The organism is Pseudomonas sp. S44 (genome assembly GCF_016624805.1).
GTDB classification, from domain to species: domain Bacteria; phylum Pseudomonadota; class Gammaproteobacteria; order Pseudomonadales; family Pseudomonadaceae; genus Aquipseudomonas; species Aquipseudomonas machongensis.
In genome coordinates this window covers 345,777-573,192 of the sequence record NZ_JACVTY010000001.1, presented here as the reverse complement: position 1 = coordinate 573,192, position 227,416 = coordinate 345,777, and the positions used below count along the sequence as shown (strand labels likewise).

The window sequence follows — 227,416 nt, the reverse complement described above, 5'->3', positions numbered from 1 at the left end:
GTGAGTCATGCCCCCTATGCGGGGGAGGCGATTGACAAGGTTTTCTCGAAGGGATTCAAGGCGTTCATGGCGTTCCCGATGTTAAGTCAGCAGCAGTCAGAAAACCTGGCCCCCAGCGACATCGTCACCTCTCGCTCACTGGATGGAACCTATCCCGACGACGCCTTCTGGAAAGCCAACTGGCGAAAGCAATACATCCAGGTGCTTAAGAATATCGGCAAGACGCTGCTGTATCGGGATATGTAGGCCAATGGCCCAGGCGCTGTCGACGACAGCGCCTGGGCCATTATTGGGCTGGCTTTCAGAAGTGCGTAGGTGAAAGGTGGCGAGCCTTGACTGGTTGGTCGTCATTGGAAATGGTGACTTCCACGCGACGGTTTTGCGCACGGCCAGTGCTATCGGCGTTGTCCGCCACCGGGAAATCCTCACCGTAACCCCTGACCACAATGCGCCGTGGGTCGACCCCTGCGCGCACCAAGGCTGCCTGGACGCTGGTGGCCCGGCGATCGGAGAGCTTCAGGTTGTAAGGCGCAGGGCCTTTGCTGTCGGTGAAGCCTTCAACGATCACCTTGCGCTCGGGATTTTCATTCAGGTACTGCGCGAGACGCTCGATGTTGGCGTGGGCACTGGTCCTGAGCGAAGCTTTGTCGAAGGCGAACAACACATCACCGAAGGTGACCACGGTGCCGCGTGCTGTCTGCTTGGCATTGAGACTTTCGCGCAGCTTTCGAATCTGCGCCTCGCGGGCTTCGAGTTTGGCCTGAGCACGCAGGGCGCTGGCATTCCTCAGGTCTGCTTCGGCAACACGCAGTGTCACTGTCTGCCTTGCAACCTCTACCCGCTGGTTACCCAGATAGGCCAGGTGACTGACTTTCTGTTCGTCTTCTCCATCGAGGTAGGCCAGGTCAGCCTGGTCCAGAGCTTGCTCGGCCTCCTTGGTCTCGACGGCGGCAACCTGGCTTGCCTGCGGATCGCTCTGCAGTGTGGCGAGGTTCACGCGTGCCTGCTCCAATTGAGCGTTGGGCGCGTGCGAGCAGCCAGCGATAGCGCCCAGTGTCAGCAGGGCGGGGATCAAGATGGTCTTTTGCATGAATGCAGTTCCTTTCAAACACAATAGATAGGGCGCTGTTTAACGGGCGCTGCGCATGGCCTCGCCGAGGACGTCCTGGGCACCGCGCTTGGCGTCACTTGCCGCCTTCACAGCCTTGGCGGCCTGGGCTTTGCGCTCTGCTACCCTGGCGTCCCATTCAGCTTGCTCGGCAAGCCTGCGGGCCTCGCTGTTGTCAGCAGCGTGCATGGCGATTGCGGCCTGCTTGAGCTTGTCCTGGGCCGCGCGCATCTCGATGGCGGCAAACTCGGTACCCCCTGCGCCGACGGCGGCGTCCACCTGGGACTGGGCGACAGCGTACTGGGCGCTCGGTGAGTCGCTGGCGCAACCTGTGAGCAGGGCGCAATATCCCAATGCCAATATCAATGTGCGCTGCCTTCCGATAAGTACATAGGGCTTTATCATGGCGAATTATTCCTTTACGAGAGTTCAATGTGTGCAGAGGAATCATGCGTGCCGTAAGTTGTAGTTGTTCGGGATTGCTGAAGTTCATCTTGCGCAAAAACTATAAGTACTGCGCGTTAGCGGGTAAATACGTGATATTTGCTCATGTTTGGCGTGATGGTGGTTAAGGCGTTATCGGATGCGCAGGCATCACGCTATCGATGATGAGCGATCATTTGGCAAATTACTGTTGTTTGGGTTTTTATCGGGTGCATCCATGCCCTGTTCGATAATCTGGAGACCTGATGAAGTCTTGCGTGACACCCACGGCGCGTTTTCGCAACCACCTGAGTATGGCCGCCTGCAGCGCCACGCTGTTGATCCTGAGTCAGGCGGTACTTGCCGGCGGCGCTAATGTGTCTGCAAAGGCTTATGTATTGATTGACCCCGATGCGAAACAGGTGCTCGCGCAAAAAGACGGGAATCGGCGATTCGAACCCGCCTCCACCACCAAATTGATGACGGCGCTGCTGGTATTCAAGGCGTTGCGTGCCCAGCACATCGACCTGCAGCAAAAGGTGTTCATCAGTGGTTGTGCCTGGAAACAATCGGGCACGACCATGTACCTTCACGCCGGCATGGAGGTCACCTTGGACGATCTGATCAAAGGCCTTCTGGTGCAATCAGGCAACGACGCGGCCTATGTATTGGCTGAGGTGGTGGGCGGTACTGTCGATCAGTTCGTGATCATGATGAATGCCGAGGCGCAACGCCTGGGTATGCTCGATACCCATTTCATGAACCCTGCTGGCCTGCCTGAAGAGGGCCACCTCAGCAGCGCCGTCGACCTGGGTGCCTTGGCGCTGACGTTGGTGAACGGATTTCCTGAATATGCGCACTATTTCGCGATCAAGGAATATCACTATCCCGGAACGCCGACGGCCAATCGCAAGAATCGTAATCCATTGCTGTTCAGCGATCCGAGCGTGACGGGCATGAAGACGGGCTACACAGCGGCAGCAGGTTACTGTCTGGTGGCGACTGCACAGCGGCGAGTCGATGCCACGCATGAGCGCGGCATGCTGCTGGTGCTGCTGGGGGCCGAGAATGAAAAGCGCAGGGCCGAAGAGGCGGCGGGCCTGATCAGGTGGGGCTATCGCGCCTTCGAGCAGGTGCAGGCAGAGCAAGCCGTGACATCTTTCGATCCCATCAAGGTCTGGAAGGGCATGACCAGTCACGTGGAAATGGGATTGCAGGCGCCGGTCACGCTTTCAGTACCTACCGGACAGCAGGCGGGCCTGAGGAGCGAGGTGGAGTATTTCGAGCCGATCATCGCGCCGGTCGAGCAGGGTCAGCAGGTAGGCGTGGTGCGTTGGAGTCTGCTGGGCGGCCTGATCAGAGCCGAGCCGATCATCGCGCAGCATGCCGTACCCGAGGGCGGATGGTTGAGCCGGACTTGGGGGAGCCTGTGCCTTTGGTTGCGCGGCTTGTTGGAGTGAGGCTCGTGGAATGTTGTTAATGCCGGGGTCGTGTACGCGACGGGTCACCGTAGGCGAGGCGTGATCTGCCCCAATGCTGTAAGGCAACTCGTTGGTGTTTCGCAGCTAATACTCATGTTTTCGACCTGGCGGCCTCGGCTATACGGACGGCGCTAGCTTGAGCGAGGGGCGATATAAGAATCCTCCTATATATTGGAGGGTGGGTGCAGCTCCAATATTTCCAGCCAGTTGAGTCGGGTGGTTGGAATGCTGAGTAAAATTAAATTTGATGTTGACGCTGTTTATTGCATTTCGCTCGATGTGCGAAGCGACAGGCGAGAGTTATTCAGGCGCGGGATCGGTGAGCGACTCGGCCAGCAAGTGATCTTCCACATCGCGCAAAAGGACAGCAACCCACAGCGCGGCTGTTATTTGTCTCATCAGAGACTTGCCCAACAAGCGCTCGATGAAGGTCTCGACAGGATTCTCATCTTTGAGGATGACGCGAAATCCTACGACTTCAAGGCGGGTCGTGTCGCGTGGATAAATCGTTTCATGCGCACGCGACGCTTCGAATCCTTGCACCTGGGTTACAGCATGGGTCGAACGTGGCTGACGTGGTGCCCCTTCATCGCGAGAGGGCGCGTAGTCGCTCTTCATGCCTATGTGCTTTCGCGAGCGGGCTGTGAGATTTTGGCAAAAACTCCCTATGACGGTGTCCCTGTGGACGTGATGTTCAAACAGCGGATCCGGCAACACTGCGTATTTCCGATGATGTTCCGTCAGCATTCCGCTACCCAGGCGAGCAGTGACATCGAGGGCGTGATCAAAAACGAAGACGAATGGTGGGAAAACAATTGGCGAAAGCACTGGCGTTCGCCCATTAAAAACTTCTGGCGCACACTATTGCGGCTTGACTTTTAAGTCGGGTGACGTTGCGTGGATGTCGACAAGCGGCGGTATTTCGGAAATCTCGCTGGCACCGTATTCAACTTGGCAGGGTCATGACTACCTGGCCAGACATGGGCATTTTCGGAAGTAATGCTGGCGCCACTCTTGACTTGATTTTCTATACTTTCGTGAGAACGTACAATGAAGCCGTCCCTGAGAAGATGCACCCTCAACACAAAATCGTTAACGCAGTTCGCCTTGGCCCCCCTGCTGGCCGCATTACCGAGCCACGCAAATGCAGCGAATAACTATAGTGGGTGGGAGCAGGATTATGTTGGCGTACCTGCTGCTCGCGACCTAAAGCTTTTCGGCCGCGGAGTCGACGTAGGTGTCATTGATCGCGGGTTTCTTCCGCAGCACCCTGCTTTTTTCGGGCTGGATATTCGACCACTGATCAACCGTACCATCATCAATGACATGGCGTTTGACTCGGATCTCTCAATTCCGAAGTTTGGTACAGACAAGAAAACCGGACTGCCCACGATTGAAAGTCATGGGGCGAGTGTTAGTGGAATTATCGCATCGCGCACAGAAAGCCTTGGTGAGTTCACATTTGTAGGTGGCGTTGCGCCTGAGTCTCGACTATTCCAAACAGAGGTGGGAGAAGTGGATGAAGACGAGGATGAGTCGGATGACAATGCAGAAGAACCCCCATCCTCCTTGCTGACGCCCGGAAAAGAGGAATACTTTTACGGCGCACTGTCCACACTTCAGCAGAAGGCACCCTCGATTAGAATAATCAGCAATAGTTATAATGATGACCCTATTGGCGAGACGCCCGAATCGGTCGATCTGGCGTACTCAAGAATAGACCCCGCCGCTAAGCACCCCTTCATTGACGAACTCGTCAGTGGCGTGAAAAGTGGGCGCCTATTCACATTCGCTGCAGGTAACGAAAGTAACGTTCAACCTGGGTTGCTCGCGACATTGCCTCGATATAGGCCAGAGCTGGAGAGTGGCTTTCTGAGCGTGGTTGCAGTTGGGGCAGACGGAAGGTTGACGGACTATTCAAATGAGTGCGGTGTTTCAAGAGGCTGGTGCTTGGCAGCTCCAGGCGACCTGTATGTGGTGGGCGCGAGCGTGAGCGGCGAGCGTGATGTCGAGTATGTTTATGAGCCGAGTAGTGGAACCTCTTTTTCAACTCCGCTGGTGAGTTCAGGTGCAGCATTGATTGCTGAGCGGTTTCCTTATCTGAGTATGGCGCAGGTAAGAATGACGTTGCTGACGACGGCGTCGGATCTTGGCAGTCCTGGTGTAGACAACGAATTCGGTTGGGGGCTTTTAAACCTGGGAAAAGCAATCAAGGGGCCCGCGATGCTTTTTGCCGATCAAACCGTGACGATGAACCCTAGCGCGCTTCGCTGGAGTAATCGTGATGTCTGGAGTAACGACATAACGTCTGGTGGCACGCTTACCAAAAGCGGTGCAGGTGCTTTGACCCTTGCAGGCAACAACCGTTTTTCTGGTGTAGCTGTAGAGCAGGGCGAGTTGGCGCTTGACGGTACCAACCAGTTCTCTACAACCAGTCATGTTCGCAGTGGGCGGCTGGTCGTGAATGGGGCGTTGACGGGCCCAGGACTGACGGTCGCTGAAAGTGGTGAATTGCGCGGCAGGGGCCAGGTGAATGCACCTACCAGATTGGAGGGTACGCTCGTAGTGGAACGAGAGGTCAGCGCACTATCCTTCACTCGCTCGCTGGAACTGTCGACTACCAGTACCCTCAGGACCACGGACAGTCAAAATGCGGCAATCCGCCTTGAAGGGCCAGCGGCATTCGCTAATCTCGGCGGTCGAATTCAGCTCACCGCTGGGCCTACCCATAGCGTTGGAACCGTACAACCGCTCATCGTTGCGAGCCAAGGTGCAGGTTACGGCGCAGGCTTCGATAGCTTGCAACAAGCCCCGGGACTCGCCGAGCGAGGCATGCGATATGACCTGAGATTCCGCCAGCACGCTGTCGATTTGATTTTGGCATCGACAGAGCTGCCCGGCCAAAAAGACTTGAGAGGAAATACGGCGAGAACTGCAAGTGCGCTAAACGCGTTACGAGATCGACCTATCGCGCTGCGTGCGGGGGATTATAACGAATGGCTTCAAAGCACTTTATCGAGAGGCTATCTCGACGACCTGCCTCGCAACGCGGGGGGTCAGGTCTATGCCGACAGTTTAGCGTACTTGAGTCGGCAACCTATCGCAGTAAGCAATGCAATGTCTTCCGAACTTTCCAATGTCTCTCCTGGCCAGACGACTCGATTGTGGATGCAAGGCCTCACCTCTGGACAGCGCAATGAGGGTGGCTCGAGTGCCAGTAACAGCAGGGAGCGAAGCGACGGCGTCGCAATTGGCATCATCCAAAAATTCGATGAGCGAAATCAAGGTGGGGCTACGTTAGCCCAGACCAAAGGGCGCGTGAGCAGCGCTGGTGGAAAAGTTGAATTTGATATCACTCAGCTTTCTGTCGGTTTCATTCATGCTTTCGACAGCCTGCAGCAAGGCCCCTACCTGAGCGGTATCCTCGGGGCCGGTTATTTTGATGCTAAGAGTAAAAGGGATCTGACCGGATTCACGAGTGCAAAAGGGGACAGCAATGGCCAGCTCTATCATGCGAGCATCAACGTTGGGTACCAGCAGCGGTATGCAGACTGGCGTATCGAGCCCAGGGTCGGGTTGGTGGCAACACATACACAATGGAGCGATAGGCGAGAAAAGAACAGCGAGCTGGCGCTGGGCGTGAACAAAGCGAGTAAGGATGCTACCTTCGCTACCGTTGAACTGAGTATTGGGCGCGGCATACCCATGGGCAGTTGGTCAGTCGAGCCTGAGCTTAACCTTGGCTACCACCGTTCTTTGAGTTCACGAGGGGCAAGCAGCACCGCTACCCTTGAAGGCATTGAGGTGAAACAGAACTCGGCCGAACAGTCTCGCGACCTTTTAAGTGCAGGCTTGGCCGTGCGTGCGCGTCACGGAAGTGTACACGCGAGTTTGGCGCTCAAAGAAACCCTCGGAGAAAAGATCGGAAACAGTGCTGGAGCTACGCTTAAATTAAGTTACGAGTTCTGATGCAAGATATATCGTTCTTGACGTGCGCTTCAACTGCTCGTGCGGCTTTTGGAGGGCATGATATACATATTGATGATGTGCTCTCGGTTATCGGGGGTGCTGTAGTATGTGACTAAAACAACTTCCTTTAGTGATCGGTGCGAGTATGGCCTGCTTGGCCCTATCTGCCTGTAATGATAGTGGCAATGAACGAAAAGACATTAGTGCGTCATTGGCGGCTCAAGATAAGGCCGCTTACATGTGTGAAGGCATGGAGGTGGATGTAACCTTCATTGGAGAGGACGCTGCAAGCGTTTTCGTCGGTGGCAAACTTTTCACTCTGGAAGAAGAGCGCACAGCTTCAGGGGCCAAATATTCCGACGGAAAAGGGAACAGTTTATGGACGGAGGGCGAAGTTGAAGCGTTACTGACATTGAGTGGGCAAGGAGTTCGTAAATGCACTGCTGTACTTTAGGGGTTCTCCGATCAAGTCAGCACCTTTTCGGCATCCCTAAGCCACCCATTTCCGGCTGATGGGCAACGTGTTCGGAGTTTTCCTAGAAAATCGCCAACCCTGTGCTTTGCAAGTCTTGACATTGCCCTAGTTGAGTGGGTGCTGATACATTCATGACTGTTGATCAACTATCTATTGAGTCGCTATGTTTGATTGGGAAAGCCTCCGATATTTTATCGCTTTCGTTCGAGAAGGATCATTGGCAGCAGCAGCTCGGTCTTTAGGTGTCGAGCATGCCACGGTTGCAAGAAGGATCTCTGCCCTCGAAACCGCATTGAACATGAAGCTTGTCGACCGGAGAGCGCGCATGTACGCACTCACCGAGGACGGCCTCCGAGTGGGCGAGTATGCAGCGCTGATGGAGTCGGCATCGTTCGCGCTGGAACGCTTTGTCGATGGCGAGGAGTGTCGAGTGGAAGGTGAGGTCGTTTTGTCAGCGCCTCCTGCCTACCTAGGCACTCTGGTCGCTCGCAGATTGGGGGAGCTACGTGAGCGTCATCCTCGACTTCAGATCAGGTTGGTGGGAGCAAAATCGACTGCGTCCTTGGCGAGAAAAGAAACGGATATCGCGATCACTTTCAATCGACCTGAAGAGCGAAGTGTTGTTGCCAAAAACCTGGGAACATTGTGCTTTTACCCTTGTGCAAGCGAGGCCTACTTGGCGAAGCGATCTCCTGAATACTTCGAGTTCATTGGCTATGACCAAAGCATGGTGGAGTCAACACAGCAGAGATGGCTTATGGATCATCTCGATGGTCGGGAGCTTTCGGTGACCAGCAACGACTTGCGGATCCAGGCACTCGCAGCAGTTGGGGGAGCGGGAGTGGTTTACCTGCCGCACTTCTTGGCTGCCGAGTATGGGCTTGTGAGAGCTGACAAGGATATCCCTGCCCTTGAGCTTCCAATTTGGCTCGCTTTTCACGAGGACTTGCGAAACTCAGTGAAGATCAGAGTGGTACTCGACTTCCTCATTGAAGGCTTGGCAAAAACCACATCAATGTGAATTTTTTCACACCCCGTTTGCGCCTCCAGCGAATGGGCGTCCATCAGTCCTCTGATTAATCTGGCCCGCAACCAGTTACCAGAGAGACCTCGCTCATGAACAGCACAACACCCCAACAGGGGACACTCGCTGTGTATCGAACAGCATGGATCGTCACCGCGATTTTTATCCTCTCCAACGCCGCTACTCCGCTCTACAGCATCTGGCAGCAGACCTTAGGCTTTACGTCTGGAACCCTGGCCGTGATTTTCGCCTGCTACATCATCGGACTGCTGTTCACTCTGACGGTGGCAGGACAGCTATCCGACCACTACGGACGCAAAGCTCTGCTGCTGCCCTGCATCGGCTTGGCAATCATCGGCGCTATCCTGTTCCACCAGGCGGAAAGCATTGGTGCCCTCATGGCGGCTCGCTTCCTCACCGGTATATCTGTTGGATTGGTGGTATCCGGAGGTATGGCCAACGTCGTTGAGCACGCTCAACCGCACCGAAAGCACTTTGCTTCGTTGATGGCGTCTGTGGCGATGGTTACCGGTGCAGGTGCAGGGCCGTTACTGGCTGGCATCGTCGCGCAGTATTTCGCCACTCCCATTCACACGGTCTTTGAGATTGAGATCGCTCTTCTTTGCCTGGCGTTTTTTGCTCTTTTAGGCCAAAAAAACCGCAAGCTGGGGGTTGGTTCGTTCAAGCTGCGCTTACCAACCGTTCCGAAAGAGAGCGTAGGTATCGTGCTGCTGGGCATCGCTTTCTTTGGGCCCGGCCTCACATCTACTTCGTTCATCCTTTCCTTGGGCCCGAAGCTGATCGCCACGTTCATGGGAATGAGCAGTCCGTTGATTACCGGCTGCATGGCATTCTTCATGTTCATTGTCGCGGTAGGTGTCCAGTTCGCAGCCAAACGATTTGGCCATCGCACGATCTTCATCATTAGCGGGGCGGCCACGATTGCGTCGATGAGTAGCGTCTGGATCGCCATGGAAATGAACTCTGTGTCCTGGCTGATTGCTTCAGCCCTCTTCGCCGGAGCAGGACAAGGGCTAGGCCAATTGGGTGGCCTCACACTTATCGCAGACAATGTCCGCAGCGAGCGGAGGGCTGAAGCCAATGCGATTTTCAATATGGGTGGGTACATTCCAGCTGGAACAATTCCAGTGGTCACCGGCTACTTGATCGACTTCTTCGGATTGTCCACGGGTATCACGACATTGGTAGCCATCATCGGATCCTTGGGATGCTTGGCCCTTATCCATGTCCACTGGCGAAGCCACACTAGCACCGGGCAGCTTGAGATAGAGCCTAATAAATGTCGTGGCAAGTAGAGCAAGCGTCGAGATATTTGGATTCCATCAAGGTCTGGAAGGATATGACCAGTCGCGTGGAAATTGGGTTGCAGACCCCGGTCACGCTTGCAGTACTTACGGGCAGCATGCCGTACCCGAGGGCGGATGGCTGAGCCGGGCGTGGGGGTTCTGTGCCTTTGGTTGCGTGGCTTCTTGAGGTGATGCTAGCGGCATGCTGACGCCGCAGCCATGTGTGCTCCCTCTCACAGTCGTCGACACTTGATTTGACGTAACCCTGTCAGGCAACTAGCTTTCCATGCCTACTTCCTCCGATGCGCTGCGTCTGGGCGATAACACTGACAAGGACTGTTGCGTCATGACCATTTCCCTCAAGCACGGGCTTGCGGCATTGCTCTGCTGCGGTGCAGTTACTGCACAAGCCGAACCTTCCTCGGTCGGCGACTACTGGCTCATCCACCAGCAAGGCGGCATGTACAAGAACGAAGCCTTCGTCGTCGATGGCGAGCCTGCCAATATCTTCCAGCGCCCGGGCGGTATCCGTTCGCTTGGGGTATTCAGGCTTTACGAAGAGGGCGCCAAGCCGACCATGACCGCCTATGACGTCGAGGTCGATTGCGCCAAGAATCGTGTGCGCCTCAAGGGTGCGCAGAACGTCGACAAGTTCTACAACGATATCCGGCCGGTGAAGGTCTCCACTCAGTGGCAGAAGAAGCCCGAGACGTGGTTGGCGCAGAGCCGTGACTTTCTTTGCCAGCCAAGCCAGCGCCAGGCCAAGTTCATGATTCCGATGGGCAAGATGCTGCCCACCCAGATGGTGGCGACCGCTCCAGGCCTGTTCCAGTTGCGTAACCGAGAGCATGGCAGGGACCTCATCCTGAAGATGGTCGATCAGGCCTTCGACCAGATGCCCGCCCGGAATGCACCTGCCAAGGAGGTGGTGCGATGAAAACACTGCTCTCGCTGATGATCACCGCACTGCTGCTCGGCGGCTGCTCTGCCATTCCGACCCTGCCCGAAGCCCAGGCCCGCAGTTACTGGAAGAACCGCCCGGTGGCCCAGGCGGTCGATCACTTCGGTACACCCAGCGAGATCGCGCTGGCACCGGAGAAGGACTGGGTGGTGCTGATCTATCGCCGCGACACCTCTTATGTGTCGCGTGAAGCGCTGGGTACCTACACCGGTCCGCAGAACGGCCAACTGGTGCATACCGAGTATTGGGGCGATGTGGTCAACTCGGCCAGCTGTGAAATCCGCGTGGCGGTCAATCGGGCCAGGCAGGTGGACTACCTGCTGACTCGGGGGCGCTGTGGTGGCATCAAGCTCACCCCCAGCGCCTGAGCAAGCCAGCTCGGGGCGCTCAGACCTGCTGCCTGAGCCGTTTCAACTGCCTCTTGGGACACAAGCTCGATGAGAAATGCCCTGCCAGCTTCGTCAGGCTGGCAGGGAGTGGCCCATCAGGCAGCCCGCTGCTCGCCCTTGAGCAACTTTTTCTGGGTTTCCATGGTTTGCCCGAGCTGTTCCAGCATGTCTTTACCAAGGAGTTTTTTGGCGGTCGGGAAGAGTTCGCCTTCTTCTTCCTCGATGTGATGCTCCAGCAGCTCTTTCATGACCTTGACCCGACCGGCAAACTCAACGGTGCCGGTGTCAGTGCCGAGAAGGTCAGGGATGACGAGGGAGTCGACAGTGCGGTGCTCCTCCTTGGCCTCGTAGTACATCTTCGCTTCTTCCTTGCCCCCGGCTTCCTTGATGGCCGGGTAGAGAATTTCCTCCTCGAGCGCAGTATGAATCTGCAATTCCTGCTCGATTCTCTGCAGTAGCTCGGCACGTTTTTTCACGGCTCGCTCTGTGGTGGCGGACAGTTCTTCAAGAAGCTTCTTCACCAGCTTGTGATCCTGAATCAGCAAATCGATAGCGTTCATGGCGTTACCTCATCACGGGTTGAGAATACAAAACTTGCCTGGGGTTGAGTCACGGCGAAGCGGCGGGGTTCAACGTCCACGATGGGTGGCATCAGCGATCCGGGCACAGATCAGCGATGACCAGCGCTGCCCGATTAACAGCCAGGTGGATAAGGTCTTGTGATGGGTTGCCAAGTAGAGGGAATTTAGGCGTGGCGTGGAAATCATATGTCATGCGAGAGACATTGAATGCGCCAGATCCTTTCACCCACCCTCAACTGAACAAGAACAAAAGGGGGCTTACATGAGTTGTCTAATCTGCGCTGGTCAGGCTGAGTCCGTCGAATGCATCAGCGGTTGGGAGGAGCGGCGATGCTCCCGATGTGGTTGTTACCGGATGTCCCATTCACTCATTCTGATGATGATGGAAGAGGGGCAGATTTTCGATGCCGAGCGTATGCGCGAATGGCTGATGTCCCATCGCGACAGGATGCCCGTTCCCAGCATCGATCATGCCCAGGCGATATGGGTGCTTTAGTCGGCTGGAATGATCGAGATCTTGCCGTTTCGCTCCACGATGGCAAATTTCACCTGCTCGATGTTCTCGATACCCTGGCTATCCCGCGCCGACTCAAGAATGTCGTCTTCCGTGAGGCGTGCGCGGCGCATTCGGTGATGCAGAAAGCGCCCGTTTTCGACGACCAGGGTAGCGTGCCCATCCAGAAGCCGCGCCAAGGGCTTGGAGTTGAGCTTCGCCAACGACAGCCCTACGTCGAGGACGATCAGCGTAGCAATCACCAGCATGGCGTTGGTGAACGAAAAATCCTCACCCAGCAGCGCCTGTTGAGTCGCCTCTCCAATAATCAGCAGCAAGACGAAGTCGAAGGTAGTCAGGTCGGCCAGAGAGCGTCGTCCGGCTACGCGGAATACCAGCATAAGGGCCAGGTACATCCCAGCTGCGCGTAGGATCGAATCCATGACGCACTCCTATGGGTAGAGGAATGTGGAGAAGTGGACAGCGCTTCGGGGGCCAGCCCTGACGACGCCCTCCAGGGTACCTACGTGATCACTTCGAAGCGTCAGGTACAAGGTGGCCACGCCGTCTTTGCGGGTACCCAGTTGCAGTAACAGGGCAGGGCCGTGCGACATCGAACGTTGCGGTTCCGGCTGCATCGTCTCGATACTGGCAGCGCGAAGTAGAGAGCCCTCGAGCTCTACCTCCACCGGCTGCCCAGGCTCGCCTCGAACAGTGATGTAGAGGTTGTCGGTCGTACCACTGCGACTGAGGCGCTGATACTCGACTTTGACACGACCATCCGGGCTGACCACCTCAGCATCGCTGAGCGGGCCGTTGCCGAACAGCCCTGCCAAGGCCAGCAGGACGATGATGACGAGTACATACCAGCCAACGCGCTCGAAGCGCCAGACGCGTTGCTGCATCGACATGTCTTCTTGAACAGGATTGCGTCTGGACGCCCATTCGTCTTCCGGCATGAGTCCTTGCCCTCAGGCGCGCTCGCCGCGAAGCCAGCGTTGGTGATAGTGAGCAAGACGCGTCAGCCCGAACAACGCTCCCTGTCGCATGACCTCAGACCGCTCACCGAAGAAACGTTGGGTACGCGTAAATACGGCTGTGGGCTCCCCGGCAAAAGCCCAGGCAAAGCACAGGGTGCCCGGCGGCACACCAGACTCAGGGGCGGGCCCCGCGACGCCAGTGGTAGCGATCGCGACATTGGCGTCGCTGTCTCTCAATGCTCCCAGCGCCATTTCCCAGGCTACTGGCTCGCTGGTCAGGCCGTAGCGTTCGATGGTTTCGTCGCTGACGCCAAGCAAGCGTTTCTTGGCGCTTGGGGAGTAGACCACATAGCCACTTTCCAGCACCTCCCCGGTGCCGGGCACCGCCGCCAGAAGCGCGACCATGCAACCTGCCGTGCACGACTCTGCGGTCGTCAGGATCAACTTGTGGTCTTTGAGATAGCTGAGGGCAGTCAATACGGGTTCGCTTGCCATACGACATCGACTCGCTTGTTGTTGTGCGGTGGACGCAATCAAGCGGTGATTGGTTCAGCGCAATCGGTGTCCACGGCGCAAAAACAGCATGTGAGGAGGGGCAGCGCAACGCTGATTCCATCCCGAAAATCAGGAAGCAGGCTCGCCTTCTGGCGAGCCTCTTTTTCGTCAGAGGATCGGTTTCCCGCCGGTAACAGCGTACCGTGAACCACTGATGTAGCTCGCCTCGTCGGAGCCGAGCAGCACGTAGATTGGAGCGACCTCCACCGGCTGTCCTGGCCGCCCCATAGGGTAGCTGGAGCCGAAGTTTTTTACGGCCTCGTCGGGCATGGTAGCCGGGATCAAAGGCGTCCAGATGGGGCCAGGCGCAACGCTGTTGACTCGAATCCCTTTCTTCCCGAGTAGCTGAGCCAACCCAGCCGTGAAGTTGGCAATGGCGCCCTTGGTCGTGGCGTAGGCCAGCAAACTGGGGGATGGGTCGTCGGAGTTGACCGAACTCGTGTTGATGATCGAGCTGCCCTTGGGCATGGAGGGTAATGCTGCTTTGCAGATCCTGAAGATAGCGGTGATGTTGGTATCGAAGGTTTTCACCCATTCGTCATCGCTGATCTCCTCCAGGGTCTCATGGGCCATCTGGACGGCGGCGTTGTTGACCAGGATGTCGATGCGCCCGAACTGTTTGACGGTCTTCTCGACGATGTCATGGCAGTGCTGTTTCTGCGCCAAGTCTCCAGGGAGCAGAAGACATTTTCGACCTGCTGCTTCAACCCAGCGCGCAGTGTCCTGCGCATCTTCATGTTCGTCGAGGTAAGCGATGGCGACGTCAGCACCCTCGCGTGCATAGGCGATAGCGACTGCCCGCCCGATGCCACTGTCAGCACCGGTGATGAGCGCAATCTTGCCTTCCAGGCGGTTGTGGCCGGTATAGGAGTGCTCACCACAATCTGGATAGGGCTCCATCTTGCGTTGTGAGCCGGGGACGCTTTGCGGTTGCGAAGGAAAGGGCGGCGTAGGGAAGTCTCGCATGGTAAAAGCTCCTGCGGTTGTGCCACGGATTTTTTAAGGCTGATCGTGTCAGCGCGCCTTGCCTTTTTGGGTGTGCTGAGAGAAGGGTCAACCGACCAGCATCTTGATCAGTTGCTCGTTGAATGCCGGGATATCGTCCGGCTGGCGGCTGGTGATCAGGTTGCCATCCACCACTACCTCTTCATCAACCCAGTCACCGCCCGCATTGCGAATATCATCCTGCAGCGTCTTGTAGCTGGTCATCCGCTTGCCTTGGACCAGATCGGTCGACACCAGCAGCCAGGCGCCATGACAGATGACCGCCAATGGCTTGCTTGCAGAATTGTGGCTTTTCACCAGTTTCTGGGCGCTGGGTATCAGTCGGATGGTATCGGAATTCTGCACGCCGCCCGGCAGCACAATGGCGTCATAGAGATCCAGGTGGGCACTGTCGAACGTTGCATCCACGGCAAACTCGTCTGCCGGCTTGTCATGGTTCCAGCCGCGTACAGTTCCCTCCTTGTCGCTCAGGATGTCGACCACGGCGCCACTTTTTTCCAGGGCGTCACGCGGGCCGGTGAGCTCTATCTGTTCAAACCCGTCTGTGACCAGGAAGGCCACGCGTTTGCCGCTCAGTTGCGCATTCATTGTGAATTCTCCGTTTACGATGGACCTGAAAGGGAAGGCCATCCACCACGTGCGAAGTTCAAAGACGATGCGTCGAATCGCGTCAAGCTGACCAATGGGCAGCAATTGAAAAATCGCAGGCGTGATTGGCGTGGCGTCGTATTTTGCCGCCTGGCGTTTCCTTTGAATTTTTCTCGTCCTTCGTCCCTCACAGGCACATGAGTAATATTGCCGGGAGGCTTTGCTATGCAACCTAAAACCGAAGGTCTTGAAGAGCACGGCCCAAGTGGTGTGCCGTTCATCAACGATCCAGAAAAACCGACTTCACCGCCTTTGAATGAAGCTGACGCCACTGGCGCTGCAGAGTCTGAGGAAGACATCGAAGACGATGGCCAATCTCTCTGAAGAGCGCCAGGGCGAGTTCTCGCCCCGGCACCTTCACATTGGCCAGCGGCCTTAGCTGTTGCGACCGCCTCCGTGGCTGTTTTGTCCGCCCTTGCGGCCAGCCTCCGAGGCGCGTTCACGGTCGTTGGCAAAGTTGCCGCCCGAGGATTGGCCACCCTTGCGCCCCGCCTCGGACGCTTTCTCTCGGTCGTTGGCAAAATTGCCAGGGTTGTTCTGTGCAGTGCCGCCTTGATGCCCGCGATTGGTTTGGTTATTAGCCATGATCTTTCACCTCATGTCAGTCACACAGGAAAGTCTGTGTTCAACTTCGACCGCTAGCCTGGAGGCAACCACTCCCAAAAATTCGCATCCACCGGACGAAACGCATGAAGTATTAGGCGCTTTATTTCATGTGTCCTAGAGCCTGCGCCGCAAGTAGCCTGGAGCGCTACTCATCAGTCCTCTGGCATTGTTTCCACCAAAGGTGGTTGCTCAAAGAAATGCCTGCAATACCAGCCAATCGGCTGAACGCGGGCTGCTGGGGCAGGGTCAACAACTGGCGATGGAGTGAGGAGGGTGAGCGGTGGAAATCCATGCGTTATTGACCGAGCTGCTGAATGCTCGCGGCCCTGGCGGCCAGGAAGATGAGGTACGGGCCATCTGTCAGCGAGAATTGGCTTCTCTGTGCGACGATGCGCATATTGACGGGGCTGGCAATGTCGTGGGCGTCGTTCGAGCGGAGCATTCCTGTAATCCAGAAGACGCCATCAGGGTCATGGCGCACCTTGATGAGATTGCAATGATCGTCAAGAACGTCCGCGAGAACGGAACGCTGGAAGTTTTGGCCCTGGGTGGTGCTCAGCCGATCAGCTTCGGTGTCTGCCCGGTGGATATCCTTGGCGATGAACAAAACCTGCCCGGTGTTCTGTCCTATGGCTCGATGCACAACAGCGGTCGGACTTCCAATGGGCGAGATGTGCTCGCAGGCAATGTTCAGTGGAAGGATGTATACGTGGTCACGCGCATGTCGAAGCGCGAGCTGCAAGGTGCCGGCGTGCGCCCCGGCACCCGCGTGGTGCTCAGTCAGCATTGGCGCAAACCGTTCACTGTCCATGACTGTGTGGCTGCCCATTTCCTTGATGACCGTGCACCGCTCACTGCGGTCATCGAGTGCGCCCGTTTGCTGCGAGCACGGCGTGAGGAATTGCACCAGGATGTGTGGTTCGTCTTGACCACGCTGGAAGAGGAATCCAATGCAGGTGCGCTCTACGCGGCAGCCAGGTTACCGGGAGAGACCACCATTGCAGTCGAGGTCGGGCCGGTGCTTGAAGAATATGGAACGGAGCTGACGGCCAACCCGATCATCAATACCGGCGATCAGAAGGGGTACTACAGCCGCACAGTGGTGCAGGCGCTGATGACCGCTGCTGGGCGGGCAGGGTACATTCCCCAAACCGCATTGCTGGTAGATTTTGCATCCGATGCCAGCGCGGTGTTGAGTACAGGTATTGATGCCAAGGCTGGCTGCATCGCGATCCCGACCGAAAATACCCATGGTTTCGAGATGGCCGTGCTGGAAGGAATCTCGGCCTGTGCCGTCACGCTCGTCGAATATCTGATAGATCCGCATCCTGACAAGCGATCCGACGCCGCATCCGCAAGATGAGCGCCGCCCCGGATAGCTGAACCGCAGCCCGCGCCTGAGCGCGGGTCTCGGCAGGGTCTATTTTTTACTCGGCAGTACTGAGCTGAATACTTGCTTGGCAGTCTGGACGATGACACCACCCTGATTCGGATCGCCATGAAGCAACGCGCTGGCGAACTTCTTCGCTTGCTCAAGCTTGATGTGGGGTGGCAACGGCGGGACGTCCGGGTCGGTCTTGAACTCGATCAGCACCGGTCGGTCGGCTTCCAGGGCGCGCTCCCAGGCGCTGGCAATGTCTTCTTCACGCTCCACATAGATGCCTTGCAGGCCAATGGAAATGGCGAACAGGTGATAGGGCACGTCCGGGATCGATTGCGAGGCCTCGAATTTGGGGTCACCTTCCATGACCCTTTGTTCCCAGGTCACCTGGTTGAGGTCTTCGTTGTTGAACACTGCGCAGATCCACTGCGGGTTGTCCCACTGGCGCCAGTACTTGGCCACGGTGATGAGCTCGGCCAGGTTGTTCATCTGCATCGCACCGTCACCCACCAACGCCACCACCGCGCGCTGAGGGTGGGCGAACTTCGCCGCGATGGCGTAAGGTACCGCCGCGCCCATGCTGGCAAGGCCGCCGGATAATGAGCACTGCATCCCTTGGCGGATCTTCAGGTCGCGGGCGAACCAGTTGGCGCACGACCCAGAGTCGCTGGTGACGATGGCGTGGTCCGGAAGGCGCGGGGAGAGTTCGCACACCACGCGTTGCGGGTTGATCGGGTCGGCCTTGGCCTGCGCGCGCTTTTCCAGGGTCTTGTCCCACTGTGTGCGCCAGCGTTCGACCTTGCCGCGCCAGCGCCGCTCGCTTTTGTGCTGCAGCAATGGCAGCAATGCTTGCAGGGTTTCGCTGGCATCGCCGACCAGGTTGACTTCCATTGGATAGCGCAGGCTGAGCATGTCCGGTTGCAGGTCGATCTGCACGCCACGGGCCTGACCTTCCTTGGGCAGGAACTCGGCATAGGGAAAGCCTGAGCCGATCATCAGCAAGGTGTCGCACTCGTTCATCAACTGGTAGCTCGGTTCCGTACCGAGCAGGCCGATGGCACCGGTGACCCAGGGCAGATCGTCAGGCAGCACGGCCTTGCCCAGCAGTGCCTTGGCCACGCCGGCACCGAGCTTTTCGGCGACGGCGATGACCTGCTCGGTGGCCTGCAAGGCGCCGGCACCGACCAGGATCGCCACCTTTTTCCCGGCATTGAGCACCTCGGCCGCCCGCTGCAGGTCAGCGTCGAACGGCACGACCTTGGGCTTGCTGTAGCCGATGCCCGAATGCACCGTGCCGTGTACCCTTGCCGGCTCTTGATAGGGCAGGTCCTGTAAGTCATTGGGCAGGATGATGGCGGTGACTCGGCGTTCGCCGACGGCGGTACGCACTGCACGGTCGAGCAGGTGCCGCACTTGCTCCGGGGTCGAGGCCTGCTGTACGAAGGCTCCGGCCACATCCTTGAACATCGACAACAGGTCCAGCTCCTGCTGGTAATGCCCGCCCAGCGCCGCACGCGCTTGCTGGCCGACGATGGCCAGTACCGGCTGGTGATCCATTCGTGCATCGTAGAGGCCGGTCAGCAGGTGCGAGGCGCCGGGTCCGGAAGTGGCGATGCACACACCGAGCTCACCGGTGAACTTGGCGTGAGCGCTGGCCATGAATGCGGCCATCTCTTCATGGCGGGCCTGGATGAATTCAATCTTCCCGTTGGCTCGGCTCAATGCACCAAATACGCCATTGATGCCGTCCCCCGGGTAGCCGAAGATGCGTCGAACGCCCCACTGGTACAAGCGCTCGACCAGGAAGTCGCCTACCGTCGTTGTCATCGTCTTCTCCCTATCTGTGATCAATAGGGTCTGGACTGGGCCGCGGAGGGTAAAGTTTCAACAGGTTGTAGGTGGTCAGTCCATAGGAACCTCGGCACGGGTATGGCTTCTCAAGGACATTACCAGCCTGATCAGGATGCCCTCATGATTGCCATCGACAGTAGCGCCCAGCCCATCCAGGCCTTGCGATTCGAGGACGACGGCGCGACACCCAATAACCGTTTCCCCGTGTTGCTCTACCAGCTGAAACTTGCGCCTGCGCATGACAACGCCAGCGCGTTCGAGTCCTTGTTCGCCGCTCATCAGTGGACCCCGCTGTGGCGTGCCGGGATTTTCGACTACCACCATTTCCACCCCAATGCACACGAGGTGCTCGGCGTTGCCTGCGGCCATGCTCGGATCATGCTGGGCGGCGCAGCGGGTCAGGCGCTGACGGTCAAGGCGGGTGATGTTCTGGTTTTGCCGGCAGGGACAGGCCATCGTTGCATCTCGTCCAGCGACGAATTCCTGGTCGTGGGCGCCTATCCCCAGGGGCAGGAGGATTACGATACCCAGCGACCCGAAACCGGCGCTCACCAGCAGGCGCTGGCGCGTATTGCCCGAGTGCCGCACCCTGAGCAAGACCCGGTGACTGGCGCACATGGTGCGCTGATGAGGCTCTGGCAGTGATTAGCAGCAAACGCCTGCAGAGCCAACCCGATTGTCAAAAGAACGCCTGGATTTCCGCTTGAGAGAAACCCAGGCGAGATCAGCTGGCCAGCCGAACCTTTGCCTCATCGAGATCGTTCACCGGCGCCGGCGTTGGGCATGGGTAATGACGAACCCGGCGAGGAACCCGATCACTGCGGCACTCAGCAACAAAGGGGTTCTGGCCTTCGGGGTTCTCCATCCGCCTTCGACACTTCGCCGACCAATCGGCGGTTCAAAGAGGTTGCCTGAAGACTTCGCTGCGCCAGGGCTACGGTTCAATCCCCAGCGCGTGAGCCATCCCGATAGCGCCGGTAACCCGGGCATCAGATAGCTGGCCAAATGCGCGAGGCGGGCGCTTGCACCGACAGTGGTGCTGGCGTGAGGCGAAATAGCGCAGGCCACCATCGCCTTTGCCACGAGCTCTGGATCGTAGATGGGCCCTGGCGGTTTGAGCGCATGGCCTGTGTAGTTGCCGCCATCGCGCAAGCCTGGGGTATCCATTACGGCTGGGTAGATGTCACAGACGTGGATGTCGGGGAATTCAGTGAGCTCGCCCCTGAGTGCCTGAGTGAGCCCGCGCAAGCCAAATTTGCTGGCTGAGTAGGCTGCGGCATAGGGTTGTGCAACCCAGCTCCCTAGCGACAAGGTGTTTATCAGCGTACCGCTGCCCTGTTTCTTGAAGTAGGGGAGCGCTACATAGGCCCCTCGAAGGTAACCCACCAAGTCGGTCTGGATGACCTGCTCATGGGCTTCGAGCGGCGTCTCCTCGAAACTGCCCACCGCACCCACGCCCGCGTTGTTTATCCAGATGTCTATTCGGCCATGACCAAACTCGGCAGCACGTTCCGCCAAGGCGAGTACCTGATCGCTCTGGGTCATGTCGGTCGTTACGGCGACAGCATCGGTGCCGCAATCGGTGCATTCGTCCAGCGTTTCGAACAACGCCTGCTCATCTCGTGCTGCCAGAACCAGACGCGCGCCTTTGCAGGCAAAGGCATGGGCTGCGGCGCGGCCTATGCCACTGGACGCTCCGGTGATCACCACCACCTTGCCGCGCAGCGGGCCTCTGATCGGCGAACGAGTCAACGGGGGCGGCTCATCGGCGGGTGAAATGGGCTCGCTTATCGGCGCCGTGAAAGTCTCACTGGCTTCGATGCGCGAGAGCTGGAGGGAGGTACCGTCCACAAGATTCAGGGTCAAGTCGCTGATGGTGCCGGCCACCCGCCCAGGGAAAATGGGCTCGCCTTCAGCATCGAGACTGTCGTAGATGAATCGGTCGCCTTCCAGCCATCCGATAGCCGTCAGAAGCTCTGGGCTGAGGTAATACTTGCCGTCTTGGAAAAAGCCTGGGAACTGATGGGCGCGTTCAAGGTTTTCAACGCTGTACCGTTCACCTGGCTTCATGCCTGTCGCTTGATCAATCATGGTGCAAGCTCCCTAAAACGTGGGGGGGGGGTATGCAGGGGAAGGCTGTTAGGCTGGCAAAGTTCAGAGCAACTGGTTCAGTGGTGGTGTGATGCAGGCATGGATGACGTGACAAGCACTTCGAAGCTGCTTCCCTCGACAACCTGAGAGCATGGTGAAGGGACAGGCGCAGCACTTGGACCCCTGCGGTATGGCGCATTAAGCCGTTATGGCAACGCCAGTCGTCAATTGGGGTGAACGGAGGCAACGGAGTCAGGCTCAACCTGGGAGATTCGCTTCTCACTCCACCTGCCCTAGGACCTTCAAAATGCCCAGCTACCTGTACTTGATCAGCTACATCCTCGACAACCAGCCCGGTACTTGCGAGCTCCGTAGTGACCAGGAAGACCTGAGCCGCGAAGCTGCGCGCGAATACTTGCAGGGCCTGCACCGCAACGAGGCTTCTTCATTCACCGATGTGCAAGTTCAGCGTCTTGAGCATGACCACGAGCCCGGCACATCGCCAGGGCACTACCAGCAACCCTGAGGGGTTGCCGGGATGAACGCGATAATCGAAATAAGCCAGGCAGAGCGCCGACTCGTCTCTGGCGCCTCTTGCTCGGCGCTTTGCGCTTATTGAACGACGACCTGCCTTGACGACTCCATTGCAGCAACACAGTGCATTTGGAATGCCATGATGATTCATCTGGGGTGCGCGGGCTGGAGCTTGTCCCGCCAGTACGCCGACGAGTTCCCGCTGCCCGGCAGCCACCTGCAGCGCTATGCCGCGCGGCTTGATGCCGTGGAGATCAACAGCTCGTTCTACCGTGCGCATCTACCTGCGACCTATGCCCGTTGGGCTTGCTCGGTTCCGGAACATTTTCGCTTCGCCGTCAAGCTGCCCAGGCTCATCACCCACGAGCTACGCCTGGAAGGCTGCGAGGTTGCGCTTGATGCGTTTCTTGGCCAATGCCGGCAATTGGGGGACCGCCTGGGCTGCCTGCTTGTTCAGTTGCCGCCGTCGCTCGCCCATGATGCCGGGCGCGACCGGCGTTTCTTTGAAGTCCTGCGCGAACACTATGCCGGGCCGGTCGCGGTCGAGCCCAGGCACGCCAGTTGGCAAGCGGCGCAATCGATGTTGATCGACTTGCGTATTGCCCAGGTGGCGGCGAGCCCTTCACGCTTTGCTGCCGACGCACAACCCGCTGGCTGGCCTGGATTGGTCTACTGGCGCTTGCACGGCGAGCCGCGGATCTACCACAGCGAGTATTCCCAACAGTACCTGCAACAGCTGGCTGAGCGGCTGCAGCGCAGTCACGCTGCAGGTGCAGATACCTGGTGCATCTTCGACAACACCGCCTCCGGCGCAGCATTGGGTAACGCGCTGACGCTTGAGCGTTATCTGCGCTGATGCAAACCGGATCAAACTTTTTGGCTGCGTTAGGGCTCTTCTGAGAACCCATTAGACCGCGAGGAACAGTCCATGAAAGCTGACGATGGCAAGAACGGCGACAAAGTCCCACGGCCGCTCTCTTCTGAAGAAGCACAGCAAGGCGAGCGGGTGCCAGGCCCGGTGCTTGAGCGCCCGGACCAGGATACCGAGGCGGTGGACAAGGTCATTACGCCCACGTCCATCAAGGAACAGGAGGAAAAGACTCGCCAGATCGAAAAGCGTCTGGCCGAGGTCGACAGGAAAGCCCGTCGCTGAATATCCGACCAGGTGACCGGGCGCTAAGCCCGGTCGCGTCCTTTCGGCAGCGCTGAATATGAATGGTTGATCGTTCTTGCGCGCATCGCCGCCACCCTTATTCGCTTGTTCATGGACTGAGTAAGGAATTCATTCGCCTCCCGGAAACACACCTTTTGGCGATGGTTACGAGTGGACGATGCCAAAGCGTGCCGCTTACGCTTTGGGCTTGTCCCAGTCGCTACGCGTCGCAGCCGTCAGCGCATCCCAGTCATCAGGAGGGTTGCCGCGGCCCAGCATCTTTTCGAATACGGCGTAGGGATCGGTTTTGCTGCCTGCGGACCGTAGGGTATTTTCGTCGTTGACCCATGCATAGACGATGACCTTGGATCTTGAGTCGTAGCGAAAGAACAGCCGAAAGCGCCTACCGATTTTTGCCCGCCGCCAATGTCGGTAAGCGGTGCCGAGCGTGTTGCCTTGGCGGAACTCATCGCGGCCTGGGTCAGCAGGCACAGCCTCCAGGATCAGATGGCTCAATGCCCGAAACAGCTTCACGTTAGCGTTGCTTTCAAAACCTCGCGGGTCGTTCTGCTCGGCCCGGGCGGCGGCTTCTTGCAATTTGCGTAGCTGTAAAATCACACCTTCATGGAACAACAGTGTCCAGCCATGTCGCAGCATCAGAGCGCGACCTCACCATCAATATCTTCGTCCAGGTTTACGGAGTGCTTTGCGTTGGCGAGCATGGTTTGCGCCAAGTCTTCCGGCAGGGTGGTGAGGTTGCGGCCGCCTCGGATATCAGCCTCCAGCAAACCCAGGAACGCATTGATGGCAGGATCTTCGTGGGTGGTTTCTACGCGGTTGACCACGACCTCACCGCCTCGTACGTCGAATGCAATCTTGTCTCCAGTGCCGAGGCCTAGAAGCTGGCGAACGGACTTGGGCACTGTGACCTGACCCTTTGAGGTCAACGTCGCGATTTCGTGGATGGCAGGCATGAGTGATCTCCCAAGGCTAATTGAGCGAATGGTAAGGAATAATCCTTACCTTGTCAAATTTTGGTCTTCTGCTCATCAAGCGTAAGCGGGGCAGTCGCTCAACAGGATTGCTCTACCTTCCGGTAGCATTATTTCGCAGGTGGTTGAGCAACCTCTAGCGAGTGGTGTCGACTTGAGGGTTGTGCAGCACGGGATAATTCGTGCTTCGTTGAACGTGTGCTAGCTTCACCCCCACGCAACTCAAGGAATTTTGATCCCCAATGCATTCAGCGATGGCGTATCCATCCGGCCATTGACTGTTAGCCCACTGTCCATCTGAAAGGCCATCAGCGCACCACGTGTCGCTTTGCCCATGACCCCATCAATGGCGCCTTGGTAATACTGACGTACCATCAGCGCGGTCTGCACACGGGTTATCAGGTTGTTTTTCTGCTCATTGGTCGCGCGACTCTTTGAAGTGCTCGAACTTGTCCCGCTGGTAGCGCCAGACGACTGATAAAGGCTGTTGCTGCTGGACGTGCCGCTCGAAGCACTCGGCGCGCTATAGCTTCGGGTACTGGTAGCGGGTGGGCTGTAGTAACGAGGTGCGCTGTAGCCACCCGAGCCGCTGTAGTGGGAGCTGTGCGAACTGTGGGACCGGTGCGAACTGTGCGAGCGATGTGCCGCATAGATGTTGACGGTGTCTGGCGCATTGAGCGTATCGGTAAATACCGGCGGCTGTAACTTATCGTTGGGTTGCCAGTTCGCATCGGCGAGCGACAGATGGCCTGCCTGTGCCAGGGGGGTACCTGCTATTGGCAGCAAGCTGATCCCACTGATCAGCACTTTCCAGCGATCAAGCAATTTCACTGTGCACTCCTTGCATAGGCGCTAAACGCCTCAGTCGATAGCAGTTGTACGCCGCGGCTTTGCCAACGGTCGGTGTGCGATTTGAAGAAACCAGAGCAATGTTTCAATGCAGCGCATTGCTGGCAGGTATCGATGAACAGGTTCTTCCAGTCCGAGATGCTCTGGCGGGCGAAACGCGAGAGGTGTGCCGGGATCAGGCACAGGGGCAAGTTGTAGATCGAAACCGCCACTGCGCGGTTGAACAGGAAATACACGGCCTGGCTCAACGATTCCTGATAGTCCAGCGGGTCAATCCACAGCTCTTCGTAGTTCTTCCTGGCCAGGCCGGTACTTTCGATACCCATCAGCGCAACATGCCGCACGAATGGCAGGTTCCTGAACACGTAGTGGGCGAGCTCTGGCAGGCGTGGCGTGGTCAGGCGATTGAGCACCACGCGTATCTCGATGATCTGGTTGGCGCGCGCCAGGTTGTAAAGACCTTGCAGGGTTTCGCTGAACGCGCCTGGAGCCTGCACCACATGGTCATGGTCTTCGGCATTGTCGGCATACAGCGGGATGCCCCAGCTCAACTGAGGGTGGCTGATGGCAGAGAGCGCTGCGGTCCAGCTCGGGTCTTGGAACAGACGCCCGTTGCTGAGCACATGAATGGATTTCTGCGGCAAAACGGCTTTGCACTTGGCCAGGATTTCGAGCAGGCCGTCGCGATAAAGCGTTGGTTCTCCGCCGCTGATTCCCAGATTTTCCTCGCCCGGGTCCATCAGGTCGATCAGCCGTAGGTTCTCTTCGATGTGCCAACGGTCATCGATATCTTTGGGCGGCTGCGAGCACATCAGACAGAGGCTGTTGCAACGATCGGTCATGAATAGCAGGTTGCTGTCTGAGCCTCGTCGATAGAGCACTCGCACCAGCGTGTTGCCTGGTGTGATGGCAATGACATCGCCGGGCTGCACGACATCCGCATCTCTGGGGGTGTGCAGATGTGGCCTTGCGCTGTCGAAGTCGCCGATCAATGGCTCCGGGATCAGGAATCCACCCACTGGTAATGAGAGCAGATGCGGGCTGCGTAGCCGTTCTTCGTTTGGCAGCCATAGCAGCAGGTCACAGAACTCAGCGCTTCCGGCACAAACAGCCAGGCCTTGTTCGATGAACTCATCAAGCGTGATGACTTTGAGCAGTTTCGGCTCATTCAGGTGATGGATTTCGAAGTGGGTATCTTTGCGCAGCATTGCCTTCAGCCCCTGTAACCCGGGAACCGGACATCGTTGTAAGAGCGCCTGTTTAGCCAAGACAGCAGCACCCTCTGCACGGTGTCGTCGCCATCGCAAAGCAGGCCGAAAAGATGCTTCAGCAGCCCCATGTTCTTCTTGCAGAAGTTGCTGAACACTCTGTGCCCGATCGGGTCAGCTTGGCGGGCATAGTGTTCGATGGGGTCAGCACCACAGTATGGGACAAGTGCGCAATCGGAGCAGCCAGGCAGCGCCTCTGCAACACCACTGGCGAGCAACGCATTCATAACGGGCGATGCGAGCAATTCAGACAAGGGTTGTTGGACGGTGCCAAGCCTCAAGCCGTCCTCTCCCATTTCCAGCAACATTCGGGCTTCGTCCGAGGGATAGACGTAACCGTCATAGTTGTAAACCAGCGCGGCAGTACCAGCGCCAGTAGGGGAGCGCAGGTCTACATAGCCGGAGGAGAAAGGGGTCAAGATATTCTTCAGTAACAGACTCGTATAACTCTCAGAGAGGTATACGCCCTGTTGATTGATGTGCAGCAAATAGGCCAGTGCTTTCTTGTAAAAGGCCAGGTACTGCTCAATAGGATAATCAAGTCGATGGGCACTCTTGATGGCAAACCCATAAGGGCTCAGAGGCCGAAGCGAAATGCTGGAGAAGCCCTGACTAACATACTCATCAATGATCGCTTCAGGTTGTTCGAGGCTTCTTGAAGTCAGCGTGGTCAGCGCGGAAACCGCATCATGGCCTAGGCGCTCACGGACCCACTGGATGCCTTTTACAGTGCGTTCGTAGGAGTCTCGTGACGGAGTAGGGCGGTTGGCATTGTGCAGGGGCGCTGGCCCGTCGAGCGAGGTCGAAAACTGGATGCGATGCTGTTCTGCGAAGTCGAGTATCTCTTCCGTCAGGTGGTGCAGCGTGGTGGTGATGACGAACTGGATATCCCGTTTTTCGACCACGTTCCGTTCAACGACGCATTCGACAATCTGGCGGACGCGCTCGAAGGCTAAAAGCGGTTCGCCACCTTGAAACTCCACAGTCAGGGCGGGAGCATTCGATTCGAACAGGCGATCGACCGCCGCTTGTGCATCCGCTTCCGACAGGTCGTGACCGGTTCCTCCCACAGGGGCACGCGACACCTGGCAGTACTGGCAGGTGTGGTTGCAGCGCAATGTAACCACGAACAAGTGCAGTGCAGGGCCCTGGAAGAGGAAGTCCTTGCGGCTGCGATACTGCGCGGCCATTTCCGGGAGTGGATCGTGGCGGCCTGGTTCATAGATGAAGTGGCGGGCCAGCAGGTCCTTATATAAAGACGTACCTGCTGGAACGTCGAAGTAACTGAGGGCTCGTAGTTGCGCGTCGTTCACGTGCATGTACTCACCGGTATCGGAGGTGAGCAGGATGTCACGATCATGTCCCGTATTCATGCGCATGAATCGAAAAGGCAGCAAGCGGTATTGCTTGGCGTCTGTCGCGATCAGTGTCACTGCGAAATCCCACATCCAACGAAGGCGGCTCGGACCAAGGCTTCGCGCAACCCTGCTGTTTCGCGGTTGATATGGTCGCGTAACGCGAAGTCGTTCAGATGCTGGAGGATCAGCGAGTGAGCCCGCTCCGGGGACAGCGTGAGTCTCACTTCAGCAGGATGGGCTGTGAGGCTTATCTGATTGGCTTCAATACCGACCTGGATCGTGACAGTGTCGGCCAGGGAATAAGCTGCGCGTTGCGCCACGCTGAGCGGGTACGCTGCGCTGTCGAGTTTCAGCGTGACTGGCCATGTCATCGGAATCGCTCCTTCAAATCCTTCGAGGACGTGTGGATTTTGCCGATTGAAGAGGCTTTATGCCATCATCATTTTTACATTGCAAATTTGTTCAGGGTGGTGGATTGCGCGTTCATCGAGACTTCGGCATCAATACGGGGTAGGGGTTAGGGCTCATGGTTCTGGGCAAGCGGGCTCGGATGGATGAGCGCTTAGCGAGATTTTCCGCTACCCGGAGTTTGGGGTGATTGGACGCCCGCAGTCTGCTCGACAGATTCGTTTTTGGTTTAGATCGAGCAGTGTCGGCGGGTTTGTATCACAGCGTATTGGCAGGCGGCGTTGATACCTTGTGATTGATTAACCCAGGTTCGTGACACAGGCCAGGTACTTTGCCGGCTTTAAATGGGCTCCATCGAAGCGAGGCAGCAACGCCTCGGTTCAAACGAACAGCCCATTGAAGCCCGGAGAGCCCGACCATGAACCGCAAAACCGTCTACGCCGCCTGCCTGTTCGCCGCACTGAATGTCTGCACCCTGGCTGCCCGCGCAGAAGCGGCCGGCAACGTGCGCAACTACACCTACGGCACTCAGCTGGATATCAAGAAGGTGGTGTCGACCAGCCAGGATGACGCGCCGACCTGCGGACCGGTCAATGCCCGGCTGACCTACCTCGACTCGCACAATCAGACCCAAGTGATGAACTACCGTACCCTTTCCAGCAACTGCATCGGTGAAAACTGAAATCTACAACCGACTCGATCCGTCTACAGGGAGCGCAGCCATGAATTGGTAAACCCGGAACCACCCTGCCACGCAGGCGCGGGGCTCACTGCTCGTCAGCAGTGGGCCCCGTCAGCTGTGACGCCATGCGCACCAGCTCAGCCACCGAACGTGCTTTCATCTTGCGGGTGACCTTGCCGCGGTGGGCCTTTACCGTGATTTCGCTGATGTCGAGGTCCGCGGCGATGACCTTGTTCATGCAGCCAGCCACCACCCGGTTCATGATCTCCCGCTCGCGAGGGGTCAATGACGCATGGCGCATGCGAAGATCGTGCAGATGGTCTTCGCGCTCCAGCGCGCTGCGGCTTTTTTCCAGCGCGGCGCTGATGGCCGCGAGCAGAATGTCAGCGTCGAACGGCTTGGTCAGGAACTCCAGCGCGCCGGCCTTCATGGCGCGAACCGTGCCTGGAATATCGCCGTAGCCGGTGATGAAAATGATCGGCATGGTCGGCTGCGCGCCGGTCAGGTTGGCCTGCAAGTCCAAGCCGTTCAGGCCCGGCAGATTGATATCCAGCACCAGGCAACTGGGCACGACCTCCCGGGGGTGAGCGAGAAAGGTCTGGGCACAGGCGAACAGCTGCGGCTGCCAGTCGGCGAAGCGGATCAGCGCTTCCAGCGACTCGCGCACGGAAATATCGTCGTCCACGACATACACCACAGGCGTTGCAGTGGCCGTCACGGGGGCTGTGAGGGGGCGGGCGATCATCCGGTCAGTTCCTTTGAATTCCTTGATCAACCAACCGGCAACGCGGCACTCAGTGCCTTGAGCAGTTGTGCCTCGCTAAAAGGCTTGGCCAGGCAGTCGATCACGCCGGCGCCCTGCAGGCGCGGGTCCCGGCAAGCGTCGGTGTTGGCGGTGACGAGGATCACCGGCATGGCGTGGCCGCAGGCTTGCAGGGCCTGGAGCAGATCCGGGCCTGACATGCCGGGCATCAGCACATCCAGGATCAGACAGCGGATCTGCTGCAGGCCAGACGCGCTCAGGAAAGACTGGGCCGAGGCGAATGCTTCTACCGCGAACCCGAACTCTCTAAGCAGGGCGGGCAGCGACTCGCGGACCGACTCGTCGTCATCGACCACCGCTACGAGCAAGGGCCCTTTCATCCGTTAACCTCCTTGGTGACACCGTCGGCTGTTGCTTCGCTGCTGGCTGTCGGCAACGGAATGGCACAGTGAAAGGTTGCCCCCGGGCCATCATTGAGTGTGGCCCAGAGCTCCCCATTGTGGCGTTCGATGATCGAGCGGCTGATGGATAGGCCGATTCCCATCCCGGATTCCTTGGTGGTGTAGAACGTCTCAAACAGGCGCTCCATGGCCTGGTGGTCGAAACCGCTGCCGTTGTCGCGTACAGCCAGGTGCACGCCATGTTGGCCGTCCAGAACCGTGGTCACCAGCAGCTGCCGTGCGGTGCCGGCCGCTTTGCGCATGGCTTCGATGGCGTTGATGATCAGGTTGAGGATCACCTGCTGCAGCTGCACGCGGTCCCCCATGACCGCTGGCAGCCCCTTGGCAAACTGCACCTGTAGCGCAATGCCGTTGCGCCGTAGCTCGCCGAGCAGCAGTGTGATGACTTCGTGCGCCGCCTCGTTTACATCGACTGCTTCGGTCATCACGCTTTGCCTGGCGAACAAGGCGCGCAGGCGCTTGATCACATCCGCAGCACGGTTGCCGTCACGAATGGTGCGCCGCGCGGTCTCCATCGCGCCATCGACGTTGGGTGGGGTGGCACCGAGCATGCGCAGGCAGGTGCTGGCGTTAGTGACAATGCCTGCCAGCGGCTGATTGACCTCATGAGCAATGGAGGCCGTGAGCGCGCCGAGGCTTGCTACCCGTGCCAGGTGGGCCATTTCCGATCGGACTTTGTCCAGCGCTTCTTCAGCCTGCTTGCGGTCTTCGATATCGGTGTTTTCGCCGTACCAGCACACCACTGCTCCGGTGTCATCACGTTGCGGCACGGCGCGGATCAGGAACCAGCGAAAGGCACCGTCGTGGCGCCGTAGCCGAGCTTCGTATTCACCTGGCGTGCCGGCCTGCATCAAGGCCACCCAGTACTGCTGCAGTCCTCCGGCGTCGTCCGGGTGCAGCGATGCGGTCCAGCCTTGGCCACGTGCCTGCTCTTGCGACATGCCGGTGTAATCGCACCAGCGCTGGTTGATGAAATTGACCTCGCCATTGCCGTCGGCGCTCCAGACGAAGCCGGGCACGGCATTGATTAGGTGGCTTAGGTCTGGTTCGTTGGGCATGGCGGTTCTCTGTGTTGCGTGCGCCGCCGAGTGAGCGTGCACTGCGGCGGGAAATGTACCGATAGTTACCTGGGTGTCACTGCGCGACCGGTAGCTGCACCAGACCAGCAGGGACGCCAGCAGCAGGCCGGCGGTGTACAGATTGAGCAGATCTGTGATGTCCACTGGGCCTCGAGTAGCAAGCAGGCCACGCTGGGCGAAGAATTCCGCACAGGCGCCCGATGTCAAGTACCACGCCGATGCCACTGACTTGCCAGCGCACAGAGTGGCGAGTTCCCAGAGTGAGGGCCGATGTTGGCGACCACCAGTTATGCCCTGTCAGCTTCTGTTAGCTGATTCAATCTTTCTGCGCTTGAGCGGGCCGGTTTGAGCGCCGTGGTCAGGCACAGCATCAAGACGAGCACGGCAAACAGCAGCTCGAACCCAAGGTCATGGTTGCCGGTGTAATCGCGCAGGGCGCCGAAGCAGATGGGCCCCAGTGCGGCGATCAGATAGCCGATGAACAGCATGAAAACGGTCCAGGCGCTGGCCTGCGCAGGTGTTTGCGCATGGTCCAGTGGCAGCGTCATGCCCACGGTGAAACCCATGCCCAGACCGGTAGCGACCAGCAGCACATACAGCGTCGGCGCGGCGGCAGGGGCGAAAGCCATGCCGGCAGCGCCGGCCAGGGCAAGCAGGGTCGACAGCGCCAGCACACCGCGACGGTCCTCGGGGTTACCGGGAACCACTCCGGCGACGATGCTCGCTACGGCAAACACCGCAGTGAACAGGCCGAGCAGAATGCCGGGAGGCAGGGATGTCAGCGCCCGTTCACTGGACGCCGGCGCCAGCCAGGCGAACAGCGCATAGACCACGAACTGACTGGCGCCGAAGTGCAGCGCTACCCGCCAGGCCTGCGGCTCGGTCCAGGGCAACCTGGTCGGCTGGTTGTCGAGCGGTGCGACTATCGGAGTGCTTACGCTCAAGCGCCTGCCCATCCACAGCCAGCTAAGCACCGCGCTCACGCACAGCATGCTCCAAATCCCGCTGCCTACGCGCCAGCTTTGCGCAAGCGCCGTAATGGGCGTGGTCAGGACTGCTGACAGGCTGGCCCCGACGCTCAGGCCTGCGGCGTAAATACCCATGAACAATGCCGGACGCTGGGGAAAGTGTGTTTTGATCCAGCCACCGATCAGCGCTCCGGCGATGGCGATGCCGACACTGACCAGGAAGGTGCTGAACAACAGCAGCATCGTGGTGCCGGCCAACGCTCGCAGCAGGCAAGCGGCGCCGAGCAGAACCAGTGCGGCAACCACGCAGCGATCGGTGCCGTGACGTCGGGCCAGGCTGGGCGCCAGCAAGGCCATGAGGCCCATGCACACGTCCGGGATGGCGGTTAGCAAGGCTGCCTGGGTGAAGCTCAGGCCGAAGTGCTGCTGGATCGGCAGCAGGATCGGGCCGATGGAGACGATCGCCGGGCGCAGTGCCAGGGAAAGCACCAGCAGACCGATGACGGCCTGTAGATGATGTTTGTCGGATGCCATGTTGACGCGCCTTGTATCGGGTGGTTGCAAAGGATCGTAACGAGGCATTGGCGATGATAAGTGCCAAAATGTATCGGCCAAGTGACAACCTCAAAGGGTATGAGATGAACAAAGAAGCACGGGCGCGGGACGACACCGATGCGTTGTGTGGGCGTAGTGAGGATTATCGCGAATATCAGGACGTCGCGCTGCCGATGACGGCGCTGTTGCGCAACCAGCCCGCCGGCGCCTACAACGCACCGCATACCCACCGCCACGGCCAATTGCTCTACGCCACTCATGGTGTCATGCGCGTGGCAACGGACGACGGGCTATGGTTTTTGCCTCCCAGGCGCGCCCTGTGGATCCCGGCGGGCGTGGTGCATGACCAGCTGATGCTGGGTGCGGTCAGCATGCGCTCTATCTACATCCAGGCCGATCTCGCCGCCCGCTACGGTGAACGCTGCCGGGTGCTAGAGGTTTCCACGCTGTTGCGCGAGCTGATCCTTATCCTGGCCAGCCAACCCATCGAATATGAGCTGGAGGGGCGTAATGCCCACGTGGTCGCGCTGATCCTCAGTGAACTGGAGTCTGCCCGGACCTTGCCGCTGCAGATTCCCTGGCCGGCCGATCGACGCTTGTTGGTGATCTGTAATGCGGTCCTTGAGGCACCAGGGCATGCCCGTACCATCGAATACTGGGCGGACAAGGTCGGAGCCAGCTCGCGCACGCTGATCCGTCTGTTCCTCAAACAGACCGGCATGACATTCCGCAACTGGGTACAGCAGGTACGTTTGGCCAGCGCCCTGGACCGGCTCGACAATGGCGAGGCGATCAGCGTTGTTGCGAAGGCGCTCGGTTATTCCAGCGTCAGCGCGTTCAGCAGCATGTTCCGTCGGGTGATGGGTGATTCGCCCAGTGCGTTCATGGCTGCGCGCTGAAGACGGTGTCAGCTGTTGGTCAACGCTTTGACCTGCTCGGTAACGAGGGCAGGGAGGCTCAACTGAGCGCACAACCCACCGCCCTCACGGTTGCGCAATAGCAGCGTGCCTTGCAGCGATATCGCCAGTTGCTGGGAGATGGCCAGGCCGAGCCCGGTTCCGCCTGTGTCGCGGTTGCGTGAGCTCTCCAGGCGATAGAAAGGCTTGAGCACTTCGGCCAGCAACTCCTCGGGAATGCCGGGGCCACGGTCAAGAATCTGGATGGACAGGCTCCCAGCGCCGGGTCTCGTTACCGCGATCTCGACGTCTGAAGCATATTTCAGGGCGTTGTCCAGCAGATTCACCAGCAGCCGGCGCAGGGCATGGGGGCGGGTGTCGAGTACAGCCTCGCAAGCCATGTCCAGGTTGATGTGCTTGCCGGTGTCGAGGTAATCGAACACCAGGCTTTCCAGGAAAGCCTGCACATCGATGCGGCGGCTTACTTCGGTCGAGCTATCCATGCTGCGGGCGTAGGCCACGCCCTCTTGGACCAGATGCTGCATTTCACTCAGGTCGCTCCACAGCTTGTCTTTTTCGGGCGAATCGTCCATCAGCTCGGCGCGCAGCTTCATGCGCGTGATGGGCGTTTGCAGGTCATGTGAGATGGCCGCCAACAGTTGCATGCGCTCCTTCACATGGGCGGCAATGCGTGCCTGCAGGGTGTTGAAGGCGACAGCGGCGTAGGCGACCTCCACCGGGCCCGACTCATCCAGGCGCGTGCCGGCGCCGTTTGGGTCGAGGCTGTCGACGGCTTTGGACAGGTGCGTCAGCGGGCGAATGGCCGTGCGCACCGCCAGCCAAGTACAGCCCAGCAGCAGTAGCAACTGGCCGACCAGCACCAGCGGCAGCCAGGCTGAGAGCGGTGAAATTGAAGGTCGCACATCGATGGTCAAGGGGCTGCCGTCGTGCAAGCGCAAGTGGGCCTGATAGTGGGGGCGCAGGTCTTCCAGCTGGATATAGTTCAAGGTGTACTCGCGGCCCAGGGTCGCCTCCATGGATCGCACGAATTCGGGCGACGACGCCATGTCCAGAGGCTTGCCGGGTAGGCCCTCATCCAGCTGGTAACGATAGTTGGGGTGTACGAAACGCGGCAGCCACGCCTGGCGCTCTTCGGCTGGTAGGCGTTCGAGCATGGCCACGGTGGTGGTCAGGTCCTGCTCCAGGTTGCCCAGCATCAGGGTTTTGGCGCTTTGGTAGCGCTCATAGAACTGCAGGCCGAAAGACAGACCGTGAGCGATCACCAGGCTGACCAGGAAGATCAGCGACAGTCGGGAGGCCAGGGTACGTGGCCAGCGCGTGGGCTTCATGCGGGTTCCCCCAGGATCTGCACAGCGTAGGAGAACACATAGCCCTCGCTGCGCACGGTCTTCACATAGGCCGGGTCGCGGGCGTCATCGCCCAGGCGCTGGCGCAGGCGGCTGACCAGCAGGTCGATCGAGCGGTCGAACAGGTCGGCGTCACGGCCTTGGGTCAGATTGAGTAACTGGTCGCGGCTCAGCACCCGCTGTGGGTGGTCGACGAATACCCGCAACAGGCGGTATTCCGCGCCGCTCAAGGCCACGACGGTGTCCTCGCTGTCGAGCAGGTGACGCGCCGTAGTGTCCAGCCGCCAGGCGCCAAACGCCAGCAACCGGTTGGCCTCGCTGACGATCAGATTGGGTGGCAGCATGCGCGTGCGACGCAGTATCGCGTTGATGCGCGCCAGCAGTTCGCGGGCGGCGAAAGGCTTGACCAAGTAATCGTCCGCGCCCATCTCAAGGCCGACGATGCGGTCGGCCTCTTCGTTGCGCGCGGTCAGCAGCAGCACTGGCGTAGCCTTGTGCTTGCCGGCACGCAGTTCGCGGCAGAGCACCAGGCCATCGTCGCCAGGCATCATGATGTCAAGCACGATAAAGTCGACACGGTTTGACTCCAGGAAGTTGCGCATCTGCCTGCCGTCGGCCATGACCGTGGCGCGCAGGCCGTTCTTGCGCAGGTAGTTGCCCACCAGCTCCCTGATCTCGCGATCGTCGTCTACGATCAGGATGTGATCCACATGTTCCATCTGCGCTACCTTTTGTGTCTTGAACCTTGAGGCACGCACTTCTAGCGGTTGCTTGAGTGTTGCGCTATTGCATCAAGGTGTCGGTGCAAGGCTCAGCGTCACGGTAATGTTGTCCCGTGTCGCCTTGGGGGAGGGGCAATTCCGGTTGGCCGCCTGCACCAGCAGAGCTGGGGGCGCGCTGTACAGAAATTTTTCGACACTCAGCTTGGGTAATTCTCGTGATCCGTACTCTGGCCTCCAGCGTGAGGCGCCAGGCAGCGGACTGCCCGTTATTTGCTGTTAGCTGTTATTAGCCGCGGATTGCGGGAGCGGCATCGATACCTTCGTATGCTGTCGGGCCAGGTGTGAGGGTGCTATCACTGGGCAGGCGTAACCGGTCAACCACCTTTCCCAAGAGAAAACCAAGATGCTCCTACATCAATCGACCTGGGTTGAAACCGAACGATACCTACAGCGCAGCCGAACCATCGTCATCCCGATAGGCTCCAACGAGCAGCATGGGCCGATGGGACTGTTGGGTACCGACTGGATGTGCCCGGAAATCATCGCTTTTGAGGCGCAGAAGACGGCCGACATCCTTATCGCCCCGACCTTCAACATCGGTATGGCCCAGCACCATCTCGGTTTCCCCGGCACGATCTCGCTCAGACCATCGACCTTCATTGCCGCTATCACCGACTGGATCCGCTCGCTGGCGGTGCATGGCTTCGAGAAAATCCTCTTTCTCAATGGCCATGGCGGCAACGTGGCCTCGATCGAGGCTGCGTTTTCGGAAATCTACACCGAGGCCAGCTTTGCCCGCCGGCCGGCAGGGTTTGCTTTGAAGCTGTGCAACTGGTGGGATCTGGACGGGGTGGAAGCGCTAGTCAAGGAACAGTTCCCGACCGGGCATGGCATCCATGCCACGCCGTCGGAAATTGCCGTGACCCAATGGGCATACCCAGCGTGTATCAAGACAGCCGACTATGCACCCCAGATCGCCAACTGGGGTCCCATCCGCGAGGCGCTGGATTTTCGCGCGCGCCACCCGGACGGGCGAATGGGGTCTGACCCAGGCCAGGCGTCGCCGGAAAAGGGCCGGCAGTTGGTGATGATGGCTGTTCAGGGGTTGGTGAAGATCGTGGACCAGTTCACCAACGAACCCACACCGGCGTGAAATGATCCCGTAACATTCTCCGAGGTCTTCGGTGCTGGGCTGGCTGAACCAGGGGGCCAGACCCAGTGTGATGACCGTCCTTACCAGGCTATCGACATTGTGCCCAACTCGGCAAAGAACGCCGCCGCGCTCCTGCTGAAGCTGATTAACCCATCGGCGCAGTGCCGACTCGAACAAGCCTTGCGAACGGGCCGCTTCGGCATGGCTGTAGCCTTGACAGTTAGACAGCTAAAGAGGTGAAGGTCGAGCTCCTTGGCTCGGCCTTGGATTATTCATGTCGGCTTGCAACCGATGCGATCTCGACCTTCGCCCCTTTCGGCAGGCGTGTGATTCCAACAGTGACCCTGGCGGGATAGGCAGTTGAAAAATAGGTGCCATACACCTCGTTCATTTTGCCAAAATCTTCCAGGTCCGTGAGGTAGACGGTGGTGGACACGATGTCGCTCATCTTCAGCCCGTCGGCTGCAAGAATGGATTTGATGTTTTCCAGTGATTGCCGAGTCTGTGATTCGATAGTGTCATCTATAGGCAGGCTTCCGGTAGCCGGGTCAATTGGCAGTTGCCCTGAAAGATACAGCGTATCTCCAGCGCGAATCGCTTGTGAATAGGGCCCTATGGCGGCTGGCGCGTTTGTGGTTGTCACGACCGCATCGCCGGCAGGTGAAGTCGCAGCCGCTGAAAACTGGGAATGGAGTGCGATCAAGGCGAGAGCTGATATCCAGCCGGTGGGGATGCGTGCGGTCTTGAGTTTCGAGCGACTGATCATGGCAGCAACCTCTGAATATTAGGGTAGGGCGCCAGCCAATTTCACTAGCGTATCCAGTTGATTTCGATTTTGATCTGCCTGGCAAGTCTGTGTGTCACCGGGCCGATCAGACACGCTTGATGCCAAGGGGCAGGCCTTGGGGCGATACCGTCAACGGACGCTCCAGCAATGAATCGGTATCACCGGGCGCTAACGGCTCGGCCTCGGACCAGGCCATTACGCCAAATCGTATTTCTCACGCACCAGATGAGCGATGCCCATGCGTTCCAACACGCTCATGGGGCACAGAAAAGTCACGCGCACCGTACCGGGCAGGCGGCTGATGTCGATGGAGCCGGTGATGGTCGCGCGATTAAGTATTTCGTCATACGGCAGGCCAGTGACATTAGCGGCGCGCTGCAGGCCGTTTTCCACAGCCAGGTTGAGATTTTCGCCGCTGCCTATGAAGGTGATCGGACCGCTCTGCTCGATTTCCTGCTGGCCCCAGTGCTCGCTCAGCGCACGGACATCAGCGCGCTGACGGGCATTCATCGGCCGCGCCATCGGCGGCAGATCATCGATGTTTTGCAGGAGGATCGGACCTTCCAGCGTCAGGTTCTTCACCACCTCCACCACCACTTCGGTTTCCTCGGAGCAATCGGTGGCATGCCCAGCAATTTCACCGTTGCCCTGCTGGGCGTGCATGTCGCCCATGTACACCCCGGCGCCCGGCACTTTCACCGGGCAGATCAGCACACAACCCTCGCGGACCGAGTTGGTGTCCATGTGGCCATCGGTCTTGGCCGCGTGCAGCTCTTCTCTTGTCATACCGAAACGGTGCGGGGCGCTGATCAGGTACTGGCCGAAATCCGCACAGTTATGGGAATCGGGCAAGTCTCGCGACGGCAGGGTGCCAATATTGCCGAGAAACGGCCGCATGTGCGCGGCGACACCAGGGATATCGGCGCGGGCTAGGGACAGGATCGAATGCTGGGCGGCGAATTCCGGCAGTGCTGACATTTCAGACGCCTTGCCGGCCAGTCGATTGGCGATGTCCTGATTGACCGTCAGGCTGACCTGATTCTGCGCATCGAACACGATAACGTAACCATGGCTGAAGCGGAACGCACTGACTTCGGCGCCGCAGTGGTTACAGCGAATCGAGTCTTCGCCGATGCCTTCGACATGGCTGGCTGGGTGTTCGGTGCCGCAATTGGCGCAGAACTTGGAAACGAACGGATCACCATTGTAGCGACCCTCGACGAACGACATGACCCCGGACGACGTGGCCAGGGAGGTGACGCGCATGGTTTTGATCTTGATCGCCACGGCATCGCCGATTTCAGCGCCGTCAATGGCCACCGGTTGCGTCACCTCATGGCCGCCCTCGAAGGCTGGGGTGATCATCGGTCCCCAGCAGCCCGGCGGCGTGCCGGTGATCAGGGTGCCGCCATCAGCCAGCGGGCCGAGCATAGCCAGGCTCGGCCCGATGATTCCATGGGTGTATTGATCGACCCGCAGGCGGTCGACCGGCGTGACATTGAGGGTGGAATCAGGAACAGGCGTTGTCATTGTGGTCCCCTTGGGAATCAAAAGCGAACGGCTGCCGGCTGAGGCAGCCCGAGAAGGGTCAAACAGCCTGCATAGTTCAGCGCAGCTTTGTATCTACTTTGTGTTCGGGGAAGGTGGGAAATTACGGGGACTGTATCGGAGGGCTGCGTGGATACATTGCGATACACGCGACAGAAGATCTCGTCGCGTCGGGCCGCGGTACTTCTCTGCCAAACAAAACTTAATTCACTATCCTGCAACGGGAACACACACGGATGCAGGAGCGAGCATGGTCGCTACAGGACTGCGGCTTGGCAGTGCCAGTCTTTGTATATTCAAGGAGTGCTGAACATGCTCGGAGCTTTTCTGCCCTTGGCCTCGCACCGGTAATAATCAAACGGGCGGTAATGCAGGCATCTAATTGGGAGCTTAATTATTTATGTTGCATTACCAGTGTGCAATTTCGCATGACTTTTTAACTATGCTCAAGCCGGCGCCATATCCTCTTTGAGCTTCTCATCTTCGGCCCTTTAATTGGTGTGTTGGGCCGCACGCATGAGCATGCGGCCGTGAGCGCTGCTCACCGTTTCGCTTCCTCCCCGGGTGTAGCCGAGCGGCTAAGGAACGCTCGAGTTATTTCGGGTAGGTGCTCCCTTAACCAGTCAGCCATGGCGATCTCTTCTTTCAAAATCGACCGGCAGGCTTCTGCGGTCAGCTCATCACCGGAGAAGTTAGCCGCTTCAATAAGCACGGTGTAAGAAGCGATCTCTAGATTTTCAAATACGTAACCGGACATCGCGCCCTTAACCACTTCATCGCTCATCGTCATGCCGCCCACAGCCTGTCCAAACGCCATAAGCTTTCCTGCCAGATCTTTCAGGGTTGAGGTGCTTCCTCCCAACCGTTCAATGCACTCAACTAGCAATCGCTGTTGCCCCTCGGTTTCGGCGATGTGTTGAACAATACGCCCGCGCAATTTTGGGTAATGCTCCAGCCGTTCCGCTTGTGCTTTAAGCATTTTTTCCGCTTGCTGTTCCATTGCATGGGCGTCGCGCAACCAATCAAGAAGGTTCTCGGTAGGCTGAGTCATGATAGTTCTCCGTTATGCCAGAGTAATTGAGAATTTCTGTCGCCAGCACGTGTTCAAGTGGCCTGACGAGTGGTTTGGCGCGCAAACTATTTGGGTGGGCTTATTTGCGTAGCCGATCTGAACTTTCTCGCGTGTTCCGTTCGTTTTTGATTGCGCTTTGCACCCAATTCTTTCTTCAACACGCCTATCCACCAATAAGTATTTCAATATGTCGGGTGGACCAGACGGCGGGCCCCTTGGAATTAAGGGGAGGCGTGGGAGTACGTCGAAAATCCGTTGATGGTGGTGACGGCCCTGCTTCGGTAGAGCTGTCAGCTCCCGATCGCTCGGTACTTGAAGCCATGAAGCTGCGGACCGAGTCGCCGTCGGGGGGCTGAAAACCATAGCTCTAATGACCACGGACGTACGGCCCATGGAACCGTTGCGGATACGCCAATCGTCAATCGGGGTGAACGGATGCCACTATGTCAGGCTCAACCCAGTAGATTCGCGTCTCACTCTATCTTTGCCGTGGGATCCTCAAGATGGCCAACTACCTGTACTTGATCAGCTACATCTTCGACAACCAACCGGACACCTGCGAGTTCCGCAGTCACCAGGAGGGCCTTACTCGCGAGGCTGCGCACGAGTATTTGCAGGGTTTGCATCGTAACGAAGCGTCATCGTTCACCGATGTGCAAGTTCAGCGTGTCGTGCATGACCACAAGCCCGGCACATCGCCAGGACACTACTAGCAACCCTGACGGGTTATCAGCATGAACGCGATCAGCGGACAGATAGACCAGGAAGAGCGCCGACTCGTTGCGATCAATAGGTGGTTTCTGCGTTACGACGACGTGGAGCAAAGACGTGATTGCCCCAGTACCCATCATGAAGAACTGCTGCGTCAAGCCGATGAGATGGACCGCCTTGGATTGGTGGACTGGTACGAATGGCGAGACCTGCGCAAGCTCGCAGACAGGGCCTTTCTCAAAGCCATTGCCGGTGCTGATTACTAGAGTGCAGCCATGCGCACCGGCTGCACCGACAGGAGACATGACTAGGGGCAGAAGATGTCACGGCTGCCAATAATCGGGGTGACGGCCTGTAGTTATAAGGTCGGCCAACATGCAGTGCAACTGAATGACGACAAGAATGCCCGGGCAGTAGCCACTGCTGCCAATGGATTACCGTTGATTTTGCCGATGTTTCCAGAGTTGCTGAACATCGCAGACATGATCGATGGACTGGATGGGCTGTTCTTCACCGGCTCGCCGTCCAATATCGAGCCTCACCATTACGATGGCCCCCCGAGCCCGCCTGGTACAAAAAAAGATGCTGCTCGTGATCACCTCACACTACCGCTTTGGCGTGCGGCAATAAAAGAAGGGCTGCCAGTGCTAGGCGTGTGCCGGGGTTTTCAGGAGATGAATGTGGCGTTCGGCGGGACGCTCGTCCAGCAGCTCCATCAACCTGGGGTAGAGCATGAGCCCCCAAGCAACGAACCTATTGAAGACCAGTACGCGCCTGCTCACAGGCTCACGGTACGATCAGGTGGGGTGTTACATGGGTTGGGGTTTCCCGAGGTGATCGAAGTCAACTCGGTACATGGGCAAGGTATAGAACGGGTCGGTGAAGGTTTGCGTATTGAGGCTGTGGCAATGGATGGCCTCGTCGAAGCGTTGTCGGTGGAAGACAGTCGCTCATTTGCCCTTGGGGTGCAGTGGCATCCGGAGTGGCAGGTGATGTTCTATCCGCAATATCGCGCGATTTTCGAGGCGTTTGGAGCCGCTTGCCGAGCTCGAGCTGCGCAACGGCTCAGGTAGTCTCCATCTGATCGGTCTTTAATCTGGACGGGCATTTTGCAATGCCAGCAACGCTGGGAGGAGATCCTCTACTGGGGGCTTCAGCATCTGCCTCTAACACCCCTACTTTCATCAGACTGCAGCACTTGGCGGACTAGGGGACGGTTAGCGCCAGCGCAACCCATGCCGCGGCTATCAAGAGTTATCCGCCCGTCGGAGGGGGACACGGATATGCAAAACCATTGATGATTGCGTTCGTCAGAACAGTTGTAGAGTTGGTTCGACTCTCCACATCAGGTCTTCGGCCCGCCTCGCTGCGGGCCTTTTTTTCGGCTTCAGAAGGCCACAGCCTGGCGGCTCGCGGCACGTCAACCAACGGGCGGCATCGAAGCCGATCAATGCCCACCCTGGCTTTGGTAGAACTCCTGGCCCCGCTAGTGATACTTACGCATGGCCTCAATGGCCTGTTTGGTGAGCGGTTCTGTCACCTCTCTGCACGAGTACATCACCAGATGTTCTTGGCAACGGCCCAGAAGAGCACGAAGCGCATGCACGGTGACATTGTCCTCTAGAGGCTGTCAGGGTCGCCAAAAAACATCTGTATCCGCGACCGTAACCACCGCTCCGCCGGGTCGTTGTCCTGCGCTCCGCGCCAGGCCATGTGCAGTTCGAAGGTACGCACATCCAATGGCAGGTCTTCGGCGCGCAGGCCGCCGGCGGCGGTGAGGGTTTCTGCTGCATAGTCCGGTACCGTGGCGATGATGTCGGTGCCGGCGAGCAGGGTGCCGAGGCCGTTGAACTGCGGCACGGCCAGCACCACATGACGCTTGCGACCGATTTCCTCGAGGGTTTCGTCGATGAAGCCGGAGAGGTCGCCGGCGAACGAGACCAGCGCATGCGGACGGGCGCAGAAGTCGTCGAGGGTGATGTTGCCCGGTACGCTGTCGGCGCGCAGCAGTTTCGGCTTGCTGCGCCGCAGCACCTTGCGCTTGGCGTTGGCCGGGAGGTCGGCGGTATAGCTCACACCCACCGAAATCTCCCCAGAGGCGAGCAGCGTCGGCATCAGCAAATAGTTGACCCGCCGTACCACCAGGACGATGCCCGGCGCTTCGGCGCGGATGCGCTTGAGCAACTGCGGCAGCAAGGCGAACTCGGCGTCGTCCGACAGGCCGATGCGAAAGACCGAGGTGCTGGTGGCTGGGTCGAAGTCAGCGGCGCGGCTGACGGCGGTGGAGATCGAATCCAGGGCCGGTGAGAGCAGGGCGAAGATCTCGTGGGCGCGAGCCGAGGGCTCCATGCTGCGCCCGGTACGGACGAACAGTGGATCGTCGAACAGGTTGCGCAGACGTGACAGTGCCGCACTGATCGCCGGCTGGCCGAGAAACAGTTTTTCGGCTGCACGGGTTACGCTGCGCTCATGCATGAGCGTCTCGAACACGATCAGCAGGTTGAGGTCTACGCGGCGCAGGTCGTTACGATTCATCGGTGCGTTTCGCCTTGCTCAGGTGGGTCGGGGTGAATATTAAGGCCAAAGGCTGTTACCCTGCACGGGTTTACGGGTGCCAATGCAGCGATTTGCCCGTAGCCCAATCAATGACAGGCATGTCGACTATTAATGGCCACTGATGGTCTAACGTGCAAAGCCCGGATAAAGTCCGTGGTAATACGAGGTTCACAAAGGCGAGGTATGCGATGTCCCGCATGATCCGTTTCCACAAGTTCGGCCCGGCCGATGTGCTCCGTTGCGAGGAGCAGGCCGAGCCGTCTCCCGCAGCGGGCGAGGTGCAAGTACGCGTCGAGGCCATCGGCCTGAGCTGGTATGACGTGCTCTGGCGCCAGAACCTGGCACCGTCGCAGGCACGCCTGCCGGCAGGGATCGGCCACGAAATGGCCGGGGTGGTCACGCAGGTCGGGGAGGGTGTCGACGATATCGTCGTGGGCGACCGTGTCGCCAGTTTCCCGGCGACCAGCCCCAATGAGCATCCGGTCTATGGTGATGTGATCGTGCTTCCTCGCACGGCCATTACCCGCTATCCCGAGCACCTCACCCCGGTCGAGGCCAGTGTGCATTACACACCGCTGCTGATCGCCTACTTCGCCTACGTCGACCTGGCGCGGGCCAAGGCGGGGCAGACGGCACTGGTCACCGATGCCAGCCATTGCGCAGGCCCGGCCTTCGTGCAGTTGGGCAAGGCCTTGGGCCTGAAGGTGTTCGCCGCCACCAAGGAGCCGGAGCAGCGTGAGTACCTGCTGGGCCTAGGGGCTGACAAGGTGATCGTCACCGAGGAGCAGGACCTGCTGATGCAGATCGGCAAGTACACCGATGGCCGCGGTGTGGACATGGTCCTGGACGGTATGGGCGGGCCGCAGATGTCGCTGCTCGGCGATGTACTTGCGCCGCGTGGCAGCCTGGTGCTGTACGGCCTGCAGGGTGGCAACCAGACGCCATTCCCGGCTTGTGCGGCGTTCCAGAAGAACATCCAGTTCTACGTGCACTGCATTGGCAACTTCACTGGCAAGCCGGAGCTGGGTATTGCACAGGACCAGGTCGCCCTGCAGCGGGCATTGCGAGACATCAACCAGTTCACCGCCGACAAGCTGCTGACGCCACAGATCATCAAGGTCTACCCGTTCGAGCAGGTTGTCGAGGCCCATCGTCTGATGGATGAATGCCCATGTGGTGGGCGGATAGTGCTGGACATGGGATCTGCGTGATTCCAGCGCGTCGAGTTGCATGAAAAACCGGGCCTAGGCCCGGTTTTTTTCTGATATTTCCTACAAAAAATTAATAACTATCCGACGCAATAACACTGCAGCGGCAATGACGGTTCATTGCCGCTGCGGCCATGATTCCATGCTTGGGTTTTTCTTTATTGTCTGTAGATCAATGCTGCTCTACTGAATGGTTTTTTTACCAGGATCTGTATCTTTTATTCAGTCGGCAACCCTCGATAATGGCGCTGTGACACTTGGCGTGGCTCGGCTGAATCAAGCACGTGGGCACTGCTGGTGCGGCCCAAGGCGCATGCGGGGGATGGTAGATGCCTTTGCTTCGAATGAATGCCGGCCTGCTGTTGCTTAGAAATCTCCTAACGGTTTGTGGGAAAGTTCTTTGAAGTGAATCGCGACTTGTTTCTTACGTCGGTTAATGCCGGCTTTCTTTGTGCTCAAGGAATGGAGTGGACTATATGAGTAATATCCATGAGCAGGCCATGCACTACATATATCAGCAAGTACTGGATCGTCTGCTGGAGCATATGTCCCAGGCGCAACGGGCCTGCGTGCAATTGCTGATCCAGCGTCTGCTGGTGGCGGCAGGTGGTGTGGAGTACATCGGGGACTTCCGCGTGCTGGTCATACACGGGCATGACCGATGTAACACACGCCTGCTGGCATTTTTACGTGCTGCGCAACTGAGCATTGCGCTGCGAGCGCCCGATACCTTTCGCCTGCAAGTAGTGGTCGCGTGCCAGCCCGCACCGGGGGCAGCAGTGCTTCGCAGCCTGGAGAGCACCTTCAATGCACTGTTCCTGCAGGATGACCCCCGTGTGGAGTTACTGCTGGCTGGCGGCCAACAACTGCAGCCTTTCAGCCGCCACGCCGCGATAGTTGCCGGCACACCGCTGGAGCGCGAGGCGCTGCTGACGTTCGGTCATATTGCTACCGGGCGCCCAGAATCCTTGCTAGGCAGCCGTTTGTACCTTGAACTGGCCGAGACGCTGCGCTGCGTCCTGTCCCAAGGGACGCTCCCAAGCGCGCTGGTCACGGCGATCCCGGTGCGGCAGCGGCGTCGGTACCTGGCGTGGAGTCGCACGCTCATGCGCCTGACCGGCGAGCGCGGAAGCCATGCCATGCACCAGTGCGCCGCGGTGTTGTGCGAAACGCTGGGGCGCCTGCGAACGCTGGCTGCCAAGCCGACGGAGCATGTCGAGGCAAGAGTCCCGTCATGCCAGAGCGAGGCAACCTTGCGAGTGATCGCGGTCGATGATCTGATCAACGACAGTCGAGCGGACGACACGTTGTTTCACATGCTGGGTATCGAGTTGCCTGTGTCGGCTTGTGAAGAGCCGCTGGCTGCGTTTTTCGACCCGATGTACCTGACACACCTGCAGCGGCTGCGTGATCAATGGCAGTTGGACAAGTGCGACGCCGTCCGCTCGGGGGAGGGCAGGCACCTGTTTCAGGAGGCCTTTGCGATCGACGACAACCAGTTGACCTGCCTGTTGTACGCCCCGTTCGCCGAGCAGGGCCGTGGATTGCCGGCATTCCTGCAGCGTTGTCACCCGGCCATGCGTGTCGCACTGCCTTATCTGCACCGCGCGCTTCAGGGGCAACCCTGCCCGGAAGCCGTGGTCCATTGGCTGATTGGCACCAGCGGGCTGAGCCTGGCGCAGTTGCGGGTCATTTATTCGGGTGAGCTCCCGCAGACGGCATCTCGCCTGATGGCAAAGCTGACACGGCGCGATGTGCGGCTGCGATTGCTGGGGCGCCTCTCGCCCCGGGCCGAGATGGCGCAGGTCGCCAGTTGATGGGGCGTTCCGTGCGGCGCGAGTTCGCCTATCAAACGGTCTATCGCTACCTCGAAACGCTGATCAGCCATGCCTGCGAGGGAGGGGACCCGCGCTTGCCATCGCTGCGTGACCTGGCCCGGCGCCTGCGGGTTTCCCTGGCCACGGTGCAGTATGCCTACAGCCTGTTGGAGCGCGAGGGACGGGTACATTCGGTGCCCAAGTCCGGATATTTTGCACTGGTGCCAGCCGATGGGGGCGCCAGTGCGCCGAGGGCAATTGCGAGATCTGGCCAGTGCGCACCGTTCATTCTCCCGCCATTGTCATGTGAGGCGCTCGAGCCGCTGTTGCTGGCGCATGAGCGGCGTCTGGCGCGTCAATCCGCGACGACGCAGACCGGCAACGCGCTGTTGCGCAGTGCGCTGGCGGCCCGCCATACCCGTTCTTCCAGGCAGTTCTGGCGGGCTGAGGACGTGCATCTGGCGACGGATGTCCAGGCGCTGCTGCAGACATTGCTGCTTGCGTTGGACTTGCAGGGCGGCGCGGTGCTGGTGGCGACGCCCTGTTGCTGGCAGCAGTTGCAGGTCTTGCAACAGCTGGGAATACGGGTTATCGAGTGGCCGTTGGATAACCAGGGGGGGCTGGACCTGGGTACCTTGGCGCAGCTGTTCAAGCGTGAAACCGTGCGCCTGCTGCTCATGCCGTCGTGTCTGGCGACACCTCCCGGACGCCTGATGTCGCTGGAGGAACAGCGTGAAGTGGCGCGTCTGCTCGCGGGATATCCGACATGGCTGCTGGAGAATGACCTGGATAGCGAGCAGTGTTTTGCCGCGCCACCTGCGACACGCCTGCGCGACTGGGTCGATCCGCACTGGCTGCTGGTCATGGGTTCGCTGGAAGGAATGATCGGTGCCGAAGCGCCCTATGCCTATGTGCTGAGTCGGCATCCAGCAGTGTGTGAGGCTTTCGTGCGCCGCAGCTTTGTGTTGCCCCCTCGGCGCCAACAGGCTGTGGCCTGTCTGCTGACCCGAGGTGATGTGGACAGTCATCTGCAGCAAATGCGCGACCGGCTGCAGTTGCGCATGGCGATTTTATGCCATGCCGTCGAACAGCATCTGGGCAGCCTGTTGGCATTCAGCGTGCCTGAAGGCGGACGTGTGCTCTGGTGTCGCCTGGACTTGGCAGTGGATGTGCGTCAGTTGTTGGAGGCCTCGAGTACCCCGGCGCTGCTGGCGGCGCCTGGAAATCTGTTCAGTTTGCAAGAGAGTTACGGTCGCCACCTGCTGCTGGCCTGGCAGGGGGACGATGCAGGCGAGCTGGAGGATGCACTCGGGGAACTCGGGCAGCGGTTGCAGTGCTTGCGTGCCAACGCAAAGGACAGGTCGGACTGACCGTCGATCCGGCGCGCTTGCCAGGCGGCTGTATCTGTATGTATAACCAGTGCTCATGCCAGCCTGCGACGCCATGCCGTGATTGCCCATTCCGTCGAAGATCCGCTCTATTACCTGCATAACTTCCGCCAGGTGCTGAGGTGGGTCGAACACCGATACGCCGATATCCTTGACCCGCACGAGCAAGACTTTCTTCGAGTCTTCAGCGGGCTAGCCCAGCCGACGCAGGCACTGCTGGTGCGCATGGTCATGCGCAAAGGCGAGCTGTTTCGCGGCGACCGGCTTGAGTATGCCGAGATCGGCGACACGGACGCGGCCTTGCAGCCTTTGCTCACCCTGGGATGGGTCTGCCCGAGGCCGGTACTGGATCTGGAACAGCTGTTCGCCTTGTTGCGCCGGGACGAACTGCTCACCTGTTTTGCCGATCACCTGGCCCAGCCTCGCGTGACCAAGACCCAGTTGCTGGCCACGCTGCGGCCATTGGATCTGCCGGGCAGGCCTCTTTCTGCCTGGTTCGCGCAGGCGCCGGTGCAGATCCTGCATTGGCGTCTGCAACCCCTGTGCGACCGCCTGCGCCTGTTGTTCTTTGGCAATCTTTATCAGGATTGGTCGGAGTTCGTACTGGCCGATCTGGGCGTGCTGCGCTACGAGCAGGTGAACTTCAGTGCGGATTCACGCGCCTTGCGCCAGCGCGATGAGGTCGATCTGGCGATGGCCTTGCATGCTTGCGCCGAGCGTCTGGAGCAGGGAGAGGCGCCGAGTACGTTGCTGCAGGCACTGGAACGGGTCGACAGCACCAATCCCTGGCTGGCCCGGCGTCGTGTACGTCTGCTGTTTGCAATTGGCCAGCGCTGCGAGCGGCTTGGGCAGTGGGACCTGGCCTTGAGCGTCTACGATGGGCTCGACCACCCCGAGGCGCGCATTCGTCAGGTACGCGTGCTCGAGCGCAGCGAGCAGTGGCAGAGGGCGCAGGCACTGGCGTCACACATGGCCCAGACCGTGGCCAATCCTCTTGAGAGCCAGGCGTTGGCGCGCATGCTGCCGCGCCTTGCACGCAAGCTCGGAGGGCCGCCCCGACGCCGCCCGTCGCCTGCCGCGCAAACGCTCATCGAACTGGAGTTGCCCGTGGAAATGGCCGAACGGGGTGTGGAGGAGGCGGTGCGCTTGCACTTGGCGCAGGCTGACGGCGAGGTCCACTATGTCGAGAATACCTTGTTCAACAGCCTGTTCGGCCTCCTGTGCTGGGAGGCGATTTTCGCGCCACTGCCCGGCGCTTTCTTTCACCCTTATCAGGCGGCGCCGCAGGATTTGCACGACTGTGATTTCCTGACGCGCCGCGCCGCGCTGTTCGAAACCTGTCTGGGGCGGCTCGACGATGGCAGCTACCGACAGGCGATACGCGAATGTTTTGCCGCCAAGCACGGCCTGCAGTCACCGTTCGTGTTCTGGCAGGTACTGAATGAGGTGCTGCTCGAACAGGCCTTGGCCTGCATTCCTGCCGAGCATCTGAAGCGGTGTTTCCAGCGCCTGCTGCAGGATATTCGCAACAACCGCGCAGGCATGCCCGACCTCGTCCAGTTCTGGCCGGGGCAAGGGCGCTACCGCATGATCGAGGTCAAGGGGCCGGGTGATCGCCTGCAGGATAACCAGTTGCGCTGGCTGGACTTCTGCCGTGAGCACGGCATGCCGGTCGCGGTATGTCATGTGCGGTGGTGCGAGGTTGCGCCGTGAGTCTGAGTGTGGCGGTGCGCGCGCTGTGTGAGTTTGCTGCCAAGGTCGGCGACCTGGACTTGCGCTTTACGCCGTCGCCCACCGCCCAGCAGGGCATTGATGGCCATCGGCGGGTCGTTGCCCGGCGCGGGCCTGGCTACGAGGCGGAGGTATCGCTGGAGGGCGAGTACCAGGGATTGCGGGTGCGTGGACGAGCCGATGGCTACGACCCGCTGCGTAATCGTGTGGAAGAGATCAAGACTCACCGTGGCAGTCTCGACCGCCAGCCGGACAACCACCGGCAATTGCACTGGGCGCAGGCGCGGGTCTACGCCTGCCTATTGTGCCAGTCGCGTGGGCTGGAGCGGATCGAGGTCACGCTGGTGTACCTGGATGTCGACAGCGACCGGCAGACCTTGTTCAGCGAGCCGCATCATGCCGCACAGTTGCAGCAGTTCTTCGAGGCCTTGTGCCAGCGCTTTCTTGGCTGGGCACAGGCCCAGGCCGCACGGCTGCGCCTGCGGGACAACGACCTGCAGGGGCTGGCGTTCCCTTACCCACAGTTTCGCCAGGGCCAGCGCCAACTGGCAGAGACCCTGTACAAGGCGGTGGCCACCGGCCGCTGCCTGATGGCCCAGGCCAGCACCGGTATTGGCAAAACGCTCGGCACCCTGTTCCCGCTGCTCAAGGCCATGGCCCCGCAGCAACTGGACAAGCTGTTCTTCCTCACCGCCAAGACACCAGGCCGGGCATTGGCGCTCGATGCACTGCGTCAGATCACCGACACCACCGCACAGCCCAGCCTGCGAGCGCTGGAGTTGATCGCCCGGGACAAAGCCTGCGAATACCCGGGCAGTGCCTGTCATGGCGAGTCCTGCCCGCTGGCCAAGGGGTTCTACGATCGGCTGCCAGCGGCTCGCGAAGCGGCGTCTCAGGTGGTGTTGCTCGACCGGGTCGGGTTGCGCGAGGTCGCGCTGGCACACCAGGTCTGCCCGTACTACCTTGGGCAGGAGATGGCGCGCTGGGTCGATCTGGTGGTCGCTGACTACAACTATTACTTCGACGCCCATGCGCTGCTGTTCGGCCTCACCCAGCTCAACCAGTGGCGGGTTGCCGTGTTGGTGGACGAGGCGCATAACCTGGTGGAGCGCGGGCGCGCCATGTACAGCGCCAGCCTCGACCAGGGGCAACTGCTGGCCTTGCGCAAGACCAAGCCGGCGGGCTTGAGCGGTGCACTGGAGCGCCTCAATCGCCAGTGGAATGCGCTGTACAAGGCTCAGGTGGCACCGTACCAGGCGAGTGAGCAACTGCCCGAGGCGTTCCTGCGGGCGTTGCAACAGTGCATCGGCCTGATTCAGGAGGGCATGGAGCAGGCGCCTGCGCACATCGAGCCGCAGGTCCTGCAGTTCTACTTCCAGGCTCTGCAGTTCAGCCGTGTGGCCGAGCTGTTCGATGAGCATTTCCTGTTCGATATCAGCCTGCGCAACGGCCCGCGCAGCCGTCGTCTGGCGACGCTGACCCTACGTAATGTGGTGCCCGCGCGCCTGCTCGGCCCACGCATGGCTGCGGCGCGCAGTGTCACGCTGTTTTCGGCGACGCTGGGGCCACGACGGTTCTACGCCGACTTGCTGGGCATGCCGGCAGATACCGCCTGGCTGGACGTGGCCGCGCCATTTCGTGCCGAGCAACTGCAGGTGCGTATCGTCAGTGAGATCTCGACCCGTTTTCAGCAGCGCAATGCGTCCCTGGCACCGATCGTCGGGCTGATCGGCGAGCAGTACCAGCGTCAGCCGGGCAACTACCTGGCGTTCTTCAGCAGCTTCGAATACCTGGAGCAGGTAATGGCCCTGTTTGCCGAACGCTATCCTGAAGTGCCGTACTGGCGTCAGGCGCCGGGCATGGACGAGGCCGCACGCGAGGGATTCCTGGCGCGTTTCGTGGCGAATGGGCGAGGGATAGGCTTCGCCGTGCTGGGTGGGGCCTTCGCTGAAGGGGTGGACCTGCCAGGCACCCGATTGATTGGTGCTTTTGTCGCCACCCTGGGGTTGCCTCAGGTCAATCCGGTCAACGAACAGTTCAAGCAACGTCTGGCCCGGCAGTTTGGCAGCGGGTTCGACTACGCGTACCTGTACCCTGGCGTGCGCAAGGTAATCCAGGCGGCCGGTCGGGTCATTCGCGGCGACCAGGACCGTGGCGTGCTGTTCCTGATCGATGAGCGTTTCAATGAGCCGCGGGTACAACAGATGTTTCCCATCTGGTGGCAGACCGCTATCAACTGAGCCAGCCCCATCGCGCGCCGTTGCAACTCCCAGTACACTGCGCGTTCCAACATCTACATCCGTTGAACTCGAGGTTTTGCATGACGCTCAGTCCTTTGGCAGGCAAGCCGGCTCCGGCCAGCGTGCTGGTCGATATTCCCCGCCTGTTGACCGCCTACTACACCGGTCGCCCGGACGCTACGGTCGCGTCGCAGCGCGTGGCCTTCGGCACTTCCGGACATCGAGGCACCTCGTTTGAGTTGAGCTTCAACGAGCATCATGTGCTGGCGATCACCCAGGCGATCTGCCTGTACCGCCAGGAGAAGGGCATCGATGGCCCGCTGTTCATCGGGGCTGACACCCATGCCTTGTCGGCGCCGGCCACGGCCAGCGCGCTGGAAGTCCTGGCGGCCAATGGCGTGCAGGTGCGGTTGTCCAAGGACGACGAGTACACCCCGACCCCGGCGGTGTCCCATGCGATCCTGTGCTACAACCGCGGGCGTCAACAGGGCCTGGCCGACGGCATCGTCATCACCCCCTCGCACAACCCGCCCCAGAGCGGTGGTTTCAAATATAATCCGCCCAATGGTGGCCCGGCCGACAGCGATGTGACCAAGTGGGTCGAAGCCAAGGCCAACGAACTGCTGGCCGCAGGCCTTGAGGGTGTCAAGCGCATCGAATACGCTCAGGCTCTGCAGGCGGCCACCACCCAGCGTCACGACTATGTGAGCAGCTACGTGGCAGACCTGGAAAACGTCATCGATTTCGAGGTCATCCGCAACGCCAATCTGCGCCTGGGTGTCGATCCGCTGGGTGGTGCGGGCGTGCGCTATTGGTCGGCGATTGCCGAGCGATACCAGTTGAACCTTGAAGTGGTCAACACCGAGGTCGACCCGACCTTCCGGTTCATGACCGTCGACTGGGACGGGCAGATTCGCATGGACCCTTCGTCGCCATACGCCATGCAGGGCCTGATCGGCCTGCGCGAGCGTTTCGACGTGGCCTTTGCCTGCGATCCGGACCATGACCGCCACGGTATCGTCACCAGTGACGGCCTGCTGCAGCCGAACAACTACCTCGCCGTGGCCATCGATTACCTGTTCCGCCATCGCCCGCAGTGGCGCAACGACGCCGCTGTCGGCAAGACCGTGGTCAGCAGCGGCATGATCGACCGGGTTACCGAGCGGCTAGGGCGCAAGCTCCATGAAGTGCCGGTGGGCTTCAAGTTCTTCGCCCAGGGCTTGTTCGAGGGCTCGCTCGGTTTTGGTGGGGAGGAGAGTGCGGGGGCTTCGTTCCTGCGTCTGGACGGGAGCGTCTGGGCGACCGACAAGGATGGCCTGATTCCCGCCTTGCTGGCGGCCGAGATGACTGCACGCACAGGACGCAATCCGAGCCAGGCCTACGCCGATCTCACCGCCGCCCTGGGCAAGCCCTACGCCACCCGGGTCGAGGCCAAGGCCGATGCGCGGCAGAAAGCGCTGCTGAGCAAGCTGGCACCCGAGCAGGTGAAGTCCACCGAGCTTGCCGGCGAGCCGATCCAGCAGATCCTCAGCCACGCACCGGGCAACGGCCAGGCCATCGGCGGCCTGAAGGTGATGACCGCCAATGGCTGGTTTGCCGCGCGTCCTTCGGGTACCGAGGACATCTACAAGATCTACGCCGAAAGCTTCATTGACGAGGCGCATCTGCAGCGCCTGGTGCAAGAGGCCCAGGCACTGGTGGATGCGGCGATCAGCTGATTGCCTACGCGCATGCCGAACCGTACTTTTTGCGGGCCAGCCCGCGAAAAGCGCGGTTCGGTCATCTGCCTCAGGCCACGTCCACCAGCACGATCTCGCTGTCCTCGAGCGCCGTGACGCGCAGCACTTTTTCACCTTCCACAGCGACCCCATCCCGGGCTTTGGCGCGCACGCCATTGGCCTCGATCACGCCTTTGGCTGGAACCAGATACCCACGTCGTCCGGCATCGAAGCGGTACTCGGCGCTCTCGCCGGCGCGCAGGGTCGCGGCCACCAGTCGGGCGTCGGCGCGGATGCGCAGGGCATCCTGATCCTCGACACGGCCACTGGCCAGGGTCACGAAGCCTTCGCCGCGGTCACCTTTAGGGAAGGGTCGAGTGCCCCAGGACGGCGCCTCTCCGACCTTGTCCGGCACGATCCAGATCTGGAAGATGCGGGTGTCGACCTTCTCCAGGTTGTACTCGCTGTGCACGATACCCGTGCCCGCACTCATCACTTGTACGTCACCGACTTCGGTGCGGCCTTTGTTACCCAGATTGTCCTGGTGGCTGATTGCACCTTCGCGCACGTAGGTGATGATCTCCATGTCCCGGTGCGGATGCGGCGGGAAGCCACTGCCGGCGGCGATCAGATCGTCGTTCCATACGCGCAAGTTGCCCCAGTGCATACGTTCGGTGTCGTAGTACTCGGCAAAGGAAAAGTGATGATGGGCGTCCAGCCAGCCGTGGTTGGCATGGCCGAGGCTTTCGAAGGGGCGCAGTTGCAGCATGATCAGGGTCCTCGGTAGGTGGGAATGGGCTCATGATGCCTTTTTCAAGTATCGAAAATAAGCGTAAATATCGACTTGTTTTTATCTGATAAATCGATGTTTTTCGTTGCGGTACTTTCTGCGTTTCATCGCCTAATCCTATGATCTGCAAGCATTAGCTGGCACTTTTCAGCCGTTCGGTGGAACATGCTCCACTGATTCGACTAGCAATGGAGTGACCGTGTCTCTCGAGCAGCCCCCGGCGCCACCGGACCTGACCCCGCCCGCGCAATTACCCTGGTTGCGCCGCCTGGCCGCACGCCTGCTTGGGCGAGGATTGAGCCGTTTGCAGGCGCAGCACCGCGACTCATGGTTCCTCGGCCACGCCACCGGCCAACGCAGCGGGCACGCCGATGGCCTGCGTGACGGCTACGAACGTGGGCGTGCCGAAGGGTACGAGGCCGGGCGGCAGGTCCTGGTGATCCGCGACAGCCGCCCTGACAGCGCTGCAGTGCCAGGCCAGGATGACAAGCTGTTCGACGACTGGCGCCTGCCGCTGACAGCAGAGCTGAAGAAACGCTTCAAGGCCGATGTCGCCCAGCGCCTGCCTGCCGACGCCCAGCCCAGCGCCGCACAATGGAAGCTGATCTTCAGCGACACGCCATCTACCTGCGTGGTGGCGGGTGCCGGTGCCGGCAAGTCCACTTCGCTGGTGCTGCGTATCCTGCTGCTGCGCCACTACCTGGGCTTCGAGCTGGACGCCATGACCGTGGTCACCTTCACGCGTGAGTCGCGCAAGGACTTCATCAAGCGGCTGGTGCAGGTCTTCGCCATCTGGCAGATCGACCTGCCGCCGGCCCGTGCTCGTGACCTGGTTCGCACCTTCCATTCGCGCATCCTGCCGCTGGTGCGCAGCTTGCCGGGGTTCTCCCAACTGCGCGCATTCGAGACACTGGGCAACGATCTACCGGCTGGCAGCGAAGCCGAGAGCGAAGGTAATCCTTTCGACCTGCGCCTGAACGATGCCCAGCGCCAGCAGCTCAATCTGTGTTATCGCGACCTGCTGCGTGACAGCCCACGCTTTGCCGAACTGGTCGCGACGATGCGCCGCGAGGCCCTGCAGCTCAAACCCCTCGATCCGGATCATCCCGATGTGCAGAAGCGCGTGCAGGTGACTCAACTGGCTGCCCAGCGCGACGAAGAACTGTGCGACGTGATCGAAGACCTGTGGTTCGCTGCGGGCGCCTGGCCGATCAAGGGCATCGAGCCCTGTCGGGAAACCGTGCAGATCCGTGGCCAGCGTTTCCATGTGCATGGGCGTCTCGAAGGGCTCGATGCCTGGGTAGTGCTGGGCTTCGATCCGTCGGAAAGCGCCCAGTACCAGCGTGCAAACGCCAAGCTGTCGGTGCGTGCCGAGTGGGCTGTAAAGCGCACGTTGTTTCAAGCTTTCTGTGATAAGCCATTGATTTGGCTTGATAACTATACTTCGGCAAAACGTCTCGCCGCGTCGCTGGCGGGTGATGCGGTGGCGGGGCCTGGGTTCGAGTTCAAGGTCAAGGGCGAACTGGCCCCTGCGCCGTTGCTCGATGCCTTCGTCGGTGCGGCGAGCTTCATCGAGAACCTGGGGCTCGAGGTGGGGAGCGCCGTGGCTCGCATGAACTTTGCGCCAGGCGACAGCGATGCGCCGTTTTTCGAAGCCCTGGCCCTGTACTGGAAGGCTTTGGAAGCTCACCTGCTTGGGCAGTCGCCGCCAGTGATGACCTATAACCGCATGTTCGCCCTGTTCGGCGAGAACAACCCCGAGAACCTGCAACTGCTGCCAGACCGGCTGCTACGCCCGCTGGCGCACTTGATGATCGACGAGTTCCAGGATGTTTCGCCACAGATCGTCAGCTGGTTGCGCGCTACATTGGGCGAGATCCGCAGGCGTGGCCCAGGCATGCATGCCGGGCGCAACGCGGGGCATTCGTCGTTGATGTGCGTGGGTGATGACTGGCAGTCGATCTATGGCTGGCGCGGCAGTTCACCGAAGTACTTCATGGAGTTTGGCAAGACCTTCCCATCACCGGCCAATACGCGGGTGATGCTGGTCGAGAACTACCGGAGCCAGCAGCACATCATAGATGCGGCCGAACACCTTGTGCGCGGTACAACGGCGATCAATGGCAAGAAAGCCAGGGCCTGCGGTGGCGCTGCCGCGCTGCCACTGTCCCCAGTCAAGGTGTTCGAGCGCGACGAAGCCGCTCTCGGGCAGACCCTGATCGAGCATTACCAACGGGGCGAAACGGTGATGATGTTGTTTCGAAGAAGTAGCGATAAGTCATTGATTTCAAATCATATAGACGCGGTTGTCAGGGCTGATTCGAGCCTGCCGCCTGAGCAGCGTCGTCTGCGTCAGCTCACCTATCACAGCGCCAAGGGCCTGCAGGCCGATGCCGTGTTCATGCTTGGAGATTGTCAGTACCTGACCAGTTCACCCTACAAGAACCAGGTGTATCGCATGGCTGGGTTAGGGCGTACCGGGGATGCACAGCCGTTCGACAGCGCGCAGAAAGACGAAGCGCAGCGCCTGGCCTACGTCGGGGTGACGCGGGCGATCAGGCACTGCTATTGGCATGTGGAAGCTGTCAGCGGCGAGGCGGCGGCGCTGCATCGTGCGTCCAGCCAGGTACAGGGCCGGCAAGCCTTCTTCGAGGACTTGCGCGGCCAGTGAGGGTGGAGAGTGTCAGTGGGTTTCGACCTCACGGGTCAGGCTGTCGAACAGGCCGCGCTCGACGCTGGCCTGCTCATCGCGCAGCGCGTTGTATGCCGCTGCAGCCTGTGCATCGGTGAGCACCAGCGGCTGCAGCTCAGCGTTGCTGCTGGGCAACTCCTGGCCGATCGCGTTCTCCAACGCTTTCTTGACCGAGGCCGACAAGGATGTAATGGGCTCGAGCTCCACGGTCTCACCATCCAACTGTGCTGCGAAGTCCCGGCAATACTGCAGGTATTCAAGCCCGGGTCGCCAGAACTCGGTGACCGCCTCGAACTGTGAGGCATTGGCACGCCGGAGACTGAGCTGCCAAGTGGGCTGCTCGACGATCCATTCGCGGACCTGTTTCGGGTCTTGGTCCAGGCGCGTCACTTCCTTGGTTACATTGGTCTCTATCTTGCGCGACAGTTGGGCGGTCGGCCTGTAGAGCATGTTATCGCTCGGCTCTGGGTAGTCCAGATCGTCAGCGAGTGTCTGGCGCAGTGCAAGGCGGATCTCTATGTCGTCGACCGGCCCGTCTAACAACACCTGATCCGGAACAGCGGCCGGATCGTCCAAGTCATCGAGTGCAGGGATGTCTTCGCCGTTACCCTCCAGTACCCGCTGCAGGGCGGCTTTGCGCAGGCTGCGGGCAAGGGCAATGCGATCAGCCAGGTTGTTGACCTGCTCACGACGGTAGCGCTGGCGTAGCAAGGTCCATTTGTCTTTGAGACTGAAGTCGCCTTGGTTGATCTTCTGCAAGCTGACCTCCGTCTCCAGTGCGCTGAACGCATCGGTGCCGGCGTCACCGCAACTGGTGGGGTACTGCTCAGCGACATCGTTGAGCTTCTCGCGAAGTTCAGTACTTTCACCAGCCGCTTCAAGCAATGCCCAAACCCGCCTGCGTATGGCGACGGGTTGTTGCTGACTGTCCGCCGACTCACGCAACAAGCCCAACTTGTCCAGCAGCGCCTGGTTTTCGCCTGCTCCGAACAGATCCGCCCAGAGGAGACGTTGCGCTGGCGTGGCGTCGGTCTGCATGAATGCTTCTGTCGGGCTCATTACACCTTCGTGCTCGTGGACAACGAGCTGGATACGCGCAAGCCCGGAGCGGGCCTCTCGTTCCAGCGCGTTGTAGTTGAAGCTCCAGCGCAGGCCCACCTGGCGCGCCCTGATGCCCTGGGCGAAAGGCGTGACGAGGATGTTGTCGAGGTCGGGCAGGGTGCTGATGCGGTTTCTCGACAGGTCGAGCTCGCGCAACTGGTACTGCCTTTGACTCATCAGGGTCGTCAACCCTTGTGGCCATTGCTCCAGGTTGCAACGGGACAAGTTCAGGTGCGACAGCCGAGCCATATAGCCAACATCAGGTGCCACGCCAAGAGGGTTGCCTCGCAGGTTCAAGTGCCGTACGTCGACCATCTGCCGGAAACGCCCGGCACTGGTAGCATCGAGAGTGATGTGATTGTTGTTCAGGTTGAGGGTTTCAAGGCGGCGGGCGGCGAGAAAGTCGATATCTGCGGCACTCAGGGAGAGTGAGTTGTACCCAAGGTCCAGATCACGCAGATAAGGCATGGCGGCCAGGGTTTCCTGCATCTGCATGCTTAGCCCGGTCAGCCCATTGTCGACGAGTACCAGCCTGCGAAGGTTTGGAGCCGCTCGCAGGGCCAGTGTCAGGGAGGGTTCGCCTATCTGCGGGTTGCCGAGTATCTCCAGTCTTTCCAAAGCTGGGAAGCAGTCAAGCAGGTCGGGTTGCAGTGCCGTCAACCCCAGCCGATTGAGCCTTAATGTACGGACATTCGGGAAGCGCGCCGAGATCCTGGGCAGTGTAGAGACCTCATCACCCAGTGCGATGAGCTCCAGTTCGCGTGCCTGCGTATTTCGCCAAGCGGCCATCAGGTCCCAGCCTATGCTGCCGGTATCTATGCCGGCCTCCCATGAAGCTTGCGTCCATTGGTCAATATCCCTGTTGAGCGTGCGCCACTCGTGTTCGAGACGAGCAATGTTGTCGCGCAGTACGCGGCCTTCGCCCAGGGTCGCTATCAGCTCATTGATCCGTGCGTCGGTGGACCCGGGGTACAGTACGCGGAGTCTTGCCCGCGGACCTGGCACGCCACGGCCACTGAGCGGATAGCCCAGCCGACCGTCACTCAGGCGCAGGGGAGAGCGGAAGCCAGGCCTGACCGGTTGCTGGCCGATCAGTTGGCGTGCCTTGTTACGGTCGGCTGTGGCGAGCTCGAACAGCGCGGCATCTACCTTTGGTGGTTGTGTCTGCAGGCCGTCGCGCAGGATCGCGGTATCCGTGGTCGCCAGGTCGGTCTGTTTCAAACCGAGGATGGCCCGATCCAGACGGATGCTGGCTTGCAGCAGGCGCGCTTCCTCGGCGACGCGCAGAGGGATGCGTCCATCATGGCTGTTCATCCTCACACGCTCCTGGGGGCTGGCACTTTCGACGATCTCATCCACCGCCACCTCGGGCAGGCCGGGGAACTGCTGCGACAGGCGTTCGGTCGCCAGTGAAGTGTGTTCGACCTTGGCCGCGCGCAGGCTGGCAAAGATCGACTGGCGGTCAGCTTCGAGCTGGTTGGCGAGGCGCTCCTGCAAGACCACTACCTGGGACGTCTGTTCAGCTCCGACTGGTGCAAGGTGCGAGGCCTGTTCGGCATCCATCTGAGCCAGCACGACGCTTGCTAGCTCGCCATTCTCCAGCTCCTCCCTGCTGAGCTGCACCACATGATCGTCGGGCCTGCTGGCCCTGGGGTAGGTGATGGATTCGCCTGCACGCTCGTTCCCTGCGAACACTTCCAGAACGTGATCGCTTGGCCATTCTGGCAGTTGGGTCAGGGCATTGAGAGCAAAATTCTTGTGCGCGGGGAAGCGCGTTCCTTCGCGAACGCTGCGTGTCAGGCCGGAGATTTCCTCGGATGTGCGCAGACGCTCGAAGGCGTCCAGTAATTGTGCAGGCGTACGAGTATTTTCCATCAATTGGCGACGTAGCGCGTCTGCGCCCAATCCGGTGCTGAGCAGCGCGCTGTTGCGTTGCTCTACGCTGAGGCTGCGTGCCACCGAACCCTGGCGCTCGAGCAGGGTGTCGCTGTCCCATGCCAGGGGATTTTCGTGCGCCACGCGCCAGGCCCCGGCGTCATTGTGAACGAGCAGAGGGCTGTAGGCGTGCGGGTTGCTTGGGTGGCGTACGCGCCACTGGCCGTCCATGTCCTGGAACTGCTCGTAGAGATCTTCGCCCAGGCGTACATAGGTCTTGTCCTGGTAGACATATTGACCCCGTGCGTTGGGTTCGAGCTCGGACGGGAGTTGAAGGTCACTGGCGTATCCCCCCATGTTCGGGCTCCACAGCCGTTCCTGGCCATTGACGTGAATGCTTTGCATCGAATCGACGAAGTGCGATTGCAGTACCGCGCCACCTGCCACCGTGCCAACCAGCAGGCCGGTATTGATCGCCAGCGACTTCAAGTGCGCGATGGCTTGGGCATTGTCGTTTTCTTCCCAGGCGTGGAGCGCGTCGAATACCGATTCCATCATCTGCGCGCCGACCACCAGGGACATGACGGGGTTGAGCCCTGGTATATAGGCGGCGGCGATGTTGAGGATGTCCATCCCGATGACAGCCCAGAACTCGAGGCGCTCCAGACGGGCTTGGGCATCGACGTCGGCGGTCGGCACTGCGATCGAGCGGGCATCGGCCTTCATCCGTTTGACATGGCGTCTCTCCAGCTCACTCCACGGACTGGACGGCAGGTCCGTAAGGCTGGTGTCCAGGTTGACGGTGGTCCGCGCGATCAGCGCCGCATCGTTCGCTGTCGGGTTGCTGTACAGCGCATTGCGCAGCCGCGTGCTGAGTGCAGGTTGCACGGCGTGTGCGGTGTACCCGATGAATGTCTGGCGTACATTTGCATCGAGCAAGCGTGTGCGCAGGTGGATATGACATTCGGCCATTGATTTGAATTCTCTCAGCGTTTCGCTGCTGTTCCCCGGAAGGTAGAGCACCACGCATCTGGCCTTGGGGGTCACAATCGAAATCAGCATGAGTTCGTACAGCTCAAAACCGAAAACACTGAGCGACTGGCACTTGACCTCGTGTGTCTCGCTCCCGTCCGTGGGCAAATCGGCGCAGAGCTCGTGCAGGGCGGTGTATGTCGTCTGGCTGATGTCGCCTTTGAGGTAGGCGATACGAGCTTGCACCCTCAGCTCGTCCCGGCGCGCAAGCATTGAATCTTGCCTGATCTGCTCGGCATTGCTGCCGTCATAGATCGAGGCCAGGTGCGCCTGGTACTGCTGACCCAGATCCAGACGCCGCGTCAGGACGATGAAGTCCGTCAGGTTGTGGATCAGGAACTCTCGATTATCACCCTTGAAATGCCGCAGGCCGGCGAATCGGGGTCTGTCTTGCTCGCTCTTGAAGTTGTGCAGTGCAGCAGCCAGCACGGAGCGATAAACAGGAGTGCCTGTAGGGGTGTAAACCGTTTCCGTCTGGCCGGGTTTTGGTAGTTCGACCTTGGCAGCTTGCGTGTAGTACTGCATGACATCGACCGAATGCTCCTCGCCATCGGGCGTGCGCTCATTGCTGAAGTACTGCTGCAGTAATGGCCGACAGAAATCGCTGATGCCCTTTAGCTCCGAAAGGCTGGCTTGCAGGGCGCGCACGCTCTTGGCGCGCTGGTCGAGTGCATTGCGCAGGGCCGCCTGATCTTCGGGGAGTGCCGAGGCGTACCAGTCATACGCGTGACCGCTGGGGTAGAGGTGGGGGCTGCGCTGTGTGTCCAGCAGCGCACTGAAGTGCTGCGGATGCAGGTCCTTGCTCCAGTTCGGCAAGGTGCGCAGGATCTGTTGTTCATGCTGGTAGGGAAGGCTGCTCATGGAATGCTCCGTTCGTGGGGAGCGTCCATTGGACGGGCCAGGAGGGCGCGCGCGCCTGTAGATGGCTAGCACCTGATCGTGAATTGTCCTCTCTGCGAGGGATCGGTTATGGTGCTGCGATGCCCTTTCGAAGCGACGACCAGGAGCTGCCCCCATGCGTCCCTTTGCCATTCGTCATATCGATCATCTGGTGCTGCGCGTGCGCGATCTTCAGCGCAGTGTCGCCTTTTACCGTGACGTGCTTGGCTGCCGGGTGAGCAAGGAGCGGCCGGACTTGGGCATGATCCATCTGGCCACCGGTACCGCGATGATCGATCTGGTGAGCCTGGACGGTGAGCTGGGACGCCCGGGCGGTGCTGCGGCAGGCGAGAGCGGGCGTAACCTGCATCACTTCTGCCTGCGTATCGAACCGTTCGACGAGCAGGCGTTGACCCGCTACCTGCAAGCCGCCGGGGTTGCGGTCGATGCCGCCGAAGTGCGATACGGCGCCGAGGGCGAGGGCCTGTCGCTTTACTGTTATGACCCCGATGGCAACCAGGTCGAGCTGAAAGGGCCTGTTGGCGAGCAGGCTACCCGTCCCTAGCGTCATCAAGGGCGCAGTGGATATCCGCGCAATCCCGATTATGCTTCAACGTACCTTGCTGCGATTCTGGGCAGCCCGCCCTGTCGTGCTTCGCGCAACCGTAGTCCTGCTTAGACCCGGGGCCAGGGTGCGATGCTGTTTTTCTGAGGTACTCCGGCCTGACAAGAACAAGACGGAGGCAACCCATGGCGGCAATCGACAGCACATCGACGGGCAGTGCGCCCCAACGCGGCATCAGTCGGGAGGAGCGCAAGGTCATCTTCGCTTCATCCCTGGGCACCGTGTTCGAGTGGTACGACTTCTACCTTTACGGCTCGCTAGCGGCGATCATCGCCAAGCACTTCTTCGCCGGCGTCAACGAAACCACCTCGTTCATCTTCGCCTTGCTGGCGTTTGCTGCAGGCTTTGCCGTGCGGCCGTTCGGGGCCGTCGTGTTCGGCCGACTCGGCGACATGATCGGGCGCAAGCACACCTTCCTCATCACCATCATCATCATGGGCCTGTCCACTGCCGTGGTCGGCATATTGCCCAGCTACGCCAGCATCGGCGTGGCGGCGCCGATCATTCTCATCTCCCTGCGGCTGTTGCAAGGCTTGGCGCTGGGCGGCGAGTACGGTGGCGCAGCGACCTACGTGGCCGAGCACGCACCGCCCGGCAAGCGTGGCTTTTTCACGTCGTGGATCCAGACCACCGCCACCTTGGGCCTGTTCCTGTCGCTGCTGGTGATCCTGACCTGCCGTACGGTGATGGGCACCGAAGCGTTCGAAGCCTGGGGCTGGCGGATTCCGTTCCTGATCTCGATCCTGCTGCTGGTGATTTCGGTGTACATCCGCATGCAGCTCAACGAGTCGCCGGTGTTCCTGAAAATGAAGGCCGAGGGCAAGGCGTCCAAGGCGCCGCTGACCGAATCCTTCGCGCGTTGGGATAACCTCAAGGTGGTGATCATGTCGCTGCTCGGCGGCACTGCCGGCCAGGCCGTGGTGTGGTACACCGGGCAGTTCTACGCGCTGTTCTTCCTGTTGCAGACCCTGAAGATCGACCCCCAGACCGCCAACTTGCTGATTGCAGGTTCGCTGTTGATCGGCACGCCGTTCTTCATCCTGTTCGGCAGCCTGTCCGATCGCATCGGGCGCAAGAAGATCATCATGGCGGGCTGCATCATTGCCGCGCTCACCTATTTCCCGATCTTCAAGGGCCTGACTGAGTACGGCAACCCGGACGTGTTCGTCGCCCAGGAGCAGAATCCCGTCGTGGTGGTGGCCGACCCGGCGCAGTGCTCGTTCCAGTTCGATCCGGTGGGCAAGGCCAAATTTACCAGTTCCTGCGATATCGCCAAGAGCCTGCTGGCCAAGCGCGCCATTCCCTATGAAAACGAACGTGCACAGCCCGGCAGTGTGGCGCAGGTGCGTATCGGTGAACGGGTCATTGCAAGCTTCGAGGGCACAGGGTTGGCGGCGGCCGAGCTCAAGGCCCAGGGCGATGCGTTCACCGCGACCCTGACCGGCGCGCTGAAGGAGGCCGGCTACCCCGAAAAGGCTGACCCGGCGAAGATCCACTACCCGATGGTGTTGCTGCTGCTGACGCTTCTGGTGATCTACGTGACCATGGTCTACGGCCCCATCGCTGCCTGGTTGGTGGAGCTGTTCCCGGCGCGTATCCGCTACACATCGATGTCGCTGCCTTACCACATCGGTAATGGCTGGTTCGGCGGTTTCCTGCCGACGGTGGCCTTTGCCATGGTGGCGGCCACGGGGGATATCTACTACGGGTTGTGGTACCCGATCGTCATCGCGGTGATGACCGCGGTTCTGGGTATCTTCTTCCTGCCTGAGACCAAGGACCGGGATATCAACCACGCCTGAAGAAACGGCCACTCCTGCAGTTCTTGCAGGAGTGGCCTTGTTTCGCGAGCACTGGCCGCTAGGCTGCAAGCCAGTCGCGAATCTGCTCCAGCGTGGCAGTCGCGCCACCGCAGACGATCATCAGCACGTTGTTGTACTGCGCCAGGCGCTCGGGTGCGTAGGCCAAGGCCAGCGCTGCGCCGCAAGCAGGTTCTACCAGTATCCGGTGATCGTGCAGAAAGCGCTCGCAGGCCTGGAGCGCCGCATGGTCGGTTACTCGCTCGCTGTGCAGTGGATGGTTTTGTGCGCAGGCCAGCGCCTGGTCCGCCACACGCTTGGCGCCCAGCGAGGTGGCCACCGAAGTGATGGCCGGCAGTTCCACCGGATGGCCCCCAGCGATGGCAGCGTGCAGTGATGCGGCACCTTCGGTTTCCACCGCCAGCACTGGCACGTCGTGCCAGCCATTGCGCTTGAGCCCCTCGACCACGCCGCTGAGCAGTCCGCCGCCCCCTACCGACAACACCACTGCATCGGGTTTGAGCCCAGCCTGGGCGACTTCGTCGATCATGCTGGCATGTCCGGTCCACAGCAGCGGGTCGTCGAACGGGTGGATGAACGCATCACCCGCGCCCAGCAAGCCTTGCGCATGCTGGTTGGCTTCTTGCCACGAGCTGCCTTTGACCACGACCTGGGCGTCTTCGAGTTTCAGCAGTTCGATGGCGCGCGTGCTGGTGGTTTCCGGCACCACCACGGTTACCGGCACGCCGAGCTTGCGCCCGGCATAGGCCACGGCGAGGCCGGCGTTGCCTCCGGAAGACGACACGAAGTGCCGGGCGCCACGTGCATGGTGCACTTCGCAGGCATGGCCTACGCCGCGCAGCTTGAAAGAGCCAGAGGGCTGCAGTGCCTCGAGCTTGAGCCACAGGGTACGGCCGGCGGCCAGTGACAGCGGGCGGGATTCGATCAAAGGGGTCTGGATATGCAAGGTCATGGCGGGCTCCGCATTCAGCGTTCGCGGGCAGCCGGCGTGGCGTCGCCGCGCAGCTGCTCCAGGTAGTTGTAGATGGTGTAGCGGGTCACGCCCAGGGCGTCGGCAGCCTTCTCCACGCCACCTTTGACGATGAACAGGCCGCGCTCCTGCATCACTCGTACGGCCTCGACCTTGGCTTGCTTGTTCATCCGCCCTCGGCCCGAGCGCTGCAGCGAGTCCTGGATGATCTCGCTCATCAGCAGCGTCATGTCGGCCGCCTCACGGGGCGTGTGTGTGTCCGCGAGGGCGCCGAGTGGCTGAAAGTGCTGAAGAAAGGTCATGGCGGCATCAAGGCCGGTAATGTCGGTGTTCACACACAGGCTGGCGAACGGGTGGCCGCCGCTGTCGCGAAAGATTGCCGTGGCGCTGCGCAGCGTGCGCCCCTTGAGGGTTGTGGGGTAGTCCGGCAGCACCACCGGCTCGCAGCCGTCCTGAGTACGGCCGGCGTGCATCAGTGCCTTGAAGCCTTGGTCCTGTTCCGGTGCGGCCAGGATCGGGCTGCCCACTCGACGGCCCGAAAGATGGCCGTTGACGATGGCGATCACCGAGTGCTCGGGATTGTCGAGGTCGTGCAGGAGGATTTCCAGGTTGCGCGGCGCAACGCTGCCCAAGGCCTGGAGCGCAGCCTTGAGGACGGTGAGGGTGAGCTGGCGTTCTTGCTGAAGGGGAAGTGTGGGCATGGGAAATCGCCAGATTCTTAATTGTGTTGAATTTTACACAAATAGTTGAATCTGGCGAGTGTGGATTGCGCTCGAACTTTAGCTCAGTGGTGGAGTGCGCGGTGGAATCACCCGGCGCGAGCCGGTGGCTTCGAAACCTGCAGCAAAGCGCAGCAAGGCATTGTCGTCATAGGCCCGGCCAGCGAAGGTCAGGCCTACTGGCATGCCGATGTCGGCCATCACGCCCATCGGCACGGTCACTGTCGGCACACCCAGATGACGGATTGCCAGGTTGCCATTGGCGACCCAGATCCCGTTGCTCCAGGCGATGTCTGCCGAGGCTGGGTTGATATCGGCATCAGCCGGGCCGACATCGGCGACGGTGGGGAACAGCACCGCGTCCAGCTTGTGCTCGTCCATCCAGTCTTCCAGGTCCATCTTGCGCGTTTGCTCCAGGCCGCGCAGGCCGTCCGGGACGGTAGCGATCTGGTCCCAGGACTTGAGGCCACGCTTGGCCATGTTGACGTATTCGTCCATGCCGGCCGCCAGGTCGTCTTCGCGGTTGGGCAGGGTGCCCGGATCGTGAGGGAAGATCTTCGGCCCGTCGACGTCAGCCAGGCGGTTCAGCTTGGGGTCGTTGTTGGCGCGCAGGAAATCGTCGAAAGCCCAGCCGGACAGTTCCCACAGCTCGTCGTGCAGGAATTCCTTGCTGACGATACCGCGGTTGTACACGGTCGGCGCACCCGGACGATCACCCTCGCAGTTGGAGACCAACGGGAAGTCGGTTTCGACCACTTCGGCGCCTGCCGCCTCCAGCGCGTTGCGGGCCTGCTCCCAGAGGTCGATGACGCTGGCGCGGGTGTTGATGCGCTGGCCAGTCGGGCCACCAATGCCGGGTTTTTCCGAAGTGCCGGCCTCGGCGTCGGCATTGATGTACATGCGGGGTACGGCAAAGCGCTTGCCTTTGAGCGCGCCGGCACCGACGGCCAGGTCGAGGTAACTGGCGGGGCGCACGCTCGAGGCTGCCGGGATCGGCACCCAGGGTTGCATGCGCCACAGGTCGCCACGGGTATCGGCGTCGTCGGCCACCACCACGTCGAGGATTTCCAGCAGATCGGCCATGGTCCGTGCGTAAGGCACGACCACATCCATGGTTGGCGTGAGCGGCCAGTTGCCGCGCACCGAGATCACCCCACGCGACGGGGTGTAGGCGCACAGGCCGTTGTTCGACGCCGGCCCGCGACCGCTCGACCAGGTTTCCTCGGACAGGCCGAAGGCGCTGTAGCTGGCCGCCGTGGCGGTACCGGCGCCGTTGGAGGAGCCAGAGGCGAAAGGGGCGGTGAGGTAGGCCGCGTTGTACGGGCTTTCGGCGCGGCCGTAGACGCCGCGTTGCATGCCGCCGTTGGCCATGGGCGGCATGTTGGTCTTGCCCAGGCAGATCGCCCCTGCGGCGCGCAGGCGCTCAACGGTGAACGCGTCGCGCTGGGCGACCAGATGCTCGAATGCCGGGCTGCCGGAGGCGGCGGTCAGGCCCTTGACCAGGTAGCTGTCCTTGGCGGTGTAGGGGATGCCGTCCAGCGGGCCAAGCGTGGTGCCGGCGGCGCGGCGGGCGTCGGAGGCCTCGGCCTCCTTGAGCGCTTCGGGGTTGCGCACCACGACGGCGTTCAGCGCGGTGGCGGTGTCGGCTCCATCGTAGGCGTCGATACGGGCCAGGTAGGCCTTGACCAGTTCGACCGCCGTCGTGCGGCCGGACTCGAGCGCGTTGCGCAGCTCGGCAATGGAAACCTCGGTTACCTCGATCATGCTGTCACCAAAATGTACAGGTGGATTTTATGCAGGCGAGTGTACAAGAAGCCCTGCGCGGGCGCAGGTTTGCACCAGGGAAAAACCTGTTTGCAGCACGGCATGTGCGGGCAGGAAGGCGTGTGCTCAGGAGGGTGCGCTTTGAAAAATTCAGAAACATCCGATATGTCACGACGGGCAAAACCATCAGCGTCTACCGTTTGTCGTAGCTAACCGTGCGCATGAAGCGCCCTGATGGAGATTACCCGTACATGGCAAGTCCGCCCGAGCAACCTCGCAAGCCCACCATCAACCCACCGGTTTTCTGGATTTCCGCGGTCCTGCTGCTGATTCTGGTGCTGTACGCCAGCGTGTTCCAGGCCCATGCACAGGCGTTGTTCGCCCATATCCAGGGCTGGATCATCGTCAATGTCAGCTGGTTCTACATTCTCGGTGTGGCGCTGATTCTCGGCACTGTGGTGTTTCTGGGTATCAGTCGCTACGGCGATATCAAGCTCGGCCCCGACCACAGCACCCCCGATTACAACAATGCCACCTGGTTCGCCATGCTGTTCTCCGCAGGCATGGGCATCGGCCTGATGTTCTTCGGTGTCGCGGAGCCTGTGATGCACTTCCTCAAGCCACCGCTGGGTGAGGGCGGCACGGTGCTGGCGGCGGGCGAGGCAATGCGTATCACCTTCTTCCACTGGGGGCTGCATGCCTGGGCGATCTACGCCATCGTCGCACTGATCCTGGCCTATTTCAGCTATCGCCATGGCTTGCCGCTGACCCTGCGTTCGGCACTCTACCCGCTGATCGGCGAGCGTATCCACGGGCCACTGGGGCACGCGGTCGACATCTTTGCAATCATCGGCACGGTGTTCGGCGTCGCCACTTCGCTGGGCTTTGGCGTGTCGCAGATCAACACCGGGCTCAATGCCCTGTTTGGTGTGCCGGTATCCATTCCGGTGCAGATCGCGCTGATCATCGGTACCACGTTCCTGGCCACGCTGTCGGTGATGTCCGGGCTGGACAAGGGCATTCGGCGGTTGTCCGAGCTCAATCTGGGCCTGGCGGTGCTGCTGTTGCTGATGGTGATGCTGCTGGGGCCGACCGTGCTGATCCTGCAGACCTTCGTACAGAACACGGGTGGCTACCTGAGCGAGATCGTCAGTCGCACGCTCAACCTATACGCCTATCAGCCGACCGACTGGATCGGTGGCTGGACCCTGTTCTACTGGGGCTGGTGGCTGGCCTGGTCGCCCTTTGTCGGGCTGTTCATCGCGCGCATCTCGCGCGGGCGCACCATCCGTGAATTCGTGACCGGCGTGCTGCTGGTGCCGACTGCGTTCACCCTGCTGTGGATGACGGTGTTCGGCAACACAGCGATCCACATGATCCTTGACGAGGGGTTGACCGACCTGGCCGCGGCGGTGGAGCAGGATACGTCGCTTGCACTGTTCGCCTTCCTCGAGCATTTCCCCTTCGCCAGCATCATCAGCACCCTGGCGGTGGTCATGGTGGTGGTGTTCTTCGTCACCTCGGCCGATACCGGCGCGATGGTGGTGGACATGCTGGCCTCCGGCGGCAAGGAGGGCACACCGATCCGCCAGAGGATCTTCTGGGCCTCAAGCATGGGCATCGTCGCCATCGCATTGCTGCTGGCCGACGGCCTCAAGGCGCTGCAGACCGCGACCATCGCCAGTGCGCTGCCGTTTACCCTGGCGTTGCTGCTGAGCATGCGCGGGCTGCTCAAGGCGCTCAAACTCGACGCCACCAAGCGTGACCTGCGCTACCAGGCGCTGGCTATCTCGCCGACGGCTTCGCGTGCTGCGGGCAACTGGCAGCGACGTCTGCGCACCCTGGCGATGTTCCCGCGCCGTTCACATGTGCAGCGCTTCATCGCTGACGTAGCGCTGCCGGCCTGCCAATCGGTGGCCGAGGAGTGGCGTCGCCAGGGTTATGAATGCAGTGTCGAGGAAGGCGAGGCTGGCCGAGTGACGCTCAAGGTCGGGCCGAGCGATGAGGTGTTCGTCTACGAGATTCGCCCACGCGCCTATGCCATGCCCAGCTTCGTCCTGAGCGATGCCGCCGGGGAGGAGCGCAAGTACTTCCGTGCCGAAGTGCACTTGCGTGAGGGCGGGCAGGACCACGATGTGATGGGCTGGTCGAAGGACGAAGTGATCGGCGACATTCTCGATCACTTCGAACGGCACCTGCACTTCCTGCACCTGGTGCGTTGACGCGTACCTGTGGGAGCGGGTTCACCCGCGAAAAGGCCATCACGATGGCCGGTGTTCGCGGGTAGAGCCGTTACTGCAAGTCTGCCGCCGAGTGTCGCTCCGGCACCTGGCTTTGCTCGTCACCCCAGGTGCGGTTGACCCGGGTGCCGCGCTGCACGGCCGGGCGCTGGGCGATTTCTTCGGCCCAGCGCTGCACGTGCGGATATTCGTCCACCGCCAGGAATTCGGCCGCGCCGTACAGGTTGCCGCGCACCAACTGCCCGTACCACGGCCATACGGCGATGTCGGCGATGCTGTACTCGTCGCCACCCAGGTAACGGCTCACCGCCAGGCGTCGCTCGAGCACGTCGAGCTGACGCTTGGCTTCCATGGTGAAGCGGTTGATGGCGTACTCGATCTTTTCCGGCGCATACACGTAGAAGTGGCCGAAACCACCGCCCAGGTAAGGCGCCGAGCCCATCTGCCAGAACAGCCAGTTCAGGCTTTCGACGCGGGCGGCTGAGTCTTTCGGCAGGAAGGCACCGAACTTTTCCGCCAGGTGCAGCAGGATCGAACCGGACTCGAACACCCGCACCGGCGGCTCGACGCTGCGGTCGAGCAGGGCCGGTATCTTGGAGTTCGGATTGACCTCGACGAAGCCGCTGGAGAACTGGTCGCCATCACCAATGCGGATCAGCCAGGCGTCGTATTCAGCGCCGCTGTGCCCCAGGGCCAGCAGCTCTTCGAGCAGGACCGTGACCTTGACGCCGTTGGGCGTGGCCAGCGAATAGAGTTGCAGGGGATGCTTGCCGACGGGCAGGACCTTGTCGTGGGTGGGGCCGGCGATCGGGCGGTTGATGCTGGCGAACTGGCCGCCGGCTGCGGCGTCGTTCTTCCAGACCTTCGGTGGGACGTAGGGGCTGTTGCTCATCCGATGAAATCTCCTGATGGTCTTCGATCCCATTGCGATCGCCTGATGCGATCAGGGTGCGATTGGCCAAGACTAGGGCAGGAGAAGTGGTCAAGGGAAGTGAAGTATTGCGCAGGGGTTATAACCGCTGCGCGTCTGCCAGGGGCTTGCAGACGCGCAGCGGTCTGCATCAGGCCACGGGGATCAAGGGGTCGGCTGCGGCGAGGGCCGCCTTGCGATCGGCCGCAGGCGGGTAGATCCAGATGCTGTTGATCTGGCTCTTGAGCGCCTTGGCCTCGTGCTTGTCCTCCGGCGGGCTGACCTTGCGGTCCCAGCCTTCGGTGTACACCGCACCCCAGGCACCGAGGTCCAGGCAGGTCACGTACTTGGGCTGGCTGTAGGTCATCGGCGCCACGCCGATCAGCTCGGCAGCAGCGTTGTTGCCGGCATAGCGGCCCAGCGGAATGGCGTGCTGGCACGACATCACCGCAAAGTTGCCCATCTCGTCGCACGCGGCATAGGCCACGTCACCCGCCGCGTAGACCGCCGCGTTGCCCTTGACCTTGAGGGTGCCATCCACATGCAGGCGCCCTTGCCGGTCGCGCTCGCCGCTGACCTGTGCGGTGAGCGGGTTGGCCAGGAAGCCGACGGTCCAGATCACGGTATTTGCATCGATGCGCTGCCCGTTGTCCAGCGTGACGCCGGCGGCGTCCACTGCGGCCACTGACGCGCCGCAGATCCACTCCACGCCCAGCGCTTGCGATGCCTGGACGATCGCCGGGCTGATGCCGTCGCCCAGCGCCGCACCGATTCGTGCACCGCGATCGACCACCACCACGCGATGCTTGGCCTGGTCGCCGAGGATCTTGCGCAGCCGTGCGGGGAGTTCAGTGGCGGTCTCGATACCGGTAAAGCCTCCGCCGGCAACCACCACGGTATTGCGTGCCGGTGTATCGGGTTGGGTAGGCAACGACTTGAGATGCTCTTCCAGGCGTGTGGCGCTGTCGATCTTGTCGACATCGAAGACTCGCTCGATGCCCGCAAGCGCCGGACGATTGAGGATGCTGCCGCACGCCATGATCAGCCGGTCGTAGGCCAGGGTCGCCTCGCTGCCATCTGCGCTGCGATAGCCGACGCGCTGGCCTGCTTCGTCGATGTGGTGGGCCGTACCTTGTACGAAGCGCACGTTTACTGCGTCGAACAGCGCCTGCAACGGGGCAGCCATCTGGTGAACGTCAGGCTCGTAGAAGCGTGGGCGGATGTGCAGCTCGGCCTGTGGTGCGAGCACCGTGATCTGGACGTCGTCGCGTGCGTGCAGGTCGAGCTGGCGCGCAGCGCCCAGGGCGCTCCAGAGGCCGGCGAAGCCTGCGCCGAGGATCAGGATCTGTTTCATCGTTGTGCTCCTGGAAAATTCCGGATACCGCAAATTATGGGTGTTGTCGGTAACGGGCACGGCATGCGATGACGCAGGAAGGGTCGCTCGAACGGTTGGCGGCGCAGTGCGGTTCGCCTGACTGGCCGAAGTCGATGATGAGGCTTGCTGGCGTCGCACGGCCGTGGCCCGACAGGCGTAGCCGCAAGGCTCGATCTGTCACGGCGATGCTACGTGCGCTGCCGGGGCGGCCCTAGGTCAAAGATCCCTGGATTTCGGCCAGTGGCACGCTACGGGCAAAACGGGCGCGATAATCGCGTGGGCTGACCTGCAGGTGACGCTGAAAAGCCAGGCGCAGGCGTTCTTCGTTACCGAAGCCGCACAGGCGGGCGATCTGCTCGATACGCTGCGCGGAGGTCTCCAGCAGGCGGCGCGCGGCTTCCACGCGAAACAGCTCGAGGGTCTTGGCGGGGGTGCGACCGGTCTTTTGCTTGTACACCCGGGTGAAGTTGCGCAGGCTCATGTTCGCCTGGTCCGCCAAGCGCTCCACGCTCAGGCGCGGGTCGCCCAGGTTGTCGTTGATCCATAGGTGCAAGGCTTCGAAGGCTGCGCTGTCTTCACCCTGGACCTTGAGCAGTTGGCTGAACTGGGTCTGGCCGCCGGGCCGCTTGAGGAACACCACCAGTTCCCGTGCCACCTGCATGGCGACCTCCCGGCCACAGTCGGCCTCGACCAGGGCCAGTGCCAGGTCGATGCCGGCGCTGACGCCGGCCGAGGTCCACAAATGCTCCTGTTCGACGAAGATCGACTCGGCATCGACCTGCACCTCAGGGAACAGCCGCTGCAGGTCGTCGCACATCGCCCAGTGGGTGGCGGCACGACGCCCCTGCAGTAAACCGGCCGCGGCAAGCAGGAAGGTGCCGCTGCACACCGATGCCGTGCGTCGTGCCTTGTGGCTGGCGTGTCGCAGGGCTTCGATCAACTCGCCCTGGTCAGGCAGCAGCCCGATCATCTGCGGTGCTCCGGGCACCACCAGCGTGTCCAGGGCCTGGTCGAGCAGGACTTGCAGGCATTCGCTGGCCACCGCCAGGCCCTCGGCTGTGGTGATCAGCCCACCGCCAAGACTTGCCGTACGCACTTCATAGCCTGGCAGCCCTCGTTCGTTGCGGGCCTTGCTCGCCGCCCAGAACACGGTCTGTGCGCCCGTCAGGTCAAGCAGGCCCATTTGCGGGTAGGCGAGGAACAACACTCGACGCGGCAGGTCGTGGCAGACGTGGGGGGTATCCGGGAAGCTGGCGGGATGGGTCATGGGCATGTCGACGCTGGAAGGACGTCTACATGGTACTGCACCGCGGGCGAGGCCGCGGTGCCGAGCTGCCGGGTGGCGTGCCTTACAGGTCCAGCACCAGCCGTGCGCTGCGCGCGCGCGACACGCACAGCATCATGGTCTGCTGCGAGGCTTTTTCCTCATCGCTCAGGTACTGGTCGAAATGTTCGGCTTCGCCTTCGAGGATGGCCGTCTCGCAGGTGCCGCACACACCTTCGCGGCACAGGCACTCGACCTTGGCCGCCTTGGACTTCTCGATGGCCTGGAGGATGGTCATGCCTTGCTCGACTTCAAGTTCGGTGCCCGAGCGCGCCAGCACCACGGTGAAAGCGCTGCCGGCGGCAGGGGCGGCAGCGGCGAACTGCTCCCAGTGCACGCGTGACTCGGCGATCCCGGCTGCTGCGGCACTGGCGATCACTGCGTCGATCAGCGGCTTGGGGCCGCAGACATAAAGGTGCGCATCATCGGGCAGGTTGGCGCAGAGGGCGGCCAGGTCAAGCTCGCGCTCGAGGCTGTCGATGTAGAACCGTGTGCTGTGCGCATGCGGGCCATTTTCCAGGTCGGCCTGGAAGGCGCCGTGCTCGGGGGCGCGGAAGGCGTAGTGCAATTCATAGGGCGTCGCGCCGCCTTCGAGTTCGTGCAGCTGCGCCAGGAACGGGGTAATGCCGATGCCGCCGGCGATCAACACATGGCGACCGGCCTCCGGCTCCAGGGCGAACAGGTTGTTGGGGCTGGAGATGGTCAGCTCGCTGCCCACCTCCACCTGGTGATGCATGAACGCCGAGCCGCCCTTGGACTGCTCCTCGAGGCGCACGCCGATCTGGTAGCTGGACAGTTCGCGCGGGTCGCTCATCAGTGAGTAGGCATTGCTGAACTGGCGCCCGTCGGCACCTTGCATCTGCACGATGACGTGGCTGCCACCGGTGAAGGCCGGCAGGGCGGCGCCGTCGGCGCGGGCCAGGGTGAAGCGCTTGATCAGCGGGGTGGCTTGCTCCACGCCGGTGACCTTTACCTTGAACATCTCGTATTGCTTGGCCATGGCGTACCTCGACAGCAAAGCCCCGCGCCAGGCCCTGGCGCGGGACGAACTTCAGGGAAATCAGTCGTCCAGGTGGGCGACGGCGATCAGGTTGTGGAAGTGGGCAATACCGTGCTCGCTGACACCGCTGCGCTGCTGGTCGACCATGATCCGGCCCTGGCCACGGTAGCCGCGCGACTTCAGGCCCTTCTGCACGCTTTCCACCAGGCGCAAGTCTTCTGGGCGGAACACTTCGCGGTACCAGTCGATGAGTTTTTGCTGCTCTTCGCTGATGTCCTTGTTGAGGAAGTAGATGTCGTAGTGTTGCAGGGTGGTTTCGGCATCGACCGGGAACTCGTAGATCACGGTCATGAAGTCGGCCCCTGGCGGCACGTTGAACATGGTGCACGGCCAGGCCCAGAAGCCGGCGAAGGACGGATCCTTCACCGATTCGTCGAATGTGAACGACTGCTCCGAAGGTGTCGCCACCCCGTACTGCAGGGTCCAGTTGCCGTGCAGGCTATGGCTGTACTGGCCGACGTCGACCGACGCGGAGAAACCAGGATGGGCCGGGGCGCAGTGGTAGCACTCCAGGTAGTTGTCGACGATGGATTTCCAGTTGGCCGGGGTGTCGCTGACGAAGCGCGCCGCCAGGTGCAGGTCGTCGATCACCGGGCAGGCCGCGCGCATGCGCTGCTGCAGGCCTGGAAGCTGGTCTTCGACGGAGCCTGCATCGTTGTCCATGTTGATGAAGATGAAGCCTGCGTACTCTTCAACGCGCAGCTGCACCAGGGTGGAGTTCTGCTTGTCGAAGTTGACCACGTTCTCGCAGTTGCGCGCGTGGGCCAGTTCGCCGTCGAGCTTGAAGGTCCAGGCGTGGTAGGGGCAGGTGATGACGTTCTTGGCCTTGCCGCTGCCTTCGAGCAACTGGTGGCCGCGGTGCGGGCAGACGTTGTAGAAGGCACGCAGCACATCGTCGCGGCCACGCACGACGATGATGCTTTCGCCGATCACTTCGCGCGTGATGTAGGCATTCTTCTCGGCAACCTCGCTACCGTGGCCGACGCAGATCCAGCTGCGGGCAAAGATGGCTTCCTTCTCGTGCTCGAACACCGAGGCCTTGGTATAGAAGTTGGCCGGGATGGTGTAGGCCTCTTCAGGGTTGGTGCAGAAGTCGGCGGGCAGGCGTTTGAAATCGTTCATGGCTGTCTCTCGGTTTTATTTTGGGTTAACGCGTATCTGTCAGTTAACAAGCAGGGCAAAAAAATTTTCGATCCCGTGTCGAGCATCCTCGTAGGAGCGGGCTTGCCCGCGAAGAGGCCCGCCCACTCACCACATGCTCACCGCCGATCAGTGAACCGTCGCCGCGCTGCGCGGTGCTTTCGCGGGCGCTTGCTCACCGGCCAGGCGCGCCGCTTCTTCCTCGATGCGGTAGGCCGGCATGTCGCCGTAGTCCGCGGCAAGCCATTTGAAGAATCCGTAGATCTTCACCAGCAGGATCACCATGAACGGTATCGCGGTCAGGACCACAGCGGTCTTCATGGTCGACAGCGAGGCCTTGGCGAACAGCATGGCCAGCGGTACCAGGGTCAGCACCACGCACCAGAACAGGCGCAGGGTCGGGCTCGGGTCGTCGCCTTCGCGCAGGTTGCGTGTGCTGGTGGCGGCTACGGCGTAAGCGGCGGCGTCCATGTGCGAGGCACAGAACACGGCCATGATGAACAGGTACGCCGCCAGGAACAGCGTGCCCCACGGCAACGCCAGCAGCAGGTCGGTTACCGCCGCTTCGCCGCCCAGTTCACTGAGCATCTTCGGCACGTCGATCTGACCGTTGATGAACTGGTGCATGCTGTAGCTTTCCAGCGCGCCGAAGAAGAACCAGCAACCGAAGCTGCCGCCCATCAGCAGGGCGAACACCACTTCCTTGATCTGCCGGCCGCGCGATACACGGGCGACGAACATGGCAACGCCTGGGGCATAGGATACCCACCACAGCCAATAGAACACTGTCCAGTTGCGGGTGAAGGCGCCGTCGCCGGCCGGGTCGGTGAACAGGCTCATGTGCACGTAGTGCTGGAACATCAGGCCGACGGCGTTGGCTGTGTTGTTGATGGTGAACTGGGTCGGGCCGACCAGCAGCACCACGCCGGCGAACACCAGGGCGCCGATGCAGACCATCTTCGACAGGCGCTGCAGGCCGCCATCGATACCGATGTAGGAACTGAGCGAGAACAGCAGCGCCACCGCGCCGATCACCAGCAGTTGCACGGTGAAAGTGTTGGGGGTGCCGGCCAGGTCCGACAGGCCGCGGGTCAGGGTCGAGGCGGTCAATGCCAGCGACACGGTCAGCGCGCCCATCATGGTCAGCAGGAAGATCAGGTCCACTGCGCGGCCAACGGGGCCGGTGGCCTTGAAGCCGGTCACCGCTTCGATGATCGAGGCCAGGTTCAGGCCGGTCTTCTTGCGTACGTGGAAGTGGTAGGCCAGGGCCAGCGATGCCAAGGCGTAGATCGACCAGGCGCTGATGCCCCAGTGGAAGAACGAGTAGCTGACGCTGTATTCCAGGGCCTGGGCGGACATCGGTGCGATGTTCAGGCCGGGTGTCTGGTAGTAGTAGGCCCATTCCATCACGCCCCAGTACAGGGTCGAGGACCCCATGCCAGCGCAGATGAACATGAACACCCAGGTGGTGGTGGCATATTCGGGTTTGCCACTGCCCAGGCGGATGTTGCCGTACTTGCTGAAGGCGATGTACAGCACCGCGAGGGTGCTGGCGAACACCAGCACCTGGACGCTGGTGCCGAAGGTACGGGTGGACAGTTCGAACAGCTGGTTGGCCATGCCTTCTGCCTGAACAGGGAAGGCTGCGAGGCCGATCACGGTGAGCAGTACAGCAAGCAGGCTCATGGCAATCAGGAACACGTCGATCTTTTTGTTATAGGGGGACATCAATTGTCTCCTGGAGCTTTTCTTGTAGTAGGAGTCAGGCGTTGAGGAAGTCCGTATCGGTGAGGCTTTTTTATTCTGTTAACCATTGATTAACACAAATCCATTGGTTAACGGAAAGTGTGCATGGATTTGTCGAGGGCCGCAAGAGGATCGTCGGACAATCCTGATGGCGGGTTTTGTGGCGATGTGGTCAAAGCGAGGCTGGTGCAGTTCCGGTGAGCGCGCGAAGCCCGCTCTATCCCTATGAGAGCGGCGACCCGCCGCTCTCACGGATATCCATACTGCTGGTCAGGCGTCGAGCAGTTCGGCGATGGCCTTGCCGACCTCTTGGGTCGAACGGCTGCCGCCCATGTCGCGGGTGGTGCCGCCGTTGGCGATCACGGTCTCGATGGCCTTGAGGATGTCGTCGTGAGCGGCCTGATAGCGCGCGTCGTCGCCGTCCTTGCCGAGGAACTCTAGCATCAGCGCGCCGGACCAGATCATCGCGATCGGGTTGGCGATGTTCTTGCCGTAGATGTCTGGCGCCGACCCATGCACCGGCTCGAACAGCGATGGGAACTTGCGTTCGGGATTGAGGTTGGCCGAGGGCGCGATGCCGATGGTGCCAGCGCACGCCGGGCCCAGGTCGGAGAGGATGTCGCCGAACAGGTTGGAGGCCACCACCACGTCGAAACGTTCTGGCTGCAGCACGAAGCGTGCGCAGAGAATGTCGATGTGCTGCTTGTCCCAGCTGATCTCGGGGTAGTGCGCGGCCATTGCGGCGGTGCGCTCGTCCCAGTAGGGCATGCTCACGGCCATGCCGTTGGACTTGGTCGCCGAGGTCACGTGCTTGCGCTCGCGGGTCTGGGCGACTTCGAACGCGTACTTGAGGATGCGGTCGACGCCGCGGCGGGTGAACACCGATTCCTGCAGCACGAATTCGTTGTCGGTGCCTTCGAACATGCGTCCGCCGAGCGAGGAGTATTCACCCTCGGTGTTCTCGCGGATCACCACGAAGTCGATATCACCCGGCTGCTTGTTGGCCAGTGGGCAGGGCACGCCGGGGAACAGGCGCACCGGGCGGATGTTGACGTACTGATCGAAGTCGCGGCGGAACTTGAGCAGCGAGCCCCACAGCGAGATGTGGTCGGGCACCTTGTCTGGCCAGCCGACGGCACCGAAGAACAGCGCATCGAAGCCCTTGAGCTGTTCGAACCAGTCATCGGGCATCATCTTGCCGTGGGCCAGGTAGTAGTCGCAGCTGGCCCATTCGAAGAACTCGAATTGCAGGTCCAGGCCGTGCTTGCGTGCCGCGGCCTCGACCACGCGGATGCCTTCGGGGAGGACTTCGTTGCCGATGCCGTCACCCGGGATGGCGGCGATTTTGAAGGTCTTGGTCATGACGTGCATCTCGTGTGTGGGAACAGATGCGGCTCATGCTATAAGGAGGCTATTCAGAGATAATCCATCCATTCATTTATTCTTAGTGTACATATCGTGAATAATCTGCCTAATCTCGACGACCTCGATATCTTCCTGCACGTGGCCCGTCGTGCCAGCTTTGCTGCAGTGGCGGACGAGCGCGGCATGTCGCCGGCGTTCGTCAGCAAGCGTATTCGGCTACTCGAAGAAAGCCTGGGCGTACGCCTGCTGCATCGCACCACGCGACGGGTGACGGTGAGCGAGGAGGGCGAACGGGTCTATCAGTGGGCACAACAGATCTTCAATGCGCTTCAGGGCATGGACGACGATCTCAACGCCGGCCAGCGCGAGCCTGCCGGGCAACTGCGCATCGCCAGCAGCCTGGGGCTGGGGCGACGTTTCGTGGCACCAGCACTGTCGGAGCTGGCGGCGCGCTATCCGCGCCTGGACATCCGTCTGGACGTGCACGATCGGCTGGTGGACCTGATCGCCGAAGGTGTCGACCTGGACATTCGCGTGGGCAACGTCATCGCACCGCACCTGATTGCCAAGCCTCTGGCGCGCAATCGCCGGGTGCTCTGCGCGGCGCCGGCCTACCTGGCCCGGCACGGTACACCGCGCACCTTGGCGGAGCTGGCCAGCCACGACTGCCTGGTGATCAAGGAACGCGATCATCCATTCGGTCTGTGGCACCTGGAGGGGCCCAGTGGCGAAGAAAGCGTGCGGGTGACCGGGCCGCTGTCGAGCAACCATGGCGAGGTGGCGCACCAGTGGTGCCTGGATGGGCGCGGAATCCTGCTGCGCTCGTGGTGGGATGTGCACGACAACCTGGTCGATGGCCGGTTGGTACAGGTACTGGAGGATTACCAGCAGGCGGCGGACATCTGGGCGGTGTACACCGCGCCCTTGGCCGGATCGGCCAGAGTGCGGGTGGCGGTGGAGTTCTTCCGGCAGTACTTTGCCGAGCGGTATCGGTTGCCGGAGTGACTTCGGTCTCTGCCCTCGACGGCCATCGGCCCTGCAGGAGTGGCCTCATGTCGCGAAAGGGCTGCGCAGCAGCCCCCGATACTCTGTGTATCTGCACAGATCCTGGACCCGCTACGCGGCACCTTTCAGGACACAAGCAGCGATTAGGCGCTCCGACTTGCCGCGAGACGACCGCTGCAAAACCGCTCAACCCTTGCGCAAACAGCTGACTGTTGCGCAACCCTGGGCCGCAACTGTGCTGGTCGCTGTCGACGGAATACCCTTATGCTGTAACGAAATATGTCTAGTAAAGCCTGAGAGAAGGAACACCGAAATGCCAGTCAAGGACCTGTTGATCGCTCTGGTGGTGATCATTGCCTGGGGCGTCAACTTCGTGGTCATCAAGGTCGGGCTCGATGGCCTTCCGCCCATGCTGCTCGGTGCCTTGCGTTTCATGCTGGTGGCCTTTCCGGCAATCCTCTTCATCAAGCGTCCGAACCTGCCCTGGCGTTGGCTGATTGCCTATGGCGCGACCATCTCGCTGGGGCAGTTCGCCTTCCTGTTCCAGGCCATGTATAGCGGCATGCCCCCGGGTCTGGCTTCGCTGGTGCTGCAGTCGCAGGCGTTCTTCACCCTGGGTTTCGCCGCGCTGTTTCTGGGCGAGCGCTTGCGCCCGGCCAGTGTGCTCGGGTTGCTTGTGGCGGCCGGCGGCCTTGCGGTGATCGGCAGCGAAGACAGCAGCCATGTGCCATTTGTGGCGCTGCTGTTGACCCTGTGCGCCGGCGCCATGTGGGGCATGGGCAATATCATTACCCGTCGCTTCGGCTCGGTGGATCTGGTGGCCCTGGTGATCTGGGGCGGGTTGATTCCGCCGCTGCCGTTCCTGGCGCTGTCGTGGTGGTTGGAGGGGCCGGAGCGTATTGGCCATGCGTTGGCCAACATCGGCATGAGTTCGGTGCTGGCGCTGCTCTACCTGGCGCTGGTCGCCACCATGCTCGGCTACAGCCTGTGGAGCACATTGCTGTCGCGTCACCCGGCCGGCAAGGTCGCGCCATTTTCGCTGCTGGTGCCGGTGATTGGCCTGAGCTCTTCGGCCTGGCTGCTCGGCGAGCGCCTCAGCGCCGCGCAGGGTTGGGGGGCGCTGCTGGTGATGCTGGGGCTGCTGATCAACGTCTTCGGGCCTCGCCTGAGCCAGCGCCTGCGAGCTGCCAGCGCGCACTAGCGCTGTTCAGTGCAAGGCTCTGTTAGGATCTGGGGTTTTCCAGAACCACGGAGCCGCGCCCATGATCATTTCCACTACCAGCCAGCTCGAAGGTCGCCCGATCGCCGAGTACCTCGGCGTGGTCAGCGCCGAATCGGTGCAGGGCGTCAACTTCGTGCGCGATTTCTTCGCACGTTGGCGCGACTTCTTCGGCGGTCGCTCGCAAACCCTGGAAAGCGCATTGCGCCAGGCGCGCGAGCAAGCCACCGAGGAGTTGCTGGAGCGGGCACGTCGCTTGCAGGCCGATGCAGTGGTTGGCGTGGACTTCGAAATCAGCATGCCGTCCGTACAGGGCGGAATGGTCGTGGTGTTCGCCACCGGCACGGCTGTGCGCCTTAGATAGCGGCCAGGTGCCATTGGTCGGGCAAAGGACTTTCGTCCGAGTGGTCTGCAAATGACCGACTAGTCTCATTTCTACGGGCCGTGTTTCTCTGGGCAAGCAGGTTGCTTGCCGACGCGGACGCCTTTGGAGGGAGACAGGGCATGAGCGAGTCCTATATCGAAGACCTGAACGACGCATTCCCGATCAATAACCAGGTGCGTTGCGGCCAGACGGCCTTTCACCTGGGTTTTGCCAACATGACCCACGACGAATCCGAGCAGCTTCAGCCGGCCCACTTGCAGCGCAGCAAGAAAGGGCGTTTCACGCCACGGGTGCCAGCCAAGAAATCATCCTGACGCCTCATTGATCCCATTGCGTGAGACCGCGCCGGGCATGAAAAAGCCCGGCCTTGCGGGCCGGGCTCAAGTAGCGGTGTACAACTCAGTTGAGTGGGTCGATCACCTTGACGGCCTGCTGCTCACGGGCAGCGGGCCATTCTTGTTGCAGGGTCATGAGCACGCGTTCGACGAACTGAGTGTCGGCGGCGGCCTTCTTGCCAACGTAGCCCTGGCCACGGCGGTAGACCTTGAAACGGGCGCACATGCTGTCGGGCATATGCAGGTCGGATTCGTCTTCGACGGTGTTGGCCGGCAGGCGGTCGAGGCGGACCTCGCCGGTCTGGCTGACCCACAGCAGGTGGTCGTCGAGGCTGTCCTTGCGCGCGGCGAACAGCTGGGCCAATTGGTCGATCGTAGGATTGTTGTTCAAGTTCATCATAAAGCCCCCATTACCCATTCGTTGGTGATTTTCACAGTTGGCGCCACAGCGGTGTAGCGCTCTACCAAGGCTGCTACAGCAGCATCGCAACAGGGGCTTTCTCACGCTGCCTTTTGGACAGTTTCCCTCTCCACGAACGGCCTGCGTTACCGCGCAGGCCGTCTGGAATACCCTTGCCACCGCTCCCGATCAGGGAGACGGCCTCATCATGCACAAGGCTGGGGAAGGGCGTCAATGGTTTTGTAGTGAAAATTTTTTCTCACTACATCTTGTCGGACAATCCTGCTTTTTCAGGGGAATAGCGTGTACTTGAGGTCATTGCTTTCAAGGAGTTCGCAGGTGATTGTGTGAGGGCAAGCACCTCCCAGCCTCTACGCAACCACCTTGAAAGGCATGCCACTCAAAGCGCCACGGCAGACAGGATCGCGTAGGCTGCACGAACCCGTTCATCGTTGGGGTAATTGCGATTGGCAAGCAACGCAATGGCCATGCCCTTGCTCGGCACGAACACCACGTAGGCGCCGAACCCTGTGGTGGCACCGGTCTTGTTGTACCAGTACCCAGGAGCGTCCGGCTGCGCCGGCTGTAGGCGTTTGGTGGCCTGTGCTTCGCGGATCATCTGCACACCGTTGCCCTTGACCAGGGTGTCGAGTGCGACCGGATAGGGGTAGCGCTCCCAGCCCAGGCCCTGGGTCATGTCGCCCACCTGGAAGTAGCCGCCGTGGGTGATGGCGATCGCCTTGGCCATATCCGCCGACAATCCCTGCGGGTCGAGCTGCGCGCGCAGGTAGGCGAGCATGTCGGTGGCGCTGGTCTTGATGCCGTAGGCTTCGTCGGCGAAGGGCCCCGGGCTGACGCGAATCGGGCGCTCATTGGCATCGTAGCCCTGGGCATAGTGGCTGCGCTCTGCTGCCGGGACCTGCAGGTAGGTGTGCTTCAGGCCCAGGCCTGGGAGCACGTCCTGGCGCATCAGTTCGGCGAACGGGCGCTTCTGCGCCTGCGCCGCGAGGTTACCGAACAGTCCCAGGCTCGGATTGGAATAGCAACGGCGGGTGCCGCGCTCGGTTTTCTGTTGCCACTGCTGGAGGAACACCAGCGCCTGCGCGTCGTTGCTTACCTCGTCGGGAAACTGCAACGGCAGGCAGTCAGCACTGTAGGCGCCCAGTTCCAGGACGCTCGCCGAGCCCAGCGCGGACTTTTCCAGTGCCGGTTGGTAGCGGCTGGCCGGGGCATCGAGGTCGAGCTTGCCTTGGGCGCTGGCCAGTGCGACGAGGGTCGCGGTGTAGGTCTTGCTCACCGAGCCGACTTCGAACAGCGTGTCGCGGGTCACGGGGCGATTGTCGGCCTTGTCGGCCACGCCGTAGCTGAAGTAGTGCGCCTGGCCATTGGCGTAGACCGCCACGGCCATGCCGGGAATGCGTTGTGCCTGCATCAGTGGCTGGACGATGGCGTCGACCTGGTGTTGCAGGTCGTCTGCCAGCGCCGGGGTTGCGGTCATCGCCAGGGCCAGGGTGAGCAGGGCGGGGCGGAGGTTGTACATCGGTAGGTTTCCTTGCCTGGAAGAGGGCCAATGTCCGTTCAGCGACACTGGCGGGGGTTCCGGCGTTAGCGCCGAGAGAGCGCAGACCTTATCGTCAGGCCTTGCACCATGACAAGACGGACACTTCATGAAGTACCTGCGCATGCTTTTCGATAAATTCACCCTGACCCTGCTCTCGGTGGTCCTGCTGGCGACCTTGCTGCCCTGCTCGGGTGACGGCGCAGTGGCCTTCGGCTGGCTGACCAACCTGGCGATTGGCCTGTTGTTCTTCCTGCACGGCGCCAAGCTGTCACGCGAGGCGATCATCGCCGGTGCCGGCCACTGGCGCCTGCACATCCTGGTGTTCTCCTGCACCTTCGTACTCTTTCCATTGCTGGGCCTGGCGTTCAAGCCACTGTTCGTGCCGCTGGTGGGCAACGAGCTGTACCTGGGCCTGCTCTACCTGTGCGCCTTGCCTGCGACCGTGCAGTCGGCCATCGCCTTCACCTCGCTGGCACGCGGCAACGTCCCGGCAGCGATCTGCAGTGCGGCGGCCTCCAGCCTGCTGGGCATCTTCCTCACGCCACTGCTGGTGATGCTGTTGCTGGGTGCTGACGGCGATACCGGTTCGGGGCTCGATGCGGTACTTAAGATCACCCTGCAACTGCTGGTGCCCTTCGTGGCCGGGCAAATCGCCCGTCGCTGGATCGGCGCCTGGGTCAAGAAGAATGCACGCTGGCTGAAGATCGTCGACCAGGGTTCGATCCTGCTGGTGGTCTATACCGCGTTCAGTGAAGCGGTCGTGACGGGCTTGTGGAATACCGTCTCGCCGCAGCACCTGCTGGGTCTGTTCGTCGCCTGCGGCGTGTTGCTGGCGGTGGTGCTGCTCGGTACCCGCTTGCTGGGGCGCGTGCTGGGCTTCAGCGTCGAAGACCGCATCACCATCCTGTTTGCCGGCTCGAAGAAGAGCCTGGCCACCGGGGTGCCGATGGCTCAGGTATTGTTCGTGGGTAGCGGGATCGGCGCGATGATCCTGCCGCTGATGCTGTTCCACCAGATCCAGCTGATGGTGTGTGCGGTGCTGGCGCAGCGCTACGCAGCGCGGGAAGTGGTGGGCGAGGAAGCTTCGGCGGCGTCCTGACGCAGAGGATAGTGTGAGCGGGACGCGAAGCGCCTACCGTTCACACCAACGCTCGCTCTATCCCGCCCGCCACCAGGCTCTCCATCAGCCCGACGCCTTGCAGCTCGGGCACACCACGCGCTTGCAGCACGCCCGGCAGCTGGTTCAGCAAGCTGCCCAGCACGTGCCCGGCCGCTGCCAGCACCTCGCCGCCATGGCGCGCCTTGGGCGCAACCAATTGCAACAACCCGGTTTCGTAGTCGTGGCGCAGCTCGCCCAGGCGTGCCTGCTGAGCCTCGCTCAGGCAGCAGAAATCCCGCTCTGCCAGACGAAACTGCAAGGACCGCTCGCTGTGCAACTGCCAGTGCGCAGCAATCAGGCCAGGCAATGCCGGCTTGCCTCTGGCCAGCGCGCGGCGGCCTTGGTCGAGCGTGGCCAGCAGTTCTTCATACAGCTCCTCGATCAGGTCGAACAACAGGTCCTGCTTGCTCGGGAAATGGTGGTACAGCGAGCCCGCCGTCAGCCCGACATGCGCGGCCAGCTCGCGCATGCTGACCTGGCCGAAGCCTTTTTCGGCGAACAGCGCCATGGCCCTGTCGCGGCGTTCCTCGAAATTGGCGCAGCGCAGGGCAGCAGTGACCGGCATGGCGCGCGCTCCTCAGTAGGTGAAGAAACCACGGCCGCTCTTGCGCCCGAGGTAGCCGGCGGCAACCATCTCCTTGAGCAGCGGTGCAGGGCGGTACTTGCTGTCGTTGAAGCCCTCGTGGAAGGCCTCCATGATCGCCAGCAGGGTGTCCAGGCCAATCAGGTCGGCCAGTGCCAGCGGGCCGATCGGTTGGTTGCAGCCCAGGCGCATGCCCGTGTCGATATCTTCGGCGCTGGCCAGGCCCTCCTGACGCACGAAGATCGCCTCATTGATCATCGGCACCAGGATGCGGTTGACCACGAAGCCGGGGCGGTTGCCCGCAGTGATCGGTGTCTTGCCCAACTTCTCGGTGACCAGCAGCGCCTGGGCGTAGGTCGTGTCGCTGGTCTGAAGGCCACGGATGACCTCGACCAGGGCCATCATCGGCACTGGGTTGAAGAAGTGCACACCGATGAACCGCTCAGGGTGCTCGATGCTGGCGGCCAGCTGAGTGACCGACAGCGATGAGGTATTGGTGGCGATCAGGCACTGTGCAGCGACACTGGCGGCCACCTGCTGGAGGATGCGCTGCTTGAGCGCCAGGTTTTCGGTCGCGGCCTCGATCACCAGTTGCGCGCTCGACAGCTGCGCGTAGTCGGTACTGGTGCGGATGCGCGTCCTGGCGGCTTGGGCCTTGTCCGCCTCGAGGGTGCCCTTGCTGACCTGGCGTTCCAGGTTCTTGCTCAGTGTGGCGACACCGCGCTCAAGCGCCGCGTCACTGACATCGATGAGCAACACCTGGAAGCCGGCTATCGCGCACACCTGAGCGATGCCGTTGCCCATGGTACCGGCGCCAATCACGGCGATTTGCTGGATGGTCATGTCGATGCTCCCGTCACACGCGCTCGAAGACCACGGCGATGCCTTGGCCGCCACCGATGCACATGGTCGCCAGTGCATAGCGCCCCTGGATGCGCTGCAACTCGTGAATGGCCTTGGTGGCGATGATCGCGCCAGTGGCGCCGACCGGGTGGCCGAGCGAGATGCCCGAACCATTGGGGTTGACCTTTTCCGGATCGAAGCCCAACGCCTGGGCCACGGCGCAGGCCTGGGCGGCGAAGGCTTCGTTGGATTCGATCACGTCCAGGTCCTTGACCGACAGGCCGGCTTTTTCAAGCACCTTGCGCGTGGCCGGGATCGGGCCCAGGCCCATCAGCTCGGGTTCGACCCCGGCATGGGCGTAGGCCACCAGCCTTGCCAGCGGCTTGAGGCCAAGGCGGCGCACCGCATCGCCGGTCGCCAGGACCAGGCCGGCGGCGCCGTCGTTGATGCCGCTGGCATTGCCGGCGGTGACGCTGCCGTCTTTCTTGAAGGCGGTGCGCATGCCCGCCAACTGCTCGGCACTGACATCGCCGCGCACGTGCTCATCGATGGCGAACTGCACACTGCCTTTGCGGGTCTTCAGTTCGATCGGCACGATCTGGCTGTCGAAACGACCTTCGGCGATGGCGCGGGCGGCGCGACGCTGGCTGGTCAACGCCAGTTCGTCCTGCATTTCACGGGTGATGCCGTGCTTGGCCGCGACGTTCTCGGCGGTGATACCCATGTGGAAGCCTTCGAACGGATCCTGGAGGATGCCGACCATGTAGTCGATGCCCTGCAGGTCACCCATGCGTGCCCCCCAACGGGCTTGCGGCAGCAGGTAAGGGCCGCGGCTCATGGACTCGGCGCCAGCAGCCAGGGCAATGTCGGTATCGCCCAGCAGCAGGCCCTGGGCGGCGGATACGATCGCTTGCAGACCCGACCCGCACAGGCGGTTGACGTTGAATGCCGGGGTTTCCTTGGGAATGCCGGCGTTCATCGCCGCCACTCGGCCCAGGTAGGCGTCGCGTGGTTCGGTCGGGATCACGTTGCCCATCACCACATGGCCGATCTGCTCGGCGGCCACGCCCGAGCGCTCGATGGCAGCGCGGGTCACGGCGGTGGCGAGGTCGGCCAGCGGCAGGTCCTTGAGTGAGCCACCAAAACCACCGATGGCCGAACGCACTGCACTGACGACATAGATTTCTGCGCTGCTCATATATAGCTCCGATTGCGAAGGCGTGGCGGGACGGTGCCGGGCTCTGCGAGAATGGCGACCGTTGCGGATGGGGTCCGAGTCTAGGCAAAGGCCGGGAAGGGGCCTATGCCGAAACTGCTCAGTCAACCTGGCATTTTTTGCCACTCAGCATAGACAGCGGATATCCGTCATGCGCGAAAGCGATTCGGTCGCGGTGTACTTTCTCAATGCCATGCTCCACGCCCTGCGCGATCGCCCCGATGAGCGCGATGCGCAACTGCGTGCGGTCGGCATCGACCCGGCGCTGCTCGCCCGCCCCCAGGCGCGGGTACCGGCCAAGGCGTTCGCCCGGCTGTGGCTGGCGCTGATCGAAGACCTGGACGACGAGTTCTTTCGTCTCGACAGCCATGGCATGCCGATGGGCAGCTTCGCCCTGATCTGCCGTGGCTTGATCCAGGAGCCGACCCTGGAAAAGGCGCTGCGTCAGTGCCTGGGTAACTTCGCGTTGTTCCTGCGCGATTTGCGCGGCAGTTTCGCGGTGCGCGGCGGGCGTGCGGTGATCAGCGTGCAGTCGAATATCGACGATCCGCTGACACGGGTCTATGCCGAGGAAACCTTCCTGGTGCTGGTGGTCGGCCTGCTGTGCTGGCTGGCCGGACGGCGCATCAGCATCGACCGCACCGAGCTTGCCGTGGCGCGCCCGGCGCAGGACGACGACACGCTGCTGTGGGGGCCGGACCTGCGCCTGGGCAGTGGGCGTACCGAAGTGGAGTTCGACAGCGCCTGGCTGCGCCTGCCGGTGGTGCAGGACCTGGCGGCGCTCAAGACCTTCCTGCGCAGCGCGCCGCAGGGCCTGGTGATCCGTTTTCGCAACCAGGGCGACCTGGTGGCGGAGGTTTATCGCCATCTGCGCAGCCGTGGCTACGGACAGTGGCCGACCCTGACGGCCATGGCCGAGCGCCAGGGCCTGAGCGCCAGTACCTTTCGCCGGCAACTGGAGCGCGAGGGGCGCTCGTACCAGCAGATCAAGGATGAAGTGCGCCGGGCCATGGCGTTCGAGCGTTTGCGCGAGGGGCAACTGAGCATTGCCGAGATCGCCGAGCAGACCGGGTTCCAGGAGCCCAGCGCCTTTCACCGGGCGTTCAAGAAGTGGACGGGGCAGAGTCCGGGGAGTTATCGGACCCGGCTGGGTGTGAACCCGCAGACCGCCGGGGCCGCATAGCGGCCCCAAAGGCTCCACCTCAAGCCGGCACCATGGCAAAGCCGACACCAAAGCGGTTCCAGGCATTGATGGTAGCGATCGCCAGGGTCAGGTTGGCAACTTCACCTGCTTCGAAATGCTCCAGCAGCGCTTCGTACTCGACCTGCGGTGCACCGCGCTCAGGCAAGCGGGTGAGGCTTTCCAGCCAGGCCAGTGCGGCGCGTTCACGCGGGGTGAAGAAACGGGTTTCCTGCCACACGCTCAGGGTCTGCAAGCGTGCCTCGCTTTCGCCCGCCTTGCGCGCATCGTTGGCGTGCAGGTTCACGCAATAGGCGCAGCCATTGATCTGCGAGGCGCGCAGGCGCACCAGTTCGAGCAGTGAATGCTCCAGGCCGCACTTGGCCAGGACCTGCTCCAGGCCGACCATGGCCTTGTAGGCTTCAGGGGCGTGCCTGGCCCATTCGATTCGATCGTGCATGGTGATTCTCCAGTCAGTTCAAGTCAGGGGTGATTCGTGGTGCCAGCGTAGCGCCGTTGCCTGCAGGGCCCGATAGCCAATCCCGCTATTTGCCGGGAGACCAATGCCGGCATTCGTGCGGCCACTGACCTGCATCCAATCTCTTCATTTCTGCCGCGCGCCAGCAGCCGGGATAATGGCCGCCTGTTGTTCGAGGAGTATCGATTCATGTCCAACGAAACCTTCATGCGTGAAGCACTGGCACTGGCCCGCGCCAATATCGAAGCGGGTGGTCGCCCGTTCGGTGCGGTGCTGGTGCACCAGGGCCAGATCGTCGCCCGTGCGGTCAACGAGATCCACAGCACTCAGGACCCGACTGCCCATGCCGAGTTGCAGGCGATCCGCAAGGCCGCCCAGGCCTTGGGCAGGTCGCGTCTGGACGGTGCCGAAATCTATGCCAGCGGCCACCCGTGCCCGATGTGCCTGGCCGCCATGCACCTGTGCGGCATCGAGCGGGCATGGTTCGCCTATGACAACGACGAGGGCGAGCCTTACGGGCTGTCTACGGCAGCGGTCTACGCGCAGATGGCACGTGCACCGCAGCAGCAGAGCCTGCCACTGCGCATGCTCAAGCCTGAGGGCGAGGCCGGCCTCTACCAGCAGTGGCGGCAGGCGAACCCGGTATGAGAGGCGCGTTGAACCTGCTGCTGGTGATCCTGCTGGCCCTGAACCTGCGGCCGATCCTGACCAGCATCGGCCCCTTGCTCGAACCCATGCGCAGCAGCACTGGGCTTGGCTACCAGCAAGCGGCGTTGCTCACGGCGCTACCGGTGCTGTGCATGGGGTTGGTGCCTTTGCTGCAGCCTTGGCTGCGGCGTTGGATCAGTGAGCATGGCGGGATGCTCGCCGGACTTTCGGCCATCGCCCTGGCGTGCCTGTGGCGGCTGCAACTGGACAGCGCCTGGGCGCTGATCGCCAGCGCCGTGGTCGCCGGCCTTGGCGTGGCGGTGGTGCAGGGCATGATGCCGGGGTTGGTCAATCGCTGGTTCCCGAGCCGCCTGGCTGCATCGATGGGGCTGTACTCGGCAGCGTTGATGAGCGGCGGCGGCCTGGCTGCGGTGCTCGGGCCGACTGTCAGCGAGGTGGCGGGGCGCTGGCAGGCGGGGCTTGGCATTTGGGCAGTGCCCGCGCTGCTTGCGCTGTGCGGCTGGGCCTGGCTACGCCCGCGCCACGACACGCCTCACCTGGCCGCGGCCAGCGGCGGTCACTGGTTCGGTAATCGCCGTGCCTGGTTGTTGGCGCTGTATTTCGGCCTGATCAACGGCGGCTACACCAGCATGGTCGCCTGGCTGCCGGCCTATCACCTGGAGCACGGCGGTACAGCTCAGGGCGGTGGCGAACTGGTGGGGCTGATGACCATCTTCCAGGTCAGTGGCGCGCTGGGGCTGCCATTGCTGCTGAGGCGCCTGCATGACCGGCGGCCTGGTCTGTGGTTGGCGCTGGCGATCCAGTTGGGTGGCTTTCTCGGTTTGCTGCTGGCGCCTACCCAGGCCATGGGGCTTTGGGTGGCGATGATCGGCCTAGGGCTGGGTGCGTGCTTCAGCCTCAGCCTTACCCTGACCCTCGAGCATCTGAAAACACCGGGCGAGGCGGGGAGCCTGGCTGCTTTCGTGCAGGGTGTCGGCTTCATCGTCACCGGTACCGTGCCTTATGTGACGGGCTGGCTGCGTGCGTTCACCGGTGATTTCCAGGCTGCCTGGACGCTGCTGACGTTGACCGTGGTGGCGATGCTGCTGGTGACCGCACGCTTTGCCCCCCGAGGCTACGCCGCTGCCATGGCGCGGCGGGGGCGCTCGATGCAGGCGACGACGCTCAACTGAGTTGCTGCAGGGCATCGCGCACGCGGTCCAGCGCCGGGTCGATGTCCAGCCGCTCGATGGCACCAAAGCCCATCAGCAACCCCGGACGCACTGGCACGTCGTTGAAGAACGGCGCCAGTGAATAGACGCCGACTTCGACCCGGCGAGTCAGCCTGACCAGCAGCTCCACATCGACTCCAGGTGCGGCCAGGGCGCTGAGGTGAAAGCCGGCGCTGGCCGGTACGGCGCTCAGCCAGGGCGCCAGGTCGCTTTCCAGGCGTGCGAGGATTCGCTCGCGCCGTGCGGCATAGATGTCGTGGCAACGACGAATATGGCGGTTCAGATGGCCTTCGCCGATGAAGCGCGCCAACGCCCATTGCTGCAGGCTCGGGCTGTGCCAGTCGCTCAGGTGCTTGGCCACGCAGGCGGCGCTCAGGACGCTGGGAGGCAGTACGGCATAGCCCAGGCGCAGCTCCGACAGCAAGGTCTTGGAAAAGGTACCGACATAGGCCACCAACCCGTGTCGATCCAGGCGTTGCAACGCATCGCTGGCCGGGCCCTGATAGCGAAATTCGCAGTCGTAGTCGTCCTCGATGATCAGCGCTCCGAGTTCAGCGGCGCGGGCGAGCAGGGCGTGTCGGCGCCGTTCGCTCATCGGCATGCCGAGCGGGAACTGGTGCGACGGCGTCACATAGATCAGCTGGGTGCCGTCTGCGATCTGCTCGACGCACAGCCCTTCATCGTCCACCGGCACCGACTGCAAATCAGCGCCCATCGCCAGAAACAGCTGGCGTGCCGGTGGATAGCCGGGATCCTCCATGGCTACGCGTGTACCGGGTTCGACCAGCACCCGAGCGATCAGGTCGAGCGCCTGCTGGGCGCCGTTGCACACCAGCACATCGGCGGCGCTGCAGTGCACGCCGCGGGCGAAGGCAATGTGATGGGCGATGGCTTCGCGCAGCTCGGGCAGACCCTGGGCCGGGAACTGGCGCTCGCTGTGGCGCTGGCTGCAGCGCAGGGCGTACTGCATGCAGGCGCGCCATTGATCGAAGGGAAACTGGCTCTTGGCCGATACGCCGCCGACGAAGTCGTAACGCGAGGGCGCCTCGAGCGCGGAGCGGCCGAGCACGGTGGCGCGTTGCTGCCAGCGTTCGAGGTTGCTGGCGGCGGCCAAGGCAATCGGCTCGACGTCGCTGGCCTGCAGGGCCCGCCGTGGGCTGACGAAGGTGCCACGCCCGACCACGCCGCTGAGCAGGTTGTCGTAGGTCAGCCGCGAGTACGCTTCGGCCACGGTCTTGCGCGATATCCCCAACTGCTCGGCCAGCAGGCGCGTGGGGGGCAACTGGGTGCCGGCGGCCAGGTGGCCGCTGTCGATGGCGCTGCGCAGCTGCTGGTAGAGCTGCTCGGCCAGGCCCTTGCGGCCCTCCAGGCGAATGTGTAGTTCCATGGGGCTATCCGGATGGGGGACGGCCTAGCTTGCGATTTTGGGGGGTGGCTCGCAAGTTTTGTTGCTTGGCGGGAGTTCTTTAGCGCCTGTGAGATCGAGCGCCGCCCGCGCGGCGCTTCGCGGGCAAGTCGGAGCGCCGAACCGCCGCTGTCACAAGGCCTGCCCACGCACACCCAGATCAACCCTGACGATAACGTGGCGCCAACTGTTGATTCGACAGGTGCCCGTTCAACGCCTGGCGGCTGGCCTCGAACGCCTCGAAGCGTTCGATTTCGTGCAGCGACGGAATCGAGATCAGGCGCTTGGCGTCGAAATCGGCCAGTGCCGCTTCCACCAGATCCTGCGCGGTCATGACGATCGCCGGATCCAGGTGCTCCACCGGCAGGCCGCCGATGCTCCAGAAGTCGGTGGCGGTGGCGCCTGGCAGTACGGCCTGGACCTGCACGCCCTTGTCGGCCAGCTCCTTGTGCAGGCTCTGAGTGAAGGCGGTGACGTATGCCTTGCTGCCGCCATACACGCCATTGAGCAGTTCCGGCAGCAGGCTGACCACTGAGGAGATGTTGATCAGCGCACCCTCGCCGCGCTCGACGAAGCCAGGCACCGCGGCATAGGTCAGGCGGGTGAGGGCGGTGATGTTCAGCGCGATCATGCGGGTCATCTGTTCGACGTCGCTTTCCAGCAGTGCAGTGTGGGTACCGATACCCGCGTTGTTGACCAGCAGGCCGATGCTGGCATCTTCGCGCAGACGGGTTTCGATGCGCGCCAGGTCCTGGCTGTCTGCCAGGTCTGCCGGCAGGACTTCGACGCTGCGTCCAGTCTGGCTGCTCAGGCGAGAGGCCAGTTGATTGAGGCGTTCGCGGTTGCGGGCGACCAGGATCAGGTCGTGGCCGCGGCGGGCCAGGTGTTCGGCGTAGAGTGCGCCAATGCCGGTAGAGGCGCCAGTGATGAGGGCTGTACGAGTCATGGTTGCTGCTCCGTGGGTTGGGTTGCAGCGATGATGCGCGCCTTTGATTGTGGCGCAAATGACGCATATAGTACGTTTTCAGGACATCAAGCGAGGTGGGCCATGCATCGGGTCGGCTATCTGTTGTGTGAAGGGTTCCAGGTCATGGCGCTGGCGTCGCAGTCGGTGTTCGAGTTCGCCAATGTGCTGACGGGCAAGCGTCTTTACGCCTTGGGCAACTACAGCGTGGCCGGCGGTGCGCTGATGTCGTCGCTGGGCATGCAGTTGCAGACCCAGGCTGTTAATACGCCGGGGCATGCCGACACCTGGCTGGTGGCGGGCACGTTGTCGCCGATCGCCTCACCTGCCGATCCGGCCAGCGTGGACCTGGTGCGCCGGCTGGGCGAGCAGGCGCGGCGTACCGCCGGGATCTGTACGGGGGCCTTCACCTTGGCGGCAGCCGGCCTGCTCGACGGGCGTCGGGCGACCACGCATTGGGCCTACGCCCGGGAGCTGCGGCAGATGCACCCGGCGATCCAGGTAGAGGACGACCGCATCTTCATTGCCGATGGCAACATCTGGACGTCCGCCGGCATGACCGCCTGTATCGACATGGCCCTGGGCATGCTCGAGCAGGATCACGGCCATGAGCTCGCACGAGCCGTTGCGCATCGGCTGGTGATGCACCAGCGCCGCTCGGGAGGCCAGTCGCAACATTCGCAGCTGCTCGACCTGGCACCGCGCACTGACCGCATGCAGAGTGTGCTCGACTACGCTCGCCAGCACCTGCAGCGGCCGCTGAGCGTCGAGGAACTGGCCGAGGTTGCGCACCTGAGCCCGCGCCAGTTCAGCCGCGTGTTCAGTGCCGAAACCGGGCAATCCCCGGCGCGGGCCATCGAGGGCCTGCGCCTGGAGGCAGCGCGGCTGATGATCGAACAAAGTCGGCACAGCCTGGATGTGGTGGCGCGCGAGACAGGATTTCGCGACCGTCGGCATTTGCGCGAGGCCTTTGTACGCGGGTTCGGCATTCCGCCCCAGGCGATACGTCGTGATGCGCGGCGCGTGGGGCGTGAAGGAGTCGTGGCATGAAGAAACGGGTGCGCATGGACGACCTGCAGGTGTTTGTCACCACTGTCGAGGCCGGTGGGCTTTCAGCTGCAGCGCGACAACTGGACATCTCGCCAGCCCTGGCCAGTGCCGCGTTGCAGCGCCTGGAGCACAGCCTGGGGATTCGTCTGTTGGTGCGTTCGACACGCCGACTGCGCCTGTCGGACGATGGCGAGCGCTATCTGCCCCACGCGCGTCAGGCCCTGGACGCGCTGGTCGATGGCGAAATGGCGCTGGAGCAGGCACGCGCCGAACTGGCGGGGCCATTGCGTCTGTCGATGCCGTCGGACCTGGGGCGCAACCTGCTGTTGCCCTGGCTGACGGAGTTTCAGGCCGAATATCCACGACTCGACATGCGCCTGCGGGTCAGCGACCAGGTGGCCGATCTGTTTGGCGAGCAACTGGATGCCAGCATCCGCTACGGGCTGCTGGGGGATTCCAGCCTGGTGGCCTTGCCGCTGGCCGCCGATAACCGCCGCACGTTGTGCGCGGCACCGTCCTACATCGCTCGGCATGGCGCGCCGCAGACTCCGCAGGCGCTGGCCGGGCACAACTGCCTGCGTTATGTGATGGGGGAGCAGATCCACGATCGCTGGAGTTTTGAGGATGCAGGGGCAACGAGCACGGTGCTGGTCAGTGGCGATCGCTGCAGCGATGATGCCGATATCGTGCGACGCTGGGCGGTGGCGGGGCTCGGTGTGGTCTACAAGTCGCGCCTGGATGTGCTCGAGGACATCCGCGCCGGAAGGCTGGTGGAGTTGCTGTCGGATCATGCAGGGCAGGCGGCGCCGCTGCAACTGGTATGCGCGCACCGACAGTCGCTGAGCCCGGCGGTGCGGCGGTTGCAAGGGTTTCTGGCGCAACGGCTGCAGGCCTATCTCGCGTGAGCGGATACGCCTGCAGCCGTTGCGCTTCAGGTCACAGCACCTTGAAGCCGTGGGTGCCATCGCGCTCGAGTTGCGCGATCAGACCAAACTCCCAGTCGAGGTAGCCTTGCATGGCTTCGCGCGGGTTGTCGGTCCCTTCGTATGGCCGGCGATAGCGGTCGGTACGCTCCGCTGCCAGGCGCGTTTCACCTGATTCCAGGGGGTTGCCGGCGGCGATCCAGCTTGCCGTGCCGCCTGCCAGCAGATAGACCGGTGTGCGCGTCAGGGCTTGCAGGTCGGTGGCGGCAAAGCTTGCCAGCAGGCTGCTGCCGCAGGTCAGCACGTAGCGCTCGGCCTTGGGCAGGCGCTCCAGGGCCTCGGGCAACTGCGCGCGGATCGCCCAATAAGCGCCCGGGATGTGGCGCTTGACGTAATTGGCGCTGGCGGTGAAGTCCAGCAAGACGGTGCCTTCCTCGGCCAGCCAGGCCTGCAATTGCTCGACGTCGATCTCGGTATTGCGCGCAAGTGCCGGGCGGGGTGCCTGCCACTCGCCGGTTTCGCTGAAGTCGGCCTTGCTCAGGCCGTCGAGCACCGCCACTTCCCAGCCCATCTGCGCGAGCCACGAAGCGCTCATGTTGGCACGCACGCCGTCGTCATCGACCAGCACGATGCGGGCGCCGCGTACGCTGGCGTTGTGATCGGTTTCCTGCACCAGCTGGCCACCGGGCGTGGAGCGGCTGTTGGGCAGGTGACCGGCAACGTATTCCTCGGGTGTGCGCACGTCGAACAGATAGGTGGTGCGCGCAGTCTCTGCCTGCCAGCTGGCCAGACCTTGACGGTCCAGGCGCTGCACTCCCGCCCGGTCGGCAACGGCGCGGGCGCGCTCGGCAGCGCTGCTGCGGGTGCTGTCGCCGACCTCGGCGAAGCGCTGCGCCTGGCCGTGGGCCAGTTGTTGACCGGCCAGTGTCCAGCCGATGGTGCCGTTGCGCAGCGCTGCCACCGGGTTGGGGATGCCGGCGTTGACCAGCGATTGTGTGCCGATGATGCTGCGGGTGCGCCCTGCGCAGTTGACGATCACCCGGGTCGCCGGATCGGGTGCCAGTTCGGCGACGCGCAGCACCAGTTCGGCGCCAGGCACGCTGATGCCTCCGGGAATGCTCATGGTCTGGTATTCGTCGAAGCGCCGGGCGTCGAGCACCACCACGTCGGCCTGGCTGTCGAGCAGGGCCTGGACCTCTTCAGCGGCCAGCGAGGGCGTGTGGCGCACACTCTCCACCAGCTCGCCGAACGCTTTGCTGGGTACGTTGACGTCGCGAAACAGCTCGCCGCCAGCATCGCGCCAGCCGCCAAGTCCACCCTCGAGCACTGCCACATCGCTATAGCCCAGCGCCTGCAGACGCTCGACAGCGATGGCCGACAGCCCCTCGCCATCGTCATAGACGGTGATGGCGGTGTCCCGGCGTGGCACGCGGGCGAAGATTTCCAGTTCCAGCTTCGAGAGCGGGATGTTGGCCGCGAACAGCGGATGCGCCTGGGCGAAGGGGTCTTCTTCGCGCAGGTCGATCAGGGCGACTTCTTCCTGGGCCAGCAGGGCGGAGCGAATGTCATGGAAACTGCGTGTGCTGAGGCGGGTCATGGGGCAGGGTTCTCTTTGGACAGGTCCCAGATGTTGGGCAGGCTGGAGTTGGAATAACCGGAGATGAATGGCTTCTCGCTACCGTCGGGCAGGTAGACGGCGCGGCTGACCGCACCGATGTTGGCGCCGTAGACATGGATGCTGATCGAGACCCGGTCGTCGAAGGCGTTGCTGACCTGATGGATATCGCCGATGCGCGGTGACACCGCTTCCACGTGGCCAGGGTCGATCCGCAGCCGCTCGCCCTGGGCCACCAAGGCGCCATGGGCGTCGCGGGTGAAGCCTTGTGCGTACTCGGCACCGCGCAACATGCCGATCAACCCCCAGACACGGTGGTCATGGATCGGCGTGCTCTGGCCTGGGCCCCAGACGAAGCTGACCACCGAGAAGCGCTGGCGCGAATCGCAATGCAGCAGGTATTGCTGGTAGCGGGCGGGGTCCGGCTGGGCAAGGGCTTCGGGTAACCAGTCGTCATGGGCGACCAGGCTGTGCAGCAGGGTGTGGCCCTGATCGAGCAGGGTGGCTTCGTCGGGGTGGCGGTCCAGCAGGTCGGAGAGTTCGCCAATGAAGTGGCGCAGGCGCTCGAGGCGCGGTGTCTGGCTCATGGTTCAGGCTCGGGCTGACGGTCATGGGCAAACCCTAGCAACTGCCTGAATATTCTCAAAATTCAAATTATTCATAAGCTAATATGCAAATTTAGCATTTACTGACGATGAGAAATTATCTGCAAGTTCTGCATTTTGATTGCATTAGGTTATGCCTAAAACGAATTTCACAGGGTGTGATCAAGTGGTTAGCGTATAAGTCAGTCGGCATTTAGATTCAAACGCTATAAAAACCCTTTCTGACCTTGGGGCACCTGCAATGAGCGTTCAATTCATCGGCATGATCGGCCATCGCCTGTCATCGGAGATTTTGGCCCCCAGCGGGCCCGTCTTCGACAAGGACTACATCACCCGTTTTGCCCAGGCCCATGAGCAGGCCGGGTTCGATCGCATCCTGGTCGGTTATTGGTCGGACCAGCCTGACGGTTTCCTGGTGACTGCCCTGGCAGGGCTTGCCACCTCGCGTATTCATTTCCTGCTGGCGCACCGTCCGGGTTTCGTCGCACCGACCCTGGCCGCACGCAAGCTGGCGACCCTCGAACACCTGCTCGACGGGCGCCTGGCGGTGCACATCATCAGTGGCGGCAGCGACATCGAGCAGCGCAAGGACGGCGACCACCTGGCCCATGACCAGCGCTATGCCCGCACCGATGAATTCCTCGATGTGGTGCGCAAGGTCTGGACCCATGACACGCCGTTCGACCATGACGGCAACCATTACCAGGCCGCGGGGGCGTTTTCGGCGATCAAGCCGCTGCAGCAGCCGCATCTGCCCATCTATTTTGGCGGCTCCTCGCCTGCCGCCCTGGCGGTGGCGGGCAAGCACGCCGATGTATACGCCTTGTGGGGCGAATCGCTGGAGCAAACCGCCGAAACCATCGCCGCCGTGCGCGAGCAGGCTGCGCGTCATGGTCGCCAGGTGCAGTTCAGTGTGTCCTTCCGGCCGATCATCGCCGCCACCGAGGAGGCGGCCTGGGCAAAGGCCGAGGGCATTCTGGGTCAGGCTCGTCAGCGCCTCGAGCAGGCAGGGCCGGTGATCGCCAACAAGCCGCAGAGCGTGGGCGCCCAGCGCCTGCGCGACACCGTGGCCAAGGGGGAGCGGGTCGACGAACGCCTGTGGACCGGCATCGCTGCGCTGGTGGGCGGCGGTCACAACTCCACGGCGCTGGTGGGGACCGCCGAGCAGGTCGCCGATGCCTTGCTGGCCTATTACGACCTGGGCGTGACCAGCTTCCTCATTCGCGGCTTCGACCCTTTGGCCGACGCCGAAGACTATGGCCGCGAACTGATCCCGTTGACCCGCGCCAAGGTGGCAGCGCGCAACGCCTGATATTCACTGTTACACGCGACGAGACCGCACGCGCGGATCGCCCTGACTTGCCCGATGTGGCATCTGGAGACGAACGTGCGTTATCTCAAACAACTGGCCGCCGGTGTGCTGGCCACCTCGATCAGCCTTGCGGCGGCTGCGCAGACCCTGGTGGTCGGCGACCAGAGCTACAACGCCCGTGCCGTGATGGAAGCGGCCGGCGTGCTGGACGATTTGCCCTACACCCTGGAATGGAAGCAGTTCACTGCCGGCTCTCCAGTGGCCGAGGCACTCAATGTCGGCAGCCTCGATCTCGGCCTGCTGGGGGATGCGCCACCGTTGTTCCTTGGCGCACTCGGTGCGCCGATCAAGGTGGTGGCGGTGTCGCGGCAGAACCTCGAGGGCGTGGCGATCCTCGCGCGCAAGGATTCCGACATCCACAGCCTGGCCGACCTCAAGGGCAAGCGCGCGGCTATCTGGAAAGGTTCCTGGAGCCAGCAACTGCTGTTCAGCGCCCTCGACAAGGCCGGCGTCCCCCGCGACGCATTGGAGCTGCGCTACCTCAGCGCCCTGGACGCCTCCCACGCGCTGGATGGCGGATCGGTCGACGTGATCGCCACCTGGGAGCCCTATGTCACCCAGCAGGAGCGCCAGGGTGCACGGGTGCTGGCCACCGCCGAGGGCATCATTCCGGCGCAGAGTTTCGTGGTCGCCAATGCCAAGGCCGTGCAGGAAAAACGTGCGCAGATCGCCGATTTCCTCCAGCGCCTGAAGAAGGCGCGTCAATGGACCCTGAGCGACCCGGCGCACACCGAAGCTTATGCCGACGCCTGGGCCAAGCGTACCCGTGCCGACGGCGACATCGCCCGCGCCTGGTTCGCCCGCGCCCGCACTGACCTGGCACCACTCAACGCACAGGTGATCACCGATGCACAGAAGACCGTGGACTTCTTTGCCGGAATCGGCCTGATCAAGGGCTATCCGGCCGCAAGTCTGTTCGACACCTCCTTCTCGGCGGCGCTGCAGGACAGCGCCGTTACCCAGCACTGAGGCCCCGGCATGAGCAAACGACAGATCAAACTGGGTGCCCTGACCATGGGCTGCGGCGGCCCAGGGCGACACAACCTGTGGCTGGACCCGGCGTTGCCTGCCGACGCCAGCGTCAACATCGACTGGTACATCGATATTGCCCGCCAGGCAGAAGCTGCGCTGTTCGACTTGATCTTCATCGTCGACAGCCAGTTCATCACGCCAGGTTCGCCGTCCCATTACCTCAATCGCCTCGAGCCCCTGACATTGCTCTCGGCGTTGGCCGTCAGCACCCGTCATATCGGCCTGGTCGGCACCCTGACCACGTCTTACAATGCGCCGTTCAACGTCGCTCGGCGCCTGGCCTCGCTGGACCTGATCAGCAAGGGGCGTGCCGGTTGGAACGTGGTCACCAGCGGCGATGCCGGTACCGCTGGCAACTATGGGCTGGACGAGCATTACGACTACGACACCCGCTACAGTCGCGCCCATGAGCATGTCGAGGTGGTGCAGAAACTCTGGCATTCCTATGAAGACGATGCCTTCCCGCGGGATCGCCAGAGCGGGCGCTTTCTCGACCCCGCCAAGCTGCATACCCTCAACCACAAGGGTGAGCACTTCTCGGTGGTCGGCCCGTTGAACATCCAGCGCTCACCCCAGGGGCAGCCGGTGATCTTCCAGGCCGGGGACTCCGAGCAGGGGCGTGACCTGGGGGCGGCCACGGCGGACGTGATCTTCACCCACGCTGCAAGCGTCGAGCAGGGCCAGGCGTTCTACCGCGACGTGAAGGCTCGCGCCGCACGCCTGGGGCGTGACCCTGAGCAGGTGCTGGTGCTGCCGGGCGCCGAGATCTACGTGGGTGACACCGACGAGCATGCCCGTGAGATCGAGCGTCACTATCATCAGGCCGATCACAGCTTCGAGCTGGCGTTGAAGGAGTTCGGGCGTAACTTCGGTTGGCACGATTTCAGCCAGTACGACCTCGATGCGCCGTTTCCGCAGCAGAGCCTTGAGTTTGCCCGCAGCAGCTTCTTCACCAATGCCAAGCGCATCGCCGACCAGGCCCGGGACAAGGGCTTCAGCCTGCGCCAGGCGGTGGAGTTCGGCCGCCAGCTGCGCCCGGGTGCCTTCGTGGGCTCGGCGCAGACGGTGGCGGCGAAGATGGCCGACTGGTTCGAAGCGCGGGCTCTGGATGGCTTCAATATCTACATCGGGCATCCGGGGCAGTTCCGACGCTTCACTCAGGAGGTGGTGCCGTTGCTGCAGGAGCGTGGGGTCTATCGCACGGCGTACGAAGGGACGACCCTGAGGGAGAGCCTGGGGCTGGCCATTCCGCGCTTCGCTGATTGATTGCCGCCGCTGCGGCGATGGCATCACAGGCCATTTCCGCGAGCGGCGACCGATTTCGGCTCAATGCACGCGCTTGCGCATCGCCACGCAGGCCTGGGCGTGCAACGCCAGTTCGTCAAGGTGCTCATCGCGCTGGCGTTCGGCGTCGATCATCGCCTCTTCGCCATGCTGCTTGAGCAGGTAGGCGTGGATCTGACGCACTTCCAGGGTCTGGTAGATGGGCGCGATGTCCAGGCGCCCGACCAGCGCGCCGCTGGCCTTGCCGGTGCTGCTCATCAGCACTTGCGGCCCGGTGGCGCTCACGACCTGCAGGCCCATGGCCTCGAACCAGGGCACGGCGTGGGCGAACGCGCTCATCTCCACGCAACGGTAGCGTGCCCGCAGGTCTGTCAGCAGTCCGCGGGCGATGCCCTCGCGACGATGGGCAGGGGATACGGCGAGAAACGCCAGAACACAGGCGTGTGCGTCATCCTGGGCGGGCAAGGCGAGGGCGAAACCCAGCAGTTGGTCCGGGGCGTCGGCGTCCAGTGCCAGGACCAGCTCCACGGCCAGGCCACGAGTGCCGTCCAGGGCCTGCAGGTATTGGTGGACTTCCAGTCCGACACCGTACTGGTACAGCGGATACAGCGGGTTGTCTGCGGTGATGGCGACGCTGCTCAGCGCGCCGACATGTTCTATCACCAGCTGGCGGATCTGGTTCTGGAAGGACTCGGGCGGCACGCCGTCGAGGCGGCTCAGGATGAACATCGGGGGACAGGCTCCGGCGGTTGAACTCACCCCGCGCCTGAATGACGCGGGGTTCACAGTCTAACCGCTTTTACCGGCCTGGCCTCACTGGCGCATCGCTGCAAGCATCAGGTCGAGGTTCTGCACTGCGGCACCCGAAGCGCCCTTGCCCAGGTTGTCGAACACGGCCGTCAGCAGGACCTGCCCGTGCTCGGGGTTTGCATACAGTGCCAGGCGCAGGTCGTTGCTGTCGTTCAGCGCCTGCGGGTCCAAGGGTGTCGCTGGGCCTTGCTGGTGCAGGGGCATTACCTGGACATGGCGCGCGCCCTGGTAATGCTGTTCGAGACAGGCCTGCATATGCTCGGCGGTGACGCCCGGCGACAGTAGGCGCAACTGCAGCGGGATGCTCAGCACGATGCCCTGGCGATAGTCGCCATAGCCCGGCAGGAACACCGGGCGTGCGCTCAGGCCAGCATGGGCCTGGATCTCCGGGACATGCTTGTGCGCCAACTCAAGGCCATAGAGCTGCAGCGCCGGGGCAGGATCGCCACCCGACTGCTCATGACGCTCGACCGCAGCACGACCACCACCGGAGTAGCCGGAAATGGCATGCACGCTCAGCGGGTAGTCCGCAGGCAACAGGCCGGCGCGCACCAGCGGCCGCAGCAGGGCGATGGCACCGGTCGGGTAGCAACCAGGGTTGCTGACCCGTGTGGCCTGGGCGATGCGTTCGGCCTGCTGCTCGTCCAGCTCCGGCAAGCCGTAGACCCATCCTGGGGTGGTGCGGTGCGCGGAGCTGGCGTCGATCACCCGTACTGCCGGGTTGTGAATCGTCGCCACGGCCTCGCGTGCGGCCGCGTCGGGCAGGCAGAGCAGGGCGATATCGGCGCTGTTGATGGCCTCGCGGCGGCGCTGCGGGTCCTTGCGCTCGGTCTCGGGCAGGGTCAGCAGGCGAAGGTCGCTGCGACCGTGCAGGCGGGCGTGGATCTGCAGGCCGGTGGTGCCCTGGTCGCCGTCGATGAATATCAGGGGCTGGTGCATGGTGGGGATCCGTTCAGGAAGGAGGTGGGTGTATCCTCGCTGTTGTTTGATCTGAAGAAAATTTGAATATCATGACGACGATGTTCAGATTAAATGAATCACGACGTCCAACAGGACAAGGAGCAGCACCCTGCGAGAAATCAGCCTCGACCGCCTGCGCACACTGGTGGTGATCGCCGACCTTGGCTCTTTCGCCGAGGCCGCTCGCCAGTTGAACCTGGCACCACCGACCATCAGCCTGCATGTCGCCGAGCTTGAAGCGAGGGTGGGGGCTGCGCTGCTTACCCGTACCCGCGGGCAGGTTCGGCCCACGGTGGTCGGAGAAACCCTGCTGGCGCGTGCCCGTCGGCTGCTGGCCGATGCCGACCAGGCGCTGGATGAAGTGCAACGCCAGGTGGCCGGGCTGACCGGGCGGGTGCGCCTGGGCGCCTCCACTGGCGCCATCGCTCATCTGTTGCCCAGTGCATTGGCGGCCCTGCGCAGTGAGCATCCGGGGATCGATGTGCAGGTTCAGGTGCTCACGTCGCAAGCATCACTGGCGCGTGTGCGTGAGGGGAGCCTGGACATCGGCCTGGTGGCGCTGCCGCAGGTGGCAGTGAAGGGGGTGAAACTCACCCCCTGGCGACGCGACCCGATCATGGCCTACCTGCCTGCCGACTGGCAGCCTCCGGCGCGGGTCACACCGGCCTGGCTCGGGCAGCGCGCGCTGATTCTCAACGACAGCAGCACGCAGCTTTCGCGGGTGACCAGCGATTGGTTCGCGGCGGCCGGGCTGTATCCGGAGGCGCGCATCGAGTTGAACTACAACGATGCGATCAAGAGCCTGGTGGCTGCGGGGTATGGCGCGACATTGCTGCCCCAGGAGGGGGAGGCGCCTGAACTGGACCGACGCATCGCTCGACGCCCGTTGCGACCGGGGTTGTGGCGGGCGCTGGGGATCGCTTGCCGCGAAGGTGAGGTGGAGCGGGCCACGGGGCATGTGCTGGAGGCTTTGGAACGGTTGCGGCAATGACCGTCTGTGTCGGCTGCGATCAAGCGCATACACCGCCGTGGTCCTTGGCAGGCGTGTCCGCCAAAAGACCACTGCGATGATGTGGGTCAACCCCGCTCGCGCTTGCGCACCGCCGTTATCGTCTCACCACCCACTCCCCAATTGTCGGTGGGCACTTCCTCGATCACCACGAAGGTACTCGCTGGCGGCTTGTTCAGCACCCGTTGCAGCAGTTCGGTGGTGCCTTCGATCAACAGACGCTTGTGCTCGGCAGTGACCCCTTCTTCGGTCACACGGATATGAACGTATGGCATGGCAGGCTCCTTGGGTTTTCAGTGCCAGGTACCGGCGGTGCTGCCGCCGTCTACTGGAAGTACGACGCCGCTGACGAAACGTGCGTCGGTCAGGTATAGCACGGCATCGACGATGTCCTGCGGCTTGCCGGTGCGCCCACTCGGCGACAAGACACCCAGGCCTGCGACGTCGTTGTTGTGCAGGGGCGTCTCGATGATCCCCGGAGCCACGGCGTTGACCTGTATGCCGCTACCGGCCAGTTCCAGCGCCAGGCCCCTGACCGCCTGGTTCAGGCCACCCTTGACGAGGATCGGCAGCGCTGCGGGTACCCGCACGTTAGGCTGCATGGCGACCGAGGCGGTGATCGCGATGATGTGTCCATGGCCTTGGGCGCTCATGATCTTCGCTGCGGCCTGGGAGGGGTAGATGAAGCCCTTGAGGTTGGTGGCAAACAGCGCGTCGATGTCCTGCTCGGTGTAGTCGGTGAACGGTTTGGGAATGAAGATCCCGGCATTGTTGACCAGGATATCGACGCGGCCGAACACTTGCAGCGCCGTATCGAACAGGCGTTGTGCAGTACTGGCGTCGGCGATGTCGCCAGCGACGCCGACGAAGGCTGCCGGGTTGCCCAGCTCGATGGCGGCCTGATCGAGGCGGGCCTGGGTGCGGGCGTTGCCGACCACGTTGTCGCCCCGTTCGATAAAGGCCTTGGCGAGGGCAAAGCCCAAGCCGCTGGATGCGCCGGTGATGACGATGGTTCTTGCAGTGCTCATGGTGATCTCCAGATAAGCGAACCGGCTGGTTCGTAGGTGGAGCCACTCTAAGACCTCATCTGAAGTTGAAAAATAAGGCGGATGGCATTTCAATCGATACCTCATGTAATCAATAGAGCCATCATGACCCGCCATTTCGATGATCTTCAACTGGGCAGCCTCGAGCTGTTCTGCCTGGCTGCCGATACCGGCAGCTTCACTGCCGCAGCCACCGAGGCCGGGGTCACGCCCGCGGCGGTCAGCCGCTCGGTGGCGCGCCTGGAAGAACGCCTGGGTGTACGGTTGTTCGTGCGTACTACGCGGCAGATGCGCTTGTCCGATGCCGGGCAGGTGTACTACCAACAGTGCCGCCTGGCACTTGGGCAATTGGTGGAGGCCGAGCGCGAAGTTTCTGGTGGCCAGATCGAGCCGCGTGGGCGCCTGCGGGTCAGTGCGCCGACGCCTTACGCCCATCACCGTCTGTTGCCCTGGTTGCCACGTTTTCGCGAGCGCTATCCGCAAGTGCAGGTGGACGTGCATGTCAGCAATCGCAATGTCGATTTCGCCGATGAGCAGTTCGACCTGGCCATCCGCGGACGCGAGCCTGCCGATTCGCGGCTGGTGGCACGGCGCCTGGAAAACGCCGAGTTGGTGGTGGTGGGCACCCCGGGCTACCTGGCGCGAGCAGGCCATCCGCAGGTGCCGGAAGACCTGGCGCGGCATGAGTGCATCCTGTTCGAGATCCCCAGCAGCGGACGCAGTGCGCCCTGGACCTTTCGCCGGGACGGTGGCCTGGTGGAGATCGAAGTCGGCGGCTCGATCACCTGCCTGGGCGACTTTCTCGCCACCGCCACCCTCGCGCGACATGGCGCCGGCCTGATGCAGGCGTACCGCTTCACCGTGCAGGACGCCCTGGACAGCGGTGAGCTGGTCGAAGTGCTACCGGCCTTCGGTGGCACGGCCCGGCCATTCACCTTGATCTATCCGCAGGCGCGGCACATGCCGCTGCGGGTGCGGCTGTTCATCGATTTCCTGGTGGCGGGCGGGCAGTTACCCGCCAGCTGAGGGCTTCAGAACCAGCGGTCGTTGCGTTTGCGCCCGCGGGTCAGCGCCGGCAGGATCAGACCGGCCAGCAAGCCGGCGCCGGCGATGCTGCCGCCGTAGACCATGTACCGCATCATCACCTGCTTGTTCTCGTCGCCCAGGCGTGCCTGGGTGTCGCGCAGGCTCGACTGCGACTGCTCGAGCTGTTCGTTGAGGGCCTTGTTGCGCGACTCCAGCTCGTCGATCAGCGCCTTGCGCGAATCCAGGGTTTCCTGCATGCCTTGCACGCGCGTCTTCCAGCTGTCGTCGATGGTCTTGAGCTGGCCGGACAGGTCTGCGACCTGGGCATCGAGTTGCGGCAGGCGTTCGTTCTGGCCAGGGACCGTCTGCAGGTCGCTGGTAAGAATCCACACCAGATCGCCACTTTGGCCGCGAACCTGGCTGTAGTTGCCCTGGGTGCCGATCAGCGACACTTTCTGCCCGGACTTGAGCGTGCCGACGATGCGATGGCCATCGGTCGGACCGCTGCGCACATACGTGCTCAGGCTGTCGCTGACCCAGCGTGCGTCGCTGGAGGATTCTTCGGCGTGGATGGACGGGGCAGTGGCGAGCAGGGCGGCGAGGGCGAGGGTGGCGCGGCGGAATTCGGGCATGGTGGTCTTCGCTGAAACAGTACGGTTGGAGGCCCGGTGACTGGGCCGTGAAGCGGTCGGTGGATTGACCGTCAGCGAAAGACCGTTTTTTTGTAGGCAGGTTCACTGCTTTGGGCGGGAATTGTCTGCAAGATATTGCAGATAACAGGTTTGCTCATGGGGTGACGCGTGCGCGGATCAATCGCAGTGGCAGTTCACCGCTGCGATTGATCCGCGCAGGTTGGCGCTGGAGCCGCACCCGCAGTCAGGTCACGACCTGGTAGCACGGCACGTAGGCCGCGCCGCCGGGCAGTTTCATCCGGTGCTGGTCGACAAAGGCCTGCAACAGCCTGCCCAACGGGTCGAGGATCGCCTGGTCGCCGCGGATCTGGTACGGGCCATGCTCCTCGATCAGGCGAATGCCCTTGTCCTTGACGTTGCCGGCGACGATTCCCGAGAACGCCCGACGCAGGTTGGCGGCCAGCTCATGGGGCGGCAGGTCACGACGCAAGGCAAGATCGGCCATGTTCTGGTGAGTCGGGTCGAACGGGTGCTGGAAGCCACCGTCGATCTTCAGCAGCCAGTTGAAGTGGAAGGCGTCGTTGCGCTCGCGGCGGAACTGCTTGACCGTCTTGAGCCCCTCGACCATGTGCCGGGCCACTTCGGCCGGGTCGTCGATGATGATCTGGTAGTGGCGCTGCGCCGCTTCGCCAAGGGTGGCACCGACAAAGGCATGCAGTTGCTGCAGGAACGGCTCGGCGCTGCGCGGGCCGGTGAGAATGACCGGGAAGGGCAGGTCATGGTTGTCCGGGTGCATGAGGATGCCGAGCAGGTACAGGAATTCCTCGGCCGTGCCTGCGCCTCCGGGGAAGATGATGATGCCGTGGCCGACGCGGACAAAGGCCTCCAGACGTTTCTCGATATCCGGCAGGATCACCAGCTCGTTGACGATGGGGTTCGGCGCCTCGGCAGCGATGATGCCCGGTTCGGTCAGGCCCAGGTAGCGGCTGCCGTGCATGCGCTGCTTGGCGTGAGCGATGGTGGCGCCCTTCATCGGGCCCTTCATGACGCCCGGGCCGCAGCCGGTGCAGACGTCCAGCTTGCGCAGGCCCAGTTCATGGCCGACTTTCTTGGTGTACTGGTATTCCTCGCTGCTGATCGAGTGACCGCCCCAGCACACCACCATCTTCGGCTCCACGCCCGGACGCAGGGTGCGTGCGTTGCGCAGCAGGTGGAATACGTAGTCGGTGATGCCCTGGGAGCTTTCCAGGTCGATGCGTTGGCTGGCCAGCTCGCTTTCGGTGTAGACGATGTCACGCAGGGCGCTGAACAGCATTTCGCGGGTGCTGGCGATCATTTCGCCATCGACGAAGGCATCGGCCGGGGCATTGAGCAATTCCAGGCGCACGCCGCGATCTTGCTGGTGGATGCGGACCTCGAAGTCCTTGTAGGCCTCAAGGATGGTCTTGGCATTGTCGACATGGGCGCCGGTGTTGAGGATTGCCAGGGCGCACTGGCGGAACAGGGTGTAGAGACTGCCGGTACCGACTTCGCTCAGTTGCTGGACTTCACGTTGCGACAGCGTCTCCAGGCTGCCTTTGGGGCTGACGGAGGCGTTGATGACATTGCGTTGGGGCATCTAAGTCTTTCCTGTGCGGGTAAAACATCCTTCTTTGACAACACCATACCGACAATTGCACGCGGCAACGAGGGGGAGAGGCAAAGATTCGGTGCTTGGGCAATTGCCAGTGCACGATGGCTCAGGCGGGGACCTTGAACACATGGCGCAGGTAGGCGACGAAATTTTCGTCCCGGCACTGCGTCTTGCCAGGGCTGTCGGAGATCTTCGCGACAGGGGCTCCGTTGCAGGCGGTCATCTTGATCACCACGTTCATCGGCGTCACCCCAGGAATGTCACAGGTCAAGTTGGTGCCGATGCCGAAGCTGACGTTGATCCGCCCGTGCAGCGCGCGGTAGAGCTGCAGTGCCTTGGCGAAATCCAGGCCGTCGGAGAAGATCAGGGTCTTGCTCAGCGGGTCGATGCCCAGACGCTCATAGTGGGCAATGGCTTTTTCCGCCCAGGCCAGTGGATCGCCGGAGTCGTGGCGAAGGCCATCGAAGAGCTTGCCGAAATACAGGTCGAAGTCCTTCACGAAGGCGTCCATGCCGATGCAGTCGGTCAGGGCGATGCCGAGCAACCCTCGGTATTCACGCACCCAGCACTCCAGCGCTGCGACTTGGCTATCGACCAGGCGCGGGCCGAGCTGCTGGTGGGCCATGAACCATTCGTGGGCCATGGTACCGATGGGTTTGAGTTCGTATTCTCGGGCCAGGTGGACATTGCTGGTGCCGACGAAACGCCCGGGGAAGTCGCGCTTGAGGATACGCACCACCTGATCCTGCACTGGATAGGAGAAGCGTCGGCGGGTACCGAAGTCAGCGAGCTGGAACCCCGCCAGCTCATCGCTGCTGGCGTGCGCCTTGAGCCAGTCGAGTTTCTGGTACAGGCGCTCGCCCACCTGTTCCATCGTCACTTCGCGATAGCGGTAGCGATTACGCACCTCGCAAATGATTGCCAGTAACGGGATTTCATAGAGGATCACGTGCAGCCAGGGGCCGCGAATACGGATCGCCAGCTGCCCGGCATCGTCCAGTCCGGCCTGGACATAGCGCAGGTTGAAGCGAAACAGGCTGAGGAACCGGATGAAATCCGGCTTGATGAAGGGGATTTTTTCCAGGTAGGCGAGCTGGTCGTGGGTCACCGAGACCTCGGCCAACTGTTCGATCTGGTAGCGGATCTCGGCAAGGTAGGGCGACAGGTCTTCGTCGTTGCGGCAGCGCAGCTCCCACTCCACCTCGGCGTTGGGGTAGTTGTGCAGCACCGCCTGCATCATGGTGATCTTGTAGAAGTCGGTATCCAGCAGGTTCTGGATGATCCGTGGGGCAAACACGTCGTCGCTCATGGGCGGGGCTCCTTGAACAGTGCGAGCTGGCGGTCCAGCTCTTCCTCATTGGCGCACAGTACTACCCCGGCGGCAGCCAGCTCGCTGCAGGCAGCTTGGGCGCCGGCGTCGCTCAGTGCTCGGCAGGCGGGCAGGTAGAGCAGCACCTGGAGTCCGGCGCGGTTCAGTTGCAGCGCGGTGGTGCGCACGCAGTAATCCAGAGCCAGGCCGCCGACCAGCACGACCTCGACGGCGTGAACCTTGAGGTACTCGATGACCCCGGTGGAGCGTCGCTCGGCCAGGTCGTGGTAGCAGGCGCCGTAGGGGTGCAGGTCAGGCTCCACGCCTTTCCAGACGAAATAGTCGTAATCGATCGGGGCAGGCAGGCCGGGCAGCAGTTCGAAACCGGGTGTGCCGGGCACGCAGTGGCTGACCCAGGTGAGGTCGGCGTTGGTCAATGCCAGTGGCTGAAGCATCTGTGCGGCATCGCTCACCACCCAGGCAGCATTGGCTGGGTGAGCATCCTTGCTGCCCAGGCGCAGGTCGGCACGACGGGCCATGGCATTGAGCGCCGGTGCAATCAGGTGGCCGCCGGGTACCGGCAGCTCCTGCGGGGCGTTAGCGGTAAAGCCGTTCTGGGCATCGACGTCGAAACTGGCGATCTTCATCAGGAGGTTCCTCTACTGGAATGCCTATATATTTCACCTGGTATTATAAGTGTGTCAAGCAGCCTTTTTTCGGGATTAGGGCTTGCATCACAAAAAACACCTGGTGGAATATGACGTATTGAACAAGGAGTCGACATGAGCGCAGTTGAAGTCTTGGCCAGCGTGGACATCGTTGCATTGCGCCTTGCCCCGGACTTGCAGGGATTGCAGGTGTTGTTGCACCGCCGCGAGCGAGAGCCGCATCGCGGCCAGTGGGCCTTGCCGGGTGTCATCGTCAACGGCAGCACGCCGGACAATAGCCTGGATGCGGCGGCCGAGCGGGCGCTGCGAGAGAAGGCACAGGTTCTGCCTCGGCACATGGAGCAGGTCGGTACGGAAGGCAACGCTTTTCGTGATCCGCGCGGGTGGTCGTTGAGTACCTACTACCTGGCATTGCTCGACCCGGATCAATTCATCGCGGGGGAGCAATTGGCCTTTTTCGACCTCGACAGTCTGTCGACCCGCAAAGTGCTGTTGCCGTTCGATCACGGGCTGCTGGTGCAGCGCACCTGCGAGCGGCTGGCGGCCAAGAGCCTGTACAGCAGCCTGCCGCTGTACTTGCTGCCGACGCGTTTTACGGTGCTCGATGCGTTGAGTGCGGCGCAGGCGTGCCTGGGGCGGCCGGTGAACAACACGTCGTTGCGCAAGCGCCTGGAGCGTCTGAGGGAGGCAGGCTGGGTGCGTGATACAGGCGAACGCAATCAGCCGCGACTGGGCCGGCCGCAACAGCTTTACGAGCACCTGCCGCAAGGCGTGGGGCCCTTTCTGTTCGAGCGCAGCCTGTTGCCGGAAGCATGAAGGCTCAAGCATGGCGTTTGGCGGCCGATACAGCGGTCAGGTCAAAATCCTTGCGGAGAAGGGAAATGGTAGGGATCACAAGTGTCAATGTCACCGGCGTGAATGGGCAGTCGTCTGCGCTGCAGACGGCCGCCCAGGCCAGCGACACTGAAAAGAGCAGCAGCGCGGCTGGCGGCGCCCAGGTCGCCATGCCGGCACCGTCTGACAAGGCCGACAAGGCCAAGAGCAGCGACAACAGCAGCGAGCCGTCACACATCCGCCAGTTGCGTGAGCTGATCAAGCAAATGCAGAAGCAACTGGCCGACGCCCAGAAGCGGCTGTCCGAGGTTCAGGCGCAACCGATGGACGAGAAGGCCAAGCTGGCTGCGGTGGCGGGTGTCCAGGCGCAGATCGCGACCATCAGCGGTCAGATCCAGCAGGCGACCGCGCAGTTGCTGCAGGCCTTGAGCAAGCTGAACAGCAGTAGCTCCGGCAACCTGATCAGCACCATTGCCTGAGGGTGAGGGCAGGGCGGACCCGCAACGGGCCGCCCTGAATCTGGTGACTTACTCGGACGCCACGCGCGAGCGGTTCTGGCGGTCTGACTTGTACTGCATCGCCACCGCCGGCGCCGCCTTGGCCGAGCCGGTTTCCAGCCATTGACGCAGGCGCCCGGCATCGGCGAAGTGGGTGAACTTGCCGTAGGCGTCGAGAATCACCATCGCCACCGGGCGGTTGTCCATCCTGGTCAGCAGTACCAGGCAGTGCCCCGCCTCGTTGGTGAAGCCGGTCTTGGTCAGCTTGATATCCCAGTTGCTCTTGTTCACCAGATGATCGGTGTTGCGAAAGCCCAAGGTGTAATTGGGTTTGCGGAAGGCTACGGTCTTCTCGCGGGTGGTCGAGAGCTCGCTGAGCATCGGGTAGTTGCGCGAGGCGATCAGCAGCTTGGCCAGGTCATGGGCAGTGGAGACGTTGTGCGTCGACAGGCCAGTCGGCTCGACGTAGCGGGTCTGGGTCATGCCCAGGCTGCGGGCCTTGGCGTTCATCGCCTTGATGAACGCGCCATAGCCGCCAGGATAGTGGTTGGCCAGGGTGTTGGCCGCGCGGTTCTCCGACGACATCAGGGTAATCAGCAGGGTCTCGCGGCGGTTCAGCTCGCTGCCGGGGCGTACGCGGGAAAAGACACCCTTGAGGTCAGGGTTGTTGGCGATGGTCATGGTGAGCATCTCGTCCATCGGCAGCTTGGCGTCGAGCACTACCATGGCGGTCATCAGCTTGGTGACCGAGGCGATGGGCACCACGCGGTCGGCGTGGCTGGAGTACAGCTCTTTGTTGGTATTCAGGTCGATCAGCAAGGCGCTGCCGGAAGCCAGGTGCAGTTTGGAAGGATCGCGTTGTGCCTGGGCCGGGGATTGTGCAGCAGCGGTCGACGGAAGGATCGCGGTTCCTGTGAGCGCCAGCAGCAGGCTGAGGATGGACAGGGAAGTTTTCACGTTGAGGCTCACTAATAGTTGGTATGTCGTTGGCTGTGCAAGGGTTTCCCCCCGAAAACCGCTGCATTGTGGAGTATGGCTCAGCGGCTGTCGATTGCTCGTCCAGGCCCAGCGTCGAAATGAAAAAACCTTCATGCTGTATCGGTTTTTCCGGCCTGTTGCGACAAATGGTCCCCGCGCTTTCGCACAGGTGAAAAAAAGCCCGCCAGAGGCGGGCAGAAAGAAGCGTAAGGAGCAACGCACAACACATGAAACGGATAATAAAAACGGTGGTCAGGCGGTAAGGGTGCCGGCCTGCAGCTGTTCGACCATGGCCTGGGCCTTGGCGCGGGAATCCAGAGGGCCGCTGACGGGCTCGCCGTTGCGCATCAGGTACCAGCAGGCCAGCAGGCCTTGAGCGCGCAAGGGAGCAGGGACAGCACTGCCGACGACAGACATGATGTGGATAGTGGCCATGTTGGACCTCCTGTGAAACATGGCCCTACCTTACGCAGCAGCCGACGCTGTTTGAAATCAACTTGCTCGATAGTGGTCATTACTTTTTTCAACGACAAGTGCAGGTCACCAGCGCGGCGGGCCGTAGTACACCGGCGGCGGGCCGTAGTAGCGGCGATACACTGGCGGCGGCGCGGGTACATAGCGCTCGACGACATAGGGCTGGTAATACACCGGCGGCGGTGGCGCCTGCACATAGACCGGAGGCGGCGGATAATAGGCCGGTTGACGCTCCACATAGACGGTACGGTCATGGCCGCCGGATACTGCTGCCCCGACCACGGCACCGACCACGGCTGCACCGAGTACAGGGCCTGGGCCCCAACCGCCGCCATGGGCGGCTGCTTGCCCGCTGACGGCCAGTGCTCCGACCAGCAGGGCGATTCCGGGGATGAGACGGTTCATGAATGAATCCTCGCGATAACCCCACACTTGGGGCTTATCAATAAGACCGCGAAATCGGTAAAGAGAGCACAGGTGCAAGGTAAAGGTTGTGTAAGGGGCGATTGACGGTCAGGTCTGGTACGCTCGCAGAAACGATTCAGTCATCAACGACAGGAGCAGATATGGCGATTGCACCCAGCAGGGACACGACACTGTGCATTTCCCTTGCCGGACGTCCGGGGACTTTCGGCGTGCGTTTCCACAACCACCTCTATCAACAGTTGGGGCTGGACTACTACTACAAGGCCATGACCACCCAGGACCTGCCTGCGGCAGTGGGTGGCATCCGCGCCCTGGGTATCCGCGGATGCGGTGTGTCCATGCCCTACAAAGAGGCGTGCATGGCCCTGGTGGACGAGATCGATCCCTCCGCGGCAGCCATCGAGTCGGTGAACACGCTGGTCAACACCAACGGTCACTTGAAGGCCTACAACACCGATTACCTGGCGGTGCGCCAACTGCTGGAGTTGCACCAGGTCGATCCGGCCACCGCCTTTGCCTTGCGCGGCAGCGGCGGCATGGCCAAGGCGGTGGCCAGTGCGCTGCGTGACGCCGGTTTCCGCGAGGGCCTGATCATTGCCCGCAACGAGCAGGCCGGGCGGCAACTGGCAGATACCTGCGGGTATCGCTGGCAGCGCGAGCTGGGCGACCTCTGTCCGCCGATGCTGGTCAACGTGACCCCCATTGGCATGGCCGGCGGGCCGCAGGCGCAGGCGCTGGCCTTCCCACGTGAGGCGGTCGATGCTGCGCAACTCGTATTTGACGTAGTGGCCATGCCGGCCATGACCCCGCTGATCGTTCTCGCCCAGGAGCTGGGCAAGCCGGTGATCACTGGGCTCGACGTGATTGCGTTGCAGGCGCTGGAGCAGTTCGTGCTGTACACCGGTATCAGACCGACCGTGGAGCAAGTGGAGGCCGCGGTCGCGTACGCCCGTGAAGCCTGAACGGTTGCCATCACGGGGATCCCCGTGATGGCTTGAATGCCCTCAGAACACCTTCTGCCCTTTGTCCAGTCGCTCGTCCACCAGGGCGCGGCCGTGCGCCAGAGAAACGTGCTGGGCGTTTTCCAGGTCGGAGAAGAACTTCATGGGCATCGACAGGCGCCTGCTGGTATGGCCTTCGGGATCGGTGATCAGGCAGCCGGCGGCGTAGGGCAGGGGAGAGTCGGGGTGGGGCATCACACTGGCGGTGATGGTGTGCTCACGGTACTCACAGTGAAGGGTTTGCATCGTCCTTACCTCGCTGTGCTGGTTTGGAAGCGCTCACCTTTATGTACCACAGCGTGGGGCCGGAAGTTCCCGGCCCCGACGAGCGTGACCTGCGTCGGTCAGCCCTTCAGTTCGGTCGGCTGGATGACTTCGACCCAGTAGCCATCCGGATCCTTGACGAACGCCAGGTGGTTCATGCGGCCATCCTGCAGGCGTTTCTGGAAGGGCACCTCCAGCGCTTCGAAGCGTGCACAGGCCTCGCGTACGTCCGGCACCGAGATGCAGATGTGGCCAAAGCCGCGCGGATCGGTGTTGCCGTTGTGGTAGGCGAACTCGGCATCGCTCTCGGTGCCGTGGTTGTGGGTCAGCTCCAGCACGCCTGGAATGGATTTCATCCACTGGTGGCGTGCGGCGTCATCGGCAGGAATCTGCGCCGGGTCGACCAGGGCCAGGAAGTACAGGCTGAACTTCGCTTCGGGGAAATCGCGCTTGTCTACCAGGCGAAAGCCCAGCACGCGGGTGTAGAAGTCCAGCGACTTCTCGATATCCTTGACCCGCAGCATGGTGTGATTGAAGACGAATTTTGCGGTGGCGGTGTCGGGCTGGGCGGTGACGCCGGGCAGGGTTTGCAGATCGTTCAGGCTCATGGGGGCTCCAGAGACAAGGCCGGCGCAGACCGCGCCGACGGTGAAAACAGGACGGCCATGATACGGCAGTGAAGCGATTGCGCAAATGAAAGCGCCCTGCACGAAGGCAGGGCGCTGGAATTAGAGGCCCGCATGTGCGGGCGCGTGATGGGGCCGCTAGTCCTTTAGCTGGTTCGATACTCGCCCAGCCGATGTGAAAAAACTGTGAAGCAGGCGTGGATGTTTCATCAGCGCACCCAGGATTCCACCGTGGCCGCACCGTACTGTTCCTTCCACGCTTTCAGGCCACGGTGGTTGCCACCCTTGGTCTCGATCAGCTCGCCGGTGTGCGGGTTCTCGTAGACCTTGACCACTCGCGGACGGCGTTGCTGCTTGACGGGGCTGGTCGAGGTTTTCGCGCTGGCTTTCAGGCCCTTGGGGTCGAGGATTGCGACAATGTCGCGCAAGCCCTTGTCATAGCTTTTCATCAGCCCGAGTAGTTTCTGCTCGAACTCGATCTCGCGTTTAAGGCTGGCGTCCTTTTTCATTGTCTCCAGTTGCGCGATTTGCTCCTGAAGTGCTTTTTCGGCCGCACGAAACTCTGCAAGTCTGGACACTTTCATCACTCCTGTCAGTCGGCCGTGGCATGGCGTGACGAACATGCAACAGTAATAAACGCCGGCCACGCGGATGGGTGAAACTGTTCGCTGAACAAGAGTGTAGACGTGGCCCAGTGTTCGGTAAACCTCAAACTTTTAGCGGCAAGTAAGGAACTTTCTGGGCGTCACGAACCGCAAACTCAGTGCGCTTTCCAGGCCTCTGCAACAGTTTTCATACCATGGTCCAATGGCCCGACTAGAGCGCCCGCGTGAAAATGGCGCGTCGTCTTCGTTTAATGTCGAGTGCCTCGCGGCATGTGTGCCCGATAGTGCATCGGCATGTTTCTCGCCTCTTCTGGATGTTCCCCTGCATGTGCTCTCCCTTTCCTCTCGCCCCTGGCCGCAGTATTGCCGGCCTGTCGTTGTTGTGCGCGGCAGCCGGTGCGCAGGCCGATGGTTTTTTCGAAGACAGTCACGCCAAGGTCGAGGCGCGCAATGTCTATTTCAACCGGGACTTTCGTGACGGCCACAGCAGTTCCGCCCAGGGTGCTTCCAAGCGCGAGGAATGGGCGCAGGGTTTCATTCTCGATGCCCGTTCCGGCTACACCGACGGCACGCTCGGGTTCGGTGTCGATGCGCTGGGCATGCTAGGTTTCAAGCTCGATTCCAGCCCCGCCGACAGCAACAGTGGTCTGTTGCCCTCAAGTGGGCATGACCCTCGCCATTCTGCCGATCAATACGCCAAGCTGGGCGTGGCGGCAAAGATGAAGGTGTCCCGGACGGTACTGCGTTATGGCGCGATGATGCCGGACGTGCCGCTGCTCAAGTACAACGATGGTCGTCTGCTGCCCACCATGTTCCACGGTGCAATGCTGACGTCCGAAGAGTTGCGCGACCTGAAGTTCACCGTGGCCCGTCTGGACAAGTACACCGCGCGAGACTCCAGTGATCGCCAGGATATTCGCGTGCACTGCAAGAACAAGCGTTACGCCTGCGATATCCAGGCCGACAACTTCGATCTGGCGGGCGTCGATTACCGCGTCAATGATCGCCTCAGTGCCCAGTACCAGGTGTCGAAGCTCGAGAACATCTACCGCCAGCACTTCCTCGGCCTGGTCGCCACGCAACCTTTGGCGGTGGGCGCGCTTTCTGCGGACGTGCGCCTGATCAAGAGCGACGATATCGGCAACGCACGCGCCGGTGAGATCGAGCACCGAGCGTTCAGCGGCATGCTCGGCTACAGCCTGGGCGGGCACAAGTTCAGTGCCGGCTGGCAACGCATGTATGGCGACAGCGCCATGCCTTATCTGGATGGCAGCAACCCTTATCTGGTCAATTACGCTCAGGTCAACGACTTCGCAGCCGCCGATGAGCGTTCCTGGCAATTGCGGTATGACTACGATTTCAAGGCGTTGGGCATTCCTGGCTTGAGCTTCTTCACTCGCTACATCAACGGTGATCATATCCAGGTGCCGGGCAGCAGCGCCCAAGGCAAGGAATGGGAGCGTGACAGCGAACTCAAGTACCAGGTCCAGAGCGGCACCTTCAAAGATCTCAGCGTGCGTCTGCGCAACTCCACGTATCGCAGCAACTACGAACGATGGGCGCGTGACATGGACGAGACACGGGTCATCGTCAGTTACAACTTCTCGGTGTTCTGAAGCACTTTGCCAAATACCCCTGGGCGATGAACAATGATCGGCGGTACGGGCAGCGAGGCAATGCCATGAAGCAACTTCTGTTGATCGGTATAGGCCCGGGCAACCCCCGTCAGGTCACTTTCGAGGCCGTCGACGCGTTGCGCCGCGCGACGGTGTTCTTCGTGCTCGATAAAGGTGGCGACAAGCATGAGCTGTTGCAACTGCGCAAACTCATGCTTGAGCGCTATGTCCCCGAGGGTGGGTATCGCCTGGTGCAGCTGGAGGATCCGCGACGGGACGGGCAGCACCAGGACTATGTCGGTGCGGTGCAGGACTGGCACCGCGCGCGCGCAGCCCTGTACGCCCGCATGCTCGAGGATGAGCTGGCGGCCGACGATATCGGCGCCTTCCTGTTGTGGGGCGAGCCGGGGCTGTATGACAGCACCTTGCGCATTCTCGACCTGGTGCGCGAGCGCGGGGTGGCGCTGCAGCTTGAAATCATCCCCGGGATCAGCAGTGTCCAGGCCTTGGCCGCGCGGCACCGGATCGCGTTGAACCGCATTGGCGAACCCCTGATCGTACTGCCGTCGCGGCGCCTGGCCGACCAGGCGGTGATCGACAACGTCGTGGTGATGCTCGATGGGCAGTGCGCGTTCACCGCGCTGGACGACCCGGGCCTGACGATCTATTGGGGGGCTTATCTGGGAACGGCAGACGAGATCCTGGTGGCGGGCAAGCTGGTGGAGGTCAAGACACAGATCGTGCAAGTGCGCGAAGACGCGCGGCGGCGCAAGGGCTGGATCATGGATACCTACCTGTTGCGCCGTGAAAGGTGAGGTCCGCGTCAGGGTGCGCCGAGGATTCCCACGACCTTGTCGCGCAGTTGGTCGATGCTGAATGGCTTGCCGATCAGGTGCATGCCCTCGGGGACATTGACGTTCTCGGCGTAGCCACTGGCGAACAGCACCGGCAGCAGCGGTCGGATTTCCCGGGCTCTGGCGGCCAGCGCTTCGCCGCGCATGTCGGGCAGGCCGACATCGGTCATCAGCAGCGACAGGGGTTGCGCGGTATCTTCGAGAATCTTCAAGGCTGTGGTGGCGTCCTGCGCCTCGATGGTGGTGTAGCCCAATTCGTCGAGCACGTCGACCATCAGCATACGAACGATGTCGTCGTCTTCGACTACCAGAAGGTGCATGGTTTGAATCCTGTCGCGTAAGGGAAATGTCTTTACTCTGTGCCTGTCGCACAGGCAGAAGTTCCGTCAGGATAGCGGCCCCTGCAATCGGATGGAACGATTGGCTGCGGATAGCTTCAAATACTGGCTAAATGCCCTGCCAGATCAGGCAAAGCTGGTTAGACTCGCACCAGGTGTGGGCGTGGCAGCGGCATACAACAATGACTGAATGTAGTGGCCACACACTGTTCAATGGACTTATTTCGCTCGGGCGTTATCAGATGATTCAAGCAGCCTCCATGGATCAACGCAGTTTTCGCAAGCTGCTGAGCCGTAACGTAGGCCTCCCGTTGGGTGTCGGCCTGCTGGGCGCCGTCGCCTTCGTTGCGGTGATCAACTATTTGCTCTCGGCCATGCAGTGGGTCGAGCACACCGATCGGGTGATTGGCAATGCCAACGAAACGGTCAAGCTGTCGATCGACATGGAAACCGGCATGCGCGGTTTCCTGATCACCGGCGACGAGCGCTTCCTCGACCCCTACGAGGTGGCCAAGCCGAGAATCTTCAGCAGTCTGGACAGCCTGCGTGGCATGGTCCTGGACAACCCTCCGCAGGTCGATCGTATCGACCGCCTGGTGGCCCTTCAGCGTGCCTGGAACGAGTTCGGTAGCGAACTGATCAAGGTGCGCCGCGACCAGGGCGATTTTCGCGGCGTGATCGGCAGTGGTCGCGGCAAGCGCATCACTGACGAGATCCGCAAGGAATTCGACGACTTCGTTGCCACCGAGCAGCAGCTGCGCATGGCGCGCAACGAGAAGGTCAGCACGGTCACCGTCACTGCGATCAGCGCATTCGTGCTGTTCATCGTCGGCCTCAGTGCGCTGCTGGCCTACCTGGGGCGGCGTGACCTGTTGGCGCTGTCCGAAAGCTATGTCAGCAACCTGCAGGCTCAGCAGCGTTCGGCCGAGCGTCTGGAACACCAGGCCTGGTTGCGCAACGGGCAGACCCAGTTGGGGCAGGAGGTCATTGGGCAACTGACGCTGACCATGCTGGGGGACAACATCTTGCGCTTCTTCGCCGGCTACTTGGGTAGTGTGGTCGGTGCACTGTATATCCGTGACAGTCATGGGCGCCTGGTGCGCGTGGCCAGCTATGGGCTCGATGCCGAACAGCAAGGGCGCGAGCAGGTAATGGCCGAGCACGATGGCCTGCTGGCCCAGGTGGTGCGCGAGCGTCGCGTGCTGCGTCTGGATGACCTGCCGCAGGATTACTACCGGCTGAGCTCCGGCCTGGGCAGCGGGCTGCCGCGCAGTGCCTTGCTGGCGCCGGCCAGTGACAACAACCAGGTCAATGGCGTACTCGAACTGGGCTTCCTGCGGCCGCTGCAGGAGCGTGATGTCGAGTTGCTGGAACGGATCAGCGAAAACCTCGGCATCTCCCTGGAGAGCGCGCGCTATCGCCAGCGCCTGCAGGAAGTGCTTGCCGAAACTCAACAATTGAATGAAGAACTGCAGGTCCAGCAAGAGGAGCTCAAGACCGCCAACGAGGAGCTCGAAGAGCAGTCGCGGGTGCTCAAGGAGTCCCAGGCCCACCTGGAGACCCAGCAAGCCGAGCTCGAGCAGACCAACGAGCAACTGGCCGAGCGCACCGTCGCCCTGGACCGCAAGAACAGCGAGCTCAATGCTGCGCAAGTGGAACTGCAGGCGCGTGCCGAGGACTTGCAGCGTTCCAGCAAGTACAAGTCCGAATTCCTCGCCAATATGTCCCACGAGCTGCGCACGCCGCTCAACAGTTCGCTGATCCTGGCCAAGCTGCTGGCCGAGAATGGCGAGGGCAACCTCAGCCAGGAACAGGTCAAGTTTGCCGAGTCGATCTATTCGGCTGGCAACGATCTGCTCAACCTGATCAACGATATTCTTGACATCGCCAAGGTCGAGGCGGGCAAGCTCGAAGTGCGTCCTGAGACCACCCAGGTGGTGCGCCTGGTCGAAGGACTGCGCGGCATGTTCCAGCCGCTGGCCGATGACAAGGGTCTGAGTTTCGAGGTGAAGCTGGAGTCGCAGGTGCCGGCGACCCTGTTCACCGACCGACAGCGTCTGGAGCAGATCCTCAAGAACCTGCTGTCCAACGCCATCAAGTTCACCGAGCGTGGTCAGGTAAGCCTGAACATCAGTCATCAGGTCGGCATGGGCATCGTCTTTGCCGTGCGTGACAGCGGCATCGGTATCGCCGCCGACCAGCAACAGGCAATCTTCGGTGCTTTCCATCAGGTCGACGGCACCAGCAACCGCCGCTATGGTGGCACCGGTCTGGGCCTGTCGATCTCACGCGACCTGGCGCACTTGCTCGGTGGCCAGATCAGCGTCGACAGCAGTCCCGGCCAGGGCAGCGTGTTCAGCCTGATCATTCCCGAGCGCTACGAATCGGTGGATGGACAGGAAGAGGCCCACAGCCTGCGCCCGACCCTCGATCAGTTGCCGCCGGCACCGCGCGCGCTGGCTGCACCTCAGCAGCCGCTGCCGATTCCCGCATTTGCCGACGATCGCGAGCAGGCGCCGTTCGCCAATCGCTGCATCCTGGTGATCGAGGACGAGCCGAATTTCGCCCGGATCCTCTACGACCTGGCCCATGAACTGGGCTACAACTGCCTGGTCGCCCATGGCGCCGACGAAGGCTTCGCCCTGGCGGCACAGTACGTGCCTGATGCGGTGCTGCTGGACATGCGTCTGCCCGACCATTCCGGGCTCACTGTGCTACAGCGCCTCAAGGAACAGGCCAACACCCGGCATATCCCCGTGCACATCATCTCGGTGGAAGACCGCGTCGAGGCCGCCATGCACATGGGCGCGGTGGGCTACGCGGTCAAGCCGGCCAGCCGCGAGGAGCTCAAGGAGGTGTTCAGCCGCCTGGAAGCCAAGCTGACGCAGAAGCTCAAGCACATCCTGTTGGTGGAGGACGACGACCTGCAGCGCGAGAGCATCGCCCGCCTGATCGGCGACGACGACATCGAGATCACCGCCGTGGCCATGGCCCAGGAGGCCCTGGAGCTGCTGCGCGAAAACATCTACGACTGCATGATCATCGATCTCAAGCTGCCCGACATGCTCGGCAACGAGCTGCTCAAGCGCATGACGGCCGAAGACATCCGCAGCTTCCCGCCAGTGATCGTCTACACCGGGCGGAACCTGACCCGCGAAGAAGAAGCCGATCTGCTCAAGTACTCGCGTTCGATCATCATCAAGGGCGCGCGCTCGCCGGAGCGCCTGCTCGACGAAGTGACGCTGTTCCTGCACAAGGTCGAGTCGCAACTGTCCCACGAGCGCCAGCGCATGCTCAAGACCGCGCGCAGCCGCGACAAGGTGTTCGAGGGGCGCAAGATCCTGCTGGTGGACGACGATGTGCGTAACATCTTCGCCCTGACCAGTGCCCTGGAGCACAAGGGCGCTATCGTCGAGATCGGGCGCAACGGCCGTGAAGCGCTGGAGCGTCTTGAGCAGCACGATGATGTCGACCTGGTACTGATGGACGTGATGATGCCGGAAATGGACGGCTATGAAGCGACCCGGCTGATCCGCCAGCAGCCCCGCTGGCGCAAGCTGCCGATCATCGCCGTGACGGCCAAGGCCATGAAGGATGACCAGCAGCGTTGCCTGCAGGCGGGTGCCAACGATTACCTGGCCAAGCCGATCGACCTTGATCGCCTGTTCTCCCTGATCCGCGTCTGGCTGCCGCAACTGGAGCGAATTTGACTAGCGAACGCAACACCGATATCGAGATCCGGCTGCTGATCGAGGCGATCTACCTCAAGTACAGCTACGACTTCCGTGACTACTCAGGCGCGTCGATCAAGCGCCGGATCCTCCATGCCCTGCGACAGTTCGACTGCCGTACCGTGACTGCGCTGCAGGAGCGGGTACTGCACGACCCGGGCATGTTCATGCAGTTGCTGCAATACCTGACGATCCCGGTCAGCGAGATGTTCCGCGACCCTGACCACTTCCTCGCCTTGCGCGAGGAGGTGGTGCCGCTGTTGCGCACCTGGCCCTCACTGAAAATCTGGATCGCCGGTTGCAGCACGGGAGAGGAGGTGTACTCCATGGCCATCCTGCTGCGCGAGGAAGGGTTGCTGGAGCGCACCATCATCTACGCCACCGACATCAACCCCAGCTCGCTGGAGAAGGCCAAGCAGGGCATCTACTCGATGCAAAGCCTGCGCGAGTACGAGGAGAACTACCGCAAGGCCGGAGGGCGGCGCGACTTCTCCGAGTACTACACTGCCGCCTACGGTAACGCCATCATGGACAGCAGCCTGCGCGACAACGTGACCTTCGCCGACCACAGCCTGGCCACCGACAGCGTGTTTTCCGAAACCCAGTTGGTGTCATGCCGCAATGTGCTGATCTATTTCAACAAAGACTTGCAGGACCGTGCCCTGGGGCTGTTCCACGAGTCGCTGTGCCATCGCGGCTTCCTGTTCCTGGGCAGCAAGGAGTCGGTGGATTTTTCGGCCTATAGCGACCGCTTCGAGCCTTTGGTCAGGCCCGAGCGGATCTACCGCAAGACATGAACGGCGTGCGCGCAGTGGTCATCGGCGCCTCGGCCGGCGGCGTCGCGGCCTTGTTCGAGGTGCTTGGCGGCTTGCCAGAGGGCTTCGCCCAGCCGGTGCTGTGTGTGCTGCACCTGCCGGATGACCGCCACAGCCAACTGGCCGAGGTGCTGCATCGCCGTTTGCATCGCCCGGTGCGCGAGGCTCGTGACAAGGAACGGATCGAGGCCGGGCAGATCTATGTTGCAGCGCCCGGTTATCACCTGTCGGTGGAGCGCGACCTGAGCCTGTCGCTGAGCCAGGAGGCACCGGTACACTTTTCGCGCCCGGCGATCGACTTCCTTTTCGCCTCGGCTGCCGATGCCTATGGCGAAGGGCTGCTCGGCGTGCTGCTCACCGGTGCCAACGAAGACGGCGCCGAGGGCCTTGCCTGCATCAAGAAGTGCGGAGGCCGGACCGTGGTCCAGGACCCCCGCGACGCACAGGTTGCGCTGATGCCGGAGGCCGCACTGGCCCTGCATCGCCCCGACCATATTCTTTCTCTGAGCGGTATCGGGCAGTTGCTCGCCACCCTGGAACCCAGCGCATGCTAAGCCACATCATCGCCAAACTGCTGATCGTCGACGATCTGCCGGAAAACCTGCTGGCCCTCGATGCCCTGATCCAGGGTGAGGACCGTGAGGTGCACCGCGCCCAGTCGGCCGAGCAGGCCTTGTCGCTGCTGCTCGAGCACGAGTTCGCCCTGGCCATCCTCGATGTACAGATGCCGGGCATGAATGGTTTCGAGCTGGCCGAGCTGATGCGCGGCATGGAGAAGACCAAGAACATTCCGATCGTCTTCGTCAGCGCTGCTGGCCGCGAGATGAACTACGCCTTCAAGGGCTACGAGAGCGGCGCGGTGGACTTCCTGCACAAGCCGTTGGACACCCAGGCGGTCAAGAGCAAGGTGTCGGTGTTCGTCGACCTTTATCGCCAGCGCCAGGTGCTCGGGCGTCAGTTGGAAGCGCTCGAGCGCAGCCGTCAGGAGCAGGAGCAACTGCTTGCCCAGCTGCAGGTGGCACGCAGCGAGCTGGAGCGTGCGGTGCGCATGCGCGATGACTTCATGTCGATCGTTTCCCACGAAGTGCGCACGCCGCTCAACGGCCTGATCCTGGAGACCCAGCTGCGCAAGATGCATTTGTCGCGGGGCAACCTCGCGGCGTTCAGCGAAACCCACCTGCATGCGATGGTCGAGCGTGACGAACGGCAGATCAACAGCTTGATCCGGCTGATCGAGGACATGCTCGACGTGTCGCGCATCCGCACCGGCAAGCTGTCGATCCGCCCGCGGCTGTTCGACTTGTCGCAGTTGGTGCGCGGCCTGGTGGAGAACTTCTCGGCCCAGGCAACGGCGTTGGACACCCACATCGAGCTGCAACGCTGCGACGCGCTGCAGGGGGAGTGGGACGAGTTCCGTATCGAGCAGGTGCTGGCCAACTTGCTGTCCAATGCCTTGCGCTATGGCGAGCGACGCCCGGTCCAGGTGCGGGTGTTCGAGCAAACCGGCATGGCCTGTGTGCAGGTCCAGGATCACGGCATCGGCATCAGTGCCGCCAACCAGCAGCGGATCTTCCAGCAGTTCGAGCGGGTTGCGGCGCACCAGGCCAGTGGTGGATTGGGGCTTGGCTTGTATATTTCCGAGCAGATCGTGCAGGCCCACGGTGGACGAATCCAGGTCGAGAGCCAAGAGGGGCAGGGTGCGACGTTCAGCATCCTGCTGCCGCTGGCGACGGCCGATCAACAAAGTGACCAGGCGCAGGCAACCTCTGTGTGACCTGGTGGTCAGATGGCCAACTATTTGAAATTCAAGGCGTTGTCATGAGCGAAGATGCACAAGATGTGGTGCTGGTGGTCGAGGACGAACCGGTCATCCGGATGATCCTGCGCGACTACCTGGCGGGCGAGGGCTATCACGTGCTGGTGGCCGAGAATGGTGAGCAGGCGTTCGCGATTCTGGCGAGCAAGCCGCACCTGGACCTGATGGTCACGGACTTTCGCCTGCCAGGCGGGATTTCCGGGGTTGATATCGCCGAGCCTGCGGTCAAGCTGCGCCCGGACCTCAAGGTGATCTTCATCAGCGGCTATCCCGCGGAGATCCTCGAGTCTGGCAGCCCGATCGCGCGCAAGGCGCCGATCCTGGCCAAACCGTTCGACCTCGACACCCTGCATGAACAGATCCAGGCATTGCTCAGATAACGCGCCTTACACCGCCTTGGTGCTGAGCAATCGCACACCCAGCCCGATGAACAGCGCACCGGTGGCGCGTTTGAACCAGGCTGCCAGGCGCGAGGCCTTCAGGCGCTGGCCGAAGCGGTAGGCGGTGAAGCAGTAGAACGAATGCACCAGCCCGACGATGGCCGCGATACTGATGAACATTGCTGCGAACTGGCCGAAGATCGGCCGGCCAGGTTCAAGGAATTGTGGCAGGAAGGCGCAGAAGAACACCAAGGTCTTGGGGTTGCTCGCCGACACCAGGAAGGCTTCGACACCGATCCGCCATTTCGCGCGTGGCGCTACCGGGGTGATCTCGCCTGCGGGCAGCTTGGGCTTGTCCCGTGACAGCAACTGACGCAAGCCCAGATAGATCAGATACCCCGCACCCACCAGCTTCAACGCCAGAAATGCCGCCGGCAGCGAGATCAACAACGCACCGACGCCCATCGCCACACCGCTGATCAGCAGCAACTGCGCACTGAGGTTGCCCAGCAGCGTCATGCCCATGCCGGACGGGCCGTAACGCAGAGCGTTGCGTACGGTCAGCAGGACGTTGGGGCCCGGGGTGAGCGAGGTGATCAGATAGGCCAGGGAAAACGTCAGCCAGAGATGCAATGCCATGGAACGCGTTCCTTCGCAGGGGAAAGCGCCAAGATGTCAGTAATCGGCGCCGGATGCCATGGCAATGGGTTTTTCTTCACTGTCCTTACCTGACAGAAGGCGTCGCTACCAGAGCGCCACGGCGCCCGCTGCAATGACCCGCCCGAACACCTCGAGCGCCTTGTCCACATCAGCCTCGGTGCTGTAGCGCCCCAGGCTGATGCGTACGCTGCTGCGTGCCTGCTGCTCGCTCAGCCCCAGGGCCAGCAGCACGTGGGATGCAGCGTTACTGGCCGAGTTGCACGCCGAGGTCGTGGAAATGGCCAGTTCGCTCGCCAATGCCGCACTGCTGAAGCCCTTGGCCTCGATACACAGGTTCAAGGTGTGCGGGATGCGTTGTTCGGGACAACCGTTGAGGCTCACACCGGGCAAGGCCAGCAGGCCGTCACGCAGGCGTTGCGACAGTGCCTTGATCCGCTCGTGCTCGCTTGCGGCCAGGGCGCCAGCCAACGCGAAGGCACTTCCCATGCCGACGATCTGATGCCCCGGCAGCGTTCCGGAGCGCAGCCCGCCTTCATGGCCGCCACCATGCATCTGCGCCTGCAGGCAGGGGCGCGCGCGGCTGCCGACATACAGTGCGCCAATCCCCTTGGGGCCATAGACCTTGTGTGCGGAAAACGACATCAGGTCGACGGCTTGGCGCGCCAGGTCGATGCTGACCTTGCCCACGGCCTGGGCGGCATCCACATGTAACAGTGCGCCATGTGCGCGGACGCATTCGCCGATCCGGCCGAAGTCGGTGGTGGTGCCCAGCTCGTTGTTGACCGCCATCAGCGATACCAGGCGGGTGTCGGCACGCAGGGCGGCCTGGACGGCTTCGGGCTGTATCAGCCCCTGTGCATCCGGCGCCAGCCTTGTGACCGCCCAGCCCTGGCGCTCCAGTTCGGCGGCCGTGTCGAGCACGGCCTTGTGTTCCAGCTGGCTGGTGATCAAGTGACCGGGCTGGCCGGCGCCCTGGGCAATGCCCTTGAGGGCGAGGTTGTTCGACTCGGTGGCACCGGACGTCCATACCAGCGATTCGGGCGCCGCGCCGACCTGTTCGGCGACCTGGCGACGGGCCTGTTCCACCAACTCGCGGGCGGCCTGGCCGAAAGCGTGACCGCTGGACGCAGGATTGCCGAAATGCGCCTGGCGGCCCATGCAGGCCAGCATGCTTTCGATGACCCGGTCATCGACTGGGGTGGTGGCGGCGTAGTCGAGGTACAGCGGTGAGTTGTGCATAGGTGGGACCGTGCGAGCAGAGGCTGAAGAATGATGTGAGCATGCTAGGGGAGTCGCGAGGGAAGAAGTTTTTCTTGTTTTCGCCTTTCTCAGTGTTCCGTAGAAATATTTTTCTCCTTTAAGCCAGCCAGAAGAAAACTATTCTGGCTGGCCGTTGCATCAAAGCCTCCAGCACCCTTCGAAGCGTTCGCAAACGCCGTATTGCCGGTCAAGCTGCGCCATGGCCCGCAGGTGTTCGAGCTTCGCTTCAGCGGTGATCTGGCGGTAGACCCGCGCGTAGTAACGGCTCATGTCGCGCATGCGAACCTCGCGGCTATTGTAGCGGTTACCCAACTCCAGACCCGCCCAGATCTGCAACTGCTGGTCCTGCACGCTGTTGAGGTACTTGCGGTTATTGTCGCGGAATCTGGCCTGGGCGAGGGGCTTGACCTGGCCAAGGGCTTGCTCGAAATGCTGCAGATTGGCGCGGTACTGGTCCCAGTAGGCATCGGGCAGCGTGGCATTGCCCAAGGCCTTGCGACGTTCGGCGATCTGCTGATCGGCCGGAGGTTGCTGCAGGTTGCCGGCTTGCAGTATGTCGATCACTGCGCCGGACGAGGCCAGGCTGTCATTGATGAGGCTTTCGATCATCGCGCTGCGTTGCACGGAGGCAGGCAGCGGAGTGGGCGGTAGCGGGAACAGCGGCGAGGTGCCGCTACAGCTTGCCAGGGGCTCATCGTTCAGCGGGTAGGGGATGCGTAAATCCTTGCCGTCGATGCGTTGCAGGCGGGTGAGTTGAAGCATGCAGTAACCGTCGCTGCGGTCGACGCTCACTTCGTACTCCGAACCGGCGGCGGGGGTGAAGGTGACCCCGATCGAGCAGGGCGCGCCACCGGTGCTCAAGGTGTTGGCAAACAGATAGAGTGGCTGGTCGGGCTCCAGGCGGATCTCCAGGTAGCCACGGGTGTCGGCGGTGGGTGGCACGCGCATGTCGGCGCGACGGCGAGTGTCTCTGGCCAGGAAGTTGTTGAGCAGGCCGGTGGTGCTGCCCTCGCATCGGGGACCCCGGTAGACATCCAGCGTCGAGTTGGAGGTGTTGGAGACGTAGCGCAGTTTTGCCGCGTCAGTGCGGCTGCTGTCCTGGTAGGTGCCGTTGAAGCTGCAGGCGCCGAGCAGTGCGCAAGCGGCAACCAGAGTGATGGAGCGTGCTGCGGTGGCGAGCATGATCGTCCTTGAGCGTTGGGTGAGGGCGGCGCAGATGCTAGAGGTGATGGCACCGTTCGTCCAGTGTGCCATCATCGTATGCACCGCCTTCGCTCAGTCGGCAGCGGCCTGCGCGGCAATCTCTCGCTCATCCTGCGCCACCACCTGCTGGCACAGTTCGATGATCTGCTCGCGCATCCAGCGGTTGGCCGGGTCCTGATCAGTGCTTTCATGCCAGTACAGGTGCGTTTCCAGTGGCGGGACTTCTACTGGCAGCGTCAGGTAGCGCAACTGATGGCGGCGTGCGAAACGCTCAGGGACGGTCATCACCATGTCGGTCTGCTGCAGCACCTGCGAGGCCATCAGGTAGTGCTGGGAGCGCAGCGCGATCTTGCGCTGCACGCCCATCTTGCCCAGTGCCAGATCGACGTAGCCCAGGCCGTTGCGACGGCTGGAAATATGGATATGGGTCATGCCCAGGTAGCTGTCGAGGGTCAGCTTGGCCTCGCCCAAGGGGTGGCCTTGGCGCAGGGCACAGACATAGCGGTCCTGCATCAGCTTGACGTGGCGCACCTGTGGATCGGTGTTCAGCGGGGCATCGACAGCGAAGTCCAGGCGACCTGCGGCCAGCTCCTTGGTAGTCTCGCGCCGCTTGCACAGGAAGCTCTCGATCACCACGCCCGGCGCCAGGCGGCGCAAACGCTGGAACAGCAGCGGCAAGACCACCGCTTCGGTGAGGTCGGTCATGCTGATGCGGAAGGTCTTGCTGGCCTGCTGCGGATTGAAGATCCGGCTTTCCTGCACCGAGGTACGCAGCAGGGCCAGGGCATTACGCACCGGGCCGATGATGTTCTGTGCCATCGGTGTCGGCACCATGCCTTGGGCGGTGCGCACGAACAGCGGGTCGTTGAAGGTTTCGCGCAGGCGTGACAGGGCATTGGATACGGCAGGCTGAGTGATGCCGACGATCTGCCCGGCACGGGTCAGGTTGGCTTCGGTGTAGATGGCGTCGAAGACGATGAACAGGTTGAGATCGACCTTGCTGAGGTTCATAAGGGCGCCACGTGTTGTTGATGTTATTCGCCGATCATATATCGGTTATGAATGTTAATACACGCCGAAAATAGACTAGGTGGATTGACCTGCACTGCTCTAGGCTCTGCTGCATGTTCTTCATTCCGCAAAGGTAGCCCAGATGGATTTCGCCTATACGCTCAAGGTCCAGGCTCTGCGCGAGCGCGTCACTGCGTTCATGGACACCTATGTCTATCCCGCCGAAGCGGTGTTCGAGCGCCAGGTTGCCGAGGGTGACCGCTGGCAGCCCACCGCGATCATGGAGGAGCTCAAGGCCAAGGCCCGGGCCGAAGGGCTGTGGAACCTGTTTCTGCCTGAGTCCGAGTACGGCGCGGGGCTGACCAACCTGGAGTACGCACCGCTGGCCGAGATCATGGGGCGCTCGCTCCTGGGGCCAGAGCCGTTCAACTGCTCGGCGCCGGATACCGGCAACATGGAAGTGCTGGTGCGCTATGGCAGCGAGGCGCAGAAGCAGCAGTGGCTGGAACCGCTGCTGCGTGGCGAGATCCGCTCGGCCTTTGCCATGACCGAACCTGATGTGGCTTCCTCCGATGCCACCAACATGGCTGCCACCGCCGTGCGTGATGGTGACGAGTGGGTGATCAACGGGCGCAAGTGGTGGACCTCCGGCGCCTGCGACCCGCGCTGCAAGGTGATGATCTTTATGGGGCTGTCCAACCCCGATGGCCCGCGCCACCAGCAGCATTCGATGGTGCTGGTGCCTACCGATGCGCCCGGGGTGAAGATCGTTCGCCCGCTGCCGGTGTTCGGTTACGACGACGCGCCCCATGGTCATGCCGAGGTGCTGTTCGATAACGTGCGCGTGCCTTACGAGAACGTCATCCTTGGCGAAGGGCGTGGTTTCGAGATTGCCCAGGGGCGCCTGGGGCCGGGACGTATCCACCATTGCATGCGTTCGATCGGCATGGCCGAACGTGCCCTGGAGCTGATGTGCAAGCGTGCGGTAAGCCGCACCGCGTTCGGTCGGCCGCTGGCCCGGCTGGGCGGCAACGTCGACAAGATCGCCGACTCGCGGATGGAAATCGATATGGCGCGCCTGCTGACCCTCAAGGCGGCGTACATGATGGACACCGCCGGCAACAAGGTGGCGCGTAGCGAGATCGCCCAGATCAAGGTGGTGGCGCCGAACGTCGCGCTCAAGGTGATCGACCGCGCTATCCAGATTCATGGTGGTGCCGGTGTCGGCGGCGACTTCCCGCTGGCCTACATGTATGCCATGCAGCGCACCCTGCGCCTGGCCGACGGGCCCGACGAAGTGCATCGGGCGGCGATCGGCAAGTACGAGATCGGCAAGTATGTGCCCAAGGAGATGCTGCGCAGCGGGCAGTAAGCCCGCTGGGCAGGTCCTTGCCGTCAAGGGCCGGTGTGGTTCGTGGTAGGGGCCTTGGATGATCCTGGCACGGTGTCGCCAGCGGTCGCTTCGGCCTTGCTCGGGCTGTCCTGGGCCAGGGCAGGTTCTTGCCCTTCGCTGCCTCGGGTCTTGAACAGCGACAGCACCACGCCGCCCAGCAGCAACCCGAATGTCACGCCCAGCGACAGCAGCGCCGGCACCTTGCCCACCAACCCGTGGTAGAAGATCTTGCAACCGATGAAGATCAGCACCAACGCCAGGGCGTACTTGAGGTAGACGAAGCGGTGCATCAAGGCTGACAGGGCGAAGTACAGCGAGCGCAGGCCGAGGATGGCGAAGATGTTCGAGGTGTAGACGATGAACGGGTCCTGGGTGATGGCGAAGATCGCCGGCACGCTGTCGACGGCAAATACCAGGTCGGCCAGTTCGATCAGCACCAGGGCGAGGAAAAGTGGGGTGGCGTAACGTAACGCCTTGCTCTGGCCGGGTGGTGTGAGACGGACGAAGAAGTGCTTGCCGTGGATCTGGTCAGTGACCCGCATGTGCCTGCGCACGAAGCGCAGCACCGGGTTGTTGGCCAGGTCCGGATGGCTATCTTCCCTGGAAAGCGCCATCTTCACCCCGGTGAACAGCAGGAACGCACCGAACAGGTAGAGCACCCAGGCGAAGTTCTGTACCAGCGCGGCGCCCACGCCAATCATGATCGCACGCAGGACTACCACGCCGAGGATGCCCCAGAACAGCACGCGGTGCTGGTAACGGCGAGGGATGGCGAAGAAGCTGAAGATCATCGCCATGACGAACACGTTGTCCATCGACAGCGACTGCTCGACCAGGAAGCCCGTGTAGAACTCCAATGCCGACTGGGCGCCAAGCTCGTACCACACCCATACCCCGAACAGTACGCCCACGCTGAAGTAGCCCGAGTACAGCAGCAGGCTTTCGCGCATTTCGATTTCGCGTTCCTGGCGGTGCAGCACGCCCAGGTCGAGGACCAGCAGGGCGATGACGATGGTGACGAATACCAGCCACAGCCAGGTGCTGGTGCCGAGCAGGGGTGTTGTGAGGAATGTCTGCAGAGCTGTCATGAGCCCCTCCTTGATTGTCGACGTTGCATGGCAACAGTGATTCCGACATGGCGGCGCAAACCGTCAGAGGGGCCCGGCATCACATGGGTGTAAGCCTAGTCCATGGAGTGCCGGGGCCAAGGGGGAGGGGTGTTACATTTCTTTGCCTGATCACGGTTTCCCGAGCGCGTCGCCGACTTTCTGCGCCACTGCAGGTGGCATCCAGGCTTTCCAGACCTGTGGATGCTCGCGCAGGAATACCTTGGCCGCCTCTCGCGGGTCCTGGCGTTTCTCGCTCATGATGGCCAGGGCCTGGTTGAGGGTGTCGATCGGCAAGTCGACCTTTTCGAACAAGGCCACCAGGTCCGGGTATTGGATCTTGAAGGCCTTCGATACACCAATCGACAGTTTGGCGGGCAGCGAACTGCTGCCACGTGGGGCGGGGTTGGCCGGGTCGGTCAAGGTGGCCCAGGCCTGGGCGTCATAAGCGGGCTCTTCCAGGCGCACGAAATCGAAGCGGCCCATCAGCGGTGTCGGGCTCCAGTAATAGAACAGCACCGGTTGGCCACGGCGAACAGCCGAGCTGACTTCAGCGTCGAGGGCGGCGCCTGAGCCGGTGCGGAAATTGCTGTAGAGCCCATCGAGCCCGTAGGCCTTGAGCTTCTGGCTGTTGACGATCTCTGAAGTCCAGCCGCTTGGGCTGTTGAGGAAGCGACCCTTGGTCGGCGCCTCGGGATCTTTGAATACCTGCGCATAGCGCTTGAGGTCGGCGACGCTCTTGAGTTCTGGCGCCAGCGGCTTCAGGTTGCGCGCCGGGTCGCCCTCGATTACGTATGCCGGCACATACCAGCCTTCGACTGCGTTCTTCACGGTGTCGCCCAAGGCGAACACCTCGCCCTTTTTCTCGGCGTCGACCCAGGCCGGGCTGCGCCCGGCCCATTCTTCGGCGATCACTTGCAGGTCGTTTTTCGCCAGCGCGACTTCCATGCTGACGGTGCTGCCGGGGAGGGTATCGGTGGGGTAGCCGTAACCGTTCTCGACGATCAGGCGCAGGATTTCGGTGGTCAGGGCGCCGCTTTCCCAGCCAATGGCGCCGAACTGGATGGGTTTGGCTGACTCGGCGCGTGCGGCGCTGTCGGTACTGGCCAGGCCCAGCGCGAGCAGCAGGCCGGCCAGCAAGGTTGGAATTTTCTTCATGATGGCCTCGTCGATTGCCAATTCGTGGGGTCGGGCAAAGTGTAGACGACGAGGGCAGCGGCCTGGTTCGGCGGCTGGCGGCGATCCCTGCGCGATGCCAGGCTGGCACCGCGCAGGCGTGTTCAGACCCGGAACTGGTCCATCAGCCCCTGCTGCTGGTTGGCCAGGCTGTTCAGCGACTGGCTGACCCGCGCCGACTCATTGGCCTGACCTGACAGCGATTCGGTCACGTCGCGGATGGTGGCCACGTTACTGTTGATCTCTTCGGCCACCGCGCTCTGTTCCTCGGCGGCCGAGGCGATCTGCAGGTTCATGTCGCTGATCACGGTGACCGCCTGGCCGATGCGCTGCAGCGCGGTGACCGCTTGGCCGACCTGCTCCACGCCGCCCTGGGCCTGACGATGACTGCTGTCCATGGCGCCAACCACCTCACGGGTGCCGGCCTGCAGCGACTCGATCACCTGGCGGGTCTCTTCCACCGACTCCTGGGTACGCCGCGCGAGGTTGCGGACTTCGTCGGCGACCACTGCGAAACCACGCCCGGCTTCCCCGGCGCGCGCGGCCTCGATGGCCGCATTGAGAGCCAACAGGTTGGTCTGCTCGGCGATGGAGCGAATCACCTCCAGCACCGAACCAATCTTCTCGCTGTTTTGCGCCAGCCCCTCGACCTGGGCCATGGCGCTGCTCATGTCGGCGGCCAGCGCATCGATGCTGTCAGTGGTCCGATCGATCACGGCCAGGCCTTCGCGGGTGGCCTGGTCGGCCTCGCGCGCGGCTTGCGCTGCCTGGGCCGCGCTGCGGGCGACGTCCTGGGCGGTGGCGCTCATTTCGTGGGAGGCGGTCGCGACCTGGTCGACCTGGCGGTACTGCTGCTCCATGCCCGCACTGGTTTCGCTGGCGATGGCAGCAGACTGGTCGGCCGTGCCGCGTGCTGCCTGCACTGAGCGTTTGACCTCGGCGATGGTGGGTTGCAGTTTGTCGAGGAAGCGGTTGAACCAGCCGGCCAGCTCACCCAGTTCGTCGCGCTTGTCGTAGTTCAGGCGACGGGTCAGGTCACCTTCGCCGCTGGCGATATCCTTGAGCATCGCTGCCACGCCGAGGATCGGCCGGGTTACCCCGCGCGCCATCAGCCACACCGCCAGCAGGCCGGCGATCGCCGCAGCCAGGCCCAGGCCCAGCTCGAGCAGGGTGCCGCTGGTGTTGAGCACGTCGAGTTCGCGCTTTAGCGCGTCGGCAGGGCCGGTCAGGGCGCTTTCCGGTACGTCGAGCAGCACACCCCAAGGCTTGCCGCCGGGAATCGGTGCGAACGCGGCCAGTACCTTGAGGCGTTGCTGGTCGTGAAGTACCTGCAGCTTGCCGGCGGTCAGCTTGCGCACCAGCTCGGCGCCCTGGCGGGTATCGACCTGGTCGAAGCGCTCCGCCAGCTTGCCGGCGTCCGGGCTGTAGCCGGCCAGCAGGCCCGCGGGGCTGAGGATGCCGACCTTGGTGCGACCTTCGTAGAGGCTGCGGCTGGCGTCTTCGCTCAGGGCCTGCAAGCTGTTCAGGTTGGTGTCGATGGACAGGGTACCGATCACCTTGCCGTCCACCATCAGCGGGAAGACGATGCTGGTCATCAGCACTTGCTGTCCAGCGATCTCATAGAAGTAGGGCTCGATCACGCAGACCTTGCCGGTGCTGCGCGGGCAGGCCCACCAGGTATTGGCCGCCTCGCCGCTGGGGCCGATCTGGGTGTTGGCCATATCACGCTCGGGCAACGCCATGGCGGTCAGTTGGCCCGCGCGCGGCTGCGACCAGTACAGGGCGAAGCGCCCGGTTTCGTTGCTGCCAAGCTCGGCGAGGCCGCTGAACAGTTTGTCCTTGCCGTCCAGGGCGTTGGCTTCGAATACCAGCGAAAGGCCGAGCAGCTCGGGGTTGGCCTGCAGGGCGGCGCGGACTTGGGCGGTCATGTCCTGGCGCAGGTCGTGGGCGTCGATGAAGCGCTTTTCGGCCTGTTCGCGCAGGAACAGGACCTGACGGGCGAAGCCGGCACCGTACTGGTAGGCGTCCATGAACTGACGGCGAATGCTCAGGGCCTGGACCTCGCCTTGAGATTCGATACGGGCCTGGGCGGATTCGGTGAGCATCTGCGAGCTGCTGGCTTTGACCAGATCCGAGCTGTGGTCCATGCGATACAACGAGAGGCCGACGAGCAATGTGACGATGCTGGCCAGGCACAACCCGGCGAGCAGGGTGATCTTCCATTGGATGGAAAGTTGACGCAACGGCATGGTGTACATCCCTTGTAATAGTAGAGCTGGGGCTGACGACTGTTTCGGCGGGACCGGGCTTTTCTTTATATGAACGTTCAATAAAGATAAAAGCGCCTATACAAACGCCATCCCTCGGCAGTTTTGACATCCTCCCCCCAGTGCTTCAGAGTGTGCGCCCTCCATAACAACACCCATGGTCCGGCCGCTGCCCAGCGCAGCTTGTCGCCGGAGCGCCCGCTTTTTGTCTGTCGTAATGAGGTATTGCACACCATGAATGCAGTGATCGCCGCGGTCGGTATCATGCTGGTACTGAGCCTGTCCCGCGTGCATGTGGTCATCGCCCTGATCGTTGGCGCCCTGACCGGAGGCCTGGTCGGTGGCCTGGGGATCGAGGGCACGCTCGCGGCCTTCAATGGCGGCCTGGGCGGCGGCGCGACGGTGGCGTTGTCGTACGCGTTGCTCGGCGCCTTCGCCGTGGCCATCGCCAAATCGGGCCTGGCTCACGCCCTGGCTGACCGCGCCCTGGCGATGATCGACCGCCAGGGGCAGGCACAGAGCGGTAAGCTCAAGTGGCTGTTGATCGGTCTGATGCTGGTGGTTGCGGTGTCGTCGCAGAACGTTCTGCCGATTCACATCGCCTTCATCCCGCTGTTGGTGCCGCCGCTCTTGTACGTGCTGACACGCCTGCGCATCGACCGGCGCCTGATCGCCTGCGTGATCACCTTCGGCCTGATTACCCCGTACATCTTCCTGCCCGTGGGTTTTGGCAACATCTTCCTCAACCAGATCCTGCTGGCCAACGTCAGCCGCGCGGGCGTGGACATCAGCGGCGTCAACGTCACCCACGCCATGGCCATCCCGGCGGCGGGCATGCTCGTTGGCCTGCTGGTGGCGGTGTTCATCAGCTACCGGCGCAAACGTGACTACGACCTGGCGCGCATCGAAGAGGTCGAGCAGGTCAGTGTGCAGTACAACCCACTGACGTTGCTGGTGGCCGGCGCAGCCATCGCTGCGGCGTTCATCATCCAGTTGTGGCTGGATTCGATGATCATCGGTGCGATGGTCGGTTTCCTGATCTTCTCGCTGTCGGGCATCGTGCGCTGGCGCGAGACCGACGATCTGTTCACCGAGGGCATGAAGATGATGGCCATGATCGGCTTCATCATGATCGCGGCCTCGGGCTTTGCCGAAGTGATGAAGGCCACCGGCGAGGTGAAGAGCCTGGTCGAGACCTCGGCGCAGTGGATCGACCACAGCAAGGGTATCGGTGCCTTGCTGATGCTGCTGGTGGGGTTGCTGGTGACCATGGGCATCGGCTCTTCCTTCTCAACCGTGCCGATTCTTGCCGCGATCTTCGTGCCGCTGTGTGTGCAGTTGGGCTTCGACCCGCTGGCCACGGTGTGCATCGTCGGCACGGCCGGTGCGTTGGGCGACGCTGGCTCGCCTGCCTCGGACTCGACCTTGGGGCCGACCTCAGGCCTGAACGTCGATGGCCAGCATCACCATATCTGGGACACGGTGGTGCCGACCTTCATTCATTACAACCTGCCACTGCTGGCGTTTGGCTGGGTAGCGGCGATGGTGCTTTAGGCCCGATCGGATCGATTGTCGCTAACCGGTAGGGCTGGCATCATGCCCGAAGCGTGAATCAATCGCTTCGGGAGTACCTCCAATGAACACACCTCGTGCCGAATCGCCGCTGCCGGAAGACCTGCGGGTCTTCCTCACGGTGATTCGCAAGTCAGGTTTTGCAGCGGCGGCGGACGAACTGGGCTTGTCGCCAGCCTATGTCAGCAAGCGCATCCGCTTGCTGGAGGTGGCGCTGGGCACGCGGCTGCTGCACCGCAACGCCCGCAGCATTGCCCTCACCGACGCCGGAGAGCGTGCCCAGCGCTGGGCCATCCGCATTCTCGGTGACATGGACGACTTCGTCGGCGAGATGAAACAGGTGCGCCAGGAGCCGCGCGGCGTGCTGCACCTGTGCAGCAGCTTCGGCTTCGGCCGCAACCATGTCGCACCTGCTGTGGCGCAGTTGTCGGCGGCGTATCCGGCCCTGGAGATTCGCCTGGACGTGTTCGACCGCGTGGTGGATATCGTCGCCGAAGGCTTCGACCTTGAAATCCGTATCGGCGACGACCTGCCGGCGCAGCACATCGGGCGCAAGCTTGCGAGCAACCAGCGGGTGCTGTGCGCCACGCCCGAATACCTTGCCCAGCGTGGTACGCCGCTGAACCTCAAGGATCTCGACAATCACGACTGCCTGGTGCTCAAGGAGCGCAACAACCCGTTCGGTGTGTGGCAGCTGCAGCATGCCGGTCGCGAAGAAACGGTGCGCGTCAGCGGGCCGCTGTCGTCGAACAATGGTGAGATCGTTCTGCAGTGGGCGCGGGGGGGGGGGGGCATCCTGCTGCGTTCTTACTGGGATGTACGGCCACTGCTGGAGAGCGGTCGGCTGGTGCAGGTGCTGCACGACTACACCCAGAGTGCCAACGTCTGGGCGGTATACCCGACGCGCCTGGCGGACTCGGCGAAACTGCGCGTGTGCGTGGAGTTTCTCGAGCGGCACTTCAAGGTGTTGCTGGGGTGAAGCCAGGGGCCACGGGGTAGCCCCTGTTGCGTTCAGTTGAACAGGCCCAGCAGCAGGGTTGCGCCGATCACCGTCGCGGCGCCGCCCAGGCGCGTGGAGATCTGCGCGAAGGGCATCAGGCCCATGCGGTTGCACGCCGAAAGAATCGCCACATCGCCGGTGCCGCCCAACCCACTGTGGCAGCAGGTGACGATGGCCGACTCGACCGGATACATCTTCAGCAGATTGCCGATCAGAAATCCCGCCAGGGTCATGGCCAGTACCACCGAGGCACAGACCAGTACATAGCCGATGGAGAACACGCCCATCACGCTTTCCAGGGGTACATAGAGCATGCCCAGGCCGATCATCACCGGCCAGATGAAGGCTGTCGACACTAGCTTGTAGAACTGCTTGCTGCCTTTTTCCAGGTGCGTGGGCAGTACGCGCAGGTATTTGAACAGGACCGCGACCACGATCATCATCACCGGCCCCGGAATGTGCACCAGCTTCTCCAGCAGGCCGCCGAGGACGAAAAAGGTACAGATCAGCAGCACACCAGCACCCATGTAGCGGAAGTCGATGGCCTCGTCGTCGGCCTGCTCCTTGAACTTGTCGTTTTCTTCGCGAGCGCGGATCAGCATGCCGTCACCGCTGAGCTGCGGGCGCTTACCGGCCAGGCGTGCGAGGGCGCCGGCGCAGATGATCGCGACGATGTTGCCCACCACGGCTGCTGGTACCAGTTGCGCCACGTACTGCTCGGGGCTGCCGCCGAGAATGTGTGCATAGGCCAGCGACAAGGGCAGGATGCCTTCGCCGATGCCGCCGCCGATGATCGGCACGATGATGTAGAAGAAGGTGTGGTGGACCGAATAGCCGAACAGCACGCCCACCAGTATTCCCGCCGCGATCGCCGCCAGGGTGCCGGCCACCAGCGGCACGAACATGCGCATCATGCCCTGGACCAGGATGAAGCGGTTCATGCCCAGGATGCTGCCCACCACCAGGCTTGCGATGACGAAATAAAGGAAGTTGGCATCCTTCATCAGCATCTTCGTCGCATCCAGCGTGGCACTGCCGAAGAAGCCATGGAACACCAGCACCGAGGGCAACAGCAGGCAGAGGATCGCACCGCCACCAATTTCCTTGAGCAGTGGCAGGCGCTGGCCGAGCTGGCCGAAGAACACGCCCATGGTCATGATCACCGCCAGGCCACCGATCATGGTCTTGGGCAGGTAACCGAAGTGTGCCGAGCAGAACACGATCAGGGCGATGCCGATGAAATAGGGCAGGGGGATCACACCGATCGGGTAGGTGAGCAGCGCGTTGAGCCGGCGCTGGACGGGCGTGTGTTCGGCGCTGGGCGCCAGGGTCTTGTTCATGTGCATGTCCTCTATTTGTTGTTGTACGAGGAGCCGTGAAGCGCCGCCCGTGTCCGGGCGGGCTTGTGTCGTCCCTGGCGGCTCAGGCCAGCCACGGATGGGCCTGCAGATGCCGTGCTTCGAAGGCGCGGATCTGTTCGGTACGTTGCAGCGTGCTGCCGATGGCATCGAGCCCCAGCAGCAACGCCTGCTTGCGCAACTGATCGATCTCAAAGTCGATGCTGCGACCGTCGTGCAGCGCGATCCGTTGTCGCTCCAGGTCGATGCTCAGTTCAGCGCTGCCGGGTTCGCTGACCCATTGCCCGATCTCTTTGACTTGGGCCTCCTCGAGCTGGATCAGCAGCACGCCGTTGCGCTGGCAGTTGTCGAAGAAAATCCCGGCAAAGCTGCTGCCGATCAACGCGCGGATCCCCAGTTGCTTGAGGCCCCATACCGCGTGTTCGCGGCTCGAGCCGCAGCCGAAGTTGGGGCCGACCACCAGAAAGCGCGCGTCCTGCCAGGGTGCCTGGTTGAGCACGAACTCAGGGTTCGGCGCGCCGCCCGCGGCAAAGCGCAGGTCGAAGAACACCCCACGGTCCAGGCCATTGCGATCGATGCCCTTGAGAAACTGCTTGGGCATGATCACGTCGGTGTCGACGTTGGCGGCCAGGAATGGGGCGGCGATACCCGTTTCGGTGAGGAAGGGTTGCATGGCTCAGGCCTCCAGGGGAAAAGTGCGGACATCGATCAGGTGGCCGCTGACGGCTGCGGCGGCGACCATCGCTGGGCTCATCAGGTGCGTACGTGCACCGGCGCCCTGGCGGCCCTCGAAGTTGCGGTTGGTGCTCGACGCGCAGCGGTCACCGGGGCTGAGTACGTCGTCATTCATTGCCAGGCACATGGAGCAGCCCGACTGCCGCCATTCGAAACCGGCATCGACGAACAGCTGCGCCAGGCCCTCGCGCTCGGCCTGTTCACGCACCTGGGTGGAGCCGGGCACGATCATTGCGCGCACCCCTGCCGCGACCTGGCGTCCGCGCACCACGCGGGCGGCATCGCGCAGATCTTCGATGCGGGCGTTGGTGCACGAGCCGATGAAGGCATGGCTGATGGGGATCTGGTCGAGCTGCATGCCGGGTGTCAGGTCCATGTAGCGCAAGGCGCGTTGCAGGTCCTGGCGGCGGATCAGGTCAGGTTCGTGCAGCGGGTCAGGCACCTGCTGGTCGATAGGGGCGGCCTGGTCGGGGCTGGTGCCCCAGGTCACCATGGGCGCCAGCTCGCCGACATCGAGGGCGACTTCAAGGTCGAACTGCGCGCCCTGGTCGCTGAACAGCGTGCCGCGCCAGTTCTGCACTGCCTGCTCCCAGAGTTCGCCCTTGGGCGCGCGGGGCTTGTCGGCAAGGTAGTCGTAGACCTTCTGGTCGGGCGCCATGAAGGCACCTCGGGCACCGGCTTCCACGGCCATGTTGCAGATGGTCATGCGCGCCTCGACGCTCAGGGCGCTGATGGTCGGGCCGGTGAACTCGATGGCATAGCCGGTCGCACCGGAGGCACCGATGCGGCGGATCAGTTGCATGATGATGTCCTTGGAGACCAGGCCTGCGCCCAGCTCGCCGGTCACCGTGACGCGCAGGGTCTTCAGGCGCTTGTAGACCAGGGTCTGGGTGGCCAGCAGGTGCTCGATCTCCGAGGTGCCGATGCCGAAACCGAAGGCGCCCAGCGCGCCGTAGGTGGTGGTGTGGCTGTCGCCGGCAGCGACCACCATGCCGGGCAGGATGAAACCTTGCTCGGGCGCCACCACGTGCTCGATGCCTTGGCGCTTGTCCAGCACATCGAACAGTTCGATGCCGAAGTCGCGGCAGTTCTGCTCGAAGTAGGAGACCTGCAGTGCGCCCCCAGCGTCAGGCATGGTGGCGATGCGCTCGGGGGCGGTGGGGTTGACGTGGTCGACCACCGCCAGCGTACAGGCCGGGCGCCAGACCTGCCGCCCGGCTTCGCGCAGGCCGCTGAAGGCCTGGGGGCTGGTGTATTCGTTGGCGACCTGGCGGTCGATGTACAGCAGCACATGGCCTTGGTCGTCCAGGGTGCAGACGGTGTGGGCGTCGAGGTGCTTGTCGTAGAGCGTTCTGGGGCGATGCATGGCTGTCACTCGCGATCGAATGGTCATGGGCGTAGGCGTCACGGTAAGCGCCTGGGTCCAGCTTATTCCGTTCGGATCGTGGAACAACGCAGCCAACGTAATGCTGTGCTGCACGAATCGTGCAGCATGCCGGGCGAGCGTCCTGGCTGGTATGCTCTGCAGCGAACCCACCTCAAGAGACCACCATGGCAAGGCCGCGAAAACAGGACAGCAGCGACAGCGACGTCAAGGCACAGATCATCGATGCCGCATTGCGGGTGATCCAGCGCGACGGTTCGGTGTGCGCCACCTACCGGCGCATCGCCAGCGAGGCCGGGGTTTCGCCAGGGACCATGACCTACCACTTCAGCACCATCCAGGAGATCGTCGCGGCAGCCTTCGTCAAGATGACCAACCGCATCGCCGATCAGTACTTCACCCGTCTGGGCGATGCGCGTGATGCCGAGCATGCCCGCGAACTGCTGGCCGACCTGATCTGTGGCGAGTTGTGGAAAGCTTCGGGGCAGATGCTGCTGATCTTCGAACTCTATGCCTTCGTCTCGCGCCACCCCGACTACACCTACATCATGGATGACTGGATGGCCCGCTCGCGGGCGGCGTTGCAGGTGCATTTCGACGAGAAGACCGCGCGGGCGCTGGATGCGCTGATCGAAGGCTTCACCATTCACAATGCGCTGAGCCGCACGGTGGTAAGCCGGGACGACATCCTGGCATTGATCCGCGCGGTGTCATGAGCCTGACGCCGGTGCGCACGGCCAGGGCTGCAAAAAAAAGCCCCGCGGACCAAGGTCGGCGGGGCAAAGGGTTGGGGGAGGGACCAACCAAAGGAGTCGTTGCAACGGATCGCGTGAGGGTTACTTCACGCTGGCCACGGTGTCTGGCTGCCAGCCGCCACCCAAGGCCTTGTAGATCGAGACGATGCCGCGATACAGCTCGACTTCGCCCTGGGCCTGGGCATCTTCGGCGGCAAGCTTTTCGCGCTCGGCATCGAGCAACACCAGGTAATCCACCGTGCCTTCGCGGTAGCGCACCGAGGCCAGTTCTGCCGCCTTGCCGCTGGCATCGCTCTGGCGGATCAGCGACAGCAGGCGCTGCTGGCGCTTGCCGTAATCGCTGAACGCATTGGAGGACTCTTCCAGTGCCAGCAGTACCTGTTGCTCATAGGTCGCCAGCGCGCCTTCGGCGTCGGCCTTGGCGCCGCGCAAGCGGGCACGCACGCTGCCCAGGTCGAAGGCGGCCCAGCTGATGGTCGGGCCCAGTGCCCAGGCATTGGCAGCGGACGAACCGATCTGCGAGCCACGCCCAGCGGTGAAGCCCAGGAAGCCGCTCAGGCTGACCCGTGGGAACAGGTCGGCGGTGGCGACGCCCACATTGGCGGTGGCGGCGGCGAGTTGACGCTCGGCGCTGCGGATGTCCGGACGGCGGCGCAGCAGTTCACCCGGATCACCCACCGGCAGCGCCTTGGCGATTGCAGGCAGTTGCTTGGGCGACAGGTCCACGCTCAGTGCGTCCGGGCGCTCACCCAGCAGGGTGGCGATACGGTTGCGTGCCCGCACCTGCTCGGCCTGCAGTTGCGGCACGGTGGCCTCGACTGCCGCCAGGCGGGCATCGGCACGCACCACATCCAGCTCGTTGCCGACCCCGGTGTCGCGCAGGGTCACGGTGATGCTGCGCGAGTCTTGCTGGGTCTTGAGGTTGGCCAGGGCGATCTTTTCGCGCAACTGAGCGCCACGCAGCTGGCCGTAGGCATCCACCAGCTCGGCGATCAGGCTGACCTGCAGTTGTTGCAGGTCGGCTTCGGCGGCGTCTTCCTGAGCCTTGCTGGCCTCGATCTGACGCTGGATGCGGCCGAACAGGTCGACCTCCCAGGCCATGTCCAGGCCCAGGTCGTAGCGCTCGGTGTTGACTCGGCGATCGGTCTGGCCGGGTACCTGGCCCTTGCCGATGTCGCTGCTGGCGCGGCTGGTGACCACCGGCAGGTCGTCGTTGGAGACGTCCTCGCGGATCGAGCGCGCGGCCTTGAGGCGGGCGAAGGCCACGCGCAGGTCACGGTTGCCCTGCAGCGATGCCTGCACCAGCTGGTTCAGGGTCGGGTCGTCGAACTGCTTCCACCAGCTGCTTTCGAAGCGGCTGCGGTCCAGGGTCTTGGCCGGCGTTTCGGTATCGAAACGCGCAGGCTGGGTGTCTGGGGTCTTGTAGTCCGGGCCCACCGCGCAGGCCGCCAGGGCCAGCGCCAGAAGGCTAGGAGTCAGGGGTTTGAGCAGGTTCATGCATGATTCTCCAGCGCTTGCACTCGCTCGGCCTTGCGGGCCTGGCGACGTTCGACGTGACGGCGGATCAGGTTGAAGAACACCGGCGTCAGGAACAGGCCGAACACGGTCACCCCGATCATCCCCGAGAACACCGCCACGCCCATGGCATGACGCATCTCGGCACCGGCACCGGAGGAGAACACCAGCGGCACCACACCCATGATGAAGGCGATCGAGGTCATCAGAATCGGACGCAGACGCAGGCGGCAGGCTTCCAGCACGGCGGCCAGCGGATCCAGGCCCTCGGCCTGCTTGTCCTTGGCGAACTCGACGATGAGGATCGCGTTCTTGCACGCCAGGCCCACCAGTACGATCAGGCCGATCTGGGTGAAGATGTTGTTGTCACCCCCGGAAATGATCACGCCAGTGATGGCCGACAGCAGGGTCATCGGTACGATCAGGATCACCGCCAGTGGCAGGCTCCAGCTTTCGTACTGGGCAGCCAGCACCAGGAAGGCCAGCAGTACGCAGAGCGGGAACACGAACAGCGCGGTGTTGCCCGAGAGGATCTGCTGGTAGGTCAGGTCGGTCCACTCGTAGGTCATGCCGTTGGGCAGTTCTTCCTTCAGCAGTTTCTCGATCGCCGCCTCGGCCTGGCCGGAGCTGTAGCCTGGGGCTGCGGCACCGTTGATTTCGGCGGTGATGAAGCCGTTGTAGTGCATCACGCGGTCGGGACCGGAGGTGTCGCTGACCTTGAGGAAGGTCGCCAGCGGGATCATCTCGCCCAGGTTGTTGCGCACCTTCAACTGGCCAATCTGCTCGGCGTCGAGACGGAACTGCTGTTCAGCCTGGACGTTGACCTGGTAGGTCCGGCCAAAGCGGTTGAAGTCGTTGGTGTACAGCGAGCCCAGGTAGACCTGCAGGGTGTCGAAGATGTCGGTGATCGCCACGCCATGGGTCTTGGCCTTTTCCCGGTCGATGGCAGCATCGACCTGCGGCACGTTGACCTGGTAGCTGGTGAACAACCCGGCGAGCTCAGGCACGCTGCGGCTCTTGGCGATGACGTTCTGGGTTTCCTTGTACAGCGCCTCGTAGCCCAGGTTGCCGCGGTCCTCGATCTGCAGGCGGAAGCCGCCAATGGTGCCCAGGCCCTGTACCGGCGGCGGTGGGAAGATCGCGATGTAGGCGTCCTGGATATCGGCGAACTGCGCGTTCAGCGCTGCGGCGATGGCTTGTGCCGACTGGCTCGGGTCCTTGCGCTCATCGAACGGCTTGAGCGGGGTGAACACGATGCCGCTGTTGGGGCTGTTGGTGAAGCCGTTGATCGACAGGCCCGGGAAGGCCACCGAGTCGGCAACGCCTGGTTGCTTGAGGGCGATTTCGCTCATGCGCTTGATCACTGCCTCCGTGCGGTCGAGGCTGGCGGCGTCAGGCAACTGGGCGAAGGCCACCAGGTATTGCTTGTCCTGCGCCGGGACGAAGCCGGTCGGCGTGGACGAGAAGCCCAGGTAGGTCAGGCCCATCAGGCCGGCATACACGAACAGGGCGATGCCGCTGGAACGAATGACCCGGCGTACGCCACCGACGTAGCTGTTGCTGGCACGGTCGAAGAAGCGGTTGAACGGCGCGAACAGCCAGCTGCCCAGCAGTTTTTCCAGGAACCGCGAGAAACGGTCCTTGGGCGCGTGGTGGTCCTTGAGCAGCACCGCGGCCAGGGCCGGCGACAGGGTCAGCGAGTTGAACGCCGAAATCACGGTCGAGATGGCGATGGTCAGGGCGAACTGCTTGTAGAACTGCCCGGTAAGGCCGGAAATGAACGCCGCCGGTACGAACACCGCGCACAGTACCAGGGCGGTGGCGATGATCGGGCCGGTCACCTCGCTCATGGCTTTTTGCGTGGCCTCCATGGGCTGCAGGCCCAGGCCGATGTTGCGCTCGACGTTTTCCACCACGACGATGGCGTCGTCCACCACGATCCCGATCGCCAGGACCAGGCCGAATAGCGACAAGGCGTTGAGCGAGAAGCCGAACAGATGCATCACCGCGAAGGTACCGATCAGCGAGACCGGTACGGCCATCAGCGGGATGATCGAGGCGCGCCAGGTCTGCAGGAACAGGATCACGACCAGCACGACCAGCACCAGGGCTTCGAACAGGGTGTGCACCACCGCTTCGATCGAGCCGCGGACGAACACGGTCGGGTCATAGACGATGCTGTAGTCCATCCCTTCCGGGAAGTCCTTCTTCAGCTCGGCCATCTTCGCCCGTACTTCGTCGGAGATCTCGATGGCGTTGGAGCCAGGGCGCTGGAAGATCGGGATCGCTACCGCCGGCTGGTTGTTCAGCAGCGAACGCAGGGCGTACTGGCTGGAGCCCAGCTCGACGCGTGCGATGTCTTTCAGGCGGGTGATCTCGCCGTCGGCGCCGGCGCGGATGATGATGTTCTCGAACTCTTCCTCACTGACCAGACGGCCCTGGGTGTTGATCGACAACTGGAAGCTGGTCGAGCCGGGGGCGGGCGGTGCGCCCAGCTGACCGGCAGCGACCTGGCGGTTCTGTTCGCGGATCGCCGCGACCACGTCACTGGCAGTCAGGTTGCGCGAAGCGGTCTTGTTCGGGTCCAGCCACACACGCAGGGAGTAGTCGCCCATGCCGAACAGTTGCACGTCACCGACACCGCCCAGGCGCGCCAGCTCATCCTTGATGTTGAGGATGGCGTAGTTGGACAGGTAGAGCATGTCGTAGCGCTGGTCCGGCGAGGTCAGGTGCACGACCATGGTCAGGTCGGGCGAGGCCTTGTCGACGGTGATACCGATGCGCGTCACTTCCTCGGGCAGCTTGGGCTGGGTCCGGGTCACGCGGTTCTGTACCTGCACCTGCGCGTTGTCCAGGTCGGTGCCCAGGGCGAAGGTGATGGTCAGGGTCAGCTTGCCATCGGCGGTGGACTGCGAGGACATGTAGAGCATGTTCTCGACACCGGTAATGGCTTGTTCAAGCGGTGCGGCGACGGTTTCGCCGATCACCTTGGGGTTGGCGCCCGGGAAGTTGGCGCGCACGACCACGGTCGGTGGCACCACTTCAGGGTATTCGCTGATCGGCAACTGGAACAGCGAGATGCCACCGGCGATCAGCAGCACGAGCGAGAGCACGGCGGCGAAGATCGGGCGGGTGATGAAGAATTTCGAGAAGTTCATCGATGTTGTCCCTTAACCGCGCGGTGCCTGGGCACTGGCGACTTTCACATTCGAACCTGCCACCGCCGGTGCCGGATTGCTGGCTTCCAGCGCCTGGCGCTGACGGGCGAGGGTGGCGAGGGTTTCTTCACTGGCCATCGGGGTTTCCTCCGGGGTGACCGGCGAGCCTGGGCGCACACGCTGCAGGCCCTTGACCACGATGCGGTCGTCCTTGCTCAGGCCGCTGCGCACGATACGCAGGCCTTCGAGCTTCGGACCCAGTTCCACCGCGCGGTAGGCGGCCTTGTTGTCCTTGTCCATGACCAGCACGAACTTCTTGCCGAGGTCGGTGCCGACCGCTTCGTCATTGATCAGCACGGCGTCGTACTTGGCGCTGCCGACCAGCTTGAGGCGGGCGTAGAGACCTGGGGTGAACTGGCCATCGCGGTTGTCGAACACGGCGCGACCACGGATGGTGCCGGTGCGCGGGTTGACCTGGTTGTCGACGAAGTTCATCTGGCCCAGGTGCGGGTTGCCGGTCTCGTTGGTCAGGCCCAGGTACACCGGGGTGGTCTGGCCGCGCTGGCCCTGGCGGGCAAGCTGGGTGTACTTGAGGTACACGCGCTCGTCGGCGTCGAAGTAGGCGTAGACCTTGTCGGTGGAGACCACGCTGGTCAGCGGGGTGACGTCGGCGGTGACGATGTTGCCAGCGGTGAAGTCGGCACGGCTGACGCGGCCACTGATCGGCGAGGTGACGCGGGTGAAGCTCAGGTTCAGGCGGGCCAGGTCGAGCTGGGCCTGGATCGCATCCACCCCGGCGCGGGCCTCGGCGGCGGCGCTGGTGCGCGATTCGGCAAGCTCGGCGGAGATGGCGTTGCTGTCGCGCAGGCGCTCGCCACGACGGGCTTCGTTGGCGCTGCGGATGGCGGTGGCCTTGGCCTGTTGCAATTGGGCTTCGAGGCGACGGACTTCAGCCTGGAACGGGCGCGGGTCGATCTGGAACAGCAGGTCGCCTTTCTTGACCTGAGCGCCTTCGGTGAAGGCCACCAGGTCGATCTGGCCGGAGACGCGCGGGCGGACTTCCACGGTTTCCGGGGCTTCCAGGCGTCCGGTGAACTCATCCCATTCGTTGATCGGCTGCTCGATCACCTTGGCCACGCTCACCTTGGGGGCGGCGGGAGCCTGCATGGCGTCGGGGGTTTTACCGCAAGCGCTGATCACCGCCACTGCCAGGGCAGCGAGGGGATAGCGCAGGGCCTTGAATGAATATTCCATGGAGAACTCCGCCACTGTATTGATAGTGGGCGGATCATGAGTGTGTTGCGTTACAGGAACGAATCGAATGGCGCGAAGGTCATTATCACGCGGAATGATATGTCGAGCCTGTTTATCGATGGCGACACATGTGGCAGTGAGGGGCAGCGGCCTTGCGACGTGCTCGCGACCCCCTCACCGCATGACTGAAATCAGTCCCCGAACCCCTCCAGCACGATCTTGCCCTTGGCCCGGCCACTTTCGATCAGCGCGTGGGCCCGACGCAGGTTGGCGGCATTGATGGTGCCGAAATGCTCACCCAGCGTGGTCTTGAGCACACCATCGTCGATCAGTTTCGCCACCCGCTCCAGCAACTCGTGCTGCTTGATCATGTCGCTGGTCTGATAGAGCGAACGGGTGAACATCAGTTCCCAGTGCAGTGACAGCGATTTGCGCTTGAGCGGCACCACGTCAAGGCTGGCCGGATCGTCGATCAGCGCCAGCTTGCCCTGCGGGCGCAGCGCCGCGACCAGTTGCGCAAAGTGACTGTCGGTGTGGGTCAGGCTGATCACCAGGTCGACCTCCGGGTAGCCAATGGCGTTCAGTTGCTCGACCAGCGGCTGGCTGTGGTCGATCACATGGTGCGCGCCCAGCTCGCTCACCCACTGACGGGTTTCGGGGCGAGAGGCGGTGCCGATCACGGTGAGGCCGGTGAGCTGGCGTGCCAATTGAAGCAGGATCGAACCCACGCCACCGGCCGCGCCGATGATCAGCAAGCTCTGGCCGTGGCCTGCGTTTTCAACGACACCCAATCGGTCGAACAGCAATTCCCAGGCGGTGATCGAGGTGAGCGGCAATGCTGCGGCGCTGGCGTTGTCCAGGCTGCGCGGCTTGCGGCCGACGATGCGTTCGTCGACCAGGTGCAATTGGCTGTTGCTGCCGGGACGATCGATGGCTCCGGCGTAGTAGACCTGGTCACCGGGCTGGAACAGGGTGACTTCGGTGCCGATTTCGCGGACGGTCCCGACCGCATCCCAACCCAGCACCCGCGGGGCCGTCTTGCCGGCGCCGGCGCGGATCTTGGTGTCGACCGGGTTGACTGAAATGGCCTGGACCTCGACCAGCAGGTCACGTGGGCCTGGAGTGGGGCGGGGCAGTTCGCTGTCGAACAGGGCTTGGGCGCTGTCGATGGGCAGACCGTGTTCGGTGAAGACGATGGCTTTCATGGGGGTTCCTTGGGTATCGATGGGCGATGGGGATACCTTAGCTAACGCGGTTTGGCTGAAAAACATCGTTATGGAAGTTAGACTTTCGGCTTTTCTTTGAAAGTGTGCGCTGACAGAGCAGCCCCCTCGCGGCTTGTCCCGCGAGAGGGCTGCTGCTGTTGGCCGATCATGCGCCGCGTGGTGGGAAGTCCACTTCGGTCCGCGCCACATTGTTCAGGTAGTTGGTCAAAGTCAGCAGCGTCACCTGGGCAATCACATCGACGATCCGCGCATTGTCCAGCCCACCGGCACGTACCTCGGCCAGCACACCGTCGGGCACCTGGCCGCGATTCAGCGTCACCGCGCGGGCAAGCACGGCTACCGGATTCAGGGTGCCGGCGCGTGCTGCCTGCATATCAGCCTCGCTCAGCCCCGACTTACCGCCGAAGAAGCTGTGCGCAGCCACGCAGTACTCACAACCATTGACCTGGGATGCGGCCAGGGCCACGACCTCGCGTTCGGCCGGGGTCAGGCTGTTCTTGCCCATGGCCTGGGCCAAGGCCATGTAGCCGTTGAGTGCGGCTGGGGAGTGGGCCATGGTGGCGAAGGCGTTGGGCAGGAAGCCCAGGCCTTTTTCCACGCCTTGCAGGGCTGGGCGGGCGGCTTCAGGGGCTTGTTCGATGGTCAGGGCGGCAATGCGAGTCATGGTGAATCTCCTGTCTGAGTGGGAGCTTGTTGATCAAGCTTGGGTACAGATTACCCAGCAGGAATTGCCTTTCGGGTTCAAATCGTCCAGCTTATGCGACTGATCGTCTAAATATGGATCTGCTATGGACCGCCTCGCTACGCTGCTCAACCATTTCGACTTCAACGCCTCGACGTTCCACCAGGGCGGCTTCTGCGGCCTCTCGCGTTTCGATGGCGAGCAGCGCAGTGGTCATGTGCATCTGCTGCGCGCCGGGCGCCTGCGCTTCAGAGGCCCGGCCGGGCACGAGCAGGTGCTGGAAGAACCCAGCCTGATTTTGCTGATACGTCCGCAGACCCACCAACTGCTGGCCAGCGAGTCGGACAATGCCGAACTGGTCTGCGCCACCTTGGCGTTCACCGGTGGCCCGGACAATCCGCTGACCCGTGCATTGCCGGACGCGCTGGTCAGCCCGCTGAGCGCCCTGACCGGGTTGCAGGCCAGCAGCGACTGGCTGTTCACCGAAGCCTTCGGCGATGATTGCGGACGCGAACTGGTGCTCAACCGGTTGTTCGAGCTGATGGTGATCCAGCTGTTGCGACAGTTGCTCGGCGATGGCCAGATGGCTTCAGGCATGTTGGCCGGGCTGGCCGACAAGCGCCTGTCGCGGGCGTTGGTGGCGATGCATGACGCCCCTGCGCACAACTGGAGCGTGGAGGCGCTGGCATCGTTGGCGGGGATGTCGCGGGCGAGCTTTGCCGCGCACTTTCGCGCGGTGGTGGGCAGTACCCCGGGGGATTACCTGGCAGATTGGCGCATCGGGCTTGCGCAGAAGCGTATCCGCGAGGGCAGGCCGCTGGCGCTGGTGGCGGATGAGGTGGGGTATCAGAGCCCCTCGGCGCTGGCGCGGGTGTTCAGGCGCAAGACCGGGGTGAGCCCTTCGCAGTGGCGTGGGGAAGCTTGACAGCACGGGTGTTCTTTTCGCGGGCAAGTCGCAGCGGTGAACCGCCGCTGCGACTTATCAGCCAGAGCACCGCGGTGATCAATGATCCGCCACCACCTCATCCTGCGACAACAGCGCCTTGGCCAGTTCTTCATCACTGGCCTGTAACCCAGGATGGCTCTGGCGTACCTGCTCCAGCGCCGACTCCACATACGCCCCGCGAATCGCACCGCCACTGGCCACGAACGCAGACAGCTCGTCGCGCGCCGGAATGATCCGTTTGTCATCCTTGAATGTGGAGTAGAGCGAAGCAGAAACCCCTGCCGAGGTGGCCACATCGCCCGCGTCGACACGGGCCAGGGCGGACCCTGCGGGAATGCACAGCAGCAGTGCCGGAACAAGCAGTGAATAACGCATGATCAGTCCTCCAGAAGCATCACAGCCCAAGGGATCTCGTGCATGCAATTAAGAGGTGCGGCCATTGGCCAGAGTTCCCCCTGCGAGCAATTGCCAGACGAGCGACCGCATATCGGCCGCCCGACTTCATCAACAATTGCGGCTTACACTATCAGCATTCTTGATACTGTCAGCGCACCTGCTGTTTTGCTGAAGTTGTGACCGTAGACTTGTTCGTAACCGGCCACCCGAGCCGGCTCACAACTACAAGAAGCAAGTGGAGACACGAATGAGTAGCCAAGTTTCGTTCGAAGACCTCCCACTCAGCCGTTTTCATATCAAGACGGTGTTCAGTGGTACGGGCGGTCAATTCAGTGACGGATTCGTGCTAGGGATTATCGGCATTGCCGTCAGCATGGCGGCGGGGCCGTTGCAATTGAATGCGCTATGGATGGGTTTGCTCGGCGCGGCGTCACTGGCCGGTCTGTTTCTCGGCAGTTTGTTTGCAGGGCCCTTGGCCGATAAGTTCGGCAGGCGCCGGATCTTTGCCTGGGACATGTTGCTGTTCGCGGTTATTTCAGCTTCGCAGTTCTTCGTTACTTCACCCGAGCAACTTCTGGCCCTGCGCCTGCTGCTCGGGCTGGTGCTGGGGTTCGACTATGTGGTGAGCAAGTCGCTGGTCACCGAGTTCGCCCCACGCCGTTATCGCGGGCGTTTACTGAGTGTACTGGCCGCCGCCTGGGCCGCAGGTTACGTCGCCGCGTACCTGGTGGGCTTCGCCATCCGTGATATCGGCCCGGACGCCTGGCGCCTGATGCTGGCCTTGAGCGGTGTGCCGGCCTTGTTGATACTGCCGTTGCGCCTGGGTGTGCCGGAATCGCCGATCTGGCTGATGGCGCGCGGTCGCAGTGCCGAGGCGCTGGCCATCATCCAGGCCAAGTTCGGTGCGCACGTGACCTTGCCCGTCGCGCCACCGGCAGCGGCGCAGCAACGCGGCAGCTTCAGCGAGCTGTTCAGCCGCCGCTGGCGCAAGAACACCCTGGTCGGTTGCGTGTTCTACACCTGCCAGGTGATTCCCTTCTTCGCCCTGGGCACCTTCTCGCCGCGTGTGCTCGAAGCATTGAACGTGCAGGACAAGTTCGTTGGCGGGCTGGTCTACAACGTGTTGCTGATGTTGGGCGCACTGTTCGGCCTGCTGATCATCGACCGCATTTCGCGCCGCAGCTTCCTTATCGGCACCTTCTACCTGAGCGCCGTGGGCCTGGCCGTACTGGCCTGGGCCAACTTCGGGGCGCTGGGCACCATCATTGCGTTCGGCTTCTTCGCGTGCGTGCTGGCGGCAGCGGTCAACCTGGAGTTCGTCTATCCGCCGGAGCTGTTCCCCACCCACCTGCGTGCTTCGGGTATCGGCCTGGCCGTGGCCGCCAGCCGCTTCGGCTCGGCGTTCGCCACCTTCCTGTTGCCGATCGCCGTGCAGCATCTGGGGGTGCATACGGCGCTGGGCGTGTGCGTCGGGGTGCTGCTGTTCGGCGGTGTGTTCTGCCACCTGTTCGCCCCGGAAACCAGCCAGGAGCGCCTGGCGGCGGTCACGCCGGAGGAGGGCGACGGCAAACCTGAAGAACGGCCGTTGAACGCCCATTGATCACCCACACGGGAGCTTGAGCATGCCTGGCAACAGACTCATCGACATGTACGCGGTACAGGTGTTCATCGCCGTGGCCGAGGAGGGCAGCATGTCCGGTGCGGCCAGTCGCATGGGCATCTCCCAATCCGGGGTATCGCAGCTGGTACGCCAGCTGGAGGACGATCTTGGCGTGGTGCTGGTGGACCGCACCACGCGGCCGCTGACCCTGACTACGTTCGGCCTGGCCCTGCGCAACCGAGGCGCGCAGCTCAGCGAGGAGTTGTCCAACCTCAAGGCGCAGGTGCTCGATGCCGGGCGCGGGGTCAAACCCGACCTGCGCATTGGCCTGGTCGACTCCTTCGCCGCTACCTGTGGCTCGATGTTCACCCGGCAGATGCTTGGCCAGGTCACGCAGTTGTCGGTGCGTACCGGCCTCAGCCCGCAGCAGGGCGAGTCGTTGCTGCGCCGCGACCTGGACCTGATCGTCACCAGCGATCCGCTGATGGATGCCAACGACGTCATCCGCTATCGCTTGTTCACCGAGCGCTATTTCGTGATTACGCCCAAGGCGCTGGGGCGAGCGCTGCACAGCCTCGACGATGTGCGGGCGCTGGCCAATGTGCTGCCGGTGGTGCGTTTCAATCGCCTGTCGCAGGTCGGCCTGCAGATCGAGCGGCACCTGCGCGGCCTCAATGTGCGGGTGCCCAACCGCCTGGAACTGGACAACGCCGACGCCCTGACCGCGATGGTCGCCGAAGGCATCGGCTGGGCGGTGACCAGCCCGATGTGCTTTCTGCAGGCCATGCCCTGGGTCGACAACGTCACCGCGCACCTGACCCCTGAGCTGAGCCTGGAGCGCTCGCTCTACCTGGTGGCGCGACGCAACGAATACGGCGCCTTCTTCGCAGATGCCTGCGAGTCGGCGCGTGCTGTCATCCTCGATGGCTTCCTGCCGCGCCTGGCGGCGCTGGGCAAGGGCGTCGAGGCATTAGTCAAATTCGATGAGGGAAATACCCGTGAGTACTTTTGATCGCCTCGATGCACGCGTCGAGCAGGATTATGTGGGTGAAGTGCGGATTGCTGCCGACAAGCTCTATGGCGTGAATTCGCTGCGCGGCTTCGACAACCTGAGCGTGTCGCCGCTGAGCATCGCCCATTACCCGGCCTTTCGCGATGCCTTTGCCCAGTGCAAGTGGGCCGCAGCGCTGGCCAACCATGAATGCGGGGTGATCGCCCAGGCCCAGGCCGACGCCATTGCCCAAGCCTGCCAGGCGGTGATCGCCGGTGCATGCGACGACTCGCTGATCGTCGATCTGCTGGAAGGCTCAGGCGGCACCTCGACCAACATGAACTTCAACGAAGTCATCGCCAACCGCGCCCAACAGTTCCTCGGCCATGCGCCGGGCAGCTACGAGGTGGTGCACCCCAACGACCACGTCAACATCTCGCAGTCCACTAACGACGTGTACCCGGCGGCGTTGAAGATCGCCACCCACGCCATGCTTGCCGGGCTGATCGAGCAGGTGCGCCTGCTGGCCCAGGTGTTCGATGCCAAGGCGCTGCAGTTCGCCGATACCCTTCACTTGGGCCGCACCTGCCTGCAGGACGCCCAGCCCATGCGCCTGGGACAGTTGTTCGGAGGGTACGCCGCGCTGACTCACCGCCTGGCCGACGAACTGGTCGCCGTGCGTGAAAAGCTGCACACACTGCCTTTGGGCGGCACCGCCATCGGCACCGGGTTCGGCGCGCCGAAGGCTTACCGCGCGGCGGTCTACCGGCATCTGGTGACGATCACCGGTGTCGCCTACCAGGCGCCAGCCAACCCCTTCGATGCGATGCAGAACATGGATGTGTTCGGCCGCGTATCTGGCGAGCTGCGTACCTGCGCCACCTCGCTGGCGAAGATTGCCGCCGACCTGACCAAGCTGTCGTCGGGACCGGTGGGCGGCATGGGCGAGCTCAAGTTGCCAGAAGCCCAGGCCGGCTCCTCGATCATGCCCGGCAAGGTCAATCCGGTGCTGCCGATGGCGATGATCCAGCTGAGCTTCGCGATCATTGGCAACGATGTGGCAGTGGCTCAGGCAGTGCAGTACGGCGAGCTCGAGATCAACCATTTCGAGCCGGTGGTGGCCTCGCGAGTGTTCGACAGCATCACCTTGCTCACTCAGGGCATCCAGCGTTTTCGTGAGAAGTGCGTGGCCGGCATCCAGGCTGACGAAGCCCGCAACCTGGCGCATTTGACCGATTCGATGGCGGTGGCGACGGCCCTGGTGCCGCGCCTGGGTTATGCCCAGGTCAGCAAGCTGGCGCGTCAGTCGGTGCTTGAAGGGCGCTCGCTGCTGGCGATCCTGGCCGAGTCCGGTGTGATGACCGAGGCGCAGGCCATGGCAGCGATCGAGCAGGCGTCGTATCCGGTGTTCGAGCAGCGTTGATTGATGAACCTGCCCCTGCAGACAGGTCACCACCTGCTGCAGGGGCGGCGGTTCGGCGGCTCGACTGTCCGCGAAAGCGCCGGAACGCCCAATACTGCGCGCGAAGGATTGAAAGTTGTGTGTTTCCAGAGAAATTCTGTTGACCGGTTGTTGAGTTTCGAACAGCGGTCGTTATATCGAAATACCCGAATCAAAGCTGAATCTCCTAGTGTGGTCTTGAACTGTTGTTTATCGAACAGCGGGTTGCACAAATAGCCCGTCCTCCAACACGCGAATCGCTGAAATAGTGTATTCAGTGCCTTGGCACAACAACTGCAATAACCCCATTTGAATGCCCGACCGTACTTCGTGAACAACAGCGAAACACGGCCTTATATATAAATGGGGAGTATCAGTAGTGCGTGCGAAAGTTCGATTTTCCACTCAGCCGCGTTTCAGTCTGGTGACCGCCGCCAGCCTGCCGTTGTTACTGGCTGCCTTCAGCCCGGCAACGTTGGCCGCCGAGGAATCCACCTTGGGCACGGTGACGGTCACCGGCGCCGCGGCAACCGGCGCCCAGCAGGACCAGAAGCGCCTGCAGAAGGTTGCTGGCAATACGGCGGTGGTCGACAACCGCAAAGTCGAGCAGGGCCGTGCGGCCAACGCCGAGGACGTACTGGCGCTGCAGCCCGGTGTGTTCGCCCAGGGCACCAGCGGCACGGCTGCGAACAAGATCTCGATCCGCGGCTCGGGGCTCAACACCTTCTACCAAGGCTATGTACTGGGCACCAAGTTTCTCTTCGACGGCCTGCCGATCACCGGCCCCGGTGGCACCCAGGAAGACTTCCTCGACATGCAGGCGGTGGATCACACCGAGGTGCTCTACGGCGCCAACGCTTACGAGTACGGCGCGTTGGCACTGGGCGGGGCGATCAACATGGTCAGCAAGACCGGCCGTACCGACCCTGGCAACTATGCACGCTTCGAGGTCGGCAGCTATGGCTACCGCAAGCAGCAGCTGAGCACGGGCGGTGTGGTGGGCGACAGCGACTACTACATCAACGTGCTGCACAACGAGCGCGACGGTTACCAGGATCACGCCAGTAACGAAGGTCGCGGCATAGCCGCCAACTTCGGCCACGTGTTCAGCCCCAAGCTGCAGACCCGCATGTTCTTCAAGTACCGCGAAGAGCAGTTGATCAACGGCAACACCCTGACCCGCGCACAGCTCAAGCATGACCCGCGCAGCAACCTGGTGCCCACCGGGCGGCGCAAGGACGGCACCACCTTCATCGGCAACAAGACCACCTACACCTTCGACGATGGCGCCAGGCTCGAAGTCGGCGCGTCGTACAACAACTACCCGCTGCTCAATGGCTGGCGCTATGCCGTGGCGCCGCAGGATTGGCGCTCGAAGGATATCAACCTGACCCTGCGCTACCTGCGTACCGGCGACACCTTCCTCGGCCTGCCCAGTGACAGCAGCGTGATCTTCAGCAACACCCGCGCCTACCTGGCCGATGTCAAGGCGCACAGCCGCGCCACCGGGCTCAGGACCCAGGAAACCAACTACACCGGCTCGCGCGATACCGTGCTGACACTGGCCAACGAGCTGCAACTGGCCGATGACCTGTGGGTGTCGTCGGGGCTGTCGTTCGTCAACATCCGTCGCAAGGGCGAGATCGAGGCGAGTACCCTGACCGCGGCCAACCCCAGCAACTTCCCCACCAGCGTCGAATACGTCGAGAACGACCTGGCGCCGCGGCTGGGACTGCGCTACCAGATCAATCCCGAATTCCAGCTGTTCAGCAACGTCAGCCGCAGCATCGACCCGCCGGTGACCTGGCAATTGGGCAGCACCAGCAATCCTTTCCTCTACGATGTCCGGCCGCAGAAGGCCACGACCTTCGAGGTGGGGGTACGCGGCAGCCATGGGATCTTCGATGGCAGCCTGACCCTGTACCGCTCCTGGGTGCAGAAAGAGCTGTTGACCGTGGTCGTGCAACAGGCAACCGCCACCCAGGACCAGCTCACGGCCACCTCCAACGCCAGCCCGACCCTTCATCAAGGCATCGAAGCGGGGCTCAATGCGTTGCTGTGGACCGGTGCCAACGGCGACACCCTCGACCTGCGCCAGGCCTACACCCTCAACGACTTCAAGTACCGTCACGACGACCGCTTCGGCGACAACCAGCTGCCCGGCCTGCCGCGCCAGGTCTACCAGGCCGAGCTCGCCTATCGCCAGGCCAGCGGGTTCTACGCCTCGCTCAACCTGCGTGCCGCTTCCAGCTACTACATCGACTACGCCAACACCTGGCAGACGCCCTCGTACCTGCTGTGGGGCGCCAAGTTCGGCTACCAGGCGCCGAGCCGCAAGTGGGAGGTGTTCGCCGACCTGCGCAACCTCACCAACCAGCGCTATGCCAGCGCCACCAACACCGCCTATGACGCGGGCGGGCGCGACTCTGCGAACTTCTACCCAGGGGACGCGTTCAACGTGACCACTGGCGTTGCCTTCCGATTCTGAGTGCGGGGAGAGCCTCATGAGCACAGATCAAGCGCAGATGAGCCTGGGCATGAACATCCTCGGGTTCGGCGCCCATGCTGCGGCCTGGCGCCAGGGCGAGGCGGCCATCGACGCGTATGTCGATGTCGCCTACTACCGCGATATCGCCCGGCTTTCGGAAAAGGGCTGCCTGGATGCGATCTTTCTGGCTGATGGGCCGGCACTGCCCGGTGATGTCGCCAGCCAGCCGGGCGGGCGGCTGGAGCCGACCCTGCTGCTGACCGCCGTGGCCGCTGCCACCGAGCGCATTGGTGTGATCGCCACCTGTTCGAGCACCTACAACGAACCGTTCAACCTGGCCCGGCGCATCGCCTCGCTGGACCACATCAGCGGTGGGCGCGCCGCATGGAACGTGGTCACCAACGCCGGCGACGCTGCCGCGCAGAATTTCGGCCTGGCGGGTGCGCCGCTGCATGTCGATCGCTATGGCCGCGCCGAGGAATTTCTCGAGGTGACGCTCAAGCTGTGGGACAGCTGGGAAGAGGATGCAGTGATCGGGGACCGGGCAGGGGGGCGCTTCGCCGACCCGGACAAGGTCCATACCGTCGACTTCAAGGGCCGGCACTTTCAGGTCAAGGGTCCGTTGAACCTGCCGCGCTCGCCCCAGGGGCGTCCGGTCCTGGTCCAGGCCGGTTCTTCCGAAGGCGGCAAGGCGCTGGGGTCGCGCTATGCCGATGCGATCTTCACCACCCAGACCACCTTGCCTGACGGGCAGGCCTTCTACCGGGAGATGAAAGCCCGCGCCAAGGCCTGGGGGCGAGACCCGAGGCACCTGAAGATCATGCCCGGCCTGTCGACGGTGATCGGCAGCACCGAGGCCGAGGCCCATGCGCGTTTCGACGAGCTCAACGCCTGGCATGGCGAGCATGGCCTGTTGCAGCAAGTGGCCGGACGCATCGGTATCGATGCCCGCGAGCTGGACCCGGATGCGCCCTTGCCCTGGGCCAGGATCGGCCCGGTGGCTGCGTTCGAGCAGGGTTCCCATGGCTTTCTCGAGGCGCAACTGAACCTGGCCCGGCGCGAAAACCTGACCATTCGCCAGTTGTCGCGACGCATCCTGGTAGGCCACCGGCTGGCGGTCGGTACGCCCGAGCAAGTCGCCGACACCCTGGCCGAGTGGTTCCTGGCCGAGGCGGGAGATGGCTTCAACATCATGCCCGACATGTTTCCTTCCGGCGCGCAGGTGTTCGTCGAGGAAGTGGTGCCGTTGCTTCAGCGGCGGGGATTGTTTCGGCGCGAATACCAGGGCAGCACGCTGCGCGAGCACCTTGGTCTGCCCAAGGCGGTGAATCAGTACTCGCGGCGCAGGTGACCCCGATAAAGGGGAATGGCAGTGGGGAATCTCCCCCCCGCTGCGATCCCTGTGAACTGCCAAGGTCCTGAAAACGCTCTCTATTTTTCCATGGTATGCCCCTTGCTCCGGCACCTCGCAGAGTCTCCCTGTGTCCCGGAGATGTAGCATGAAGACTCCGCCCAAAGGCGCCATCCTGACGTCATTCACGTTGACCGTGCAGTGCCAGCTCAGCCTGATGGCCAATGACCAGCGGGCCGCCGCCGACCACTGCCGCAGCACATTAGGGCGGCACATGATGGAGGGCGCTCAAAGGCAGCCAGGCCATAGATGCTGTGGCCTAGCGATGGGATTACCAGCCTATTCGGCTAACGGTTGGCAAGATGATTCCCCCCCATTGTCGAACACCGTCGAAATCAGGCGAGAGTGGCCTGAGATCCACCGTCCAAGAGGTGGAGTCACCCAAGTAGTTATCCCCTGTCCAGTAGAAGGAATCAGGCCACCCAAGAATCTGTGGTACTGATCTTGACAGGTCTTCCTCCCTATAAACCTGCCAGAACGCCCTCATTTGAGTTCGAGTCAACGCATGGAATTCGGGACGTGTTGGGTTTGTTGAGGGGGCTGTCCAGAGTTGATCATCACGTCGTTCTACCAGGCGTACGGTACCGGTAAACGTTATGTCGTAACCGGCTCGGGCGCCAGTGCTGTCAGTCACCACGATGCGTGCAGTCCCGATCCCTGTGGCCACCACGTTTCCGTTGCTAGGGCCCACTATGGCGATGTTTGTGTTGCTCGAATAATAGCGATAGGGGGCTTTGCCACCTGTAGCTGCACGCAGGAAAGAAGCATTGAAGTGGGGCGCAGGCACTAACGGGGGACGCCCCTGAACGATGATGTAATCGGTCCCCAGAGCCTGGCTATGGTTTTCACCGAGGTACAACGCCCCGCCCACTTTGAAGCGCAAAGGCTCGGACTTTCTGGGTGCCGCAGTTATCGACGATGTCATGGCTGTTCCCTGGTGCTTGTGATCCCGGCAGCAGTATTGCCCGGATTGAAATCGCCCGAAACTGACAGAAATGCTAGGTGTCGGTTGTGCGCCAGCGTGGCCCTGACGGGCATTTGGGGCGTGGGTGGTAACGCGGCCACGCTCTTGCCGGGAGTGGTATCACATCAGCGGATGCAGGGCCCGGAAGGTCTGCGCTTCCTCCACCAACCAATCGTGCACTGCGCGGGCGCCGGGTTGGGTCAGGCCGCCGGGCGGATAGAGCAGCACATAACGCTTGTGATTGGGGATCGGTACCCCGAACGGAACGATCAGAGTGCCGCGCTCGAGCTCGTCGTTGAGCAAGGTACGGCGCGCAATCGCGACGCCGATACCGGCAATCGCCGCCTCGATGGTCAGGTGGTTGCGATTGAAGGTGTGGCCGCGGCGCACGTTCAGGCCACCCGCGCCGATGCCCTCCAGGTAGAACTCCCACTCCGCGTATTCCGAACTGCCGCGCCAGGCCGTGATGTCGTGCAGCAGCGGGTAGTGGACCAGATCGGCTGGGCCGTGCAGCGGCGGCCGGCCGCGTAGCAGGGCGGGGGAGCAGACCGGAAAGATCTGCTCGTCCAGCAGCGGCGTCGAGAGCATTCCGGGGTAGCTGCCGTCATTGAGGTCGATCGCCAGGTCGAAGTCGCCGTCGTGCAGGGCCTGGTTGCTGTCTTCGGCCACCAGGCGCAGCTCGATGTCCGGGTAGCGCTGCTGGAAGCGAGGCAGGCGCGGGGTCAGCCATTTGGCGAGGAACGAAGGGATCGAACGCAGGCGCAAGGTGCCGCGAATTTCACCCGCATCCAGGCGCAGCAATTCGGCTTCGATGCTGCCATAGGCCTCGGCGACAGTCTGCGCCAGGCGCTGCCCCTCGGCGGTCATCTCCACACCACGGGCGCGGCGCAGGAACAGGGCGAAGCCCAGGCGCTCTTCAAGCTGGCGCATCTGCTGGCTGACCGCCCCGGGGGTGATGTGCAGTTCTTCGGCACAGCGGGTAAACGACAGATGCCGCGCCGCACAGGAGAACACATGCAGCCAGACGAATACCTGGCCGTTGAGTTGCCCTTTCATTGTTTAGTCCTGCTAAAGGCTTGCTTAGGAATTTTCGTTGGTCATTGCCAGGCGAGCGCGGCAGTATCGCGCAAATTCGCAGTACCCATCAATTTTTCCGGAGGGCCGCGCAGCGGCAAACAACGTCGCAGCGGTCAGGCATTAGCATGGCTATCAGTGTTTTCGACCTCTTCAAGATCGGCATCGGGCCGTCCAGCTCCCACACCGTGGGGCCCATGCGTGCCGCCGCCACCTTTGCCCAGCGGCTGCGCGAACATGGCCTGCTGGCCCAGGTGCAGCGGGTCGAGGTGCGCCTGTATGGCTCGCTGTCGGCCACCGGCGTCGGTCACGCCACCGACCGCGCCTGCCTGCTGGGCCTGATGGGCGAGTGGCCGGACCGCATCGACCCGCACAGCATCGAGCCGCGCATCGACCAGTTGATGCAGGAGCAGTGCCTGATGCTCGATGGCTCGCATCCGGTGGCGTTCCAGTACAGCCGCGACATGCGCCTGCTCGACCAGAGCCTGGACTACCACCCCAACGCCATGAGCCTGGAAGCACTGGGCGGGCAGGGCAGCCTGCTGACCCAGACCTACTACTCCGTTGGCGGCGGCTTCATCATCGAGCAGGCCGAAATCGATGCACCGGTCAATACCGAAGCGCACGTCGAGCTGCCGTACGAGTTTTCCTCAGGCGCCGAGCTGCTGGCGCTGTGCAAGACCCATGGCTTGACCGTTGGCCAGTTGATGATGGCCAACGAGCGCGCCTGGCGCAGCGAACACGAGATCCGCAGCGGCCTGCTGGGCATCTGGGCCGCCATGCGCGAATGCGTCGATAACGGCCTGCGTAATGAGGGCATCCTGCCAGGTGGGCTCAAGGTCAAGCGCCGGGCTGCGCGCCTGCACCGCAGCCTGCAGGAGTTGGGCAAGCCCAACGTGATCGGCTCGACCCTGAGCGCGATGGAGTGGGTCAACCTGTTCGCGCTGGCGGTCAACGAAGAAAACGCCGCTGGCGGGCGCATGGTCACGGCACCGACCAATGGCGCGGCCGGCATCATCCCGGCGGTGTTGCACTACTACATGAAGTTCAACCCCGCGGCCTGCGACGACGACGTGGTGGCGTTCCTGCTGGCCGCTGCGGCGGTCGGCATCCTGTGCAAGAAAAACGCATCGATCTCCGGCGCCGAAGTGGGTTGCCAGGGTGAGGTCGGTTCGGCCTGCTCCATGGCCGCTGCAGGCCTTGCCGAAGTGCTCGGCGCCACCCCGCCGCAACTGGAAAACGCCGCTGAAATCGCCCTGGAGCACAACCTCGGCCTGACCTGCGATCCGGTCGGCGGTCTGGTTCAGGTGCCGTGCATCGAGCGCAACGCCATCGCCGCCGTGAAGGCGATCAATGCTGTGCAGATGGCCTTGCGGGGTGATGGCGAGCATTTCATCTCCCTCGACCGGGTGATCCGCACCATGCGCGACACCGGCGCGGACATGCACGCCAACTACAAGGAAACCTCCCGCGGCGGCCTGGCCGTTGCCTTTGTCGAGTGCTGAGTTCGCTGGTTCAAACCCGCTCCTGTAGGCGTTCGACTCAACAAGCCTGAATCGATTTGCAACACCCGCTGCACCGAGCAACAAAAACAACTACAAAGGCGAAACCCATGACTGATGTACACAACACCACGACCGTTCGTGCGGATTCGGCTGCGCCGGCTTCGACCACAGCCACGCGCAGCTGGAACCGCCACGACACCACCTGGGCCCTGGGCCTGTACGGCACTGCCATCGGTGCCGGTACCCTGTTCCTGCCGATCAACGCCGGGGTAGGGGGGTTCTGGCCGCTGCTGATCCTCGCGCTGCTGGCCTTCCCGATGACCTTCTATGCGCACCGTGCGCTGACCCGCTTCGTGCTTTCCGGGCGCCGTGGCGGCAACGAAGACATCACCGAGGTGGTCGAGGAGCATTTCGGCGTGGGTGCCGGCAAGCTCATCACCTTGCTCTACTTCCTGGCGATCTTCCCCATCCTGCTGGTCTACAGCGTGGCCCTGACCAACACCCTGACCAGCTTCCTCGAGCACCAACTGCATGTGACCGCGCCGCCGCGTGCACTGTTGTCGCTGCTGTTGATCGCCGGTCTGATGGTGGTGGTGCGTTGCGGCCAGCAGATCATCGTCAAGGTCATGAGCGTGCTGGTCTATCCCTTCGTCGCCTCGCTCCTGCTGCTGGCCCTGAGCCTGATCCCCAACTGGAACGGTGCCTTCTTCGCCCAGGCCAGCGAAGGCCTGAGCACCTCCAAGCTGCTGCTGACCCTGTGGCTGGCGATCCCGGTGATGGTGTTCTCGTTCAACCACTCGCCGATCATCTCGGCCTTCGCCGTCGACCAGAAGCATCGCTACGGCGCCGACGCCGACCGCAAGAGCGGCCGTACCCTGGCCACCGCCCACGTGATGATGGTGCTGACGGTGATGTTCTTCTGCTTCAGTTGCGTACTGGCCCTGAGCCCTGCCGACCTGGCAGCGGCCAAGGTGCAGAACATCTCGATCCTGTCGTACCTGGCCAACCACTTCCAGACGCCGGTCATCGCCTTCGTCGCCCCCCTGATTGCCCTGGTGGCGATCACCAAGTCTTTCCTGGGTCACTACATCGGTGCCAGCGAAGGCTTCCAGGGCATGATCGTCAAGAGCCTGCGCAGCCGCGGTAAAAGCTGGTCGGCCAAGCGCCTGGAGCGGGTGACCGCGCTGTTCATGGTGCTGGGCTGCTGGATCGTGGCGACCCTCAATCCGAGCATCCTCGGACTGATCGAAAGCCTCGGTGGCCCAGTGCTGGCGTGCCTGCTGTTCCTGATGCCGATGTATGCCGTGCGCAAGGTGCCTTCGCTGCGCAAGTACTCGGGCGCGCTGTCGAACGTGTTCGTCGTGCTGGTGGGGTTGATCACCTTGTCTGCGATTTTCTACGGCTTCTTTGCCTGAGGCCATGCTTCACGATTCGTGTTGCTTCGCTCTGCATTTGTGTTCTTGATGCCTTCGGTGCCGCAGCTATGCTCGGCACCTGAAGGGTCGTCTTACGGCCTGAAAGCACACGAACGGAGTGATTGGCATGTTCCAGGGTTTCAAGAAAGCCTTCCAGCACGTCGAAGGTATCGAGATCGCCTACCGTATCGGCGGCAAGGGGCCGGCGTTGCTGCTGTTGCACGGCCACCCGCAGACCCATGTTATCTGGCACAAGGTGGCCGAAAAGCTGGCCGAGCAGTTCACTGTGGTCGCTGCCGACCTGCGCGGTTACGGCGATTCGGCCAAGCCTGAGGCCGACGACCGGCATGAGGCGTATTCCAAGCGCCGCATGGCCGCAGATATGGTCGGGCTCATGCATGCCCTGGGGTTCGAGCAATTCGCCCTGATGGCCCACGACCGCGGCGCGCGGGTCGCGCACCGCCTGGCGCTCGACCATCCCCAGCGCCTGACCCGCCTGGTGCTGCTGGACATCGCGCCAACCCTGACAATGTATCGCCAGACCAACGAAGCCTTCGCCCGTGCCTACTGGCACTGGTTCTTCCTCATTCGCCCGGCGCCACTGCCTGAAACCCTGATCGAAGCCAACCCGGAAGGCTACCTGCGCAGCGTCATGGGGGGGCGCAGTGCCGGCCTTGCGCCGTTCACCGACGAGGCGTTCGCCGAGTACCGTCGTTGCCTGTCGCTACCGGGCGCAGCGCGTGGCGTGTGCGAAGACTATCGGGCGGCTGCAGGCATTGACCTGGAGCATGACCAGGCCGATCTCGATGCCGGGAACACGGTCAGGACCCCGCTACTGGTGATGTGGGGCCGTGACGGCGTCATCGGCAAGTGCTTCGAACCGCTCAAGGAATGGCGCGCCTGTGCCGAGGACGTGCGCGGCAGCGAGTTGCCCTGCGGTCACTACATTCCTGAAGAAGCCCCGCAAGCCTTGCTCGAGCACGCCCTGCCGTTCCTGCTGCACGCCTGATACGGCCTGTCGGCGCGGGTTTCGTTGCGCTGGCCGCAAGCCTTGCGGTGGTGCCGACCGTACCGGTCGCGGCGATGGTGCTGATCCTGGGCGTCGACTGCTTCCTGGCCGAATGCCGGTCGCTGACCAACATCATCGGCAATGCGGTCGCGACCCTGGCTGTTGCAGTCTGGGAGGGCGAACTCGACAGGGACCGGCTGGCGGTAATCAGCCGCAGCCCGGGCGCGGTTGCCAGCGCCCAGACCACGCCTGAAACCTCGGGCATGCCTGCGGCGAAAGACTGATCCGACGCCGTTTACTGGCCCTTCTTGCGCAGTTCCACGACGCTACGACGCATGTCGCTGGCCCAGCCATCGAGCACCGGCTTGACGTTCTCCAGCTTGAGCTGCGCGGTGTCGTTCTCCAGCGCCTCGCCGGTGCCCTTGCGCACCACCTGGGCCAACACTTTCTGGTTGGCACCGTCGAGGAAGGCCGCTTCTACAGCGATGTCCACTTCCTGGTCACGACCACCGGCCGCAGTGTTCACAGCCGCGGCCACCAGGGCGAAGGGCACCACTTCATAGGGCTTGAGCCCCTCGGTCTTGGTCGACACCGCGGTGATCGCCGGGCGTACCACGATCGTTCCCGGGCCTGGAGCGCTGACCACCGTCAGCACGCTGCCCAGTTCCCGGCGCATGGCGTCGTCGAAGTAGCGGGTGATCGCTTGCAGGGTCTGCGCCGAGATCACCGCTGTGGGTTGTGGTCTGGGGTAGAACTGGCTGGGCTCGATATAGACCTGTCGATACTGGCTGGCCTTGATCCCGGGGTCGATCCAGCGCATTACCGGTGCCCCGGAAACACTTTCCGCCGGCTTGAGCCGGCTGTAGTCCTTGAGAAACCCGGAATACTGGCTCGGATCGACGCGGTTGCTGGAACAGGCGGCCAGGGCAAGCACGGCAGCGCACAGCAGGGTAGCGCGAGGCAGCGGTTTCATGATGGGTAGCGTCCATTGAGGGGGAGGCCAGATCAACGCTAGCAGGTGCTTGGCGATTGGCCAGTTTGCAGGTGGTTTGGTGTGCGCCCTTGGTTCTGTGATGTGAATTCCCACATGAAATCAGGGCCTGCAAACCATCCTTCAATCACCCCAGCACCTCCCTCACGCGATACCACAACATCCCCAGGGCCAGCAGCGGCGAGCGCAGGGCCTTGCCGCCGGGGAAGGTCAGGTGCGGCACGGCACTGAAGATATCCAGGCCCTGGCTGTGGCCGACGGCGATGGCCTCGGCCAACAGCTTGGCGGTCCAGTGGGTCACGTTCAGGCCATGCCCGGAGTAACCCTGGGCGTAATACACGTTTGGATGCTGGCTCAGGCGGCCGACCTGGGGGAAGCGGTTGGCGGTGATGCCGATCATGCCGCCCCACTGGAAGTCGATGCGCACATCGGCCAGTTGCGGGAACACCTTCAGCACTTTCGGGCGCATGTAGGCGGCGATGTCCTTCGGGTCGCGGCCGGAGTAGTGGCAGGCGCCACCGAACAGCAGGCGGCGGTCGGCGGTCAGGCGGTAGTAGTCAAGGCCGACCTTCTGGTCGCACAGCGCCATGTTCTGCGGAATCAGGCTGCGCGCCAGAGCCTCGGGCAACGGTTCGGTCGCCACCACGTAGCTGCCGGCGGGCAGCACCTTGCCGGTCAAGCGCGGCTCCAGCTCGTCCAGGTGCGCATTGCACCCCAGCACCAGGCTCTTGGCCCGTACCTTGCCGCGTGCGCAGTGCAGGGTGACGGTGGGCCCGTGTTCGATGCGTTGCACAGCGGTCTGCTCGAAGATTCGCACGCCAAGGCTGCTGGCGGCGCGGGCCTCGCCCTGTACCAGGTCCAGTGGGTGCAGGTGGCCGGAGCCCATGTCCACCAGGCCGCCGGCGTACTGGTCGCTGGCGACGATGTCGTAGATGCGCGCTGGGGCGATCAGCCGGGTTTCATGGCGATAGCCCAGTTCGGCCAGGTCCTGCAGTTCGTCGTTGAACGCCGCGAACTGCGCCGGGGTGTTGGCCAGCTCGCAGAAGCCCCAGCGCAGGTCGCACTCGATGCCGTATTGCTCGATGCGCCTGGCCACCAGCTCGATCGAGTCCAGGCCTGCCTGCTTGAGGTAACGCACGCCGTCCTGGCCCACGTAGCGAGCAAAGCCCGAAACGTCATGGCCGATACCGCGGATCAGTTGCCCGCCATTGCGCCCACTGGCGCCCCAGCCGATGCGGCGGGCCTCCAGCAGAATCACCGACAGGCCATGCTCGGCCAGCTCCAGCGCGGTGTTGACGCCAGTCAGGCCGCCGCCGACCACGCACACGTCGGCGCTCAGCTCGCCTTCGAGTTCGGGGTAGGGCGCCGTGGCACGGGCCGTGGCGGCGTAGTAGGAGGTGGTGTGTTCGGTTTGATGAGGCATCGGAAACACTCGAATCAGCGGTTGGACTTGATCTTGCTCCAGGAGCGGGTCATCACCCGCATGATCTGCGGGCTGGGGGTGCTGGAGACGTAGAGCTTGTCCAGAACCTCCTGGGACGGATAGATCTCGGGATTCTCCACCAGCGACTTGTCCATGAACGCCTTGGCATCAGGGTTGGCATTGGCATACCCGACCGTGGCGCTGACCTTGGCGATCACTTTCGGGTCGAGCAGGTAGTTGATGAAGGCCAGGGCCTGGTCTGGATTGCTGGCGTCTTTCGGGATGGCCAGCAGGTCGAACCACAGGTTGCTGCCTTCCTTGGGAATGCTGTAGGCGATCTTCACGCCGTTCTTGGCTTCCACGGCGCGGTTGGCCGCCTGGAACACGTCGCCGGAGTAGCCGAAGGCCACGCACACGTCACCGTTGGCCAGGTCAGAGACGTACTTGGAGGAGTGGAAGTAGGTGATGTACGGGCGCAGCTCCATCAGCCGTGCTTCGGCCTTGGCGTAGTCTTTCGGGTCTTCGCTGCGTGGGTTCATGCCCAGGTAGTTGAGCATGGCCGGGAACAGCTCGTCGGGCGAGTCCATGAAGGCCACGCCGCATTGCTTGAGTTTCTTCAGGTTCTCTGGCTCGAACAGCACGGCCCAGGAGTCGACCTTGTCGATGCCCAGCGCGGCCTTGACCTTCTCGACGTTATAGCCAATGCCATTGGTACCCCACAGGTACGGCACAGCGTACTTGTTGCCCGGATCGTTCTGCTCCAGTTGCTTGAGCAGTTTCGGGTCCAGGTGCTGCCAGTTCGGCAACTTGCTGCGATCCAGTGGCAGGAACGCGCCGGCCTTGGCCTGGCGGGCGAGGAAGTGGTTCGAGGGCACCACCACATCGTAGCCGGTGCGGCCGGCGAGCAGCTTGCCCTCGAGGGTTTCGTTGGAGTCGAAGACGTCATAGACCACCTTGATCCCGGTACTGGCCTGGAAGTCGGCCAGGGTGGTCTCGCCAATGTAGTCGGTCCAGTTGTACACGCTGACCGTGGGCTCGGCCTGGGCGGCCGCGCCGAACATCAGGGCGAAGGCTGCGGGAATCAGGGTTTGCAAATGACGCATGTCGGCACCTCGTTGGACTTGTTCTTCGGGTTCGAAACGGAAGCAGGGGCAGCGCGTTGCCTGTGGGAGCGGATCGACCCGCTCCCGCAGAAACCCTCCATGGGGTCACACGCTCAGCAGCAGGAACTCGCGCTCCCAGGAGCTGATCACCCGCTTGAAGTTTTCATGCTCGGCGCGTTTGACCGCGACGTAGCCCTGGACGAACTGGCGCCCCAGGTAGTCTTCCAGGACCTTGCAGTCTTCCATGTGCTGCAGCGCATCCTCGATGGTGATCGGCAGACGCAGGTTGCGGCGCTCGTAGGCGCGGCCCTGTACAGGCGCGCTCGGCCCGATCTTCTCGATCATGCCCAGGTAACCGCACAGCAGGCTCGCGGCGATCGCCAGGTAAGGGTTGGCATCGGCGCCCGGCAGGCGGTTCTCCACGCGCATCGCCTCGGGGCTGGAGGTCGGAACGCGCAGGCCGGCGGTGCGGTTTTCCTCGCCCCATTCCACGTTCACCGGCGCCGAGGTGTCCGGCAGGAAGCGGCGGAACGAGTTGACGTTCGGCGCGAACATCGGCAGTACCTTGGGGATGTACTTCTGCAGGCCGCCGATGTGGTGCAGGAACAGCTCGCTCATGCTGCCGTCTTCATTGGCGAACACCGGCTTGCCGGTGGCGATGTCGACCACGCTCTGGTGCAGGTGCATGGCACTGCCCGGCTCGTCGGTGATCGGCTTGGCCATGAAGGTGGCGGTGACATTGTGCTTGAGCGCCGCCTCGCGCATGGTGCGCTTGAATACGGTGATCTGGTCGGCCAGGTCCAGGGCGTCGCCGTGACGGAAGTTGATCTCCATCTGCGCCGGGCCGTCTTCGTGGATCAGCGTGTCCAGGTCCAGGCACTGGATTTCGCACCAGTCGTAGACGTCCTCGAACAGCGGGTCGAATTCGTTCGCGGCATCGATGGAGAACGACTGCCGGCCGCTCTCGGCACGGCCCGAACGGCCCAATGGCGCCTGCAGCGGCAGGTCCGGGTCTTCGCAGCGCTGGGTGAGGTAGAACTCCATTTCGGGCGCAACGATCGGCTGCCAGCCCTTGTCGGCGTAAAGCTTGAGGACTTTCTTCAGGACGTTGCGCGGCGACAGCTCGATGGGGTTGCCGTGCTTGTCGAAGGTGTCGTGGATGACGATGGCGGTCGGTTCGATCGCCCAAGGGATCTGGTACACCGCTGCCGGGTCAGGGCGGCAGATCATGTCGATGTCCGCCGGATCGAGCAGGCCGTAGTAGATGTCGTCATCGACGAAGTCGCCGGTGACGGTCTGCAGCAGCACACTCTCGGGCAGGCGCATGCCACGCTCGTTGAGGAACTTGTTGGTCGGGGCGATCTTGCCGCGGGCAATGCCGGTCAGGTCACTGACCACGCATTCGACTTCGGTGATCCGGTGTTCTTTCAGCCAGGCGGACAGCTGATCGAAGGGGGCGTTCATACAGACCTCTTGGTTGGGTTTTGGTGGTGGGCATGTGCAGCGCGTGAAGGCCGTCGACCTCCAGGAGGTATTACAAACCTTTTCACGACGCCACTTCCCACAGGTCACGCTGAGGACTATCTTGGGCGCTGCCCCTCGGGGTGATCTATCCGTTTTCTCCGTCAATCAATGCACCAAAAGAGTGCATATAGGACGTCGCGTGAATACGCAAACCGCCTTGCAGGTCCAGGCTTTCAACACCACCGATGTCACCGAGCAGGTGCGTGCCACCCCTGGCTGGCAGCAGCAGTACCGGCAGATGTCACCCGGGCATTTCAGCGGCCAGCTGCGCTGCCTGGGGCTCGATGGCGTCGAGGTGTACGAAGAGCGCCTGAATACCCGAGTCGAGCAGTTCTTCCGCGCCCCGAGCGGCTCGCTGACCTTTTGCTTCGACCAGGTCGAGAACAGCCTGTACCTGCTCAACGAACAAAGCCGCAACATCTGGATAACCCCGGAGAACTACCAGGAAGTGGCGGTGGTGTTCGACCAGCCGTTCCTGCAGCGGCACGGCCTGGATCTGGAGCGTTTGCAGGGGCTGTACATGGTGCCGCTGGGCAGCGGCCAGAATGCGCTGTTCGGCAGCTGGCTGAGCGCGACCCTGACACGTCTGGCGCAGGCTGACTGCCCACTCGAAGGGCAGGCCTTGGCCGAGCAACTGCTCGATGACTGCCTGTTCATCCTCGACAACGCCTGCCAGCGCCTGCAAGGCCAGGCACTGGGCAAGCGCGGTGAAGAGCGGGCGATCATGCAGCGGGTCAGCGAATGGGCGGCGGACTGCCCGGAAGAGACGCTCAATCTCATGGAGCTGGCGCAGGTGGCCGGGGTGTCGTTGCGTCAATTGCAGGAGGCCTTCAAGGCCTTTACCGGCATGCCCCCGGCGCATTGGTTGCGTCTGCGCCGACTCAACGGTGCGCGCCGCGACCTGCTGCGCCGCGCCAGCGACGTGACGGTAGCGGAAGTGGCGATGCGTTGGTCGTTCTGGCACCTGGGGCGGTTTTCCGAGAGCTATCGCCAGTTGTTCCGCGAATTGCCGAGCGAGACCCTCAAGCGCGGGCGCTGAAGGGGCATCTGCGAGGGGTTGGCTGTCAGATAAAGACCAGTTCAAAAGGCTGCAGCAGGCATTCCAGCAGCTGTTGCGGCACCACGGGCGGCGTGTCCGCATCCGCCTCCATCTGACTGACATGGGCAGCGATGGCCTGGCGCTTGCGCGCGAGGCTCGCTTCGTCGAGCTGGATACGACGCGCGCGTTGCCAAGGTAGCCGAGGATCGTCCGGCGTCGACCAGCGCCACGCCCATATCGGCGCTTCGGCCAGCGTTGCCCCGCGCGCCTGGGCGGCCTGTGCGCAGGCACGGCCCACCGCGTCATGGTCGCAATGGCCATCGTGGCGCCAGGGACACATCAACAGATCGCCGGGTTGCAGTAACTGGTTCAGGTAATTGACCAGAAAGGCCTCGTCCCGGGGCAAGGCGCCGTCCTTGAGGTTCAGCCGTCGCCAATCCAGATCGCCGACCCGCAGATTGAGCTGCTGCAAGGCATGGTGGCTCTCCAGTGGGCGCTGGTGGCGCAGGCGTCGTTCGCTCCACTGTGCCGAGCCTGGGTGGCTGCCTTCGCCATCGGTGGCGGAGATCAGCACGAGATCCTGCTCGCGGCCATGGAAGTCACTCAGTAATCCGCCCGCCATGAGCACCTCGTCATCCGGATGCGGCGCTACCAACACCAGGCGCCGACCCGGCGGGCACAGTTGTTCGGGGGTGATCCAGGCGGCCCGGGCCAGGTGCGCGGATTTCTGCCATTCGCTCCAAGGGGTTCCCGCGGCAGCCTGGATCATGTGCTCGTTCATCGTTGCCAAGCTCCTGCTGTCAGTCGAACTCAAACCAATCCTGTCGCAGATACCTCTGCGGCGGCTTTGGTCATGGTGGGTTTCGGGACGACTCCCGGGTCTCTGAAGAATTGAGGGAGTGGGTGAGGGGAGAGTTCAAAAAAGCTGGCGAGGACGGGGGAGCGGATTTAGCCGCGACAAGACATTGCTGCGAAAGACAACGGCTCAAGTCCTTACATCAAAAACATTACGCTCACCGTAACGATCAACCACCGTGCTTGATTGATGCCTCCCACCCCCCAGGCCTAAGGTGACCCCACGACAGCGAACCCGTGGAGTCACCAATGACCACAACGAAGAATCCACCGCCGCAATGGTCGAGAAGGCGCGCCGAAAAGCAGCGCCGTCTCGAGCGGGTGAGTCACCTCGCCGATGGCGTGGTACTGCCCACCGAGCGGATCGTCGAGGCCCTCGAACTGCTGATCGCCCCGGGTGATCGTGTGGTGCTCGAAGGCAACAACCAGAAGCAGGCGGACTTTCTTTCGCGCTCGCTGGCCAAGGCCGACCCTGGCCGTCTCCACGACCTGCACCTGATCATGCCCAGCGTCAGCCGCGCCGAGCACCTGGACCTGTTCGAACGTGGCATCGCCCGCAAGCTCGACTTCTCCTTCGCCGGCCCCCAGAGCCAGCGCATCGGCCAGTTGCTCGAAGACGGTCTGCTCGAAGTCGGCGCCATCCACACCTACATCGAGCTCTACTCGCGCCTGCTGGTGGACCTGATCCCCAACGTCACGCTGGTTGCAGGCTTCACTGCCGACCGCGATGGCAACCTCTACACCGGCCCCAGCACCGAGGACACTCCGGCGCTGGTCGAGCCCACCGCGTTCAGCGATGGCATCGTCATCGCCCAGGTCAACCAGTTGGTTGACCGTGTCGACGACCTGCCCAGGGTGGACATCCCTGCCTCGTGGATCGACTTCGTGGTGGTCGCCGACCAGCCGTTCTACATCGAACCGCTGTTCACCCGCGACCCGCGTCATATCAAGCCGGTCCATGTGCTGATGGCGATGATGGCGATCCGCGGTATCTATGAAAAACACCAGGTGCAGTCGCTCAACCACGGCATCGGTTTCAATACCGCCGCCATCGAGCTGATCCTGCCGACCTATGGCGAGTCGCTGGGGCTCAAGGGCAAGATCTGCCGCAACTGGACCCTCAATCCTCACCCGACGCTGATCCCGGCCATCGAAACCGGCTGGGTACAAAGCGTGCACTGCTTCGGCACCGAGCTGGGCATGGAAGACTACATTGCCCAGCGTCCGGACGTGTTCTTCACCGGGCGCGACGGTTCGATGCGCTCCAACCGGTTGATGTGCCAGCTGGCAGGGCAGTACGCGGTGGACCTCTTCATCGGCGCCACCTTGCAGGTCGATGGCGACGGGCATTCTTCGACGGTCACCCGTGGCCGCCTGGCCGGTTTCGGCGGGGCACCGAACATGGGCCACGATCCACGCGGGCGACGCCACGCGACGCCGGCCTGGCTGGACATGACCGTGCCCGAAACCCTGCTCGAGCGGGGGCGCAAGCTGGTGGTGCAGATGGTCGAGACCTACCAGGAGGGCGGTAAACCGACCTTCGTCGAAACCCTGGATGCGGTCGAGGTGGCGAAGAAGGCCGGCATGCCGCTTGCACCCGTGATGATCTACGGCGATGACGTCACCCACCTGCTCACCGAAGAGGGCATCGCCTACCTGTACAAGGCGCGCAGCCTGCAGGAACGTCAGCAGATGATCGCGGCGGTGGCCGGGGTCACCGCCATTGGCCTGCGCCATGACCCCAAGGATACCGAGCGCCTGCGCCGCGAAGGGTTGGTGGCCTTGCCCGAAGACCTGGGCATTCGCCGTACCGACGCCACCCGTGAGTTGCTCGCCGCACGCAGCATCGCCGACCTCGTGGAATGGTCCGGTGGCCTGTACAACCCGCCCGCACGCTTCAGGAGCTGGTGATGAAAGCACTTTGCCTACAGCCCCTGGCCTTGCCCGACCAATTGGCGGACCTGGCCGTCGAAGCCCTGATCGATGAGGCCGACCTCTCGCCCAAGCCAGGGCTGGTGGACCGGCGCGGCAGCGGCGCCCATGGCGACATGAACCTGGCCTTGATGCACGCCTCGGCGCTGTCGCTGTGGCCGTGCCTGCGACAGATGGCCGAAGCGGCGCAACGCCATGGCAAGATCGCTGCGCCGCTGCGTGCAGAGCTGGGACGCCTTGGGCGCGAAGGCGAGGCGGCGATGCTCGCCACCACGGCCGGGGTGAATACCCACCGTGGTGCTATCTGGGCGCTGGGGCTGCTGGTTGCGGCGCGGGCGCTGAGCCCGCTGAGCAGTGACCCGCATACTCTTGCCGCACGTGCCGGGCGCCTTGCGCTGATCGATGATCCGGCCGCCCCCGCACAGGACAGCCACGGCATCCAGGTGCGCCGCCGCTATGGCGCAGGTGGTGCGCGCGAGCAGGCCCAGCAAGGCTTTCCGGCGATCACCGGTCACGCTCTGCCGCAACTCTGGCGCAGCCGCGCCGCTGGCGCCAGCGAGACCCATGCACGCCTGGACGCGCTGCTGGCGATCATGGCTTCGCTGAGCGACACCTGCGTGCTGTGGCGTGCCGGTCAGCAAGGCCTGGATGCCCTGCAGCAAGGGGCCCGTGCGGTGCTCGATGCAGGCGGCAGCGCGAGCTTGGCGGGTCGCCGTCAACTGCGCGCGCTGGATGCGCACCTGCTGCAACTCAATGCCTCTCCAGGCGGTGCTGCCGATCTGCTGGCCGCCTGCCTGTTCCTCGACAAAGCCGGGAGCCTGTGACATGGAAACCCTGAACTTTCAATTCCCCGCTGCGCAACCGGGCCGTGGCCGTGCCCTGGTCGGCTGCGTCAGCTCCGGCGACCTGGAGGTGCTGATCGAGCCCGGCCAGGCCGGCAGCCTCGATATCCAGGTCGTGACCTCGGTCAACGGCAGCCAGGCACGCTGGAGCCAGTTGTTCCAGCGCCTGTTCGACGGCCGCAACTTGCCCGCGCTGAAGATCGACATCCATGATTTCGGCGCTACGCCCGGCGTGGTGCGCCTGCGCCTGGAACAAGGCTTCGAGGAGATCGGCCATGACTGATAACGAACGCCTGTTGCACAGCCGCAGTTTCGTCGAACTGGGGGCCCGCCAGCGTGCCAGGGCCTTGCTCGATGCGGGCAGTTTCCGCGAGCTGCTTGGCCCCTTCGACCGCCTGATGTCGCCCTGGCTGCCACGCCAAGGCATCGTGCCGCAGGCCGATGACGGCGTGGTCATCGCCAAGGGCTCGCTCGACGGCCGTCCCGCCGTGGTCGCAGCCATCGAAGGCGGGTTCCAGGGCGGCAGCATGGGCGAGGTGGGAGGCGCGAAGATCGCCGGCGCCTTGGAACTGGCCGCCGAAGACAACCGTAACGGCATCCCCACCTGCGCCGTGCTGTTGCTGGAGACCGGGGGCGTGCGCCTGCAGGAGGCCAACCTGGGCCTGGCGGCGATTGCCGAGATCCAGGCCGCGATCGTCGAACTGCGTGCCTACCGGCCGGTCATTGGCGTGATCGCGGGTTCAGTCGGCTGCTTCGGCGGCATGTCCATTGCCGCCGGGCTGTGCAGCCATCTGCTGGTAACCCGCGAAGCACGCCTGGGCCTCAATGGCCCACAGGTGATCGAGCAGGAAGCGGGGATCGGTGAGTACGACTCGCGTGACCGGCCTTTCATCTGGAGCCTTACCGGTGGCGAGCAGCGCCACGCCAGCGGCTTGGCGGACGGCTACGTCGCCGATGACGTCGAGGCTGTTCGCAGCCAGTTGCTGGCGTTGCTGGACGCACCTTCTGCGCAGCGTGCCAGCCGCCATCAGTGGTTTCTCGAGCGCCTGGCGCAACTGGGTGATGACTGCCCGCAACTCGATGCCGCCGCCGTGCGTGCCCTCTATCAAGGAGATGCCTGATGAACCGTGCCCAGAACTGGTTGCAGGGCCTTGCCGGCGGCGAGTCGCTGCCAGGCTTCCCCGCCTCGGTGCAGGTGGTCGATGGCGAGCTGGACAATCGCCTGGCGCGCTTTATCGCCGTGGTGCCCGATGCGCGCAATCCCTTTGTACGCGCCCGTAGCGGCGAGGTTGGCCTGCTTGAAGGCTGGGGCCTGGCCAAGGCGGTCGCCGAGGCGGTGGAGGCCGACCGCGACAGTGAGAAGCGCGTGCTGGTTGCGCTGATCGATGTACCCAGCCAGGCCTACGGGCGGCGTGAGGAAGCGCTGGGTATCCACCAGGCCCTGGCCGGTGCGGTGGAAGCGTATGCCCAGGCGCGCCTGGCCGGGCATCCGGTGATCGGGCTGCTGGTGGGCAAGGCGATGTCCGGGGCGTTTCTTGCCCACGGCTACCAGGCGCAACGACTGATCGCGCTGGATGACAGTGGCGTCATGGTGCATGCGATGGGCAAGGCGGCAGCGGCGCGTATCACCCTGCGCAGTGTCGAGGACCTGGAAGCCTTGGCCGCCGAAGTGCCGCCGATGGCCTACGACCTGAAAAGCTACGCCTCACTGGGGCTGCTGCACAGGCGTCTTGCCGTGGATAACGCGCAGGCGCCGACCGCCCGGGATCTGGCACAGGTCCGTGCCAGCCTGATCGATGCCGTGCGCGACATTGGCGATACCACCGACCTGCGTAGCCGCCTGAACGGCGAGCATCGCAGCGCCTCCCGCGAGGTGCGTCAGCGCCTGCGCAGCCAATGGCAGGAGGCCTGAGATGTACGCCCCGCGCCCACACGACCTGCTCTGGGGCATGACTCCGGCCATGCTGCCTGCCGATGCGCCTGCCTGGGTGCACTCGGTGCTGGCAGCCGGCGAGCCGGTGGTAGTGCGCCGGGCGCTGGTGGCACCGGACCAGGTGGCGGTCGGGGTACGCGGGAGAGGGCGCGAGCAGCGTTTTGCCTGGCAGATGCGCCTGCTGGACATCGAGCGCTGGGTCAGCCCCGAAGCGCTGCGCGGGGAGGGCGAGTTGTCGTCGCCAGCCTTGCGTGCGTTATCGCAGGTCAGCGCTTGGTTGAACGATCGCGAGTGGCTGTGGGGACCTACCGGCAGCATGGGTTTCCAGCTCGCGACGGGAATCGAGGTGCTGCACGCTGGCAGCGATCTTGATCTGCTGCTGCGCGCCCCTGTGTCGATACCTCGTGAGCAGGCCGCTCGACTGCTGAAACAGTTGGAAGGCGCGGCCTGTCGCGTCGATGCGCAACTGGAAACGCCCCAGGGCGCGGTTGCCTTGCGCGAATGGGCCAGCGGGGCGCGTCGGGTGCTGCTCAAGTCGGCGGCTGGCGTGCGTCTGGTGAGTGATCCATGGCAACTGCAGGAGGATGCGGCATGAGCAGCCTGTTCGCGTTCCCGGGGCAGGGCGCCCAGCAGGTGGGGATGCTTCATTGCCTGCCTGAGGGCAGTTCGGATCTGCTCGAAGCGGCCAGCGAGGCGCTGGGCGAGCAGGTGCTCACGCTCGACAGCGCCGAGGCGTTGCGCCATACCCGCGCCGTGCAGCTGTGCCTGCTGTTGACCGGCGTGGCATGGGCGCGCTGGCTGATGCGACGCAGCCCGGCGCCGGAGTATGTGGCCGGGTTGTCGATCGGTGCCTATGCCGCGGCGGTCACCGCCGATGCGCTGGCACTGGAGGACGCCGTACGCCTGGTATCGCTGCGCGGCGAGCTGATGCAGCAGGCTTATCCGACAGGCTACGGCATGACGGCCTTGAGCGGCCTGGACCTGCCCAGTGTCGAGCGTTTGCTGGAAGCGGTCGGGGGTGAGGTGTACCTCGCCAACCTCAACAGCGACAACCAGATCGTCATCGCTGGCAGCGATGCAGCGATGACAGCGGTCGCCGCGCGCGCACGCAGCCTGGGGCAGGGCGTGGCCCGGCGCCTGGCGGTCAGCGTGCCGTCGCATTGCCCTCTGTTGGCGGCGCCTGCGGCTACCCTGGCCGCAGCGTTCTGCGAGGTCGAACTGCGTCGCCCACGCATCACCTACCTCAGCGGCAGCACGGCACGACCGATTTTCGATCCGGCACGCCTGCGCGACGACCTGGCCGGCAACATGGCTCGCATTGTCGACTGGCGCGCGACCCTGCGTGGCGCCTGGGAGCGCGGTGTGCGCCTGCACCTCGAATTGCCGCCGGGCAGCGTACTCACGGGTCTTGCCAGGCGAGTCTTCGAGCCTGGAAAGGTGCTGAGCGTGGAGTCCACCCGTGCCGACAGCATCGATGCACTGTTGCGTCAGGAGGTGGCCGACAACCGATGACCGCGCTGTAGCTCGAAGGACAACAACAAACAACTTCGATACAACCTGAGGACAACAACAATGATCATCTATGGTGTGGCTCTGCTGGCGGTGTGCACGCTGGCCGGCGTTATCGTCGGCGACTTCCTGGGCGTGCTGTTGGGCGTCAAATCCAATGTGGGCGGGGTCGGCATCGCCATGATCCTGCTGATCTGTGCGCGGCTGTACATGCACCGCAAGGGTGGCATGAGCAAAGAGTGCGAGTTCGGCGTCGGTTTCTGGGGCGCGATGTACATCCCGGTGGTGGTGGCCATGGCGGCCCAGCAGAATGTGGTCACTGCCCTGCACGGCGGGCCTGTGGCCGTGGTGGCCGCGGTCGGTGCGGTGCTGGTGTGCGGCGCGACCATTGCGCTGATCAGCCGCAGTCACCGCGGCGAGCCGCTGCCGGCGCTCGATGCGACACCGCCAGCCTCGGTGCAGCCTGCACCTGCGGGAGGTCGCTGATATGTGGCCGCTCATTGAGAAAGCCCTGGAACACAATGACCTGATCACCGCTTTCGCCGTCGTCGGTGCGGTGATGTGGGTATCGGTGATGCTCTCCAGATACCTCACCTTCGGCCGCGTGCACGGCTCGGCCATCGCCATCGCCATCGTCATCGGCCTGGTGCTGGCCTGGATCGGCGGCAACCTGACCGGCGGCCAGAAAGGCCTGGCGGACGTGACGCTGTTTTCCGGGATTGGGCTGATGGGGGGAGCGATGCTGCGCGATTTCGCCATCGTCGCCACCGCCTTCGAAGTGCAGGCCACCGAAGCGCGCAAGGCCGGGATGATTGGCGCGGTGGCGCTGTTGCTGGGCACTGTGCTGCCGTTCATCGTCGGCGCGGCGGTGGCCTGGGCCTTTGGTTATCGCGATGCGGTCAGTATCACCACCATCGGCGCGGGCGCGGTGACCTATATCGTCGGACCGGTGACCGGGGCGGCGCTGGGTGCAAGCTCCGATGTGATGGCCTTGTCGATTGCCACAGGCCTGATCAAGGCGATCCTGGTGATGGTGTTCACGCCAGTGTCGGCACGTATGCTGGCCCTGGACAACCCGCGCTCGGCGATGGTGTTCGGCGGCCTGGCCGGGACCGTTTCCGGTGTGACGGCCGGGCTGGCTGCAACGGATCGGCGATTGGTGCCTTATGGTGCGCTGACCGCCACCTTCCATACCGGGCTGGGGTGCCTGATGGGGCCGTCGATCCTGTATTTCTGTGTACGCGGCCTGGTTGGATGAGGAGGACAGTCGGCCTGGGCTGTCACCCTTCGCGACTGTACATCCGGCATTCAGCCAGTAGCGCCAGCAGGTTCGGCTCGCGCTCGCGGGCCTTGAGAAACACCGCACCGATGTGCTGCTGCAACCGGTAGCGCGGTTGCAGCGCGATCAAGCGCACGCGGTTCTCGTACACCGCGGCGATACGTCCCGGCAGCAGGGCATAGCCCACCCCGGAACTGACCATGCTCAGCAGGGTGAAGATATCGTTGACCTGCATCGCCACTTTCGGTTCGAAGCCGGCCTGCTCGAACACCCGCGCGCCGTCCCGGTGGGTGGCGAAACCCTGGGTGAGGGTGATGAAGGTGGAGTCGGCCAGGTCCGCCAGGTCGACTTCGGCCTGCTCGGCGAACGGCGAGTCGGTCGGTACGGCCAGGAAGATATCGTCGGAAAACAGCGCCAGGTGTTCGCAGGCCGGATCGTTGATGCTGTCGTCGAGCGAGACCAGGATGGCGTCCAGTTCATGGTTCTTGAGACGGTGCAGCAAGTCGACGTTCGAGCCGAGCGTGAGGTCGATGTTCAGCTCGCTGCGGCGCAGCTTCAGGCCCATGACCAGCTTGGGCACGGTCTTGACCGTGAGCGAGTACAGCGCCCCGAGGCGAAAGCGTTCGGCATAGAAACCTGCGGCCTCGCGGGTCTGGCGCACCATCTGCTCGGCGTCCTGCAGCAGTTGTCGGGCCTTTTTCTCCAGTACATAGGCGCTTTCCAGCGGTATCAGCTGGCGGCCTTCGTGCTTGAACAGCGGGCAGCGCAGGGCGTTTTCCAGCGAGTGGATCGCCCGGTGCACGCTGACCGCGCTGGTCGACAGTTCGCTGGCGGCACGGCCCAGGTTGCCGCTGCGCATGAAGGCGAGGAAGGTCTCGAGCTTCTTCAGGGTCAGTTCTTCGTCGATCAGCATGCACAGGCGCTCGCGGGCGGTCGGAGCGTCGATGATGCCACAGCACGGCGCGGCCCAGGCAGCCTTGCGCAGGGGCGCGCCGCCGTCGGTGGTCACCGGCAAGCGCGGGGCTGGGAGTTGCGGGGGAACTTTGCCGGGCCAGACGATTCCACCGAATGCCGGACCTTCTGCAGCGGCTGCACGCTGCCTCCGGTATCGCCAGCCCGACCGACTGAACCATCGTCTTCGATGGACGACCCTGGAGGTATGCATGGCCCGACATATCATTCACTTCACCGGCCCGATCAATTCCTCGACCTGTGGCAACCTGATCAGTACCTGTTCACGTGCCGTGCAGCAGGGCGCCGAGGTGTTGCAGATCAACATCGCCACCATGGGCGGCGAGTGCAGCTATGGCTTCACGCTGTACAACTTCCTGCTTGGCCAGCCGGTGCCGGTGCACACCCATAACCTCGGCACCGTCGAGTCGATGGGCAATATCCTGTTTCTTGCCGGCAGCCATCGTACGGCTTGCCAGTACAGCAAGTTCCTCTTTCACCCGTTCCACTGGACCCTGCACGGCTCGGTGGACCACTCGCGCATGGCCGAGTACGCCATGAGCCTGGACTACGACCTGCGTCTGTATGCCGAGATCGTCGCCGAACGTACGCAAGGCTCGGCCGAGGACCTGGATGTGGTGCGCTACCTGATGGCCTATCCACGCATCCTCGGGCCACGTGAGGCCCTGGCCAGCGGAATGATCCATGCCATCGACGAACTGCCGGTCGCGGCCGATGTGGTGCAGTGGAGCGTGCATGCCTGAAGCCTGCGCTGGAGGGCGGCCTAGAGGTTGGTGCGCAAGCGTTCGCTATCGCCGCCTTTTAGCGCCGCCGGTCAGTCCGCCTGCAATGTGATGGAGCAGATCGTCGCACATCCGCTCGGAACTCTTGTGGGGCGCGTATTCGTGCCTTACGCCACAGACCCGTAAAGGAGAAATGACATGGCACACGACCAGGATCGCCCAAGCCAACGTGGTGGCACCAAGGAAACCAACCCTGGCAACTTTGCCAACGACCGCGAGCGGGCTTCCCGTGCAGGCCAGAAGGGCGGCAAGAATTCGGGGGGCAACTTCGCCAATGATCGAGCTCGTGCTTCCGAAGCCGGGCGCCGGGGTGGCCAGAACAGCCACGGCGGTGGTCGCAGTCAATGAGCAAGCGGCTGCTCAGCTGCAGACGGTGCAGCCTTGGCAGGGTTTTTCAGCGGGTTCGATAATCTTTTGAATCTTCACGGAAAACCCTGATCAATCAGTAGTCATCCATGGAGAAGAGGAGGCCCGTGATGCCAGCCCCACAGTTGTACATCATCGAATACACGCTGCACGACGAGGCGCGCAGCTTCATCATTCGATCGGAGCGAATGGACAATGCCGAGGCTTGGCATTGGGCCAGTTGTGATGCAGGGGTCGGGATCATTCCGAAGTTCGGACGAGAGAAGATCAAGAAGGTGAGTCGACCCATGGCCGAGCGTTATGGGGTGACCGGGGTGAGCTGGCGGTTGTCTGGGAGCAAGCCTGCACCTGCTCAAAGCGAACGCAAACCCGATCACGCAGCGGGATAACGGCTTCGCAGCTGAACCTGCTCTCACAGAGCTATCGCCTGCAGGCGCGGTCAAGTCCGCGCCTGCATAGCTCCGGTATCAAGCCCGGCGCAACGCGGGGTAGTCCGTGTAGCCTTCGGCGCCATTGGCGTAATCGAACTGTGCGCGGTGCTCGTTCAAAGGCGCTTGCTGCTGCAGGCGTTCCACCAGGTCCGGGTTGGCGATATAGCTGCGCCCAAAGGCCACCGCATCGATCAGCCCACGCGCAATCAGCGCCTCGGCTTTTTCCGGGGTGTAGCCGCCAGCCGCTACGATCACCCCCGGATACACGGCGCGAATCGCCTCGCGGAATTCGTCACGCAGCGGCTTTCCTCCGGCCCAATCCGGCTCCGAGAGATGCAGATAAGCCAGGTTGCGCTTGGCCAGTTCTTCGATCAGGTACAGCGCTGCGGCTTCCTGATCCTCACCGTTGTCGACCCCATTGAACGGCCCCAGCGGGAAGATGCGGATCGCCACGCGGTCGGCGCTCCAGGCGGCGATGGCGGCGTCCACCGCTTCCAGCACGATCCGTGCGCGATTCTCGACGCTGCCACCGTAGCGGTCTTCACGCACGTTGGCGCTGGGCGAGAGGAACTGGTGCAGCAGGTAGCCATGGGCGGCGTGCAGTTCGATCAGGTCGAAGCCTGCGTGCTGCGCATTGTGGGCCGCCTGGCCGAAGTCAGCGACGATGTCGGCGATTTCAGCTTCGCTCAACGCCCGCGGCGCGGAGGTTTCGACGCGAATTACATTGCCCTGTGCGTCGCGCAGCGAGGTGCGGGCATCGGCGGGCAATGCCGACGGCGCAACCGGCGCGGCCTGGCCGGGCTGTAGCGAGGTGTGGGAAATACGCCCGGTGTGCCAGACCTGTACCGCGCTGTGCCCACCTGCTGCATGGATGCGTTCGTTGACCAGGCGCCAACCGGCGATCTGCTCGTCGGTGTGGATACCGGGTGATCCCGAATAGCCTTTGGCCTGGAAGGAAATCTGTGTCGCTTCGCTGATGATCAACCCGGCACTGGCACGCTGGCTGTAGTACTCGGCCATCAGCGGCGTGGGTACATCGCCCGGTTCCAGGCTGCGCAGGCGTGTCAGGGGCGCCATGAAGACGCGGTTTGGCAGGGTGAGGGGGCCGACTTGAACGGGGCGGAACAGGTGCTCGAGTGTCATTGAAGCCTCTGGGTGCAGTAATACGATGGGCTGCACCATACCTGTCCCATTGGGGAAAGGGGGGACCGGTATCCCCGCTTGTCGCTCCCCAATGGCCTGCAATAGAGCGTTTACGGCGTATCCAGTAGCAGAAGTCGCCTATCCGGGAGGCTATCTGTAGTACCTGAGCCGCCGACGAGTGTCGACGGCGTCACGGGCGATCATCGATTTCGTTCGGGAGGAACGGCGGCGCACTTCAGCGCGCCAAGCGTCCGCTGACAAAGTGTGCGACGTCATTGAACCCCGGCGTCGAGGCATGCCCAGGGGTTACCAGCGAGTCGATGAAGGCTTCGTCCTCGGCGGTGATGTTGACCTCCAGCGCTCCGGCGTAGGTTTCCCACTGCGCCTCGGTACGCGGCCCGACGATGGCCGAACTGACCAGTTGGTTGTTGAGCACCCAGGCGATGGCGAACTCGACGATACCTACGCCCTTGGCGTCGGTGTAGGCGTGGATCTTCTGGGCGATGGCCAGCGACTCCTGACGCCACTCCACCTCCATGATCCGCTTGTCCTGGCGCCCGGCGCGGCTGCCGGCGTCAGGGGTCGAGCCTGGCGCGTACTTGCCGCTGAGCACGCCACGGGCCAGGGGGCTGAACGGCACCACGCCCAGCCCGTGGTAGGCCGCGGCGGTCAGTTGCTCGGGCTCGGCCTGGCGGTTGACGATGTTGTACAGCGGCTGGCTCACCACAGGCTTGGGCACCCCGAGGCGTTCGGCCAGGTTGCAGATCTCGGCGATGCGCCAGCCGCGGAAGTTGGACACGCCCCAATAGCGAATCTTGCCTTGCTGCAGCAGATCACCGATGGCTCGCACGGTCTCTTCCAGCGGTACCTTGTGGTCTTCGCGGTGCAGGTAGTAGATGTCCAGGTAGTCGGTGTCCATGCGCGTCAGTGTTGCCTCCAGCGCATTGAACAGGTGCTTGCGTGAGAGCCCGCTGCGGTTGGGCAGGCCGTCTGCCGGACCGTAGCCGGCCTTGGAGGCAACGATCCAGTCCTGGCGATGGCGTGCCACCGCTTCGCCGACGATCTCCTCGGAGCGCCCGGCGTTGTAGACATCGGCGGTGTCGATGAAGTTGATGCCCTGGTCCCAGGCGCGGTCGATGATGCGCAGCGAAGCCTCGGTATCGGTCTGTTCGCCGAACATCATGCTGCCCAGGGTCAGGGCTGAGACTTGCAGGCCGGAGCGGCCGAGAGGGCGGTAGCGCATGCTGGAGGTCCTTGCGTCGAAGAAGATGATTGGACCGTTTTACACACAAGCACCGGGCTTTGAAAGGGCGGAGGATAGGGTTCGCTACGCTGTGCCGGTGCCAGGGCAAAGAGAATTTCTGGCCGAGCGCAATCCTTGTGCTACTACTTGATATCGACACGCGCGATTGCAGATGGACGGTCGCAGAGGCAGGGAATTCGCCAGCGCTGATGTCTTGCCAGCCCCCGCTATAGCCGTCTTCCTGCTGCGCGTGAATGAATCCGAGCTGTTTCATCACCACAAGGAAGGCTACACATGACCGAAGTCACCCTGATCGAAACCGTGAGCGCCGATTCCCTGACCAAGCTGCTGCAGGATGCCGGCTACCGGGTCAATCGTAGCGAGCAGAATGCCGTCGTGCAGCTGCTCAGCGCCAGCCAGGGCGTGGGTTACGCAGTACGGTTCGGCAATCGAGCCAAGGACCAGGAGGGTGAGTTCCTCGACTTTACCTTCAGTTGCGTGTTGCGCATCCAGGGCGAGCTGCCGGCCGGGCTGGCCGAGCGCTGGAACGCCAGCCGTCGTTTCGCCCGGCTGTCGGTGCAGGGCGAGTTCCTGGTGATGGAAAAGGACGTGGTGGTGGCCGATGGCGTCAGCGAGGCGCATCTGCTGGGTAGCCTGGTGCTGTGGGATCGCCTGCTGCAGGAGTTCATCGTCTACCTGCGCGACTACAGCCGCAATGTCGCCGACCAGACCGAACAGGTGGCTGGCGCGGCGACTGCTTCGTGACTTCCCGTACCTTCTGGGCCGGCGCGGGTGCGCTGGCCGTCATTGTCGTGGCTGTCGCCCTTGTTCTACGTCCGGGGGAGGAGCCGGTCGCCGCAGCGCACCCGGCGGCGACCGAGGTCAAAGGGCCGGTGTTGGCCAGCCTGGGCGAACAGAAGGTCGGCAGCGACGAGCTGAAGACGCTGCTGGCGCAGTTACCGGAGCCGACCCGCGAGCACCTGCGTGGCGATCGTCCGGCATTGGAGGCATGGATTCGCGCACGCCTGGCAGAAAAGGCGCTGTATCGCCAGGCCGAAGCCAAGGGCTGGCCACAGCGTCCAGATGTCGAGGCGCAGACCCGTGCGGTGAGCGAACAGATCGTATTGCGCGACTACCTCGCTTCGGTCACCCGAGTGCCTGACGATTACCCGAGCCAGGCAGAGCTTGAGCAGGCGTACCAAGCCACCAAGGACGAACTGCGCCTGCCGGTACGCTATCGCTTGAGCCAGATTTTCCTGCGGGTTGAAAATCCCAAGGACGACGAGGCAGTGGTCAAGCAGGCCCAGGCCCTGGCCAAGCAAGCACGCGACGGCAATTTCGCCACGCTCGCCCGCGAGCACTCCCAGGACACCGGCACTGCCGCCCAAGGCGGCGACAGCGGGCTGCAGGCGCTCGACCAGTTGCTACCTGAAGTGCGTGAGGTGGTGACGCGGCTCAAGGTCGACGGAGTGAGTGAACCGGTGCGCACGGCGGCGGGCCTGCACATCATCAAGTTGGTCGAACAGCAACCGGCGCGGGCGGCAACCCTGGAGGAGGTGACACCGCAACTGACCCAACTGCTCAGGGCACAACGCCAGGAGCAACTGGTGCGCAATTACGTCAACGGCATGTTCGATTCGGCGACCTTGAGTATCGACGGGGCGGCATTGAACCAGGTGCTGGAGGCCAGTCGCTGATGCTCCTTGAGTGATCGTGCCGAATCTCATTCGGTACGGTCACTCAACCTGCCTTGCGCAGGGTCAGGTTGATCCGTCGTTCCCCCATCCGCTCATGCTTGCCCGGCTTGATCGGCAGCACGCCATGAAAGCGCAGGCGATCCTCGCCACCCCATACCATGACATCGCCATGACTGAGCGGCACATGCTGCGGCCGGTCGCTGCGTTGCATGCCGCCGAGCAGAAAGACGGCGGGCAGCCCCAGTGAGATCGACACGATAGGCTGGCTGAAATCCTGCTCGTTGCGATCCTGGTGGAGGCTCAGGCGTGTACCGGGCAGGTAGTGGTTGACCAGGCACGCATCCGGCACGAACCCGTCGAAGCCGGCTTGGGAAGCGGCCCGCGCAGCCAGCGTCAACAGCACCTCGGGCAGCGCCGGCCAGGGTTTGCCGCTCAACGGATCCAGCGGGCTGTAGCGGTAGCCACGCGCGTCGCTGACCCAGCCCAGGCTGCCGCAATTGCTCAGCGCGACGGCCATGTGCAGCCCGCCGGGCGTCTGCATGTGTCGAAAGGGTGCCGCGCGCAACACTGGGCGCAGGGCATCGAGCAGGGCTTCGACCTCGGGCAGGGCAAAGCCTGGCAACAGCATGACCTGGCTGGCCAGCGATTGCGGCTGAGAACCGAAGAGGTCGAGGTCTGACTGGATCATGGCGGGCACTGGCGTGGGTAAGCCTGGATTGTATCGCTGTTGATTCGTCCAGCCCATGGCAAATGGTCGGAGGGCGCCCTGAGCGCAGGTTCGGTCGGTCCGAGCAAGCGACCCTGTGCACCCGCGGATCGAAAAAGACGCTGTGGCCGGGCGCTTTCGTCGTGCGAGCGGGCTTGCCCGCAGACACCGGCACAGCCTGCGCCACCCACAGCCGCAGCCCGCTTTACGTATGCGTCAGGCTGACGCACACTGCGCAGAGTTCCGGGGTACAGCTGGAGTAAACGATGGCGCGACAATCACCCATAACAGACGCCCACGACCCGATGCAGCAATCCCGCCAGGTCCGCCTGCACCTGGCCAACGAGGGCGAGCTGCCTTCCGGCATGCTGCGCGAAGAGATCGATGCCTCATGGCGGCGCAGCCACGGCCATGGCCTGGACTGCCTGCAAGGCGAACAGGTCGGCCTTGGCGTCGAGCACGGCCAGAACCTGCAGACCCTGCTCGAGCTCAACCGCACGCTGATTGACGCCGTCACCCCCGAACTCGACTACCTGGTCGAGCGCCAGGGCAAGGGCGGAATCATCATTCTCGGCGATGCCCAGGCCAATGTGCTGGCCATCGAAGGGCAGACCCATGTGCTCAATCGCAATGGCCTGCGCGACCTGCACCCCGGCAGTTGCTGGAGCGAGGCGCTGCGCGGCACCAATGCCATCGGCACCGCCGTGGTCGAAGGGCGGCCCACCCTGATCAACTGCGGTGAACACTACCTCGATCGCCTCAGCCCGTTCTCCTGCACCTCGGTGCCCCTGCGCGATCCACGCGGCGAAGTGATCGGCGTGCTCGACATCACCCGCGAAGGGGTGATGAGCCAGCCGCAAGACAGCCTTTCGACCCTGATGCTTGCCGCCGGCAACATCGAGAGTCGGCTGTTCGGCCTGTACCACCCCGAGCAGTTGGTGCTGGCGTTCCACAGTCGCCCGCAGTACCTGGGCAGTGCCTGGCATGGGCTACTGGCCCTGAGCCTTGATGGTGAGGTGATGGCAGCCAACGAAAATGCCTGCCAGTTGCTCGGGCTACCACGCCCTGGCTTGATCGGCCGACGTTGCAGCGACTTGCTCGGCGAGCGTTCGCCGGCCTTTCTCAACCGCCTGTTGCAGGGCGGGATGAGCAGTGTGCAGACCGCCAAAGGGGAATTCTTCGTTCGGGTGCTGCAACTGCCGCGCCATGGCAACCTGGGCGCGACCGTCGCGACAAAGCCTGTTGCGGCGGTCAAGTGGTCGGCGCTCGATGCACTGGGCGGTGGCGACAGCCGTCTGGCGCGGGGTTTGCGCATGGCTCGCCAGGGCCTGGTCAACGGGCTGCCGGTGCTGCTGCTGGGCGAAACCGGGACAGGCAAGGAAGTGGTGGCGCGTGCCCTGCACCAAGCCAGCCCGCGCGCGGACAAGCCGTTCGTTGCAGTCAACTGCGCAGCGATTCCCGAAGGGCTGATCGAGTCCGAGCTGTTCGGCTACCGCGATGGCGCGTTTACCGGCTCGCGCCGCGGCGGCATGGTCGGTCGGCTGATGCAGGCCCATGGTGGTACCTTGTTCCTCGACGAAATCGGCGACATGCCACTGGCCCTGCAGGCCCGGCTGCTGCGCGTGCTGCAGGAGCGCCGTGTGGCGCCGCTGGGGGCCGGCGAGGAGCAGGACATCGACGTGGCGATCATCTGCGCCACGCACCGTGATCTCAAGCGGCTGGTAGCCGAACAGCATTTTCGCGAAGACCTGTACTACCGCGTCAACGGCGTGACCCTGCGCCTGCCGGCCCTGCGCGAGCGTGATGACCTCGGCACCCTGATCGAAGGGGTGCTGGACAAGCTCGGCGCCCGCGGCGTCACCCTGGATCCGGCATTGACCTCCCTGCTTGAAGGCTTCGACTGGCCGGGCAATATCCGCCAACTGGAGATGGTATTGCGCACCGCGCTGGCCATGCGCGAGGCGGGTGAGCAGGTGCTCGGGCTCGATCACCTGACCGATTGCCTGCTCGACGAGTTGTCCAGTGGTACTACTGCTGCCGGTAGCCTGCGCGAGAATGAACTGGAATTGATCCGTGGCGCCCTGGCGCGCCACCAGGGCAATGTCTCGGCCGCCGCCGAGGCGCTGGGCATCAGTCGCGCGACGCTGTACCGCAAGCTCAAGCAGTTGCGCGGATAGACCATGGGCGGAGTGTTCTCGCGCCTGATCGAGTCTGGCGACCCCGTGCTCATGCGCCAGGCCCTGGCCTGGCTGTACGGTTTCGTGCGGCCCCAGCGCCGGGCCATCGCCGTGTTGCTGGGGTTGTCGCTGGTCGCTTCGCTGCTGGCCCTGGCCCAGCCCTGGCTGGTCAAGACCTTGATCGACGAGGGCCTGCTGGCACGCGATTACCAGACGCTCTGGCACATGGCGGCGTTGATGATCGGTGCCGGGGTGCTGGGTACCGTGCTGTCGGGGGTCAACCGCTACCTGCATACGCGCTTGTCGGGGCGCATCCTGTTCGCCTTGCGCGACGACCTCTATCGACACTTGCAGCAACTGTCGCCGACGTTCTATGGGCGACGCCGTACGGGCGATATCCTTTCGCGCCTGGACGGCGATGTCGCCGAGATCCAGCGTTTTGCCGTGGATTCGCTGTTCGCGGCCGTCTCCAGCGTCATCGGCCTGTTTGGCGCGGTGGCCTTGATGCTGATGTTGTCGTGGCGACTGTCGTTGTTGCTGGCCTTGCTCGTACCGATCGAGGTGCTGTGGTTGCGTTGGATGCGGCGCAAGGTCGAACGCGAAGTGCGCAGCCTGCGTGAGCGCTCGGCGGACGTGTCGTCGTTCCTGGTCGAGACGCTGCCTGCGATGAAGTTCATCCAGGCCGCCGGGCAGCAGGGGCGTGAAGCGGGGCGCCTGGACCAGCTGGGGCAGGGCTACATGAAGCAACTGCTCAAGGTACAGATCACCGAATTCTTCACCCAGGCCGTGCCCGGCACCCTGACTTCATGGTGTCGCGCCTGTGCCTTTCTGGTAGGCGGCTGGTGGGTAATCCAGGGCACATGGCAACTGGGTGCGCTGATCGCCTTCTCGACCTACCTGGGCATGGCGGTGGGGCCGGTGCAGAGCTTGCTTGGCCTGTATGTCGCGGTGCAACGGATGGCGGTGAGCCTGGGGCGGGTCATGGAACTCAAGCGCGAACCGGTGGCGGTCACCGAGCCGCAGGTGCCCAGGCCGATGCCCGACGGGCCGGGTGAATTGCGCCTGGAAGGCGTTGGCTTCGCTCATGAGGGCCGCCAAGGGGCAGTGCTCGATCAGGTCGATATCACCGTCGCGGGTGGGCTGAAGGTGGCCATCAGCGGTGCGTCAGGGGTGGGCAAGTCGACCCTGATCGACCTGCTGCAGCGTTTTTACGACCCGGATCGTGGGCGTATCCTGCTCGACGGTGTCGACCTGCGCCAACTCGACCTGGCTGCACTGCGCCGTCGCATCGCGGTGGTCAGCCAGGACATCGTACTGTTTCGTGGCACCCTGGCTCAGAACCTGGCCTACAGCACACCTGACGCCAGCCGCAGCGCACTGGAGCAGGTGGTGCGCCTGACCCGCCTGGAGAGCCTGGTGCAAAGCCTGCCGATGGGGCTCGACGGCGCCCTCGGTGAGCGCGGCCAGCAGTTGTCCGGCGGGCAGAAGCAACGTATCGCCATCGCCCGCGCCCTGCTACAGGATCCGGCGATCCTGGTACTGGACGAAGCCACCTCGGCCGTGGACGAGGCGACCGAGCGCGAGGTGATTGCCGCGATCGACCAGTTGTTTGCCGGGCGCACGCGCATTCTCATCAGCCACAGGCTGTCGACCCTGGCCGATGCAGACCTGCATCTGCAGTTGCAGGGCGGCCAGTTGCGGGTTCTGCAGCAGATACGGGTCGACCATGGCCATTGAACTGCGTTTGGGGGTGATCGACAGCGGCTGCACCTTGTCGCAAATGTCGACAGTGGTGGCCGCGCGGCGCTTCTGGCTGCAAGACGGACTGCTCCAGGAGGGCGAGGCGCAGCCTGATGCCCTTGGCCATGGACGTGCGGTCCTGGAGTGCCTGCGCGAGGGGGCCGGTGATGTACCGGTGCTGGTAGCCCAGGTGTTCAGCGACCAAGGACGGACCAGCGCCTTGCAGGTGGCTGCAGCATTGCTGTGGCTGGTGGAGCAGGGCGCCACTCTGGTCAATCTGAGCCTGGGGCTGCAGCAGGACCGTCCCGTGCTGCGCCAGGCCTGCGCCGCCGCCCAGGCTGCCGGCGTCGTGTTGTGCGCGGCCAGCCCGGCCCGTGGCGCTGCGGTGTATCCGGCCAGCTACCCGAACGTGCTGCGCATCACGGGCGATGCCCGTTGCCGCGCAGGCCAGTGGTCATGGCTGGGCACGGCGCAGGCCGACTTCGGCGCGCCGGTGGGGGGGAATGCCCAGGCAGGGGCCAGCCTGGCGTGCGCGGCCTTGACCGGGCGAATGTGCGCACTGTTACGCGAGCATCCCGAGCTGCAACCTGCACAGCTACGTGCCTGGCTGCAGGCGCATGCGGCTTTCGTCGGGCCTGAGCGTCGAGGTGTCGATGAGCCGTGACCCGCAGATCCTCGTGCTTGGTGCAGGCCCTGCCGGGGCCGCAACCGCCATAGGCCTGCGGCGCATGGGCTATGCGGTCAGGCTGGTTTCGGAGTGGCGCCGTTTCGATGCCGTCGAAGGGGTATCGCAGCGGGTGTTGGACGGCCTGCGCCACGCAGGGCTTGGCCTGGCGTTGGGGGTGGCGACGATCGCTGCCGCGCGTCAGGTGCAATGGAACGGCGAACGGATGCAGATGAATCAGGAGTTCCTGCTCGATCGTGCGCGCTTCGATCGAGCGTTGCGCGAGGATCTGCTGCGCGCCGGGGTGCATGTCATTCACGGGCGTGTCCGCGAGCTGACGCAGGACGGGCGACACCGGGTGCAGCTCGACGACGGCCAGGTGCTGCACGGCGATTTTCTGGTCGAAGCCCGTGGTCGCCAGGCGCCCCTGCCTGCCAGCCGCCTGCGCGGCCCGGAAACCGTCAGCCTGCTCAACCTCTGGCAATCGACAGCAGGCGGCCCGCCAGCTTCTGCAGTGGAAAGCCTCGATGATGGCTGGGCATGGATGGCGCGCCTGGCAGACGGGCGTTGCTACTGGCAGATCACCCTCGATGCCAGCGCGGCCTCGCTGCCGGGCAGGGCGGCACTGGGGGAGTATTGCGCGGCCCGGCGGCGGCAGTCGGCAGGGGTCGCACAGTTGTTCGATACCCAAGCGTTGGAGCCCGCTCAGGTGCATGCACGCAGCAGCACGGCGATTCTTGCCGGCGCGTGTGCCGGCGCGGACTGGCTGCGGGTGGGGGATGCGGCGATGGCCGTCGATCCTCTGTCGGGCAACGGGATCTTCCAGTCACTGTCGTCGGCCTTGCAGGCGCCGGTGGTGATCAACACCTTGTTGAGGCGACCGGAGCGGTCGGCGTTGGCGCAACGCTTCCACCAGCAACGGGTCGAGCAGTTGTTCCTGCGTTTTGCCCGCACAGGGCGGGATTTCTATCGACTGGAACAAAGACATGCCGACGCGGGGTTCTGGGTACCGCGCCAGAGATGGCCTGATGACCAGGGCATGCACCAGGCCGCAAACTGGCAGGCGGTTCGAGTTGAACGCAGGCCAGTGTTGCGCGAAGGCTGGGTGGACGAGGCCGAGGTGGTGGTGACGGCCGACCAGCCGCTGGGGGTATGGCACCTGCAGGGCATCGAACTGGCGCCGGTTGTACGGGCCCTGCAGGCGGGTTCGGGTCTGCTCGAGGCGCTGGCGGACACGCCTGAGCAAGCACAAGCGATGGTGCGGCGCTGGTTACTGGAGCAGGGTTATCGCTGAGGGGCGGGTATGCTTTTGTGAGTAACCAAGCGCCTGCACGACGCTTGGCGAAGGCTCAGAAGAAAGTCCCGATCACCAGTTGCAGATAGGTCCCGGTATCCCGACTACCCAGCTGCATGCCGCCATTGTCGGCACTGCGCTCAGGCTTGTAGAAGCCCAGCACCGGGCTGACCAGCAGGTGATCGTTGACCATCCATTCCACATACAGGTCCAGTTCCCGCCCGCCGACATTGCCCTGGTCGGTGTCCAGCGTGTCGAAATCGAAGTACAGCGCGCCAAGGGTCAGGTTGTCGCGCGGCTTGGCCTTCAAGCCCACATGATGGACCTGGGTGTTGGTGTTGAACGGGCCGGCATAGTTGGCGGCGACTTCACCCTGGAACCAGGTCCCGTAACCCCGGCTGAGCCCGTAGAACAATGGGTCGAAGTCCTTGGAGAAGCGGCTGTAGCGATAGGTGGCGGTGGGTGTCCATGGCAGCTGCGAGAAGGTCCAGCTGCCTTCCAGGTACCAGGCGTTCTCACGGGTGCCTCGTTGGTCCTGGGTGACATATTCGCCCGCGACTTCCAGGTCCTGGACCCCAAGGCTGCCGCGCCCGCGCAGACTGACGGTGTCCATGCCATCGCGGTGCTCCAGCCCCATGATCTGGGCATAGCGACGGTCCACATCCAGACCGTGAATCCAGCTCAGGCCAACGGTACCCGCGTCGCCGACGTGCTCCAGGTTGGCGACAGCCATGGAACTGTCGGCTTGATAGTGGTTATCGGACTTGAGCCACATCAGGTCGCCACGCCAGCCCTGGCTGCCGCCCAGGCGCAGCACGGCGGTACGGTCGAAGGCCTTGCGCGCCGCCAGGTAGTAGGCGCCGCCGCGATTGAAATTGGCACCCAGGTCGACCTTGCCAAGGTTGACGGGATCGCCCTGGATCAGGAAGCCGTCCCCCAAAGTGACCACCTGGCGGCCGCCGGAAATATCGATGCCGTCTTCACCTAGCAGCGGGAACAGCGTGCCCGAGCGCCAGCCCAGGTAGGCATCCTCGACGGCCGTGCGGCGTTCGTCCCCCAGGGTCAGGCCCGCGGCATCGCCGTCACCCCAGGTGGCGGAGCTGAGCAGGCTGAAGGCGCTGTACAGTGAGCCGGTGTCGGCCAAGGTCTGGCTCGCGCTCAGGCCATATTTGACGTAGCCCTCGCGCCAGTTGTTGCTGCCAGGCGAGCGGTTGCCGGCCTGATTGAAGCTTTCGTCACTGTGAAAGATGCCGAACAAGGCCTCGAGGTTGGCGTTGAGGACAGTGCCATCCTGGTTGTAGAGCTCCTGGGCCTGGGTGAGGGGAGTGGCCAGCAGAAGGGCCAGCGTGCAGACGAGCGGATGCCTCATGGTGTGCTCCATGTTTTCTTGTTGTTTTCAGGAAGTCGGCCTCTTTGCCGGCAAAGCTGCGAAGAGGCCGGGACAGCTCAGCTTCAGAGCTTGATCAGTACCGACTTGAGCTCGGTGTAGTAGTCGATCGCCGCGGCACCCATCTCCCGGCCGACGCCCGACTGTTTGTAGCCACCGAAAGGCAGGGCCGGGTCCAGCGCACTGTGGCAGTTGACCCAGACCGAACCGGACTTGATGCGCGGAATCATGCGGTGCACGGCGCCCAGGTCGTTCGACCAGATGCTCGCGCCCAGCCCGTAAGGGTTGTCATTGGCCATGCGCACGACCTCGTCGATATCGTCGAAGGGCATCGCCACCAACACCGGGCCGAAGATTTCTTCCTGGACCAGGCGATGGCGCTGGTCGACATCGACGATCACGGTCGGCTTGACGAAGTAGCCCGGCCCGTAGCGCTCACCGCCGCAGGCGATGGTCGCGCCGAGCTCGCGTCCCAAGGCGATGTAGCTGCTGACCCGATCCTGCTGCTTGGCGGAAATCAGCGGCCCCATCTGCACCGCCGGGTCCAGGCCGCTGCCGAGCTTCATGCCGTTGGCGATGCCGGCGATGTCGGCTACCACATTGTCGAAATGCTTGCGGTGCACATACAGGCGCGACCCTGCACAGCACACCTGCCCCTGGTTGAAGAAGATCGCCGTCGCCGCGCCGGCGGCGGCTTCCTGCAGGTTGGCGTCGGGCATGACGATGGTCGGCGACTTGCCGCCCAGCTCCAGGGTGACGCGGGTCATGTTGTCCATCGCGGCCTTGCCGATCAGCTTGCCGACTTCGGTGGAGCCGGTGAAGGTGAGCTTGTCTACGCCAGGGTGGCGGCTGAGGGCGGCGCCAGCGTTGAGCCCGGTGCCTGTGACCACGTTGAACACGCCTGCCGGGTAGCCGGCTTCATTGACCAGCTCGGCGAGCTTGAGCGCCGTCAGCGGAGTTTCGTCGGCAGGCTTGAGCACCATGGTGCAGCCGGTGGCCAGCGCCGGACCGAGTTTCCAGCAGGCCAGCAGCAGCGGGAAGTTCCAGGCGACGATCGCACCGACTACGCCTACTGCTTCGCGGCGGATGAAACCGTGGAACTGTTCGTCGGGCATCAGCGGCATCGACGCTTCGACGGTGCTGCCCTCGATCTTGGTGGCCCAGCCGGCCATGTAGCGCAGGAAGTCGATGGCCAGTTGCACGTCCATGACCTGGGCGACGTTGGCGCTCTTGCCGTTGTTCAGGCATTCGAGCTCGGCCAGTTCGCGGGCATCACGGGCCATCAGGTCGGCCAGGCGCCACAGCAGGTTCTGCCGTTCCCGAGGGCGCATCCGGCTCCAGGGCGAGTCGTCGAAGGCCTGGCGGGCTGCGCGCACGGCACGGTCGACGTCCTCGCTGTCGGCCGAGGGGACCTCGCCGAGTATTTCGCCGGTGGCCGGGTTGCGAAAGCTCAAGGTGCGGCCACTGGCAGCGTCCTGCCAGTCGGCGCCGATGCGCATCTTCAGCTTGCGCGCGAGGAACGCCTGGGTGGCGGGCAGGATGGGCAGGTCGGAAAGCATGGGGCGGTGCCTCTTGTCATTGGAGTGTGGCAAGGGCGGCGCAATGGCCGTGCCAAGGTGGCTTGGCGGGCTTAAGTCGTTGATCGGGTTAGTTTTTGTACTGGCGCACAGGGTGGATTGCGGGGTTGCGCTGTTGCACATTGAGACGGTGTGAGACGGTGGTGAAACAGGTAGACCGCACTGGCCCTTTCGCGGGCAAGCCCGCTCCCACAGGTATTGAATCCTGCACCAACCAGTGGGAGCGGGCTTGCCCGCGAAAAGACCACCACCGATACCCCTGTCTCAACCTGAAACAACCTGTCGCGAATTGGGACGTTCCGACCCGCCCCAACTCACCGGGATAGATCGCTCAAAGCAGCTCAAGTCACTGAAAAAACGCCACTTTCAAACACCTGGCACACTTCCTGTATTGCCACTGTCACATGCACCGGCGGTATCCAAGCGTGCGATAACGATAAGAACAACACCGTGGAGGTCTGATCTTGAAGACGACTCGACTCCGGCAGCAGGCGGGCACATTGGCGCTGGTCGCCGCCGCCCTGCTGAGCGCCCAGGCCATGGCGGCCGAACCGGGCCCGGCGATTTTGCAGAACAAGTGCATGGGGTGCCACATCCCCGAGGGCAACGATGCCTACAGTCGCATCAGCCACCAGCGCAAGACCCCTGAAGGCTGGCTGATGAGCATCGCCCGCATGCAGGTGATGCACGGCCTGCAGATCAGCGACGACGAGCGCCGCACCCTGGTCAAGTACCTGGCCGACAAGCAGGGCCTGGCGCCGAGCGAGACTGATGGCGTGCGCTATGCCATGGAACGTCGGCTCAATACCGTCGAACACTTCGATACGCAACTGGCCGAAACCTGCGGCCGCTGCCATTCCGGTGCCCGTGTCGCATTGCAGCGGCGCCCTGCGCAGGAATGGGAGCACCTGGTCAACTTCCACCTTGGCCAGTGGCCGTCCCTCGAATATCAGGCCCAGGCACGTGACCGTGACTGGCTGGAAATCGCCCTCAAGCAGGTGGTGCCTGACCTGGCCAAGCGCTTCCCGCTCGATAGCCCCGCCTGGAGCGCGTGGCAGAAGGCCAAGCCCAAGGCTGACGCGTTGCCGGGGCAGTGGGCGTTCAGTGGTCATATGCTTGCCAAAGGCGATGTCCGGGGCGTGATGACGGTCAGTGCCGACCAGGGCGACAGTTTCAAGGTCGAGGTCAAGGGGCAGTACGCCGACGGCACGCCGTTCAACGGCAGCGGCTCGGCGATCCTCTACAACGGCTATGAGTGGCGCGGTAACGTGAAGATCGGCGACAGCACGATGCGCCAGGTCTTCGCGGCCCTCGATGGCGAGATGAAAGGGCGCATGTTCGAGGCCGAGCACGACGAGCGCGGCCTCGATTTCACCGCAGCGAAGGAGGGCAAGGCTCGCCTGCTGGCGGTGCAGCCGGCCTTCATCAAGGCCGGGGACGAGCGCGAGATCACCGTGGTGGGCAACGGCTTGTCCGGCAAGCCCGAGCTGGGTGCCGGTGTGCAGGTGACCGAGATTCTGGAGCAGACCCCAAACCTGGTTCGGCTCAAGGCCCGCGCCGCAGCCGATGCAGCACCTGGCCAGCGCGAGGTGACGCTGGGCACGCTCAAGGGCGTGAATCTTGCGGTCTACGACAAGGTCGAGGAGGTCAAGGTGGTGCCGGCGTTCTCCATTGCCCGCATCGGCGAGAACGGTGCTTCGGTACCCAAGGTCCAGGGGCGCTTCGAGGCCGAGGCCTGGGGCAAGGACGTCAATGGCCAACCGTTGCGCATTGGTTATCTGCCGGCCACCTGGAAGGTCGAGCCGTTCAACGAGCGCGCCGTCGAGGACGAAGACGTCAAGTTCGCCGGGCAGATGCAGGCCGACGGCGTGTTCGTACCCGGCGGTGCCGGTCCGAACCCGGCGCGCAAGATGATGACCAACAACGCCGGCAACCTGAAAGTCATCGCCACGCTGGCTGACGGCGGACAGACCGGTGAAGGCCACATGATCGTCACCGTCCAGCGCTGGAACAACCCGCCGCTGCCCTGAGGGTGGCAGGCACGGTTTTTCCAACGGATCGATTATCGGGAGATCACCATGGGCGCACTACTGAATCTGGTCGAACGCAATCTGCATGAAGTGCAGGTCGATGCCGACCGCATGCTGTTCCATATCCCCAGCAGTTCGCTGTTCACCGCCGACGCGGTGACTGGCGGCATCATCGACACCCTGCGCCAGCAGGGCTGCTCGGCCGAAGAGCTGATGCAGCGCCTCGGCGAGCAGTTCGCGGGCGACGATATCCAGGAAACCCTGCGCGAGCTGATCGCGCTGGAGCTGGTCAGCGACGGTTCGCCGCTGACCCCGGAAATCGCCCTCAAGCAGGTCGAGCGCACCGCGCTCAATACGGTGGTGCTCAACGTCAACACGGGCTGCAACCTGAGTTGTACCTATTGCTACAAGGAAGACCTCGACAAACCTTCGGCAGGGCGCAAGATGAGCGCCGCCACCGCCGAGGCTTCGGTGGAGATGCTGCTCAAGGAGTCACCCGACGAAACCCGCTACAGCGTGGTGTTCTTCGGCGGCGAGCCGCTGTCCAACCGGCCGCTGATCGAGCACATGGTCGGCTATTGCGAGCGACGTTTCGCCGAGGCCGGCAAGCAGGTGGAGTTCATCATGACCACCAACGCCACGCTGCTCACCGAGGAGATCGTCGATTGGCTCAATGACCATCGCTTCGGGCTGTCGGTGAGCATCGACGGGCCGAAGACCGTGCACGACCGCAATCGCATCACCGTGGGCGGGCAGGGCACCTACGATGTGGTGCGGCGCAAGGCCGACATGCTGCTGTCGCGCTATGACAGCCGCCCGGTCGGCGCCAGGGTGACCCTTACCCGGGGCATCACCGATGTCGAGACCATCTGGAACCACTTGTTCAACGAGCTGGGCTTTGCCGAAGTGGGCTTCGCCCCGGTGACATCGGGCGACATGGCCGACTTCAACCTCACTGGCGAAGAGCTGGTGCAGGTGTTCGCCAACATGAAGGCGTTGGGTCGTCAGTACCTGGAGGCGGCGTTGCAGCACCGCAACATCGGTTTCTCCAACCTGCACCAACTGATCACCGACATCCACGAGGGTCACAAGAAGGCGCTGCCATGCGGCGCGGGCCTGAAAATGCTGGCGGTCGACCACGAGGGTGAGCTGAACCTGTGCCACCGTTTCACCGGCTCCAGCCTGCCGACCTTTGGCAATGTGCACACGGCGGTCAAACAGGTCGAGCTCAACGATTTCCTGTCCCAGCGCCTGGACCGCAGCGGCACCGGATGCGACAGCTGCCGCATTCGCAACCTGTGCTCCGGTGGCTGCTATCACGAGAGCTACGCGCGCTACGGCGACCCGCAGCACCCGACCTACCACTACTGCGAACTGATGCGCGACTGGGTCGACTTCGGCATCGAGGTCTACAGCCGCATCATGGCCGCCAACCCGGCCTTCATCGATCGCTACATCACTCCTCGCAAGGCGCACTGACATGAAGCACTTGAAGCCCCTGAACAACAAGGCGCGCATTCTTGAACAGGCTGCCGCCGAAGACCGCGTCGAAGAAGTCATGGCCATGAGCGCGGTGGCCGGTTGTACCGCCACCACCGACCCAGGCTGGGAAGTGGACGCCTTTGGTGGCGTCAGCTCGCTGTGCCAGCCCATGGAGGCTGACCTGTACGGCTGCTCCGACCCTTGCTGGTGGCCGGCCCAGGTGCCCGACATGATGAGCACCTACCAGGACTGGAACGCCCAGGCGAGCAATTCGCAGGACGATTGGCGCAACCTCGGCACCGTATTCCCGAAAGACAAGTGACCGGCCCGACAAGAACGACAAGGGGAAACCGCATGAAACCTGGATTCTGCGCGCAACTGGCGCTGAGCGTCGCCACCTGCGCCGCGACACTGGCCGTGCACGCCACTGACGGCGACGCCGGTCCGGCACTCAAGCCTGGCCATGAGTACCTGATCGCCACCAACTACCCGAACAACCTGCACGTGGTGGATGTGGCCAGCGATACGCTGTTCAAGAGCTGTCGCCTGCCGGACGCCTTCGGCCCGGGCACGGCGATGATGGCGCCGGACAACCGCACTGCCTACATCCTCAACAATCACTATGCCGATATCTATGGCATCGACCTGGACACCTGCAAGACCACCTTCCACGCCAACCTGTCGAGTGTGCCGGGCGAGGTGGGCAAGTCGATGTACTCCTTCGCCATCAGCCCCGACGGCAAGGAGGTCTATGCCACGGTCAATCCGACCCAGCGGTTGAACGACCACTACGTGGTCAAGCCGCCACGCCTGGAGGTGTTCAGCACAGCCGACGGGGTAGGGGCCAAGCCGGTGCGCACCTTCCCCATGCCGCGCCAGGTCTACCTGATGCGTGCCGCCGACGATGGCAGCCTGTTCGTCGCCGGGCCGGATATCTACAAGATGGACGTCAAGACCGGTCAATACAAAGTGGCGCTGCCGCTGCGCAACTGGAACCGCAAGGGCTACAGCGCACCGGACGTGCTGTACTTCTGGCCGCACCAGAGCCCGCGCCACGAGTTCTCGATGCTGTATACCATCGCCCGGTTCAAGGATGAAAAACAGGACCCGGCGACCGCCGAGCTGCTGTACGGCTACCTGAGCGTGGACCTCAAGACCGGCAAGACCCACACCCAGGAGTTCGCCGATCTGACCGAGCTGTACTTCACCGGGTTGCGTTCGCCCAAGGATCCGAACCAGATCTATGGTGTGCTCAACCGCCTGGCCCGCTACGACATCAAGCAGCGCAAGCTGGTCAAGGCGGCGAACCTGGACCATACCTACTACTGCGTGACCTTCGACAAGGCGGGCGACAAGCTGTACCTGGGCGGGACCTTCAACGACCTGGCGGTGTTCGACCCGAACACGCTGGAGAAGGTGAAGAACATCAAGCTGCCAGGGGGTGACATGTCGACCACTACGCCGCAGGTGTTTGTCAGGTAATCGGTCGTCTGTGACGGCCCTATCGCGGGGCAGGCCCGCTCCCACAGGTATCCCCTGTAGGCTGAGGGGTAACTGTGGGAGCGGGCTTGCCCCGCGATAGGGCCCGCCTAAACAACACAATAAATATCAGGCCCCTCTATGACCCACCCCAGTCACACCCAGGGCAACCCGGACAAGCCCTTGCTCGACCACTGCATCGGTGACGCCTTCGACGCCACCGTGGCCCGTTTCCCCGACCGCGAGGCCCTGGTGGTGCGTCACCAGCAACTGCGCTACACCTGGCGCCAGTTGGCCGATGCCGTCGACCAGCATGCCCGCGCGCTGATGGCACTTGGCGTACAAGCGGGCGATCGCCTGGGCATCTGGGCTCCCAATTGCGCCGAGTGGTGCATCACCCAGTTCGCCAGCGCCAAGATCGGTGCAATCCTGGTCAACATCAACCCGGCCTACCGCAGCAGTGAGCTGGACTACGCCCTGAGCCAGTCGGGCTGCCGCTGGGTGATCTGCGCAGATGCGTTCAAGACCAGCGACTATCACGCCATGCTCTGCGACCTGGTGCCCGGATTGTCGGCCTGCAAGCCCGGGGCTGTGCACTGCGAGCGCCTGCCGGAGCTGCGCGGGGTGATCAGCCTGGCGGTAAAGCCGCCGCCAGGCTTTCTCGCCTGGTACGACCTGCAGGCTCGCGCCGGTGAGGTCAGTGTCGAGGCGCTGGGCCGCCGTCAGGCGAGCCTGCGCCCGTGCGAGCCGATCAATATCCAGTACACCTCCGGCACCACCGGCTTCCCCAAGGGTGCGACGCTCAGCCACCACAATATCCTCAACAACGGTTACATGGTCGGCGAGAGCCTGCGCCTGACCGAGCATGACCGCCTGGTGGTGCCGGTGCCGCTCTACCACTGCTTCGGCATGGTCATGGCCAACCTCGGCTGCATGACCCATGGCAGCACGCTGATCTACCCCAACGATGCCTTCGACCCCTTGCTCACCCTGCAAGCCGTGGCCGAGGAACGCGCCACTGCGCTGTATGGCGTACCGACCATGTTCATTGCCGAACTGGACCACCCGCGTCGCAGCGAATTCGACCTCTCCAGCCTGCGCACCGGGATCATGGCTGGCGCCACCTGCCCGATCGAGGTGATGCGAAGGGTGATCGGCGAGATGCACATGGCCGAGATACAGATCGCCTATGGCATGACTGAGACCAGTCCGGTGTCGTTGCAGACCGGCCCGGAGGACGAACTGGAAGTGCGCGTGACCAGCGTGGGTCGTACCCAGCCGCGCCTGGAAAGCAAGGTCATCGACGCCGAGGGCAACACCCTGCCGCGCGGCGAGATCGGCGAGCTGTGCACGCGTGGCTACAGCGTCATGCTCGGCTACTGGAACAACCCGAAGGCTACCGCCGAGAGTATCGACGAGGAGGGCTGGATGCACACCGGCGACCTGGCGCAGATGGACGAGGCCGGGTTCGTGCGTATCGTCGGGCGGAGCAAGGACATGATCATTCGCGGCGGGGAGAACATCTATCCGCGTGAGCTGGAGGAGTTCTTCTTCACCCACCCGGCGGTGGCCGACGTGCAGGTGATCGGCATTCCGTGCAGCAAGTACGGCGAAGAGATCGTCGCCTGGGTGCGACTGCATCCGGGGCACAGCGCCAGCGCCGAGACGTTGCGCGAATGGGCGAAGGCGCGTATCGCGCACTTCAAGGTGCCGCGGCATTTCCGTTTCGTCGACGAGTTTCCGATGACGGTGACCGGCAAGGTGCAGAAGTTTCGGATGCGCGAGATCAGTATCGAAGAACTGAGTGGGGTGTCAGCCGGTTAGCGTAACCACTCCGGGCTGTTGAAGTTGCCGAGCCGCTCATCGTCGACGGCACATTCCAGCCCCTCCAGCGATTCACGCGACAAGGCCCGCTGCAGGCTCCGCTCACCGGCCTGCCAGGCCTGTTCCAGCCGTGGCAACAGGCGCGTCGGCAATACGCTGAACATCGGCTGCCAATAGCCTCCCTGGCGCACCATCGCAGCGCTGTCATGGCGGGCAGCCAAACCGCGCAGCCCATCGATCAGCGCCTGGTCGACCCGCGGTGAATCGCAGGCCAGCACCACCACCCACGGGTGTCTGGCCACCTTGAGCCCGGCGATGACACCAGCCAGAGGCCCGGGATAATCCGCCTCGGCATCGCCCACGCATTGGTCGGCATAGGCGGCATAGGCGTCCTGGTTGCGGTTGCAGGAAATCACCAGGTCGTCGCTCAACCCCCGCACCACCCGATGGATGTGTGCGATCAGTGGTTGGCCCCGCCATGGCACCAGGCCCTTGTCGCGCCCGCCCATGCGTTGGCCGCGGCCACCGGCGAGGATGAGGATGGAGCAGGGGGGCAGGGCGGCAGGCATGAAAAAGGGTCCCGGGCAGTCGATGCCCGGAACCCTCTCATTCAACGCCTGGCTTGTCCAGTCAGGCGTCGTGGGGTACTGCATGATCCGGTTCAGCGCGGCGCTTGCCGGCCAACCGCATCACCACCACGAAGAACACCGGTACGAACACCACCGCCAGTGTCGCGCTGAGCATCCCGCCGATCACGCCGGTGCCGATCGCCTGCTGGCTGGCTGAGCTTGCGCCGCGTGCGATGGCCAGCGGCACGACGCCGAGGATGAACGCCAACGATGTCATGACGATCGGGCGCAGGCGCAGGCGGGCGGCCTGCATCGCCGCATCCGCAGCGTCGACCCCCTGATCCACCAGGCTCTTGGCGAATTCGATGATCAGGATCGCGTTCTTTGCCGACAGGCCAATCAGGGTGATCAGGCCGACCTTGAAGAACACGTCGTTGGGCATGCCGCGCAGGGTTACCGCAAGCACGGCGCCGAGCACACCCAGCGGAACCACCAGCAACACTGCGGTAGGGATCGACCAACTCTCGTAGAGCGCTGCCAGGCACAGGAACACCACCAGCAGCGACAGGGCCAGTAGCAAGGGCGCCTGGCTACCCGAAAGACGCTCCTGCAACGACAGACCGGTCCATTCCAGTGCGCTGCCGGTCGGCAGGCGATCGACCAGGCGCTGGATTTCCGCCATCGCCTCGCCGGAGCTGTAGCCGCTTGCCGGTTCCCCGGAAATAGACACTGCCGGGTAGCCGTTGTAGCGGGTCAGTTGCACCGGGCCGCTGAGCCAGCGGGCCTGGACGAATGCCCCCAGTGGCACCATCTTGCCGCTGCTGTTGCGCACGTGGATCTTCAACAAGTCCTCGACCTGGCTGCGCTGGTCACCCTCGGCCTGCACCACCACGCGCTGCATGCGGCCCAGGTTGGGGAAGTCGTTGACATAGTTCGAGCCCACCGCGGTGTTGAGCACGGCGCCGATGTCGGCAAAGGAAACCCCGAGGGCGTTGGCCTGGCGCCGGTCGATTTCCAGTTGCACCTGCGGGCTTTCGGCCAACGATGCCTCGCGCACGTTGGCCAGCACCTTGCTCGTGCGTGCGTTGGCCAGTAGTTCGTCACGGGCTGCCATCAGCCCGGCATGACCCAGGCCGCCGCGATCCTGCAGACGGAACTCGAAACCCGTGGACTCGCCCAGGCCATCGACTGGCGGCGGCAGCACGGCATAGGCCACGGCATCCTTGAGCGCGGCGAAGGCCATGGTGGCACGGTCGGCGATCGATTGTGCGCTGTCGTCGGCGCCGCGTTCGGACCAGTCCTTCAGCGTGGTGAACGCCAGCGCGGCGTTCTGCCCGCTGCCTGAGAAGCTGAAACCGAGAATCAGCGTGGTGTTACCCACCCCGGGTTCTGCGGCATTGTGCGCCTCGATCTGCGCCGCCACCTGCTCGGTACGCATCCGACTGGCGCCTGGCGGAAGCTGGATATCGGTGATGGTGTAGCCTTGGTCTTCGGTCGGCAGGAAAGCGCTGGGCAACTGGCTGAAGCCATAGGCCAGCACCGCCACCAGCAACCCGTAGAGCAACAGGTAGCGCCCGCTACGTGCCAAGGCGTGGGCAACCCAGCGTTGGTAGCCATTGCTCATGCCCTCGAAGCGGCGGTTGAACCAGCCGAAGAAGCCTTTGCGTACGTGATGCTCGCCCTTGGCCACTGGCTTGAGCAGCGTGGCGCACAGTGCCGGGGTGAGGCTCAGGGCGAGGAAGGCCGAGAACAGGATCGACACCGCCATCGACAACGAGAACTGCTGGTAGATGACGCCCACCGAGCCTTTCATGAAGGCCATCGGCAGGAACACCGCGACCAGCACCAGCGTGATGCCGACGATAGCCCCGCTGATCTGGCCCATGGCCTTGCGCGTCGCGGCCTTCGGCGACAGGCCTTCCTCGGCCATGATCCGTTCGACGTTCTCCACCACGACGATGGCGTCGTCCACCAGGATGCCGATGGCCAGCACCATGCCGAACAGGGTCAGCACGTTGATCGAGAAACCCAACGCCAGCATCACCGCGAAGGTGCCCATCAGCGCCACCGGAACCACCAGCGTAGGGATCAGCGTGTAGCGGATGTTCTGCAGGAACAGGAACATCACCGCAAACACCAGCAGCATGGCTTCGAACAGCGTGCTGATGACCTGCTGGATCGAGACCTTGACGAACGGCGAGGTGTCGTAGGGGATGTCGTACTTCACGCCGGCCGGGAAGTAGCGTGCCAGCTCATCCATCTTCTGGCGTACCAGGGTCGCGGTTTCCATGGCGTTGGCCCCCGGCGACAGCTTGACGCTGAAGGCACTGGTGGGCTTGCCGTTCAGGCGTGTGCCGTACTGGTATTCCTGGGCACCGATCTCGACCCGCGCCACGTCACCCACGGTGACCACCGAGCCATCCGGGTTGGCCCGCAGCACGATGGCCGCGAACTCCTCTGGCGTGCTCAGTTGGCCCTTGACCACCACGTTGGCGGTGATTTCCTGGGTCGCACGGGCAGGCAGGTCTCCGATGCTGCCTGGCGCAACCTGGGCGTTCTGCGCGGCGATGGCGTCGGCGACGTCCTGGGGCGTGAGCTTGAAGCCGACCAGCTTCGCCGGGTCGATCCAGATGCGCATGGCCCGCTCCGAACCATACAACTGTGCCTTGCCGACACCTTTGAGGCGGCGAATCTCGTTCATCACATTGCGCGCCAACAGATCGCTGAGGGCGATCTCGTCGTAACTGCCGTCCTCGGAGGTGAGGGTGCCCAGCAGCAAAAAGCCGGTGGAGACTTTTTCCACCTGCAGGCCTTGCTGCGTGACGGGCCGCGGCAGGCGCGACTCGACCACCTTGAGGCGGTTCTGTACATCGACCTGGGCCAGGTCAGGGATGGTGCCCGGCTCGAAGGTGGCGGTGATGGTCGCGCTGCCCAGGCTGCTCTGGGACTCGAAGTACAGCAGGTTGTCCGCACCATTGAGCTCCTGCTCGATCACGCTGACCACGCTTTCGTCCATGGTCTGCGCCGAGGCACCGGGGTAGACGGCGTACACCTCCACTTGCGGCGGCGCGACATCGGGGTACTGCGCCACGGGCAATTGCGGGATGGCCAAGGCACCGGCGAGCAGGATGAACAACGCAACCACCCAAGCGAAGATCGGGCGGTCGATGAAGAATTGCGGCATGGATCAGGCCCTCACTGGCCGTTGCGCTGGACGATGGGGTTGGCGGCCTTGTCGGCATCGACCCGGACCTGATCGCCGACCTTGACGTGCTGCAGCCCCTCGATCACCACCCGTTCGCCGGGGGCCAGGCCTTCGCTGACGATCCAGCGGTCGCCCTGGGCATTGCCCAGTACCACCTGGCGTTCCTCGATGCGCTGCTGGGCGTCGACCACTAGGACCTTGGGCACGCCTGCGCTGTCACGCAGGATCGCCCGCTGCGGCACGCTGATGCCCTTGGGCTGCAGGGCCTGTTCGAGGCGCACACGCACGTAGCTGCCAGGCAACAGATCGAGGTCGGGGTTGGGGAATTCGCTGCGCAGGGTGATCTGGTTGGTGCTCGGGTCGACGCTGATATCGGAGAACAGCAGCTTGCCCGGCAGCGGATAGGCACTGCCGTCGTCCTGAATCAGGGTGGCGCGGGCCTGGTCCTGGCCGACCTGCTGCAGCTCGCCAGCGCGCATGGCGCGGCGCAGGGCGTTGAGGTCGCGGGTCGACTGGGTGACGTCGGCGTGGATCGGGTCCAGTTGCTGGATGACGGCTAACGCGGTGGTTTCGTTCTGTCCGACCAGCGCCCCTTCGGTGACCAGCGCGCGGCCAACCCGTCCGGAGATTGGTGCGGTGACCGTGGCATAGCCCAGGTTGAGTCGCGCGCGTTCGAGGGCGGCCCGGGCTTCGGCAACCTGGGCGTCCGCCTGGAGGAAGGCGGCACGGGCATTGTCATATTCCTGGCGGCTCACGGCCTTGTCGTCGACCAGCTCGCGGTAACGTTGTTCCTGCAGGCGCGCCTGGTACAAGGTGGCTTCGGCCTTGGCCAGCGCGGCGCGGGCACTGTCATGGTCCGCCTTGAACGGCGCCGGGTCGATGAGGAACAGCACATCGCCCCGCTTGACGTCGCTGCCCTCGCGATACACCCGCTTGAGCACCACGCCGGCAACCCGGGCGCGGACTTCGGCGGTGCGTGGCGCGAGAATCCGCCCGCTGAGTTCGGTGCTGATCGCCATGGCTTGCAACTGTACGGTTTCGACCCGCACCTGGGGGGCGGGTGCCTGCGCGTCCTGTTCGGGGGCGTCGTTGCAGCCGGTCAGGGCCAGTGTGAGCAAGGCGAGAATCGCCAAAGGGCGCTTGGAGAAGGGAATGGACATACGGATCTTCCGGATAGGATCGCCCCTATGCTAAGGCAGGCGCTCGCGCATGGGCTGTTAAGCTGTGTAGGCCGTGTGTGAAAAAGTGTAAGGCTCGTGCCGTGTGGAGCGTAGGATTCTATATCCTGCGAGCAACTGACTGCACTGGCCCCATCGCCGGACAAGCCCGCTTCCACAGGTGTTCGCAGCCTCTGTAGGCGCGGGCTTGTCCGGCAATGACGACGGTAAGGTCTCAAGCCTATCTGTTCATGACGACCCACATGCCAAACATCCTTCTGGTCGAAGACGACAGCGCGCTGTCCGAACTGATTGCCAGCTACCTGCAGCGCAACGACTTCCACGTCCGGGTCATCGCCCGTGGCGATCATGTGCTTGACGAGTTTCGTCGTCAGCGCCCCGACCTGGTGGTGCTCGATCTGATGCTGCCCGGCCTTGACGGCCTGCAGGTGTGCCGCCTGCTGCGCCAGGAGTCGCAAAGCCTGCCAATCCTGATGCTGACCGCCCGTGACGACAGCCATGACCATGTGCTGGGCCTGGAAATGGGCGCCGACGACTACGTCACTAAACCATGCGAGCCCCGCGTACTGCTGGCCCGGGTCCGCACCTTGCTGCGCCGTAGCAATGTCAATGAACCACGGCTCGATAGCGAGCTGATTCAGGTCGGTGGCCTGAGCATCAATCTGGCCGAGCGCAGCGTGAGCTGGCGCGGCTGCGAGGTGGAGCTGTCCAGCGGCGAATACAACCTGTTGGTGGTGCTGGCACGCAATGCCGGTGAAGTGCTCAGCCGCGACCGCATCCTCCAGCAACTGCGCGGCATCGAGTTCAACGGTACCGACCGTTCGGTAGACGTGGCCATCTCCAAGCTGCGGCGCAAATTCGACGACAATGCCGGCGAAGCCCGCAAGATCAAGACCGTGTGGGGCAAGGGCTATCTGTTCAGCCGGGTCGAGTGGGAGTACTGACGCGCCATGCTCAAGATCCTGGTGCGCCTGTACCTGGTGATCATCGTCGCCTATGCCGGTGCCTTGCTGCTGATCCCCGACGCTATCGTCGGGGCGTTCCATGAACGCTTCATGGCGTACAACCTCGATCAGGCCAAGGGCGTGCAGTCGTTGATCGTCCGCCAGTTCCATCAGGCCCCGCGCGAGCAATGGCCTTCGGTGGAGCAGGACCTGGCCTCGGCCTTCGCGCCCCTGCAAGTGCAACTGCTGCGCATGGACGCCGCCGACCTTGCGCCGCAGGAGCGGGCGAGGCTGGAGCACGGGCTGTATGCAGTGCGCATCGCCGACTGGGGCTATTACGAAACCGTGCTGGCGCCGCTGGACAAGGACTGGCTGGTGCGCCTGCACTCGCCGCCGGATCCGCTCGACATCAACGTGTTGTCGTGGGGCGTCACGGTACTGATCGGTGCCGCCATGCTGGGTTGCCTGCTGCTGTGGGTCTGGCCGCACTGGCGCGACCTGGAACGGCTCAAGGAAACCGCGCGGCGCCTGGGGCGCGGGGAGATGGCGGAGCGTACGCAGATCTCGCCGCGCTCGAACATCGGCGAGCTGGCCGGAGTGTTCGACACCATGGCAGGCGACCTGGAGCGCCAGGTCAACCAGCAACGCGAGCTGCTCAATGCGGTCTCGCATGAGCTGCGTACCCCCCTGACGCGCCTGGACTTCGGCCTGGTGCTGCTGTTCGATGAAGTGCCGCCGGCCAGCCGCAAGCGTTTGTTGGAACTGGTGGGGCATGTGCGGGAGCTGGACGAGCTGGTGCTTGAGCTGCTGTCGTACAGCCGCCTGGAGAACGCCGACCAGGTCCGCGAGCGGGTCGAGGTGTCGTTGCTGGAACTGGTCGACAGTGTGCTGGGCAGCTTTGCCGAAGAACTCGATGGTCGCGGGATCAGATGGGAGGTGCGCGCTGACGACAGGCTGCCACGTTTCGTCCTCGATCCTCGCTTGACCGCGCGGGCGGTGCAGAACCTGGTACGCAATGCCATGCGCTATTGCGACGAAAGCCTGCTGCTGCGACTCAAGCTCGAGGCGGATGGCGCTTGCCTGCTGACGGTAGAGGATGACGGGATCGGTATTCCGCCTGAGGAGCGCGAGCGGATCTTCCAGCCGTTCTACCGCCTGGACCGCAGTCGGGACCGCAGTACCGGTGGTTTTGGCTTGGGGCTTGCGATCAGCCGCAGGGCGATCGAAGGGCAGGGCGGGACGCTGACCGTGGCGCAGTCGTCATTGGGTGGGGCGCAGTTCAGGATTCGTCTGCCGGCGGGATGATGAAAGGCGTGAGCTTATCCCGCAATCAGCCGTAAACCGGCGGATTTGTTCTCACAGCAACACCACCGCCGCCTCACGGGCACCGCATTGCACGGTGCCTCGATGAGGCTTGCCGCTTTAGATCACCACACCCTGGCTACGCAGGTAGTCGTCATAGGTGCCGCTGAAGTCGACCACGCCATCGGCCGACAGCTCGATGATCCGCGTGGCCAACGACGACACGAACTCACGGTCATGGCTGACGAACAGCAGGGTGCCTGGATAGTTCTCCAGCGCCAGGTTCAGCGCTTCGATCGATTCCATGTCCAAGTGGTTGGTCGGTTCGTCCATCACCAGCACGTTGGGTTTTTGCAGGGTCAGCTTGCCGAACAGCATGCGGCCCTGTTCACCCCCGGAAATCACCTTCACCGACTTGAGGATCTCGTCGTTGGAGAACAGCATGCGCCCCAGCGTGCCGCGAATCACCTGCTCGCCGCTGGTCCACTGGCCCATCCAGTCGAACAGGGTGACGTCGTCTTCGAAGTCGTGGGCGTGGTCCTGGGCGTAGTAGCCGACCTCGGCGCTGTCGGTCCACTTGACCGAGCCTGCATCGGGCTGCAGCTCGCCGACCAGGGTGCGCAGCAAGGTGGTCTTGCCGATGCCGTTGGGGCCGATGATCGCTACGCGCTCGCCGGCTTCGACGGTAATGTCGAAGTTCTTGAACAGCACCTTGTCGTCGAAGGCCTTGGCCATCTTTTCCACGACCACGGCCTGGCGGTGCAGCTTCTTGGTCTGCTCGAAGCGGATGAACGGGCTGACCCGGCTCGACGGCTTGACCTCGGCCAGCTGGATCTTGTCGATCTGCTTGGCGCGCGAAGTGGCCTGCTTGGCCTTGGAGGCGTTGGCCGAGAAGCGGCTGACGAAGGTCTGCAGCTCGGCGATCTGGGCTTTCTTCTTGGCGTTGTCCGACAGCAACTGCTCGCGCGCCTGGGTGGCGGCGGTCATGTACTCGTCATAGTTGCCCGGGAACAGGCGCAGTTCGCCGTAGTCCAGGTCGGCCATGTGGGTGCAGACGCTGTTGAGGAAGTGACGGTCGTGGGAAATGATCACCATGGTGCTGTTGCGTGCGGTGAGCACGTTTTCCAGCCAGCGGATGGTGTTGATGTCCAGGTGGTTGGTCGGTTCGTCGAGCAGCAGCACGTCCGGATCGGAGAACAGCGCCTGTGCCAGCAGCACCCGCAGTTTCCAGCCTGGCGCCACTTCGCTCATCGGCCCGAAGTGTTGCTCCAGCGGAATGCCCAGGCCCAGCAGCAGCTCGCCGGCGCGCGATTCGGCGGTGTAGCCGTCCATCTCGGCGAATTCGGTTTCAAGCTCGGCGACGGCCATGCCGTCTTCTTCGGTCATTTCCGGCAGCGAGTAGATGCGGTCGCGTTCGGCCTTGACCTTCCACAGTTGGCCGTGGCCCATGATCACCGTGTCGATGACGCTGAACTGCTCGTAGGCGAACTGGTCCTGGCGCAGCTTGCCCAGGCGGGTGTTGGGCTCGAGCATGACCTGGCCGGCGGACGGCTCCAGGTCGCCACCGAGGATCTTCATGAAGGTCGACTTGCCGCAGCCGTTGGCCCCGATCAGGCCGTAGCGGTTGCCGTTGTTGAATTTGACCGAGACGTTCTCGAAGAGCGGCTTGGAGCCGAACTGCATCGTGATATTGGCTGTAGAAATCAAGTACTTGTCCTGCGGGAATGTATGGCGCAGCCCTCAGGCACAGGGTTGCGAAGCTGAGGCGGGTATCGCGCTGGCGGCGGTCACGGATGTTCAGCGCATCGAGCGCTGATTTGAAGCGGCGCAGTGTAACACTTGGCTCGTTGATCCACAGCCCATCTTTGCTCTGCTGGCAAACAAAAGGACGGGCTGCGGGAAATGTGGAACGACCTCAAACGGCATAGCCATCAATGACCTGCAATGGCCTTCAAGGCCGCAACCGCCGCATCGTTACCCTGGGACTCGCTGATCATCAGCGCGGTATTGCCCCTGGCATCCCTGTGCTGCAGGTCGGCACCGTGCCGTACCAGCTCGGCAAGGATGTCGAGGCGGCCGAACAGGGCTGCGAACGAAAGTGCGGTCTGGCCATCGTTGTTGCTTGCATCGATGGGGCACAGGTCGATCAAGCGCCGGGCAATGGCCATTTCACCTTTGAACAGCGCCCCCATCAGCGCGGTGTTGCCATTGTTGTCGGCAAGGCAGGGGTCAGCATGGGCCCGCAACAGGGCGTTCACTTCGTCGAGGTCGCCGTGATAAGTCGCCAGGATCAGCGCGGTATGGCCTCGGCTGGTCTGGCTGTCGACCGGATATCCGGCCTGGAGCAGCGCATCGGTGATGTCGCTGCGCCCGGCGCGCGCGGCATCGAACCACTGGCTGTCGTACAGGTGCGGATCGACGCGCTGGACTCCAGCCTGCGCCTGGAACTGTTCGGTATCGGCAGGTAGCCACAGGCCGGGGACGAACAGGTGCAAGAGCCGGTATCCAATCACCAGAAGCAGCAGCACCGCGGCGGCGGCGAGGCTGGTCTTGATTCGTGCAATGCTCATCGGGACTCTCCCGCAAGCCTGCGCCATCAGACAGCGCAGGCTTGCCACTCACAGGCTGATCAGTTCGCCAATGCCTTGGCGGCGGTGTCCACGCGCTTGATATCGGCATGGGTGGCCTTGGCCAGGCGAGTGCCGTAGTCCGGGTCGGCCTTGTAGAAGTACGAGAGCATCGCGTACTTGTTGCTTTCGTTTGTCACATGGTTCAGGTCGCCACTGAGGGCTTCGATCAGCAGCCCCTTTTCCTTGGAGGAGAGGGCGCGGTAGTACTCGCCAGCCTGCAGGAAGTTCGCCTGTTTCTTGATTGCCAACTGCTGCGTGACGCCACTGACCGGGGTGCTGGCGTACTTGTATTGCGGGTCCTGCGGGATTTCGGCGATACCGGAAGGCTCGTAGTTGACCTCGCCCTTGCGACCGCTGCTGTTCATCGCGCCGTCCTGCGAGTTGTTGCTCACCTTGTTACGCGGCTGGTTGACCGGAATCTGCTGATAGTTGGCGCCCAGGCGGTACATCTGGGTGTCGGCGTAGGCGAACAGGCGGCCTTGCAGCATGCGGTCCTCGGAGGCCTCGATACCTGGCACCAGGCGGGAGGGGGCAAACGCGGACTCTTCAGTGGACTCGAAGTAGTTGTCCGGAACCTTGTTCAAGGTCATGGTGCCGACCTTGCGCTCGGCCACGCCGGTCCAGACCTTGGTGTCATCCAGTGCATTGAACGCGAACTGGCCAAGTTCAGAGGGCTTGAGTACCTGGACGTACAGGTCCCACTTGGGGAAGTCGCCTTTGTTGATCGCGCCATAGAGGTCGTTGGTCATCATGTTCGGGTCCTTGCCGATGGACTCGCTCACCTGTCCGGGCTCCAGGCTGTGCAGGCCTTGCTGGGTCTTCCAGGCGAACTTGACGTAGTGCACCTCACCTTGGGCGTTGACGAACTTGAAGGCATGCACCGCCGAGCCGTTCATGTGCCGGTAGGAGTCGGGCATGCCTTCGAGCGAGTACATGTGGGTCAGCATGTTGGTCGCTTCGGGGCTGTGGGCGAAGAAGTCGAAGGCCAGGTTGGGATCCTGCACACCGGTAACAGCGCTGGGCTTGTTGGCATGGACGAAGTCCGGGAACTTCATGGCGTCACGGATGAAGAACACCGGCACGTTGATGCCAACCATGTCCCAGTTGCCCTGGGTGGTATAGAACTTGACGGCGAAGCCTCGCGGATCACGGGCTTGCTCGGGTGCGCCGCGATACCCCATCACGGTGCTGAACCGCACGAAGACCGGGGTACTCGTGCCGCTCTTGAACACTTCGGCGCGGGTCAGGTCGGTGATGTCTGCGGTGGGTTCGAAGGTGCCGTAGGCACCTGTGCCCCGCGCATGAACCACGCGTTCGGGGATTCGCTCGCGATCGAAACGCTGAAGTTTTTCGATCAGGTGGGCATCTTGCAGAAGTACCGGGCCATCGGCACCTGCTGTCTGAGAGTTCTGGTTATCGCCTACCGGTGCACCCGAATCGCGAGTGAATTCATTGGCCGCGAATGCACTGACACTCAAACTGGTAAATAACAGGCACAGGGGAAGTCTCAAGCGTGAATGACGCATACAACGATCCTTCTTTTTTTGATTGGAATCAAAATGATGAATCGCTGCGCAGAAAGCGCACCAATATAAGCTTTCAATTGTATTAATAGTGCTAAATCATTGGGTTGCCGAAGGGCGGGCGCCGCATGTTAGTGTCGGGAAGTTTTCGGCATTTTTTATGGGTTGGATAGTTGTGACCCCTGTCGCACTTTGCAGTTTAGGGTTTCATGTGAATTTAATTGACAGTGCATGGCAAGTTCGTCTGAAGGGCAGATATATACGGGCTTGCCATGTTCTGGGTTTATCTGATCAGACCGTCAGTGCCGGATTTCAAACCGTCCGTGGAAATGGACTAGAACCTTACAGGCCCTAGTTAGCTTCTTTCACTGCACTGAGAAACGCACGCGTACGCTCCTGTTGCGGATGCTCGAAGACCTGCGCTGGTGTGCCCTGTTCGTGGATCTGCCCCTTGTAGAAGAAGCACACGCGATCAGCGAACTCCCGGGCGAAGCCCATCTGGTGAGTGACCATCAGCATCGTCAGGTTGTGCTCGGCGCCGAGCTTGCGGATCACGTTGAGCACTTCACCGCACAACTCAGGATCGAGCGCCGAAGTCACTTCGTCGAACAGCATGACCTTCGGCCGCATCGCCAAAGCCCGCGCAATCGCCACCCGCTGCTGCTGTCCACCGGACAACTGCGAAGGGTAGTGCCCCAGCTTGCTGCCCAGCCCCACCAGCTCCAGCAGATCCGCTGCTCGCTCACGGGCTTCGGCAGGCTTCATGCCCAGCACCTGCACCGGCGCCTCGATGACGTTCTGCAACGCGGTCATGTGCGGGAACAGGTTGAAACTCTGGAACACCATGCCGATCTTGCCGCGCACGCGACGGATATGCCGGTCATTGGCCGGCACCAACACGCCATTGCGGTTGGGCATGTGGGTCAGCAGGTCGTCTTCGATGCGGATCACCCCGTCATCGATGCCTTCCAGGGTCATCAGCACCCGCAACAACGTGGATTTGCCCGAGCCGCTGGGGCCGATGATCGCGACTTTCTCGCCCGGCGTGACATCCAGGTTCAAGTGGTCGAGCACCGTGAAGCTGCCATAACTCTTGGTGACGTCCTGGAAGCTGACGATCGGCTGGACTGCCTTCGGTTGATGCATGGCCGTGGCCTCCTGCAAATGCAGCGGTGTCAGATTGCCGCGCCGGGAAAGGTCGTGGGAAGTCGAGAGTGGAGAAGTCATTAGCGTAGCTCCAGGCGCAGTTCCAGGCGCCGTACCAGATAAGCCAGGGCGATGCTCAGGGCGAGGAAAAACAGGCCGACCATGGTGATCGGTTCCAGATAGCGGAAGTTCTCGGAGCCGATGTTCTTGGCCTGCTGCATGATTTCCACCACGGTAATGGCCGACAGCACCGGTGTGTCCTTGAGCATCGCCACCAGATAGTTGCCCAGTGGCGGTAGAATCGGCCGCAGGGCCTGGGGCAGGATGATGTTGCGGTAGGCGCTGTACGGCGCGATGTTCAGCGCGGTGACGGCTTCCCATTGCGCCCGTGGCACCGCGTCCAGCCCACCGCGGTAGACCTCGGCGATGTAGCAGGCGTAATGCACGCCGATGCCGATGATCCCCACTTGCATGGCGGTCATGCTCACCCCGTAGTTGGGCAGCACGTAGTAGAGGAAATACACCTGGATCAGCAGCGGCGTGCTGCGGATGAACTCGATCGTCCCGGCGATCGGCCACGACAGCCAGTACAGGCGGCTGCGCCGGCCGATGGCGAGGAACAGCCCCAGCACGATGGCGATGAGGAAGCCGATCAGGGTAATGCCCACGGTGTTGAGCGAGGCGCGCAGCAGATCGGGCAGGATCTGCCAGGCATACGTCCAGTCGAACAGATTCATGACAGGCCTCCACGCATCCGGCCACGTGCCAGGCGACGCTCAATTGCGCGCATGCCGAGGTTGATCGCCTGGGCGAGGATGAAATACATCACCAGTGCCAGGCTGAAAATTTCCAGGGTCTGGAAGGTAGCCTGATCCAGTTGCCGAGCGCGGAAACTCAGGTCGGACAGGGTAATCAGCGACACCAGCGAGGTGTTTTTCAGCAGCTCGATCAGCAGGTTGGTGCCGGGGGGAATCGCGGCCAGCAGCGCCTGGGGCAGAATGATCCGGCGAAAGCGCTTGTAGGCACTGAAGTTCAACGCGGTCGCCGCTTCGTATTGACCCTTGGCCACGGAGCTGATCGCACCGCGCATCACCTCCGCACCGTAAGCGCCGATGTGCAGGCCAAGTCCGACAATCGCCACGGCGTAGGGGCTCAGCTCCAGGTTGAACGGCGGCAGCGGCAACACGAAAAACAGCCAGAACAGTTGCACCAGCAACGAAGTACCGCGAAACACTTCGATGTAAGTGACAGAGAACCAGCTCACCAGCCGCCACGGCGACATGCGCCCGAGCGCCGCAAGAATGGCCGCGACAATCGCGAGCAGCGAACCGAAGAACGTCACCTGGATAGTGACCCAGGCGCCCTGTATCAACAGCGGAAGTAACTCACCCATGGTTCAGCATCCCGATTAAGCAGGGAAATAGGCATCGCGCCATGGCAGCGCCATGCCTGTTTCGACTATTGAGCGCAGAGCTCTGCAGCCGTTTTGCTTGTCACGTTGGATTTGTCGAAACCGAACGGCGCGACCGTCTTGAGGTGCTCTTCGGAGCCCAGCCACTTTTTCAGTTCGGCGTTGACCGCATCGCGCAGGTCCTTGTCTTCCGGGCGGAAGGCGAGGGCGCCGTAGCCGGTGTGTGACGGATCGTCCTTGAACTCGGTGACCGCTTCGACCTTCTCACCGCCCTTGGCGGCCAGGCCCTTCATGGTCAGCTGAGTGCCCACGGCGGCATCGGCGCGGCCGGCGCGCACGGCTTGCAACTGGGCAGTGGTGTCCGGTACCTGGAGGATCTGGGCCTCTTTCACGCCGGAATCCCGGGCATATTTCAGGTTAACGGTACCGGCCATGATCGCCAGTTTCACCTCCGGATTCTTCACGATGTCTTCATAGCTGTGCAGATTCTTCGGGTTGCCTTTGGCAGTCAGAAGCGCATCGGGCAGCTGGTATTGCGGGTCGGTGAAAATCACCTGTTTGCAGCGTTCCGGAGTGATGTACATGCCGGCGGCAATCACATCGAAACGCCCGGCACGCAGGCCCGGGATCAGGGAGCCCCATTCGGTCAACACGCCGTCGACCTGCTTGATGCCCATCCTGGCGAAGATGGCCTTGGCAATTTCCGGCGATTCACCGGTGACCCGGCCGTCGGTTTCGGTGAAGGCGAACGGGGTTTCGTTGGCGTAGCCGATCCGGATTTTGCTGTTTTTGGTGATGGTTTCCAGCGTCGTGGCGGCGTGGGCGCTGGCGGCGAGGCCGAACATTGCGCACGCCACGAACAGGTGGCGTAAACCATAGGGCTTGCGGGGAAAGGAATTGCTCATCGATAAAATCTCCTGTTTCTTGTGGACCCGTCTATGACGGCTCTGTGTTAGGAGGCAGTGTGACAAGAGCAAAGCGCACGAAAGCTGATACCAGGGCTTGGGCACTGCAGCCGTACAGATCGATTGGTTTTATTGTTCGGGCTTGCCGAGAAGTCCGGGCATCGACCTTGGAACGAGCATACAAAAGCCCTACACGACATTGCATTGCACTAGGACAATTGCTTTGCACGGATTCTCGCGGGATGCTGTCGGCACTGGGAAACACGCGGGTTCTACGCCGATGGACAAGTGGAAAGCAGCACTGGAAATCGCCCGCAGCGGCGAGTCGAAATACAAGATTCTGGTTCAGGCGATTGCCGACGACATCGAACAGGGCTTGTTGGCCAACGATCAACGCCTGCCTGCGCAGCGCAATGTGGCCGATGCCATGGGCATCAGCGTGCAGACCGTGACCAATGCCTACAAGGAGCTTGAGCGCCAGGGCCTGGTGCGTTGTGAAGTAGGGCGCGGCAGCTTCGTTTCGCGGCGCATGAGCGACCGGGTCGCGACTTACATTCTCGACAGCCCCGAGCGAGCGCTGGTGGATTTTTCCATAGCACGCATCCTCCATACCCGCGAGCACGACCAGGTCTGGCGCGATACCTGCCGGGAGCTCAGCACCGAGGAAGATCAGCCGTGGATTCACGCCTTTCGCCCCATCGCCGGGTTCGAGTCCCACCGCGAGGCGGCCATGCAATGGATCGGCCGCCTGGGCCTGCGGGTCGAACGTGACGACATCCTGATCACCAACGGCGCGGCCCATGCGATCTTCCTCGCCCTGGCCTCTCTGGCCGGGCCCGACGATGTGGTGTTATGCGAAGGCAGAACCGATCACGGCGTCATCGGCAATTCCCAAGTGCTGGGGTTCACCCTCAAGGGGCTCGAAATGGACCGCCACGGCATCGATCCCGAGCACTTCGAAGACATGTGCAGCAATGAGCGCATTACTGCGCTGGTGTGCACGCCGAACCTGAACAACCCCACCACCACGCTGATGCCGGACAGTCGCCGCCGGGAGATCGCCGAGATTGCCCGGCGCTTCGGCGTGCACATCATCGAGGACGATGTGTACGGCCCGTTGCTCGAAGAGCGCCACGCTCCGCCGATCAGTCATTACCTGCCGGAGCTGTCCTTCTACTGCACCAGCATGACCAAGTCGGTGCTGACCGGTTTGCGCGTGGGTTATCTGGTCATGCCCAAGCGCCTGGCACTGCGTACCGAGAGCATCCTGCGGGTCAACAGCTGGATGGGCACGCCGATGGTCTCGGAGATTGCCACGCGCTGGATTCGCGATGGTCGCGCCGACACGCTGCTGCGCTTGCAGCGCCAGTTGCTTTCGGTGCGCCAGGCGATGGTCAGCGAATACCTGGGGGAGTTCGTGCTGGGCCAACATCCCCATGCCTTGAATGCCTGGGTCGGTATCCCGCCGCATTGGGAGGTCGACAGCCTCGTGCGGGCCCTGCGCCATCGGCATATTGCCGTCACGCCGCCTGACCCGTTCACCGTGCGTGGCACACCCAGGGCACGGGCGGTGAGGGTGTGTGTTGGCGCCGAATGCAGCGACGAGGACGCGCGCGAAGCCTTGATCAACATGCGTGAAATCTTTGGTCAGTACCCACGTATCCATGACTTCTGAGCGGGAAAACAGACGCCGAAAAAAGTTGTCCTGAATTGACCTAGTACATTCAGCGCGACAATCCTGGCCTCTTAGACTGCGCCCAATATCTTATCGGGACGCGGTCATGCCAACGCCACAGCTCAACGATATCTACCTCGCCCGCCAGCGTATCGAAGCGCTGGTGCGACGCACGCCCATGGAGCATTCGCCCAGCCTGTCTCGGCTGGTGGGCGTGCCGGTCTACCTCAAGCTCGAGTCCCAGCAGATCACCGGCAGCTTCAAGTTGCGCGGTGCGAGCAATGCCGTGGCGCAACTCAGTGCTGAAGAAAAACAACGAGGTGTTGTGGCGGCGTCGACCGGTAATCACGGTCGCGCATTGGCTTATGCGGCTTCCCGCCAGGGCGTGAAGGCGACGATCTGCCTGTCGCAACGGGTACCGGCAAACAAGGTGCGGGCGATTCGCGATCTTGGGGCCCACGTATGCATCGTCGGCAACTCCCAGGATGACGCCCAGCGTGAAGCCGAGCGCCTTGCCGCCGAGCAGGGTGCGATCCTGCTGCCGCCGTTCGATCATCCGGCGATCATCGCCGGCCAGGGCACGTTGGGGCTGGAGATCCTCGAGCAGCGACCGGACGTCGCCCAGGTCCTGGTGCCGTTGTCCGGCGGTGGCCTGTTCGCCGGCGTGGCGCTGGCGCTGAAAACCGCCAACCCGCAGATCGTCACCCACGGCATCAGCATGCAGCGTGGCGCGGCGATGCACGCCAGCCTCGCCGCCGGCCATCCGCTGGAAGTCGAAGAGCTGCCGACGCTGGCCGATTCCCTCGGCGGCGGTATCGGTCTGGACAACCAATACACCTTCAGCATGACCCGCGATACCTGCGATCACCTGCATTTGCTCAGCGAAGCCTCCATCGCCAACGCCATGCGCCACGCCTATCGCGAAGAGCGCCAGGTGCTGGAAGGCGCGGCTGCTGTGGGAATCGCCGCGCTGCTCGAAGGCCTGATCGAGCCTCGTGGCCCGGTCGTGGTGGTGATCAGCGGACGCAACGTCGACACCGATCAGCACCTGCGGGTACTCGCAGGAGCCGAGGCATGAAACCGAACAATAACGACGTCATGGGAGCGCCCGTTGATGAGTGAAATCACCCTGTTGAGCGAAGCCGATCTGCGCGCCTGTGTGGCGCTGGATCTGCCCAGTATCGAAGCCGTCGAGCAGGCCTTCGTGCTGCTGGCCACCGCCGCCGTGGCGATGCCACCGATCCTGCGTCTGGACATCCCCGAGCACAACGGCGAAGTGGACGTGAAGACCGCCTACCTGCCGGGGCTGGAGCGCTTTGCGATCAAGGTCAGCCCGGGCTTTTTCGACAACCCGAAACTCGGCCTGCCCAGCCTCAACGGCATGATGATGCTGTTGTCGGCGCGCACCGGTCTGCTGGATGCCTTGTTGCTGGATAACGGTTACCTGACGGCGGTGCGTACGGCCGCGGCCGGGGCGGTGGCGGCGCGGGCATTGTCGCGATCGGACAGCCGCAGCGTGGCGCTGATCGGCGCTGGCGAGCAAGCTGCGTTGCAGTTGCAGGCCCTGCGCCTGGTGCGCCCCATCGACAACGTGCGGGTGTGGGCGCGGGACTTGGCCAAGGCGCAGGCCTTCAGCGTGGAATTGACCCGTGACACCGGTCTGGCGGTCAAGCCTTGCGCCACCCTCGACGAAGCCATGGTCGAGGTGGATATCGCCATCACCTGCACGCCAAGTCGCGAGCCGTTGATCGATGTGCGCCATCTGCATCCCGGTCTGCACATCACCGCCATGGGCTCGGATGCCGAGCACAAGAACGAAATCTCCCCACAGGTGCTGGCACAGGTCGACCGCTACGTGGCCGATCGACTGAGCCAGACCCGCATCCTCGGCGAGTTGCATCACGCCCTCGCGGCGGGCGTCGTCAGCGACGAATCGAACTTCGCCGAATTGGGCCAGGTGCTGGCCGGTCAACGCCCCGGTCGCACGGACGCCTCGCAGGTCACCCTGTGCGACCTCACCGGTACCGGCGCCCAGGATACCGCCATGGCCAATCTCGCGTTCGAGCGAGCGCGCTCGGCGGGCGCGGGCGTCCAGTTCGGCAGCTAAGGGTTTTTTTGTCCGCGCGTCATTTACCCCGCTTCATCTACAAGAGGGCAGGTGCATGTCTCAGATAGTCGTCAATCTCCCGTTCAGCCGGGAGGAATACGCCCAGCGGCTGGCCAAGGTGCGAGTGGCCATGCAGGCCCAGGGCATCGAGCTGTTGCTGGTCACCGATCCGTCGAACATGGCGTGGCTGACCGGCTACGACGGTTGGTCGTTTTATGTTCACCAGTGCGTGCTGCTGGCGATGGATGGCGAGCCGGTCTGGTTCGGCCGCGGCCAGGACGCCAACGGCGCCAGGCGCACGGTGTTCATGCAGCAGGACAACATCGTCGGTTACCCGGACATCTACGTGCAGTCCCGGGAGCGGCATCCCATGGACTACCTGTCGCGGGAAGTGATCGCTGCCCGTGGTTGGGACGCGCTGACCATCGGTGTCGAAATGGATAACTACTATTTCAGCGCCGCAGCCTTCCTGTCGTTGCAGAAACATCTGCCCAAGGCCCGGCTGATCGATGCGGCCGGGTTAGTGAACTGGCAGCGGGCAGTCAAGTCGCCGCAGGAAATCGCCTACATGCGCATTGCCGCACGCATCGTGGAAAACATGCACGGGCGGATCCTTGAACGGATCGAACCGGGCCTGCGCAAGAACGAATTGGTGGCCGAAATCTACAGCAGCGGCATCCAGGGTGCCGATGGCCATGGCGGTGATTACCCAGCCATCGTGCCCTTGTTGCCGACCGGTGCCGACGCCAGTGCGCCGCACCTGACCTGGGATGATTCGCCGTTCGAAAAGGGCGCGGGGACCTTCTTCGAGATTGCCGGTTGCTACAAGCGTTACCACTGCCCGCTGTCGCGCACGGTATTCCTGGGCAAGCCGCCGCAGCATTTCCTCGAGGGCGAGAAAGCCGTGGTCGAAGGCATCGCCGCAGGCCTGGAAGCGGCCAAGCCGGGCAACACCACCGGTGACATCGCCGTAGCGTTCTTCAAGGTGCTGGAGAAATTCGGCATCCACAAGGACAGCCGTTGTGGCTACCCGATCGGTATCAGTTATCCGCCGGATTGGGGCGAGCGCACCATGAGCCTGCGTCCTGGCGACACCAGCGTGTTGCAACCGGGCATGACCTTCCACTTCATGCCGGGCCTGTGGATGGACGATTGGGGCCTGGAAATCACCGAAAGTATTCTGATCACCGACACGGGGGTCGAAACCCTGTGCAACGTGCCACGCCAACTGTTCGTGAAGGATTGAGCCAATGAGCGATCTGCCTGCCAACCCGATCAGCGCCACGGTGGATTTGTGCCGTGAAGGCGTGCAGCACGGGTTTCTCAAGTTGCCGTATTCGCGGGATGATTCGGCCTGGGGCGCGGTAATGATTCCGATCACGGTGATCGCGCGGGGGGAGGGGCCGACGGCCCTGCTCACCGGTGGCAACCACGGTGACGAATACGAAGGTCCGGTGGCCCTGAGCAAGCTGGCTCAGGGCCTGGCGGCCGCCGAGGTCAGCGGGCGGGTCATCATCATTCCGTTCATGAACACCCCGGCGTTCCGTGCCGGGCGACGCACGTCGCCCATCGACAGGGGCAACCTCAACCGCAGTTTTCCCGGCAAGCCGGACGGCACGGTGACCGAGAAGATCGCCGACTATTTCACCCGCACTTTGCTGCCTCTGGCGGACTTCGTGCTGGACATTCACTCCGGCGGGCGCACCCTGGATTTCCTGCCATTCGCCGCATGCCATGTGCTGCCGGACAAACAGCAGCAGGCGCGATGTGAGGCGGGCATGCGCGCGTTCAATGCGCCATACAGCATGCGGATGCTGGAGCTGGATGCCGGGGCGATGTACGACACGGCTGCCGAGTCTCAGGGCAAGGTCTTCGTCACCACGGAACTGGGCGGTGGCGGTTCCTCCACCGCGCGCAGCGTGGCGATTGCCGAGCGCGGCGTGCGTAACTTGCTGGTGCATGCGGGTATTCTTCAGGGCGAGGTGCAGAGGGGGCCGTCGGTCATGCTCGACATGCCGGACGGTGATTGCTTCATCGCCAGCGAACATGACGGCCTGCTGGAAATGTGTCGCGACCTGGGCGACAGCGTGGACAAGGGCGAAGTCATCGCCCGGGTCCACGACGCCACCCGCAGCGGCGTGGCCCCGGTGGAGTATCGTGCTGCACGCGGCGGCCTGCTGGCGGCGCGGCATTTTCCGGGGTTGGTGCAGTGTGGCGATACCCTTGCCGTGATCGCGGACATACTGGAGTAATACACTGTCCCCGCCCAGTGGCAGCCTCGCTGCCACTGGGTTGATTTCCTCAGGGGTTGCCATTCACTCAGGAGCTTCTTGGCCCATGCACAAACTCGATCGCTATGACCTGAAAATCCTGCGGATCCTCGCTGGCGACGGGCGTATCACCAAGTCGAGCCTGGCCGAGGCGATCAACCTGTCGGTTACCCCGGCCTGGGAGCGCGTGCGCAAGCTCGAAACCCTAGGCCTGATCAAGGGCTACCGCGCGCAGATCGATTGGGGCGCGGTGTTCAAGAGCCAGCAAGTGCTGGTGGAAATCACCCTGGCCCGACACACCGCGCAGGACATGCGGCGCTTCGAACAGCGGATGAACGACGCGCCGGAAGTGGCGTTCTGTTACGCCACCGGTGGCGGTGTGGATTACATGGCGATGATCCAGGCGCCTGACATTGATCACTACCAGCGATTCATCGATCAGTTGCTGCTCGATGACCTGGGGATCGAGCGGTACTTCACCTACATCGTCACCAAGACCATCAAGACGGCCGGCGCCTTGCCTGCGGAGTTGTCTCAGGACTACTGAAACCTGCAACACCCCCGATCAAGCTGTGCGAGCGGGCCTGCAGGATGGGGGTAGCCCCGCCGCAAAAACCTCCGAAACACCCTGCTCAATCAGAAAAAACCACCTGCACGACCCCCTCCAAACCGCAACTCCCCGACGCCTCGCTGCCCTAGCATGAACTCCACGCACACGGTTCGGAGTGAATGCCATGACCTACAAACATCCCCTTCTGTTCAAAGCCCTCTGCTATGTCGATGGCCATTGGTTGCACAGCGACAGTGGCAACAGCATCGCCGTGCACAACCCGGCTGATCAGAAACTGATCGGCCATGTGCCGATGCTCGATCAACCGCAGATCGTCGCCGCCGTGGATGCCGCGCACCGGGCATTTGCCGACTGGCGTGAGCAGAGCCTGGAGACTCGCGGGACGATTCTTCGGCGCTGGGCGGCGTTGATCCTGGAACATCAGGAAGACCTGGCGCGGATTCTCAGCCTGGAGCAGGGCAAGTCCCTGGCCGAATCCCGGGGTGAAATCGCCTACGCCGCGAGCTTCATTCCGTGGTTCGCCGAAGAAGCCCGACGCCTCTATGGACAGAACATTCCCAGCCACATTCCCGGCGCTCATCTGGGTACGGTCAAGGAACCGGTCGGCGTTTGTGCACTGCTGACACCGTGGAATTTCCCCTCGGCCATGATCACCCGAAAAGCCGCTGCCGCATTGGCCGCCGGTTGCACCGTGGTCGTCAAGCCGGCCCACGAAACCCCTTACTCGGCATTCGCCCTGGCGCAACTCGCGGAAGAGGCCGGGTTCCCCGCCGGGGTCTTCAACGTGGTGCTGGGTGAACCACAGATGGCCATGCAAACCCTGGTGCAGGACACCCGCGTGCGCTCGGTGAGCTTCACCGGTTCCACCCGCGTCGGCAAGTTGGTCCTGCAAGCGGCTGCTCATGAGGTGAAGAAAGTCTCGCTGGAACTGGGGGGCAACGCGCCGTTCATTGTCTGCGCCGATGCCGATCTGCAACGGGCGGTGAAAGTCGCGGTGGCCGCCAAGTTCCAGACTTCCGGCCAGGATTGCTGCGCCGCCAACCGGATCATGGTCGAGCGTTCGGTCTATCCGGCGTTTCTCGAGCGCTTTGCCGAGGCGGTGCGTGAGCTACGGGTCGGTCCGGCGATGATAGGCGAGCGGGAGCAACAGGTGGAGGTGGGTCCGTTGATGCACCAGGCCGCCTTCGATGTGACTGCCGAGCGCGTGGCCGATGCGTTGCAACAGGGTGCGCAACGGCTGGTGGGCGGCGAAGCCCATGCCCTCGGCGGCCTGTTCTACCAGCCCACGGTGCTGGCCGACGTCACGCCGCAAATGCGCATTTACCGTGAAGAGAACTTCGCGCCGATTGCCGGGGTGATGCCGTTCGACACCCTCGACCAGGCCATCGAGATGGCCAACGACACCGAGTACGGTCTGGCGGCCTACATTTGCTCGAATCGCCTGGATCTGATCTACCCGCTGATCCGTCGACTCGACCACGCCATGGTCGCGGTCAACGGCGTCAAGTTCACCGGCCATCCGATCCCGTTCGGTGGCATGAAAGCCTCGGGGCTGGGCCGTGAAGGCGGCACCGAGGGCTTCGAAGCCTTTGTCGAAACCAAATACTTTTGCTTGCACCATCAAGGCCAGTTCTAAGGCCCGTTCCCAGGAGATCGCCATGAACCAAGAATTCGACCCGCTGTTCGAACAAGACCGTGCCCACTTCATGCACCCCTCTACCCACGCCCACGACCATGCCAGCGGTGCGCTCAAGGGGCGCATCATCACGGGCGCTTCGGGCATCCGCATCCGCGACCACGAAGGTCGCGAATTGATCGACGCCTTTGCCGGCCTGTATTGCGTCAACATCGGCTACGGCCGCACCGAAGTGGCGGACGCCATCTACAAGCAGGCCAAGGAGTTGGCGTACTACCACACCTATGTCGGCCACTCGACCGAGGCGATCATCGAACTGTCGAGCCGCATCATCGACTGGGCGCCGGAAGGGATGAAAAAGGTCTATTACGGCCTCTCCGGTTCCGACGCCAACGAAACCCAGATCAAACTGGTGCGTTACTACAACAACGTGCGAGGTCGGCCGCAGAAGAAGAAAATCATCTCTCGTGACCGTGGTTATCACGGCTCGGGCATCATGACCGGCAGCCTGACCGGCCTGCCTAGCTTTCATCAGCATTTCGACCTGCCGGCCGAGGGCATCAAGCACACCGTGTGCCCACACTGGTATCGCAAGGCACCCACCGGCATGGATGAAGCGGCCTTCGTGCGTTATTGCGCCGACGAGCTGGAAAAGATGATTCTGGCCGAAGGCCCGGACACTGTGGCCGCGTTCATCGGCGAGCCATTGATGGGCACCGGTGGCATCATCGTTCCTCCGGCTGGCTATTGGGCGGCCATTCAGGCGGTGCTGAACAAATACGACGTGCTGCTGATCGCCGACGAAGTGGTCTGCGCCTTCGGTCGCCTGGGGGCGAAGATGGGCAGCCAGCGTTATGGCATGCGTCCGGACCTGATCACCGCGGCCAAAGGCCTGACCAGCGCCTATGCGCCGCTTTCGGCGGTGATCGTCGGCGAAAAAGTCTGGGATGTGATCGAGAAAGCCTCCGAGTCCCACGGCCCGATGGGGCATGGCTGGACCTACTCCGGGCATCCGATTTGTGCGGCGGCGGCCCTGGCCAACCTCGACATCCTGGAGCGGGAAAACCTCACGGCAAATGCCGACAAAGTGGGTGCCTATCTCAACCGCCGGATGCGCGAAACCCTGGAAGGTCATCCGTTGGTGGGTGAAGTGCGCGGCGAAGGCATGCTTGCGGCCGTCGAATTCATGGCCGACCGTGAACAGCGCACGCCCTTCGATGCGGCCTTGAAGGTCGGCCCGAAAGTCTCGGCGGCCTGCCTTGAGCACGGCATGATCGCCCGGGCTATGCCCCATGGCGACATCCTCGGCTTCGCCCCGCCATTGATTCTCACCGAGGCTGAGGCGGACTTGATTGTGAACATCACCAAGGGTGCCGTTGATCAA

At 62.8% G+C, this 227,416-nt stretch carries 204 protein-coding genes and 7 pseudogenes (2 of these 211 only partly in view); 106 read left to right on the top strand and 105 right to left on the bottom strand.

Annotated features, from left to right (window positions below; all coding sequences use genetic code 11):
- Positions 1-246, top strand: partial view of a glycosyltransferase family 25 protein gene (locus tag IAE40_RS02480; RefSeq protein WP_200602579.1) — the end only. Its footprint begins 438 nt before the window's first position; the window shows 246 of its 684 coding nt (coding positions 439-684); its start codon lies beyond the left edge, outside the window; its stop codon occupies positions 244-246.
- A gap of 55 nt (positions 247-301) precedes the next feature.
- On the opposite strand, the gene IAE40_RS02475 is transcribed toward IAE40_RS02480, so the two are convergent.
- A complete protein-coding gene (locus tag IAE40_RS02475) occupies positions 302-1,090 on the bottom strand; it encodes an OmpA family protein (protein WP_112898087.1) in 789 nt (262 codons plus the stop codon).
- 39 nt (positions 1,091-1,129) lie between these two features.
- On the bottom strand, positions 1,130-1,513 hold the full coding sequence (locus IAE40_RS02470) for a DUF4398 domain-containing protein (RefSeq protein ID WP_200602578.1): 384 nt from the start codon (positions 1,511-1,513) through the stop codon (positions 1,130-1,132).
- 284 nt (positions 1,514-1,797) lie between these two features.
- Between IAE40_RS02470 and IAE40_RS02465 the strand changes: the two genes are divergently transcribed.
- The 8 genes from IAE40_RS02465 (at position 1,798) to IAE40_RS02430 (ending at position 11,116) form a co-directional block, all read left to right on the top strand.
- Entirely contained in the window at positions 1,798-2,991 is a 1,194-nt protein-coding gene (locus tag IAE40_RS02465) for a D-alanyl-D-alanine carboxypeptidase family protein (RefSeq protein WP_200602577.1), read from the top strand.
- Between the two features lie 249 nt (positions 2,992-3,240).
- Positions 3,241-3,894 (top strand): glycosyltransferase family 25 protein, encoded by a 654-nt coding sequence (locus tag IAE40_RS02460; RefSeq protein ID WP_200602648.1) that lies wholly within the window; start codon positions 3,241-3,243, stop codon positions 3,892-3,894.
- Between the two features lie 168 nt (positions 3,895-4,062).
- Positions 4,063-6,981, top strand: coding sequence for a S8 family serine peptidase (locus IAE40_RS02455; protein ID WP_200602576.1), 2,919 nt, complete (start codon positions 4,063-4,065; stop codon positions 6,979-6,981).
- A 145-nt stretch (positions 6,982-7,126) separates the two neighbouring features.
- Positions 7,127-7,435: an MliC family protein gene (locus IAE40_RS25940; protein WP_200602575.1), complete on the top strand. Its 309-nt coding sequence runs from the start codon at positions 7,127-7,129 to the stop codon at positions 7,433-7,435.
- A gap of 184 nt (positions 7,436-7,619) precedes the next feature.
- Complete coding sequence (locus IAE40_RS02445; RefSeq protein ID WP_200602574.1) at positions 7,620-8,477, top strand: LysR family transcriptional regulator; 858 nt, start codon at positions 7,620-7,622, stop codon at positions 8,475-8,477.
- A gap of 95 nt (positions 8,478-8,572) precedes the next feature.
- Positions 8,573-9,796, top strand: a complete 1,224-nt coding sequence (locus tag IAE40_RS02440; RefSeq protein ID WP_200602573.1) for an MFS transporter — start codon at positions 8,573-8,575, stop codon at positions 9,794-9,796.
- Between the two features lie 337 nt (positions 9,797-10,133).
- Positions 10,134-10,724 carry a hypothetical protein gene (locus IAE40_RS02435; protein WP_054893721.1) on the top strand — a complete coding sequence of 197 codons (591 nt, stop codon included), beginning with the start codon at positions 10,134-10,136 and terminating at the stop codon, positions 10,722-10,724.
- The gene (locus IAE40_RS02430) at positions 10,721-11,116 is read left to right on the top strand and encodes a hypothetical protein (protein ID WP_153774687.1); all 396 of its coding nucleotides are present in this window, start codon (positions 10,721-10,723) and stop codon (positions 11,114-11,116) included. The genes IAE40_RS02435 and IAE40_RS02430 overlap by 4 nt, the downstream gene beginning before the upstream one ends.
- A 116-nt stretch (positions 11,117-11,232) precedes the next feature.
- On the opposite strand, the gene IAE40_RS02425 is transcribed toward IAE40_RS02430, so the two are convergent.
- Positions 11,233-11,697 (bottom strand): hemerythrin domain-containing protein, encoded by a 465-nt coding sequence (locus IAE40_RS02425; RefSeq protein ID WP_054893723.1) that lies wholly within the window; start codon positions 11,695-11,697, stop codon positions 11,233-11,235.
- A 376-nt stretch (positions 11,698-12,073) separates the two neighbouring features.
- On the opposite strand from IAE40_RS02425, the gene IAE40_RS02420 reads away from it, so the two are divergent.
- Positions 12,074-12,214 (top strand): hypothetical protein, encoded by a 141-nt coding sequence (locus tag IAE40_RS02420; RefSeq protein WP_176717975.1) that lies wholly within the window; start codon positions 12,074-12,076, stop codon positions 12,212-12,214.
- Here IAE40_RS02420 and IAE40_RS02415 read toward each other — a convergent pair.
- The 5 genes from IAE40_RS02415 to IAE40_RS02395 all read right to left on the bottom strand — a co-directional run bounded on the left by IAE40_RS02415 (position 12,211) and on the right by IAE40_RS02395 (position 15,339).
- Positions 12,211-12,654: a DUF421 domain-containing protein gene (locus IAE40_RS02415; RefSeq protein WP_063544662.1), complete on the bottom strand. Its 444-nt coding sequence runs from the start codon at positions 12,652-12,654 to the stop codon at positions 12,211-12,213. The two genes, IAE40_RS02420 and IAE40_RS02415, sit on opposite strands and share 4 nt — an antisense overlap.
- A 9-nt stretch (positions 12,655-12,663) precedes the next feature.
- The gene (locus IAE40_RS02410) at positions 12,664-13,116 is read right to left on the bottom strand and encodes a hypothetical protein (RefSeq protein ID WP_153774686.1); all 453 of its coding nucleotides are present in this window, start codon (positions 13,114-13,116) and stop codon (positions 12,664-12,666) included.
- 66 nt (positions 13,117-13,182) lie between these two features.
- The gene (locus IAE40_RS02405; RefSeq protein ID WP_200602572.1) at positions 13,183-13,686 is read right to left on the bottom strand and encodes a CinA family protein; all 504 of its coding nucleotides are present in this window, start codon (positions 13,684-13,686) and stop codon (positions 13,183-13,185) included.
- 168 nt (positions 13,687-13,854) lie between these two features.
- Positions 13,855-14,712 carry an SDR family oxidoreductase gene (locus IAE40_RS02400; protein WP_200602571.1) on the bottom strand — a complete coding sequence of 286 codons (858 nt, stop codon included), beginning with the start codon at positions 14,710-14,712 and terminating at the stop codon, positions 13,855-13,857.
- Positions 14,713-14,799: 87 nt separating this feature from the next.
- On the bottom strand, positions 14,800-15,339 hold the full coding sequence (locus IAE40_RS02395; RefSeq protein WP_200602570.1) for a type 1 glutamine amidotransferase domain-containing protein: 540 nt from the start codon (positions 15,337-15,339) through the stop codon (positions 14,800-14,802).
- A 225-nt stretch (positions 15,340-15,564) separates the two neighbouring features.
- Here IAE40_RS02395 and IAE40_RS02390 point away from each other — a divergent pair, with 225 nt between their 5' ends.
- Positions 15,565-15,723, top strand: a complete 159-nt coding sequence (locus tag IAE40_RS02390) for a hypothetical protein (RefSeq protein WP_200602569.1) — start codon at positions 15,565-15,567, stop codon at positions 15,721-15,723.
- Between the two features lie 51 nt (positions 15,724-15,774).
- Here the strand turns inward: IAE40_RS02390 and IAE40_RS02385 are convergent, their stop codons facing one another.
- Positions 15,775-15,984 (bottom strand): general stress protein, encoded by a 210-nt coding sequence (locus tag IAE40_RS02385; protein ID WP_051096970.1) that lies wholly within the window; start codon positions 15,982-15,984, stop codon positions 15,775-15,777.
- 301 nt (positions 15,985-16,285) lie between these two features.
- Here IAE40_RS02385 and IAE40_RS02380 point away from each other — a divergent pair, with 301 nt between their 5' ends.
- Entirely contained in the window at positions 16,286-17,368 is a 1,083-nt protein-coding gene (locus IAE40_RS02380) for a M28 family peptidase (RefSeq protein WP_200602568.1), read from the top strand.
- A 57-nt stretch (positions 17,369-17,425) separates the two neighbouring features.
- Here IAE40_RS02380 and IAE40_RS02375 read toward each other — a convergent pair whose 3' ends face one another.
- On the bottom strand, positions 17,426-19,213 hold the full coding sequence (locus IAE40_RS02375) for a thiamine pyrophosphate-requiring protein (RefSeq protein WP_197889587.1): 1,788 nt from the start codon (positions 19,211-19,213) through the stop codon (positions 17,426-17,428).
- Between the two features lie 144 nt (positions 19,214-19,357).
- On the opposite strand from IAE40_RS02375, the gene IAE40_RS02370 reads away from it, so the two are divergent.
- Entirely contained in the window at positions 19,358-19,882 is a 525-nt protein-coding gene (locus IAE40_RS02370; protein ID WP_153774681.1) for a cupin domain-containing protein, read from the top strand.
- A gap of 117 nt (positions 19,883-19,999) precedes the next feature.
- Here the strand turns inward: IAE40_RS02370 and IAE40_RS02365 are convergent, their stop codons facing one another.
- Positions 20,000-21,328, bottom strand: a complete 1,329-nt coding sequence (locus IAE40_RS02365) for an SDR family oxidoreductase (protein ID WP_200602567.1) — start codon at positions 21,326-21,328, stop codon at positions 20,000-20,002.
- A 307-nt stretch (positions 21,329-21,635) separates the two neighbouring features.
- Here IAE40_RS02365 and IAE40_RS02360 point away from each other — a divergent pair, with 307 nt between their 5' ends.
- The 3 genes from IAE40_RS02360 (at position 21,636) to IAE40_RS02350 (ending at position 23,015) form a co-directional block, all read left to right on the top strand.
- On the top strand, positions 21,636-21,854 hold the full coding sequence (locus tag IAE40_RS02360) for a hypothetical protein (RefSeq protein WP_200602566.1): 219 nt from the start codon (positions 21,636-21,638) through the stop codon (positions 21,852-21,854).
- A gap of 150 nt (positions 21,855-22,004) precedes the next feature.
- Positions 22,005-22,718, top strand: coding sequence for a DUF72 domain-containing protein (locus IAE40_RS02355; protein WP_112898102.1), 714 nt, complete (start codon positions 22,005-22,007; stop codon positions 22,716-22,718).
- Positions 22,719-22,790: 72 nt separating this feature from the next.
- Positions 22,791-23,015 carry a hypothetical protein gene (locus tag IAE40_RS02350; RefSeq protein ID WP_065863576.1) on the top strand — a complete coding sequence of 75 codons (225 nt, stop codon included), beginning with the start codon at positions 22,791-22,793 and terminating at the stop codon, positions 23,013-23,015.
- 195 nt (positions 23,016-23,210) lie between these two features.
- Here IAE40_RS02350 and IAE40_RS02345 read toward each other — a convergent pair whose 3' ends face one another.
- The 6 genes from IAE40_RS02345 to hxsD all read right to left on the bottom strand — a co-directional run bounded on the left by IAE40_RS02345 (position 23,211) and on the right by hxsD (position 27,853).
- Positions 23,211-23,672, bottom strand: coding sequence for a type II toxin-antitoxin system YhaV family toxin (locus IAE40_RS02345; RefSeq protein WP_197889589.1), 462 nt, complete (start codon positions 23,670-23,672; stop codon positions 23,211-23,213).
- On the bottom strand, positions 23,672-23,989 hold the full coding sequence (locus IAE40_RS02340) for a type II toxin-antitoxin system PrlF family antitoxin (protein WP_063544684.1): 318 nt from the start codon (positions 23,987-23,989) through the stop codon (positions 23,672-23,674). Before IAE40_RS02340 ends, IAE40_RS02345 begins: the two co-directional genes overlap by 1 nt.
- A gap of 240 nt (positions 23,990-24,229) precedes the next feature.
- Positions 24,230-24,838, bottom strand: a complete 609-nt coding sequence (hxsA, locus tag IAE40_RS02335) for a His-Xaa-Ser repeat protein HxsA (RefSeq protein WP_112898104.1) — start codon at positions 24,836-24,838, stop codon at positions 24,230-24,232.
- Positions 24,835-26,064 (bottom strand): His-Xaa-Ser system radical SAM maturase HxsC, encoded by a 1,230-nt coding sequence (hxsC, locus tag IAE40_RS02330; RefSeq protein ID WP_153774711.1) that lies wholly within the window; start codon positions 26,062-26,064, stop codon positions 24,835-24,837. The genes hxsA and hxsC overlap by 4 nt, the downstream gene beginning before the upstream one ends.
- Before the next feature lie 5 nt (positions 26,065-26,069).
- Entirely contained in the window at positions 26,070-27,557 is a 1,488-nt protein-coding gene (hxsB, locus tag IAE40_RS02325) for a His-Xaa-Ser system radical SAM maturase HxsB (RefSeq protein ID WP_200602565.1), read from the bottom strand.
- Positions 27,554-27,853, bottom strand: coding sequence for a His-Xaa-Ser system protein HxsD (gene hxsD / locus IAE40_RS02320; RefSeq protein WP_112898107.1), 300 nt, complete (start codon positions 27,851-27,853; stop codon positions 27,554-27,556). Before hxsD ends, hxsB begins: the two co-directional genes overlap by 4 nt.
- A gap of 455 nt (positions 27,854-28,308) precedes the next feature.
- Between hxsD and IAE40_RS02315 the strand changes: the two genes are divergently transcribed.
- Entirely contained in the window at positions 28,309-28,572 is a 264-nt protein-coding gene (locus IAE40_RS02315; protein ID WP_200602564.1) for a DUF2790 domain-containing protein, read from the top strand.
- An 85-nt stretch (positions 28,573-28,657) separates the two neighbouring features.
- Here the strand turns inward: IAE40_RS02315 and IAE40_RS02310 are convergent, their stop codons facing one another.
- The 4 genes from IAE40_RS02310 to IAE40_RS02295 form a co-directional block, all read right to left on the bottom strand.
- Positions 28,658-29,317 carry a response regulator transcription factor gene (locus IAE40_RS02310; protein WP_200602647.1) on the bottom strand — a complete coding sequence of 220 codons (660 nt, stop codon included), beginning with the start codon at positions 29,315-29,317 and terminating at the stop codon, positions 28,658-28,660.
- Between the two features lie 26 nt (positions 29,318-29,343).
- Positions 29,344-29,715, bottom strand: coding sequence for a response regulator transcription factor (locus tag IAE40_RS02305; RefSeq protein WP_200602563.1), 372 nt, complete (start codon positions 29,713-29,715; stop codon positions 29,344-29,346).
- On the bottom strand, positions 29,712-30,854 hold the full coding sequence (locus tag IAE40_RS02300; RefSeq protein WP_153774675.1) for a PAS domain-containing sensor histidine kinase: 1,143 nt from the start codon (positions 30,852-30,854) through the stop codon (positions 29,712-29,714). The genes IAE40_RS02305 and IAE40_RS02300 overlap by 4 nt, the downstream gene beginning before the upstream one ends.
- A gap of 308 nt (positions 30,855-31,162) precedes the next feature.
- Positions 31,163-32,377, bottom strand: a complete 1,215-nt coding sequence (locus IAE40_RS02295; RefSeq protein WP_200602562.1) for an MFS transporter — start codon at positions 32,375-32,377, stop codon at positions 31,163-31,165.
- A 104-nt stretch (positions 32,378-32,481) separates the two neighbouring features.
- Between IAE40_RS02295 and IAE40_RS02290 the strand changes: the two genes are divergently transcribed.
- Entirely contained in the window at positions 32,482-33,297 is an 816-nt protein-coding gene (locus IAE40_RS02290; RefSeq protein ID WP_200602561.1) for an AraC family transcriptional regulator, read from the top strand.
- Positions 33,298-33,305: 8 nt separating this feature from the next.
- On the opposite strand, the gene IAE40_RS02285 is transcribed toward IAE40_RS02290, so the two are convergent.
- Positions 33,306-34,643 (bottom strand): sensor histidine kinase, encoded by a 1,338-nt coding sequence (locus tag IAE40_RS02285; protein WP_200602560.1) that lies wholly within the window; start codon positions 34,641-34,643, stop codon positions 33,306-33,308.
- Positions 34,640-35,380 carry a response regulator gene (locus IAE40_RS02280; protein WP_054893741.1) on the bottom strand — a complete coding sequence of 247 codons (741 nt, stop codon included), beginning with the start codon at positions 35,378-35,380 and terminating at the stop codon, positions 34,640-34,642. The genes IAE40_RS02285 and IAE40_RS02280 overlap by 4 nt, the downstream gene beginning before the upstream one ends.
- Positions 35,381-35,786: 406 nt before the next feature.
- Between IAE40_RS02280 and IAE40_RS02275 the strand changes: the two genes are divergently transcribed.
- Complete coding sequence (locus tag IAE40_RS02275) at positions 35,787-36,536, top strand: creatininase family protein (RefSeq protein ID WP_200602559.1); 750 nt, start codon at positions 35,787-35,789, stop codon at positions 36,534-36,536.
- 117 nt (positions 36,537-36,653) lie between these two features.
- Here IAE40_RS02275 and IAE40_RS25870 read toward each other — a convergent pair.
- From IAE40_RS25870 to IAE40_RS02255, 4 genes and pseudogenes are all read right to left on the bottom strand, one after another.
- Positions 36,654-36,752: pseudogene (locus IAE40_RS25870) on the bottom strand (transposase); the annotation flags it as partial.
- Positions 36,753-36,804: 52 nt separating this feature from the next.
- Positions 36,805-37,236 carry a RidA family protein gene (locus tag IAE40_RS02265; protein ID WP_325167262.1) on the bottom strand — a complete coding sequence of 144 codons (432 nt, stop codon included), beginning with the start codon at positions 37,234-37,236 and terminating at the stop codon, positions 36,805-36,807.
- 282 nt (positions 37,237-37,518) lie between these two features.
- Positions 37,519-38,853, bottom strand: a complete 1,335-nt coding sequence (locus tag IAE40_RS02260) for an acetamidase/formamidase family protein (RefSeq protein ID WP_200602646.1) — start codon at positions 38,851-38,853, stop codon at positions 37,519-37,521.
- Between the two features lie 559 nt (positions 38,854-39,412).
- The gene (locus IAE40_RS02255; protein WP_200602557.1) at positions 39,413-39,922 is read right to left on the bottom strand and encodes a ferritin-like domain-containing protein; all 510 of its coding nucleotides are present in this window, start codon (positions 39,920-39,922) and stop codon (positions 39,413-39,415) included.
- Positions 39,923-40,446: 524 nt separating this feature from the next.
- On the opposite strand from IAE40_RS02255, the gene IAE40_RS02250 reads away from it, so the two are divergent.
- From IAE40_RS02250 to IAE40_RS02240, 3 genes are read left to right on the top strand one after another with little or no spacing between them, the layout of a single operon-like run.
- Positions 40,447-40,656, top strand: coding sequence for a hypothetical protein (locus IAE40_RS02250; protein ID WP_197889595.1), 210 nt, complete (start codon positions 40,447-40,449; stop codon positions 40,654-40,656).
- A 21-nt stretch (positions 40,657-40,677) separates the two neighbouring features.
- On the top strand, positions 40,678-40,920 hold the full coding sequence (locus IAE40_RS02245; protein ID WP_200602556.1) for a hypothetical protein: 243 nt from the start codon (positions 40,678-40,680) through the stop codon (positions 40,918-40,920).
- A gap of 54 nt (positions 40,921-40,974) precedes the next feature.
- A complete protein-coding gene (locus tag IAE40_RS02240) occupies positions 40,975-41,727 on the top strand; it encodes a gamma-glutamyl-gamma-aminobutyrate hydrolase family protein (protein ID WP_200602555.1) in 753 nt (250 codons plus the stop codon).
- 547 nt (positions 41,728-42,274) lie between these two features.
- Here the strand turns inward: IAE40_RS02240 and IAE40_RS02235 are convergent.
- Positions 42,275-43,189 carry a LysR family transcriptional regulator gene (locus IAE40_RS02235; protein WP_054893748.1) on the bottom strand — a complete coding sequence of 305 codons (915 nt, stop codon included), beginning with the start codon at positions 43,187-43,189 and terminating at the stop codon, positions 42,275-42,277.
- A 209-nt stretch (positions 43,190-43,398) separates the two neighbouring features.
- On the opposite strand from IAE40_RS02235, the gene IAE40_RS02230 reads away from it, so the two are divergent.
- The 6 genes from IAE40_RS02230 (at position 43,399) to pgm (ending at position 53,312) form a co-directional block, all read left to right on the top strand.
- Complete coding sequence (locus IAE40_RS02230) at positions 43,399-44,421, top strand: zinc-dependent alcohol dehydrogenase family protein (protein ID WP_063544696.1); 1,023 nt, start codon at positions 43,399-43,401, stop codon at positions 44,419-44,421.
- Between the two features lie 473 nt (positions 44,422-44,894).
- Positions 44,895-46,235: a hypothetical protein gene (locus tag IAE40_RS02225; RefSeq protein ID WP_197889597.1), complete on the top strand. Its 1,341-nt coding sequence runs from the start codon at positions 44,895-44,897 to the stop codon at positions 46,233-46,235.
- Entirely contained in the window at positions 46,235-47,605 is a 1,371-nt protein-coding gene (locus IAE40_RS02220; RefSeq protein ID WP_197889598.1) for an aminotransferase class I/II-fold pyridoxal phosphate-dependent enzyme, read from the top strand. Before IAE40_RS02225 ends, IAE40_RS02220 begins: the two co-directional genes overlap by 1 nt.
- 78 nt (positions 47,606-47,683) lie before the next feature.
- Positions 47,684-49,336: a VRR-NUC domain-containing protein gene (locus IAE40_RS02215; RefSeq protein ID WP_200602554.1), complete on the top strand. Its 1,653-nt coding sequence runs from the start codon at positions 47,684-47,686 to the stop codon at positions 49,334-49,336.
- The gene (locus IAE40_RS02210) at positions 49,333-51,594 is read left to right on the top strand and encodes an ATP-dependent DNA helicase (protein ID WP_200602553.1); all 2,262 of its coding nucleotides are present in this window, start codon (positions 49,333-49,335) and stop codon (positions 51,592-51,594) included. Before IAE40_RS02215 ends, IAE40_RS02210 begins: the two co-directional genes overlap by 4 nt.
- A gap of 80 nt (positions 51,595-51,674) precedes the next feature.
- On the top strand, positions 51,675-53,312 hold the full coding sequence (gene pgm, locus IAE40_RS02205) for a phosphoglucomutase (alpha-D-glucose-1,6-bisphosphate-dependent) (protein WP_153774660.1): 1,638 nt from the start codon (positions 51,675-51,677) through the stop codon (positions 53,310-53,312).
- Positions 53,313-53,382: 70 nt separating this feature from the next.
- Here the strand turns inward: pgm and IAE40_RS02200 are convergent, their stop codons facing one another.
- Positions 53,383-54,081: a pirin family protein gene (locus tag IAE40_RS02200; protein ID WP_200602552.1), complete on the bottom strand. Its 699-nt coding sequence runs from the start codon at positions 54,079-54,081 to the stop codon at positions 53,383-53,385.
- Between the two features lie 220 nt (positions 54,082-54,301).
- Here IAE40_RS02200 and IAE40_RS02195 point away from each other — a divergent pair, with 220 nt between their 5' ends.
- Positions 54,302-56,773, top strand: a complete 2,472-nt coding sequence (locus IAE40_RS02195; protein WP_200602551.1) for a UvrD-helicase domain-containing protein — start codon at positions 54,302-54,304, stop codon at positions 56,771-56,773.
- 12 nt (positions 56,774-56,785) lie between these two features.
- On the opposite strand, the gene IAE40_RS02190 is transcribed toward IAE40_RS02195, so the two are convergent.
- On the bottom strand, positions 56,786-61,834 hold the full coding sequence (locus tag IAE40_RS02190) for an NEL-type E3 ubiquitin ligase domain-containing protein (RefSeq protein WP_200602550.1): 5,049 nt from the start codon (positions 61,832-61,834) through the stop codon (positions 56,786-56,788).
- Between IAE40_RS02190 and IAE40_RS02185 the strand changes: the two genes are divergently transcribed.
- Both IAE40_RS02185 and IAE40_RS02180 read left to right on the top strand, forming a co-directional pair.
- Positions 61,818-62,246: a VOC family protein gene (locus IAE40_RS02185; RefSeq protein ID WP_054893758.1), complete on the top strand. Its 429-nt coding sequence runs from the start codon at positions 61,818-61,820 to the stop codon at positions 62,244-62,246. The two genes, IAE40_RS02190 and IAE40_RS02185, sit on opposite strands and share 17 nt — an antisense overlap.
- 185 nt (positions 62,247-62,431) lie before the next feature.
- A complete protein-coding gene (locus IAE40_RS02180) occupies positions 62,432-64,108 on the top strand; it encodes an MFS transporter (RefSeq protein ID WP_197889603.1) in 1,677 nt (558 codons plus the stop codon).
- A 58-nt stretch (positions 64,109-64,166) separates the two neighbouring features.
- On the opposite strand, the gene IAE40_RS02175 is transcribed toward IAE40_RS02180, so the two are convergent.
- The 3 genes from IAE40_RS02175 to IAE40_RS02165 form a co-directional block, all read right to left on the bottom strand.
- Positions 64,167-65,078 carry a pyridoxal-phosphate dependent enzyme gene (locus IAE40_RS02175; RefSeq protein ID WP_153774655.1) on the bottom strand — a complete coding sequence of 304 codons (912 nt, stop codon included), beginning with the start codon at positions 65,076-65,078 and terminating at the stop codon, positions 64,167-64,169.
- A 14-nt stretch (positions 65,079-65,092) separates the two neighbouring features.
- Complete coding sequence (locus IAE40_RS02170; protein ID WP_200602549.1) at positions 65,093-65,797, bottom strand: helix-turn-helix transcriptional regulator; 705 nt, start codon at positions 65,795-65,797, stop codon at positions 65,093-65,095.
- A 78-nt stretch (positions 65,798-65,875) separates the two neighbouring features.
- A complete protein-coding gene (locus tag IAE40_RS02165) occupies positions 65,876-67,579 on the bottom strand; it encodes an amidase (protein WP_200602548.1) in 1,704 nt (567 codons plus the stop codon).
- A gap of 251 nt (positions 67,580-67,830) precedes the next feature.
- Here IAE40_RS02165 and IAE40_RS02160 point away from each other — a divergent pair, with 251 nt between their 5' ends.
- Positions 67,831-69,801 carry a BCCT family transporter gene (locus IAE40_RS02160; RefSeq protein ID WP_054893763.1) on the top strand — a complete coding sequence of 657 codons (1,971 nt, stop codon included), beginning with the start codon at positions 67,831-67,833 and terminating at the stop codon, positions 69,799-69,801.
- Between the two features lie 70 nt (positions 69,802-69,871).
- Here IAE40_RS02160 and yghU read toward each other — a convergent pair whose 3' ends face one another.
- From yghU to IAE40_RS02125, 7 genes are all read right to left on the bottom strand, one after another.
- Positions 69,872-70,711 (bottom strand): glutathione-dependent disulfide-bond oxidoreductase, encoded by an 840-nt coding sequence (gene yghU, locus IAE40_RS02155; RefSeq protein ID WP_200602547.1) that lies wholly within the window; start codon positions 70,709-70,711, stop codon positions 69,872-69,874.
- A 169-nt stretch (positions 70,712-70,880) separates the two neighbouring features.
- Positions 70,881-72,083 carry an NAD(P)/FAD-dependent oxidoreductase gene (locus IAE40_RS02150; RefSeq protein ID WP_153774651.1) on the bottom strand — a complete coding sequence of 401 codons (1,203 nt, stop codon included), beginning with the start codon at positions 72,081-72,083 and terminating at the stop codon, positions 70,881-70,883.
- A gap of 232 nt (positions 72,084-72,315) precedes the next feature.
- A complete protein-coding gene (locus IAE40_RS02145) occupies positions 72,316-73,371 on the bottom strand; it encodes a GlxA family transcriptional regulator (RefSeq protein ID WP_153774650.1) in 1,056 nt (351 codons plus the stop codon).
- A gap of 82 nt (positions 73,372-73,453) precedes the next feature.
- Positions 73,454-74,428 carry a PDR/VanB family oxidoreductase gene (locus IAE40_RS02140; protein WP_200602546.1) on the bottom strand — a complete coding sequence of 325 codons (975 nt, stop codon included), beginning with the start codon at positions 74,426-74,428 and terminating at the stop codon, positions 73,454-73,456.
- Positions 74,429-74,488: 60 nt separating this feature from the next.
- Positions 74,489-75,610 (bottom strand): aromatic ring-hydroxylating oxygenase subunit alpha, encoded by a 1,122-nt coding sequence (locus tag IAE40_RS02135; protein ID WP_153774649.1) that lies wholly within the window; start codon positions 75,608-75,610, stop codon positions 74,489-74,491.
- Positions 75,611-75,757: 147 nt separating this feature from the next.
- Positions 75,758-77,356: a BCCT family transporter gene (locus IAE40_RS02130; protein ID WP_325167258.1), complete on the bottom strand. Its 1,599-nt coding sequence runs from the start codon at positions 77,354-77,356 to the stop codon at positions 75,758-75,760.
- Positions 77,357-77,644: 288 nt separating this feature from the next.
- On the bottom strand, positions 77,645-78,736 hold the full coding sequence (locus IAE40_RS02125; protein WP_200602544.1) for a tartrate dehydrogenase: 1,092 nt from the start codon (positions 78,734-78,736) through the stop codon (positions 77,645-77,647).
- A 96-nt stretch (positions 78,737-78,832) separates the two neighbouring features.
- On the opposite strand from IAE40_RS02125, the gene IAE40_RS02120 reads away from it, so the two are divergent.
- The 4 genes from IAE40_RS02120 (at position 78,833) to IAE40_RS02105 (ending at position 81,662) form a co-directional block, all read left to right on the top strand.
- Positions 78,833-79,744: a LysR substrate-binding domain-containing protein gene (locus IAE40_RS02120; RefSeq protein ID WP_197889611.1), complete on the top strand. Its 912-nt coding sequence runs from the start codon at positions 78,833-78,835 to the stop codon at positions 79,742-79,744.
- 313 nt (positions 79,745-80,057) lie between these two features.
- Entirely contained in the window at positions 80,058-80,945 is an 888-nt protein-coding gene (locus tag IAE40_RS02115) for an EamA family transporter (protein WP_153774646.1), read from the top strand.
- A 61-nt stretch (positions 80,946-81,006) separates the two neighbouring features.
- A complete protein-coding gene (locus IAE40_RS02110) occupies positions 81,007-81,327 on the top strand; it encodes a YbjQ family protein (protein ID WP_063544738.1) in 321 nt (106 codons plus the stop codon).
- A gap of 140 nt (positions 81,328-81,467) precedes the next feature.
- Entirely contained in the window at positions 81,468-81,662 is a 195-nt protein-coding gene (locus IAE40_RS02105) for a hypothetical protein (protein WP_153774645.1), read from the top strand.
- Positions 81,663-81,747: 85 nt separating this feature from the next.
- Here IAE40_RS02105 and IAE40_RS02100 read toward each other — a convergent pair whose 3' ends face one another.
- The gene (locus IAE40_RS02100) at positions 81,748-82,083 is read right to left on the bottom strand and encodes a hypothetical protein (RefSeq protein ID WP_054893774.1); all 336 of its coding nucleotides are present in this window, start codon (positions 82,081-82,083) and stop codon (positions 81,748-81,750) included.
- Positions 82,084-82,483: 400 nt separating this feature from the next.
- Entirely contained in the window at positions 82,484-83,623 is a 1,140-nt protein-coding gene (ampC, locus tag IAE40_RS02095) for a class C beta-lactamase (RefSeq protein WP_200602543.1), read from the bottom strand.
- A 127-nt stretch (positions 83,624-83,750) separates the two neighbouring features.
- Between ampC and IAE40_RS02090 the strand changes: the two genes are divergently transcribed.
- Positions 83,751-84,743 carry a bile acid:sodium symporter family protein gene (locus IAE40_RS02090; protein ID WP_054895374.1) on the top strand — a complete coding sequence of 331 codons (993 nt, stop codon included), beginning with the start codon at positions 83,751-83,753 and terminating at the stop codon, positions 84,741-84,743.
- Positions 84,744-84,783: 40 nt separating this feature from the next.
- On the opposite strand, the gene IAE40_RS02085 is transcribed toward IAE40_RS02090, so the two are convergent.
- Genes IAE40_RS02085 through IAE40_RS02075 form a run of 3 tightly spaced genes read right to left on the bottom strand, consistent with a single transcriptional unit; the run spans position 84,784 to position 87,427 of the window.
- Positions 84,784-85,368, bottom strand: coding sequence for a TetR/AcrR family transcriptional regulator (locus tag IAE40_RS02085; RefSeq protein WP_200602542.1), 585 nt, complete (start codon positions 85,366-85,368; stop codon positions 84,784-84,786).
- A gap of 12 nt (positions 85,369-85,380) precedes the next feature.
- The gene (locus IAE40_RS02080; protein WP_153773515.1) at positions 85,381-86,229 is read right to left on the bottom strand and encodes a 3-hydroxybutyryl-CoA dehydrogenase; all 849 of its coding nucleotides are present in this window, start codon (positions 86,227-86,229) and stop codon (positions 85,381-85,383) included.
- A gap of 13 nt (positions 86,230-86,242) precedes the next feature.
- Positions 86,243-87,427, bottom strand: coding sequence for an acetyl-CoA C-acyltransferase family protein (locus IAE40_RS02075; protein ID WP_197889614.1), 1,185 nt, complete (start codon positions 87,425-87,427; stop codon positions 86,243-86,245).
- Between the two features lie 169 nt (positions 87,428-87,596).
- Here IAE40_RS02075 and IAE40_RS02070 point away from each other — a divergent pair, with 169 nt between their 5' ends.
- Positions 87,597-88,628 (top strand): AraC family transcriptional regulator, encoded by a 1,032-nt coding sequence (locus IAE40_RS02070; protein WP_153773517.1) that lies wholly within the window; start codon positions 87,597-87,599, stop codon positions 88,626-88,628.
- A 19-nt stretch (positions 88,629-88,647) separates the two neighbouring features.
- Here the strand turns inward: IAE40_RS02070 and IAE40_RS02065 are convergent, their stop codons facing one another.
- On the bottom strand, positions 88,648-89,085 hold the full coding sequence (locus tag IAE40_RS02065; RefSeq protein WP_197889616.1) for a carboxymuconolactone decarboxylase family protein: 438 nt from the start codon (positions 89,083-89,085) through the stop codon (positions 88,648-88,650).
- 207 nt (positions 89,086-89,292) lie between these two features.
- On the opposite strand from IAE40_RS02065, the gene IAE40_RS02060 reads away from it, so the two are divergent.
- A complete protein-coding gene (locus tag IAE40_RS02060) occupies positions 89,293-89,751 on the top strand; it encodes a nucleoside deaminase (RefSeq protein WP_153773519.1) in 459 nt (152 codons plus the stop codon).
- On the top strand, positions 89,748-90,944 hold the full coding sequence (locus IAE40_RS02055) for a cyanate transporter (RefSeq protein WP_197889618.1): 1,197 nt from the start codon (positions 89,748-89,750) through the stop codon (positions 90,942-90,944). Before IAE40_RS02060 ends, IAE40_RS02055 begins: the two co-directional genes overlap by 4 nt.
- Here the strand turns inward: IAE40_RS02055 and pdxR are convergent.
- Together pdxR and IAE40_RS02045 are read right to left on the bottom strand one after the other, a co-directional pair.
- Positions 90,937-92,370: a MocR-like pyridoxine biosynthesis transcription factor PdxR gene (gene pdxR / locus IAE40_RS02050; RefSeq protein WP_200602541.1), complete on the bottom strand. Its 1,434-nt coding sequence runs from the start codon at positions 92,368-92,370 to the stop codon at positions 90,937-90,939. The two genes, IAE40_RS02055 and pdxR, sit on opposite strands and share 8 nt — an antisense overlap.
- Positions 92,371-92,548: 178 nt before the next feature.
- Positions 92,549-93,334: an SDR family NAD(P)-dependent oxidoreductase gene (locus tag IAE40_RS02045; protein WP_125929782.1), complete on the bottom strand. Its 786-nt coding sequence runs from the start codon at positions 93,332-93,334 to the stop codon at positions 92,549-92,551.
- Between the two features lie 102 nt (positions 93,335-93,436).
- Here IAE40_RS02045 and IAE40_RS02040 point away from each other — a divergent pair, with 102 nt between their 5' ends.
- Both IAE40_RS02040 and IAE40_RS02035 read left to right on the top strand, forming a co-directional pair.
- Entirely contained in the window at positions 93,437-94,402 is a 966-nt protein-coding gene (locus IAE40_RS02040) for a GlxA family transcriptional regulator (protein WP_153773522.1), read from the top strand.
- A complete protein-coding gene (locus tag IAE40_RS02035; RefSeq protein ID WP_200602540.1) occupies positions 94,399-95,307 on the top strand; it encodes a LysR family transcriptional regulator in 909 nt (302 codons plus the stop codon). Before IAE40_RS02040 ends, IAE40_RS02035 begins: the two co-directional genes overlap by 4 nt.
- A 31-nt stretch (positions 95,308-95,338) precedes the next feature.
- Here the strand turns inward: IAE40_RS02035 and IAE40_RS02030 are convergent, their stop codons facing one another.
- Entirely contained in the window at positions 95,339-96,922 is a 1,584-nt protein-coding gene (locus IAE40_RS02030; protein WP_200602539.1) for a rhodanese-related sulfurtransferase, read from the bottom strand.
- Positions 96,919-97,527 carry a cysteine dioxygenase gene (locus tag IAE40_RS02025; RefSeq protein ID WP_054895387.1) on the bottom strand — a complete coding sequence of 203 codons (609 nt, stop codon included), beginning with the start codon at positions 97,525-97,527 and terminating at the stop codon, positions 96,919-96,921. Before IAE40_RS02025 ends, IAE40_RS02030 begins: the two co-directional genes overlap by 4 nt.
- A 259-nt stretch (positions 97,528-97,786) precedes the next feature.
- On the opposite strand from IAE40_RS02025, the gene IAE40_RS02020 reads away from it, so the two are divergent.
- From IAE40_RS02020 to IAE40_RS02010, 3 genes are all read left to right on the top strand, one after another.
- Positions 97,787-98,857 carry an LLM class flavin-dependent oxidoreductase gene (locus IAE40_RS02020; RefSeq protein ID WP_054895388.1) on the top strand — a complete coding sequence of 357 codons (1,071 nt, stop codon included), beginning with the start codon at positions 97,787-97,789 and terminating at the stop codon, positions 98,855-98,857.
- A 75-nt stretch (positions 98,858-98,932) separates the two neighbouring features.
- Positions 98,933-99,886 carry an ABC transporter substrate-binding protein gene (locus IAE40_RS02015; protein ID WP_153773527.1) on the top strand — a complete coding sequence of 318 codons (954 nt, stop codon included), beginning with the start codon at positions 98,933-98,935 and terminating at the stop codon, positions 99,884-99,886.
- 9 nt (positions 99,887-99,895) lie between these two features.
- Positions 99,896-101,215: an LLM class flavin-dependent oxidoreductase gene (locus IAE40_RS02010; RefSeq protein ID WP_153773528.1), complete on the top strand. Its 1,320-nt coding sequence runs from the start codon at positions 99,896-99,898 to the stop codon at positions 101,213-101,215.
- A 60-nt stretch (positions 101,216-101,275) separates the two neighbouring features.
- Here the strand turns inward: IAE40_RS02010 and IAE40_RS02005 are convergent, their stop codons facing one another.
- Positions 101,276-101,962 carry a GNAT family N-acetyltransferase gene (locus tag IAE40_RS02005; protein WP_200602538.1) on the bottom strand — a complete coding sequence of 229 codons (687 nt, stop codon included), beginning with the start codon at positions 101,960-101,962 and terminating at the stop codon, positions 101,276-101,278.
- Positions 101,963-102,046: 84 nt separating this feature from the next.
- Positions 102,047-102,982, bottom strand: coding sequence for an N-acetyl-gamma-glutamyl-phosphate reductase (gene argC, locus IAE40_RS02000; protein ID WP_200602537.1), 936 nt, complete (start codon positions 102,980-102,982; stop codon positions 102,047-102,049).
- Positions 102,983-103,112: 130 nt separating this feature from the next.
- Between argC and IAE40_RS01995 the strand changes: the two genes are divergently transcribed.
- The gene (locus IAE40_RS01995; RefSeq protein WP_063544776.1) at positions 103,113-103,994 is read left to right on the top strand and encodes a LysR family transcriptional regulator; all 882 of its coding nucleotides are present in this window, start codon (positions 103,113-103,115) and stop codon (positions 103,992-103,994) included.
- Positions 103,995-104,080: 86 nt separating this feature from the next.
- Here the strand turns inward: IAE40_RS01995 and IAE40_RS01990 are convergent, their stop codons facing one another.
- Together IAE40_RS01990 and IAE40_RS01985 are read right to left on the bottom strand one after the other, a co-directional pair.
- Positions 104,081-104,287, bottom strand: coding sequence for a tautomerase family protein (locus IAE40_RS01990; RefSeq protein ID WP_054895394.1), 207 nt, complete (start codon positions 104,285-104,287; stop codon positions 104,081-104,083).
- 18 nt (positions 104,288-104,305) lie between these two features.
- Positions 104,306-105,040, bottom strand: a complete 735-nt coding sequence (locus tag IAE40_RS01985) for an SDR family NAD(P)-dependent oxidoreductase (RefSeq protein ID WP_200602536.1) — start codon at positions 105,038-105,040, stop codon at positions 104,306-104,308.
- 123 nt (positions 105,041-105,163) lie between these two features.
- Here IAE40_RS01985 and IAE40_RS01980 point away from each other — a divergent pair, with 123 nt between their 5' ends.
- Positions 105,164-106,084, top strand: coding sequence for a LysR family transcriptional regulator (locus IAE40_RS01980; RefSeq protein ID WP_153773531.1), 921 nt, complete (start codon positions 105,164-105,166; stop codon positions 106,082-106,084).
- 5 nt (positions 106,085-106,089) lie between these two features.
- Here IAE40_RS01980 and IAE40_RS01975 read toward each other — a convergent pair whose 3' ends face one another.
- From IAE40_RS01975 to IAE40_RS01960, 4 genes are all read right to left on the bottom strand, one after another.
- Complete coding sequence (locus IAE40_RS01975; RefSeq protein WP_054895397.1) at positions 106,090-106,716, bottom strand: TIGR04211 family SH3 domain-containing protein; 627 nt, start codon at positions 106,714-106,716, stop codon at positions 106,090-106,092.
- 244 nt (positions 106,717-106,960) lie between these two features.
- Positions 106,961-108,334: a nucleotide 5'-monophosphate nucleosidase PpnN gene (gene ppnN, locus IAE40_RS01970; protein ID WP_054925383.1), complete on the bottom strand. Its 1,374-nt coding sequence runs from the start codon at positions 108,332-108,334 to the stop codon at positions 106,961-106,963.
- A gap of 121 nt (positions 108,335-108,455) precedes the next feature.
- The gene (gene pncB, locus IAE40_RS01965) at positions 108,456-109,658 is read right to left on the bottom strand and encodes a nicotinate phosphoribosyltransferase (protein ID WP_200602535.1); all 1,203 of its coding nucleotides are present in this window, start codon (positions 109,656-109,658) and stop codon (positions 108,456-108,458) included.
- The gene (locus IAE40_RS01960; RefSeq protein WP_197889623.1) at positions 109,655-110,305 is read right to left on the bottom strand and encodes a nicotinamidase; all 651 of its coding nucleotides are present in this window, start codon (positions 110,303-110,305) and stop codon (positions 109,655-109,657) included. Before IAE40_RS01960 ends, pncB begins: the two co-directional genes overlap by 4 nt.
- A 135-nt stretch (positions 110,306-110,440) precedes the next feature.
- On the opposite strand from IAE40_RS01960, the gene IAE40_RS01955 reads away from it, so the two are divergent.
- Entirely contained in the window at positions 110,441-111,142 is a 702-nt protein-coding gene (locus tag IAE40_RS01955; protein WP_151924774.1) for an NrtR DNA-binding winged helix domain-containing protein, read from the top strand.
- Positions 111,143-111,207: 65 nt separating this feature from the next.
- The gene (locus IAE40_RS01950; RefSeq protein WP_054891264.1) at positions 111,208-111,639 is read left to right on the top strand and encodes a hypothetical protein; all 432 of its coding nucleotides are present in this window, start codon (positions 111,208-111,210) and stop codon (positions 111,637-111,639) included.
- 48 nt (positions 111,640-111,687) lie between these two features.
- Here IAE40_RS01950 and pbpG read toward each other — a convergent pair whose 3' ends face one another.
- The 3 genes from pbpG to IAE40_RS01935 all read right to left on the bottom strand — a co-directional run bounded on the left by pbpG (position 111,688) and on the right by IAE40_RS01935 (position 113,514).
- A complete protein-coding gene (gene pbpG, locus IAE40_RS01945) occupies positions 111,688-112,614 on the bottom strand; it encodes a D-alanyl-D-alanine endopeptidase (RefSeq protein WP_153773534.1) in 927 nt (308 codons plus the stop codon).
- A 273-nt stretch (positions 112,615-112,887) separates the two neighbouring features.
- Positions 112,888-113,070, bottom strand: a complete 183-nt coding sequence (locus tag IAE40_RS01940) for a hypothetical protein (protein WP_153773535.1) — start codon at positions 113,068-113,070, stop codon at positions 112,888-112,890.
- 105 nt (positions 113,071-113,175) lie between these two features.
- Positions 113,176-113,514: a hypothetical protein gene (locus IAE40_RS01935; RefSeq protein ID WP_054891267.1), complete on the bottom strand. Its 339-nt coding sequence runs from the start codon at positions 113,512-113,514 to the stop codon at positions 113,176-113,178.
- Between the two features lie 161 nt (positions 113,515-113,675).
- Between IAE40_RS01935 and IAE40_RS01930 the strand changes: the two genes are divergently transcribed.
- On the top strand, positions 113,676-114,497 hold the full coding sequence (locus IAE40_RS01930; protein WP_200602534.1) for a shikimate 5-dehydrogenase: 822 nt from the start codon (positions 113,676-113,678) through the stop codon (positions 114,495-114,497).
- Between the two features lie 42 nt (positions 114,498-114,539).
- On the opposite strand, the gene IAE40_RS01925 is transcribed toward IAE40_RS01930, so the two are convergent.
- From IAE40_RS01925 to IAE40_RS01915, 3 genes are all read right to left on the bottom strand, one after another.
- The gene (locus IAE40_RS01925; protein WP_054891269.1) at positions 114,540-114,782 is read right to left on the bottom strand and encodes a hypothetical protein; all 243 of its coding nucleotides are present in this window, start codon (positions 114,780-114,782) and stop codon (positions 114,540-114,542) included.
- A 98-nt stretch (positions 114,783-114,880) separates the two neighbouring features.
- Positions 114,881-115,408, bottom strand: coding sequence for a lactoylglutathione lyase (gloA, locus tag IAE40_RS01920; RefSeq protein WP_054891270.1), 528 nt, complete (start codon positions 115,406-115,408; stop codon positions 114,881-114,883).
- A 227-nt stretch (positions 115,409-115,635) separates the two neighbouring features.
- The gene (locus IAE40_RS01915) at positions 115,636-116,004 is read right to left on the bottom strand and encodes a histone-like nucleoid-structuring protein, MvaT/MvaU family (protein WP_054891428.1); all 369 of its coding nucleotides are present in this window, start codon (positions 116,002-116,004) and stop codon (positions 115,636-115,638) included.
- 353 nt (positions 116,005-116,357) lie between these two features.
- Here IAE40_RS01915 and IAE40_RS01910 point away from each other — a divergent pair, with 353 nt between their 5' ends.
- Both IAE40_RS01910 and cobF read left to right on the top strand, forming a co-directional pair.
- On the top strand, positions 116,358-117,647 hold the full coding sequence (locus tag IAE40_RS01910) for an OprD family porin (protein WP_200602533.1): 1,290 nt from the start codon (positions 116,358-116,360) through the stop codon (positions 117,645-117,647).
- A 65-nt stretch (positions 117,648-117,712) separates the two neighbouring features.
- Complete coding sequence (cobF, locus tag IAE40_RS01905; protein ID WP_200602532.1) at positions 117,713-118,462, top strand: precorrin-6A synthase (deacetylating); 750 nt, start codon at positions 117,713-117,715, stop codon at positions 118,460-118,462.
- 8 nt (positions 118,463-118,470) lie between these two features.
- Here cobF and IAE40_RS01900 read toward each other — a convergent pair whose 3' ends face one another.
- Positions 118,471-118,821: a response regulator gene (locus IAE40_RS01900; protein ID WP_200602531.1), complete on the bottom strand. Its 351-nt coding sequence runs from the start codon at positions 118,819-118,821 to the stop codon at positions 118,471-118,473.
- Positions 118,822-119,081: 260 nt separating this feature from the next.
- Between IAE40_RS01900 and IAE40_RS25935 the strand changes: the two are divergent.
- The 6 genes and pseudogenes from IAE40_RS25935 to IAE40_RS01875 all read left to right on the top strand — a co-directional run.
- Positions 119,082-121,220 (top strand): annotated as a pseudogene (locus IAE40_RS25935) (CHASE3 domain-containing protein); the annotation flags it as partial.
- Positions 121,221-121,322: 102 nt separating this feature from the next.
- Positions 121,323-122,549, top strand: a pseudogene (locus IAE40_RS25930) (response regulator); the annotation flags it as partial.
- Positions 122,546-123,367, top strand: coding sequence for a CheR family methyltransferase (locus tag IAE40_RS01890; RefSeq protein ID WP_063544792.1), 822 nt, complete (start codon positions 122,546-122,548; stop codon positions 123,365-123,367). The pseudogene IAE40_RS25930 and the gene IAE40_RS01890, both read left to right, overlap by 4 nt.
- Complete coding sequence (locus IAE40_RS01885) at positions 123,364-123,939, top strand: chemotaxis protein CheB (RefSeq protein WP_153773541.1); 576 nt, start codon at positions 123,364-123,366, stop codon at positions 123,937-123,939. The genes IAE40_RS01890 and IAE40_RS01885 overlap by 4 nt, the downstream gene beginning before the upstream one ends.
- Positions 123,933-125,159, top strand: a complete 1,227-nt coding sequence (locus tag IAE40_RS01880) for a hybrid sensor histidine kinase/response regulator (protein ID WP_063544794.1) — start codon at positions 123,933-123,935, stop codon at positions 125,157-125,159. Before IAE40_RS01885 ends, IAE40_RS01880 begins: the two co-directional genes overlap by 7 nt.
- A gap of 44 nt (positions 125,160-125,203) precedes the next feature.
- Positions 125,204-125,581 (top strand): response regulator, encoded by a 378-nt coding sequence (locus IAE40_RS01875; RefSeq protein WP_054891278.1) that lies wholly within the window; start codon positions 125,204-125,206, stop codon positions 125,579-125,581.
- A 6-nt stretch (positions 125,582-125,587) separates the two neighbouring features.
- Here IAE40_RS01875 and IAE40_RS01870 read toward each other — a convergent pair whose 3' ends face one another.
- From IAE40_RS01870 to IAE40_RS01855, 4 genes are all read right to left on the bottom strand, one after another.
- On the bottom strand, positions 125,588-126,220 hold the full coding sequence (locus tag IAE40_RS01870) for a LysE family translocator (protein WP_153773542.1): 633 nt from the start codon (positions 126,218-126,220) through the stop codon (positions 125,588-125,590).
- A 105-nt stretch (positions 126,221-126,325) separates the two neighbouring features.
- Positions 126,326-127,480 carry a cysteine desulfurase family protein gene (locus IAE40_RS01865; protein WP_197889630.1) on the bottom strand — a complete coding sequence of 385 codons (1,155 nt, stop codon included), beginning with the start codon at positions 127,478-127,480 and terminating at the stop codon, positions 126,326-126,328.
- 159 nt (positions 127,481-127,639) lie between these two features.
- Positions 127,640-128,683 (bottom strand): hypothetical protein, encoded by a 1,044-nt coding sequence (locus IAE40_RS01860; RefSeq protein WP_200602530.1) that lies wholly within the window; start codon positions 128,681-128,683, stop codon positions 127,640-127,642.
- Positions 128,684-128,776: 93 nt separating this feature from the next.
- Positions 128,777-129,715: a LysR family transcriptional regulator gene (locus tag IAE40_RS01855; protein ID WP_054891282.1), complete on the bottom strand. Its 939-nt coding sequence runs from the start codon at positions 129,713-129,715 to the stop codon at positions 128,777-128,779.
- Positions 129,716-129,857: 142 nt separating this feature from the next.
- Between IAE40_RS01855 and IAE40_RS01850 the strand changes: the two genes are divergently transcribed.
- Entirely contained in the window at positions 129,858-131,087 is a 1,230-nt protein-coding gene (locus IAE40_RS01850) for an acyl-CoA dehydrogenase (RefSeq protein WP_200602529.1), read from the top strand.
- A gap of 23 nt (positions 131,088-131,110) precedes the next feature.
- On the opposite strand, the gene IAE40_RS01845 is transcribed toward IAE40_RS01850, so the two are convergent.
- The 4 genes and pseudogenes from IAE40_RS01845 to IAE40_RS25920 all read right to left on the bottom strand — a co-directional run.
- Positions 131,111-132,196, bottom strand: coding sequence for a TerC family protein (locus IAE40_RS01845; protein WP_234465024.1), 1,086 nt, complete (start codon positions 132,194-132,196; stop codon positions 131,111-131,113).
- A 150-nt stretch (positions 132,197-132,346) separates the two neighbouring features.
- The gene (locus tag IAE40_RS01840) at positions 132,347-133,372 is read right to left on the bottom strand and encodes an ABC transporter substrate-binding protein (RefSeq protein WP_197889632.1); all 1,026 of its coding nucleotides are present in this window, start codon (positions 133,370-133,372) and stop codon (positions 132,347-132,349) included.
- A 122-nt stretch (positions 133,373-133,494) separates the two neighbouring features.
- The gene (locus IAE40_RS25925; protein WP_371926297.1) at positions 133,495-134,250 is read right to left on the bottom strand and encodes a methyl-accepting chemotaxis protein; all 756 of its coding nucleotides are present in this window, start codon (positions 134,248-134,250) and stop codon (positions 133,495-133,497) included.
- Positions 134,251-134,352: 102 nt separating this feature from the next.
- Positions 134,353-135,318: pseudogene (locus tag IAE40_RS25920) on the bottom strand (HAMP domain-containing protein); the annotation flags it as partial.
- A gap of 573 nt (positions 135,319-135,891) precedes the next feature.
- On the opposite strand from IAE40_RS25920, the gene IAE40_RS01830 reads away from it, so the two are divergent.
- Both IAE40_RS01830 and IAE40_RS01825 read left to right on the top strand, forming a co-directional pair.
- Positions 135,892-137,211, top strand: coding sequence for a Na+/H+ antiporter family protein (locus IAE40_RS01830; protein WP_151924765.1), 1,320 nt, complete (start codon positions 135,892-135,894; stop codon positions 137,209-137,211).
- An 82-nt stretch (positions 137,212-137,293) separates the two neighbouring features.
- Positions 137,294-138,208 carry a LysR substrate-binding domain-containing protein gene (locus tag IAE40_RS01825; RefSeq protein ID WP_200602527.1) on the top strand — a complete coding sequence of 305 codons (915 nt, stop codon included), beginning with the start codon at positions 137,294-137,296 and terminating at the stop codon, positions 138,206-138,208.
- A gap of 32 nt (positions 138,209-138,240) precedes the next feature.
- Here the strand turns inward: IAE40_RS01825 and IAE40_RS01820 are convergent, their stop codons facing one another.
- The 3 genes from IAE40_RS01820 to leuC form a co-directional block, all read right to left on the bottom strand.
- On the bottom strand, positions 138,241-139,569 hold the full coding sequence (locus tag IAE40_RS01820; protein WP_063544802.1) for a 2-hydroxycarboxylate transporter family protein: 1,329 nt from the start codon (positions 139,567-139,569) through the stop codon (positions 138,241-138,243).
- Positions 139,570-139,651: 82 nt separating this feature from the next.
- Positions 139,652-140,260, bottom strand: a complete 609-nt coding sequence (leuD, locus tag IAE40_RS01815) for a 3-isopropylmalate dehydratase small subunit (RefSeq protein ID WP_197889636.1) — start codon at positions 140,258-140,260, stop codon at positions 139,652-139,654.
- A gap of 3 nt (positions 140,261-140,263) precedes the next feature.
- On the bottom strand, positions 140,264-141,688 hold the full coding sequence (gene leuC / locus IAE40_RS01810) for a 3-isopropylmalate dehydratase large subunit (protein WP_200602526.1): 1,425 nt from the start codon (positions 141,686-141,688) through the stop codon (positions 140,264-140,266).
- 185 nt (positions 141,689-141,873) lie between these two features.
- On the opposite strand from leuC, the gene IAE40_RS01805 reads away from it, so the two are divergent.
- Positions 141,874-142,422, top strand: a complete 549-nt coding sequence (locus tag IAE40_RS01805; protein WP_063544805.1) for a TetR/AcrR family transcriptional regulator — start codon at positions 141,874-141,876, stop codon at positions 142,420-142,422.
- A 120-nt stretch (positions 142,423-142,542) separates the two neighbouring features.
- On the opposite strand, the gene IAE40_RS01800 is transcribed toward IAE40_RS01805, so the two are convergent.
- From IAE40_RS01800 to IAE40_RS01780, 5 genes are all read right to left on the bottom strand, one after another.
- Positions 142,543-143,958, bottom strand: a complete 1,416-nt coding sequence (locus tag IAE40_RS01800; protein WP_200602525.1) for an efflux transporter outer membrane subunit — start codon at positions 143,956-143,958, stop codon at positions 142,543-142,545.
- Positions 143,955-147,134, bottom strand: a complete 3,180-nt coding sequence (locus IAE40_RS01795; RefSeq protein WP_054891294.1) for an efflux RND transporter permease subunit — start codon at positions 147,132-147,134, stop codon at positions 143,955-143,957. Before IAE40_RS01795 ends, IAE40_RS01800 begins: the two co-directional genes overlap by 4 nt.
- Before the next feature lie 12 nt (positions 147,135-147,146).
- Positions 147,147-148,388: a multidrug efflux RND transporter periplasmic adaptor subunit MexE gene (gene mexE, locus IAE40_RS01790; RefSeq protein ID WP_065862810.1), complete on the bottom strand. Its 1,242-nt coding sequence runs from the start codon at positions 148,386-148,388 to the stop codon at positions 147,147-147,149.
- Between the two features lie 191 nt (positions 148,389-148,579).
- Entirely contained in the window at positions 148,580-149,593 is a 1,014-nt protein-coding gene (locus tag IAE40_RS01785; protein WP_200602524.1) for a zinc-binding alcohol dehydrogenase family protein, read from the bottom strand.
- A 166-nt stretch (positions 149,594-149,759) separates the two neighbouring features.
- On the bottom strand, positions 149,760-150,278 hold the full coding sequence (locus IAE40_RS01780) for a carboxymuconolactone decarboxylase family protein (protein ID WP_112898168.1): 519 nt from the start codon (positions 150,276-150,278) through the stop codon (positions 149,760-149,762).
- Between the two features lie 124 nt (positions 150,279-150,402).
- Here IAE40_RS01780 and IAE40_RS01775 point away from each other — a divergent pair, with 124 nt between their 5' ends.
- Positions 150,403-151,221 carry an AraC family transcriptional regulator gene (locus tag IAE40_RS01775; RefSeq protein WP_063544809.1) on the top strand — a complete coding sequence of 273 codons (819 nt, stop codon included), beginning with the start codon at positions 150,403-150,405 and terminating at the stop codon, positions 151,219-151,221.
- 78 nt (positions 151,222-151,299) lie between these two features.
- Here the strand turns inward: IAE40_RS01775 and IAE40_RS01770 are convergent, their stop codons facing one another.
- Positions 151,300-151,617: a DUF2388 domain-containing protein gene (locus IAE40_RS01770; protein ID WP_054891299.1), complete on the bottom strand. Its 318-nt coding sequence runs from the start codon at positions 151,615-151,617 to the stop codon at positions 151,300-151,302.
- Between the two features lie 268 nt (positions 151,618-151,885).
- Here IAE40_RS01770 and IAE40_RS01765 point away from each other — a divergent pair, with 268 nt between their 5' ends.
- The 5 genes from IAE40_RS01765 (at position 151,886) to IAE40_RS01745 (ending at position 159,509) form a co-directional block, all read left to right on the top strand.
- Positions 151,886-153,238 carry an MFS transporter gene (locus IAE40_RS01765; RefSeq protein ID WP_200602523.1) on the top strand — a complete coding sequence of 451 codons (1,353 nt, stop codon included), beginning with the start codon at positions 151,886-151,888 and terminating at the stop codon, positions 153,236-153,238.
- 22 nt (positions 153,239-153,260) lie between these two features.
- Complete coding sequence (locus IAE40_RS01760; protein ID WP_197889643.1) at positions 153,261-154,250, top strand: LysR family transcriptional regulator; 990 nt, start codon at positions 153,261-153,263, stop codon at positions 154,248-154,250.
- Complete coding sequence (locus tag IAE40_RS01755; RefSeq protein ID WP_200602522.1) at positions 154,237-155,652, top strand: aspartate ammonia-lyase; 1,416 nt, start codon at positions 154,237-154,239, stop codon at positions 155,650-155,652. Before IAE40_RS01760 ends, IAE40_RS01755 begins: the two co-directional genes overlap by 14 nt.
- A gap of 397 nt (positions 155,653-156,049) precedes the next feature.
- Positions 156,050-158,158 carry a TonB-dependent receptor family protein gene (locus tag IAE40_RS01750; RefSeq protein ID WP_200602521.1) on the top strand — a complete coding sequence of 703 codons (2,109 nt, stop codon included), beginning with the start codon at positions 156,050-156,052 and terminating at the stop codon, positions 158,156-158,158.
- A gap of 16 nt (positions 158,159-158,174) precedes the next feature.
- On the top strand, positions 158,175-159,509 hold the full coding sequence (locus IAE40_RS01745) for an LLM class flavin-dependent oxidoreductase (RefSeq protein ID WP_197889645.1): 1,335 nt from the start codon (positions 158,175-158,177) through the stop codon (positions 159,507-159,509).
- Positions 159,510-160,653: 1,144 nt separating this feature from the next.
- On the opposite strand, the gene IAE40_RS01740 is transcribed toward IAE40_RS01745, so the two are convergent.
- Positions 160,654-161,589 carry a LysR substrate-binding domain-containing protein gene (locus IAE40_RS01740; RefSeq protein WP_197889646.1) on the bottom strand — a complete coding sequence of 312 codons (936 nt, stop codon included), beginning with the start codon at positions 161,587-161,589 and terminating at the stop codon, positions 160,654-160,656.
- A 146-nt stretch (positions 161,590-161,735) separates the two neighbouring features.
- Here IAE40_RS01740 and IAE40_RS01735 point away from each other — a divergent pair, with 146 nt between their 5' ends.
- The 4 genes and pseudogenes from IAE40_RS01735 to IAE40_RS01720 form a co-directional block, all read left to right on the top strand.
- A complete protein-coding gene (locus tag IAE40_RS01735) occupies positions 161,736-163,112 on the top strand; it encodes an L-serine ammonia-lyase (RefSeq protein WP_200602520.1) in 1,377 nt (458 codons plus the stop codon).
- 107 nt (positions 163,113-163,219) lie between these two features.
- Entirely contained in the window at positions 163,220-164,527 is a 1,308-nt protein-coding gene (locus IAE40_RS01730) for a serine/threonine transporter (protein ID WP_063544815.1), read from the top strand.
- A gap of 127 nt (positions 164,528-164,654) precedes the next feature.
- Positions 164,655-165,536 carry an alpha/beta fold hydrolase gene (locus IAE40_RS01725; RefSeq protein ID WP_197889648.1) on the top strand — a complete coding sequence of 294 codons (882 nt, stop codon included), beginning with the start codon at positions 164,655-164,657 and terminating at the stop codon, positions 165,534-165,536.
- Positions 165,537-165,544: 8 nt separating this feature from the next.
- Positions 165,545-165,820: pseudogene (locus tag IAE40_RS01720) on the top strand (C4-dicarboxylate transporter DctA); the annotation flags it as partial.
- Positions 165,821-165,831: 11 nt separating this feature from the next.
- On the opposite strand, the gene IAE40_RS01715 reads toward IAE40_RS01720, so the two are convergent.
- From IAE40_RS01715 to IAE40_RS01700, 4 genes are all read right to left on the bottom strand, one after another.
- Positions 165,832-166,509: a DUF3313 domain-containing protein gene (locus IAE40_RS01715; protein ID WP_200602519.1), complete on the bottom strand. Its 678-nt coding sequence runs from the start codon at positions 166,507-166,509 to the stop codon at positions 165,832-165,834.
- A 145-nt stretch (positions 166,510-166,654) separates the two neighbouring features.
- A complete protein-coding gene (locus IAE40_RS01710) occupies positions 166,655-167,950 on the bottom strand; it encodes an NAD(P)/FAD-dependent oxidoreductase (RefSeq protein WP_200602518.1) in 1,296 nt (431 codons plus the stop codon).
- A gap of 14 nt (positions 167,951-167,964) precedes the next feature.
- Positions 167,965-169,053, bottom strand: coding sequence for a polyamine ABC transporter substrate-binding protein (locus IAE40_RS01705; protein WP_065862826.1), 1,089 nt, complete (start codon positions 169,051-169,053; stop codon positions 167,965-167,967).
- A gap of 105 nt (positions 169,054-169,158) precedes the next feature.
- Positions 169,159-170,517, bottom strand: a complete 1,359-nt coding sequence (locus IAE40_RS01700) for a glutamine synthetase family protein (protein ID WP_200602517.1) — start codon at positions 170,515-170,517, stop codon at positions 169,159-169,161.
- 199 nt (positions 170,518-170,716) lie between these two features.
- Between IAE40_RS01700 and IAE40_RS01695 the strand changes: the two genes are divergently transcribed.
- Positions 170,717-171,616 (top strand): helix-turn-helix domain-containing protein, encoded by a 900-nt coding sequence (locus IAE40_RS01695; protein WP_200602516.1) that lies wholly within the window; start codon positions 170,717-170,719, stop codon positions 171,614-171,616.
- A 25-nt stretch (positions 171,617-171,641) separates the two neighbouring features.
- Here the strand turns inward: IAE40_RS01695 and IAE40_RS01690 are convergent, their stop codons facing one another.
- Positions 171,642-172,397 (bottom strand): PIG-L deacetylase family protein, encoded by a 756-nt coding sequence (locus IAE40_RS01690; RefSeq protein ID WP_153773565.1) that lies wholly within the window; start codon positions 172,395-172,397, stop codon positions 171,642-171,644.
- Positions 172,398-172,720: 323 nt separating this feature from the next.
- On the opposite strand from IAE40_RS01690, the gene mdcA reads away from it, so the two are divergent.
- The 9 genes from mdcA to madM are packed head-to-tail and all read left to right on the top strand — an operon-like array spanning position 172,721 to position 179,945.
- Entirely contained in the window at positions 172,721-174,382 is a 1,662-nt protein-coding gene (gene mdcA, locus IAE40_RS01685; RefSeq protein ID WP_153773566.1) for a malonate decarboxylase subunit alpha, read from the top strand.
- On the top strand, positions 174,382-175,227 hold the full coding sequence (locus IAE40_RS01680) for a triphosphoribosyl-dephospho-CoA synthase (RefSeq protein ID WP_234465022.1): 846 nt from the start codon (positions 174,382-174,384) through the stop codon (positions 175,225-175,227). Before mdcA ends, IAE40_RS01680 begins: the two co-directional genes overlap by 1 nt.
- A gap of 1 nt (position 175,228) precedes the next feature.
- Complete coding sequence (locus IAE40_RS01675; protein WP_200602514.1) at positions 175,229-175,528, top strand: malonate decarboxylase subunit delta; 300 nt, start codon at positions 175,229-175,231, stop codon at positions 175,526-175,528.
- Positions 175,521-176,366 carry a biotin-independent malonate decarboxylase subunit beta gene (locus IAE40_RS01670; RefSeq protein ID WP_200602513.1) on the top strand — a complete coding sequence of 282 codons (846 nt, stop codon included), beginning with the start codon at positions 175,521-175,523 and terminating at the stop codon, positions 176,364-176,366. Before IAE40_RS01675 ends, IAE40_RS01670 begins: the two co-directional genes overlap by 8 nt.
- Positions 176,366-177,157, top strand: a complete 792-nt coding sequence (gene mdcE, locus IAE40_RS01665) for a biotin-independent malonate decarboxylase subunit gamma (protein WP_200602512.1) — start codon at positions 176,366-176,368, stop codon at positions 177,155-177,157. The genes IAE40_RS01670 and mdcE overlap by 1 nt, the downstream gene beginning before the upstream one ends.
- A gap of 1 nt (position 177,158) precedes the next feature.
- Entirely contained in the window at positions 177,159-177,773 is a 615-nt protein-coding gene (locus IAE40_RS01660) for a malonate decarboxylase holo-ACP synthase (protein WP_200602511.1), read from the top strand.
- Positions 177,770-178,690, top strand: coding sequence for a malonate decarboxylase subunit epsilon (gene mdcH / locus IAE40_RS01655; RefSeq protein WP_200602510.1), 921 nt, complete (start codon positions 177,770-177,772; stop codon positions 178,688-178,690). Before IAE40_RS01660 ends, mdcH begins: the two co-directional genes overlap by 4 nt.
- A 60-nt stretch (positions 178,691-178,750) precedes the next feature.
- Positions 178,751-179,173 carry a malonate transporter subunit MadL gene (madL, locus tag IAE40_RS01650; RefSeq protein ID WP_063544829.1) on the top strand — a complete coding sequence of 141 codons (423 nt, stop codon included), beginning with the start codon at positions 178,751-178,753 and terminating at the stop codon, positions 179,171-179,173.
- Position 179,174: 1 nt separating this feature from the next.
- Entirely contained in the window at positions 179,175-179,945 is a 771-nt protein-coding gene (madM, locus tag IAE40_RS01645) for a malonate transporter subunit MadM (RefSeq protein ID WP_200602509.1), read from the top strand.
- A 22-nt stretch (positions 179,946-179,967) separates the two neighbouring features.
- On the opposite strand, the gene IAE40_RS01640 is transcribed toward madM, so the two are convergent.
- Positions 179,968-180,879 (bottom strand): LysR family transcriptional regulator, encoded by a 912-nt coding sequence (locus tag IAE40_RS01640; protein WP_054891430.1) that lies wholly within the window; start codon positions 180,877-180,879, stop codon positions 179,968-179,970.
- A 250-nt stretch (positions 180,880-181,129) separates the two neighbouring features.
- Between IAE40_RS01640 and IAE40_RS01635 the strand changes: the two genes are divergently transcribed.
- The 3 genes and pseudogenes from IAE40_RS01635 (at position 181,130) to IAE40_RS01625 (ending at position 182,475) form a co-directional block, all read left to right on the top strand.
- Positions 181,130-181,681: an ATP-dependent Clp protease proteolytic subunit gene (locus tag IAE40_RS01635; protein WP_054891324.1), complete on the top strand. Its 552-nt coding sequence runs from the start codon at positions 181,130-181,132 to the stop codon at positions 181,679-181,681.
- A gap of 231 nt (positions 181,682-181,912) precedes the next feature.
- Positions 181,913-182,068, top strand: a pseudogene (locus IAE40_RS01630) (general stress protein); the annotation flags it as partial.
- A gap of 128 nt (positions 182,069-182,196) precedes the next feature.
- Positions 182,197-182,475: a DUF6555 family protein gene (locus tag IAE40_RS01625; protein ID WP_153773571.1), complete on the top strand. Its 279-nt coding sequence runs from the start codon at positions 182,197-182,199 to the stop codon at positions 182,473-182,475.
- 78 nt (positions 182,476-182,553) lie between these two features.
- On the opposite strand, the gene IAE40_RS01620 is transcribed toward IAE40_RS01625, so the two are convergent.
- The gene (locus IAE40_RS01620; RefSeq protein ID WP_151924743.1) at positions 182,554-183,660 is read right to left on the bottom strand and encodes an alkene reductase; all 1,107 of its coding nucleotides are present in this window, start codon (positions 183,658-183,660) and stop codon (positions 182,554-182,556) included.
- Positions 183,661-183,895: 235 nt separating this feature from the next.
- On the bottom strand, positions 183,896-184,903 hold the full coding sequence (locus IAE40_RS01615) for an aldo/keto reductase (RefSeq protein ID WP_054891328.1): 1,008 nt from the start codon (positions 184,901-184,903) through the stop codon (positions 183,896-183,898).
- A 294-nt stretch (positions 184,904-185,197) separates the two neighbouring features.
- On the opposite strand from IAE40_RS01615, the gene IAE40_RS01610 reads away from it, so the two are divergent.
- Together IAE40_RS01610 and IAE40_RS01605 are read left to right on the top strand one after the other, a co-directional pair.
- Complete coding sequence (locus IAE40_RS01610; RefSeq protein ID WP_200602508.1) at positions 185,198-185,668, top strand: YbjN domain-containing protein; 471 nt, start codon at positions 185,198-185,200, stop codon at positions 185,666-185,668.
- Complete coding sequence (locus IAE40_RS01605; RefSeq protein ID WP_153773574.1) at positions 185,665-186,600, top strand: peptidylprolyl isomerase; 936 nt, start codon at positions 185,665-185,667, stop codon at positions 186,598-186,600. Before IAE40_RS01610 ends, IAE40_RS01605 begins: the two co-directional genes overlap by 4 nt.
- A 43-nt stretch (positions 186,601-186,643) precedes the next feature.
- Here IAE40_RS01605 and alkB read toward each other — a convergent pair whose 3' ends face one another.
- The gene (alkB, locus tag IAE40_RS01600; protein ID WP_065862838.1) at positions 186,644-187,288 is read right to left on the bottom strand and encodes a DNA oxidative demethylase AlkB; all 645 of its coding nucleotides are present in this window, start codon (positions 187,286-187,288) and stop codon (positions 186,644-186,646) included.
- A gap of 284 nt (positions 187,289-187,572) precedes the next feature.
- Between alkB and IAE40_RS01595 the strand changes: the two genes are divergently transcribed.
- Genes IAE40_RS01595 through qhpG form a run of 4 tightly spaced genes read left to right on the top strand, consistent with a single transcriptional unit; the run spans position 187,573 to position 193,181 of the window.
- Positions 187,573-189,483: a sigma-54-dependent Fis family transcriptional regulator gene (locus tag IAE40_RS01595; protein ID WP_197889657.1), complete on the top strand. Its 1,911-nt coding sequence runs from the start codon at positions 187,573-187,575 to the stop codon at positions 189,481-189,483.
- A 3-nt stretch (positions 189,484-189,486) separates the two neighbouring features.
- On the top strand, positions 189,487-191,220 hold the full coding sequence (locus IAE40_RS01590; RefSeq protein ID WP_200602507.1) for an ABC transporter ATP-binding protein: 1,734 nt from the start codon (positions 189,487-189,489) through the stop codon (positions 191,218-191,220).
- Positions 191,210-191,887 (top strand): subtilisin-like serine protease QhpE, encoded by a 678-nt coding sequence (gene qhpE / locus IAE40_RS01585; protein ID WP_200602506.1) that lies wholly within the window; start codon positions 191,210-191,212, stop codon positions 191,885-191,887. The genes IAE40_RS01590 and qhpE overlap by 11 nt, the downstream gene beginning before the upstream one ends.
- Positions 191,841-193,181 (top strand): flavin-dependent monooxygenase QhpG, encoded by a 1,341-nt coding sequence (gene qhpG, locus IAE40_RS01580; RefSeq protein WP_234465021.1) that lies wholly within the window; start codon positions 191,841-191,843, stop codon positions 193,179-193,181. The genes qhpE and qhpG overlap by 47 nt, the downstream gene beginning before the upstream one ends.
- A 55-nt stretch (positions 193,182-193,236) precedes the next feature.
- Here qhpG and IAE40_RS01575 read toward each other — a convergent pair whose 3' ends face one another.
- Positions 193,237-194,550 carry a hypothetical protein gene (locus IAE40_RS01575; RefSeq protein ID WP_200602505.1) on the bottom strand — a complete coding sequence of 438 codons (1,314 nt, stop codon included), beginning with the start codon at positions 194,548-194,550 and terminating at the stop codon, positions 193,237-193,239.
- 83 nt (positions 194,551-194,633) lie between these two features.
- On the bottom strand, positions 194,634-196,127 hold the full coding sequence (locus IAE40_RS01570; RefSeq protein WP_200602504.1) for an aldehyde dehydrogenase family protein: 1,494 nt from the start codon (positions 196,125-196,127) through the stop codon (positions 194,634-194,636).
- 482 nt (positions 196,128-196,609) lie between these two features.
- Here IAE40_RS01570 and peaA point away from each other — a divergent pair, with 482 nt between their 5' ends.
- The 5 genes from peaA to IAE40_RS01545 all read left to right on the top strand — a co-directional run bounded on the left by peaA (position 196,610) and on the right by IAE40_RS01545 (position 202,960).
- Positions 196,610-198,175 carry a quinohemoprotein amine dehydrogenase subunit alpha gene (gene peaA, locus IAE40_RS01565; protein ID WP_200602503.1) on the top strand — a complete coding sequence of 522 codons (1,566 nt, stop codon included), beginning with the start codon at positions 196,610-196,612 and terminating at the stop codon, positions 198,173-198,175.
- Between the two features lie 48 nt (positions 198,176-198,223).
- Entirely contained in the window at positions 198,224-199,654 is a 1,431-nt protein-coding gene (gene peaB / locus IAE40_RS01560) for a quinohemoprotein amine dehydrogenase maturation protein (RefSeq protein ID WP_200602502.1), read from the top strand.
- Position 199,655: 1 nt separating this feature from the next.
- Positions 199,656-199,979, top strand: a complete 324-nt coding sequence (qhpC, locus tag IAE40_RS01555) for a quinohemoprotein amine dehydrogenase subunit gamma (RefSeq protein WP_054891339.1) — start codon at positions 199,656-199,658, stop codon at positions 199,977-199,979.
- Positions 199,980-200,011: 32 nt separating this feature from the next.
- Positions 200,012-201,139 carry a quinohemoprotein amine dehydrogenase subunit beta gene (peaD, locus tag IAE40_RS01550; protein WP_153773585.1) on the top strand — a complete coding sequence of 376 codons (1,128 nt, stop codon included), beginning with the start codon at positions 200,012-200,014 and terminating at the stop codon, positions 201,137-201,139.
- A 138-nt stretch (positions 201,140-201,277) separates the two neighbouring features.
- Positions 201,278-202,960, top strand: a complete 1,683-nt coding sequence (locus tag IAE40_RS01545; RefSeq protein ID WP_200602501.1) for a fatty acid CoA ligase family protein — start codon at positions 201,278-201,280, stop codon at positions 202,958-202,960.
- Here the strand turns inward: IAE40_RS01545 and mobA are convergent.
- The 3 genes from mobA to IAE40_RS01530 form a co-directional block, all read right to left on the bottom strand.
- Complete coding sequence (mobA, locus tag IAE40_RS01540) at positions 202,957-203,529, bottom strand: molybdenum cofactor guanylyltransferase MobA (RefSeq protein ID WP_197889666.1); 573 nt, start codon at positions 203,527-203,529, stop codon at positions 202,957-202,959. The genes IAE40_RS01545 and mobA overlap by 4 nt on opposite strands.
- A 61-nt stretch (positions 203,530-203,590) precedes the next feature.
- The gene (locus tag IAE40_RS01535; protein WP_125929841.1) at positions 203,591-206,713 is read right to left on the bottom strand and encodes an efflux RND transporter permease subunit; all 3,123 of its coding nucleotides are present in this window, start codon (positions 206,711-206,713) and stop codon (positions 203,591-203,593) included.
- A gap of 11 nt (positions 206,714-206,724) precedes the next feature.
- On the bottom strand, positions 206,725-207,894 hold the full coding sequence (locus tag IAE40_RS01530; RefSeq protein WP_153773589.1) for an efflux RND transporter periplasmic adaptor subunit: 1,170 nt from the start codon (positions 207,892-207,894) through the stop codon (positions 206,725-206,727).
- A gap of 260 nt (positions 207,895-208,154) precedes the next feature.
- Here IAE40_RS01530 and IAE40_RS01525 point away from each other — a divergent pair, with 260 nt between their 5' ends.
- Both IAE40_RS01525 and IAE40_RS01520 read left to right on the top strand, forming a co-directional pair.
- A complete protein-coding gene (locus tag IAE40_RS01525) occupies positions 208,155-208,856 on the top strand; it encodes a response regulator transcription factor (protein WP_125929842.1) in 702 nt (233 codons plus the stop codon).
- A gap of 6 nt (positions 208,857-208,862) precedes the next feature.
- Positions 208,863-210,161 (top strand): ATP-binding protein, encoded by a 1,299-nt coding sequence (locus IAE40_RS01520; RefSeq protein ID WP_063544840.1) that lies wholly within the window; start codon positions 208,863-208,865, stop codon positions 210,159-210,161.
- A gap of 117 nt (positions 210,162-210,278) precedes the next feature.
- Here IAE40_RS01520 and IAE40_RS01515 read toward each other — a convergent pair whose 3' ends face one another.
- From IAE40_RS01515 to ehuB, 8 genes and pseudogenes are all read right to left on the bottom strand, one after another.
- Positions 210,279-211,865, bottom strand: a complete 1,587-nt coding sequence (locus tag IAE40_RS01515) for an ABC-F family ATPase (protein ID WP_054891347.1) — start codon at positions 211,863-211,865, stop codon at positions 210,279-210,281.
- A gap of 34 nt (positions 211,866-211,899) precedes the next feature.
- Positions 211,900-212,016, bottom strand: a pseudogene (locus tag IAE40_RS25915) (integrase); the annotation flags it as partial.
- Between the two features lie 73 nt (positions 212,017-212,089).
- Positions 212,090-212,728: an ankyrin repeat domain-containing protein gene (locus IAE40_RS01510; RefSeq protein ID WP_200602500.1), complete on the bottom strand. Its 639-nt coding sequence runs from the start codon at positions 212,726-212,728 to the stop codon at positions 212,090-212,092.
- 59 nt (positions 212,729-212,787) lie between these two features.
- Positions 212,788-214,314 (bottom strand): catalase, encoded by a 1,527-nt coding sequence (locus IAE40_RS01505; RefSeq protein WP_200602499.1) that lies wholly within the window; start codon positions 214,312-214,314, stop codon positions 212,788-212,790.
- 348 nt (positions 214,315-214,662) lie between these two features.
- The gene (gene ehuA / locus IAE40_RS01500; protein ID WP_200602498.1) at positions 214,663-215,457 is read right to left on the bottom strand and encodes an ectoine/hydroxyectoine ABC transporter ATP-binding protein EhuA; all 795 of its coding nucleotides are present in this window, start codon (positions 215,455-215,457) and stop codon (positions 214,663-214,665) included.
- 80 nt (positions 215,458-215,537) lie between these two features.
- A complete protein-coding gene (gene ehuD / locus IAE40_RS01495) occupies positions 215,538-216,194 on the bottom strand; it encodes an ectoine/hydroxyectoine ABC transporter permease subunit EhuD (RefSeq protein WP_065862854.1) in 657 nt (218 codons plus the stop codon).
- Positions 216,191-216,850 (bottom strand): ectoine/hydroxyectoine ABC transporter permease subunit EhuC, encoded by a 660-nt coding sequence (ehuC, locus tag IAE40_RS01490; protein ID WP_063544843.1) that lies wholly within the window; start codon positions 216,848-216,850, stop codon positions 216,191-216,193. The genes ehuD and ehuC overlap by 4 nt, the downstream gene beginning before the upstream one ends.
- 65 nt (positions 216,851-216,915) lie before the next feature.
- The gene (gene ehuB, locus IAE40_RS01485; RefSeq protein ID WP_200602497.1) at positions 216,916-217,773 is read right to left on the bottom strand and encodes an ectoine/hydroxyectoine ABC transporter substrate-binding protein EhuB; all 858 of its coding nucleotides are present in this window, start codon (positions 217,771-217,773) and stop codon (positions 216,916-216,918) included.
- Between the two features lie 280 nt (positions 217,774-218,053).
- Here ehuB and ehuR point away from each other — a divergent pair, with 280 nt between their 5' ends.
- From ehuR to IAE40_RS01445, 8 genes are all read left to right on the top strand, one after another.
- Positions 218,054-219,448 (top strand): MocR-like ectoine utilization transcription factor EhuR, encoded by a 1,395-nt coding sequence (ehuR, locus tag IAE40_RS01480; RefSeq protein ID WP_112898206.1) that lies wholly within the window; start codon positions 218,054-218,056, stop codon positions 219,446-219,448.
- Between the two features lie 106 nt (positions 219,449-219,554).
- Complete coding sequence (gene eutB / locus IAE40_RS01475; RefSeq protein WP_200602496.1) at positions 219,555-220,526, top strand: hydroxyectoine utilization dehydratase EutB; 972 nt, start codon at positions 219,555-219,557, stop codon at positions 220,524-220,526.
- A 36-nt stretch (positions 220,527-220,562) separates the two neighbouring features.
- Positions 220,563-221,555, top strand: coding sequence for an ectoine utilization protein EutC (gene eutC / locus IAE40_RS01470; protein ID WP_200602495.1), 993 nt, complete (start codon positions 220,563-220,565; stop codon positions 221,553-221,555).
- A 55-nt stretch (positions 221,556-221,610) separates the two neighbouring features.
- Complete coding sequence (gene doeA / locus IAE40_RS01465; protein WP_151924730.1) at positions 221,611-222,801, top strand: ectoine hydrolase DoeA; 1,191 nt, start codon at positions 221,611-221,613, stop codon at positions 222,799-222,801.
- Between the two features lie 4 nt (positions 222,802-222,805).
- On the top strand, positions 222,806-223,807 hold the full coding sequence (gene doeB / locus IAE40_RS01460; protein ID WP_054891359.1) for a N(2)-acetyl-L-2,4-diaminobutanoate deacetylase DoeB: 1,002 nt from the start codon (positions 222,806-222,808) through the stop codon (positions 223,805-223,807).
- Between the two features lie 85 nt (positions 223,808-223,892).
- Positions 223,893-224,372, top strand: coding sequence for an Lrp/AsnC family transcriptional regulator (locus IAE40_RS01455; RefSeq protein WP_065862861.1), 480 nt, complete (start codon positions 223,893-223,895; stop codon positions 224,370-224,372).
- A gap of 187 nt (positions 224,373-224,559) precedes the next feature.
- On the top strand, positions 224,560-226,032 hold the full coding sequence (locus tag IAE40_RS01450; RefSeq protein WP_200602494.1) for an NAD-dependent succinate-semialdehyde dehydrogenase: 1,473 nt from the start codon (positions 224,560-224,562) through the stop codon (positions 226,030-226,032).
- A 22-nt stretch (positions 226,033-226,054) separates the two neighbouring features.
- A protein-coding gene (locus IAE40_RS01445; protein WP_200602493.1) for an aspartate aminotransferase family protein crosses the window boundary here: on the top strand, positions 226,055-227,416 show its 5' portion. It continues 24 nt past the right edge of the window; the window shows 1,362 of its 1,386 coding nt (coding positions 1-1,362); its start codon is at positions 226,055-226,057; its stop codon lies off the right edge, out of view.

Coding starts and splice junctions, on each gene's coding strand:
- IAE40_RS02475 (WP_112898087.1), bottom strand. CDS start 1,090: ATGCAAAAGACCATCTTGATCCCCGCCCTGCTGACACTGGGCGCTATC.
- IAE40_RS02470 (WP_200602578.1), bottom strand. CDS start 1,513: ATGATAAAGCCCTATGTACTTATCGGAAGGCAGCGCACATTGATATTG.
- IAE40_RS02465 (WP_200602577.1), top strand. CDS start 1,798: ATGAAGTCTTGCGTGACACCCACGGCGCGTTTTCGCAACCACCTGAGT.
- IAE40_RS02455 (WP_200602576.1), top strand. CDS start 4,063: ATGAAGCCGTCCCTGAGAAGATGCACCCTCAACACAAAATCGTTAACG.
- IAE40_RS25940 (WP_200602575.1), top strand. CDS start 7,127: ATGGCCTGCTTGGCCCTATCTGCCTGTAATGATAGTGGCAATGAACGA.
- IAE40_RS02445 (WP_200602574.1), top strand. CDS start 7,620: ATGTTTGATTGGGAAAGCCTCCGATATTTTATCGCTTTCGTTCGAGAA.
- IAE40_RS02440 (WP_200602573.1), top strand. CDS start 8,573: ATGAACAGCACAACACCCCAACAGGGGACACTCGCTGTGTATCGAACA.
- IAE40_RS02435 (WP_054893721.1), top strand. CDS start 10,134: ATGACCATTTCCCTCAAGCACGGGCTTGCGGCATTGCTCTGCTGCGGT.
- IAE40_RS02430 (WP_153774687.1), top strand. CDS start 10,721: ATGAAAACACTGCTCTCGCTGATGATCACCGCACTGCTGCTCGGCGGC.
- IAE40_RS02425 (WP_054893723.1), bottom strand. CDS start 11,697: ATGAACGCTATCGATTTGCTGATTCAGGATCACAAGCTGGTGAAGAAG.
- IAE40_RS02420 (WP_176717975.1), top strand. CDS start 12,074: ATGTCCCATTCACTCATTCTGATGATGATGGAAGAGGGGCAGATTTTC.
- IAE40_RS02415 (WP_063544662.1), bottom strand. CDS start 12,654: ATGGATTCGATCCTACGCGCAGCTGGGATGTACCTGGCCCTTATGCTG.
- IAE40_RS02410 (WP_153774686.1), bottom strand. CDS start 13,116: ATGCAGCAACGCGTCTGGCGCTTCGAGCGCGTTGGCTGGTATGTACTC.
- IAE40_RS02405 (WP_200602572.1), bottom strand. CDS start 13,686: ATGGCAAGCGAACCCGTATTGACTGCCCTCAGCTATCTCAAAGACCAC.
- IAE40_RS02400 (WP_200602571.1), bottom strand. CDS start 14,712: ATGCGAGACTTCCCTACGCCGCCCTTTCCTTCGCAACCGCAAAGCGTC.
- IAE40_RS02395 (WP_200602570.1), bottom strand. CDS start 15,339: ATGAATGCGCAACTGAGCGGCAAACGCGTGGCCTTCCTGGTCACAGAC.
- IAE40_RS02390 (WP_200602569.1), top strand. CDS start 15,565: ATGCAACCTAAAACCGAAGGTCTTGAAGAGCACGGCCCAAGTGGTGTG.
- IAE40_RS02385 (WP_051096970.1), bottom strand. CDS start 15,984: ATGGCTAATAACCAAACCAATCGCGGGCATCAAGGCGGCACTGCACAG.
- IAE40_RS02375 (WP_197889587.1), bottom strand. CDS start 19,213: ATGACAACGACGGTAGGCGACTTCCTGGTCGAGCGCTTGTACCAGTGG.
- IAE40_RS02370 (WP_153774681.1), top strand. CDS start 19,358: ATGATTGCCATCGACAGTAGCGCCCAGCCCATCCAGGCCTTGCGATTC.
- IAE40_RS02365 (WP_200602567.1), bottom strand. CDS start 21,328: ATGATTGATCAAGCGACAGGCATGAAGCCAGGTGAACGGTACAGCGTT.
- IAE40_RS02360 (WP_200602566.1), top strand. CDS start 21,636: ATGCCCAGCTACCTGTACTTGATCAGCTACATCCTCGACAACCAGCCC.
- IAE40_RS02355 (WP_112898102.1), top strand. CDS start 22,005: ATGATTCATCTGGGGTGCGCGGGCTGGAGCTTGTCCCGCCAGTACGCC.
- IAE40_RS02350 (WP_065863576.1), top strand. CDS start 22,791: ATGAAAGCTGACGATGGCAAGAACGGCGACAAAGTCCCACGGCCGCTC.
- IAE40_RS02345 (WP_197889589.1), bottom strand. CDS start 23,672: ATGCTGCGACATGGCTGGACACTGTTGTTCCATGAAGGTGTGATTTTA.
- IAE40_RS02340 (WP_063544684.1), bottom strand. CDS start 23,989: ATGCCTGCCATCCACGAAATCGCGACGTTGACCTCAAAGGGTCAGGTC.
- hxsC (WP_153774711.1), bottom strand. CDS start 26,064: ATGCTGCGCAAAGATACCCACTTCGAAATCCATCACCTGAATGAGCCG.
- hxsD (WP_112898107.1), bottom strand. CDS start 27,853: ATGACATGGCCAGTCACGCTGAAACTCGACAGCGCAGCGTACCCGCTC.
- IAE40_RS02315 (WP_200602564.1), top strand. CDS start 28,309: ATGAACCGCAAAACCGTCTACGCCGCCTGCCTGTTCGCCGCACTGAAT.
- IAE40_RS02310 (WP_200602647.1), bottom strand. CDS start 29,317: ATGATCGCCCGCCCCCTCACAGCCCCCGTGACGGCCACTGCAACGCCT.
- IAE40_RS02305 (WP_200602563.1), bottom strand. CDS start 29,715: ATGAAAGGGCCCTTGCTCGTAGCGGTGGTCGATGACGACGAGTCGGTC.
- IAE40_RS02300 (WP_153774675.1), bottom strand. CDS start 30,854: ATGCCCAACGAACCAGACCTAAGCCACCTAATCAATGCCGTGCCCGGC.
- IAE40_RS02295 (WP_200602562.1), bottom strand. CDS start 32,377: ATGGCATCCGACAAACATCATCTACAGGCCGTCATCGGTCTGCTGGTG.
- IAE40_RS02290 (WP_200602561.1), top strand. CDS start 32,482: ATGAACAAAGAAGCACGGGCGCGGGACGACACCGATGCGTTGTGTGGG.
- IAE40_RS02285 (WP_200602560.1), bottom strand. CDS start 34,643: ATGAAGCCCACGCGCTGGCCACGTACCCTGGCCTCCCGACTGTCGCTG.
- IAE40_RS02280 (WP_054893741.1), bottom strand. CDS start 35,380: ATGGAACATGTGGATCACATCCTGATCGTAGACGACGATCGCGAGATC.
- IAE40_RS02275 (WP_200602559.1), top strand. CDS start 35,787: ATGCTCCTACATCAATCGACCTGGGTTGAAACCGAACGATACCTACAG.
- IAE40_RS02260 (WP_200602646.1), bottom strand. CDS start 38,853: ATGACAACGCCTGTTCCTGATTCCACCCTCAATGTCACGCCGGTCGAC.
- IAE40_RS02255 (WP_200602557.1), bottom strand. CDS start 39,922: ATGACTCAGCCTACCGAGAACCTTCTTGATTGGTTGCGCGACGCCCAT.
- IAE40_RS02250 (WP_197889595.1), top strand. CDS start 40,447: ATGGCCAACTACCTGTACTTGATCAGCTACATCTTCGACAACCAACCG.
- IAE40_RS02245 (WP_200602556.1), top strand. CDS start 40,678: ATGAACGCGATCAGCGGACAGATAGACCAGGAAGAGCGCCGACTCGTT.
- IAE40_RS02240 (WP_200602555.1), top strand. CDS start 40,975: ATGTCACGGCTGCCAATAATCGGGGTGACGGCCTGTAGTTATAAGGTC.
- IAE40_RS02235 (WP_054893748.1), bottom strand. CDS start 43,189: ATGAATCGTAACGACCTGCGCCGCGTAGACCTCAACCTGCTGATCGTG.
- IAE40_RS02230 (WP_063544696.1), top strand. CDS start 43,399: ATGTCCCGCATGATCCGTTTCCACAAGTTCGGCCCGGCCGATGTGCTC.
- IAE40_RS02225 (WP_197889597.1), top strand. CDS start 44,895: ATGAGTAATATCCATGAGCAGGCCATGCACTACATATATCAGCAAGTA.
- IAE40_RS02220 (WP_197889598.1), top strand. CDS start 46,235: ATGGGGCGTTCCGTGCGGCGCGAGTTCGCCTATCAAACGGTCTATCGC.
- pgm (WP_153774660.1), top strand. CDS start 51,675: ATGACGCTCAGTCCTTTGGCAGGCAAGCCGGCTCCGGCCAGCGTGCTG.
- IAE40_RS02200 (WP_200602552.1), bottom strand. CDS start 54,081: ATGCTGCAACTGCGCCCCTTCGAAAGCCTCGGCCATGCCAACCACGGC.
- IAE40_RS02185 (WP_054893758.1), top strand. CDS start 61,818: ATGCGTCCCTTTGCCATTCGTCATATCGATCATCTGGTGCTGCGCGTG.
- IAE40_RS02190 (WP_200602550.1), bottom strand. CDS start 61,834: ATGGCAAAGGGACGCATGGGGGCAGCTCCTGGTCGTCGCTTCGAAAGG.
- IAE40_RS02180 (WP_197889603.1), top strand. CDS start 62,432: ATGGCGGCAATCGACAGCACATCGACGGGCAGTGCGCCCCAACGCGGC.
- IAE40_RS02175 (WP_153774655.1), bottom strand. CDS start 65,078: ATGACCTTGCATATCCAGACCCCTTTGATCGAATCCCGCCCGCTGTCA.
- IAE40_RS02170 (WP_200602549.1), bottom strand. CDS start 65,797: ATGCCCACACTTCCCCTTCAGCAAGAACGCCAGCTCACCCTCACCGTC.
- IAE40_RS02165 (WP_200602548.1), bottom strand. CDS start 67,579: ATGATCGAGGTAACCGAGGTTTCCATTGCCGAGCTGCGCAACGCGCTC.
- IAE40_RS02160 (WP_054893763.1), top strand. CDS start 67,831: ATGGCAAGTCCGCCCGAGCAACCTCGCAAGCCCACCATCAACCCACCG.
- yghU (WP_200602547.1), bottom strand. CDS start 70,711: ATGAGCAACAGCCCCTACGTCCCACCGAAGGTCTGGAAGAACGACGCC.
- IAE40_RS02150 (WP_153774651.1), bottom strand. CDS start 72,083: ATGAAACAGATCCTGATCCTCGGCGCAGGCTTCGCCGGCCTCTGGAGC.
- IAE40_RS02145 (WP_153774650.1), bottom strand. CDS start 73,371: ATGACCCATCCCGCCAGCTTCCCGGATACCCCCCACGTCTGCCACGAC.
- IAE40_RS02140 (WP_200602546.1), bottom strand. CDS start 74,428: ATGGCCAAGCAATACGAGATGTTCAAGGTAAAGGTCACCGGCGTGGAG.
- IAE40_RS02135 (WP_153774649.1), bottom strand. CDS start 75,610: ATGAACGATTTCAAACGCCTGCCCGCCGACTTCTGCACCAACCCTGAA.
- IAE40_RS02130 (WP_325167258.1), bottom strand. CDS start 77,356: ATGTCCCCCTATAACAAAAAGATCGACGTGTTCCTGATTGCCATGAGC.
- IAE40_RS02125 (WP_200602544.1), bottom strand. CDS start 78,736: ATGACCAAGACCTTCAAAATCGCCGCCATCCCGGGTGACGGCATCGGC.
- IAE40_RS02115 (WP_153774646.1), top strand. CDS start 80,058: ATGCCAGTCAAGGACCTGTTGATCGCTCTGGTGGTGATCATTGCCTGG.
- IAE40_RS02110 (WP_063544738.1), top strand. CDS start 81,007: ATGATCATTTCCACTACCAGCCAGCTCGAAGGTCGCCCGATCGCCGAG.
- IAE40_RS02105 (WP_153774645.1), top strand. CDS start 81,468: ATGAGCGAGTCCTATATCGAAGACCTGAACGACGCATTCCCGATCAAT.
- IAE40_RS02100 (WP_054893774.1), bottom strand. CDS start 82,083: ATGATGAACTTGAACAACAATCCTACGATCGACCAATTGGCCCAGCTG.
- ampC (WP_200602543.1), bottom strand. CDS start 83,623: ATGTACAACCTCCGCCCCGCCCTGCTCACCCTGGCCCTGGCGATGACC.
- IAE40_RS02090 (WP_054895374.1), top strand. CDS start 83,751: ATGAAGTACCTGCGCATGCTTTTCGATAAATTCACCCTGACCCTGCTC.
- IAE40_RS02085 (WP_200602542.1), bottom strand. CDS start 85,368: ATGCCGGTCACTGCTGCCCTGCGCTGCGCCAATTTCGAGGAACGCCGC.
- IAE40_RS02080 (WP_153773515.1), bottom strand. CDS start 86,229: ATGACCATCCAGCAAATCGCCGTGATTGGCGCCGGTACCATGGGCAAC.
- IAE40_RS02075 (WP_197889614.1), bottom strand. CDS start 87,427: ATGAGCAGCGCAGAAATCTATGTCGTCAGTGCAGTGCGTTCGGCCATC.
- IAE40_RS02070 (WP_153773517.1), top strand. CDS start 87,597: ATGCGCGAAAGCGATTCGGTCGCGGTGTACTTTCTCAATGCCATGCTC.
- IAE40_RS02065 (WP_197889616.1), bottom strand. CDS start 89,085: ATGCACGATCGAATCGAATGGGCCAGGCACGCCCCTGAAGCCTACAAG.
- IAE40_RS02060 (WP_153773519.1), top strand. CDS start 89,293: ATGTCCAACGAAACCTTCATGCGTGAAGCACTGGCACTGGCCCGCGCC.
- IAE40_RS02055 (WP_197889618.1), top strand. CDS start 89,748: ATGAGAGGCGCGTTGAACCTGCTGCTGGTGATCCTGCTGGCCCTGAAC.
- pdxR (WP_200602541.1), bottom strand. CDS start 92,370: ATGGAACTACACATTCGCCTGGAGGGCCGCAAGGGCCTGGCCGAGCAG.
- IAE40_RS02045 (WP_125929782.1), bottom strand. CDS start 93,334: ATGACTCGTACAGCCCTCATCACTGGCGCCTCTACCGGCATTGGCGCA.
- IAE40_RS02040 (WP_153773522.1), top strand. CDS start 93,437: ATGCATCGGGTCGGCTATCTGTTGTGTGAAGGGTTCCAGGTCATGGCG.
- IAE40_RS02035 (WP_200602540.1), top strand. CDS start 94,399: ATGAAGAAACGGGTGCGCATGGACGACCTGCAGGTGTTTGTCACCACT.
- IAE40_RS02030 (WP_200602539.1), bottom strand. CDS start 96,922: ATGACCCGCCTCAGCACACGCAGTTTCCATGACATTCGCTCCGCCCTG.
- IAE40_RS02025 (WP_054895387.1), bottom strand. CDS start 97,527: ATGAGCCAGACACCGCGCCTCGAGCGCCTGCGCCACTTCATTGGCGAA.
- IAE40_RS02020 (WP_054895388.1), top strand. CDS start 97,787: ATGAGCGTTCAATTCATCGGCATGATCGGCCATCGCCTGTCATCGGAG.
- IAE40_RS02010 (WP_153773528.1), top strand. CDS start 99,896: ATGAGCAAACGACAGATCAAACTGGGTGCCCTGACCATGGGCTGCGGC.
- IAE40_RS02005 (WP_200602538.1), bottom strand. CDS start 101,962: ATGTTCATCCTGAGCCGCCTCGACGGCGTGCCGCCCGAGTCCTTCCAG.
- argC (WP_200602537.1), bottom strand. CDS start 102,982: ATGCACCAGCCCCTGATATTCATCGACGGCGACCAGGGCACCACCGGC.
- IAE40_RS01990 (WP_054895394.1), bottom strand. CDS start 104,287: ATGCCATACGTTCATATCCGTGTGACCGAAGAAGGGGTCACTGCCGAG.
- IAE40_RS01985 (WP_200602536.1), bottom strand. CDS start 105,040: ATGAGCACTGCAAGAACCATCGTCATCACCGGCGCATCCAGCGGCTTG.
- IAE40_RS01980 (WP_153773531.1), top strand. CDS start 105,164: ATGACCCGCCATTTCGATGATCTTCAACTGGGCAGCCTCGAGCTGTTC.
- IAE40_RS01975 (WP_054895397.1), bottom strand. CDS start 106,716: ATGCCCGAATTCCGCCGCGCCACCCTCGCCCTCGCCGCCCTGCTCGCC.
- ppnN (WP_054925383.1), bottom strand. CDS start 108,334: ATGCCCCAACGCAATGTCATCAACGCCTCCGTCAGCCCCAAAGGCAGC.
- pncB (WP_200602535.1), bottom strand. CDS start 109,658: ATGAGCGACGACGTGTTTGCCCCACGGATCATCCAGAACCTGCTGGAT.
- IAE40_RS01960 (WP_197889623.1), bottom strand. CDS start 110,305: ATGAAGATCGCCAGTTTCGACGTCGATGCCCAGAACGGCTTTACCGCT.
- IAE40_RS01955 (WP_151924774.1), top strand. CDS start 110,441: ATGAGCGCAGTTGAAGTCTTGGCCAGCGTGGACATCGTTGCATTGCGC.
- IAE40_RS01950 (WP_054891264.1), top strand. CDS start 111,208: ATGGTAGGGATCACAAGTGTCAATGTCACCGGCGTGAATGGGCAGTCG.
- IAE40_RS01940 (WP_153773535.1), bottom strand. CDS start 113,070: ATGGCCACTATCCACATCATGTCTGTCGTCGGCAGTGCTGTCCCTGCT.
- IAE40_RS01935 (WP_054891267.1), bottom strand. CDS start 113,514: ATGAACCGTCTCATCCCCGGAATCGCCCTGCTGGTCGGAGCACTGGCC.
- IAE40_RS01930 (WP_200602534.1), top strand. CDS start 113,676: ATGGCGATTGCACCCAGCAGGGACACGACACTGTGCATTTCCCTTGCC.
- IAE40_RS01925 (WP_054891269.1), bottom strand. CDS start 114,782: ATGCAAACCCTTCACTGTGAGTACCGTGAGCACACCATCACCGCCAGT.
- gloA (WP_054891270.1), bottom strand. CDS start 115,408: ATGAGCCTGAACGATCTGCAAACCCTGCCCGGCGTCACCGCCCAGCCC.
- IAE40_RS01910 (WP_200602533.1), top strand. CDS start 116,358: ATGTGCTCTCCCTTTCCTCTCGCCCCTGGCCGCAGTATTGCCGGCCTG.
- cobF (WP_200602532.1), top strand. CDS start 117,713: ATGAAGCAACTTCTGTTGATCGGTATAGGCCCGGGCAACCCCCGTCAG.
- IAE40_RS01900 (WP_200602531.1), bottom strand. CDS start 118,821: ATGCACCTTCTGGTAGTCGAAGACGACGACATCGTTCGTATGCTGATG.
- IAE40_RS01885 (WP_153773541.1), top strand. CDS start 123,364: ATGAACGGCGTGCGCGCAGTGGTCATCGGCGCCTCGGCCGGCGGCGTC.
- IAE40_RS01880 (WP_063544794.1), top strand. CDS start 123,933: ATGCTAAGCCACATCATCGCCAAACTGCTGATCGTCGACGATCTGCCG.
- IAE40_RS01875 (WP_054891278.1), top strand. CDS start 125,204: ATGAGCGAAGATGCACAAGATGTGGTGCTGGTGGTCGAGGACGAACCG.
- IAE40_RS01870 (WP_153773542.1), bottom strand. CDS start 126,220: ATGGCATTGCATCTCTGGCTGACGTTTTCCCTGGCCTATCTGATCACC.
- IAE40_RS01865 (WP_197889630.1), bottom strand. CDS start 127,480: ATGCACAACTCACCGCTGTACCTCGACTACGCCGCCACCACCCCAGTC.
- IAE40_RS01860 (WP_200602530.1), bottom strand. CDS start 128,683: ATGCTCGCCACCGCAGCACGCTCCATCACTCTGGTTGCCGCTTGCGCA.
- IAE40_RS01855 (WP_054891282.1), bottom strand. CDS start 129,715: ATGAACCTCAGCAAGGTCGATCTCAACCTGTTCATCGTCTTCGACGCC.
- IAE40_RS01850 (WP_200602529.1), top strand. CDS start 129,858: ATGGATTTCGCCTATACGCTCAAGGTCCAGGCTCTGCGCGAGCGCGTC.
- IAE40_RS01845 (WP_234465024.1), bottom strand. CDS start 132,196: ATGACAGCTCTGCAGACATTCCTCACAACACCCCTGCTCGGCACCAGC.
- IAE40_RS01840 (WP_197889632.1), bottom strand. CDS start 133,372: ATGAAGAAAATTCCAACCTTGCTGGCCGGCCTGCTGCTCGCGCTGGGC.
- IAE40_RS25925 (WP_371926297.1), bottom strand. CDS start 134,250: ATGGAGCAGCAGTACCGCCAGGTCGACCAGGTCGCGACCGCCTCCCAC.
- IAE40_RS01830 (WP_151924765.1), top strand. CDS start 135,892: ATGAATGCAGTGATCGCCGCGGTCGGTATCATGCTGGTACTGAGCCTG.
- IAE40_RS01825 (WP_200602527.1), top strand. CDS start 137,294: ATGAACACACCTCGTGCCGAATCGCCGCTGCCGGAAGACCTGCGGGTC.
- IAE40_RS01820 (WP_063544802.1), bottom strand. CDS start 139,569: ATGAACAAGACCCTGGCGCCCAGCGCCGAACACACGCCCGTCCAGCGC.
- leuD (WP_197889636.1), bottom strand. CDS start 140,260: ATGCAACCCTTCCTCACCGAAACGGGTATCGCCGCCCCATTCCTGGCC.
- leuC (WP_200602526.1), bottom strand. CDS start 141,688: ATGCATCGCCCCAGAACGCTCTACGACAAGCACCTCGACGCCCACACC.
- IAE40_RS01805 (WP_063544805.1), top strand. CDS start 141,874: ATGGCAAGGCCGCGAAAACAGGACAGCAGCGACAGCGACGTCAAGGCA.
- IAE40_RS01800 (WP_200602525.1), bottom strand. CDS start 143,958: ATGAACCTGCTCAAACCCCTGACTCCTAGCCTTCTGGCGCTGGCCCTG.
- IAE40_RS01795 (WP_054891294.1), bottom strand. CDS start 147,134: ATGAACTTCTCGAAATTCTTCATCACCCGCCCGATCTTCGCCGCCGTG.
- mexE (WP_065862810.1), bottom strand. CDS start 148,388: ATGGAATATTCATTCAAGGCCCTGCGCTATCCCCTCGCTGCCCTGGCA.
- IAE40_RS01785 (WP_200602524.1), bottom strand. CDS start 149,593: ATGAAAGCCATCGTCTTCACCGAACACGGTCTGCCCATCGACAGCGCC.
- IAE40_RS01780 (WP_112898168.1), bottom strand. CDS start 150,278: ATGACTCGCATTGCCGCCCTGACCATCGAACAAGCCCCTGAAGCCGCC.
- IAE40_RS01775 (WP_063544809.1), top strand. CDS start 150,403: ATGGACCGCCTCGCTACGCTGCTCAACCATTTCGACTTCAACGCCTCG.
- IAE40_RS01770 (WP_054891299.1), bottom strand. CDS start 151,617: ATGCGTTATTCACTGCTTGTTCCGGCACTGCTGCTGTGCATTCCCGCA.
- IAE40_RS01765 (WP_200602523.1), top strand. CDS start 151,886: ATGAGTAGCCAAGTTTCGTTCGAAGACCTCCCACTCAGCCGTTTTCAT.
- IAE40_RS01760 (WP_197889643.1), top strand. CDS start 153,261: ATGCCTGGCAACAGACTCATCGACATGTACGCGGTACAGGTGTTCATC.
- IAE40_RS01745 (WP_197889645.1), top strand. CDS start 158,175: ATGAGCACAGATCAAGCGCAGATGAGCCTGGGCATGAACATCCTCGGG.
- IAE40_RS01740 (WP_197889646.1), bottom strand. CDS start 161,589: ATGAAAGGGCAACTCAACGGCCAGGTATTCGTCTGGCTGCATGTGTTC.
- IAE40_RS01735 (WP_200602520.1), top strand. CDS start 161,736: ATGGCTATCAGTGTTTTCGACCTCTTCAAGATCGGCATCGGGCCGTCC.
- IAE40_RS01730 (WP_063544815.1), top strand. CDS start 163,220: ATGACTGATGTACACAACACCACGACCGTTCGTGCGGATTCGGCTGCG.
- IAE40_RS01725 (WP_197889648.1), top strand. CDS start 164,655: ATGTTCCAGGGTTTCAAGAAAGCCTTCCAGCACGTCGAAGGTATCGAG.
- IAE40_RS01715 (WP_200602519.1), bottom strand. CDS start 166,509: ATGAAACCGCTGCCTCGCGCTACCCTGCTGTGCGCTGCCGTGCTTGCC.
- IAE40_RS01710 (WP_200602518.1), bottom strand. CDS start 167,950: ATGCCTCATCAAACCGAACACACCACCTCCTACTACGCCGCCACGGCC.
- IAE40_RS01705 (WP_065862826.1), bottom strand. CDS start 169,053: ATGCGTCATTTGCAAACCCTGATTCCCGCAGCCTTCGCCCTGATGTTC.
- IAE40_RS01700 (WP_200602517.1), bottom strand. CDS start 170,517: ATGAACGCCCCCTTCGATCAGCTGTCCGCCTGGCTGAAAGAACACCGG.
- IAE40_RS01690 (WP_153773565.1), bottom strand. CDS start 172,397: ATGAACGAGCACATGATCCAGGCTGCCGCGGGAACCCCTTGGAGCGAA.
- mdcA (WP_153773566.1), top strand. CDS start 172,721: ATGACCACAACGAAGAATCCACCGCCGCAATGGTCGAGAAGGCGCGCC.
- IAE40_RS01680 (WP_234465022.1), top strand. CDS start 174,382: ATGAAAGCACTTTGCCTACAGCCCCTGGCCTTGCCCGACCAATTGGCG.
- IAE40_RS01675 (WP_200602514.1), top strand. CDS start 175,229: ATGGAAACCCTGAACTTTCAATTCCCCGCTGCGCAACCGGGCCGTGGC.
- IAE40_RS01670 (WP_200602513.1), top strand. CDS start 175,521: ATGACTGATAACGAACGCCTGTTGCACAGCCGCAGTTTCGTCGAACTG.
- mdcE (WP_200602512.1), top strand. CDS start 176,366: ATGAACCGTGCCCAGAACTGGTTGCAGGGCCTTGCCGGCGGCGAGTCG.
- IAE40_RS01660 (WP_200602511.1), top strand. CDS start 177,159: ATGTACGCCCCGCGCCCACACGACCTGCTCTGGGGCATGACTCCGGCC.
- mdcH (WP_200602510.1), top strand. CDS start 177,770: ATGAGCAGCCTGTTCGCGTTCCCGGGGCAGGGCGCCCAGCAGGTGGGG.
- madL (WP_063544829.1), top strand. CDS start 178,751: ATGATCATCTATGGTGTGGCTCTGCTGGCGGTGTGCACGCTGGCCGGC.
- madM (WP_200602509.1), top strand. CDS start 179,175: ATGTGGCCGCTCATTGAGAAAGCCCTGGAACACAATGACCTGATCACC.
- IAE40_RS01640 (WP_054891430.1), bottom strand. CDS start 180,879: ATGCTGATCGACGAAGAACTGACCCTGAAGAAGCTCGAGACCTTCCTC.
- IAE40_RS01635 (WP_054891324.1), top strand. CDS start 181,130: ATGGCCCGACATATCATTCACTTCACCGGCCCGATCAATTCCTCGACC.
- IAE40_RS01625 (WP_153773571.1), top strand. CDS start 182,197: ATGCCAGCCCCACAGTTGTACATCATCGAATACACGCTGCACGACGAG.
- IAE40_RS01620 (WP_151924743.1), bottom strand. CDS start 183,660: ATGACACTCGAGCACCTGTTCCGCCCCGTTCAAGTCGGCCCCCTCACC.
- IAE40_RS01615 (WP_054891328.1), bottom strand. CDS start 184,903: ATGCGCTACCGCCCTCTCGGCCGCTCCGGCCTGCAAGTCTCAGCCCTG.
- IAE40_RS01610 (WP_200602508.1), top strand. CDS start 185,198: ATGACCGAAGTCACCCTGATCGAAACCGTGAGCGCCGATTCCCTGACC.
- alkB (WP_065862838.1), bottom strand. CDS start 187,288: ATGATCCAGTCAGACCTCGACCTCTTCGGTTCTCAGCCGCAATCGCTG.
- IAE40_RS01595 (WP_197889657.1), top strand. CDS start 187,573: ATGGCGCGACAATCACCCATAACAGACGCCCACGACCCGATGCAGCAA.
- IAE40_RS01590 (WP_200602507.1), top strand. CDS start 189,487: ATGGGCGGAGTGTTCTCGCGCCTGATCGAGTCTGGCGACCCCGTGCTC.
- qhpE (WP_200602506.1), top strand. CDS start 191,210: ATGGCCATTGAACTGCGTTTGGGGGTGATCGACAGCGGCTGCACCTTG.
- qhpG (WP_234465021.1), top strand. CDS start 191,841: ATGCGGCTTTCGTCGGGCCTGAGCGTCGAGGTGTCGATGAGCCGTGAC.
- IAE40_RS01575 (WP_200602505.1), bottom strand. CDS start 194,550: ATGAGGCATCCGCTCGTCTGCACGCTGGCCCTTCTGCTGGCCACTCCC.
- IAE40_RS01570 (WP_200602504.1), bottom strand. CDS start 196,127: ATGCTTTCCGACCTGCCCATCCTGCCCGCCACCCAGGCGTTCCTCGCG.
- peaB (WP_200602502.1), top strand. CDS start 198,224: ATGGGCGCACTACTGAATCTGGTCGAACGCAATCTGCATGAAGTGCAG.
- qhpC (WP_054891339.1), top strand. CDS start 199,656: ATGAAGCACTTGAAGCCCCTGAACAACAAGGCGCGCATTCTTGAACAG.
- peaD (WP_153773585.1), top strand. CDS start 200,012: ATGAAACCTGGATTCTGCGCGCAACTGGCGCTGAGCGTCGCCACCTGC.
- IAE40_RS01545 (WP_200602501.1), top strand. CDS start 201,278: ATGACCCACCCCAGTCACACCCAGGGCAACCCGGACAAGCCCTTGCTC.
- mobA (WP_197889666.1), bottom strand. CDS start 203,529: ATGCCTGCCGCCCTGCCCCCCTGCTCCATCCTCATCCTCGCCGGTGGC.
- IAE40_RS01535 (WP_125929841.1), bottom strand. CDS start 206,713: ATGCCGCAATTCTTCATCGACCGCCCGATCTTCGCTTGGGTGGTTGCG.
- IAE40_RS01530 (WP_153773589.1), bottom strand. CDS start 207,894: ATGTCCATTCCCTTCTCCAAGCGCCCTTTGGCGATTCTCGCCTTGCTC.
- IAE40_RS01525 (WP_125929842.1), top strand. CDS start 208,155: ATGCCAAACATCCTTCTGGTCGAAGACGACAGCGCGCTGTCCGAACTG.
- IAE40_RS01520 (WP_063544840.1), top strand. CDS start 208,863: ATGCTCAAGATCCTGGTGCGCCTGTACCTGGTGATCATCGTCGCCTAT.
- IAE40_RS01510 (WP_200602500.1), bottom strand. CDS start 212,728: ATGAGCATTGCACGAATCAAGACCAGCCTCGCCGCCGCCGCGGTGCTG.
- IAE40_RS01505 (WP_200602499.1), bottom strand. CDS start 214,314: ATGCGTCATTCACGCTTGAGACTTCCCCTGTGCCTGTTATTTACCAGT.
- ehuA (WP_200602498.1), bottom strand. CDS start 215,457: ATGCATCAACCGAAGGCAGTCCAGCCGATCGTCAGCTTCCAGGACGTC.
- ehuD (WP_065862854.1), bottom strand. CDS start 216,194: ATGAATCTGTTCGACTGGACGTATGCCTGGCAGATCCTGCCCGATCTG.
- ehuC (WP_063544843.1), bottom strand. CDS start 216,850: ATGGGTGAGTTACTTCCGCTGTTGATACAGGGCGCCTGGGTCACTATC.
- ehuB (WP_200602497.1), bottom strand. CDS start 217,773: ATGAGCAATTCCTTTCCCCGCAAGCCCTATGGTTTACGCCACCTGTTC.
- ehuR (WP_112898206.1), top strand. CDS start 218,054: ATGGACAAGTGGAAAGCAGCACTGGAAATCGCCCGCAGCGGCGAGTCG.
- eutB (WP_200602496.1), top strand. CDS start 219,555: ATGCCAACGCCACAGCTCAACGATATCTACCTCGCCCGCCAGCGTATC.
- eutC (WP_200602495.1), top strand. CDS start 220,563: ATGAGTGAAATCACCCTGTTGAGCGAAGCCGATCTGCGCGCCTGTGTG.
- doeA (WP_151924730.1), top strand. CDS start 221,611: ATGTCTCAGATAGTCGTCAATCTCCCGTTCAGCCGGGAGGAATACGCC.
- doeB (WP_054891359.1), top strand. CDS start 222,806: ATGAGCGATCTGCCTGCCAACCCGATCAGCGCCACGGTGGATTTGTGC.
- IAE40_RS01455 (WP_065862861.1), top strand. CDS start 223,893: ATGCACAAACTCGATCGCTATGACCTGAAAATCCTGCGGATCCTCGCT.
- IAE40_RS01450 (WP_200602494.1), top strand. CDS start 224,560: ATGACCTACAAACATCCCCTTCTGTTCAAAGCCCTCTGCTATGTCGAT.